General features: G+C 66.8%; 191 protein-coding genes, 4 tRNA genes, 2 other RNA genes, 1 pseudogene and 1 riboswitch. Of the genes and pseudogenes, 99 read left to right on the top strand and 99 right to left on the bottom strand.

What is annotated here, in order from left to right; genetic code table 11:
- The 4 genes and pseudogenes from RBT54_RS02195 to RBT54_RS02180 all read left to right on the top strand — a co-directional run.
- Positions 1-165, top strand: a pseudogene (locus tag RBT54_RS02195) (methyl-accepting chemotaxis protein); the annotation flags it as partial.
- Positions 166-200: 35 nt separating this feature from the next.
- The gene (locus RBT54_RS02190) at positions 201-791 is read left to right on the top strand and encodes a chemotaxis protein CheD (protein WP_320363635.1); all 591 of its coding nucleotides are present in this window, start codon (positions 201-203) and stop codon (positions 789-791) included.
- Positions 792-811: 20 nt separating this feature from the next.
- A complete protein-coding gene (locus RBT54_RS02185) occupies positions 812-1,702 on the top strand; it encodes a protein-glutamate O-methyltransferase CheR (RefSeq protein ID WP_320363633.1) in 891 nt (296 codons plus the stop codon).
- The gene (locus RBT54_RS02180; RefSeq protein WP_320363631.1) at positions 1,699-2,781 is read left to right on the top strand and encodes a chemotaxis response regulator protein-glutamate methylesterase; all 1,083 of its coding nucleotides are present in this window, start codon (positions 1,699-1,701) and stop codon (positions 2,779-2,781) included. The genes RBT54_RS02185 and RBT54_RS02180 overlap by 4 nt, the downstream gene beginning before the upstream one ends.
- 36 nt (positions 2,782-2,817) lie before the next feature.
- On the opposite strand, the gene RBT54_RS02175 is transcribed toward RBT54_RS02180, so the two are convergent.
- The 5 genes from RBT54_RS02175 to RBT54_RS02155 form a co-directional block, all read right to left on the bottom strand.
- Entirely contained in the window at positions 2,818-3,714 is an 897-nt protein-coding gene (locus RBT54_RS02175; protein ID WP_320363629.1) for a DMT family transporter, read from the bottom strand.
- 171 nt (positions 3,715-3,885) lie between these two features.
- Positions 3,886-5,178, bottom strand: a complete 1,293-nt coding sequence (locus RBT54_RS02170; RefSeq protein WP_320363626.1) for a TRAP transporter large permease — start codon at positions 5,176-5,178, stop codon at positions 3,886-3,888.
- Positions 5,175-5,687 carry a TRAP transporter small permease gene (locus RBT54_RS02165; protein ID WP_320363624.1) on the bottom strand — a complete coding sequence of 171 codons (513 nt, stop codon included), beginning with the start codon at positions 5,685-5,687 and terminating at the stop codon, positions 5,175-5,177. The genes RBT54_RS02170 and RBT54_RS02165 overlap by 4 nt, the downstream gene beginning before the upstream one ends.
- Before the next feature lie 59 nt (positions 5,688-5,746).
- Positions 5,747-6,784: a TRAP transporter substrate-binding protein gene (locus RBT54_RS02160; RefSeq protein WP_320363621.1), complete on the bottom strand. Its 1,038-nt coding sequence runs from the start codon at positions 6,782-6,784 to the stop codon at positions 5,747-5,749.
- Positions 6,785-6,802: 18 nt separating this feature from the next.
- A complete protein-coding gene (locus tag RBT54_RS02155) occupies positions 6,803-8,023 on the bottom strand; it encodes a M20 aminoacylase family protein (RefSeq protein WP_320363619.1) in 1,221 nt (406 codons plus the stop codon).
- Between the two features lie 107 nt (positions 8,024-8,130).
- Between RBT54_RS02155 and RBT54_RS02150 the strand changes: the two genes are divergently transcribed.
- The 4 genes from RBT54_RS02150 (at position 8,131) to pyk (ending at position 11,885) form a co-directional block, all read left to right on the top strand.
- The gene (locus tag RBT54_RS02150) at positions 8,131-9,090 is read left to right on the top strand and encodes a LysR substrate-binding domain-containing protein (protein WP_320363617.1); all 960 of its coding nucleotides are present in this window, start codon (positions 8,131-8,133) and stop codon (positions 9,088-9,090) included.
- A 4-nt stretch (positions 9,091-9,094) separates the two neighbouring features.
- Positions 9,095-9,874: a hydroxypyruvate isomerase gene (gene hyi, locus RBT54_RS02145; RefSeq protein WP_320363615.1), complete on the top strand. Its 780-nt coding sequence runs from the start codon at positions 9,095-9,097 to the stop codon at positions 9,872-9,874.
- A 161-nt stretch (positions 9,875-10,035) separates the two neighbouring features.
- A complete protein-coding gene (locus RBT54_RS02140) occupies positions 10,036-10,470 on the top strand; it encodes a GlcG/HbpS family heme-binding protein (protein WP_320363613.1) in 435 nt (144 codons plus the stop codon).
- Positions 10,467-11,885 carry a pyruvate kinase gene (pyk, locus tag RBT54_RS02135; protein WP_320363611.1) on the top strand — a complete coding sequence of 473 codons (1,419 nt, stop codon included), beginning with the start codon at positions 10,467-10,469 and terminating at the stop codon, positions 11,883-11,885. Before RBT54_RS02140 ends, pyk begins: the two co-directional genes overlap by 4 nt.
- A gap of 7 nt (positions 11,886-11,892) precedes the next feature.
- Here pyk and RBT54_RS02130 read toward each other — a convergent pair whose 3' ends face one another.
- The 5 genes from RBT54_RS02130 to hemN all read right to left on the bottom strand — a co-directional run bounded on the left by RBT54_RS02130 (position 11,893) and on the right by hemN (position 16,333).
- A complete protein-coding gene (locus tag RBT54_RS02130) occupies positions 11,893-12,879 on the bottom strand; it encodes an arsenic resistance protein (protein WP_320363609.1) in 987 nt (328 codons plus the stop codon).
- Positions 12,880-13,174: 295 nt separating this feature from the next.
- Positions 13,175-13,702, bottom strand: a complete 528-nt coding sequence (gene ppa, locus RBT54_RS02125; protein WP_320363607.1) for an inorganic diphosphatase — start codon at positions 13,700-13,702, stop codon at positions 13,175-13,177.
- A 115-nt stretch (positions 13,703-13,817) separates the two neighbouring features.
- Positions 13,818-14,027 carry a heavy-metal-associated domain-containing protein gene (locus RBT54_RS02120; RefSeq protein ID WP_320363606.1) on the bottom strand — a complete coding sequence of 70 codons (210 nt, stop codon included), beginning with the start codon at positions 14,025-14,027 and terminating at the stop codon, positions 13,818-13,820.
- Positions 14,028-14,071: 44 nt separating this feature from the next.
- Complete coding sequence (locus RBT54_RS02115; protein WP_320363605.1) at positions 14,072-14,782, bottom strand: sulfite exporter TauE/SafE family protein; 711 nt, start codon at positions 14,780-14,782, stop codon at positions 14,072-14,074.
- A gap of 159 nt (positions 14,783-14,941) precedes the next feature.
- The gene (gene hemN, locus RBT54_RS02110; protein WP_320363604.1) at positions 14,942-16,333 is read right to left on the bottom strand and encodes an oxygen-independent coproporphyrinogen III oxidase; all 1,392 of its coding nucleotides are present in this window, start codon (positions 16,331-16,333) and stop codon (positions 14,942-14,944) included.
- Positions 16,334-16,473: 140 nt separating this feature from the next.
- Here hemN and fnr point away from each other — a divergent pair, with 140 nt between their 5' ends.
- Positions 16,474-17,214, top strand: coding sequence for a fumarate/nitrate reduction transcriptional regulator Fnr (fnr, locus tag RBT54_RS02105; RefSeq protein WP_320363602.1), 741 nt, complete (start codon positions 16,474-16,476; stop codon positions 17,212-17,214).
- 18 nt (positions 17,215-17,232) lie between these two features.
- Here fnr and RBT54_RS02100 read toward each other — a convergent pair whose 3' ends face one another.
- Positions 17,233-17,613, bottom strand: a complete 381-nt coding sequence (locus tag RBT54_RS02100) for a SirB2 family protein (protein WP_320363600.1) — start codon at positions 17,611-17,613, stop codon at positions 17,233-17,235.
- A gap of 93 nt (positions 17,614-17,706) precedes the next feature.
- Between RBT54_RS02100 and RBT54_RS02095 the strand changes: the two genes are divergently transcribed.
- Positions 17,707-18,390, top strand: coding sequence for a Crp/Fnr family transcriptional regulator (locus RBT54_RS02095; protein ID WP_320363597.1), 684 nt, complete (start codon positions 17,707-17,709; stop codon positions 18,388-18,390).
- A gap of 112 nt (positions 18,391-18,502) precedes the next feature.
- On the opposite strand, the gene RBT54_RS02090 is transcribed toward RBT54_RS02095, so the two are convergent.
- A complete protein-coding gene (locus RBT54_RS02090; RefSeq protein ID WP_320363653.1) occupies positions 18,503-19,912 on the bottom strand; it encodes an MBL fold metallo-hydrolase in 1,410 nt (469 codons plus the stop codon).
- A 125-nt stretch (positions 19,913-20,037) separates the two neighbouring features.
- On the opposite strand from RBT54_RS02090, the gene RBT54_RS02085 reads away from it, so the two are divergent.
- The gene (locus tag RBT54_RS02085; RefSeq protein ID WP_320363595.1) at positions 20,038-20,481 is read left to right on the top strand and encodes a universal stress protein; all 444 of its coding nucleotides are present in this window, start codon (positions 20,038-20,040) and stop codon (positions 20,479-20,481) included.
- Between the two features lie 76 nt (positions 20,482-20,557).
- Here RBT54_RS02085 and RBT54_RS02080 read toward each other — a convergent pair whose 3' ends face one another.
- The 10 genes from RBT54_RS02080 to RBT54_RS02035 all read right to left on the bottom strand — a co-directional run bounded on the left by RBT54_RS02080 (position 20,558) and on the right by RBT54_RS02035 (position 30,652).
- Complete coding sequence (locus RBT54_RS02080; RefSeq protein ID WP_320363593.1) at positions 20,558-21,067, bottom strand: FixH family protein; 510 nt, start codon at positions 21,065-21,067, stop codon at positions 20,558-20,560.
- Between the two features lies 1 nt (position 21,068).
- On the bottom strand, positions 21,069-22,499 hold the full coding sequence (gene ccoG / locus RBT54_RS02075) for a cytochrome c oxidase accessory protein CcoG (protein ID WP_320363590.1): 1,431 nt from the start codon (positions 22,497-22,499) through the stop codon (positions 21,069-21,071).
- A 95-nt stretch (positions 22,500-22,594) separates the two neighbouring features.
- Complete coding sequence (gene ccoP / locus RBT54_RS02070) at positions 22,595-23,485, bottom strand: cytochrome-c oxidase, cbb3-type subunit III (RefSeq protein WP_320363589.1); 891 nt, start codon at positions 23,483-23,485, stop codon at positions 22,595-22,597.
- Positions 23,478-23,666 carry a cbb3-type cytochrome c oxidase subunit 3 gene (locus RBT54_RS02065; RefSeq protein WP_320363587.1) on the bottom strand — a complete coding sequence of 63 codons (189 nt, stop codon included), beginning with the start codon at positions 23,664-23,666 and terminating at the stop codon, positions 23,478-23,480. Before RBT54_RS02065 ends, ccoP begins: the two co-directional genes overlap by 8 nt.
- A 13-nt stretch (positions 23,667-23,679) precedes the next feature.
- On the bottom strand, positions 23,680-24,306 hold the full coding sequence (ccoO, locus tag RBT54_RS02060) for a cytochrome-c oxidase, cbb3-type subunit II (protein ID WP_413788415.1): 627 nt from the start codon (positions 24,304-24,306) through the stop codon (positions 23,680-23,682).
- Between the two features lie 21 nt (positions 24,307-24,327).
- Positions 24,328-25,758 (bottom strand): cytochrome-c oxidase, cbb3-type subunit I, encoded by a 1,431-nt coding sequence (ccoN, locus tag RBT54_RS02055; RefSeq protein ID WP_281049328.1) that lies wholly within the window; start codon positions 25,756-25,758, stop codon positions 24,328-24,330.
- A gap of 484 nt (positions 25,759-26,242) precedes the next feature.
- Positions 26,243-26,458 carry a cbb3-type cytochrome oxidase assembly protein CcoS gene (ccoS, locus tag RBT54_RS02050; protein ID WP_320363585.1) on the bottom strand — a complete coding sequence of 72 codons (216 nt, stop codon included), beginning with the start codon at positions 26,456-26,458 and terminating at the stop codon, positions 26,243-26,245.
- 18 nt (positions 26,459-26,476) lie between these two features.
- The gene (locus RBT54_RS02045) at positions 26,477-28,966 is read right to left on the bottom strand and encodes a heavy metal translocating P-type ATPase (RefSeq protein ID WP_320363584.1); all 2,490 of its coding nucleotides are present in this window, start codon (positions 28,964-28,966) and stop codon (positions 26,477-26,479) included.
- Between the two features lie 159 nt (positions 28,967-29,125).
- Complete coding sequence (locus RBT54_RS02040; RefSeq protein ID WP_320363582.1) at positions 29,126-29,893, bottom strand: 3-hydroxyacyl-CoA dehydrogenase; 768 nt, start codon at positions 29,891-29,893, stop codon at positions 29,126-29,128.
- A 213-nt stretch (positions 29,894-30,106) separates the two neighbouring features.
- Positions 30,107-30,652, bottom strand: coding sequence for a glycine cleavage system protein R (locus RBT54_RS02035; protein ID WP_320363581.1), 546 nt, complete (start codon positions 30,650-30,652; stop codon positions 30,107-30,109).
- A gap of 193 nt (positions 30,653-30,845) precedes the next feature.
- Here RBT54_RS02035 and RBT54_RS02030 point away from each other — a divergent pair, with 193 nt between their 5' ends.
- Positions 30,846-31,082 (top strand): hypothetical protein, encoded by a 237-nt coding sequence (locus tag RBT54_RS02030; RefSeq protein WP_320363580.1) that lies wholly within the window; start codon positions 30,846-30,848, stop codon positions 31,080-31,082.
- 138 nt (positions 31,083-31,220) lie between these two features.
- On the opposite strand, the gene RBT54_RS02025 is transcribed toward RBT54_RS02030, so the two are convergent.
- Positions 31,221-31,296 (bottom strand) — tRNA-Thr (locus RBT54_RS02025).
- Positions 31,297-31,591: 295 nt separating this feature from the next.
- On the opposite strand from RBT54_RS02025, the gene RBT54_RS02020 reads away from it, so the two are divergent.
- The 8 genes from RBT54_RS02020 to RBT54_RS01985 all read left to right on the top strand — a co-directional run bounded on the left by RBT54_RS02020 (position 31,592) and on the right by RBT54_RS01985 (position 39,761).
- On the top strand, positions 31,592-32,374 hold the full coding sequence (locus RBT54_RS02020; RefSeq protein WP_320363579.1) for a sulfite exporter TauE/SafE family protein: 783 nt from the start codon (positions 31,592-31,594) through the stop codon (positions 32,372-32,374).
- Between the two features lie 5 nt (positions 32,375-32,379).
- Positions 32,380-33,351 (top strand): DMT family transporter, encoded by a 972-nt coding sequence (locus tag RBT54_RS02015; protein ID WP_320363578.1) that lies wholly within the window; start codon positions 32,380-32,382, stop codon positions 33,349-33,351.
- Positions 33,352-33,462: 111 nt separating this feature from the next.
- On the top strand, positions 33,463-34,398 hold the full coding sequence (locus RBT54_RS02010) for a nucleoside recognition family protein (RefSeq protein ID WP_320363577.1): 936 nt from the start codon (positions 33,463-33,465) through the stop codon (positions 34,396-34,398).
- A gap of 122 nt (positions 34,399-34,520) precedes the next feature.
- Positions 34,521-34,886 carry a CidA/LrgA family protein gene (locus RBT54_RS02005; RefSeq protein WP_320363576.1) on the top strand — a complete coding sequence of 122 codons (366 nt, stop codon included), beginning with the start codon at positions 34,521-34,523 and terminating at the stop codon, positions 34,884-34,886.
- Positions 34,883-35,617: an LrgB family protein gene (locus RBT54_RS02000; protein ID WP_320363575.1), complete on the top strand. Its 735-nt coding sequence runs from the start codon at positions 34,883-34,885 to the stop codon at positions 35,615-35,617. Before RBT54_RS02005 ends, RBT54_RS02000 begins: the two co-directional genes overlap by 4 nt.
- A 42-nt stretch (positions 35,618-35,659) precedes the next feature.
- Positions 35,660-37,285, top strand: a complete 1,626-nt coding sequence (locus tag RBT54_RS01995; RefSeq protein ID WP_320363574.1) for a hypothetical protein — start codon at positions 35,660-35,662, stop codon at positions 37,283-37,285.
- Between the two features lie 106 nt (positions 37,286-37,391).
- Positions 37,392-39,446 (top strand): elongation factor G, encoded by a 2,055-nt coding sequence (fusA, locus tag RBT54_RS01990; protein WP_320363573.1) that lies wholly within the window; start codon positions 37,392-37,394, stop codon positions 39,444-39,446.
- A 54-nt stretch (positions 39,447-39,500) separates the two neighbouring features.
- Complete coding sequence (locus tag RBT54_RS01985) at positions 39,501-39,761, top strand: DUF4212 domain-containing protein (RefSeq protein ID WP_320363572.1); 261 nt, start codon at positions 39,501-39,503, stop codon at positions 39,759-39,761.
- A 51-nt stretch (positions 39,762-39,812) separates the two neighbouring features.
- On the opposite strand, the gene RBT54_RS01980 is transcribed toward RBT54_RS01985, so the two are convergent.
- From RBT54_RS01980 to RBT54_RS01930, 11 genes are all read right to left on the bottom strand, one after another.
- The gene (locus RBT54_RS01980; RefSeq protein ID WP_320363571.1) at positions 39,813-40,196 is read right to left on the bottom strand and encodes a hypothetical protein; all 384 of its coding nucleotides are present in this window, start codon (positions 40,194-40,196) and stop codon (positions 39,813-39,815) included.
- A gap of 148 nt (positions 40,197-40,344) precedes the next feature.
- On the bottom strand, positions 40,345-42,201 hold the full coding sequence (locus tag RBT54_RS01975) for a sodium:solute symporter family protein (RefSeq protein ID WP_320363570.1): 1,857 nt from the start codon (positions 42,199-42,201) through the stop codon (positions 40,345-40,347).
- A gap of 7 nt (positions 42,202-42,208) precedes the next feature.
- Positions 42,209-42,463 carry a DUF4212 domain-containing protein gene (locus tag RBT54_RS01970; RefSeq protein ID WP_320363650.1) on the bottom strand — a complete coding sequence of 85 codons (255 nt, stop codon included), beginning with the start codon at positions 42,461-42,463 and terminating at the stop codon, positions 42,209-42,211.
- Between the two features lie 250 nt (positions 42,464-42,713).
- A complete protein-coding gene (soxB, locus tag RBT54_RS01965; RefSeq protein ID WP_320363569.1) occupies positions 42,714-44,438 on the bottom strand; it encodes a thiosulfohydrolase SoxB in 1,725 nt (574 codons plus the stop codon).
- Positions 44,439-44,560: 122 nt separating this feature from the next.
- The gene (soxX, locus tag RBT54_RS01960) at positions 44,561-45,160 is read right to left on the bottom strand and encodes a sulfur oxidation c-type cytochrome SoxX (RefSeq protein ID WP_320363568.1); all 600 of its coding nucleotides are present in this window, start codon (positions 45,158-45,160) and stop codon (positions 44,561-44,563) included.
- Positions 45,161-45,172: 12 nt separating this feature from the next.
- Positions 45,173-45,976 carry a sulfur oxidation c-type cytochrome SoxA gene (gene soxA / locus RBT54_RS01955; protein WP_320363567.1) on the bottom strand — a complete coding sequence of 268 codons (804 nt, stop codon included), beginning with the start codon at positions 45,974-45,976 and terminating at the stop codon, positions 45,173-45,175.
- A gap of 109 nt (positions 45,977-46,085) precedes the next feature.
- The gene (soxZ, locus tag RBT54_RS01950; RefSeq protein ID WP_320363566.1) at positions 46,086-46,397 is read right to left on the bottom strand and encodes a thiosulfate oxidation carrier complex protein SoxZ; all 312 of its coding nucleotides are present in this window, start codon (positions 46,395-46,397) and stop codon (positions 46,086-46,088) included.
- A 30-nt stretch (positions 46,398-46,427) separates the two neighbouring features.
- Complete coding sequence (gene soxY / locus RBT54_RS01945) at positions 46,428-46,895, bottom strand: thiosulfate oxidation carrier protein SoxY (RefSeq protein WP_320363565.1); 468 nt, start codon at positions 46,893-46,895, stop codon at positions 46,428-46,430.
- Between the two features lie 22 nt (positions 46,896-46,917).
- Positions 46,918-47,994 (bottom strand): c-type cytochrome, encoded by a 1,077-nt coding sequence (locus RBT54_RS01940; protein ID WP_320363563.1) that lies wholly within the window; start codon positions 47,992-47,994, stop codon positions 46,918-46,920.
- Entirely contained in the window at positions 47,978-49,315 is a 1,338-nt protein-coding gene (soxC, locus tag RBT54_RS01935) for a sulfite dehydrogenase (protein WP_320363561.1), read from the bottom strand. The genes RBT54_RS01940 and soxC overlap by 17 nt, the downstream gene beginning before the upstream one ends.
- A 42-nt stretch (positions 49,316-49,357) precedes the next feature.
- A complete protein-coding gene (locus tag RBT54_RS01930; protein WP_320363559.1) occupies positions 49,358-49,714 on the bottom strand; it encodes a metalloregulator ArsR/SmtB family transcription factor in 357 nt (118 codons plus the stop codon).
- 256 nt (positions 49,715-49,970) lie between these two features.
- On the opposite strand from RBT54_RS01930, the gene RBT54_RS01925 reads away from it, so the two are divergent.
- The gene (locus RBT54_RS01925; RefSeq protein WP_320363557.1) at positions 49,971-50,270 is read left to right on the top strand and encodes a c-type cytochrome; all 300 of its coding nucleotides are present in this window, start codon (positions 49,971-49,973) and stop codon (positions 50,268-50,270) included.
- Between the two features lie 17 nt (positions 50,271-50,287).
- On the top strand, positions 50,288-51,565 hold the full coding sequence (locus tag RBT54_RS01920; RefSeq protein ID WP_320363556.1) for an NAD(P)/FAD-dependent oxidoreductase: 1,278 nt from the start codon (positions 50,288-50,290) through the stop codon (positions 51,563-51,565).
- Positions 51,566-51,673: 108 nt separating this feature from the next.
- Here the strand turns inward: RBT54_RS01920 and RBT54_RS01915 are convergent, their stop codons facing one another.
- From RBT54_RS01915 to coaBC, 4 genes are all read right to left on the bottom strand, one after another.
- Positions 51,674-52,294 carry a c-type cytochrome gene (locus RBT54_RS01915; protein WP_320363555.1) on the bottom strand — a complete coding sequence of 207 codons (621 nt, stop codon included), beginning with the start codon at positions 52,292-52,294 and terminating at the stop codon, positions 51,674-51,676.
- Between the two features lie 148 nt (positions 52,295-52,442).
- A complete protein-coding gene (locus RBT54_RS01910; protein WP_320363554.1) occupies positions 52,443-52,877 on the bottom strand; it encodes an NUDIX hydrolase in 435 nt (144 codons plus the stop codon).
- Complete coding sequence (gene dut, locus RBT54_RS01905) at positions 52,877-53,326, bottom strand: dUTP diphosphatase (protein ID WP_320363553.1); 450 nt, start codon at positions 53,324-53,326, stop codon at positions 52,877-52,879. The genes RBT54_RS01910 and dut overlap by 1 nt, the downstream gene beginning before the upstream one ends.
- A gap of 92 nt (positions 53,327-53,418) precedes the next feature.
- A complete protein-coding gene (gene coaBC / locus RBT54_RS01900) occupies positions 53,419-54,606 on the bottom strand; it encodes a bifunctional phosphopantothenoylcysteine decarboxylase/phosphopantothenate--cysteine ligase CoaBC (protein ID WP_320363551.1) in 1,188 nt (395 codons plus the stop codon).
- 75 nt (positions 54,607-54,681) lie between these two features.
- On the opposite strand from coaBC, the gene radC reads away from it, so the two are divergent.
- The 3 genes from radC to rpmG all read left to right on the top strand — a co-directional run bounded on the left by radC (position 54,682) and on the right by rpmG (position 55,937).
- A complete protein-coding gene (gene radC / locus RBT54_RS01895; RefSeq protein ID WP_320363550.1) occupies positions 54,682-55,359 on the top strand; it encodes a RadC family protein in 678 nt (225 codons plus the stop codon).
- A gap of 148 nt (positions 55,360-55,507) precedes the next feature.
- Positions 55,508-55,744, top strand: coding sequence for a 50S ribosomal protein L28 (gene rpmB, locus RBT54_RS01890; RefSeq protein WP_004358811.1), 237 nt, complete (start codon positions 55,508-55,510; stop codon positions 55,742-55,744).
- Positions 55,745-55,769: 25 nt separating this feature from the next.
- A complete protein-coding gene (rpmG, locus tag RBT54_RS01885; RefSeq protein ID WP_004335521.1) occupies positions 55,770-55,937 on the top strand; it encodes a 50S ribosomal protein L33 in 168 nt (55 codons plus the stop codon).
- A gap of 265 nt (positions 55,938-56,202) precedes the next feature.
- On the opposite strand, the gene RBT54_RS01880 is transcribed toward rpmG, so the two are convergent.
- Positions 56,203-56,406 (bottom strand): cold-shock protein, encoded by a 204-nt coding sequence (locus tag RBT54_RS01880; protein WP_004335524.1) that lies wholly within the window; start codon positions 56,404-56,406, stop codon positions 56,203-56,205.
- A 390-nt stretch (positions 56,407-56,796) separates the two neighbouring features.
- On the opposite strand from RBT54_RS01880, the gene clpS reads away from it, so the two are divergent.
- The 4 genes from clpS to aceA all read left to right on the top strand — a co-directional run bounded on the left by clpS (position 56,797) and on the right by aceA (position 61,715).
- Positions 56,797-57,105: an ATP-dependent Clp protease adapter ClpS gene (gene clpS, locus RBT54_RS01875; RefSeq protein WP_320363545.1), complete on the top strand. Its 309-nt coding sequence runs from the start codon at positions 56,797-56,799 to the stop codon at positions 57,103-57,105.
- Positions 57,106-59,379 (top strand): ATP-dependent Clp protease ATP-binding subunit ClpA, encoded by a 2,274-nt coding sequence (gene clpA, locus RBT54_RS01870; RefSeq protein WP_320363543.1) that lies wholly within the window; start codon positions 57,106-57,108, stop codon positions 59,377-59,379.
- Between the two features lie 190 nt (positions 59,380-59,569).
- Positions 59,570-60,049 (top strand): ribonuclease E activity regulator RraA, encoded by a 480-nt coding sequence (gene rraA / locus RBT54_RS01865; RefSeq protein ID WP_320363541.1) that lies wholly within the window; start codon positions 59,570-59,572, stop codon positions 60,047-60,049.
- A gap of 352 nt (positions 60,050-60,401) precedes the next feature.
- Positions 60,402-61,715, top strand: coding sequence for an isocitrate lyase (gene aceA / locus RBT54_RS01860; protein ID WP_320363539.1), 1,314 nt, complete (start codon positions 60,402-60,404; stop codon positions 61,713-61,715).
- 82 nt (positions 61,716-61,797) lie between these two features.
- Here the strand turns inward: aceA and RBT54_RS01855 are convergent, their stop codons facing one another.
- Positions 61,798-62,358 (bottom strand): Spy/CpxP family protein refolding chaperone, encoded by a 561-nt coding sequence (locus tag RBT54_RS01855; protein WP_320363537.1) that lies wholly within the window; start codon positions 62,356-62,358, stop codon positions 61,798-61,800.
- Between the two features lie 196 nt (positions 62,359-62,554).
- Between RBT54_RS01855 and RBT54_RS01850 the strand changes: the two genes are divergently transcribed.
- The 5 genes from RBT54_RS01850 (at position 62,555) to RBT54_RS01830 (ending at position 67,012) form a co-directional block, all read left to right on the top strand.
- Entirely contained in the window at positions 62,555-63,322 is a 768-nt protein-coding gene (locus RBT54_RS01850) for a response regulator (protein ID WP_320363536.1), read from the top strand.
- Positions 63,319-64,650, top strand: coding sequence for an ATP-binding protein (locus RBT54_RS01845; RefSeq protein ID WP_320363534.1), 1,332 nt, complete (start codon positions 63,319-63,321; stop codon positions 64,648-64,650). Before RBT54_RS01850 ends, RBT54_RS01845 begins: the two co-directional genes overlap by 4 nt.
- A 161-nt stretch (positions 64,651-64,811) precedes the next feature.
- On the top strand, positions 64,812-65,654 hold the full coding sequence (locus tag RBT54_RS01840) for a DMT family transporter (RefSeq protein WP_320363532.1): 843 nt from the start codon (positions 64,812-64,814) through the stop codon (positions 65,652-65,654).
- 110 nt (positions 65,655-65,764) lie between these two features.
- Positions 65,765-66,133, top strand: a complete 369-nt coding sequence (locus RBT54_RS01835) for an STAS/SEC14 domain-containing protein (RefSeq protein WP_320363530.1) — start codon at positions 65,765-65,767, stop codon at positions 66,131-66,133.
- A 24-nt stretch (positions 66,134-66,157) separates the two neighbouring features.
- Positions 66,158-67,012, top strand: coding sequence for a sulfurtransferase (locus RBT54_RS01830; protein ID WP_320363528.1), 855 nt, complete (start codon positions 66,158-66,160; stop codon positions 67,010-67,012).
- Between the two features lie 63 nt (positions 67,013-67,075).
- On the opposite strand, the gene murI is transcribed toward RBT54_RS01830, so the two are convergent.
- Positions 67,076-67,888 carry a glutamate racemase gene (gene murI / locus RBT54_RS01825; RefSeq protein ID WP_320363527.1) on the bottom strand — a complete coding sequence of 271 codons (813 nt, stop codon included), beginning with the start codon at positions 67,886-67,888 and terminating at the stop codon, positions 67,076-67,078.
- Positions 67,889-67,919: 31 nt separating this feature from the next.
- Complete coding sequence (gene tyrS, locus RBT54_RS01820; RefSeq protein WP_320363525.1) at positions 67,920-69,119, bottom strand: tyrosine--tRNA ligase; 1,200 nt, start codon at positions 69,117-69,119, stop codon at positions 67,920-67,922.
- Positions 69,120-69,209: 90 nt separating this feature from the next.
- Between tyrS and RBT54_RS01815 the strand changes: the two genes are divergently transcribed.
- Positions 69,210-70,535, top strand: a complete 1,326-nt coding sequence (locus RBT54_RS01815) for a M23 family metallopeptidase (RefSeq protein WP_320363523.1) — start codon at positions 69,210-69,212, stop codon at positions 70,533-70,535.
- A 72-nt stretch (positions 70,536-70,607) separates the two neighbouring features.
- Here RBT54_RS01815 and erpA read toward each other — a convergent pair whose 3' ends face one another.
- From erpA to rplM, 4 genes are all read right to left on the bottom strand, one after another.
- A complete protein-coding gene (gene erpA / locus RBT54_RS01810) occupies positions 70,608-70,958 on the bottom strand; it encodes an iron-sulfur cluster insertion protein ErpA (RefSeq protein WP_320363521.1) in 351 nt (116 codons plus the stop codon).
- 93 nt (positions 70,959-71,051) lie between these two features.
- The gene (gene argC / locus RBT54_RS01805; protein WP_320363519.1) at positions 71,052-72,089 is read right to left on the bottom strand and encodes an N-acetyl-gamma-glutamyl-phosphate reductase; all 1,038 of its coding nucleotides are present in this window, start codon (positions 72,087-72,089) and stop codon (positions 71,052-71,054) included.
- A gap of 204 nt (positions 72,090-72,293) precedes the next feature.
- On the bottom strand, positions 72,294-72,686 hold the full coding sequence (rpsI, locus tag RBT54_RS01800) for a 30S ribosomal protein S9 (RefSeq protein ID WP_320363518.1): 393 nt from the start codon (positions 72,684-72,686) through the stop codon (positions 72,294-72,296).
- A 12-nt stretch (positions 72,687-72,698) separates the two neighbouring features.
- Positions 72,699-73,127, bottom strand: a complete 429-nt coding sequence (rplM, locus tag RBT54_RS01795; protein ID WP_004338133.1) for a 50S ribosomal protein L13 — start codon at positions 73,125-73,127, stop codon at positions 72,699-72,701.
- A gap of 645 nt (positions 73,128-73,772) precedes the next feature.
- Here rplM and RBT54_RS01790 point away from each other — a divergent pair.
- Positions 73,773-74,189 (top strand): OsmC family protein, encoded by a 417-nt coding sequence (locus tag RBT54_RS01790; protein WP_320363515.1) that lies wholly within the window; start codon positions 73,773-73,775, stop codon positions 74,187-74,189.
- A 43-nt stretch (positions 74,190-74,232) separates the two neighbouring features.
- Here RBT54_RS01790 and coq7 read toward each other — a convergent pair whose 3' ends face one another.
- Genes coq7 through RBT54_RS01775 form a run of 3 tightly spaced genes read right to left on the bottom strand, consistent with a single transcriptional unit; the run spans position 74,233 to position 76,019 of the window.
- Positions 74,233-74,853 carry a 2-polyprenyl-3-methyl-6-methoxy-1,4-benzoquinone monooxygenase gene (coq7, locus tag RBT54_RS01785; RefSeq protein ID WP_320363513.1) on the bottom strand — a complete coding sequence of 207 codons (621 nt, stop codon included), beginning with the start codon at positions 74,851-74,853 and terminating at the stop codon, positions 74,233-74,235.
- Complete coding sequence (locus RBT54_RS01780) at positions 74,853-75,383, bottom strand: CNP1-like family protein (RefSeq protein ID WP_320363511.1); 531 nt, start codon at positions 75,381-75,383, stop codon at positions 74,853-74,855. The genes coq7 and RBT54_RS01780 overlap by 1 nt, the downstream gene beginning before the upstream one ends.
- 51 nt (positions 75,384-75,434) lie before the next feature.
- Positions 75,435-76,019: an RNA pyrophosphohydrolase gene (locus tag RBT54_RS01775; protein ID WP_320363509.1), complete on the bottom strand. Its 585-nt coding sequence runs from the start codon at positions 76,017-76,019 to the stop codon at positions 75,435-75,437.
- A 197-nt stretch (positions 76,020-76,216) separates the two neighbouring features.
- On the opposite strand from RBT54_RS01775, the gene RBT54_RS01770 reads away from it, so the two are divergent.
- Positions 76,217-77,965, top strand: a complete 1,749-nt coding sequence (locus RBT54_RS01770; RefSeq protein WP_320363507.1) for a proline--tRNA ligase — start codon at positions 76,217-76,219, stop codon at positions 77,963-77,965.
- A gap of 38 nt (positions 77,966-78,003) precedes the next feature.
- Positions 78,004-78,669: a lytic transglycosylase domain-containing protein gene (locus RBT54_RS01765; RefSeq protein ID WP_320363505.1), complete on the top strand. Its 666-nt coding sequence runs from the start codon at positions 78,004-78,006 to the stop codon at positions 78,667-78,669.
- A 22-nt stretch (positions 78,670-78,691) separates the two neighbouring features.
- On the opposite strand, the gene RBT54_RS01760 is transcribed toward RBT54_RS01765, so the two are convergent.
- The gene (locus tag RBT54_RS01760; protein ID WP_320363503.1) at positions 78,692-79,300 is read right to left on the bottom strand and encodes a bactofilin family protein; all 609 of its coding nucleotides are present in this window, start codon (positions 79,298-79,300) and stop codon (positions 78,692-78,694) included.
- 389 nt (positions 79,301-79,689) lie between these two features.
- On the opposite strand from RBT54_RS01760, the gene RBT54_RS01755 reads away from it, so the two are divergent.
- The 5 genes from RBT54_RS01755 to RBT54_RS01735 are packed head-to-tail and all read left to right on the top strand — an operon-like array spanning position 79,690 to position 84,435.
- Positions 79,690-81,102, top strand: a complete 1,413-nt coding sequence (locus RBT54_RS01755; protein ID WP_320363501.1) for a sensor histidine kinase — start codon at positions 79,690-79,692, stop codon at positions 81,100-81,102.
- The gene (locus RBT54_RS01750; RefSeq protein WP_320363499.1) at positions 81,095-81,655 is read left to right on the top strand and encodes a hypothetical protein; all 561 of its coding nucleotides are present in this window, start codon (positions 81,095-81,097) and stop codon (positions 81,653-81,655) included. The genes RBT54_RS01755 and RBT54_RS01750 overlap by 8 nt, the downstream gene beginning before the upstream one ends.
- Before the next feature lie 7 nt (positions 81,656-81,662).
- A complete protein-coding gene (locus RBT54_RS01745) occupies positions 81,663-83,054 on the top strand; it encodes a sigma 54-interacting transcriptional regulator (protein ID WP_320363496.1) in 1,392 nt (463 codons plus the stop codon).
- Positions 83,055-83,078: 24 nt separating this feature from the next.
- The gene (locus tag RBT54_RS01740) at positions 83,079-83,261 is read left to right on the top strand and encodes a hypothetical protein (RefSeq protein ID WP_320363494.1); all 183 of its coding nucleotides are present in this window, start codon (positions 83,079-83,081) and stop codon (positions 83,259-83,261) included.
- A 49-nt stretch (positions 83,262-83,310) separates the two neighbouring features.
- Complete coding sequence (locus tag RBT54_RS01735) at positions 83,311-84,435, top strand: PA0069 family radical SAM protein (protein WP_320363492.1); 1,125 nt, start codon at positions 83,311-83,313, stop codon at positions 84,433-84,435.
- A 7-nt stretch (positions 84,436-84,442) separates the two neighbouring features.
- On the opposite strand, the gene tldD is transcribed toward RBT54_RS01735, so the two are convergent.
- From tldD to RBT54_RS01720, 3 genes are all read right to left on the bottom strand, one after another.
- Positions 84,443-85,888, bottom strand: a complete 1,446-nt coding sequence (gene tldD, locus RBT54_RS01730) for a metalloprotease TldD (RefSeq protein ID WP_320363490.1) — start codon at positions 85,886-85,888, stop codon at positions 84,443-84,445.
- Positions 85,889-86,006: 118 nt separating this feature from the next.
- On the bottom strand, positions 86,007-86,831 hold the full coding sequence (locus RBT54_RS01725; RefSeq protein WP_320363488.1) for a carbon-nitrogen hydrolase family protein: 825 nt from the start codon (positions 86,829-86,831) through the stop codon (positions 86,007-86,009).
- Positions 86,832-86,966: 135 nt separating this feature from the next.
- A complete protein-coding gene (locus RBT54_RS01720; protein ID WP_320363486.1) occupies positions 86,967-90,878 on the bottom strand; it encodes a YhdP family protein in 3,912 nt (1,303 codons plus the stop codon).
- Between the two features lie 271 nt (positions 90,879-91,149).
- On the opposite strand from RBT54_RS01720, the gene glnE reads away from it, so the two are divergent.
- The 5 genes from glnE to RBT54_RS01695 all read left to right on the top strand — a co-directional run bounded on the left by glnE (position 91,150) and on the right by RBT54_RS01695 (position 97,812).
- Positions 91,150-93,843 carry a bifunctional [glutamate--ammonia ligase]-adenylyl-L-tyrosine phosphorylase/[glutamate--ammonia-ligase] adenylyltransferase gene (gene glnE / locus RBT54_RS01715; RefSeq protein ID WP_320363484.1) on the top strand — a complete coding sequence of 898 codons (2,694 nt, stop codon included), beginning with the start codon at positions 91,150-91,152 and terminating at the stop codon, positions 93,841-93,843.
- 113 nt (positions 93,844-93,956) lie between these two features.
- Positions 93,957-95,486, top strand: coding sequence for a CYTH and CHAD domain-containing protein (locus RBT54_RS01710; RefSeq protein WP_320363482.1), 1,530 nt, complete (start codon positions 93,957-93,959; stop codon positions 95,484-95,486).
- 91 nt (positions 95,487-95,577) lie between these two features.
- Positions 95,578-96,030, top strand: a complete 453-nt coding sequence (locus RBT54_RS01705; RefSeq protein ID WP_320363647.1) for a SixA phosphatase family protein — start codon at positions 95,578-95,580, stop codon at positions 96,028-96,030.
- Between the two features lie 212 nt (positions 96,031-96,242).
- Entirely contained in the window at positions 96,243-96,818 is a 576-nt protein-coding gene (locus RBT54_RS01700; protein WP_320363480.1) for a DUF2062 domain-containing protein, read from the top strand.
- A 49-nt stretch (positions 96,819-96,867) separates the two neighbouring features.
- The gene (locus tag RBT54_RS01695) at positions 96,868-97,812 is read left to right on the top strand and encodes a hypothetical protein (RefSeq protein ID WP_320363478.1); all 945 of its coding nucleotides are present in this window, start codon (positions 96,868-96,870) and stop codon (positions 97,810-97,812) included.
- An 18-nt stretch (positions 97,813-97,830) separates the two neighbouring features.
- On the opposite strand, the gene mnmA is transcribed toward RBT54_RS01695, so the two are convergent.
- Genes mnmA through RBT54_RS01680 form a run of 3 tightly spaced genes read right to left on the bottom strand, consistent with a single transcriptional unit; the run spans position 97,831 to position 100,079 of the window.
- Complete coding sequence (gene mnmA, locus RBT54_RS01690; protein ID WP_320363645.1) at positions 97,831-98,928, bottom strand: tRNA 2-thiouridine(34) synthase MnmA; 1,098 nt, start codon at positions 98,926-98,928, stop codon at positions 97,831-97,833.
- 28 nt (positions 98,929-98,956) lie between these two features.
- The gene (locus tag RBT54_RS01685; RefSeq protein WP_320363477.1) at positions 98,957-99,619 is read right to left on the bottom strand and encodes a hypothetical protein; all 663 of its coding nucleotides are present in this window, start codon (positions 99,617-99,619) and stop codon (positions 98,957-98,959) included.
- 7 nt (positions 99,620-99,626) lie between these two features.
- Complete coding sequence (locus RBT54_RS01680) at positions 99,627-100,079, bottom strand: NUDIX hydrolase (protein WP_320363475.1); 453 nt, start codon at positions 100,077-100,079, stop codon at positions 99,627-99,629.
- 214 nt (positions 100,080-100,293) lie between these two features.
- On the opposite strand from RBT54_RS01680, the gene RBT54_RS01675 reads away from it, so the two are divergent.
- The 4 genes from RBT54_RS01675 to RBT54_RS01660 all read left to right on the top strand — a co-directional run bounded on the left by RBT54_RS01675 (position 100,294) and on the right by RBT54_RS01660 (position 102,978).
- Positions 100,294-101,214, top strand: coding sequence for a branched-chain amino acid transaminase (locus RBT54_RS01675; protein WP_320363473.1), 921 nt, complete (start codon positions 100,294-100,296; stop codon positions 101,212-101,214).
- A 24-nt stretch (positions 101,215-101,238) separates the two neighbouring features.
- Positions 101,239-101,439, top strand: a complete 201-nt coding sequence (locus RBT54_RS01670) for a zinc-finger domain-containing protein (RefSeq protein WP_320363470.1) — start codon at positions 101,239-101,241, stop codon at positions 101,437-101,439.
- 112 nt (positions 101,440-101,551) lie between these two features.
- Entirely contained in the window at positions 101,552-101,980 is a 429-nt protein-coding gene (locus RBT54_RS01665; protein WP_320363468.1) for a YybH family protein, read from the top strand.
- On the top strand, positions 101,977-102,978 hold the full coding sequence (locus RBT54_RS01660) for a hydrolase (RefSeq protein WP_320363466.1): 1,002 nt from the start codon (positions 101,977-101,979) through the stop codon (positions 102,976-102,978). The genes RBT54_RS01665 and RBT54_RS01660 overlap by 4 nt, the downstream gene beginning before the upstream one ends.
- A gap of 17 nt (positions 102,979-102,995) precedes the next feature.
- On the opposite strand, the gene rfbC is transcribed toward RBT54_RS01660, so the two are convergent.
- Both rfbC and rfbA read right to left on the bottom strand, forming a co-directional pair.
- Complete coding sequence (gene rfbC / locus RBT54_RS01655; RefSeq protein WP_320363464.1) at positions 102,996-103,544, bottom strand: dTDP-4-dehydrorhamnose 3,5-epimerase; 549 nt, start codon at positions 103,542-103,544, stop codon at positions 102,996-102,998.
- Positions 103,544-104,428, bottom strand: coding sequence for a glucose-1-phosphate thymidylyltransferase RfbA (rfbA, locus tag RBT54_RS01650; RefSeq protein WP_320363462.1), 885 nt, complete (start codon positions 104,426-104,428; stop codon positions 103,544-103,546). The genes rfbC and rfbA overlap by 1 nt, the downstream gene beginning before the upstream one ends.
- A gap of 253 nt (positions 104,429-104,681) precedes the next feature.
- Here rfbA and RBT54_RS01645 point away from each other — a divergent pair, with 253 nt between their 5' ends.
- The gene (locus RBT54_RS01645) at positions 104,682-106,079 is read left to right on the top strand and encodes a phosphomannomutase/phosphoglucomutase (RefSeq protein ID WP_320363460.1); all 1,398 of its coding nucleotides are present in this window, start codon (positions 104,682-104,684) and stop codon (positions 106,077-106,079) included.
- 68 nt (positions 106,080-106,147) lie between these two features.
- On the opposite strand, the gene RBT54_RS01640 is transcribed toward RBT54_RS01645, so the two are convergent.
- Positions 106,148-108,373, bottom strand: coding sequence for a UvrD-helicase domain-containing protein (locus RBT54_RS01640; RefSeq protein WP_320363458.1), 2,226 nt, complete (start codon positions 108,371-108,373; stop codon positions 106,148-106,150).
- A 321-nt stretch (positions 108,374-108,694) separates the two neighbouring features.
- Between RBT54_RS01640 and RBT54_RS01635 the strand changes: the two genes are divergently transcribed.
- The 10 genes from RBT54_RS01635 to RBT54_RS01590 all read left to right on the top strand — a co-directional run bounded on the left by RBT54_RS01635 (position 108,695) and on the right by RBT54_RS01590 (position 118,277).
- Positions 108,695-109,021, top strand: coding sequence for a hypothetical protein (locus tag RBT54_RS01635; RefSeq protein WP_320363456.1), 327 nt, complete (start codon positions 108,695-108,697; stop codon positions 109,019-109,021).
- A gap of 253 nt (positions 109,022-109,274) precedes the next feature.
- On the top strand, positions 109,275-111,902 hold the full coding sequence (gene leuS / locus RBT54_RS01630) for a leucine--tRNA ligase (RefSeq protein WP_320363454.1): 2,628 nt from the start codon (positions 109,275-109,277) through the stop codon (positions 111,900-111,902).
- Positions 111,903-111,913: 11 nt separating this feature from the next.
- The gene (gene lptE / locus RBT54_RS01625) at positions 111,914-112,537 is read left to right on the top strand and encodes an LPS assembly lipoprotein LptE (protein WP_320363452.1); all 624 of its coding nucleotides are present in this window, start codon (positions 111,914-111,916) and stop codon (positions 112,535-112,537) included.
- Positions 112,538-112,643: 106 nt separating this feature from the next.
- Positions 112,644-113,654, top strand: a complete 1,011-nt coding sequence (gene holA, locus RBT54_RS01620) for a DNA polymerase III subunit delta (RefSeq protein ID WP_320363450.1) — start codon at positions 112,644-112,646, stop codon at positions 113,652-113,654.
- Positions 113,655-113,765: 111 nt separating this feature from the next.
- Positions 113,766-115,043, top strand: coding sequence for a glutamate-5-semialdehyde dehydrogenase (locus RBT54_RS01615; protein WP_320363448.1), 1,278 nt, complete (start codon positions 113,766-113,768; stop codon positions 115,041-115,043).
- Between the two features lie 50 nt (positions 115,044-115,093).
- Positions 115,094-115,675 carry a chalcone isomerase family protein gene (locus tag RBT54_RS01610; protein WP_320363446.1) on the top strand — a complete coding sequence of 194 codons (582 nt, stop codon included), beginning with the start codon at positions 115,094-115,096 and terminating at the stop codon, positions 115,673-115,675.
- A gap of 35 nt (positions 115,676-115,710) precedes the next feature.
- Entirely contained in the window at positions 115,711-116,196 is a 486-nt protein-coding gene (locus RBT54_RS01605) for a methylated-DNA--[protein]-cysteine S-methyltransferase (protein ID WP_320363643.1), read from the top strand.
- Entirely contained in the window at positions 116,193-117,122 is a 930-nt protein-coding gene (gene xerD / locus RBT54_RS01600; protein WP_320363444.1) for a site-specific tyrosine recombinase XerD, read from the top strand. The genes RBT54_RS01605 and xerD overlap by 4 nt, the downstream gene beginning before the upstream one ends.
- A gap of 95 nt (positions 117,123-117,217) precedes the next feature.
- A complete protein-coding gene (gene ybaK, locus RBT54_RS01595) occupies positions 117,218-117,706 on the top strand; it encodes a Cys-tRNA(Pro) deacylase (protein WP_320363442.1) in 489 nt (162 codons plus the stop codon).
- A 199-nt stretch (positions 117,707-117,905) separates the two neighbouring features.
- On the top strand, positions 117,906-118,277 hold the full coding sequence (locus RBT54_RS01590; RefSeq protein ID WP_320363440.1) for an H-NS histone family protein: 372 nt from the start codon (positions 117,906-117,908) through the stop codon (positions 118,275-118,277).
- A 90-nt stretch (positions 118,278-118,367) separates the two neighbouring features.
- Here RBT54_RS01590 and RBT54_RS01585 read toward each other — a convergent pair whose 3' ends face one another.
- The gene (locus RBT54_RS01585) at positions 118,368-118,742 is read right to left on the bottom strand and encodes a dihydroneopterin aldolase (protein ID WP_320363438.1); all 375 of its coding nucleotides are present in this window, start codon (positions 118,740-118,742) and stop codon (positions 118,368-118,370) included.
- A 180-nt stretch (positions 118,743-118,922) separates the two neighbouring features.
- Between RBT54_RS01585 and plsY the strand changes: the two genes are divergently transcribed.
- The gene (gene plsY, locus RBT54_RS01580; RefSeq protein ID WP_320363436.1) at positions 118,923-119,537 is read left to right on the top strand and encodes a glycerol-3-phosphate 1-O-acyltransferase PlsY; all 615 of its coding nucleotides are present in this window, start codon (positions 118,923-118,925) and stop codon (positions 119,535-119,537) included.
- An 82-nt stretch (positions 119,538-119,619) separates the two neighbouring features.
- On the opposite strand, the gene tsaD is transcribed toward plsY, so the two are convergent.
- Positions 119,620-120,654, bottom strand: a complete 1,035-nt coding sequence (gene tsaD / locus RBT54_RS01575) for a tRNA (adenosine(37)-N6)-threonylcarbamoyltransferase complex transferase subunit TsaD (protein ID WP_320363434.1) — start codon at positions 120,652-120,654, stop codon at positions 119,620-119,622.
- Between the two features lie 137 nt (positions 120,655-120,791).
- Here tsaD and rpsU point away from each other — a divergent pair, with 137 nt between their 5' ends.
- From rpsU to RBT54_RS01550, 5 genes are all read left to right on the top strand, one after another.
- Positions 120,792-121,004, top strand: a complete 213-nt coding sequence (rpsU, locus tag RBT54_RS01570; protein ID WP_002924646.1) for a 30S ribosomal protein S21 — start codon at positions 120,792-120,794, stop codon at positions 121,002-121,004.
- Positions 121,005-121,167: 163 nt separating this feature from the next.
- On the top strand, positions 121,168-123,063 hold the full coding sequence (gene dnaG / locus RBT54_RS01565; protein WP_320363418.1) for a DNA primase: 1,896 nt from the start codon (positions 121,168-121,170) through the stop codon (positions 123,061-123,063).
- A 48-nt stretch (positions 123,064-123,111) separates the two neighbouring features.
- Complete coding sequence (gene rpoD, locus RBT54_RS01560; RefSeq protein ID WP_320363417.1) at positions 123,112-125,115, top strand: RNA polymerase sigma factor RpoD; 2,004 nt, start codon at positions 123,112-123,114, stop codon at positions 125,113-125,115.
- A 42-nt stretch (positions 125,116-125,157) separates the two neighbouring features.
- Positions 125,158-125,233, top strand: a tRNA-Ile gene (locus tag RBT54_RS01555).
- A gap of 174 nt (positions 125,234-125,407) precedes the next feature.
- A complete protein-coding gene (locus RBT54_RS01550; RefSeq protein WP_320363415.1) occupies positions 125,408-125,629 on the top strand; it encodes a hypothetical protein in 222 nt (73 codons plus the stop codon).
- Positions 125,630-125,769: 140 nt separating this feature from the next.
- On the opposite strand, the gene ssrA is transcribed toward RBT54_RS01550, so the two are convergent.
- From ssrA to RBT54_RS01535, 3 genes are all read right to left on the bottom strand, one after another.
- Positions 125,770-126,097: a transfer-messenger RNA gene (gene ssrA / locus RBT54_RS01545) on the bottom strand.
- Between the two features lie 101 nt (positions 126,098-126,198).
- Complete coding sequence (locus tag RBT54_RS01540; protein ID WP_320363413.1) at positions 126,199-126,777, bottom strand: peroxidase-related enzyme; 579 nt, start codon at positions 126,775-126,777, stop codon at positions 126,199-126,201.
- A gap of 34 nt (positions 126,778-126,811) precedes the next feature.
- Complete coding sequence (locus RBT54_RS01535) at positions 126,812-127,795, bottom strand: MDR family oxidoreductase (RefSeq protein WP_320363411.1); 984 nt, start codon at positions 127,793-127,795, stop codon at positions 126,812-126,814.
- A 143-nt stretch (positions 127,796-127,938) separates the two neighbouring features.
- On the opposite strand from RBT54_RS01535, the gene RBT54_RS01530 reads away from it, so the two are divergent.
- The gene (locus RBT54_RS01530) at positions 127,939-129,183 is read left to right on the top strand and encodes a nitronate monooxygenase (protein WP_320363409.1); all 1,245 of its coding nucleotides are present in this window, start codon (positions 127,939-127,941) and stop codon (positions 129,181-129,183) included.
- Positions 129,184-129,319: 136 nt separating this feature from the next.
- Positions 129,320-130,432 (top strand): HD domain-containing phosphohydrolase, encoded by a 1,113-nt coding sequence (locus RBT54_RS01525; protein WP_320363407.1) that lies wholly within the window; start codon positions 129,320-129,322, stop codon positions 130,430-130,432.
- Here RBT54_RS01525 and gloA read toward each other — a convergent pair whose 3' ends face one another.
- The 5 genes from gloA to ffh are packed head-to-tail and all read right to left on the bottom strand — an operon-like array spanning position 130,433 to position 134,542.
- Positions 130,433-130,819 carry a lactoylglutathione lyase gene (gene gloA, locus RBT54_RS01520; protein ID WP_320363405.1) on the bottom strand — a complete coding sequence of 129 codons (387 nt, stop codon included), beginning with the start codon at positions 130,817-130,819 and terminating at the stop codon, positions 130,433-130,435.
- 27 nt (positions 130,820-130,846) lie between these two features.
- The gene (locus RBT54_RS01515) at positions 130,847-131,623 is read right to left on the bottom strand and encodes a SprT family zinc-dependent metalloprotease (protein ID WP_320363403.1); all 777 of its coding nucleotides are present in this window, start codon (positions 131,621-131,623) and stop codon (positions 130,847-130,849) included.
- The gene (locus RBT54_RS01510; protein ID WP_320363401.1) at positions 131,620-132,369 is read right to left on the bottom strand and encodes a competence/damage-inducible protein A; all 750 of its coding nucleotides are present in this window, start codon (positions 132,367-132,369) and stop codon (positions 131,620-131,622) included. The genes RBT54_RS01515 and RBT54_RS01510 overlap by 4 nt, the downstream gene beginning before the upstream one ends.
- Positions 132,366-133,142 carry an EI24 domain-containing protein gene (locus RBT54_RS01505; RefSeq protein WP_320363399.1) on the bottom strand — a complete coding sequence of 259 codons (777 nt, stop codon included), beginning with the start codon at positions 133,140-133,142 and terminating at the stop codon, positions 132,366-132,368. The genes RBT54_RS01510 and RBT54_RS01505 overlap by 4 nt, the downstream gene beginning before the upstream one ends.
- A gap of 29 nt (positions 133,143-133,171) precedes the next feature.
- Positions 133,172-134,542 (bottom strand): signal recognition particle protein, encoded by a 1,371-nt coding sequence (gene ffh / locus RBT54_RS01500; RefSeq protein WP_320363397.1) that lies wholly within the window; start codon positions 134,540-134,542, stop codon positions 133,172-133,174.
- 48 nt (positions 134,543-134,590) lie between these two features.
- Between ffh and RBT54_RS01495 the strand changes: the two genes are divergently transcribed.
- The 11 genes from RBT54_RS01495 (at position 134,591) to RBT54_RS01445 (ending at position 146,250) form a co-directional block, all read left to right on the top strand.
- Positions 134,591-135,424 (top strand): inner membrane protein YpjD, encoded by an 834-nt coding sequence (locus RBT54_RS01495; RefSeq protein WP_320363395.1) that lies wholly within the window; start codon positions 134,591-134,593, stop codon positions 135,422-135,424.
- Between the two features lie 72 nt (positions 135,425-135,496).
- The gene (locus RBT54_RS01490; RefSeq protein ID WP_320363393.1) at positions 135,497-136,777 is read left to right on the top strand and encodes an HlyC/CorC family transporter; all 1,281 of its coding nucleotides are present in this window, start codon (positions 135,497-135,499) and stop codon (positions 136,775-136,777) included.
- Positions 136,778-136,865: 88 nt separating this feature from the next.
- A complete protein-coding gene (gene pilB / locus RBT54_RS01485; protein WP_320363391.1) occupies positions 136,866-138,581 on the top strand; it encodes a type IV-A pilus assembly ATPase PilB in 1,716 nt (571 codons plus the stop codon).
- Positions 138,582-138,596: 15 nt separating this feature from the next.
- Positions 138,597-139,826, top strand: coding sequence for a type II secretion system F family protein (locus tag RBT54_RS01480; protein ID WP_320363389.1), 1,230 nt, complete (start codon positions 138,597-138,599; stop codon positions 139,824-139,826).
- Between the two features lie 3 nt (positions 139,827-139,829).
- Positions 139,830-140,681 carry an A24 family peptidase gene (locus tag RBT54_RS01475; RefSeq protein ID WP_320363387.1) on the top strand — a complete coding sequence of 284 codons (852 nt, stop codon included), beginning with the start codon at positions 139,830-139,832 and terminating at the stop codon, positions 140,679-140,681.
- 132 nt (positions 140,682-140,813) lie between these two features.
- Positions 140,814-141,089: a zinc ribbon domain-containing protein gene (locus tag RBT54_RS01470; protein ID WP_320363386.1), complete on the top strand. Its 276-nt coding sequence runs from the start codon at positions 140,814-140,816 to the stop codon at positions 141,087-141,089.
- A gap of 1 nt (position 141,090) precedes the next feature.
- Entirely contained in the window at positions 141,091-141,717 is a 627-nt protein-coding gene (locus RBT54_RS01465; RefSeq protein ID WP_320363384.1) for a DUF502 domain-containing protein, read from the top strand.
- A gap of 84 nt (positions 141,718-141,801) precedes the next feature.
- Complete coding sequence (gene aspS / locus RBT54_RS01460; protein WP_320363383.1) at positions 141,802-143,601, top strand: aspartate--tRNA ligase; 1,800 nt, start codon at positions 141,802-141,804, stop codon at positions 143,599-143,601.
- A gap of 227 nt (positions 143,602-143,828) precedes the next feature.
- Entirely contained in the window at positions 143,829-145,475 is a 1,647-nt protein-coding gene (locus RBT54_RS01455; RefSeq protein WP_320363382.1) for a response regulator, read from the top strand.
- A 5-nt stretch (positions 145,476-145,480) separates the two neighbouring features.
- Complete coding sequence (locus RBT54_RS01450) at positions 145,481-145,855, top strand: ribonuclease domain-containing protein (protein ID WP_320363381.1); 375 nt, start codon at positions 145,481-145,483, stop codon at positions 145,853-145,855.
- The gene (locus RBT54_RS01445) at positions 145,852-146,250 is read left to right on the top strand and encodes a barstar family protein (RefSeq protein WP_320363380.1); all 399 of its coding nucleotides are present in this window, start codon (positions 145,852-145,854) and stop codon (positions 146,248-146,250) included. Before RBT54_RS01450 ends, RBT54_RS01445 begins: the two co-directional genes overlap by 4 nt.
- Here the strand turns inward: RBT54_RS01445 and RBT54_RS01440 are convergent.
- Positions 146,189-146,422 carry a cysteine-rich CWC family protein gene (locus RBT54_RS01440; protein ID WP_320363379.1) on the bottom strand — a complete coding sequence of 78 codons (234 nt, stop codon included), beginning with the start codon at positions 146,420-146,422 and terminating at the stop codon, positions 146,189-146,191. The genes RBT54_RS01445 and RBT54_RS01440 overlap by 62 nt on opposite strands.
- A 224-nt stretch (positions 146,423-146,646) precedes the next feature.
- Between RBT54_RS01440 and RBT54_RS01435 the strand changes: the two genes are divergently transcribed.
- The gene (locus tag RBT54_RS01435) at positions 146,647-147,084 is read left to right on the top strand and encodes an Hsp20/alpha crystallin family protein (RefSeq protein ID WP_320363378.1); all 438 of its coding nucleotides are present in this window, start codon (positions 146,647-146,649) and stop codon (positions 147,082-147,084) included.
- Positions 147,085-147,193: 109 nt separating this feature from the next.
- Here the strand turns inward: RBT54_RS01435 and argB are convergent, their stop codons facing one another.
- On the bottom strand, positions 147,194-148,096 hold the full coding sequence (gene argB, locus RBT54_RS01430; protein WP_320363377.1) for an acetylglutamate kinase: 903 nt from the start codon (positions 148,094-148,096) through the stop codon (positions 147,194-147,196).
- A gap of 237 nt (positions 148,097-148,333) precedes the next feature.
- Here argB and RBT54_RS01425 point away from each other — a divergent pair, with 237 nt between their 5' ends.
- On the top strand, positions 148,334-149,236 hold the full coding sequence (locus RBT54_RS01425) for a ZIP family metal transporter (protein ID WP_320363376.1): 903 nt from the start codon (positions 148,334-148,336) through the stop codon (positions 149,234-149,236).
- Between the two features lie 86 nt (positions 149,237-149,322).
- Here the strand turns inward: RBT54_RS01425 and ffs are convergent.
- An RNA gene (gene ffs, locus RBT54_RS01420) (signal recognition particle sRNA small type) lies at positions 149,323-149,421 on the bottom strand.
- Positions 149,422-149,542: 121 nt separating this feature from the next.
- Positions 149,543-151,234, bottom strand: coding sequence for an AMP-binding protein (locus tag RBT54_RS01415; RefSeq protein ID WP_320363375.1), 1,692 nt, complete (start codon positions 151,232-151,234; stop codon positions 149,543-149,545).
- A 308-nt stretch (positions 151,235-151,542) separates the two neighbouring features.
- Between RBT54_RS01415 and RBT54_RS01410 the strand changes: the two genes are divergently transcribed.
- The 7 genes from RBT54_RS01410 to mgtE all read left to right on the top strand — a co-directional run bounded on the left by RBT54_RS01410 (position 151,543) and on the right by mgtE (position 162,995).
- Positions 151,543-152,364, top strand: coding sequence for an NADPH-dependent oxidoreductase (locus RBT54_RS01410; protein ID WP_413788414.1), 822 nt, complete (start codon positions 151,543-151,545; stop codon positions 152,362-152,364).
- A gap of 41 nt (positions 152,365-152,405) precedes the next feature.
- Positions 152,406-153,821: a TonB-dependent receptor gene (locus tag RBT54_RS01405; protein ID WP_320363371.1), complete on the top strand. Its 1,416-nt coding sequence runs from the start codon at positions 152,406-152,408 to the stop codon at positions 153,819-153,821.
- Between the two features lie 115 nt (positions 153,822-153,936).
- Positions 153,937-155,007 (top strand): patatin-like phospholipase family protein, encoded by a 1,071-nt coding sequence (locus RBT54_RS01400; RefSeq protein WP_320363369.1) that lies wholly within the window; start codon positions 153,937-153,939, stop codon positions 155,005-155,007.
- The gene (locus tag RBT54_RS01395) at positions 155,004-156,464 is read left to right on the top strand and encodes a GntP family permease (protein WP_320363367.1); all 1,461 of its coding nucleotides are present in this window, start codon (positions 155,004-155,006) and stop codon (positions 156,462-156,464) included. The genes RBT54_RS01400 and RBT54_RS01395 overlap by 4 nt, the downstream gene beginning before the upstream one ends.
- 77 nt (positions 156,465-156,541) lie before the next feature.
- A complete protein-coding gene (locus RBT54_RS01390; RefSeq protein ID WP_320363365.1) occupies positions 156,542-159,244 on the top strand; it encodes a cation-transporting P-type ATPase in 2,703 nt (900 codons plus the stop codon).
- A gap of 193 nt (positions 159,245-159,437) precedes the next feature.
- Entirely contained in the window at positions 159,438-161,267 is a 1,830-nt protein-coding gene (locus tag RBT54_RS01385) for an SLC13 family permease (RefSeq protein WP_320363363.1), read from the top strand.
- Between the two features lie 42 nt (positions 161,268-161,309).
- Positions 161,310-162,995 carry a magnesium transporter gene (gene mgtE, locus RBT54_RS01380; protein ID WP_320363362.1) on the top strand — a complete coding sequence of 562 codons (1,686 nt, stop codon included), beginning with the start codon at positions 161,310-161,312 and terminating at the stop codon, positions 162,993-162,995.
- A 9-nt stretch (positions 162,996-163,004) separates the two neighbouring features.
- Here mgtE and RBT54_RS01375 read toward each other — a convergent pair whose 3' ends face one another.
- Genes RBT54_RS01375 through RBT54_RS01365 form a run of 3 tightly spaced genes read right to left on the bottom strand, consistent with a single transcriptional unit; the run spans position 163,005 to position 165,149 of the window.
- Positions 163,005-163,694, bottom strand: a complete 690-nt coding sequence (locus RBT54_RS01375; protein ID WP_320363361.1) for a type 1 glutamine amidotransferase — start codon at positions 163,692-163,694, stop codon at positions 163,005-163,007.
- A complete protein-coding gene (locus tag RBT54_RS01370; RefSeq protein WP_320363360.1) occupies positions 163,679-164,680 on the bottom strand; it encodes an amidoligase family protein in 1,002 nt (333 codons plus the stop codon). Before RBT54_RS01370 ends, RBT54_RS01375 begins: the two co-directional genes overlap by 16 nt.
- Before the next feature lie 43 nt (positions 164,681-164,723).
- Positions 164,724-165,149, bottom strand: coding sequence for a gamma-glutamylcyclotransferase family protein (locus RBT54_RS01365; RefSeq protein WP_320363358.1), 426 nt, complete (start codon positions 165,147-165,149; stop codon positions 164,724-164,726).
- Between the two features lie 319 nt (positions 165,150-165,468).
- On the opposite strand from RBT54_RS01365, the gene RBT54_RS01360 reads away from it, so the two are divergent.
- Positions 165,469-166,359 (top strand): ADP-polyphosphate phosphotransferase, encoded by an 891-nt coding sequence (locus RBT54_RS01360; RefSeq protein ID WP_320363356.1) that lies wholly within the window; start codon positions 165,469-165,471, stop codon positions 166,357-166,359.
- Positions 166,360-166,397: 38 nt separating this feature from the next.
- On the opposite strand, the gene RBT54_RS01355 is transcribed toward RBT54_RS01360, so the two are convergent.
- Genes RBT54_RS01355 through RBT54_RS01335 form a run of 5 tightly spaced genes read right to left on the bottom strand, consistent with a single transcriptional unit; the run spans position 166,398 to position 170,797 of the window.
- Positions 166,398-167,147: an MBL fold metallo-hydrolase gene (locus RBT54_RS01355; RefSeq protein ID WP_320363354.1), complete on the bottom strand. Its 750-nt coding sequence runs from the start codon at positions 167,145-167,147 to the stop codon at positions 166,398-166,400.
- Between the two features lie 34 nt (positions 167,148-167,181).
- Positions 167,182-167,793 (bottom strand): ABC-type transport auxiliary lipoprotein family protein, encoded by a 612-nt coding sequence (locus tag RBT54_RS01350; protein ID WP_320363641.1) that lies wholly within the window; start codon positions 167,791-167,793, stop codon positions 167,182-167,184.
- Positions 167,794-167,849: 56 nt separating this feature from the next.
- Complete coding sequence (locus RBT54_RS01345; RefSeq protein ID WP_320363352.1) at positions 167,850-168,791, bottom strand: MlaD family protein; 942 nt, start codon at positions 168,789-168,791, stop codon at positions 167,850-167,852.
- Position 168,792: 1 nt separating this feature from the next.
- Positions 168,793-169,602 carry an ABC transporter ATP-binding protein gene (locus RBT54_RS01340; protein WP_320363350.1) on the bottom strand — a complete coding sequence of 270 codons (810 nt, stop codon included), beginning with the start codon at positions 169,600-169,602 and terminating at the stop codon, positions 168,793-168,795.
- A gap of 16 nt (positions 169,603-169,618) precedes the next feature.
- Positions 169,619-170,797 carry an MlaE family lipid ABC transporter permease subunit gene (locus tag RBT54_RS01335; RefSeq protein ID WP_413788413.1) on the bottom strand — a complete coding sequence of 393 codons (1,179 nt, stop codon included), beginning with the start codon at positions 170,795-170,797 and terminating at the stop codon, positions 169,619-169,621.
- Positions 170,798-171,129: 332 nt separating this feature from the next.
- Here RBT54_RS01335 and RBT54_RS01330 point away from each other — a divergent pair, with 332 nt between their 5' ends.
- From RBT54_RS01330 to RBT54_RS01315, 4 genes are read left to right on the top strand one after another with little or no spacing between them, the layout of a single operon-like run.
- Positions 171,130-172,197: an HlyD family secretion protein gene (locus RBT54_RS01330; protein WP_320363346.1), complete on the top strand. Its 1,068-nt coding sequence runs from the start codon at positions 171,130-171,132 to the stop codon at positions 172,195-172,197.
- A complete protein-coding gene (rbbA, locus tag RBT54_RS01325; protein ID WP_320363344.1) occupies positions 172,194-174,971 on the top strand; it encodes a ribosome-associated ATPase/putative transporter RbbA in 2,778 nt (925 codons plus the stop codon). The genes RBT54_RS01330 and rbbA overlap by 4 nt, the downstream gene beginning before the upstream one ends.
- Positions 174,972-174,991: 20 nt before the next feature.
- A complete protein-coding gene (locus tag RBT54_RS01320) occupies positions 174,992-176,155 on the top strand; it encodes an ABC transporter permease (RefSeq protein WP_320363341.1) in 1,164 nt (387 codons plus the stop codon).
- A gap of 31 nt (positions 176,156-176,186) precedes the next feature.
- Positions 176,187-178,136, top strand: coding sequence for a PHA/PHB synthase family protein (locus tag RBT54_RS01315; protein WP_320363339.1), 1,950 nt, complete (start codon positions 176,187-176,189; stop codon positions 178,134-178,136).
- 351 nt (positions 178,137-178,487) lie between these two features.
- On the opposite strand, the gene RBT54_RS01310 is transcribed toward RBT54_RS01315, so the two are convergent.
- Positions 178,488-181,199: a molybdopterin-dependent oxidoreductase gene (locus RBT54_RS01310; RefSeq protein WP_320363639.1), complete on the bottom strand. Its 2,712-nt coding sequence runs from the start codon at positions 181,197-181,199 to the stop codon at positions 178,488-178,490.
- A gap of 448 nt (positions 181,200-181,647) precedes the next feature.
- Between RBT54_RS01310 and RBT54_RS01305 the strand changes: the two genes are divergently transcribed.
- Positions 181,648-182,838, top strand: coding sequence for a multidrug effflux MFS transporter (locus RBT54_RS01305; protein ID WP_320363337.1), 1,191 nt, complete (start codon positions 181,648-181,650; stop codon positions 182,836-182,838).
- 65 nt (positions 182,839-182,903) lie between these two features.
- On the opposite strand, the gene nirD is transcribed toward RBT54_RS01305, so the two are convergent.
- The 16 genes from nirD to rnr form a co-directional block, all read right to left on the bottom strand.
- On the bottom strand, positions 182,904-183,215 hold the full coding sequence (gene nirD / locus RBT54_RS01300) for a nitrite reductase small subunit NirD (protein WP_320363335.1): 312 nt from the start codon (positions 183,213-183,215) through the stop codon (positions 182,904-182,906).
- Positions 183,216-183,241: 26 nt separating this feature from the next.
- Positions 183,242-185,746 (bottom strand): nitrite reductase large subunit NirB, encoded by a 2,505-nt coding sequence (gene nirB / locus RBT54_RS01295; RefSeq protein ID WP_320363333.1) that lies wholly within the window; start codon positions 185,744-185,746, stop codon positions 183,242-183,244.
- A 34-nt stretch (positions 185,747-185,780) separates the two neighbouring features.
- Positions 185,781-186,200 carry a hypothetical protein gene (locus RBT54_RS01290; RefSeq protein WP_320363330.1) on the bottom strand — a complete coding sequence of 140 codons (420 nt, stop codon included), beginning with the start codon at positions 186,198-186,200 and terminating at the stop codon, positions 185,781-185,783.
- Between the two features lie 327 nt (positions 186,201-186,527).
- Positions 186,528-187,385: an ABC transporter ATP-binding protein gene (locus tag RBT54_RS01285; RefSeq protein WP_320363328.1), complete on the bottom strand. Its 858-nt coding sequence runs from the start codon at positions 187,383-187,385 to the stop codon at positions 186,528-186,530.
- 12 nt (positions 187,386-187,397) lie between these two features.
- Positions 187,398-188,261 (bottom strand): nitrate ABC transporter permease, encoded by an 864-nt coding sequence (ntrB, locus tag RBT54_RS01280; protein ID WP_320363326.1) that lies wholly within the window; start codon positions 188,259-188,261, stop codon positions 187,398-187,400.
- Between the two features lie 44 nt (positions 188,262-188,305).
- Positions 188,306-189,613, bottom strand: a complete 1,308-nt coding sequence (locus RBT54_RS01275; RefSeq protein ID WP_320363324.1) for a CmpA/NrtA family ABC transporter substrate-binding protein — start codon at positions 189,611-189,613, stop codon at positions 188,306-188,308.
- A 310-nt stretch (positions 189,614-189,923) separates the two neighbouring features.
- A complete protein-coding gene (locus RBT54_RS01270) occupies positions 189,924-191,231 on the bottom strand; it encodes a nitrate- and nitrite sensing domain-containing protein (RefSeq protein ID WP_320363322.1) in 1,308 nt (435 codons plus the stop codon).
- A gap of 78 nt (positions 191,232-191,309) precedes the next feature.
- Positions 191,310-192,263 carry a dihydroorotate dehydrogenase gene (locus tag RBT54_RS01265; protein ID WP_320363320.1) on the bottom strand — a complete coding sequence of 318 codons (954 nt, stop codon included), beginning with the start codon at positions 192,261-192,263 and terminating at the stop codon, positions 191,310-191,312.
- Entirely contained in the window at positions 192,260-193,597 is a 1,338-nt protein-coding gene (gene serC, locus RBT54_RS01260) for a 3-phosphoserine/phosphohydroxythreonine transaminase (RefSeq protein WP_320363318.1), read from the bottom strand. The genes RBT54_RS01265 and serC overlap by 4 nt, the downstream gene beginning before the upstream one ends.
- Positions 193,575-194,078: a hypothetical protein gene (locus tag RBT54_RS01255; protein ID WP_320363316.1), complete on the bottom strand. Its 504-nt coding sequence runs from the start codon at positions 194,076-194,078 to the stop codon at positions 193,575-193,577. The genes serC and RBT54_RS01255 overlap by 23 nt, the downstream gene beginning before the upstream one ends.
- A gap of 110 nt (positions 194,079-194,188) precedes the next feature.
- On the bottom strand, positions 194,189-195,409 hold the full coding sequence (pqqE, locus tag RBT54_RS01250; RefSeq protein WP_320363314.1) for a pyrroloquinoline quinone biosynthesis protein PqqE: 1,221 nt from the start codon (positions 195,407-195,409) through the stop codon (positions 194,189-194,191).
- Positions 195,378-195,680, bottom strand: a complete 303-nt coding sequence (gene pqqD / locus RBT54_RS01245) for a pyrroloquinoline quinone biosynthesis peptide chaperone PqqD (RefSeq protein WP_320363312.1) — start codon at positions 195,678-195,680, stop codon at positions 195,378-195,380. Before pqqD ends, pqqE begins: the two co-directional genes overlap by 32 nt.
- Positions 195,681-195,743: 63 nt before the next feature.
- The gene (pqqA, locus tag RBT54_RS18425) at positions 195,744-195,818 is read right to left on the bottom strand and encodes a pyrroloquinoline quinone precursor peptide PqqA (RefSeq protein WP_002924740.1); all 75 of its coding nucleotides are present in this window, start codon (positions 195,816-195,818) and stop codon (positions 195,744-195,746) included.
- 179 nt (positions 195,819-195,997) lie between these two features.
- On the bottom strand, positions 195,998-196,846 hold the full coding sequence (gene bluB, locus RBT54_RS01240) for a 5,6-dimethylbenzimidazole synthase (RefSeq protein WP_320363310.1): 849 nt from the start codon (positions 196,844-196,846) through the stop codon (positions 195,998-196,000).
- Positions 196,847-196,894: 48 nt separating this feature from the next.
- A riboswitch (cobalamin riboswitch) is annotated at positions 196,895-197,089 on the bottom strand.
- A 112-nt stretch (positions 197,090-197,201) separates the two neighbouring features.
- A complete protein-coding gene (gene rlmB / locus RBT54_RS01235) occupies positions 197,202-197,954 on the bottom strand; it encodes a 23S rRNA (guanosine(2251)-2'-O)-methyltransferase RlmB (protein WP_320363308.1) in 753 nt (250 codons plus the stop codon).
- Entirely contained in the window at positions 197,947-201,123 is a 3,177-nt protein-coding gene (gene rnr, locus RBT54_RS01230; protein ID WP_413788412.1) for a ribonuclease R, read from the bottom strand. Before rnr ends, rlmB begins: the two co-directional genes overlap by 8 nt.
- A gap of 39 nt (positions 201,124-201,162) precedes the next feature.
- Between rnr and RBT54_RS01225 the strand changes: the two genes are divergently transcribed.
- Positions 201,163-201,247, top strand: a tRNA-Leu gene (locus tag RBT54_RS01225).
- A 237-nt stretch (positions 201,248-201,484) separates the two neighbouring features.
- Positions 201,485-201,569, top strand: a tRNA-Leu gene (locus tag RBT54_RS01220).
- A gap of 188 nt (positions 201,570-201,757) precedes the next feature.
- On the opposite strand, the gene RBT54_RS01215 is transcribed toward RBT54_RS01220, so the two are convergent.
- Positions 201,758-202,436: adenylosuccinate synthetase (locus tag RBT54_RS01215; protein ID WP_320363307.1), on the bottom strand; the 679-nt coding region annotated here is incomplete at its 5' end.

The raw sequence follows: 202,436 nt of genomic DNA, 5'->3' as shown, positions 1-202,436 counted from the left end.
AACAACGCCATGGGGCAGTTGAACAAGGCCACCCAGCAGAACGCCTCGGCCTCTGAAGAGCTCGCCGCCACCGCAGAGGAATTGGGCGGACAGGCCGGGCAACTGCAGGAGCTGATGGGCTTCTTCACCATTGACCCGGCAACCGCCAGCGGCCGCCGGCGCTGATTCCCGACAGACATGCCGCTACACGGATACTCAGCATGATCGACTGGCACACCCTGTCTCCCCAGGAGATCGAACGTCGCGCGCAGAGCATCTCGCCCGGCGAGTGGGCGGTCGACATGCACAAACCGATCTCGACCCTGCTCGGCTCCTGCGTGGCGGTGTGCATGTACGACCCCGCGGTGGGCGTGGGTGGCATGAACCACTTCATGCTGCCCAACATGCGCAAACGCGAAGGCGGGGTGGATATCGACTCCCTGCTGTCGGGCGACTACGCGATGGAAGTGCTGCTCAACGGCATCCTCGGCCGCGGTGGTGCGCGCCACCGCATCAAGGCCAAGGCCTTTGGTGGCGGCACCATCATCAGCGGCATCGCTGCGTCGGGCATCGGCAAGCGCAATGCGGAATTCACCTGCGAATGGCTCAAGCGCGAAGGCATCGAGCTATTGGCCTCGGATTTTCTGGGTGCATGCTCGCGCAAAGTGCTGTTCGTACCGGCCACCGGCGATGCCTGGTGCCGGCGCATGACAACCACCATGGCAACCGCGCAGGAAGTGGCAAAGGCCGAACAGGCCTACGCCGAGTCCTTGAGGCGGCCGCCACCCAAATCGAACGTCGAACTCTTCTGATCACGGAGCCCAGGCAAGACATGGATAGCAACGGCGTCACGGATCAGGAATTCGCCCTGTTCCAGAAGCTCATCTACCGACTGGCCGGCATCAACATGGCCGACAGCAAGAAGCCGCTGGTGGCCGGGCGCCTGTCGCGCCGCCTGCGCCATTACGGCCTGGACAGCTTCGGCGCCTACTACAAGCTGGTCACCAGCGGCGACCATCCGGAAGAACGCCAGTTGATGGTCGACCTGCTCACCACCAACGAAACCTATTTCTTCCGCGAAGCGGCGCACTTCGACTTCCTGCAGGATTTCGCCGCCAGCCGGCGCGGACGTCCGTTCCGGGTGTGGAGCGGCGCGTCCTCCAGCGGCGAGGAGCCCTACACCATCGCCATGGTGCTGGCCGAAACCCTGGGCCTGTCGGCCAACTGGGAGATCGTCGCCTCCGACATCAGCCTGACCGTGCTCGAGCGCGCCCAGACCGGCCTCTACCCGATGGAGCGCGGCCGCGGCATCCCGCCCGAGCTGATGAAGAAGTACTGCCTCAAGGGGGTGCGCAGCCAGGAAGGCAACTTCCTCGTCGTCCCCAAATTGCGCGAGCGGGTGGACTTCCGCCACATCAACCTGATCGCGCCCGACACGCGCGACCTCGGCCAGTTCGACATCATCTTCCTGCGCAACGTGATGATCTATTTCGACAACGAGACCAAGCGCAAGGTGGTCGGCAACATGGTTCCGCACCTGCGCGAGGACGGCACCTTCATCGTCGGCCACTCCGAGACCCTGACCGGCATCACCGACGACCTCAGCGCCCTGCGCCCCACGCTCTACTGCCGTCCCAACGCGCGCACGCTGCTCGAACACCACCGCAGCAACCGGGCCGCAGCGCGCGGCCTCCACCCCAACCGCAGCGAGCACGGACGATGAGCAGCAAGATCAAGGTCATGATCGTCGACGACTCGGCCGTGGTGCGCCAGACGGTGCGCCAGGCCCTCGAGCGCGACGCCGGCATCGAGGTCATCGCCGCCGCCTCCGACCCGCTGTTCGCGATCAGCCACATGCAGCGCCAGTGGCCGGACGTGATCGTGCTCGACATCGAGATGCCGCGCATGGACGGGCTGACCTTCCTGAAGAAGATCATGACCGAGCGCCCGACGCCGGTGGTGATCTGCTCCTCGCTCGCCGAAAGCGGCGCCGCGGCCACCATGCAGGCTTTATCCGCCGGCGCGGTGGCGATCATCACCAAGCCGAAGATGGGCGTGAAGCAGTTTCTCGAAGACAGCGCCAACGACGTCGTCCAGGCCGTCAAGGCCGCCGCGCGCGCCAACGCCAGCCGGCTGGTGCCACGCGCCGCCACCCCGCTCAACCCCGCGCCCAAGCTCAGCGCCGACGCCATCCTCGGTGCCGGCCTGGGCAGCGGCTCGAACATGGTGCGCACCACCGAGCGCATCATCGCCATCGGCACCTCCACCGGCGGCACCCAGGCGCTGGAAGCGGTGCTCACCCGCTTGCCCGCGGTGTGCCCCGGCATCGTCATCGTGCAGCACATGCCCGAGCGCTTCACGGCGATGTTCGCCGAGCGCCTCAACAGCCTGTGCGCGCTCGAGGTGCGCGAAGCCCGCCACGGCGACCGCGTGATGCCCGGCCGCGCGCTGCTCGCCCCCGGTGGCAAGCACATGATGCTCGCGCGCAGCGGCGCCCAATACACCGTCGAAGTCGTCGACGGCCCGCTGATCAACCGCCACCGGCCATCGGTGGACGTGCTCTTCCGCTCGTGCGCGAAGTTCGCCGGCAAGAACGCGGTCGGCGTGATCATGACCGGCATGGGCGACGACGGCGCGCGCGGGCTCAAGGAAATGCGCGACGCGGGCGCCAGCACCCTGGCCGAGGACGAATCGACGTGCGTGGTGTTCGGCATGCCCAAGGAGGCCATCCGCCTCGGCGGCGTCGATCGGGTGGTGCCGCTGACGCAGATACCCGAGGCGATCCTGGGCCTGGTGAAGTGAGTCCTGGCGCCGGCATGCGCCGCGAACGGGCGCCCCTCAGCCCCCCGCCCGCCGCGACTGCACCAGCGACCACAGGCTGATCGTCGCCAGCGCACCGACGATCAGCGCCATGCCGGTGAACTCGGCCGCATTCGGGCGCTCGCCAAGCTCTATCCAGCCCGCGAGCGCGCCGACCATCGGAACGCCGAGCGCCGACAGCCCCGCCATGCCGGTCGACAGGCGCTGCAGCACATACAGCCACAGCAGCCACGCCAGCCCGGTGGCAAACACCGCGTTGAAGAACAGCGCGCCGTAGAAATACGGCGTGGGATCGATCGGCCGCGAGGGATGCAGCACGGCGAGCACCGAGAGCGCAAGCGCGCCGAACAGCATCTGCCAGGCGGTGAGCGACAGCAGATCGAAGGCGTGATCGCGCCGCATGCGCTTGGCGAGCACTGCCGACGCGGCCCAGGTGACGCCGCCGGCGACCGCGAGCAGGTTGCTCAACGCGCTGCCGCCCATCGACCACGGCTGCAGCACCAGCACCAGCCCGCTGCCCGCAATCGCAATCGCCGCCCACTGCAGCCCGCGCACGCGCTCGCCGAGCACCCACCACGCCATCGGGATCACCCAGAACGGCATGGTGTAGACCAGCACCGCGGTCTTGCCCGCGCCGCCCGCCACCAGCGCCCACTGGATCAGCGCGGTGAACGCGCCGGTCTGCAGCACCCCGAGCAGGATCACCTGGCGCGCCGCCACCAGCGACATGGGCTTACGCAACACGAGCAGCACCAGGAACAGCGTGGCCGCACCGAGCACGGTGCGGATGGCAGAGAAGTCGAAGGGATCGACGTACTGGATGACCTGCTTCATGACCACCCAGTTGTAACCCCAGATCAGGGACAGCGCGGCGAGCGCGAGAAGCGCGAGGCGGGGCGTGCCGGACGCGGACATCGGATCTCCAAAAGGAAAGCGCCGCGGCGCCCATGACGGGGCCGCGGCCAGAAGGTGCCGCCAGGAGAGCAGCGGCGAAAACGGTGCGGCGCGAATTATGCGCCAGTGTGTGGAGCGGGCAGCATGCAAACGGTGATGTCGCGGATCACGCTGGCCCGCTCCCGGCCGACGTCACTTCATCATCGCCACCAGCCCCAGCGTGATCGACGGGAACGCGACCAGCAGCAGCAGGCGCAACAGATCGATGGCGACAAAAGGCGCAAGGCCGCGGAAGATCGCACCCAGGCGCACATGCGGCAGGGCGGCCTTGAGCACGAACACGTTCATGCCGATGGGCGGGGTGATCAGCGCGATCTCGGTCACCACCACCACGATGATGCCGAACCAGACCAGGTCGAAACCATGGCTGATCAGGATGGGGAGGAAGAGGGGAACGCAGATCAGGATGATCGCCAGCGACTCCATCACGCAGCCGAGGAGCAGAAAAATGAGCAGGATCGCCGCCAGGGTCTGGTAAGGGCCCAGGCCCGCCTCCTCGACGAGCGCCAGGATGCCTTCTCCAAGGCCCGAGAACGAGATCAGCTTCGCGAACAGCAGCGCGCCGAACAGCACGCTGTAGAGCATCACCGAGGTGATCGCGGTCTCGACGAAGACCTGGCGAAAACTCTGCCAACTCATCCGCCGCTGCGCCATGGACAGGATCAGCGCCAGACCGGCCCCCAGGCCGGCGGCCTCGGTGGCGGTGAAGAGCCTGCCATACAGGCCGCCGATGATGAGCACGAAGAGCAGGGTGAAGGGCCACACGCCGCGCAGCGAGCGCAGCTTTTCCGCGGTGGTGGTGCGCTCACCGCGGGGCGCGTCCTGCGGGCTGATACAGGCGATGGCGTACACCACGCCCAGGTACAGCAGCAGGCCGAGCAGGCCCGGTATCACGGCGGCGACGAACAGGTCGCCGATGTTGGTCTGGGTGAGGATGCCGTAGATCATCAGGATGATGGACGGCGGGATCAGGATGCCGAGTGTGCCGCCCGCTGCGATGGTGGCCGAGGCCAGCTGGTCCGAGTAGCCGTAGCGCTTCATGCTCGGGTAGGCGACCTTGGACATGGTCGCCGCAGTGGCCAGGCTGGAGCCGCATACCGCGCTGAAGCCGGCACAGGTGACCATGGTCGACAGCGCGAGCCCGCCACGAATCGGCCCGAGGAAGGCGTTTGCGGCGCGGAACAGGTCGTCGGAGATGCCCGAGCGCGCGAGGATGTTGCCCATCAGGATGAACATCGGCACCACGGCCAGTTCATACGAGAACACGGCTTCGGAGATCGTCATCGGCACGAGCGAGCGCGCGACGTCCCAGCCCATGACGACGCTGATGCCGGCGAGCGACACCGACAGGAGCGCGAAGGCCAGCGGTACGCGCAGGAAGGCCAGCACCAGGACGGCCAACAGGGAAAGGAGACCGACGGTCATTTGGCACGCTCCTCGGTGGTGTGGGGATGCGATACGTGGGGATGCGAGGGGGGCGCGCCGAAGCAGCCGAGCAGTGCGGCCAGGGCCGACAGCAGCGAGGTGAACGAGATGAAGGCGTACATGCCGCTACGCGGGATCGACAGCGCCTGGCTGATCTCCTGGATCTCGCCTGCCTCGATCGCGGCGTTGAAGAATTCGTAGGCGATCAGCAACAGCACCAGGGTCATCAGCAGCGCGATCAGACGATGCCACCAAGCCATGCCGGGCTTCATCAGGTACTTGTCGAACAGGTCCACCGCCAGGTGTCCGCGCGCAGCGGTCAGCAGCGGCAGGCCGCAGAACACCATGATCGCCATAAGGTGCTCGGTGGCGTCGTGGGCGCCGAAGACGGGGGTGGCGAGCAGCCGGCGCCCGATGACGTCGGCAAAGGTGAGCAGGACCATGCCCAACAGCGTGAGGATGAGCAGCGATTCGACGAGTTGGCGGATGCGGGACAGAGACGCGTCCATGTGATTCTCCATGTGGGGGTGGCCGGCCGGAGCCGGTCACTTCCGGGATCAGCGGGCGATCAGTTGCCGGCGTGGGCCTTGTAGCGCTGCTCGAAGAACTCGAGCATCTCCATCGGCTTGTCCACACCGTAGCTCTGGCCTTCGGCCGCCCAGTCGGCGAGCATGCGCTCGCGCACCGCGCCGATGCGCTCGAACAGCGCCTTCGAGGGCTCGTTGAAGCTGTGGCCTTCGGCGCGCAGCTTGGCCTCGCCGGCCTGGTTCTGCACGTCAAAGCGCGAACCCCACAGGCGCGACAGCTTCTCGCCCGAGACGCTCATGATCGCCTTGCGATCGGCTTCGGAGAGCTTGTTCCACTTGCCCTCGTTGATGGCGATGAAGAAGGACGCGTCATAGAAGCCGCCCGGGACGATGGTGTGATGCTTGAGCTTGCCCTCGACGCGGAAGTTGATCACCGACTCGATCGTGTGCAGCGACGCATCGACCACGCCGCTCTCGAGCAGCTCGTAAGCCTTGGGGCCCGGGCCGGCGACCGGCACCGCGCCGAGGTCCTCGAGCAGGCGCTTCTGGATCGGGCCGCCCATGCGCACCTTCTGGTTCTTGAGGTCGTCGGGCTCGACGATGTCCTTGCTGCCGTGGTGGATCTGGCCGCCACCGAACAGGCCGACGCCGAGCATGACCACGCCTTGGAAGGCCGGCTTGCCGGCGAGGTATTTCTCGTAGGTCTCCCACAAGGCCACCGAGGACGCCTCGGCGTTGGTGCCGATGAAGGGCATCTCGGAGAACCACAGCGCCTTGAAGCGGTCCGGTTCGTAGGTGAAGTTGCCCCAGGTGATGTCGGCAATACCCTTGCGCGCGAGCTCCCAGTGCTGGGCGGGGCCGCCGACCGGCTTGGGCAGGATGCGGACGTCGACGCGGCCTTCGGTGACGCGCTTGACGTCCTCGATCCAGGGCTGGAAGACCTCGGGGGTCAGGAAGTGGGTGGGCGACACCCAGCTCGACATGGTCAGGGTGGTGGCGGCCTGGGCGGCCGGAATGCCGACGCCGGTGGCGAGGACGAAGCCGGTGGACAGGGTGGCCAGAAGTTTGCTGAGTTTCATGGTGTCTCCTTGCGGGGTTTAGTTATGGAAGAACTGCTCGACCAGGCCGACCCACAGCCGGGCGCCCACCGCGAGGCAGGCATCGTTGAAATCGTAATGCGGGTTGTGGACCATGCATTCGCCCGACCACCTGCCGTCGGCGTGGCCGTTGTCGCCGTTGCCGACCAGCAGGTAGCAGCCCGGCACCTGCTCGAGCAGGAAGGCGAAGTCCTCGCTGCCGGTAAGCGGCTGGGCATCGGCGACCACGTGCTCAGCGCCGAAGGCCTTGCGCGCGACCTCGACCGCGAACGCCGTCTGCGCGGCGGCGTTGATCAGCACCGGGTAGCCACGCTCGTAGCGGATCTCGCTGACGCAGCCGTAGGCGCGCGCCTGGTGGTCGGAAAGCTCGCGGATGCGGCGCTCGACCAGGTTGCGGACGTCGGGGTCGAGGGTGCGCACGCTCAGTTCGAGCTCGGCGGATTCGGCGATGACGTTGTAGGTCGCCCCCGCAGCGAGGCGGCCGACGCTGATCACTGCGGCGAGGTTGGGATTGACGTTGCGGCCGACGATGGATTGCAGGCCGAGCACGGTCGCCGCCGCGGGCAGGGTCGGGTCCACCGCCATGTGCGGCATGCCGCCATGCCCGCCACGGCCGATGAAGCGGATCAGCACCTTGTCGGACGAGGCCATGAAGGCGCCCGGGCGCACATGGACCTCGCCGACCGGGATGCCGGGAAAGTTGTGCATGCCGAAGATCGCATCGCACGGAAAGCGCTCGAACAGCCCTTCTTCGATCATGCGCCGGGCGCCGCCACCGCCGCCGAGTTCCTCGGCGGGCTGGAAGATCAGCACCAGGGTGCCGCTGCCCGGCAGCCGCCCGTCGCGCGCACGCCCGGCCAGCACCCGGGCGGCGCCGAGCAGCATCGCGGTGTGCCCGTCGTGGCCGCAGCCGTGCATCTTGCCGGGCACGGTGCTCGCCCACGGCAGGCCGGTCATCTCCTGGACCGGGATGGCGTCCATGTCGGCGCGCAAGCCGATGCGCCGGCCCTCGCCCGTGCCCCAGCGCAGCACGCCGACCAGGCCGGTGACGGCAATGCCGGTGTGCACCTCGTAGCCCCAGGTACGCAGTTGCTCGGCAACGAGGGCGCTGGTGGCATGCTCCTCGAAGCCGAGCTCGGGGTTGCGGTGGATGGCATGGCGCCAGGCCTTCATCTGCTCGGCATCGATCTCGGTCGTCACTACTGCATCTCGGGTCGTCATCTGGCTCACCAATAGAATTAGCTCATGTCCAGATAATAAGAACTTGATAAGAACACCGTAAGGCGATATTTTTTCGTGGATGACAACCTGAGGAGGTCATCAAGAACATGAAGGACCACCAGCTCAAGGCCCTGGTACAAGTCGCCGACAGCGGCTCGATCCGTGCGGCCGCGCGCGCAATGAACCTGAGCCAGAGCGCGTTGACCAAGGCCCTGCGCGAACTCGAGGAGGACGTGGGTGCGGAACTGCTGCAACGCAGCTACAAGGGCATCGGGTTCACCGCGGAGGGCAACGCCCTGCTGGTCCGCGCGCGCCTGGTGCTGGCGACGATCGAGAACGCGCGCGCCGAGATCCGCCAGATGCGCGGCGGCGCGGGCGCGCACGTGAAGGCGGCGATCACCCCCCTGCTGACGGCAACCGTGCTGCCGGACGTGCTCGCGGCGTTTCGCAAGGCGCAGCCGGACGCCGGGCTGACCTTCCACGAGGGCTTGCTGGTGCAGGCGCTGCCGGGCCTGATCGAAGGCAAGATCGATTTCGCGATCGCGCTCGCGTCGTCGCAGGACCTGCCTTACGAGATCGAGTTCGAGCCCCTTGCCGAGATCGAGGCCGTGCCCATGGTGCGCACCAGCCACCCGCTGGCCGCAGCGCAGGACTGGCGGGCCGTGGCGGACGCCGAATGGGCGCTCAACCTCAGCGCCGGCAGCCAGAGCATGAATCTCGTCGAATGGCTCAAGGCGCAGGGCCACCCGGCACCCAGTCGCATCCTCCATTGCTCATCGCCCTTCCTGATCCTCGACCTGGTCCGCCGCAACGACCTGATCGGCTACGGGCCGAAGGTGCTGATCACCGACCCGCAGGTCGGCGTCGGCCTGCGCCCGCTCGCGCTGCAGCCGCTGCCGCCCACCATGCCGCTCGGCCTGCTGACCCTGCGCGGGGTGCCGCTCGGCAGCGCAGCGAAGAAGCTCGCCAACCTGTTCCGCCGCGAGCTCGACGCTCGACTGGGCGGACACGCCACGGCGCGGCCCCTTGCTGCGGACGCGCGATCTGTAACCGATCACCGGAGATGAAGCCATGCCCAAGTTCAACGCCAACCTGACCCTGCTGTTCAACGAAGTGCCCTTCCTCGACCGCTTCCAGGCCGCCGCCGAAGCCGGCTTCAAGGGCGTGGAGTTCCTCTTTCCCTACGCCTTCGCCAAGGAGGAGATCGCCGAGCGCCTGGTCAAATACGGCCTGGTGCAGGTGCTGCACAACCTGCCGGCGGGCAACTGGGATGCGGGCGAGCGCGGCATCGCCTGCCATCCGGACCGCGTCGGCGAATTCCAGGACGGCGTCGGGCGCGCGATCGAATACGCCCGCGCGCTCGGCTGCACGCAGCTGAATTGTCTGGCCGGCATCGCCCCGGCCGGACTGGATGCGGACAAGGCGCACGAGACCTTCGTCACCAACCTGCGCTTCGCCGCCGCCAGGCTCGAGGACGCCGGGATCCGCCTGCTGATCGAGCCGATCAACACCTTCGATATCCCGGGCTTTTACCTCAACCGCAGCGCGCAGGCGATCGCGCTGATCGAAGAGGTCGGCTCGCCCAACCTGTGGCTGCAGCACGACATCTATCACATGCAACGCATGGAGGGCGAACTGGCCAACACCATCGCCAAGCACCTGCCGAAGATCGCGCACATGCAGATCGCCGACAACCCGGGGCGCAACGAGCCCGGCAGCGGCGAGATCAACTACGCCTGGCTGTTCCGCTTCATCGACCAGCTCGGCTACGGCGGCTGGATCGGCTGTGAATACAAGCCCGCCGCCGGCACCCGCGCGGGCCTGGGCTGGATCAAGGCGCTGGCTGGCTAAGCGGACAAATCAGGGAAACAATGCAGTCTCACCTCATTGAAATCATCGAAGTCAGGAAGAATGGCGCACATTGGATCGCCTTCACCGACATCGGCGAGCGCTGAGTTGCCCATGCGGCGAGCCGCGCCGACCCGCACAGAAAGATCACGACGAGACCGAACATGAAACCCACCCACATCCTGATGCTCGACGACGTCAAGCTCGCCGCCGCCGCCGCAGAGACCGAGGCGCGCGCCAATGGCTGGGCAGTCAGCATCGCCATCTGCGATGCCGGCGGCCACGCATTGTGGCTGCAGCGCATGGACGGCGCGCCGCTGATGAGCGCGGCCGTCGCACCCGAGAAGGCGCGCACCTGCGTGCTCAGCGGCAAGCCGAGCAAGGTCTTCGAGGACATGGTCAACAACGGCCGCTTCGCCGCGCTGGCGATGCCGGTGGTGCCGCTCGAGGGCGGCGAGCCGATCGTATTCGGTGGCAACGTGGTCGGCGCCGTGGGCGTGTCCGGCGTCAAGGCCGGCGAGGATGCCCAGGTGGCCCGCGCCGCCATCTCCGCCCTCCTTGCCCACATCGCCGCGACCAAGCCGGAGGATGCAGCATGAAACGCGAACGCAGCGCCCGCATCCTCGCCACCCTGGGGCCGGCCAGCGCCACGCGCGAGCGCATCCTCGAGCTGGCGCGGGCCGGGGCGGATGTCTTCCGCCTGAACTTCAGCCACGGCAGCCACGGCGATCACGCCGAACGCGTCAAGCAGATCCGCGAGATCGAGCACGAAATCGGCCGTCCGATCGGCGTGCTGATGGACCTGCAGGGCCCCAAGCTGCGTGTCGGCCGCTTTGCCGAGGGCAAGGTGATGCTCATCCCCGGCGCGCACTTCCGCCTCGACCTCGATCCCGGCGTGGGCGACGCGAACCGCGCCAATCTGCCCCACCCCGAGATCTTCGCCGCGCTCGAGGCCGGCACCGAGCTGCTGCTCGACGACGGCAAGCTGCGCCTGCGCGTGGACGCCTTCGGCCCCGACTTTGCCGACACCACCGTCCTGGTCGGCGGCCCGCTGTCCGACCGCAAGGGCGTGAACGTGCCCGGCGTGGTGCTGCCGATCTCGCCGCTCACCGCCAAGGACCTCGCCGACCTCGACTTCGGCCTCTCGCTCGGGGTGGATTGGGTGGCGCTGTCCTTCGTGCAGCGCGCCGAAGACATCCGCGAGGCGCGCGAGCTCGTCGGCGACCGTGCGTGGATCATGGCCAAGCTGGAGAAGCCGGCAGCCATCGATGCGCTCGAGCCGATCGTCGCCCTGGCCGACGGCGTCATGGTGGCGCGCGGTGACCTCGGCGTGGAGTTGCCGCCACAGCAGGTGCCGGTGCTGCAGCGCCGGATCGTGCGCGCCGCGCGCGCCGCCGGCAAGCCGGTGGTGGTGGCCACGCAGATGCTGGAGTCGATGATCACCTCCCCGATACCGACCCGCGCCGAAGCCTCGGACGTCGCCACCGCGATCTACGACGGCGCCGACGCGGTGATGCTGTCGGCGGAGTCGGCCTCGGGCCAATATCCGGTCGAGGCGGTGTCGATCATGCATCGCATCATCTGCGAGGTGGAGCAGGATCCCGCATGGCGTACCGGTCTGGAGGCCAGCCACGCGCCGGCCGAGGCCAACACGCCGGATGCGATCTGCAGCGCGCTGCGCCGCGTCGCCGGCCTGCTCGAACCCGCGGCGACGGTCGCCTACACCACCTCCGGCTTCAGCGCGCTGCGTGCCAGCCGCGAACGCCCGGCAACACCGATCCTCGCCCTCACCCCACAACTGGCCACCGCGCGCCGGCTGGCGCTGGCCTGGGGCGTGCATCCGGTGCCTTTCGAGGAGGTGCACGACGTCACCGAGATGGTCGAGCACGCCAGCAGCGCCGCAGTGAGCCACGGCTTCGCCGGGCCGGGTGAGGTCCTGGTCGTGATCGGCGGCCTGCCTTTCGGCAAGAGCGGAAGCACCAACCTGCTGCACATCGCACGCATCCCGGGTTGAAACACGCTCAGCCGGCCTTGGCAGCCTTCACCGGGGCCGGCCCGAACAGGCGGTCGGTGAGCTTCACGTACCAGGCCGCCGACTGCACCTGCAGGATGTAGGCGAGCGCGATCACCAGCGCCGCGCCCGCGCTCTGGCCGCCGAACACGTTCATCGCCAGCGCGAGCGCGATCGACAGGTTGCGCATCACCGTGCCGTACACCAGCGCGATGCCATCGCCGCGCGGCAGCAGTGCGCGTGCGACGACCGTGCTGAGCAGGTAATTGATCGCATACAGGCACAGCAGGGGCACGAGCACCACCAGCACTTCGCCCGGTTGTGCGACCAGATCCCTGGCCTTGAGCGCGAGCGCGACGAAGACGATGCCGAGCACGCCCAGCGTCGAGAACGGCGGGAAACGCGGCCCCCAGGTCTTCTGATATTCCGCCTGGCCGTAACGCCCGAGCAGCCACTTCTGGGTGAAATGCCCCGCGACCATAGGCAGGAAGACGATGATGACGATCTGCATGAAGACCGCCCCCATGTCCACCGGCACCTCGGCCCCCATCAGCCAGCGCACGTAGAACGGCGTGGCCAGCGAGCCGAGGATCAGGCCGAGCACCGTCATCTTGACCGCTGCACCCAGGTTGCCGTTGGCGAAGCCGGTCCACGAGATCGTCATCCCGCTGGTGGGCAGCAACGCGGCCAGCAGCAGGCCGAGCGCGTACCAAGGCTGGTCGGCGAAGAAGATCTTGCCGAGGCCAAACGCGACGAAAGGAATGACTGCAAAGTTGATCGCCTGCGCGAGCGCCTGCGCCTTGAGGTCGCCCCCCTCGAGCACCTTCTGCAGCTTGAGGTTCACCATCATCGGATAAACCATCAGGAAGGTCAGCGGCACGATCAGCGACTTCAGCCAGCCGACCGGCACCATCAGCCCGAAGCCGAAGCCGAGCACCATCGCTACCGGGATGGCGAGGACGAGGTTCTTGTTGATTCTGGTCAGCAGCGCGAGCATGCGGTGTGTCCCCCTGAGGTTCATTGATGCATTCGTCGTCGTCGAGGAAGAGAACGCAGCAAGACTGATGCCAGTGCGATGCGCGCACCCGACGGCGGCGCACCCGCCCAGATGCGGGCATGACAGGAGCCTGCCCTCACTGCCACACATCCGCCACGCCGCCACGATCAACTGCCACGCAGGCAGTCGCTGTCAGCATGGGGGCGCGAGCCTGGTTGCAGGGGGCCCGCTGCGACCACCGCAGCAAAAGGCCCGCTCGGGGCGGGCCTTTTAAGTGCAACGAGTGGAGGCAGGATTACTTCTTGGCTGCCGCCAGACCGTTTACGATTTCCTGCTTGGCTTCCTCGACCGTGCCCCAGCCCAGGATCTTGACCCACTTGCCGGGCTCGAGGTCCTTGTAGTGCTCGAAGAAGTGCACGGTCTGCTTCATCAGCAGTTCGGGCAGGTCATCGGTGGTCTGCACCTTGTCGTACAGCGGGGTCAGCTTGGACACCGGCACGGCCACGACCTTGGCGTCCACGCCGCCGTCGTCTTCCATCTTCAGCACGCCCACCGGACGGCAGCGGATGACGACGCCCGGCGCCAGCGGGAAGGGGGTCACGACCAGCACGTCGACCGGGTCGCCGTCACCGGCGATGGTGTGCGGCACATAGCCGTAGTTGATCGGGTAACGCATCGAAGTGCCCATGAAGCGATCGACGAAGACGGCGCCGCTGTCCTTGTCCACTTCGAACTTGATCGGATCACCCTGTGCGGAGATCTCGATGATGACGTTGATGTCGTTCGGTACATCCTTGCCGGCGCTGACCAGATCGAAACCCATGATTCCCTCCCGTGGAAAAATTGTGCGCGGATTATAGGGGGAAACCACAATGTCTTGCACGGCGTCCTGTGTAGGCACTACCCCCAGCGCACCTGCTCCAGCCGCAGGCAGGCGCTCAGGCCGGCGCGTCAAAACCCGCGTCTTCGACCGCAGCGCGCATCGCCTCGACCGACACCTGCGCCGGATCGAAGCGCACCGTGGCACTGCCCTGCTCCAGCGACACCTGCGCGTCCTCGACACCCGCGAGCGCCTTCAGCACGCCGGTCACGTTGTTGACGCAACCGCCGCAACTCATGCCTTCGACCTTGATCGTCACTTCGTTCATGCACGACTCCTGATTCCTGAATTGAATACCGGTGCGGGCGGCGCTCAGGTCACGCAGACCACACCGCTCCAAAGGTCGCCACCGAGCGTGGGCGCGTGATAGAGCCCGAACAACCCGAAGCCGAGCACGAGCACACCCGAGACCATGCGCACCTTGCGGTTGCGGGTGAAATCGCGAAAACGCTTGAACAGCATGCCGGCCAGCAGGAGATTGGGCAAGGTGCCCAATCCGAACGCCAGCATCAGCCCCGCGCCCCGCGCGCCGGAGCCGGTGACCAGCGCGGTGGCGAGAATCGAATAGGTCAGTCCACAGGGGATGAAGCCCCACAACATGCCCAGGGGCAGCGCCTGTTTGACCGAGCGCGCAGGCAGGAAGCGCCGCGTCGCCGGCTGGATCCTGCGCCATAGCACGTGGCCCACGCGCTCGATCGGCGTGAGCAAACGCGTGAAGCCGGTGAGATACAGCCCGAGCGCGATCAGCATCAGGTTGGCCAGCACATAGAGCGTCATCTGCACCGGCAGCATGCCGTCGTAAAGCAGGCCGACCGAACCGATGAAACCGACGGCTGCGCCGAGCGCGGTGTAGGTGCCGATGCGCCCAAGGTTGTAGGCCAGGTGCAGCGGCCACTGCGGCTTGCCGCCGGGCGTCTGCACCTGCATGGTGAGCGCGCCGACGATGCCGCCGCACATCGACACGCAGTGCGTGCCGCCGAGCAGGCCGATCAGGAAGACGGCGAGATAACCGGTTTCAGGCATTTTGCAAGGAGGCCCCGCTGGAATGGCGAGCTCGCATTCTACGCTTGTGCACCCCAGCGAGACGGCAGGAGCGCGCTTACCGGCGAATGGCGCTTTTGCAGGCGCCGCTTTTGCGGGCAAGCCCGCACCCACCGCTTCGTCGCGTCACGCTGGGCGGGCTCAGATCACCCGCGAATACCGCGCGCGCTCGCGATCCGCGCGCAGATAGCGGTCGAACACCATGGCGATGCCACGGACCAGCAGACGGCCGCCGGGCTGCACGCTGATCCAGTCGCCATCGATCTTCACCAGGCCGGCCTTCTCCATCTCCTGCAGGTCGGCGAGTTCCTCGGCGAAATACTCGCGGAAGTCGATAAGGTGCGCGATCTCGATCGACTGCATCGACAGTTCGAAGTGGCACATCAGCGCCTGGATGATCGCGCGCCGCACCAGGTCGTCTGCGGTGAGCTCGATACCGCGCAGCACCGGAAGTTCGTCACGGTCGAGCGCGTCGTAGTATTCGTCGAGCGTCTTCACGTTCTGCGCGTACACCGGGCCGATCTTGCCGATCGCCGACACGCCGAAGGCGAGCAGGTCGCACTCGGCCTGGGTGGAATAGCCCTGGAAGTTGCGATGCAGCCTGCCCTGGCGCTGGGCAACGGTGAGTTCGTCGTCGGGCTTCGCGAAGTGATCCATGCCGATATAGACGTAGCCGGCGTCGGTGAGGCGGCGGATGCCGAGCTGCAGCAGTTGCAGCTTGGTATCGGCGGTGGGCATGTCGCCACTGCTGATGCGACGCTGGGGCTTGAACAGCCCGGGCAGGTGCGCATAGCTGTAGAGCGAGATGCGGTCGGGCGAGATCTCGAGCACCTGCTCGAGCGTGCGGTTGAAGCTGATCACGTTCTGCTTGGGCAGGCCGTAGATCAGGTCCATGCTGACCGACTTGAAGCCGGTGGCGCGCGCAGCATCGATGACGAGCTTGGTCTCGTCGAAGCTCTGGACGCGGTTTACCGCAACCTGAACGTCTTCGGCAAAGTCCTGCACGCCGACGCTCATGCGGTTGAAGCCCAGGTCGGCAAGGAGCTTGACCGTCTCGAAGTCGACCTTGCGCGGGTCGACCTCGATCGAATACTCACCGTTGGGCACCAGCGTGAAGTGCTCGCGCACCGCGGCCATCAACTCGCGCATCTCGTCGTGCGACAGGAAGGTCGGAGTGCCACCACCGAGGTGGAGCTGTGTCACCTGCCGGCTGCCTTCCAGGCAGGCTGCCTGCATCTCGATCTCTTTCGCCAGATATTTCAGATATTTGGCAGAGCGCCCATGATCCTTGGTGATGATCTTGTTGCAGGCGCAGTAGTAGCAGATCGTGTTGCAGAACGGGATGTGGAAGTATAATGAGAGCGGTTTGCTTACACCGCCGACCGCCCTTTTCGCGAGCCAGGCCTTGAGCGCCTCGGCATTGAAGGCCTCGACGAAGCGGTCTGCCGTCGGGTACGAGGTGTAGCGCGGTCCGTTGATGTCGAATCTACGGATCAGTTGCGGGTCGAATATGAGTTCGTTCTGGCTTTTCATGATCTTGCTGCTGCAGGGTGTGCCAAACAATGGCAGAACAGCAGAATTTTTTGGTTGACGTGGGTCAACGAGCTTGATCTGAAGATCCGCTCGCACCCCCTATCAGCGTCTTTTGTCGGGGAAGCAGGATTATCGTGCAGATGAGGGCAACCGTGCCAATTACCGTGAATGGGCTCAAGGCAGCCTGTTCTCAGTGCAACCTCGTCGAGCTGTGCCTGCCCTTCGGCATGTCGGACACCGAACTGAGCAGGCTCGACGAACTCGTGGGCGCGCGCCGCAAGGTCAAGCGCCAGCAGAATCTTTACCGTGCCGGCGACCCCTTCGAGGCGATCTTCGCCATCCGCGCGGGCTCGTTCAAGACCGACGTGCTGCTCGAGGATGGGCGTGAGCAGGTGACCGGCTTCCAGATGACCGGCGAGATCCTCGGGCTCGATGGCATCAGCACCGAAGCGCACAGCTGCAACGCGGTGGCACTCGAGGACAGCGAGGTGTGCGTGATCGCCTACGACAAGCTCGAGCAGATGTCGCACCAGATCGAAGGCCTGCAACTGCAGTTTCACAAGGTGATGAGCCGCGAGATCGTGCGCGACCACGGCGTGATGATGCTGCTCGGGTCGATGCGTGCGGAGGAGCGCCTGGCGGCCTTCCTGCTGAACATGTCGCAGCGCTTCAACGCCCGCGGTTTCTCGTCGCAGGAATTCAACCTGCGCATGACGCGAGAGGAGATCGGCTCCTACCTCGGACTCAAGCTCGAGACCGTGTCACGGGCCTTCTCGCGCTTCCAGGAAGACGGCCTGATCTCGGTGCAGCAGAAGCACGTCCTGCTGCTCGACGCAGCAGGGCTCAAGAAACTGCTCCAGCACCAGCCGGGCATGCGCTGAGCGTCGTCCCCGGAACGCTCAGCCGAGGAAGCCGGCGAGATTCTTTGTGATGGCGACCGATACGATCCATGCATAGACAAGCAGCGCAGCGATGAAGGCTGCGACGCGCACGCTCATGGTGCGTCCGCGCTTGAGCGCGACGGTGCCGAGCAGGATGTAGGCGAGCAAACCGAAGACCTTGGCCGTCACCCAAGCCGCAGAGAAGGGATACTGCTCGATCATCACCGCGAGCGCGATGGCCGAAAGCAGGAGCAGGCTGTCGACGATGTGCGGGAACACACGGGTGAGCTTGTGCTGGAGAAGCGGATTGCCGGTGACCATCCACAGCCCGCGCACCAGGAAGCCGGTGGCGCTGAGGACGACACAGGTGACATGCAGATTCTTGATTGCGTAATACATCCCTTCTCCTTCCCATAGTCGGCCACAGAGCCGGAAACAGCCGACTACCAACCGGCTGGACTAGAATTGCGAAGCCTTACGGAGAGTCTTTCGATGCCCCCTCATTCCCAGCTCGACATCCCGTCCCTGCTGCACCGCATTCCGTTGTTCAGCGAGCTCTCGGACGCGGACATCCAGCTCGTCGCGCGCTACACGCGCGATCGCCACATCGCGCGCGGCGAAATGCTGTTCCAGCGCGGCGACCAGCCGCACGGCTTTTACTTCGTCGTCTCGGGTCAGGTCAAGCTCGCATTCTCGTCCTCCCAAGGCACGGAGAAGGTGGTCGAGATCATCGGCCCGATGCAGAGCTTCGGTGAAGCCGTGATGTTCATGAACCACCCCTACCCGGTTTTTGCCGAGGCACTGACCGACACCGTGCTCGTCCACGTCGGCCAGCAGGTGGTGACCGACCTGATCGACCAGGACTCCACCTTCGCCCATAAGCTGCTGGCGGGCATGGCGATTCGCCTGCACGGGCTGATCCAGGACGTCGAGACCTATTCCCTGCGCTCGAGCACCCAGCGTGTGATCGGCTATCTGCTGCAGGTGGCCGACAGCGACATCCCCAGCGAGATCGCCCTGCCTACCAGCAAGCAGGTGATCGCCTCACGGCTCAATCTGACCCCGGAAACCCTGTCGCGCATTTTCCACGATCTGAGCGACGCCGGCCTGATCAGCGTGCAGGGCAAGCGGATCACGCTGCACGACCCGGTCCGACTGTCGCGCTACAACGCATGACCGGGCCCCGACTCCAGCAGTGACGTAACGCAAGCGCAGCGCGGTTGCGCTCGTTCGCGGGACGCGACCTTCCGGGTCTCCCCCACCCGATAACACGCTGACGATCTGGCCTTCATTTCAGGATACACGGCACATTCGCCTCGGCAACCGCGACTTCGCGCCAACCCAGGTCGTGCTCGACCGATTCGGCGAGGGCCGCTGCCGCTGACGGCTCCCCATGCATGACGAAGGTGCGTCGCGGCGGACTCCGGAACCCGCGCAACCAGTTGAGCAAGGCAGGCTGGTCGGCATGCGCGGAAAGGCCGCCGATCGTGTGAATGCGCGCCCGCACCGGAATGCGCTCACGAAACAGCGTGACCTGGTGCGCGCCATCGACCAGCCGCCGCCCGAGGGTTCCGGCCGCCTGGAAGCCGGCGATGACGATCGCACACTCACGGCGTCCGAGGTTGTAGCGCAGGTGATGCTTGATCCGCCCGGCGTCGCACATGCCGCTCGCCGAGATGATGACGAGCCCGCCGCCCACGCTGTTCAGCGCCATGGACTCCTCGACGTCCTGCACGAAGCGAAGGTTGAAGCGGTCCGCATGGTGGCGCGTCCACGCATAGAGCTCGCGGGTTTCGTCATCCCAGAGATCGTCGTGGCGTAGCGTGAGCTCGGTCACCGCAGAAGCCATCGGTGAATCGACCACGACATCGAGACGATCAATGCGGCCGGCGCGTACCAGGTCTGCCAACACGAACAACAATTCCTGCGTGCGGCCGACGGCAAAGGCCGGAATGATCACGTTACCGCCATCGACCTTCAGCGTCCGCCGCAACACCTCGGCAAGTTCGTCACAAGTGTCCGCGAAGGAGCGGTGCGCGCGATTGCCGTAGGTCGATTCGACACACAGGTAATCGGCAGTGGGAATCTGCACCGGATCCTGCAGCACTGGACGCATCGGCTGGCCGAGGTCGCCCGACACGACCAGGCGCCGGGTGTGGCCGCTTTCCTCGACGTCGATCTCGAGGATCGCCGAGCCCAGGATGTGGCCTGCGTTACGTAAGCGGCAGCGCACACCGTGCCCGAGCTCGACCATCTCGTCGAACCCGAGCGCCCGCAATCGCCCAAGGCTGTGGCGGGCCTGCTCGACCGTATACAGCGGCACCAGATTGCCACCTCGCCCAGCCTTGCGCGAGCGCGTGCTGCGCAAGGCCCATTCCGCCTCTTTCTCCTGGATGTGGGCAGAATCCATCAGCATCACGCCCAGCAGATCGACAGTCGCGGCGCTCGTGAAAATCGGCCCCTTGTAGCCGAGAGCCACAAGCCGCGGAACAAGCCCTGTGTGATCGAGATGTGCATGCGTCAGCAGGACGAAGTCGATGTCATGCAGGTCGAAACTCAGCGCCTCTCGGTTCTTGCGATCAGCTTCGCGCCCGCCCTGAAACAGTCCGCAATCGACCAGAAAGCTGCCACGCTCGTGATCGACACGCAGGCAGGAGCCCGTGACCTCGCCCGCCGCACCCAGAAAAGTCAGCTTCATCTCGTAGCTCCAAGAGCGTTCACGCTGGACAACACGATTTGGCGGCCGTTTGATCGTGATCAATCGTGGCAGACCGCCCCACGTCGCTATAATCGAATCGTGACACACAACAGGGAGCGTCCGTCATGTTCAAGCACATCCTGGTCCCGACCGACGGGTCGGCTTTGTCGGAAGGTACAGTAGCCCGGGCCGTTTCCTTCGCCAAGGAAACCGGAGCCCGTATCACCTTCTTTTACGCCCAGCCCGACTTTCCCATGCCCATTTATGGTGAAGGCGCACTGATCGACCCCACGACACCCGAACAATTTTCGAAATCTGCAGCCGCTGAAGCCGAGGCCATCCTCGCCAAGGCCAAGGGTGCTGCGGATGCTGCAGGGGTAGCTGCCGACAGCGACTCCACCGTGAATGAGGTTCCTTACGAGGCGATCATCGACGCGTCCGATCGCCACGGCTGCGACCTGATTTTCATGGCCTCGCACGGACGGCGCGGCATCGCCGGCCTGTTGCTCGGCAGTGAAACGCAGAAGGTTCTCACGCACAGCAAGACGCCGGTGCTCGTGTATCGCTGAGCGCCCGCGACTGTCGCAGCAACGAAAACGGCCCGCATGTGCGGGCCGTTTTCGTTGCTGGCGCGATCCTGCGCGATCAGGCGTTTGGATCGATCGTGATCTCCATCTCTGCGGGAAGAAATGCAGAGCCGTCCATTCGCCAGCTTCGGGCCTCGTCTTCGACGACAAACAGCCAGCGTCCGGTACTGAGCGGCGCCAGGGGGGTTTCATACACCCCGGCAGAACCCGCAACGAGCAATTCCTGGTCGAGACCACCGCGAGTCGGGTGAGCCACGGTCACGCGGATACGGGTCGGCAGGCTGGTTGCATCCGGCGCTGAGAGCTCGATGTGAATCGACTCGCTGCGCACCCTGATTCCGGCACGCAGACCCATCTCGCGCGCGTGCTCCACGCGTCCGATCGTCTGCACGATCGCTCGGCCTTCCTTGTAGTAGTCGTCCACCACCATGCCATCGAAAGTCTGGATGGCGATCACCAGCGTGGCGATCCCCGCGACGACGGCGGTCGCGGGAAAGGCGATGAGGAACCAGGGCCAGCCCTGACGGTACCAGGGCTCGTGCGGCTTGTCGTTGGCGGATCGATGCATCTTAGCGTGGTATCAGGAAAGTGGTTTCTTCGTTGAGGGTCAGTGCCGGATCATCTTCGGCGGTGACCTGGAAGGCGATCTTGTTGGCACCGGGCTGGCCCGAGTCATACGGAACCAGAACCTGGAGGGTGACCGACTGATGGCTGGCGGACGCCACATCGATGCGTTGCTCGCCACCGATCCTGACCCCCGGAAGCCCCGACACCTCAAGCCGGAATGCCCGCGGCGCCTCGGTCATGTTCATGATCTGGAGCTGATAGACGTTCTCGATCAAGCCGCCTTCGACCTCGCGGCCAAGCGAGGACCGGTCGCGGATGACATCGACACGCAGCGGTTCGCGCAAGGCCAGCCCCCAGACGAAGCCGATACAGATGATGACGAGAACGGCGCCGTAAATCAGGGTGCGTGGCCTCAGCACATGACCGATGATTTCCTTGCGACCCCAGCGCCGCTTCATCGCATTCTCGGTGGAATAACGAATCAGACCCCGCGGGTAACTCATCTTGTCCATGACCTGGTCGCACGCATCGATGCACGCCGCGCAACCGATGCACTCGTACTGCAGGCCGTCACGGATGTCGATGCCGGTCGGACAGACCTGCACGCAGATGCCGCAATCAATGCAGTCGCCCTTGCTCACCGAACGCGGATCGACGCCCTTCCTGCGCGTGCCGCGCGGCTCTCCGCGCTCCTCGTCGTAGGTGATGACGAGGGTATCCGGATCGAACATCACCGCCTGGAAGCGGGCGTACGGGCACATGTACGTGCACACCTGCTCGCGCATGACGCCGGCGAACAGGTAGGTGAATGCCGAGTAGAACAGGATCCAGAAGGCTTCCCACGGACCGAAGGTGAAGGTGGTCAGCGACTGCAGCAACTCTTCCAGCGGTGAGAAGTAGGCGACGAAGGTGAAGCCGGTCCACAGCGCGACGATGCCCCAGGCGAGGTACTTTCCGCCGCGGCGCAGGGCTTTCTCCGCGCTCATCGGCGCCTGGTCGAGCTTCTGCCGGCGAACATGATCGCCCTCGATCTTCTGCTCGACCCACATGAAGATCTCGGTGTAGACCGTCTGCGGACAGGCGTAGCCGCACCACAGGCGCCCGGCAATGGCGGTGAAGAAGAACAGCGCGTAGGCCGAGATGATCAGCAACAGCGCGAGGAAGAAGACATCCTGCGGCCAGAACACCCAGCCGAAGATGTAGAACTTGCGCTCGGTAAGATGGAACAGCACCGCCTGGCGGTCGTTCCAGCTCAGCCACGGCAGTCCGTAATAGAGGATCTGGGTCAGCCACACGAGCACCCAGCGCCAATTGGCGAAGATACCCGTAACCGCGCGCACGTAGAGTTTCTTGCGTGCGGCGTAAAGCGTGTCCTGGGTGGATTCCTGGGACTTGTTCGCCGCCTTCTGCGGCGAAGGGGATGGGCTGTTCATGGCCTTTTTACCAATGAATTCTTGTTTTTATTGTTATTTCGAGACCCCGGGAGGACCCCCTCCTCCCGGGATGGAGCTGCAGACTACAGAAACGATTACTTCTTGCTCAGGCTCAGAACATAAGCAGTGAGGATGTGGACCTTGTCCTCGCCGAGGAATTCACCGAAGGCTGGCATCTTGTTGTTGCGTCCGTTGGTGACGGTTTCGATGATCACCGCTTCCGACGAGCCGTACAGCCAGGTGTTGTCGGTCAGGTTGGGCGCACCGAGCATCGGGTTGCCCTTGGCGTCTGCACCGTGGCAAGCCACGCAGTTGTTCTCGAAGGCTTCCTTGCCGCGCTGGGCACGCACCGAGTCATGAGCGAGGCCGTTCATCGAACGCACGTAGTTGGCCACATCCTTCACGCCATCGGCGCCGAGTGTCTGGCCGAACGGGATCATCACGCCATTGCGCCCATTGGTGATGGTTTCGCGGATGTTCTCCGGTGCCCCTCCCCACAACCACTCGCTGTCGGTCAGGTTGGGGAAGCTCTTCGCACCCTGCGCAGCTGCCCCGTGGCACTGCTGGCAGTAGGTCAGGAACATCCGCTGCCCCATCGCTACCGCTTCCGGATCGGCGGCAACCGCCATCACGTCCATCTCGCGATATTTGGCGAACACCGGGCCAAAACGCTCCTCACCTGCCCTCATCTCGGCTTCGTACTGCGCCAGTTGGCCACGGTGCTGGTTGACGTTGCCGAAACCGGGGTAGATGGCCAGGTAAGCGATGCCGAAGAAGACGGTGATCCAGAACAGGTACATCCACCACCGCGGCAGGGGGTTGTTGTACTCGGCGAGCGTCTCGTCCCACACGTGACCGTGCAACTCGACCGGCCCCTTCTCGCGCTTGGTCATGTTCGACACCAGCACGAACACACAGAACAGGATGGAGAGGGTCACGAGGACCATCACATACATGTTCCAGAAACCGCTGATAAAGTCAGCCATTTGTTTTTCCCTCAAGGTCTTGCCGGCCGCCCTGGGCCGGCAGGTCATCATCGCTCAGGGGCAGGCGTGCCGCCGCGTCGAAACCAGCCTTCGCATGATTGCTGTATGCCCAGGCGCAGATGGCCAGAAAGCAAAGCAGGCCAAGGACAGTGATCAGGCTTCGGATGTCATTTATATCCACGGCGTGCTCCCCCTTACCTGAAGCTCGAAATCGCGGTACCCATGCCCTGCAGGTAGGCCACGACTGCGTCGAGTTCAGTCTTGCCTTCAAGCGCAGCCGGTGCGGCGGCGATCTCTTCGTCGCTGTACTTGTGCAGACCAACCTTGTTGAGCGCACGCATCTTGTCCTGGATGTCGTCGCCTCTAACCGGACGATCAAGCCAGGGGAACGCCGGCATGTTGGACTCCGGGACCACGTCGCGCGGATTCAGCAGATGGACCCGCTGCCATTCGTCCGAGTAGCGACCGCCGACTCGCGCCAGGTCGGGACCGGTGCGCTTCGAGCCCCACTGGAACGGGTGGTCGTAAATGTACTCACCAGCCACCGAGTAGTGACCGTAGCGCTCGGTCTCGGCGCGGAACGGACGAATCATCTGCGAATGGCAGTTGTAGCAGCCTTCCCGGACATAGATGTCGCGACCGATCAGACGAACCGGGTCATAGGGCTTCACGTCGAGCGCATTGCCCTTCTGGTCGATCGGCGTCGTGGTCGAGTGCTGGAAGAACAAGGGCACGATTTCCACCAGACCGCCCACGCTGACAGTAAGCAGCGTGAGCACGATCAGCAGGAATACGTTGCTTTCGATCTTTTCGTGTTTGATTTTGGCCATGTTGTTCTCCGATCAGGCGTGGGCAGCCGCAGGCGCGAGCACCGGGGCGTCGTAGGCCTTCTGGCCGGCGATCGTCTTCACCATGTTGTAGAACATGATGAACATGCCGGTGAGGAAGAGCGCGCCGCCGATGAAGCGGATGGTCCAGAACGGATAGCTGGCCTTGACGCTTTCGACGAAGGAGTAGGTGAGCGTGCCGTCCGGGTTGGTGGCTCGCCACATCAGGCCCTGCATCACACCCGAGATCCACATCGACGCGATGTATAGCACGATGCCGATGGTGGCAATCCAGAAGTGGGCGTTGATCAGCTTCACGCTGTACATCTCGGTCTTGCCGTACAGGCGCGGCAGCAGGAAGTACACCGAGCCGATCGAGATCATCGCCACCCAGCCCAGCGCACCGGAGTGCACGTGACCGACGGTCCAGTCGGTGTAGTGCGACAGCGCGTTGACCGTCTTGATCGACATCATCGGGCCTTCGAAGGTGGACATGCCGTAGAAGGACAGCGAGGTGATGAGGAACTTCAGGATCGGGTCGGTGCGCAGCTTGTGCCAGGCGCCCGACAGGGTCAGCACGCCGTTGATCATGCCGCCCCAGGACGGTGCCAGCAGGATCAGCGAGAACACCATGCCGACGGACTGGGTCCAGTCGGGCAGCGCGGTGTAGTGCAGGTGGTGCGGACCCGCCCACATGTAGGTGAAGATCAGCGCCCAGAAGTGCACCACCGACAGGCGGTAGGAGTACACCGGACGGTCGGCCTGCTTGGGCACGAAGTAGTACATCATGCCCAGGAAGCCCGCGGTCAGGAAGAAGCCCACCGCGTTGTGGCCGTACCACCACTGCACCATCGCGTCCTGAACGCCCGCATAGGCCGAGTAGGACTTCATCGAGGTGAGCGAGACCGGGATCGCTGCGCTGTTGACTATGTGCAGCAGCGCGACGGTTAGGATGAAGCCGCCGAAGAACCAGTTCGCGACGTAGATGTGCGAGACCTTGCGCTTGGCGACGGTGCCGAAGAACACGATGGCGTAGGACACCCACACGATCGCGATCAGGATGTCGATCGGCCACTCGAGCTCGGCGTATTCCTTCGAGCTGGTGTAGCCCAGCGGCAGGGTGATCGCGGCGAGCACGATGACCAGTTGCCAGCCCCAGAACGTGAACGCGGCCAGTCCGGGGGCGAACAGGCGAGTGTGACAGGTGCGCTGGACCACGTAGTAGGACGTGGCGAACAGCGCGCAGCCACCGAACGCGAAGATCACGGCGTTGGTGTGCAGCGGACGGAGCCTGCCGAAGTGCAGGAATTCGTGAACGTTCAGTTCGGGCCATACGAGCTGTGCCGCGGCGATCACGCCGACCAGCATGCCCACAATGCCCCACACCACCGTCATGATGGCGAACTGCCGCACGACTTTATAGTTATAAGTCGCTTGCGATTGCATGTGAGTCACCTCTTCGTTTTAAAAACCTTGCTTGCGCAGCACCCCTCGGTGGCTGCACGTGCTACCCAGCCGGTGGAGAATACCCCTCCGCCGAGGACGCAATTTGACACAGATCAACATTGTATTGCACCCCAGCAGGGTCCGGAAGCGAAAATTGGAAGAAGTCCAAAAAGCCTCGCAAACCGGCGCCGTTACTGGATTGTGCGTTGCCACAATGCGGCATCGAGGCACCTTCGGGGGCAGGTGACGTCGAGGTGAAAGTCGTGCAGTGCGAGTCGGAACCTGAGGGCCGGGGTGCGAGCCGGCTGGCAATCAAGGCTGATCGTCCAGGCCAAAAAAAAGGGTGCGTATGCACGCACCCCCAACCCCAACAGAGAGACAAAAATTCGGTTCGACCACCGGCACGCCGTGCCAATTGATCAACACGTCCCATTGTGCCCATGCCGCTCGCGCGCATGTTGACCTAGGTCAACCCGAAAACAGATCAATCGCTCTTTGGCCGATCATCCGTTTGATCGCCTGCCGCTTCGCGCTCACCCTCCCGGGCTGCGGGGCGCTCATCACGGTCATCCATGAGCAGCCGATAGGCGGGCCCCTCGAGGTCGTCATACTGCCCGCTGCGCAGCGACCACCAGAAGAGCACGCCGATCACGAACACCAGCAAGACCGAAATCGGGATCAGCAGATACAGGCTCTCCATCGCAATCCTCCGTGTGCCTCAGTGACGCTCGGGCACGCGTTGCAGACGCATCGCGTTGAGCACGACCAGCAGCGAACTCGCGGCCATGCCGATCCCTGCCATCCACGGCGTGACCAGGCCTGCCATCGCGAGCGGCACCGATGTGAAGTTGTATGCAAAGGACCACCACAGATTCTGGCGGATGATCCGCAGGGTCTTGCGCGACAGATCAATCCCGCGCCCCAGGCTGGCGAGATTCTCGTTCAGTAGCACGATATCGGCCTGGTTGCGCGCCAGGTCCGTCCCACCCCCCATCGCGACGGAGACGTGCGCCTGCGCGAGCACCGGCGCGTCATTCACGCCATCGCCCACCATGACGATCACGGCGTCCGGGTCGTTCTGCATCGCCGCGATGGCCTGCTGCTTGCCTTGCGGACTCAAGCCGCCCTGCGCGTCGCCGATGCCGAGCGCCCCCGCCACGCTGGCAACGACTGCCGGCGCATCGCCCGAGAGCACGCTCATGCCGATCCCCTCGCCAGCCAGGCGGCTGGTGAGCACGGCGGCCTCCTCACGCAACTGGTCCGCCAGCCGGAACAGCCCCAACCAGCCCGAACGCGCCGCCAGGCCGATCACCGTTCCGCCACGTGCGACGAAGTCTTCCAGCCCCGCAGGTGACGCAAGACCGGCGGCACGCGCGACGTAGTCCGGACGGCCGATCCAGAACGCCTCGCCCTCCACGACGCCGCGCATTCCCAGCCCCGTTTCAGCCTGCACATCCGACGCCGTCGGCAGGGCCTGACCGGCACTCGCCTCGCGCAGGCCGGCTGCGACCGGATGCTCGGAGCCCTGCTCGATCGCTGCCGCCAGGCGCACCAGCCCAGCTTCTTCAAGATCGCCGAGCACCCGCAGTTCCTCGAGATGCATGCGGCCGTGGGTCAGGGTTCCCGTCTTGTCGAATACGAAATGGTTTGCCCGCGCCAGGGTTTCGACGGCGTGGCCGCGGGTGACGAGCACCCCCATGCGGGCGAGCGCATCGGTCGCCACGGTCAGTGCGGTCGGCGTCGCGAGCGAGAGTGCGCACGGACAGGCAACCACCAGTACCGACACGAACACCCATAGCGCGCGCTCCGGCTCGATGACGTACCAGGCGATCCCGGTGAGCCCCGCGAGCACCAGCAGCGTGACGATGAAATACACCGCCACGCGGTCCGACAGCGCCGCAATCCGCGGCTTCTCGGTCGCAGCGCGCTCCATCAGGCGGCGAATGGCGGCGAGACGGGTAGCGTCGCCCACGTGCTCGACGCGCAGCAACAGGGGCGACGACACATTGATGCTGCCGCCCGTGACCCGATCGCCGACGCCCTTGGGCACCGGCAGGCTCTCGCCGGTGAGCAGCGCCTCGTTGGCCTCGCCCACACCTTCGACGACGATGCCATCCACCGGGATCGCCTCGCCGGGCCGCACCCGCACGATGTCGCCGGCCACGAGCTGCGACGTCGGCACGCGATCCCCCGCGCCCTGCTGCGGCCAGCCGTCGATGCGCTCGGCAAACGACGGCAGCGCCTTGCCCAGCTCCTCGACCCCCCGCACGGCCTTCTGGCGCGCAAGCATTTCCAGATAGCGCCCGCCGAGCAGGAAGAACACGAACATCGTGACCGAATCGAAATACACCTCGGGGCCGTCGGTCAGCGTCGCCCACAGGCTGGCGGCGAACGCACTGCCCACGCCGAGCGCCACCGGTACATCCATGCCGAGGCGGCGCAGACGCACATCGCGCCACGCACGCTGGAAGAAAGGCGCCGCCGAATACAGCACCACCGGAAGCGTGAGCAACAGGCTGGCCCAGCGCAGCAGCAGCTCGATGTCCCAGGTCATATCGCCCTCGCCGGCCACGTAGACCGGGAAGGCGTACATCATCACCTGCATCATCCCGAAGCCGGCGACGAACACCCGCCAAAGCATCGAGCGCCGCTCGCGGTTGGCGATCTGCTCGGAACGCTCGGCGTCGTAGGGGTAGGCGCGGTAACCGATGGCCTGGACCGCGGCCAGAATGTCCGAGAGCTTGATGCTGCGCTCGTCCCAGCGCACGCGCGCACGCCGGGTGGCGTAGTTGATCTGGATGGCCGACACGCCGGGCAGGCGGGCGACGTGGTTCTCGTTGAGCCACACGCAGGCGGCACAGGTGATGCCCTCGAGGATCAGCGAGGCCTCGCGTTCGTGCTCGCCCACCGGACGCACGAAGCTCTTCTGAAAGTCGGGGTGATCGAAGAGGCCGAGCTCCTGCAACTCGACCGGCATTGCCTCGCGCCGCGTCTCCGGCATCGCATCGCGGTGGCGATAGTAGTCGACGAGCCCGTTGTCGACGATGGACTGCGCGACCGCCTCGCAGCCGACACAACACATGCGGCGCCGGCGCCCGTCGATCTGCACGTAATGCCGCGTATCGGACGGAATCGGCAGGCCGCAGTGATAGCAGTCGATCTCGGCTGCATCATCGGCCAAGGCAACGGGCAGGTCGGCAGAAGTCATGGGCGCAAATACTGAGCCGCCCCGGACGGCATGGCCGTTCGAGGCGGAGCGAAAGGGAGCCAGGGTTTTAGCACATTTCACCGACACCGACCATTGCGCTGCAGCATCCCGCGCTGCAGCGCACCGCCGCCAGTCATGATCGACCGGCTCCCCGAGCCCTCACTTGGCCGCCATGCGGATCGCGCCGTCGAGGCGGATCACCTCGCCATTCAGGTAGGGATTCTCGACGATGTGACGGACCAGGCCAGCGAACTCGGCAGGCTTACCCAAGCGCGAGGGGAAGGGAACCATCTTGCCGAGCGCATCCTGCACCTCCTGCGGCATGCCCATCAGCATTGGCGTCTCCATGATGCCGGGCGCGATCGCCATCACGCGGATGCCGAAACGCGACAGTTCGCGCGCCACCGGCAGCGTCAAGCCGACCACACCGGCCTTCGAAGAGGCATAACCGGCTTGGCCGATCTGGCCGTCGAAAGCGGCAACCGAGGCAGTATTGATGATGACGCCGCGCTCGCCGCCAGCGTCGGGCTCGGCCTTGCTCATGACATCGGCGGCCAGCCGCAGCATGTTGAAGGTGCCGATGAGGTTGATCGCGACCGTGCGCGCAAAGCTGTCGAGCTTGTGCGGCGCTTCGCGGCCGATGACCTTCTCGGCCGGCGCCACCCCTGCACAGCTAACCAGGCCGGTCAGGCGGCCAAAACGGCTCACCGCCAGATCGATCGCCGCCTTGCCGCTGTCGGCATCGGTCACGTCGGTCAGCGCGAACGCCGCAGCACTGCCAAGTTTTGCCGCCAACGCCTCGCCAGCTTCACGATTGACGTCCGCCAGCACGACCTTCGCGCCAGCGTCGACCAGCATCTGTGCGGTGGCAGCGCCCAAGCCCGAGCCGCCGCCCGTCACCACGAAAACACCATTCTGGATCTGCATTCGCTTTCTCTCCCAAGACAAGCCGTCGCCGCACGATGAGGCAAGCGCAGATCGCTGCACCCGGCGCCGACATCGGCGGCAACCTTAGTTTGCGTTAACGTAAACGTCAACTATCCGAAGGGCTCATCACCCTTCGCCCCCGCTCAGCCGCCCAGCCTCTGACCGAGTGATCAGCCCAGCGGAAGACCGCCGCGCTGCCGTCCCATCCGGGAATCAGGCCGCCGTTGCCGGATTCCCGGCGGGGACCTCATCGAGCGCCAGATCGACCATCAGTTCATTGGCCAGCGCCTCCAGGTCGGCGCGGATGCCCGCAAGGTCGGCCGCGGCCGGCACCGACAGCTCCGCACGCGCCCGAAACAGCGTCTCGCCGCTCATCGATGCACTCTCGCAGGCGGTCTCCAGTGCCTCGATACTGACGCCGTGGTGGGCGAGGACAGTCGAGATCTCGCGCACGATCCCCGGTCGGTCATGCCCAACCAGGTCGAGACACACACGCTGCGCCGCGGCTACAGCAAGCGGGCCACCCCGTGCAATCGCCACACGCAAGCCCTCCGACTCCAGCCCGCGCAGCGCAGCCTCCAGCGTCTCGAGCGCTGCAGTGTCGGCCTCCAGCCTGACCACCCCAGCGAACTGGCCGGCCAGATGGGCCATGCGGCTCTCCATCCAGTTGGCACCGCACTGACTTGCACGCGCGGAAACCGCGCTGACCAAACCGGGCCGGTCCGGGCCGATGAGGGTGAGGATCAGGGAAGTCTTCATGTTCGCGCTCCCGAAAGGGCAAGCCATGCACAACCACCGGGGCACAGGACACCGGACTACACGAAGTTCTGCGCAGGATCAAAAGGCAGACGTCGTGGGCTTGCGATAATTAAAAAAGGAAATGACACGATAACCCACCCATCCGGCGAAGGGGAGAACATCGCCGGCGTCGCACGCAGAGAGGAGGAAACCGATGAAATCACCCCGCTTCCACGCGCAGAAGGCAGACGGCCTGTATCAGCCAATCCCCTTTCTTTTCGTGACCGAGCGCATGTGCCGCGAGATTCTCGACGAGCGCGACGAGATCGTCGCCGCCATGCCCGCCACCGCCCGCAAGCGCCAGCAGGCGCTCTTCGCACGCTACGACCCGAACGTCAGCGCCGAGGCATTCAGCGGACTACTGAACCTGTTCGACAGCCGACCGGCCTGATGACCGCCGCCGTCAGGAAGAGGCGCGACCGGGGAAGCACGGTCGCCGGATCACGGAAATCCGCATACTCCGTGGCCACCCGGCGCCGAAAAGCAAAAAGGGCGATCCCGAAGGACCGCCCTGAGTGCTTGAATCGACTGGTGCCGGAGATAGGAGTCGAACCTACGACCTTCGCATTACGAATGCGCTGCTCTACCAACTGAGCTACACCGGCTAAGGGCGCGGATAATACCCCACCGGACCCTGCTCGGCAACCACCGCAACGGAGTTCGCAGGCTTTCGCGATGCGCACGAGTGCGATAAGGAAAACTTTCTGCGCAATCTACTTTTTCGTATGGGACTCCATTAGAATGCGCACCAATTCAGGGCGGAGGAGACAAGCCCGATTCTAGAGCGCAGCGCTGCGGGAGACTCGGTCTTCCGCAGCAGCCGCGCCACCGTCTGCCTGCAAGCGGCGGTCCTCGGGCCTTCCTGTTTCATCTCCCGCACCCTGCAACGCTCCAATTCCCATGTTCGGCCTGGACCTTCTCGAGATCGCCTTGATCGGCATCGCCGCCTTTGCCGCTGGTGCGGTTAACTCGGTCGCCGGCGGCGGCACCTTCTTTTCCTTCCCGGCTCTGCTCGCGGTCGGCGTGCCACCGGTCGTCGCCAACGCCAGCAACTCCGTTTCGCTGTGGCCGGGCAGCCTGGCCGGCGCATGGGCCTTCCGCCGCGAACTGAAGCGCTTTTCCCGCAGCCTGCCCATCCTGTCCGTGGTCGCCTTCATCGGCGGCATCGCCGGCGGATTGCTGCTGCTCGCGACCTCGAACGCCGCATTCGCCATGCTGATTCCCTGGCTGCTGCTGGTTGCCACGGTGCTGTTCGCCTTCAGCGCGCAAATCTCCGCACTGATCAAGAAATGGAAGCCGACGCCAGCCGGCGTCGACGAGCGCCACATCGGTCCGGGCGGCTACCTCTTCCAGCTCGTGGTGTCGGTGTACGGCGGTTTCTTCGGCGCGGGCATGGGCATCCTGATGATTGCGGCGCTCGCCATCCAGGGCTTCAAGGACGTGCATGAGATCAACGCGCTGAAGAACTGGCTGTCAGCCGTGATCTACAGCGTCGCGGTCTGCACCTTCGTGATCGCCGACGCCGTGTCCTGGCCGCACACGCTGATCATGCTCGTCACCGCCACCATCGGCGGCTACTGGGGTGCGGCCGTGGCGCGCAAGCTGCCGGCGATCTGGCTGCGGCGCTTCATCATTGCGGTGGGCGGACTGCTGACGCTGTACTACTTCGGCAAGACGCTCTGAGCCCCGTGTTCGCCGGCCTGTCCGCCGCGCTCGGCGCCGGCTTGCTATGGGGGCTGGTGTTCCTGACGCCCCTGGTGCTGCACGACTACCCCGGCTTCATGCTCGCCGTCGGCCGCTACCTGGCCTTCGGCGTGCTGGCGCTCGGGCTCGCGTGGTTCGACCGCAAGGCGCTGGCCCGCCTCGACCGCGCCGACTGGATCGAGGCCGCCAAGCTCGCCCTGATCGGTAACCTCTTCTATTACGCCACCCTGGCGAGCGCGATCCAGCTCGCCGGCGCGCCAGTGCCGACGCTGATCATCGGCACGCTGCCGGTCGTGATCGCGGTAAGCGCGAACCTGCTCGACCGCCGTCGCGGCGGCGGCGAGGACAGCGCGCCCTGGCTGCGCCTGGTGGCGCCCCTCGCACTGATCCTGGCCGGACTGCTGGTGGCGCACAGCGACAGCGCAGCGCAGGCCGACGCGAGCGGCGGCGGCGACTACCTCGCCGGTCTCGCCCTCGCCTTGTGCGCGCTCGCATGCTGGACCTGGTACCCGATTCGCAACAGCCGCTGGCTGCGCGCGCGCGGACCGGGCCTGTCGCGTGCATGGGCCACCGCACAGGGCCTGGCGACACTGCCGCTGGCGATCGCGGCCGGCCTCGGCTACTGGCTGTGGGACAGCCTGACCGCCGGCGGCGGCGCGGGCTTCGCGTGGCCGCTCGGCCCGCGGCCACTGCATTTCGTGCTGATGAGCCTGCTGCTCGGTCTGGCCGCGTCCTGGCTCGGCACGCTGCTGTGGAACCGGGCCAGCCACCTGCTGCCCGCCGCCCTCGTCGGCCAGTTGATCGTGTTCGAGACGCTCGCCGCCCTGCTCTACGCCTTCATCTGGTACGGCCGCTGGCCGACGCTGGCCGAGGCTACCGGCATCGCGTTGTTGATCCTCGGCGTGATCGGCGGCGTGCGTGTGTTCCGCCGTACGCGGCGCCAGCCGGCCAGTTGAGACACGCTGGCGATCCGCCACGACCACCACCGGTGCCAGCATCCGGCGTACGCGATATCATGCGGGCTCTTTTGCGTCGCAACATTTCCCGCGTGTGATCGTTTCCCACTCATGGACCAGCTGACCCAGATCATCCTCCAGGCCGGCCGCTCGGCGGTCGAGCTCTCGCTCTTCGTGCTGCTGCCGATCATGGTGGTCATGCTGTCGCTGATGCGCCTGCTCGAAGCCCGTGGCGTGCTCGACTGGGTGGTCGCACGCCTCGCGCCGCTGCTACGCCCGGCCGGCCTCACCGGGCTGGGCGTGTTTGCCGCGTTGCAGATCAACCTGGTGAGCTTCGCCGCACCGATGGCCACGCTGACGATGATGGAGAGCCGCGGCGCCTCCGACCGCCACCTCGCGGCGACGCTGGCGATGGTGATGGCGATGGCCCAGGCCAACGTCACCTTCCCGATGGCGGCGATGGGCCTGGCGTTCGGACCGGCGTTGCTGCTTTCAATCGTGGGCGGAGTGATGGCGGCTGCGGCGACATACCACCTCTTCGGCCGCAGGCTGTCGAGCGTCGAAGCGACGATGGACGAGACCTTGCACCACCGCGTCGCCGACGACGCCAAAGGGGTGCTCGACGTGATCAACCGCGCTGGCGCCGAGGCTTTCAAGATCTCGGTCGGCGCCATCCCGATGCTGGTATTGGCGCTGGTGGCCGTGATGGCGCTGCGCGCAAGTGGCGGCATCGACCTCCTGACCGGCCTGCTCACCCCGCTCTTGCGCACCTTCGACCTCGACCCCGCGCTGATCTTGCTCACGCTGACCAAGTACATCGCCGGCGGCACCGCAATGATGGGGGTGATGGACGAGATGCTGAAGGCGGGGACGACCTCCATCGACACGCTCAACGCCAGCGCCGGGTTCCTGATCCACCCTTTCGACGTCGCCGGCGTTGCGGTGCTGATCTCGGCCGGGCGTCGCGTCGCGGCCGTCTGGAAACCCGCGGCGCTCGGCGCCGTGGTCGGCATCGCGGTGCGAACCGTGGGCCACGGGCTGCTGTAAGCTCGAGCCACCCGGCTTTCACCGCCGCGGTTTCGACCCCACTGAATCGACCACGCCACACCACGCCCACACCGCAACCGAACCGTGCAGCGCCCCTGCACGCGTGCTACCGGCCCGAGAACATGATCGCAGCCCTCACCCTGCTCCTGGTTTTCCAGCTTATTGGCGAAGTCATCGCGCGCAGCCTCGGGCTGCCGATTCCTGGCCCGGTCATCGGCATGGCGCTGCTCTTTCTCACCCTGATGATCCGGGGCGGACCGGGTGAGGACCTGCGCCTGACCTCCGGGCAGTTGCTCCAGCATCTGTCACTGCTGTTCGTGCCGGCCGGCACCGGCATCGTGCTCTACGGCGACCGCATCGCCGCCGAGTGGCTGCCCTTGCTGGTCGCCCTGTTCCTGAGCACCTTCCTTGCACTGGCGGTGACGGCGCTGGTGCTCAAGGCGCTTACCCACAAGCGCGCCAGACCGAAGTCGGAGGTCAGCCAATGAATCCGAACCTCGAGGAGATCTGGGTCTATCTGTCGGCCTCGCCCCTGCTCGGGCTGACGCTGACGCTGCTTGCCTATCAGCTCGCGTTCTGGATCTACAAGCGCGCCGGCTTTCACCCGCTAGCCAACCCGGTGCTGATCAGCGTGGCCATCCTGGCCGGGCTGTTGCTCATCACCGGCACGCCATACCAGACCTATTTCGACGGCGCGCAATTCATTCACTTCCTGCTTGGCCCGGCCACGGTCGCACTTGCGATTCCGCTTCACGCGCAATGGCCACGGCTCAAGGCAATGGCGGGCCCCCTGACGATCGCGCTCATGGTCGGCTCGCTGACCGCGGCACTTTCGGCCTGGGGAATCGGCGCGCTGCTCGGCGGCAGCCGCGAATCGCTTATGTCGCTTGCTCCCAAGAGCGTCACCACCCCGATCGCGATGGGCGTCGCCGAGCGCATCGGCGGCCTGCCCTCGCTGACCGCGGTGCTGGTGATCAGCACCGGCATCATTGGCGCGGTGTTCGCGCGCAGCATCAACCGCTGGCTGCGTATCGACGACCACGCCGTGCGTGGCTTCGCGATCGGGATCGCCTCGCACGGCATCGGCACCGCGCGCGCCTTCCAGGTCAGCGAACAGGCGGGCGCCTTTGCCGCGCTGGCGATGGGGCTGAACGGTCTGCTCACGGCGGTGTCTTTGCCGTGGATCATGCCCTGGGTCGAGCGCCTGTTCGCGCGCTGAGCCCGCGGCGCCGTTCTTCCATCCGACCACGAGGCCGCCCGCGTGCTCACCGCCCTGTACCGCTGGTTCGACCGTAACCTCCTCGAACTCGGCCGCGAGATGCGGCTCTCCTACCTGCCGCCGCTGATGGTGTACTGCGCGGCGGGGGTGTCGGGCCTCACCGGCATCGTCGGCACCTTCTTCGTCAAGGACTACCTCGGCCTGTCGGCCGCCTTCCTCGCCGCGCTCGGCTTCTGGGCGGGCATCCCGTGGGCGCTGAAGATGCCGATCGGGCATCTGGTCGACCTGCTCTGGCGGCACAAGGCGGGGCTGGTCTACCTCGGCGCCACGCTGATCGCCGCCAGCCTGCTGATCATGATCGGGCTCATCGGCAGCCCGGACGCGATGCGTACGGTGATGCCGATCGAGGCCTGGTTCGTGCTGTCGGTGCTGCTGTCGCCGGTGGGCTACGTGATGCAGGACGCGGTAGCCGACGCGATGACGGTCGAGGCCGTGCCCCGACTGGACGCGCGCGGCGAGCCGATCGGACCGGAGACCATCCGCCTGATGCACACCACCATGCAGATGCTCGGCCGGGTGGCGATCATCGGCGGCACGGTGCTGGTTTCGCTCGCCAACGTGGTGATGTTCCAGGGCTCGGAGGCGCTGCCGGAACCCGAAAAGGTTGCGATCTACCTGCGCATCTACGAGCTCGCGCTGATCATCCCGCTGCTGTCGGTGAGCGGCGTGCTGCTCGGCGGTATCCTCAAGCGCCGCGAGGCAAGGCGGCTGGCCGCGCTCGGGCGCAGCCGCGCCGACATCGACCGCCTGCTCCACGACCCGGAAGAGAAAGCCACGCCCAACTGGTGGATCCTCGGCGGCAGCGCGGTGTTCGTCGCGCTGACCATCACCGTAGGGCTCTCGGGCATCGAGTACGGCCAGGAGATCATCTTCGCGGCCTCGTTCACCATCATCGGCTTCATGATCAGCCGCCTGCTGCGCGAGCTCTCGCCGGAGGCCGCGCGCACCCTGCTCGGCACGGTGATCATCATCTTCGCCTTCCGCGCCCTGCCCGGCCCGGGCGCGGGCGCGAGCTGGTGGATGATCGACGAGCTCGGCTTCGACCAGAGCTTCCTGTCGCGGCTCGACCTCATCACCAGCGCGCTGACGCTCGCCGGCCTGTTCCTGTTCCGCCGCTTCATGGCCGAGAAGTCGATCGCGCAGATCGTGATCTTCCTCACCGTCGCCACCACCGCGCTGTCGCTGCCGATCATCGGCATGTTCCACGGCCTGCACGAATGGACCGCGGCGCACACCGGCGGCGTGGTCGACGCGCGCTTCATCGCGATCGCCAACACCGCGCTCGAGTCTCCGCTCGGCCAGGTGTCGATGGTGCCGATGCTGGCCTGGATCGCCAACTCGGCACCGCCGCATCTGAAGGCGACCTTTTTCGCGGTGATGGCCTCGTTCACCAACCTCGCGCTGTCGGCCTCGCAGCTGGGCACCAAGTACCTGAACCAGATGTACACGATCGCGCGCGAGGTGAAGGACGCGGTCAGCGGCGCCGTCACCACGCCGGCCGACTACGGCGAGCTCGGCGCGCTGCTCGTCACCGTCACCGTGATCGCCCTCATGCTGCCGCTGGCGGCGATCCTGTTTACCCGTCTGGCCGGGCTGCGCAGCGCCTGACGGCACGCACCCCGCCGACGTCGGGCAGCGGAGTTGACCTGCCGCATTGCCATCGCGCAAAGGCAAGCGGAAACTTGAGGCCATTCAACCCTCAGCGAGGCAAACCATGACACCCAGCTCGGTACACGACATCCGCAACCTCGCCCTGCTCGGCCACGCCGGCAGCGGCAAGACCACCCTGGTCGAAGCCCTGCTCGCCGCCGCAGGCGAGATTGGCGCCGCCGGGAGTGTGGAACGCGGTGACACCGTCGCCGACTTCGACCCGCAGGAAAAGGCGATGGGGCACTCGCTGCACGCCGCGCTGGTGCACCTGGAGTGGGCCGGACACTGGATAAACCTGCTCGACACCCCGGGCCTGCCCGACCTGTCCGGGCGCGCCGTGCTCGCTCTCCCCGCGGTCGATACCGCCGCGGTGGTCATCAACGCTGCAGCCGGCATCGAAAGCGGCACGCGTCGCATGATGGATGCGGCCAAGGGCAAATGCCGGATGATCGTGATCAACAAGCTCGACGCCGCCGCCGACCTTGCCACCATGATGGATGCCATCGCCGCCACGTTCGGCCGCGAATGCCTGCCGATCAACCTTCCCGCGCCCGACGGCAGCCGCGTCATCGACTGCTTCTTCGAGCCCGACAACGCGGCTGCGACCGCGTTCTCGAGCGTGTCGGCCGCACATGACGCCATCGTCGACCAGATCGTCGAGCTCGACGAGGCGCTGATGGCGAAGTACCTCGAACAGGGCGAATCGCTTGACCCCAAGCAGTTGCACGCCCCCTTCGAACAGGCCCTGCGCGAGGGCCACCTGGTGCCGGTCTGCTTCGTGTCCGCGCGCACCGGCGCGGGCATCAGCGAACTGCTCGACATTCTCGGCAAGCTCGCCCCCGACCCCACCGAAGCGAACATGCCGGCCTTCCTCAAGGGCGAAGGCACGGCGGCAGAGCCGGCCGAGGTGGTGCTCGACGCCGACCGCCACGTCGTCGCCCATGTGTTCCAGATCGCCAACGACCCGTATCGCGGCAAGCTCGGCTTGTTCCGGGTTCACCAGGGCCAAGTCACACCCAACTCGCAGCTTTACATCGGCGATGGCCGCAAGCCCTTCAAGGTTGCCCACCTGCTGCGCATGCAGGGCAAGAACGCGATCGAAACCACGATGGCCGTACCCGGCGACCTGTGCGCCGTGGCACGCGTGGACGAAATCCAGCGCGACGCAGTGCTGCACGACTCGCACGACGAGGACTTCTACCACCTCGCACCCACCGTCTTCCCACAGCCGGTGTTCGGCCTCGCGCTGATGACGCGCAAGCCCGCCGATGAGCAGAAACTGTCCGAGGCGCTCGCGCGGCTGATGGAAGAAGATCCGTGTCTGGAGGTGAGCTTCGACGCGCGCAACCGTCGCACCGTCGTGCGCGGGCTGGGCGAGCAACACCTCAAGATCGTGCTCGAGGAGCTGTCCGCACGCTGGAACCTGCAGCTCGACACCGCTACCCCGAGCATTCCGTACCGCGAGACGATCTCGGTCGTGGCCGAGGCGCGCTATCGTCACAAGAAGCAGAGCGGCGGCGCCGGCCAGTTCGGCGAGGTCGCGCTACGCGTGGAACCGCTGCCGCGCGGCGCCGGCATCGAGCTTGCCGATGAGGTCAAGGGTGGCACCATCCCGACCAACTTCATGCCTGCAGTGGAAAAAGGCGTGCGCCAGGCACTCGGCGAGGGCGCACTGGCCGGCTTTCCGCTCCAGGACATCCGCGTCGTGATCACCGACGGCAAGCATCACGCGGTGGACTCGAACGAGGTCTCCTTCGTGACCGCCGGACGCCATGCGCTGATCGAAGCGGTGCTGGCCGCGCATCCGATCGTGCTCGAGCCGTTGCTCGATGTGCAGGTGAAGGTGGCCGATACGCTGTTCGGCGAGGTGAGTGCCGAGCTCGCCGGCCGGCGCGGCCGCCTGACCGCGACGGACAGTCCGGCACCGGGATGGACGTTGATCTCGGCGCGCGTGCCGATGGCCGCGCTCGAGGGCTTCGAGAGCCGGCTGAAGGCGATCTGCGCGGGCGAAAGCGAGTTCGTGCTCGAGGCCGGTGGCCACGAGCCAGCACCGCCGGACGTACAATCCGAGCTCACTCGTGTCCACGCCAGCGGTGGCAACGGCAACGGCGCGCACTGATCGCCGTCGCGGGTCCGGCCCTGCAGGGCCGGGCCACAACGGCGCCAAGCTCCGATGAAACTCGATGAACGCCAGCGCGCCTACTGGCGCCGCAACCTGACCTTGACCGTGACGCTGCTCAGCGTCTGGTTCGGCGTGACCTTTGTCGGGGGCTATTTCGCCGACGAACTGAACACGCTGAGTTTTCTGGGTTTTCCGCTGGGTTTCTACCTGTTTGCCCAGGGCTCCCTGCTGATCTATCTGGTGATCATCGTGATCTACGTGTTCGCAATGAACCGTCTCGATCGCCAGTTCCGGATAGACACCCGGCGCTGATCCGGCCGCGCGCAAGCTCAGAAGCAACGCACGCCCCGAGCCATAGACCGCTCACTTCGGCGCCGTCGGCCCTGTCTCTTCCAGCTTCTTGCGCTTGGGCACGATCGGGTGCGCGTGGCGGCTGAGGATGTAGTCGGCAAAGAACTTGAACCAGATCGTCACCCCGGCCGTCGCCGTCCAGGCGTCGAAATCCATCGTACCGGTGAGCACACCGAAGATGACGAAGACGATCACGATGCCGCCGATCGCATTGATCGCCAGCGTGTAGGGTGCGAAACGTGCCGGATTGGCCGGCGGCATGCCGCCCTTGAGCGCCACTTCCGAGAAATCACGCCTGAACAGGATGCGCCACGCCCGCCGGAACCAGAAGAAGGCGATCGGGAACAGGGCGAGAAAGAGGATCCAGTTCAGGGCGATGCTTGCATTGAAGATCATGTGCTACTCCGCTGCGCGCGGGTGAATGCCCGCCAGTCCGCAAGGTGCCACAAAAAGAAAAGCCCCGCCAATGCCGCCGGCGGGGCCCCCGGTCGCGTCACCCGGCAGGAACTGCCCGATGACGCTGCCCGTTAATGACGCTTACTGCTTAGTGCGAGCCATCCACCAGCTTCGAGCCGCGCGGGATACGCACGGATTCCACCATGTGCTGGATGTGCTCGGGCGGCTCCTTGGTCACCTTATCGACCGCGTAGGCGACGATGAAGTTCACCATTGCACCGACCGCACCGAAGGCTTCCGGCGTGATGCCGAAGAAGCTGTTCGGGCCGCCGATCAGGTGCACGAAGTCCGTGCCCTTGATGAAGAAGATGCCCTTGTGCGCAAACACGTAGAACAGGGTGATGAACAGGCCTGCCAGCATGCCGGCGATGGCGCCTTCGCGGTTCATCTTCTTGGAAAAGATGCCCATCATGATCGCCGGGAACAGCGACGAGGCGGCGATACCGAAGGCCAGCGCAACCGTACCGGCGGCGAAGCCCGGCGGGTTGAGACCGAGCCAGCCCGCGATCACGATGGCGACCGCCATCGAGATCTTGCCTGCGAGCAGTTCGTTCTTGTCGCTGATGTTCGGGTTGAACACACCCTTGATCAGGTCATGCGACACCGCGGACGAGATCGCCATCAGCAGGCCGGCAGCGGTCGACAGCGCCGCAGCCAGACCACCCGCAGCAACCAGCGCGATCACCCAGTTGGGCAGCAGCGCGATTTCCGGGTTCGCCATCACGATGATGTCGGCGTTCACCGTCAGCTCGTTGCCCTTCCAGCCCGCAGCTTCAGCCTTGCCCGCCGCGTCGGCGTTCTTGGTCTTGTCGTTGTAGTACTGGATGCGACCATCGCCGTTCTTGTCCTCGAACTTGAGCAGGCCGGTCTTTTCCCAACGCTTCATCCACTCCGGACGTTGCTCGTACTGCAGGCTGTTCTCGGCAGCGTACGGGTCGAGGTTTGCGGTAATCGCTTCGGAATTGACGACCATGCGCCCGGAAGCGTCAGTCTCGAGGCCGACAGCGCTGTTGACCGTGGCGTGCAGGTTCAGCTTGGCCATGGCGGCAACAGCGGGGGCGGTGGTGTACAGCAGGGCGATGAAGACCAGTGCCCAACCCGCCGAGCTACGCGCGTCCTTCACCGTCGGAACGGTGAAGAATCGCATGATGACGTGCGGCAGACCTGCCGTACCGATCATCAGCGACAGCGTGTACATGAACATGTTGAGCATGCTGCCCGGCATCGCAGTGGTGTACTGGTCGAAGCCGAGATCCTTGACCACGAGATCGAGCTTGGACAGCAGCGAGGTTTCGGTCCCCACGATGTCGGAGCCCAGGCCCAGCTGCGGGACCGGGTTGCCGGTGAGCTGCAGCGAGATGAAGATCGCCGGCACCAGGTAGGCCGAGATCAGCACGACGTACTGCGCCACCTGGGTGTAGGTAATGCCCTTCATGCCGCCGAACACCGCGTACATGAACACGATCGCCATACCGAGGTAGATACCGGTTTCGCTCGACACGCCGAGGAAGCGCGAGAACGCCACACCGACGCCGGTCATCTGGCCGATGATGTAGGTCAGCGACGCGGTCAGCAGGCACACCACCGCCACGGTCGATGCCGTCTGCGAGTAGAAGCGGTCGCCGATGAACTGCGGCACGGTGAACTTGCCGAACTTGCGCAGGTACGGTGCCAGCAGCATCGCCAGCAGAACGTAGCCGCCGGTCCAGCCCATCAGGAACAGGCCGCCGCCGTAACCCATGTTGGAAATCAGGCCGGCCATGGAGATGAAGGACGCGGCCGACATCCAGTCGGCCGCAGTGGCCATGCCGTTGGTAACCGGGTGAACGCTGCCGCCCGCGGCATAGAACTCGCTGGTGCTGCCGGCGCGCGCCCAGATGGCGATGCCGATGTACAGCGCGAACGACGCGCCGACCACCAGATAGGTGATTGTCTGAAGATCCATGGTCCGCTTACTCCTCGTGGACGTCGAACTGGCGGTCGATGTCACCCATCTTCTTCGCGTAATAGAAAATCAGCGCGATGAAGATGTAGATCGAACCTTGGTGGGCGAACCAGAACCCGAGCGGATAGCCACCCAACGAGATGCTGTTGAGGGCGGGCGCGAAGAGGATGCCAGCTCCGAAAGAAACCAAGAACCAAATGATCATGATCTTGGTAAGGAGGCTCAGCACTGTCTTCCAATAGTCTGAACTGTTGTTTTCCATCATGTCTCCTCGTTATGGGTGAAACACAGCCGTCGCATGAACAAGGCACGGACGCTCCGGGCTCATGCAACAGTGAGCGAATTATAGAAAAATCAATCTTACTTATCGCTTACAGCAGCTTACAGGAAGCTGAAAAAAATTGAACTCAGGCCGTGTCCTGTACGCCGCGGGCGGCCCCTACTGACACGACGAAGCCCGCCGCCGTGATCCACTCACGGCGGCGGGCTTCGTCAAAGACGTCACGCAGCGTTCAGATTGCAACGCCGGGGTTGCCCTCCATGCCCTTGAGCGTGGGCAGGTTGAGCGAACGCTGGCTGATCACCTTCTGGCTGCGCAGGTAGTTGGCGACCACGTCCCACACCGCGGGGCCGGAGTCCTTCGCCTCTTCCGACACCGGCGCCCAGCCGGCAACCTTGTAGGTCTTGTTCGGCTCGATGCGCTTGCCCTTCAACATCATGTTGTCGATGCGCTTGCCCATCGCCGCGTTGGGGTCGCAGGTGTACTGCAGGCCACCCACGCGCACCATGTCGCCGCCCTGCTGGTAGTAGGGGTCGGGGTTGAAGAGGTTGTCGGCCACGTCCTCGAGCACGGTCTTGATCATCTCGCCGCTCATTTCGGTGAGCGTGGTCCACGGATAGGTGATCGCCGTCTGGTCGAGCAGGTGCTCCATGGTGATGGTGTCGCCCGGCAGCAGCGAGGTCCCCCAGCGGAAACCGGGTGAGAAGGCCAGCTCGGCGTCCTTCTCGGCAATCAGTGCGTCGACGATGAGCTGGTCCCACGATCCGTTGAAGTTGCCGCGGCGGTAGAGCAGGCCCTCGGTGACGGCGAGCTTCTCGGTGAGCTTCTCGAGGAAGGGCGCACGCGTCTTGTCGATGAACGCGGCCATCTCGGGGTCGGCCGGCAACAGATTGGAGAAGATCGGCAGCAGCTTGTAGCGGAAATCGGCGACCTTGCCGTCCTTGACGTCGAAGTCCATCACCCCGAGGAACTTGCCGTTCGAGCCGGCGTTGGTCACCAGCGTCTTGCCGCCGGCGTTCTCGACGATGGTGGGCGCCGGCATGCCGTCGTGGGTGTGGCCGCCGAAGATGGCGTCGATACCGGTGACACGGCTCGCCATCTTCAGGTCCACATCCATGCCGTTGTGCGACAGCACCACGACCACCTGGGCGCCGTCGGCGCGCGCGGCATCCACCGCCTGCTGCATGTCCTCGTCGCGGATGCCGAAGCTCCAGTCGGGCGTCTGCCAGCGCGGGTTCGCGATGGGGGTGTAGGGGAAGGCCTGACCGACGATGGCCACCGGTACGCCATTGATGTTCTTGATGACGTAAGGCTTGAAGACCGGATCCTCGAAGTCGGTGGTCTTCACGTTCTGGGCAACGATGTCGATCTTGCCGGCGAAGTCCTTCTCCTCGATCTCCTTGACACGCTCGGCGCCGTAGGTCGACTCCCAGTGCAGGGTCATCACGTCCACGCCGAGCAGCTTGGCCGCATCGACCATGTCCTGGGCGTTGGTCCACAACGCGGTGCCCGAGCCCTGCCAGGTGTCGCCGCCGTCGAGCAGCAGCGCACCGGGACGGCTCGCCTTCATGTTCTTGACCAGCGTGGCCAGGTGGGCGAAGCCGCCGACCTTGCCGTAGGTCTTCGCCGCCTCGACGAAATCGAGATAGGTGAAGGCGTGCGCCTCGATGCTGCCCGGCTTGATGCCGAAGTGCTTGAGGAAGCCGTTGCCGACGATATGCGGCGCCTGCCCCAGCATGCTGCCCACGCCAAGGTTGACGTTGGGCTCGCGAAAGTAGATTGGCAGCAGTTGCGCGTGGCAGTCGGTCATGTGCAGCAAGCTGACGTTGCCGAAGGGTGGCAGGTCGTAAAGCGTCTCTGCGGCCTTCTCGGCGCGCGCAAAGTTCGAATGCAGCGTCATGCCGCCCGCCGCCGCCACGGCGAGCATCTGCATGAATTCACGACGGTTCATCGACATGGATGATTCCTTTGAGAGGGTTCGAGCCGACCGCGCAAGCCCGCGCGCACCTTGCTCGAGGTAAAAAAAAGGGCCCGGGGCCGAGGCCACGGACCCTGCTCCGTACCGTTCGCGATCGGCGCTTACTGGTTGACCGGTGAGGCCGGATCGAACAGGTAGGCCATCACGTGGCGAATCTGCGCTTCGGTGAGGATGCCGCCGTAGCCGTTACGCGGCATGTCGCTGCATGCGTTGTAGGCCTTGGAGTTCCACAGCTTGCCCCAGGTGTACTTGACGATCTCTTCCGAGTTGCCGCGCAGTTTGGCGTAGCCTTCGAGGCTGACGCCGATCGTGCCTTCGGACACCTCGTTCGGGTCCATCGCATGACAGTTGTAGCAGCCTCCGCCGTTGTTGTCGGGCGTCTTGTCGGTCCACGTCAGGCCGCGGCCACTGGCCGCGATCTTCTGGCCTTCCTTCCAGTCGCCGCCGGTGAAGTTGCCGTCGGACGGCCACTTGATCGTTTCCATCTCGGCAGCCTCGAGCCGCTTCATGGTCTCGGCGTCGGGTGGCGTCAGGCTCGAACAGGCCTTCTGGATCGCGTCCTGCTTCTGGCGATCGATTGAAGCGATGCCATTGGCCTTGAACGAACTCACCATCATCTGCTCGACCTTGGCCTGTAGTTCGTCGGCCTGGGCGAACGATGCGGCGAGCGCGAGCGGGAGCGCACAAATCAGTTTCTTCATGTCATGTCCTCCTTAGCGCTTCACGCCGGGCCACTGGGCTTCGGCACCATTGCCCTTGCCCGCCATGAACACCGAGAGCGCGATGGTCACGTCGGAGGCGAACACCGGCTCAGCGGTGCGCTGCTGGCGGAAGCAATCCCACAGGCGATGCTGCATGGTCCAGAACTGCGAGTTCGACACGCGGTACGCCGGCCATGAGCCCCAGCCCGCCGCCGCGCCTTCCGGCTTGGTGATGTTGGGCAGTTGCGTCGCGCGGATGCGCTTGTCGTCCTGGCTATGGCAGGACGAGCAGGCGAAATCCATCGCGCCGGTGCGGTAGTAGAAGGCGCGCTCGCCCAGGTCGTACATCTCCTTCACCTTGGGATGTGACAGGTCGACCGCGATCGGCTTGCCCTTCGAGTGCGTGACCACATAGGCCACCAGCGCTGCGACCTTGCCGCGCTCACCCTGCAGGAACTTGCCATTGACGATCTCGGCGGAGGGGATGCCCTGCTGGGTTTCCATGCAGTGCATCAGCCGGGATTCCAGATCCTGGACCTTGCCGGTGTCCTCGAAGTAGCGCGGCAACTGTGCGGCGGCGCCCTCGACGACCCCCGCCCCGAGTCCGAGGTCGCACTGCTCGAGCGTGGCGTTCTTGGGCCCGCGGGCGGTGCGCCACAACTCTTCGCCTTCCATCTCGTAAAGCTCGGCCGGGTTGCCATCGGCGAGCATCTCCCGATAGGCGTCGAAGTTGAGTTCGTCGTCCGCCGCCATCGTCATCGGGCTTGTCAGCGCAATCGCAGCACTGACCGCGGTGAGCAGTAGTTGTTTTTTCATTCTCTCTCCTCCAGGGTCGCTTCCCTGATGCCTGCTTTCATGGGATGCGGGCAGCCCCCACATCCTCTGCACGATCCCGCCCGGGTCTGCAACCCAGGCGGGACGGGCCTCAGGCGATCTGTACTTCGTCGGTTCGGGTGTCGCCCTTGTTGTCCACCCAGCTCACGGCGAGCTTGTCGCCCTTGGCGCCACCATTGAACTTGAAGGCGAGGTAGGGGTTGGTGGACACGGACGGACCGAACTCGGCGCTGAGCACGACCTTGTCGTTGTGCTTGGCGGTCAACTCGGTGATGAAGTGGGCCGGGATCACGGCACCGGCCGAATCCTTGCGCTGGCCGGTTTCCATGACGTGGGACATCAGCACGCGGACTTCGGTGACGCCATCCTTGGCTGCGGCGCGAATGCGCATCGGGCTTGCCATAGTGTTTCTCTCCTTGATCTGTTTGCCGGATCAGCCGCCGCAGCCGCCGAGGGTGACCTTGACTTCCTTCTTGGCCATGTAGAACTTGCCGTCGGCCTTGACCACGGCATAGACGTCCGAGGTCTGGCCCATCTTCACACGCGTCTGCACGTCAGCAACAGTGCCTTCGGGCAGGGTGAAGGTGGCAGCGACCATGTTCGGGTTCTTCTCGATCATGATCACGATCTGTTCGGTCTTGGGCAGCTTGCTGACCACGCCCACCGGCACCACGGCACCGTTCTCGGCGATGTCCGGCGCGGTGATCACCACATCGGCGCTCTCGGCCGGCTTGCCGGCATTGAAGGCCGCAAACGCCGCATCCATGTTCTTGGCCTCGAATGCAGTCTGGTTCCAGGCTGCGTTCGCCATTTCCGGCTTGATGATGCCCGCTGCCGCCAGCAGACCGAGCACGCCCAGCCCACCGCTGGCCTTCAGGGTATCCCTGCGTTGATGGTTCATCCCGTCTCTCCTTGTTTAGGTGTTACTGCGCTTTCGCGCCTTCCAGAATCCACTTGACGAGTTGCGCGAGCTCCTCATCCTTGACGTGGCCTTGCGGCGGCATCGGCACCGCCCCCCAGACGCCCTGGCCGCCACTCTTCACCTTGGCGACGAGCCTGGCTTCGGCATCCGGCTGACCCTGATACTTTTGTGCAATTTCATTGTACCCGGGGCCGACGAGCTTGTTCGCGACGCCGTGGCAGGCCATGCAACCCTTGGCATTGGCGAGCGCAAGCGCTGCGGCACCTGCGGCCGGTTCTGCGGCCGCACCCGGCCCGTTGCCTTCGGCAGGCGCACCAGTCGGCTTGCCGCGGGTCTGGCCCACCGGGCGATTCTGCTCGGCGAGGTTGCCGTGGGCGTCCTGCGCGTAGTCGGGCAGCGCCGAGGCGATCACGACTTCCTTCTTGCAGTCCTTCATGCAGGCCACGTTCTTGACGTCGGGCGTGCCGCCGTTGCCGATGCCACCCTTGGCCTCCGATGCGCCCGGCCACATGCCGTGGTCGGTCGTCATGCCGTTGCGGTTGGGCATGCGCTCCTGGACCTCGCGGATGTTTTCGTCGCTCAGCTCGAAGTCGGCCGGGACGACCTCCGCGAGGTTGAGCAGGTAGGCGAGGATCGCGTAAACCTCGTCCGGATTGAGCGACTTGGGCGCCGTCCACGGCATCGCGCGCTGGATGTAATCGAACAGCGTCGACACCGTCGGCACCTTCATCAGCGTCGTGCGCTGCGGGAAGGAGCCGGAGACCAGCGCCTCGACCCGGCCGGTCTCGATGTCCTTCAGAGTGGTGCCGCCGACGAGCGGCGTGAACACCTCGTTCGACTCGCCGAACACGCCATGGCAACTGGCGCAGTGTGTCTCCCACAGCGTCATACCGTCGTCGACGTTGCCGCGGCCCTTGGGCAGACCGGTGAAGTCCGGACGCACATCGATGTCCCAGGCCTTCACCTCGGCGGGCGTGGCCTCACGACCGATGCCGGCGAAGCGACCTTCCCACGCCACCGCTGCGGTGCTCGCACCGGCGATGAGCAACGCAATCAGCGCCTTAGAGAACCTGGACATTGCTCACCTCCCCGGATTCGACCACCTTCCAGGACTGGATGGCGTTGTTGTGATAGATCGATTTGGTGCCGCGTGCCGCGCGCAACTGGCCATAGCTGGGCTGCACGTAACCGGTCTCATCGACCGCACGCGACTGCAGGATCGCGGGCTTGCCGTCCCACACCCAGTCGATGTTGAAACGGGTGACCGCCTTTGACAGCACCGGCGCCTCGAGACGCGCCTGGCGCCAGTTGATGCCACCATCGGTCGACACGTCGACGCGGGTAACCTTTCCGCGGCCCGACCAGGCCATGCCCGAGATGTTGTAGAAGCCCTTGTCGAGCAGCAACTGGCCGCCCGAAGGCGTGGTGATGACCGACTTGCACTCCTGGGTGGACGTGTATTGACGGTGCAGGCCGTCAGGCATGAGGTCCATGTAATGCACCGCCTCATCCTTGGCACCCCAGGGCTTGTCGCCCACCTCGATACGGCGCAGCCACTTCACCCAACTCACACCCTGCACGCCCGGCACCACCAGGCGCAGCGGATAGCCATTCTCGGGGCGCAGCATCTCGCCGTTCATGCCATAGGCCACCAGCACCTCACCCGACTCGATGAGCTCCATCGGGATCGTGCGCGTCATCGACGAACCGTCCGCGCCCTCGGCGAGCACGAAGCGCCCCTTCTTGTAGTCAGCGCCGCACATGTCGAGGATGTCCTTCAGCGGGACACCGGTGAATTCGGAACAGGACAACATGCCGTGCGAGTACTGCACGGTCGGCACCGCGACGTTGCCCCACTCCATGCCGGTGTTGGCGCCGCACTCGATGAAGTGAATGCGCGACACCGAGGGCAGTCGCATGATGTCGTCCATGGTGAACACGGCATTGGTCTTGACCATGCCGTTGATCATCAGGCGATGCCTGGACGGATCGATATCGTGCCAGCCCTGGTGGTGACGCTCGAAATGCAGACCCGAGGGCGTGATGATGCCGAACAGGCCCTGCAGCGGCGTAAACGCCACCGACGATCCACCAACACGGGTCAGACCCGGACTTTCACGGCGCTGCAGGCCGCGCTCGTACTGCGACGGCATGCCGTAAGGGTTGGCCGCGACCGGCAAGCCGAGCGTGGTAGACCACTGCGGCAACTCAAGGATCGCCGGATCGCCTTCCACCGCTGCACGCGCCACCGCCGGCGCGGCCATGGCCACCGACGCTGCCATGAATGCCTTGCGCATAAAATCACGCCGACCATCCTTGACCGAGGCGATCTGCTCGTCGGTCAGGAAGCTTTCCGGCGCAGGCCTGACCCGGCCAGGCCGGGCATCAATCATCGCCATGCGTTGTCTCCCCTCTGTCTTCCCAAAGCACAATAAAAAACATCACCCTTCACGACCGCCATCGTCGTCATCGAGCTTGAGCAGCCCGGTCTCCGGCGCGCTCAGATGCTCGCGGGACACGATGCGCACACACACGGTCCTGCATAGTTCGGTGAAGTTCGGGTCGATCAGGCGGTACATCACCTGCACCCCCTCACGTCGCCGCCCTACCACCCCCGCGCGGTACAACATGTTGAGGTGCCTTGACGCATTGGCCTGATTCAGCCCGGAGGCCTCGACCACCTCATTCACCGAGCGCTCGCCGTCGCACAGGCAGTGCATGATCTTCAGCCGCGACGGCTCGGACAGCAGGCTGAAATACTCGGCAGCGCTTTCGAATACTTTCTCGAGCTCGTCCATATCAGCCTTGTCTATCCCTGCATTTTTGATTTGAATCAAATTTAAAACTATAGAATCATATAGTCAAGCACTAATATTTGTGCTCCGCAGCAATCTCCATGCCAAAGGCAACGTCGCCTTCCGCAAAGGACGTTTCCGCGCCGTTCGGGTCAGAACTGCCGGCTATACTCACGGCCAGCGCACTTGCCCACGGCACCGTCTGCCAGCGCAGTTGAGCGCCCGTAACCCGCCGATTCCCTTACAGAGGAGCACCACAGTGAAGCTGAATATCGCCATCGCCGCACTCGGCATCGCCGGCCTCATCGGCACTGCGCACGCGCAGGATCCCAACCTCGCACGCAACCTCGCCGCCACCTGCGCCAACTGTCACGGGACCAACGGCAAGAGTCTGGGCGGCATGGAATCGCTCGCGGGAGAGCCGAAAGAAAAGCTCTTGCAGAAGCTTGCGGACTACCGCTCAGGCGACAAGCCGGCGACGATCATGCACCAGATCGTTACCGGCTATACCGATGAGCAGATCGACCTGATCACGACCTGGTTCGCCGCACAAAAATGACGATGGAGACGAGCAAGATGCTGAATAGACGCAATTTCATCAAGTCGGCAGCCGTCGCTGCGGCCGGCACGAGCGCCCTCCCTGCCTTCATCGGCAGCGCGATGGCAACCACCGGGGCGCGCCACCACGTCGTCATCGTGGGCGGCGGCTACGGCGGCGCGACTGCAGCCAAGTACCTGCGCATGTGGGGCAACGGCGCGGTCGACGTCACCCTCATCGAGCGCAACACCACGTTCGTGTCGTGCCCGATCTCGAACCTGGTCATCGGCGGCCTCAAGCAGCTCGAGGACATCACGGTCAGCTACGACAACCTGAAGTCGAAGTGGGGCGTCAAGCTGATTACCGACGAGGCCACCGCGATCGACATCGACAAGAAGACCGTCACCACGGCCAAGCATGGCGCAATTGCGTGGGACCGCCTCATCCTGTCGCCCGGCATCGACTTCGTGCCGGGGCGGATCGCGGGCCTCGAAGGTAACGAGGAGCGCATCCCGCACGCCTGGAAGGCTGGCCCGCAGACCGTGCTGCTGCGCCAGCAGCTCGAGGCCATGCCCGACGGTGGCGTGTTCGCGATGCACATCCCGCGCGCGCCCTACCGCTGCCCGCCAGGGCCCTACGAGCGCGCCTGCCTGGTGGCCAACTACCTGCGCGAAGCCAAGCCGAAGTCGAAGGTGCTTGTGCTCGACGCCAACGGCGAGATCCAGTCGAAGAAGGCGCTGTTCACACAGGCCTTCGAGCGCTACGGCGCTTTGGTCGAGTACGTGCCCAACAGCGCACTGCAAAGCGTGGACGCTGACACGCTCACCGCCGAGCTCGAGTTCGACTCGGTCAAGGCGGACGTGCTCAACGTGATTCCGCCGATGCGCGCAGGCAACATCGCTGCCGCCGCGGGCCTGCCGCTGATCAACGACGCCTGGGTCGACGTCGACTGGCTGACGCTCGAGGCCAAGGGCATGCCCGGCGTTCATGTGCTCGGCGACGCGCTGTTCCCGGCGCCGGCGATGCCGAAATCGGGCCACATGGCAAACCAGCACGCCAAGGTGGCCGCCGCCGCCATCCTCAACCTGTTCGAGGGGCTGCCGCCCAATCCGACACCGGTGGTGATGAACACCTGCTACAGCTTCGTCGATGCCAAGAACGTCATCCATGTGGCGTCGGTGCACCAGTTCGACGCCGAGAAGAAGCAGCCGATCCCGGTCAGCGGCGCGGGTGGCGTGTCGTCGATGGCGAACGAGCTCGAAGGCAAGTCCGCGCTGGCCTGGGCTCGCAACATCTGGGCCGACATGCTCGCCTGAGGCACCGCAGCGCACGATGAAAAACGGGGTCGCGAAGACCCCGTTCATGCTTCTGCCCTTGGCGGTTTCAGCCCCGCTGCGCAACGGGGCCCGGGCCTCGCGCAGCGTTCAGTCGAGCGTGCTGATGTACAGCGCCACTGCCTTCACCTCGAGCTCGGTGAGCTTCGAGGCGACCGAATGCATGACCTCGTTGTCGTTGGTGCGCGCGCGCGTGTTGAAGGACTTCAACTGCGACTCGGTGTAGCGCGGGACCTGTCCGGCCAGGCGGGGCAACTGCTCGGTGCCGTGCCCCTTGTCGCCATGACAGCCGGCACAGGCCGCAACGCCGGAAAAATCGTTGCCGCGATGGAAGATGTAGCGCCCGACTGCCGCCAGGTCCGCATCCCGGGCCTCACGCGGCTTGGTCGGCTTCTGCTCGAAATAAACACCGAGCGCGAGCATCTCCTCCGGGGTCAGGTCCTGCGCCATGCCGTTCATGGTGTCACTCTTGCGCCGACCCGACTTGAAGTCACCGAGCTGCTTGGCGATGTACTGATGATGCTGTCCCGCCAGGCGCGGGTACAGCGGCGACGAACTGTCGCCATCGGCGCCATGACACAAGGCGCAGCGCCCACCACTGATTTCGGCGGCCCGCACCAGGTCGACCTTCGGCAGATCTGCCGCGATGGCCGCCAGCGGCAGGCCAAGGCCCGCAGCGCACAGTACAACCAGTCTGTTCCAAGACTTCATGGCACTCTCCTGTCTGCATTTCCCCGCCTGGACGTCATCGCCAAGGCCGCATCATGAAATTATAAGAATTCGCCAATAGACTGAACAGGATCCAGAGCTCCCAGCGGGCAAACGCCACGGTCTTGCCCCCCTGCCGTGCGTGTTGCGATCACGCCCCGTTCGACCATCCCAACTCGAACACCCAGGGGGGCGCGCCGGCCTCGAGCGCCGCGCGTACGTAGGCCACCGTCTCCGCCGGCAGGAGCCGGGGATCGTGCCATTCGAGCCGGTCGCACTTCCCGGGCTCGAGGATCTGCGGCTCGCCGGTGAAGTATTCGGCACGCACGAAGAAATCGATGCGATTGGTGTCCGAGAGGCGATGCACGACGCCCAGGAGCCGCAAGGCCGCAAGCTCCACCTCGAGCCCCGTCTCCTCGCGCAGTTCGCGCCGCGCCGCCATGCGCACCGACTCGCCGGGTTCTACGTGGCCGCCCGGCAGGCTGTACAGCCCGTCGAAAAAGCCCGTACCCGCGCGCCGCATCAGCAGCAAGCGCCCACCGCGCTCGCACAGCACATGTACGCCGGTTGGAATACCCGCATGCATCAATGCTTGCCCGTGCTGCCGAAGCCGTCGGCGCCGCGAGTACTGGCGTCGAAGCTTTCGACCAGGTTGAAGCCCACCTGCAGCACCGGCACCACCACGAGCTGGGCGATGCGCTCCATGGGCTGGATGGTGAAACTCGCCCGCCCCCGGTTCCACACCGACACGAAGATCTGCCCCTGGTAGTCGGAATCGATCAGGCCCACCAGGTTGCCGAGCACGATGCCGTGCTTGTGCCCCAGCCCGGAGCGCGGCAGCACCATCGCCGCCAGCCCGGGGTCGGCCAGATGGATCGCCAGTCCGCTCGGAACCAGCGTGGTCTCGCCCGGATGGAGCGTGATCGGCCCCGGCAGGCACGCACGCAGGTCCAGCCCGGCAGCACCTGCGGTGGCGTAGGCCGGCGGGTGGGTTTTGAGGCGCTCGTCGAGCAGCTTGACATCGATTCGGTGCATCTCGGTTCTCCCTGCGTGCCCGACCCCATGCCTGCGGTCGGCACAATCATTTGCGTCTTGTCCTGGTGCCGACTGGCATACCGCGCAATCGCTCAATCAGCGAGCAGCCGCGCCAGGTGGGCGACGATCCCCTGTGCAACCTCGGCCTTGGAGGCCCTCGGCAAGGGATGGCGGCCGGCGTCGTCATACAGGATCACGGTGTTGTCGTCGCCGCCCATGCCATCGCTGACCAGGTTGCCCACCAGCATCGGCAGGCGCTTGTTGCGCCGCTTGCCCTCGGCATAGGCGTCGAGATCGCGGCTTTCGGCGGCGAACCCGACGCAGAACGGCGCATCTTCGCGCGCGGCCACCTCGGCGAGGATGTCCGGATTGGGCGTCAGCGCCACGGTCAAGGTATCGGAAGTTTTTTTCAGCTTGTGTTCTGACGTCGTCAGCGGTCGATAGTCGGCCACCGCGGCCACGGCGATGAACACATGCGCGCCCGGCAGCGCCTCGAGGACCGCCGCGCGCATCTGCAGCGCACTCGCGACCGGCACACAGCGCACATCCGCCGGCACCGGCAGACTCACGGGGCCGCTCACCAGCACGACCTCGGCCCCCGCTTGCGCACAGGCGCGCGCAAGTGCGTAGCCCATCTTGCCCGAGCTGATATTGGTGATGCCCCGCACCGGGTCGATCGCCTCGAAGGTGGGCCCCGCGGTCATCACCACCTTGCGTCCAGCGAGCAGCTTGGGCACGAAGAACCCTTCGAGGCGCTCGAGCAGTTCCTCTGGTTCGAGCATCCGCCCCATACCGACCTCGCCGCAGGCCTGCTCGCCGGCGGCCGGACCGAACACCGTGACGCCGTCGTCGCAAACCCGGGCGACATTGCGCTGCGTCGGCGGCGATTCCCACATCTGCCGGTTCATCGCCGGCGCCACGACCAACGGTACATCGCGCGCCAGACACAAGGTCGTAAGCAGGTCATCCGCACGCCCCTGCGCCAGTCGGGCGACGAAGTCAGCCGTGGCAGGCGCGACGAGGATGGCGTCGGCGTCCCGCCCGAGATCGATGTGGGCCATGTTGTTGGGCATGCGCGCGTCCCACAGGTCGGTCCACACCGTGTTGCCCGAAAGCGCCTGGAAGGTGACCGCGGTCACGAAGCGCGCGCCGCCCTCGCTCAACACCACATGGACATCGGCGCCGGCCTTGACCAGCAGGCGAACCAGCTCCGCCGCCTTGTACGCCGCAATCCCACCGCCGACCCCGAGAACAATCCTGCGACCCTTCAACACAGTCATGACAATCACTTATAATCGGCAAAAGATGCCATTTCAATACAGCGCACCGCGTGCGCTCGAGGAGCCCGACACATCATGGCAATCACCGACTGGCCAACGGACGAACGCCCGCGCGAAAAACTGCTGGCGCGCGGCGCGACCGCCCTTTCGGACGCGGAGTTGCTCGCGATATTCCTGCGCGTCGGCATCCGCGGGCAAAGCGCCGTCGATCTGGCGCGCACCCTGCTTTCACGCTTCGGCAGCATCACCCGCATGTGCAGCGCCGGGGCGCAGGACTTTGCCGCGGTACCCGGCATGGGACTGGCAAAGTATGCCCAACTGCAGGCGGTCATGGAACTGTCGCGGCGCGCACTGCGCGAGACCTTGAGCGAACGGCCGCTATTCGACTCGCCCCAGGTCGTGCGCGACTGGTTGCGCCTTCGCCTCGGGCACCTGCCGCACGAGACCTTCTGCGTGATGCTCCTCGATGCCCGTCACTGCCTGATCGACGCCGTCGATCTGTTCCGTGGCACGCTCACCCAGACTTCGGTCTACCCGCGCGAAGTGGTCAAGCTCGCCCTCGCCCACAACGCTGCCGCGGTGATCTTCGCCCACAACCACCCCTCTGGCGCAGCCGAGCCGAGCACGGCCGACGAGATGCTGACCCGAGCGCTCAAGGACGCCCTCAACCTCGTCGACGTCCGTGTCCTCGATCACTTCGTGGTGCCGGCGCACGGATCTCCGCTATCATTCGCCGAACGCGGACTCCTGTAACGTCTGTTTGTGTCCGCCAGCCATCTCCTGCACGCAGCACTGCGGGCATCGGTTTCACGTGCAAAATTGGAGCGCGGGGCTTGCCTCGAGCGCTGCTGTTGCATTATCCTCTTGCGTTTTCCGCAATCAGAACTCCCTGGAGCATTGTATGGCTCGCGTCTGCCAAGTGACCGGTAAAGCACCGATGGTGGGAAATAACGTTTCCCACGCAAACAACAAAACCAAGCGCCGTTTCCTGCCCAACCTGCAGAGCCGCCGCTTCTGGAGCGAAGGCGAGAACCGTTGGATCCGCCTGCGCGTGTCCAACGCCGGTCTTCGCACGATCGACAAGAAAGGCATCGACGTCGTCCTTGCCGAGCTTCGCGCCCGCGGCGAGAAGCTGTAAGCAACCGAACTGAACGGAGAGCGCCATGGCCAAGGGCATTCGCGAAAAGATCAAGCTGGAGTCGACCGCCGGTACTGGTCACTTCTACACCACCTCGAAGAACAAGCGCACGACGCCTGGAAAACTCGAGTTCAACAAGTATGACCCGGTCGCGCGCAAGCACGTGCCATACAAGGAAGTGAAGCTGAAGTAACCCTGGCGCGCCGAGGCCTTCTTTTGAAGGTCCATGCGGACGCAGACTGCGGCGATCAGCAGGCCCAGGGGCGCAAATCAACGCAACCCGGCAGCGAATCCGCAGTCAGGGAAACACCGTACCAAAGCTCCAGAAAGCACAAAGGCCATCAGGAATCTGATGGCCTTTGTGCTTTCTGGAGCTCGGAATGCCCGGAGGCATTGCTCACGATTGTCGCGCGCCGGGGCCGACGACGCGACAATCGTCATCCACACATCTACGGATGTCAGGCGCGCTGAATGTTTGACGCTTGCTTGCCCTTGGGACCCTGGGTCACCTCGAAGGACACTTTATCGCCCTCCTTCAGGCTCTTGAAACCGCTCATGTTGATGGCGGAGAAATGCGCGAACAAATCCTCGCTCCCATCATCAGGCGTGATGAAGCCGAAACCCTTGGAATCGTTGAACCACTTCACGGTACCAGTTGCCATATTGCTTGAATCCTTCAAGGTTACTTGTTACGCCGCGACAGCGTCACTGCCGCGGTGGGTTTAGGCGCCAGGAAGAACACGGTTGCGTCGGGAATCCCCTTCGGAATCGAGCCCTGACCAGCGCACGACTCAGGTTTTACGCATTCGTTCCTGCAGCGTCAACGCCCTTTTCACGCACACGTTTGGCGCACCGCAGCAGCCAGAACCCGCCCGGGCACACGCTTTTCGCTTTAAGCTCTTTTCCTGCGCGGACTTCATTTTTTGCCGCAGCGCACGACACGCAGAACAATCTTCTGCGCAGTACCCCGCGCACACCGAGCGAGCAATCCAACCTGTTCGGGAGTACCCGCCGCGTGTTGCACTCTGCTTCGACTACATTAGAATGATTTTATGGGCACCCGAAAACAAGATGATCTCGTTCTGGAGCAGCAACGGACACGCACCCGTCCGCCACCGCTGTTCAAGGTTTTGCTGCTGAACGACGATTACACGCCGATGGACTTCGTCATCGTCGTCCTGCAGAAATATTTCGGCATGGATCGCGAACGTGCCACGCGAGTCATGCTCCAAGTCCACAGAGAGGGCATGGGGGTATGCGGCGTCTTCCCAAGGGACATCGCCACGACCAAGGTAGAGCAGGTCACCTCGTTTGCTCGTCAGCATCAACATCCGCTGGCATGCGTGATGGAGGAGAATTGAATGATCGCGCAAGAGCTTGAAGTCAGCCTGCACATGGCTTTCGTCGAGGCACGTCAGAAGCGCCACGAGTTCATCACCGTGGAACACCTTCTGCTTGCCCTGCTGGACAATCCTTCCGCCGCGCAGGTGCTGAAGGCGTGTGCCGCAAATATCGACGAACTCCGCCGCGAGCTGAGCAGCTTCATCGATGAACACACCCCGCGCATCGAAGGCACGGACGAGATCGACACCCAGCCCACGCTGGGTTTCCAGCGTGTTATCCAGCGCGCGATCCTGCACGTCCAGTCCTCGGGCAAGAAGGAAGTCACCGGCGCCAACGTGCTGGTGGCGATCTTCGGCGAGAAGGATTCGCACGCGGTGTATTTCCTGCAAAAGCAGAATGTCTCGCGCCTGGACGTGGTGAATTTCATCTCCCACGGCATCGCCAAGGCACCGCCACAGGGCGCTGCGCCACAGGGGCGCAGCGAATCCGAGACAGGCGAGCAGGAGCAGGAAGAAAAGCAGGCGGGCGGAGCGCTCGAAAGCTACACGCAGAACCTCAACCAGCAAGCCCTGGTCGGCAAGATCGACCCGCTGATCGGCCGCGAGAAGGAAGTCGAGCGCGTCATCCAGACCCTGTGCCGGCGGCGCAAGAACAACCCGCTGCTGGTCGGCGAAGCCGGTGTCGGCAAGACCGCGATCGCCGAGGGTCTGGCGCGCCGGATCGTCGAGGGTCGGGTGCCCGAGATCCTGGAAAATGCGCAGGTTTTCGCGCTCGACATGGGCGCGCTGCTCGCCGGCACCAAGTACCGCGGCGACTTCGAGCAGCGCCTCAAGGCCGTGCTCAAGCAGCTCATCGAGAATCCCAACGCGATTCTTTTCATCGACGAGATCCACACCCTGATCGGTGCAGGCGCGGCATCGGGCGGTACGCTCGACGCGTCCAACCTGCTCAAGCCGGCGCTGTCCTCGGGCCAGTTGAAGTGCATTGGCGCGACCACCTACAACGAGTTCCGCCAGATTTTCGAGAAGGACCACGCGTTGTCGCGGCGCTTCCAGAAGATCGACGTGGTCGAGCCCTCGGTAGCCGAGACGGTCGAGATCCTCAAGGGGCTCAAGAGCCGCTTCGAGGAGCACCATGGCATCAAGTACAGCAGTTCGGCGCTGTCCAGCGCAGCCGAGCTGTCGGCCAAGTTCATCAATGACCGTCACCTGCCCGACAAGGCGATCGACGTGATCGACGAAGCCGGCGCGGCGCAGCGCATCCTGCCCAAGTCGAAGCAGAAGAAGACCATCGGCAAGAACGAGATCGAGGAGATCGTCGCCAAGATCGCACGCATCCCGCCGCGCTCGGTCTCCAACGACGACAAGGCAGCGCTGAAGACGCTCGAGCGCGATCTCAAGAATGTGGTGTTCGGCCAGAACGCCGCGATCGAAGCGCTCGCGAAGGCAATCAAGATGTCGCGCTCGGGCCTCGGCAATCCGCAGAAGCCGATCGGCTCCTTCCTGTTCTCCGGCCCCACCGGCGTCGGCAAGACCGAGGTCGCACGTCAGCTCGCCTACACGCTGGGCATCGAACTGGTGCGCTTCGACATGTCCGAGTACATGGAACGGCACGCGGTCAGCCGCCTGATCGGCGCACCCCCGGGCTACGTCGGTTTCGATCAGGGCGGCCTGCTGACCGAGCAGATCACCAAGAAGCCGCATTGCGTGCTGCTCCTCGACGAGATCGAGAAGGCGCATCCGGACATCTACAACATCCTGCTGCAGGTCATGGACCACGGCACGCTGACGGACAACAACGGCCGCCAGGCCGACTTCCGCAACGTGATCATCATCATGACCACCAACGCAGGTGCCGAATCCATGCAAAAGTCGGTGATCGGCTTCTCCGCCAAGCGCGAGCCTGGCGATGAGATCGCGGACATCAAGCGCCTGTTCTCGCCCGAGTTCCGTAACCGCCTGGATGCGATGATCTCGTTCAAGGCCCTGGACAACGAGGTCATCCTGCGTGTGGTCGACAAGTTCCTCATGCAACTCGAAGCCCAGTTGCACGAGAAGAAGGTCGAGGCCCACTTCAGCGACGACCTCAAGGCCTGGCTGGCCGAGAAGGGGTTCGACCCGCTGATGGGCGCGCGCCCGATGGCCCGCCTGATCCAGGACACGATCCGCTCGGCACTGGCCGACGAGTTGCTGTTCGGGCGGCTGGTCAATGGCGGCAAGGTGACCATCGACCTCGACGAGGACGACAAGGTGAGGCTGGTGTTCGAGGAGACCGAGACGGCGACCGTCTGACCCGACCCTCGCCCCATCCTCCCAACGGCATGCCTCCGGCAACGAGGTATGCCGTTGCTTCGTCTACGTCATGTACGCACCCAGAAGGCATGCGACGTACCGCGCGCCTGCAGCGCCGGTGTGGCGCCTCGTTTATCATGCCGGCACCCGCGCCATCCACCCGGCGCATTGAGCCCATCGAGGAGACGCCATGCCCATCCAGACTGCAGATCTTTGCGACAACCACGAAGACAAGCTCGCCGTCGTCGCCCCCATGTTTTCCAGCTATGGCGGACGCCCGGCCTTCGGCGGGCCGATGTCGACGCTGAAGATCTTCGAGGACAACTCCCTCGTGCGCAAGGCGTTGGAGAGCCCCGGCGACGGCCGCGTGCTGGTGATCGACGGCGGCGCCTCGATGCGGTGCGCAGTGGTTGGCGATCAGCTCGCCGAGCTGGCAGTCAAGAACGGCTGGGCCGGCATCATCGTGTACGGCTGCATCCGTGATTCGAAGGCGATCGGCGAGATGGACCTGGGCGTGTTCGCGCTCGGCACCCATCCCAGGAAGACGGTCAAGCGCAATGTCGGCGAGGTCGACATCGCGGTGACCTTCGGCGGCGTCACCTTCCATCCTGGCCACTACGCCTACGCCGACGAGGACGGAGTCGTGCTGAGCGCAACACCGCTGCTCTGAGACACGACGGCCGCCATCTCGCATCGACGCGCTCGCAAGCGCGGGCGTCGTGCGCTCGCACCGTGCGCGGCGAATTCGATTGCAATGCAGCACACTCAAGCGCCGATGTCGTTTCACAAAGGTCTTCTGAGTTTCGCATCGCAAAACGAACAACACAGTACTTTGATTTAAAATAATAATATTTTTTCTTATGTCTTATATAAGACATATTGCTGCTGCGCGGAATGCCTCCTATACTCTCATCCCATCTGCAGCGTTTTTCTCCCTCGAAGACTCTGCAGCCGGAACACCGCGAGCGATGCCTGAACCCGCCGCGATGGTTGACCCCCTTCTGCACTGAAAAGGACGCATCATGACTCTGACCCGCGAACAGCAAATCGCCGCTCTGGAAAAAGACTGGGCCGAAAACCCCCGTTGGAAAGGCATCAAGCGCGGTTACGCCGCCGCTGACGTCGTCCGCCTGCGTGGCAGCCTGCAGCCCGAGCACACCTTCGCCCAACGCGGCGCGAAGCTGCTGTGGGAGCGTGTCAATGGTGGCGCCAAGAAGGGTTATGTGAATGCCTTCGGCGCGATCACCGCAGGTCAGGCCATGCAGCAGGCCAAGGCCGGCCTGGAAGCCGTGTATCTGTCCGGCTGGCAGGTCGCCGCCGACGGCAACACCTCCGAGACCATGTACCCCGACCAGTCGCTGTACGCCTACGACTCGGTGCCGACCATGGTTCGTCGCATCAACAACACCTTCAAGCGCGCAGACGAGATCCAGTGGTCGCGTGGCATCAACCCGGGCGACAAGGAATACATCGACTACTTCCTGCCGATCGTCGCCGACGCTGAAGCCGGTTTCGGCGGCGTGCTGAACGCCTTCGAACTGATGAAGAACATGATCGCCGCCGGTGCCGCCGGGGTGCACTTCGAAGACCAGCTCGCTGCAGTGAAGAAGTGCGGCCACATGGGTGGCAAGGTGCTGGTGCCGACCCAGGAAGCGATCGAGAAGCTGATCTCGGCCCGCTTCGCCGCCGACGTCATGGGCGTGCCGACGCTGATCCTGGCCCGTACCGACGCCGAGGCCGCCAACCTGATCACCTCCGACCACGACGCCAACGACAAGCCCTTCCTCACCGGTGAGCGCACCCAGGAAGGCTTCTACCGCGTCAAGAACGGCCTCGAGCAGTCGATCAGCCGCGGTGTCGCCTACGCGCCCTATGCCGATCTGGTGTGGTGCGAGACCGGCACGCCCGACCTCGGTTTCGCCCGCGAGTTCGCGCAGGCCGTGCATGCCGCCTGCCCGGGCAAGCTGCTGTCGTACAACTGCTCGCCGTCCTTCAACTGGAAGAAGAACCTGGACGACGCCACCATCGCCAAGTTCCAGGACGAGCTGTCGGCGCTGGGCTACAAGTACCAGTTCATCACCCTGGCCGGTATCCACATCAACTGGTTCAACACCTTCAAGTTCGCCCACGCCTACGCCCGCGGCGAAGGCATGAAGCACTACACCGAGATGGTTCAGGAACCCGAATTCGCCGCACGTGAGCAGGGCTACACCTTCGTGTCGCACCAGCAGGAAGTCGGTGCCGGCTACTTCGACGACGTGACCACCGTCATCCAGGGCGGTTCGTCCTCGGTGAAGGCACTGACCGGCTCGACCGAAGAAGAGCAGTTCCACTAAGAAGCAGCTTCCCTCCATACGGAGGCGACGACAGAAAGGCCACCCCGAGGGGTGGCCTTTTTTCATGATTGAGGCGAATCGATCAGCCGCGACCCGGTCCCATGCCGCTGCCGTCGCGCGGGCCGCCGCCCTTGCCCTCACGCATCCCATCTCGCATGCCGCGATCGCCCTTGCGCCCCATCTTCTGGAACTCGGCGTCGAACACGGTCTTCTGCGCATCACCCAGCGTGGCGTAGAAGATCTCGACCGACTTGCGTGCCTCGCCCATCTCGGCCTGGCGCAGCTTGCTCATCTCTTCCATGCGCTGCATGCGCTCGATCGCGGTCTTCGGCTGGCCCGCGGCACGACGCTCGGCCATCATGGTCGCCATGCGCTCGGCGCGCGCCTTCATGTCGGTCTTGAAGCTCTCGAAAGCGGGCTTCTGCTCGGGGGTGAGCGCCAGTGCGAGCTCGAGGCGGGCCATGTGCGCCTCGGCACGTTCGGCCATCTTCGCCTTCATCTGCTCCGGCTCCATCTGCGACCAGCCCGACTTGCCCCCACGCGGGCCGTCGCAATGACCGCCCCATGCGAGCGCAGCGGTACTGCCAATGGCGCCAGTGGCGATGACGGCGGCGGCGATCGAAGTCTTGATCCAGCTTTTCATGATGACTCTCCTGTGGGTTTGCATTCTGCGTTGCCCGTCGGTTCGGGCGACGGAGCCATTACAGCACCGCGGTGTAAGCCGGGTTTGTCTGCCAGCCCACGTTTTGCAGCTTCGTGTCTCGCCACGGCCTGCAGATACGCTGGGATACAAAGCCACCCTCCCCTGCCCTTAAGATGCGAGCCATGGAGAGCCGCACATGAACCCTTCCGCCGACCACATCCTGATCGTCGACGACGACCGCGACATCCGCCAGTTGCTCGCCGACTACCTCGAGAAGCAGGGCCTGCGCTGCACCACCGCCGCCGACGGGCGCGAGATGAAGAGCGCGCTCGAGCAGCACCGCATCGACCTGATCGTGCTCGACGTGATGATGCCGGGCGACGACGGCCTGACCCTGTGCCGCAACCTGCGCGCCAGCGGCAGCGCGCACGCCGGCACGCCGATCCTGATGCTGACCGCACGCGGCGAGGACATGGACCGCATCATCGGTCTCGAGATGGGCGCCGACGACTACCTGGCCAAGCCCTTCGTACCGCGCGAACTCTTCGCCCGCATCCGCGCGGTGCTGCGCCGCACGCGCGCGCTGCCGCCCAACCTCGACGCAGCACCCCCGGCCAACGCGCGTGAACTGCGCTTCGCACAGTGGCGGCTCGACACCGTCAACCGTCATCTGGTCGCCGAGGACGGCAGCGTGGTCGCCTTGTCGGGCGCCGAATACCGCATGCTGAGCGTGTTCCTGGCGCACCCGCAGAGGGTCTTGTCGCGCGACCAACTGATGGAGCTCACCCAGGGCCGGGAGGCCGATGTCTTCGACCGCTCGATCGACCTGCTGGTGAGCCGGCTGCGCCAGCGGATCGGTGACAACGCGCGCGAGTCGATGATCATCAAGACCGTACGCAACGAAGGCTACGTGCTTGCCGCGGACGTCAGCGTGATCGCCCCCGAAGAGCGCTCCCGCCCATGAGGCTGCCCGTGCTGCGCCGCCTCGTTCCGCCGAGTCTTTTCGCCCGCCTGATGCTGATCTGGCTGGGCGGCATGGCGCTGGTGCTGGCAGTCAGCCTTGCGCTGTTCATCGGCGAACGCGAACGCATCGGTACCACCGCCCTGTTCGAGGGCGTCGCCCAGGAGATCGCCGCCGCGGCCGACCTGCTCGACAGCATGTCGCCGCCGGAACGCGAACGCTGGATCGACGAGATCGGCCGCCGCCGACTGCGGCTCAGCCTGCGCCCGCCGCGCGATCACCTGCGCCCGCTCGCCGCAGATCACCCTCTGCACACTGCGATGCGCACAGCCATGCCGCAGCGCCCCGCCACGCTCTACACCCATCCGCGTGACGACCGCCCGCACCCTGGGCTGCTGGTGGCACTGCCACTGGCCGATGGCACACCGCTGCAAGTGCGCCTGCCCGGCATCCCGCCGGCGTTGCATCGGGTGCCGCACCAGCCCGGCCCCTTCTTCGCCGCACTTGCGGCACTGGTGCTCGGTGTCGGCCTGCTCACCTGGGTTGCGGTCCGGATCGCCACCCGGCCCCTGTCGCGCATGGCCGCCGCTGCACGCGCGCTGGGCGAAGACCCCGGGCGCGAGCCGATGGACACCGCCGGCCCCACCGAGGTTGCCCAGGCCGCCGCGGCCTTCAACCAGATGCAGCGCCGCATCGTCGAGCACGTCACCGAACGCACACGCATCCTTGCTGCGATCTCGCACGATCTGCAGACTCCGATCACCCGCTTGCGCCTGCGTGCCGAACTGGTCGACGACGACGCGCTGCGCGCCCGCATCCAGTCCGACCTCGATGCCATGCAGGGGCTGGTGAAGGAAGGCCTGGCCTACGCGCGCAGCCTGGACGAACGCAGCCCGTCGCAGGCGATCGAGCTCGGACCGCTGCTGCAGGCGCTGGCGCAGGACGCGCAGGACATGGGGTGGACGGTGCGCGTACCCGAAGATGCGCAGGGCCGCGTCCTGGGCAGGCCTTCAGCGCTGCGCCGGGCGCTGTGGAACCTGATCGAGAACGGCGTGAAATTCGGCGGCGAAGTGGACGTCGAGCTCGCCGCGACCGCGGACGGCTTCGATATCCGCATCCGCGACCACGGTCCCGGCCTGGCAGAGGATGAGCTGGAGAAAGTGTTCGAGCCCTTCTACCGTACCGAGTCCTCGCGCAATCGGGAGACCGGCGGCACCGGGCTCGGGCTTGCGATCACGCGCAACCTGCTGCGCAGCCAGAATGGCGAGGTCAGCCTGCGCAATCACCCCGCTGGCGGGCTGCTCGCCACGGTGTCGCTGCGCGCCAGATAGCGCACGGGCAGGGCATCGCGGCTGGAAACGACGGTCGAGTTGCCAGTGCGTCGCAATCGCGTCCGCCCCCGGCCCGGGAAAGCCGCCAGGGAGAGCGGCAACCCGCAAACGCCACGATATGGTTCAATGCGCATCCGTATCGTTGCAACGCAGCAATCGCCATGCCCGCCTTCTGGATGATCGTCTCCTGCTTCCTGTTCGCCTGCATGGGCGTGTGCGTGAAGCTGGCTTCGAGCGACTTCTCGACCGGCGAGATCGTGTTCTGGCGCGGCATCGTCAGCATGGCGATGATGGTCGGGCTGGCGCTGAGCCGTGGCATCGCCCTGCGCACGCCGCACTGGCGCATGCATCTGTCGCGCAGCATCTCCGGCTCGTCCGCCCTGGCGTGTTACTTCTTCGCGATCGGCGCACTGCCGCTCGCGACTGCAGTGACGCTCAACTACACCTCTCCGCTCTTCGTCGCGCTGCTGCTGGCGCTGTTCTTCCGCGAGCGCTTGAACCCGATCGCCTACGCTGCGGTGCTGATGGGCTTCGCCGGCGTCGTCGTCCTGCTTCGCCCCACGCTGCAGCCCGAGCAATGGCTGGGCGCGGCGGCTGGACTCAGCTCGGGCGCAATGGCGAGCGTGGCCTACATCAGCCTGCGCGAGCTCGGCCGCAAGGGCGAACCGGAAGTGCGCACGGTGTTCTGGTTCTCGCTGATGACCGCGACCATCGGCCTGGCCTGGAGCCTGTTCAGCGCCATCCACCTCCCCGACCTTCCCCAGTTGGCGACCTTGATCGGTGTCGGGCTGTTCGGCGGACTCGCCCAGCTCGCGATGACGCGCTCCTACCGCTACGGCCGCACCGTCGTCTCCGCCAATCTCAGCTATGCGACCGTGGTGTTCGCCAGCCTGTTCGGCATGCTGCTGTGGGGCGAGATCATGCCGGCGAGCTCCTGGCTGGCGATCGCGCTGATCGTCACCGGCGCCATCGTCGTATCGCTGAGCACACGCAAGACCGACTGATCCTTCCCCACGCAGAGTCGGCACAATGCAGGCGCAACGCGGGCGCGATTGAGCCGGGCCCGCGTCCGGACTATAGTTGCTGCATCCCGGCCCATTCACTGGAGGCTGTCATGATCAGCACCGAGAACACCGAGAAGATGGTTGCCCTTACCGTCTTCGGCGAATTCACCCTGGCCGACTACAAGGAATTCGAAGATGTGGTGAACTACCACATCCAGTTCGAAGGCCAGGTAGACCTGCTGTTCGATCTGCGCCAGATGGTCGGCTTCACGCTCGACGTGGCATGGGAAGAGATCAAGTTCTCGCGCCAGCACGCCGGGGATTTCCGCCGCATCGCCGTGCTCACCGAAGACCAGTGGCTGACCTGGAGCGCATGGGTATCGCAGCTCTTCGTGACCGCCGACGTCAGGGTGTTCGACGACGAGGACGAAGCCCGCGCCTGGCTTGCCGCCGACGAAGCGGCAGAAGCCGCGCAGTGATCGCCTCGCGGTGAGCGTCCTGCCATGAGCGCCTCCTACTCGACGCTGATCGGCGCGATGGAGTTCGCCCAGCGCACGCACGATCCGGACTGGATCGTGATCGATTGCCGCTTCGATCTCGCCGATTCCAGTTTCGGCCGCCAGGCCTATGCAACTGGCCACTTGCCCGGCGCCTTCTTCCTCGACCTCGACGAAGACCTCTCGGGCACGAAGACCGGCACCAACGGGCGCCATCCCCTTCCCGACCCGGCGCAGCTTTCGGCGCGCCTGGCCGCCTGCGGCGTCGGCAACCATACCCAGGTCGTGGTCTACGACGACGCCGGCGGGATGTTCGCTGCCCGCCTGTGGTGGCTCCTGCGCTGGTTTGGCCATCATCGCGTCGCGGTACTCGACGGCGGCCTGCAGGCCTGGCTGGCGGCGGGGCAGGCGCTCGACGAGGCGCTGCCGGAAGCCCGGCCCACGACGTACTCGCTTGCGCTGCGTGCGGATCGGGTGGATGCGCAATACGTGCGCCAGCACCTGGGCCAGCCCGACATGGTGCTGATCGACGCGCGTAGCCCGGACCGCTTCCGGGGCGAAAACGAGATGCTCGACCCGGTCGGCGGACACATCCCGGGCGCGATCAACCGCTTCTTCCGCGACAACTTCGACGCCCACGGCTGCTTCAAGCAGGCCTCGATATTGCGCGAGGAATTCGGTGCTCTGCTCGGCGCGCACAGCCCGCGGCAGGTGGTGCACCAGTGCGGCTCCGGCGTCACCGCCTGTGTGAATGTGCTGGCGATGGAGGCGGCGGGGCTGTCGGGCTCCCGGCTCTACGCCGGCTCCTGGAGCGAATGGTGCGCAGATCCCTCGCGGCCGGTGGCGCACGGCCCGGCCTGAGTCAGGGCGCGGACCTCTCCCCCAACACCGGGACGGGTGGGCAGCGCTGAGTCGGGGAATGCCTCACCAGTCAACCTTCTCCACCGCCCCGAGCGAACGCCCCAGGAAGCGCTCGCCGATGGTCTGGAAGCGCAACGGTACGTCGCTGACCACGAAGCGGTAATCCGCCGGCCCGCCGCTCGTGCGCGCAAGGCCCGCTTGCTGCAGGCGCTCCGCGGCGAACTCTGCGGTAGTCACTGCTGAATCGATCAAGCGCACCGCCGGCCCGGCCACTTCGCGCAGCAAGGGCTTGAGCAGCGGGTAATGGGTGCAACCGAGCACCAGGCTGTCGACCTCCTCGGCGAGCACAGGCCGCAGGTATTCCTGTGCGGTGAGGCGCGTGACCTCATGGTCCAGCCAGCCTTCTTCCACCAGCGGCACGAACAGCGGGCAGGCCTGCGAGTACACCCGAACGGTAGGATCAAGCTCGTGCATGCGGCGAGCGTAGGCGTTGCTGTTGATCGTGGTCGGAGTGCCGATCACCCCGATCCGCCGCCCGGTCGAGGCGGCCACCGCTGCGCGCGCACCGGCTTCGATCACATCCAGTACCGGAATGCCAGCGGCGAGCCGATGCACCACCTCGGCTGCGACCGCGGCCATGGTGTTGCAGGCGATGATCAGCATCTTCACGTCGCGCTGGAGCAGGAACTCGGTGATCTGCGCGGTGAAGTGCTCGATGGTGGCGACCGACTTCACGCCGTAGGGCACGCGCGCGGTATCACCGAAATAGACGATGCTCTCCAGCGGAAGGCGCTCCATCAGCGCACGCACCACGGTGAGCCCGCCGACGCCCGAGTCGAACACCCCGATCGGGCGCGAGGCTGCAGCCGCACTCATCGCCCGGCTCCGCAGCAGAAACGGCACTCGGTCAAAGCAGCACCACCGAGGCGAACTTGCGCTTGCCGACCTGCAGCACCACGGTCTCGCCAGCGCGCAGCACGAGACCCTTGTCCTCGGCGCGCTCGCCGTTGATGCGCACCCCGCCCTGCTCCACCATGCGCATCGCCTCCGAGGTGGTGGCGGTGAGGCCCGCCTGCTTGAGCACCTGGAACAGCGGCAGGCCGTCGGCACCGACATTCACATTGACCTGCGGGATATCGTCGGGGATCGCGTTGCGCTGGAAGCGCGCCTCGAAGTCGGCGAGTGCGTCTTCTGCCGCGCGCTGGCCGTGGAAGCGGGCGACGAACTCCTGCGCCAGCAGGACCTTGACGTCGCGCGGGTTGCGTCCGCCATCGACTTCGGCGCGCAGTTGCGCGATCTCGGCCGTGGAGCGGAACGACAGCAGCTCGTAGTAGCGCCACATCAGCGTGTCGGACACCGACATGGTCTTGCCGAAGATCTCCTTCGCCGGCTCGGCGATGCCGATGTAGTTGCCGAGCGACTTCGACATCTTGTTCACGCCGTCCAGGCCCTCGAGCAGCGGCACCATCACCACGCATTGCGGTTCCTGGCCGTAGTGCTTCTGCAGCTCGCGGCCCATCAGCAGGTTGAAGCGCTGGTCGGTGCCGCCGAGCTCGACGTCGGCCTTCATCGCCACCGAGTCGTAACCCTGGCAGAGCGGGTAGAGGAACTCGTGGATTGCGATCGGCTGGTTGTTGCCGTAACGCTTGGCAAAGTCATCGCGCTCGAGCATGCGTGCCACGGTCTGCAGCGAGGCGAGGCGGATCATGCCGGCCGAACCCAGCCCCTCCATCCAGCTCGAATTGAAACAAATTTCGGTCTTTTCCGGATCGAGGATCTTGAACACCTGGTCCTGGTAGGTCTTCGCGTTCTCCATGATCTGCTCGCGCGACAGCGGCGGGCGGGTGGTGTTCTTGCCGCTCGGGTCGCCGATCATGCCGGTGAAGTCGCCGATCAGGAACTGGATCTGGTGACCGAGCTCCTGGAAGTGGCGCATCTTGTTGATCAGCACGGTGTGACCGAGATGCAGATCGGGCGCGGTGGGGTCGAAGCCGGCCTTCACACGCAGGGGACGGCCGCGCTTGAGTTTCTCGACCAGTTCGGCCTCGATCAGCAGGGCGTCGGTGCCGCGCTTGATCAGGTCGATCGCCGTCTGGACATCAGTCATTCAATTTCTCCAAAAATACCTTCCCGATCAGCGGGCCAACTTTGCTACACTTGCGCGAAATTTTCTTACGCATTCAAGCCCTGTGAGCACATGAACGCCAGAAAGACCCGGATTCTAGCCGATCTGCCGGCCCATCTCCTCTCCCGTCCCCGCACCTGGATCGCCGCCGGCGTGACCGGGTTGTCGCTGATGGGCGTGGTGGCCGCCACGGCCGTTGCACCCGACACCGTACCCGCCGACATCCTGTTCGAGCGCGTGGTCCAGACCCTCCCTGCCCCGGTCGCCAGCATCGCAAGCACGGAAGCCGTACTGCCCTTCGTCTACAACGAGCGCATCCTGGCCGGCGACACGCTGCAGGCCGTTTTCAATCGTCTTCGCATCGACGATACCGAAGCGCTGGCCTACATTTCTGGTACCGACGCTGGAAAACGGGCGATTCGCCAGCTGCGTGCCGGTCGATCGGTCACCGCCGTGGTGTCGCCCGAAGGCAGGGTGATGTCCTTCAGCCTGCCTATCGGCAACACCACCGAGCAGGTGGTGGTCGAGCGCGGGGAGTCCGGACTGGCGCTGCGCGAGGCGTCCAACTCAACGCAGACCGCCATGGTGGAGATGCGCTCGGGGACGATCACGCATTCGCTTTTCGGTGCCACCGACGCCGCAGGACTGCCCGACAACGTCGCCACCCAGCTCGCAACTATCTTCGGCACCTGGATCGACTTCCACGCCGACCTGCGCAAGGGCGACCGCTTCAATGTCGTATACGAGGCCGTTTACGAGGAAGGCAACCCGGTGCGCGCTGGCCGCATCCTGGCCGCCGAATTCATCAACAACGGCGAACGTCATGCCGTTGTCCTCTACCGCGGACCGAGCGGCAAGGAGCAGTACTACAGCGACGACGGCCGCAGCCTGCAGCAGGGCTTCCTGCGCTCACCGCTGGAGTTCTCGCGCGTAAGCTCGAACTTCGGCCGCCGCCTGCATCCCATCCATGGCAGCTGGCGCAACCATAACGGCACCGACTTCTCGGCTCCGGTCGGCACCCCGATCATGGCCACGTCCGACGCCACCATCGACTTCATCGGCACCCAGCGCGGCTTTGGCAACCTGATCGTGCTGAAGCACCGCAACAACATCACCACGCACTACGCCCACCTCAACGGCTTCGCCAAGGGCCTCACCAAGGGTCAGAGCGTCAGCCAGGGCGACCTGATCGGATATGTGGGCTGCACCGGCTGGTGCACCGGTCCGCACCTGCACTACGAGGTGCGCATCAAGGACGTGCCGGCGGATCCAATGACGGTCGCGCTGCCAATGGCGGACTCCTTCAACGACAGAGAGCTTGCGGCCTTCCAGCGCAACACCGCGCACCTGCGCCAGCGCTTCGCTCTGCTCAACTACGAGCTCGCCAGCGCAAGATAAGCAGTGGCTCGGGGAGCAACCTAGACAAACGGGGCGCCTTGGCGCCCCGTTTTGCGTTGCTGCGAGAGAAAGTCAGGCGGAAAACGACGAACCGCAACCGCAGGTGCTGGTCGCGTTCGGATTGCGGATCACGAACTGCGAGCCCTCCAGACCTTCGGTGTAGTCGATCTCGGCACCGACCAGATACTGGTAGCTCATCGGATCGACCAGCAACGAAACACCGTTCTTCTCGAACGTGGTGTCGTCCTCGTTCACTTCCTCATCGAAAGTGAAGCCGTACTGGAAGCCCGAGCATCCGCCACCCGACACAAAGACGCGCAGCTTGAGATCAGGGTTGCCTTCCTCTTCGATCAGGTCACGGACCTTGTTGGCCGCACTGTCGGTAAAGACCAGGATTTCGGGGGTTTCGACTTCTGCGTTCATGTTTTCTCCTCTGTAGGGGGGCGTGCCGCGGATGATGCGCCGTCCGTAGCCTAACCGTCAAAATCGGACCGTCGTCCGTGTTGCAAGTTCCCGTCAGGGGCTGACAGGAACGATATCCAGGCCGGCTTCCTCGTCGAAACCGAACATGATATTGAGGTTCTGAATCGCCTGACCGGCCGCGCCCTTGACGAGGTTGTCGATCACCGAGAGCACGACCACGGTCTCACCGCCCTGCGGACGATGGATCGCGATGCGGCACAGGTTCGACGCCCGCACCGAGCGCGTTTCGGGATGACTTCCCGCCGGCATCACGTCTACAAAGGCCTCGCCCGCGTAGCGCCTCTCGAAGACCCCCTGCAGGTCGGATGCATCGACACCCGGCTTGAGGCGGCCGTACAAGGTGGCATGGATGCCGCGGATCATCGGCGTGAGGTGCGGCACGAAGGTCAGGCCGACCTGCTGGCCCGCGGCGAGCGAAAGCCCCTGACGGATCTCGGGAAGATGGCGGTGCCCCGGAACGCCATAAGCCTTGAAGCTGTCGGCCGCCTCGGGGAACAGGGTGTGCACTTCTGCCTTGCGACCAGCACCGGACACGCCCGATTTGGCGTCGGCGATCAGGTGCTCGATATCGACCAGCCCCGCCTCGATCAGCGGCAGGAAACCGAGCTGAACCGCCGTCGGGTAGCAGCCCGGGTTGGCGAGCACGCGTGCGCTGCGGATCTGCTCGCGGTTGACTTCGGGCAGACCGTAAACCGCCTCGGCCACGAGCTCCGGCGCAGCATGCTCCATGCCGTACCACTTCTGCCACTCGGCGATGTCACGAATGCGGAAGTCGGCAGCAAGATCGATCACGCGCACGCCGGCGGCAACGAGTTCTGCCGCCTGCTTCATCGCAATGCCGTTGGGCGTGGCGAAGAAGACCGCATCACACTTTTCGAGCGCAGCATCCTGGGGCGTGACGAACTTGAGGTTCACCCGGCGGCGAAGACTTGGGAACATGTCGGACACAGCCATGCCCGCCTCGCCACGCGAGGTGATGGCCGTGAGTTCGACATCAGGGTGGCGCGCCAGCAAGCGCAGCAACTCGACGCCGGTGTAACCCGTACCGCCTACAACTCCAACCTTGATCATGCTTGCTCCTCGCTACAAAAGACATGAGGCCGCGATTATCGCATTGTCGCGACGCCAGCGCGGTGACCGGAGCGTTGCAACCCATGCCCGAGCGGGATCACCCACCAGTAACCAGGTCCCATTTTGCGGACATTCCCGAGTGCAGCAGAAAGCACAAAAGCCGCCCCGTAGGGCGGCTCCTGCTGGTACGGCATGCAGCGAAAATCAGCGCTTCGAGAACTGCTTGGCGCGGCGGGCCTTGCGCAGGCCAACCTTCTTACGCTCGACTTCACGGGCATCTCGGGTCACGAAGCCGGCAGCACGCAGGTCGCCCTTGAGCTCGGCATTGTAATCGACCAGCGCACGGGTGATACCGTGGCGCACGGCGCCGGCCTGGCCGGACTCGCCACCACCGATGACGTTGACCATGATGTCGAACTTGTCTTCGTTGCCCGTGAGAACCAGCGGCTGACGCACGATCATGCGGCCGGTTTCACGCGAGAAGAACTCGTCCACCGGTTTGCCGTTGACGACGATGTTGCCGGAGCCCGGCTTGATGAACACACGAGCGACCGCGGTCTTGCGGCGGCCGGTACCGTAGTTGTAAGTGACAGCCATTTATCGGCTCCTTCAGATCTCGAGAAGTTGCGGCTGCTGAGCGGTGTGCGGATGCGACGGACCCGCGTAGCACTTCAGCTTCTTCAGCATGGCGTAGCCCAACGGGCCCTTCGGCAACATGCCCTTCACCGCCTTCTCGAGCACGCGCTCGGGGAAGCGCTGCTGGAGCTTGGTGAAGTTGGTTTCGTAGATACCGCCCGGGTAGCCCGAGTGACGGTAGTACTTCTTGTCCTGCGCCTTGTTACCAGTCACGCGCAGCTTTTCGACGTTGACCACGACGATGAAATCGCCGGTATCAACGTGAGGGGTGTAAATGGCCTTGTGCTTGCCACGCAGGCGACGGGCGACTTCGGCGGCGAGACGGCCAAGCACCTTGTCCGTGCCGTCGACAACGAACCAGTCGCGCTTGACCTCGTGCGGCTTGGCGGAAAACGTCTTCATGTGAATCCTCGATCTTTGTCGGGCCGTAGGAGATGGCCGTCAAACGGAAAGCTCGCAATCCTAAGACCAACACCCCGACTGTGTCAATCATTGGATCGCGCTGGCGAACATGCGCGCTGCAGGCAAAAAAAACGCAGTCCAATCGGACTGCGTTAAATCCACACCAAAGGAGGAGGGTGGAGGAGACACCATTTGGATCTGCGCACGCTAAAAACGACTGAAATGCGGCGTCATCGATCCGACCGAGGCACATTATGCAGACTCGAATCGCCTCCGGCAACAGCTTTTTGTGCGACGCAGAACGAAACTTTCGATTTCCTGATTAAGTCTGTTTATTTTTACTCAGGATTATGATTTAAATCAATTTTTCGCCATTAGCCGAGCGCCGGGAGCGATTCGGGAAGTACCCACGTCGATGACCTGGTCATTGTTTTGTGCAATGCAGCACTACGCCTCCGTATTGACGAGCCCGCCTCTGCGGCACGAAGGCATCAACCGCGTGAAACGCCCGACAGTACGGCCGAAACCTCGTCCTCAACGGCCGTGACCGCACCCCATGGTCGTACCCATCTCGCGCTGCGGTAACATCGCCCCCCTCCGCTTACAAACATCTTCGACGGGACCCACCCCAGGGAGCAGACAGGAATGGAATGCACGATCAAATGGCTGGATGGCATGAGCTTCATCGCCGAGACCGGGACCGGACACATGGTCGCAATGGACGGCGCCCCTGAGGCTGGCGGCCGCAACCTGGCGCCGCGGCCGATGGAACTGATGCTGGCCGGCGCAGGCGGGTGTACGGCCTTCGATGTCGTGCTGATCCTCAAACGTGGGCGTCAGGACGTGCGCGGTTGCAGCGTACGACTCGAGGCCGAACGCGCCGACATCGATCCCAAGGTGTTCACGCGCATCCGCTTCATCTACACGATCACTGGCCGCAACCTGAAGCGCGAAACGGTGGAGCGGGCGGTACACCTGTCGGCCGAAAAGTATTGCTCGGCCTCGATCATGCTCGCCAAGACGGCCGAGATCAGCCACGAGGTGGAACTGGTTGACGCCTGACCGCGCTCGTACCGGCGACCGGATGGTCGCCGCCACTCGCGGCTCAGAGGCGGTAGGTCAGCGCGGTCATCACCTGCGCAGCCGCCTTCATCACGGCCTTCGCTGGAGCCGGCAAGTCATGCGCACCAAGGCGCACGGCAGTATCGGCGTGCTCGGCCTCATCCATCTTCATCTGCTCGACGATGGCCCGTGAGCGCAGGTCGGCTGGCGGCAGCGTGTCCAGGTGGCCCTTCAGGTGGTGCTCGACCTGACGCTCGGTTTCGGCCAGGAAGCCGAGGTTCCAGCGGTCGCCGAAGCGCCCTGCGAGCATCCCGATCGCAAGCGCCCCGCCGTACCACAGCGGATTGAGCAGGCTCTTGCGCCCACCGAGTTCGGCGATGCGGTGCTCGGTCCACGCGAGGTGCTCGGTCTCTTCCTGCGCTGCCTGACGCAGGGTGTCGCGGATCGCCGGATCCCGCGACATGATCGATTGCCCCTGGTACAAGGCCTGTGCGCACACCTCCCCGACATGATTCACCCGCATCAGCGCGGCCGCGTGAGCGCGCTCGGCAGCGCTCATCTCGGCATCGGGGATATCCTCCCCGGGCACCGGGCGGACACTGCGTGCGGGCGCGAAAACGGTGCGCAGCGCCTTGTCGAATTCGATGATGGCGTGGTCAATCATTATCGACCTCCGAAGGGACGAGTGAGGTCGCGCCGCTGCTCAAGTAGCCGCAGCGCATGCTTGCGGTCGCGCGGCCCGGCGGGCCCGTCGCAGAAATAGTCGTAGGCGAGCGCCGCGCGCGGACGGTTGTAATTGTTGACGCTGATCGGCTGCCATGCGCTGTTCTTCATCGGCACCCAGGAGCCGTCCTTGCGTCCGCTGGCATAGATCCGACGCTCGCCGGTTGCACAGCGGATACCCTCGAAGGTGACGTTCTCGGCGCCACCGGGCGTGCGCACGACCAGCGTGTAGCGCACCACACCATCCTCTCCGACGCTGACACTCTGTTCGTCAACGAAGAAGGCGTTGGGCGAGGTCGAGCCAATATCGAAGGCGCGCAGCCCGGAAGCCTGCGGCGCGGCGGGCATTTCCGCCGCGCTCTCCTTCCAGTCGGGGTCGGCATCGACGAGCAGTCCCGCAAATGCCGGCGTGGAAAAAGACACGAGGGTCACAAGGCCCGCACGCACAGATTGAACGAGAAGCGAATTCAAGGATGGAAATCTCCGCATAGGGGACGTGTGTGACCTGGCCTGTCAGAGCCGCTATTTATGCAGCGCACCACTTTGCGCACGCCCACCCAGCACCACGCGCACCGGCTCCACCTCGGCCTCAACCTCAGGCAGGCGATAGCTCTCGGGCAAGTCGAAACTGCGCGAGCGAAACAGAACCCGCGCCAGTTCCACCAGCGCCAGTTGATAAACCTGGCGCTTGAACTCGATCACCGCCTCGAGCGGCACCCAATAATGGCTCCAACGCCAGGCATCGAATTCCGGATGCGTGCTCGCGCGCAGACAGACGTCCGAGTCGCGCCCCACCAGTCGCAACAGAAACCAGATCTGTTTCTGTCCACGGTAGGTGTTGCGCCACTCGCGCCGTATCCAGTGCTTGGGCACCTCATAGCGCAGCCAGCCGCGTGTGCGGCCGAGAATCCTGACGTGTTCCGGACGCAGCCCGACTTCCTCGAAGAGCTCCCGGTACATGGCCTGCTCGGGCGATTCGCCGTGCTTGATGCCACCTTGGGGGAACTGCCAGGAATGCTCGCGGATGCGCTTGCCCCAGAACACCTCATTGCGCGCATTGACCAGAATGATGCCGACGTTCGGGCGAAAGCCTTCACGGTCAAGCATGACTAACCTTCAAATTCGGTTGATTGGTCACGATTTTTTCACACTTGCGCATGCATTGAAAGCGCACCATCCGAGTGCATCCACTAAGCTCTGCCTGCACAGCGCATTGCGGGCCGATGCCATGCGCTAGAATCGCGGGCTTGCCCACGCTCCCGGGCTTGTTCTCGTTCCATTACGCCCTACAGTCGAAGATCCTCATGCGCGCCAGTCAGTTCCATCTCTTCACCCTCAAGGAAGCCCCGTCGGATGCGGAAGTCGTCAGCCAGAAGCTGATGCTGCGCGCCGGCATGATCCGCAAGACCGCGGCCGGCATCTACAGCTACATGCCGATGGGCCTGCGCGCGATCCGCAAGGTCGAGACCATCATCCGCGAGGAGATGAACTGCGCCGGCGCGATGGAGCTGATCATGCCGATGATCCAGCCCGCCGAGCTGTGGCAGGAGACCGGCCGCTGGGACAAGATGGGCGCCGAGATGCTGCGCCTGAAGGACCGCCACGAGCGCGACTTCGCGCTCCAGCCCACGTCTGAAGAAGTCGTCACCGACATCGCGCGCCAGGAGCTCAAGAGCTACCGCCAGTTGCCGAAGAACTTCTACCAGATCCAGACCAAGTTCCGCGACGAGCGCCGGCCGCGCTTCGGGGTCATGCGCGGGCGCGAATTCACCATGAAGGACGCCTACTCCTTCGACCGCAGCGAAGAGGCCGCCGGGCGCAGCTACGACCTCATGTTCGCCGCCTACAAGCGCATCTTCGACCGTCTCGGCCTCGAGTATCGCGCGGTGGCGGCCGACACCGGCGCCATCGGCGGCGACCGCTCGCACGAGTTCCAGGTGATCGCCGACACCGGCGAGGACGCCATCGTCTACTGCCCCGACTCCGACTACGCCGCCAACATCGAGCTGGCCGAAGCCGTCTCGCTGCTCGCGCGCCGCGCCGAACCCGCCAGGGCGATGGAAAAGACCCCCACCCCGGGCAAGGCCACCTGCGCGGACGTCGCCGAACTCCTCGGCGTACCGCTGGCGACCACGGTGAAGTCGCTGGTGCTCGCCACCGACGACGTCGATGAGAAGGGCAATCCCGCCGGCGTCACCGTGTGGCTGCTGCTGGTGCGCGGCGACCACGCGCTGAACGAGGTCAAGGCGGGCAAGCTGGAAGGTCTCAAGGCCGGATTCCGCTTCGCTACCGAGGCCGAGATCCTCGAGCACTTCGGCTGCAAGCCGGGCTACCTCGGCCCGATCGGGCTGCTGAAGCCGGTCAAGGTGATCGCCGACCGCACGGTCGCGCACATGGCCGACTTCATCTGCGGCGCCAACGCGGAGGACTTCCACTTCACCGGCGTCAACTGGGTCCGCGACCTGCCCGAGCCCGACCTGGTCGCCGACATCCGCGACGTGATCGAGGGCGACCCCAGCCCGGACGGCCGTGGCGTGCTCGCCATCCAGCGCGGCATCGAGGTCGGCCACGTGTTCTACCTCGGCAACAAGTACTCCAAGGCGATGAACGCCACCTTCCTCGACGAGGACGGCAAGCCCAAGCACTTCGAGATGGGCTGCTACGGCATCGGCGTGACGCGCATCCTGGGCGCCGCGATCGAGCAGAACCACGACGCCCGCGGCATCATCTGGCCACGCGCGATCGCGCCCTTCGAAGTGGTGATCTGCCCGGTGGGCTGGGGGAAGTCGGAGGCGGTGCGCGACGAAGCGCAGAGGCTCTACGACGCGCTCATCGGCGCCGGGGTGGACGCGATCCTCGACGACCGCGACGAGCGCCCGGGCGTGATGTTCGCCGACTGGGAGCTGATCGGCATACCGCACCGCGTCACCATCGGCGACCGCGGCCTGAAGGAAGGCCTGGTCGAATACCAGGGCCGTCGTGACAGCGAGGCCGCCAAGCTGCCGGCGGGCGAAGTGTTCGGCCACGTCCTGGACCGCCTGAAGCTGGGCTGATCACCGGAACCGTCTCGAGCCAGGAACCAAGTATCGCCATGCGCCCCCTGCCCGCCCCGCTCCGCCACCTCGCCGCTGCCTGCGCGTTCGCGCTCGCGGCCACTGGCGCGCAGGCCGGCGCACAGCAGTACGAACCCATGGCGGCCAGCGTGCGCGCCGCGCTGCACGCCGCGGTCAGCGATGCAGCGGCGCCCATGCTGCCGATTCCGGACGCCGGCGAGCGTGCGCAGTGGCTCGCGGAGATGTCGCGCCGCCTGCACAAGCGCATTCCCGACGAGGCCTACCGTACGGAACTGCTCACCACCATCCACTACGAAGCCACCCGCGCCGGACTGGACCCACAGATGGTGCTCGGCCTCATCCAGGTCGAGAGCAACTTCCGCAAATACGCGATCTCGTCCGCGGGCGCGCGCGGCTACATGCAGGTGATGCCGTTCTGGATCAAGGTGATCGGCCGTACGGACGACAACCTCTTTCACATGCGCACCAACCTGCGCTACGGCTGCAACATCCTGCGCCACTACCTCGACATCGAGAAGGGCGATCTCTTCCGCGCGCTCGGGCGCTACAACGGCAGCCTGGGCAAGCCCCACTACCCCAACCTGGTCCGTGCGGCCTGGGAAAAACACTGGTACTGGGCGCCGCAGCAACTCGCCGCGGCCGCCCGGACCCGCCCCGACGCGGCCAAAACCGCGTCGCGTTGAGTCATCGTGCCGAGCTGTCGCCTCAGCCCGCCACAGCGGCGAGCGGACGCGGCTCCTGCGCCTTGCCTTCGATCGCGCGCAGCCCGTCCTTGCCCGCGGTGTTGAGCGATTGCACGTCGCCGGACAACTCGCCGCCTTCCTCGATCAGGATCTTGCCGTAGCGGATCTTGCCGCTCACCCGGCCGGTGGCGTGGATCAGGAGTTGCTGGCGCGCGGTGAGTTCGCCTTCAAAGTGGCCGTGGATCTCGGCGATGTCGATGCCGACCGTGCCCTTGTAGGAGCCCTTCTCCGCAATCCGCAGCACGCGACTGTCCATCGTCGCCTCGACACGACCTTCGACGACCAGGGTGTCGCAGTCGAGGATCTCTGCGCCCTTGAGCTTGACGTCCGGGCCGACGATCAGACGGCTCTCGCCCGTCGCTTCCGAAGCGCTCACCGGCGCGGGGCTATCGGTCGCCGCCGTCTCGGGCTTGCGCGACGCTTCGGTCGACGCAGCCGGCGTGGCGGCGCTCACCGGCTCTGCAGCGGCAAGGACGCTGCTGGTCGTACCCGAGTTGCCGGTCGGACGCGGAGTCGTGCGGGTTACAGGTGTGTCGGCCGACTTGTGGAACAGATTGGACTTGTTGAACATGCTTTCTCCTTGATTGGGGTGCAGCCCCTGCGCTGCAATCCGACCCCTTGTAAAGCAAAGCGCATGCCATTCAATGTTTTCATTCAATAAACCATGCACTTGGGGGACAACTTCGCAAGCTCGAGAGCCCCGGCAGCGACTTCCGTAGCACCCATCCGTCGTCCTATCCCGACACGGTCGGTGCGCACTCGGCCGAAACACCGGCGCCACAAGCGTTCTGGCGTGTCGCCGCTGAGCGACACACAGTACGCACTTACTTCGTCTTGCACTTCCCCCAAGGCATATCCGAACAGCCTGGCCTAAACTTTGCAGTCCGCGCTCAGGCTCCGCCCCTTGTCCGCACTTCCTGGCCCAACATGCTTCGCCTCTCCTTTCGCAGCACCTTGCTGTTGAGCTTTCTGCTGATCGCCGGAACGCTCGCCGCGGCCGCGGCCACCGGCTGGCTCGGCATCGAAGCGATCGCGCGCGCGATCCAGGATGGCAACCGCGAGGCGCTCGCGCTCAGCGCTGCCGCGCGCCAGCTCGGCGAGCGCACGGTCGACCTCGAACGCAGCGCCCGCCAGTACCTGGTGCTCGGCGAGCCGGCCCTGGCCGCGCGCTTCGACACCACACTGAACGACGCACTCGCGGCGATCGGCGTGCTCGAATCCGCCGCCCCCGGCTTCGCCGCCAGCGCCGTCGAATGGCGCACGAGCGCGCAGCGCATCCGGGCGCGGCTGGATGCGGCCAGCACCGCGCCGACAGACTCCGCCAGTAGCCAGGCCGACACCACAGTCATTGCGGCGAACGACGCCAACACCGACTTCGCCCTGCTCAGCGCGCACTCGGCAAGGCTCGCCACCGAGGTCGAGCACCATCTCGCCCGCCAGAATCAGGCAGTGATGGATGCGCTCGACCACGAACGCAGCACCGTGGCGGCGCAGATTCTCGCTGCCCTGCTGCTGGCCGGCGTGCTCGCCGCCCTGAGTGGCTGGTGGTTGCTGCGTCCGCTCGGTCGCATCGAGCACGCGATCTCGGAACTCGGCGAAAGCCGACTCGCCCGGCCGATCCACATCACCGGGCCGGCCGACCTGCGCCAACTCGGCGAACGCCTCGACTGGCTGCGCCTGCGCCTCGCCGAACTCGAGTCGAACCGCAACCGCGTGCTGCGCCACGTCTCGCACGAACTCAAGACCCCGCTGGCCTCGCTGCGCGAAGGTGTGGCCCTGCTCGCCGACGGCGTACTCGGCCGCCTCAATCCCGAGCAGCGCGAAGTCGCCGGCATCCTCGAACACAGCGCGCGCGCCCTGCAGGAGCGCATCGAACAACTCCTGCAGTACAACGCCAGCCAGTTCGACGCCCGCACGCTGAACCTGCAGCCGAGTGCGCTGCTCCCGCTGCTGCGCGAGGTCGGCGCCGAGTACCAGCTCCTGACCCAGGCCCGCAGCGTGACACTGGAACTCGCGGGCGAGGCTCCGATCGTCCCGGCCGACGTTGGCAAGCTGCGCATTGCCTTCTCGAACCTGCTCGCCAACGCCATTGCCTTCAGCCCGATGGGCGGGCGCGTCCGCATCGAGATCGGGATCGCCGGCGACAAGGTCGTAGTCGACTGCCAGGACGAAGGCCCCGGCATCGAGCCCGCCGAACTCGAGCGCATCTTCGAACCCTTTTTCCGGGGCAGCCGCAGCTCTCCCGGAGCGAGCAGGGGCAGCGGCATCGGGCTGGCGATCGTGCGCGAATTCATCTGCGCACACCATGGCAACGTCCGTGCCCTGCCCAGCGAACGCGGCGCCCACTTCAGGATCGAATTGCCGCATGCCTGACGATCGCCTCCCTTCCATCCCACGCAGCCCCCCGCACCGCCGCGGTGCCTGCGCGCGCGCCCTGTTGCCGCTCGCGTTCGGCTTCCTTACCGGATGCACCAGCCTGCCGCCGTGGCTGGCAGCCGACGGCGCCGTCACCCCCACCGCGGCCGAAATCCAGTCCCATGAAGCCGCCCAGCAAAAGCTGCACACCGCCGTGCAGGCCAGCCAGCCCGGACAGGGCCGCCTGACCCAGTCCCGTCTGACTCAGGCCCGTCGTGCCCTCGAGAGCCTGCTTGCCGACGACAGCGTCGAAGCCCGCGCCCACCACCCCTACGCCCGCGCGCTGCTCGAGCAGATCCGCGAGCGCCAGCGCCTGAGCGCCCAGACCGAACGCCTCACCCGCGAACTCGACGAACGCAGCAGTGGCGTGGACGAGAGCAGCCGCGAACTCGAAGCGCTGCGCCGGCAAAATGCCGAGTTGCAGAAGAAGCTCGATGCCCTCACCGAAATCGAGCGCCGCCTGAGTCCCCCGATGCTGCCCGCACCGCCGCGGCCCGCCGGGTCCGGCTAAAGCCCCGATGGCCCTGCCTGCATCCCGCACCACCCCGCGTGTGCACGTACTGCTGGTCGATGACGACCGCGACCTGCTGCGCCTGCTGTCGATGCGCCTGCAGGCCAGCGGCTACCGGGTGTCGACCGCCGATTGCATCAAGGCTGCACGCACGCTGCTGGGGGTGGAGCGTTTCGATCTGGTGCTCAGTGACGTCCGCCTGCCCGATGGCGACGGCCTCGCCCTGTTCGAGGACATCCGCCGCCAGCACCCCGCGCTGCCGGTGATCCTGCTCACCGCCCACGGCACCATCCCGGACGCGGTCGAGGCCACCTCGCGCGGGGTCGCCGACTATCTCACCAAGCCCTTCGACAGCCACACCCTGATGCAGCGCATCGAGCAGGCCCTGCACCTGACCGCAGCGGCCGCGGCCCCGCTCGCCGCCGGCGATCCGGCCTGGCGCGCCGGCCTCATCAGCCACAGCACCCTGATGCACGCCCTGCTCGACGAAGCGCGCCTGATCGCAGCCTCGGACGCCAGCGTACTGATCCGCGGCGACAGCGGCACCGGCAAGGAACTCCTCGCGCGCGCCATCCACCTCGCCAGCCCGCGCGCCAGCGCGCCCTTCGTCGCCATCAACTGCGGCGCGATCCCCGAACCGCTGCTCGAATCCGAACTCTTCGGCCACGTACGCGGCGCCTTCACGGGCGCCACCAACGCCCACACCGGCCTGATCCAGGCCGCGCACGGCGGCACCCTGTTCCTCGACGAGATCGGCGACATGCCGCCAGCGCTGCAGGTCAAGCTGCTGCGCGTGCTGCAGGAACGCGCGGTGCGCCCGGTCGGCGCCACCCGCGCCGAGGCGGTCGACCTGCGCATCCTGTCCGCCACCCACCGCGATCTCGATGCCGCGCTCGCCAGCGGCCAGTTCCGCGAGGATCTCTACTACCGCATCAACGTCGTCAGCCTCGAGCTTCCGACCCTGGGCGAACGCCGCGAGGACATCCCGCTGCTGGCCGAGCACTTCCTGCGCGGCCTGGCGCTGAAATACGGCAAGCGCCTGTCCGGCTTCGCCCCCGACGCCCTGGAGGCGCTGGCCACCGCGGCCTGGCCGGGCAATGTGCGCCAGTTGCAGAACGTGGTCGAGCAGGTGTGTGCGCTCGCCACCACCCCGCTGATCCCGCGCACGCTGGTCGAGCGCGCGCTGCGCGTGCAACCGATCGAGGCCCTGGGCTACGCGGAGGCCAAGCGCCGCTTCGAGCGAAACTACCTGATACAGCTATTGAAACTTACTGCAGGTAATGTCTCCGACGCTGCACGACTGGCGGAACGCAACCGCACCGAGTTCTACCGCCTGCTGCAGCGACACGGCCTGACGCCCGAGCATTTCCGTGGCGACGGACCCGATGTCGAACAATGAAGAACCACAACAAAGGAGCCAGACATGATCACCCGCCAGACCATCGCCGCCATCCTCACCACCACCGCCATGGCCTATTCGATCGCCACGCCGGCGCATGCCGCCAGCCTGCTCGACGGTCCCCGCCTCGACATCGCCGCGTGCAGCAGCGACAAACCCGCCACCACGACGCCTGACGAGCGCAAGGACAAGCCGGCGCAGACCTGAGCGTCGCCCATCTTGACCCCTGTCGTCATGAGGCGGAGACTCCCGCCTCATGACTGTACAAAAGAACAGGCTACTTCCTGAATCGGCCAACGCCCGGCACGCCGGTGCGCAGCTCATCCGTGGCCGCGGCACCACAGCACGGCCCGACGCTCGATTTCTCGCTCACGGGCGCGAAGCCTTCGACGACGGCTGGCATGGTTCCGGCACCGAAGACGACGCCCCACCGCCGCGCACCCAGCTTTTCATCGACAACGCGCGCCGCGTGATCAGCTACAACACCTCGCCCGACGTCCCCTTCGACCGCTCGATCAACCCCTATCGCGGCTGCGAGCACGGCTGCGTCTATTGCTTCGCGCGACCAAGCCACGCCTACCTGGATCTTTCGCCCGGCCTGGATTTCGAGACCAAGCTGTTCTGGAAACCCGACGCGGCCGCGCTGCTGCGCAAGGAACTCACCGCCCCCCGCTACCGCTGCGCGCCGATTGCGCTCGGCATGAACACCGACGCGTGGCAGCCGGTGGAACGCCATACCTTACTCACTCGCCAGTTGCTCGAGGTCATGGTCGAGACCCGCCATCCGGTGAGCCTGATCACCAAGTCGGCGTTGATCGAGCGCGACCTCGACCTGCTCGCGATGCTGGCGCGTGACGACCTCGTGGAGGTCATGATCTCGGTGACCACGCTCGACGACGACCTCGCCCGCCGTCTCGAGCCGCGCGCCGCCCGCCCGGGCCGGCGCCTGGAAACCATCCGTCGCCTGCAACAGGCCGGGGTACCGGTGGGCGTGCTGTTCGCGCCACTGATCCCGGCACTCAACGATCACGAAATGGAAGCGGTGGTCGAAGCCGCGCACGCGGCCGGCGCGCGCAGCGCGGGATACGTGCTGCTGCGCCTGCCGCACGAACTGACCGGCTTGTTCGAAGACTGGCTCGCCACGCACGCCCCGGACCGTGCCGCACGCGTCATGAGCCGAATCGCCGAACTGCGCGGCGGCAAGGCCAACGACCCGCGCTTCGGCCACCGCATGCGCGGCGAGGGCGTGATCGCCCTGCTCTACACCCAGCGCATGCGTCGGCTGCAGGCAAAGCTGGGCATGGGGCGGATGCGGCGCGGACTGAACACCACCCTCTTCCGCCCGCCACAGCCAGACGGGCCGCAACTCGCACTGTTCTGAAGGGGGCTCAGGCCGTCCCGCCCACGGTCAGCCCATCGATGCGCAGCGTCGGCTGGCCGACACCCACCGGCACGCTCTGCCCATCCTTGCCGCAGGTGCCGACGCCCGGATCCAGGCGCATGTCGTTGCCGATCATCCTGACCTTGGTGAGCACGTCGGGGCCGTTGCCGATCAGGGTCGCGCCCTTGACCGGACGGGTCACCTTGCCGTTCTCGATCAGGTAGGCCTCGGCGGTGGAGAACACGAACTTTCCCGAGGTGATGTCCACCTGGCCGCCGCCGAAGTTCACCGCGTACAGGCCCTTCTTGACCGACTTGATGATTTCCTCCGGGTCCTTGTCGCCGTTGAGCATGTAGGTGTTGGTCATGCGCGGCAGCGGCAGGTGGGCGAAGGACTCGCGGCGGCCGTTGCCGGTGATCGGCATGCCCATCAGGCGCGCGTTCATCATGTCCTGCATGTAGCCGGTGAGGATGCCGTCCTCGATCAGCACGGTGCGCTCGGTCGGGTTGCCCTCGTCGTCGATCGACAGCGAACCGCGGCGATCCTGCAGTGTGCCGTCGTCCACCACGGTCACCCCCTTCGCCGCGACCTGCTGACCGATGCGCCCGGAAAACGCCGAACTGCCCTTGCGGTTGAAGTCGCCTTCGAGGCCGTGGCCGATCGCCTCGTGCAGCAGGATGCCCGGCCAGCCGGGGCCGAGCACCACCGGCATGGTACCCGCCGGGGCCGGGTCGGCCCCGAGATTGACGCGCGCCTGATGCACCGCATCGCGCGCGTACTCGTGCAGGCGGTCGTCGCAGAACCAGCCGTAGTCGTAGCGCCCGCCGCCGCCGGCGCTGCCCTGCTCGCGGCGGCCGTCCTCTTCCATGATCACGGTGATCGACACCCGCACCAGCGGGCGCACGTCGGCCGCCATGTGGCCGTCGCTGCGCGCCACCATCACCACCTCCCACGAGCCCGCGATGTGCGCCATGACCTGGGTGACGCGGGGGTCCTCGCCGCGGGCGAAGCCCTCGAGGCGCTCGAGCAGCTTGACCTTGGCGGTGTCGTCGAGCGAATCGAGCGGATCGTCGGCGCGGTACAGACGGGTCCTGAGCTTGTGCGGGACGATGCCGACGCGGCGGCGCTCGCCGGCCGCAGCGATCGCCCGCGTGGCGGTGGCGGCGCCGACCAGCGCATCGAGCGAGATGTCGTCGGAGTAGGCGAAGGCGGTCTTCTCGCCGCTGATCGCGCGCACGCCCACGCCCTGCTCGATGTCGAAACTGCCCGACTTGACGATACCTTCCTCCAGGCTCCAGGCCTCGGAGCGCTGGTACTGGAAGTAGAGGTCGGCGAAGTCGATGTCGTGGCGCATCAGCTTGCGGAAGGTCTTCTCGATCTCCGCTTCGCCCAGGCCGTAGGGCGACAGCAGGTAACGGTCGGCGACCTTGAGGGGGTTCTGGCTCTTGCTCATCGGGAATCCTTGGCGGGTAATGCCGGTTGGACCGGCATCAGGCAAAAACGATCGGTTCGGGCAGCGCGGCGACAGGGTCGCGGCACGCGCAGTTGCGGGCGCATCACGCGCACGGTGATCAGTCGAGACAACGGTGGCGCAGCGCGGGCAGGCTCTCGCGCACGGCGGCGATGCGCGCGGGGTCGAGATCTGCAATGACCACGCCGGGGCCTTCGTCGCGGCAGGCGAGGATCTCGCCCCAGGGGTCGATGATCATCGTGTGCCCCCAGGTCACGCGCCCGCTCGGGTGGCGGCCGCCCTGCGCCGGCGCCATCAGGTAGCACTGGTTCTCGATCGCGCGCGCGCGCAGCAGCACCTCCCAGTGCGCCCGCCCGGTGGTGTAGGTGAAGGCCGCCGGCAGCACGATCAGGTCCACCTCGCCCATGGCGCGGAAGAGCTCGGGAAAGCGCAGGTCGTAGCACACCGACAGGCCGGTACGCCCGGCGGGCGAATCGAAGCACGCGACCGTGCTGCCCGGCTCGATGGTCACGGCCTCGTCGTAGCGCTCCTCGCCGCGCTGGAAGCCGAACAGGTGCACCTTGTCGTAGCGCGCCACCTGCCGACCCTGCTCGTCGAACACCAGCGTGGTGTTGCGCACCTTGTCGTCGGCGTCGGCGACCAGCGGGATGGTGCCGCCGATCAGCCACACACCGTGGCGGCGAGCCGCATCGGCGAGGAAATCCTGCAGCGGCCCGGTGCCCTCGGTCTCGCGGATGCGCACCTTGGCGGCCTCATCATTGCTGATCAAGGGGAAATACTCGGGCAGCGCGACCAGCCTGGCGCCGCCCGCGGCCGCTTCGGCAATCAGGCCGGCGACGATCTCGAGGTTGGCCTGGACATCAGGCCCGGATACGGTCTGGATGGCGGCGATGCGCACGGGGGTGGAGGGCGTCTGGGGGCTCATGTCTGTATTCGTGGTCGCGGACGACATCTCGGCGCGTCCGATCGGGTAAATGCTTGGTCAGGGATGGTGGCAGGTATTTGCAGCGGCGAACACAGCGCCCAGGGTTCGGCACCCATTCGTCCTCATTGGCGCGACTCACTGCGGCTCCGGCTCCTGACCGCGCTTGGCCACTTGCGGATCGGACCACGCCCCGGTCACCACGTATTCGAAGGCAAAGATCTTTTCGATCGGGTCGCTGAGCACCTTCTGCGCGAGGTAGGTGATCACCCCCACGGCCGGATTCAAAAGGCCCGCTGCCGCCCCAATGGCAATCGATTCGGACAGCGTGGGCTGCACCAGCACGCGCAGGTCCTGCGTCTCGGCAACCACATCGGCCGAGCCCGTCATCTTCACGCGCGCCGATGGACCGCGTATCTCGAGGTCCTCGGTGCGCAGCACACCAGCGGCCACGTCGATGCTACCGGAAATGCGATCGAAGGCGAATCCTTCGGAAAACACGTCACGGAAGTCGAGCGTGATCCGCCGCGGCAGGGCCTGCAGGCTCAGGATGCCAAGCAGCCGGCCGACCCCGGGCTCGAGCTTGTTGAACTGACCGCTGCCGGTTTCGAGCTTGAGGCTGCCATTGAGCGATGGGTAGTCGATGCGCGTGGGCGCACCCTGCCAGCCGAGCTGTCCGGTCAGGCTGGCCTGCCCGCCGCGCACCACGTCCGGATAGCCCAGGCGGCTCGACAGGCGGCCGAAGTCGGGTGTTTCCAGGCTGAAATCCAGCCGTGTGCGCTGACGTCCCGCGGCCTGCCACTGCCCGCTACCGGCGAGGCGACCATCGTCGTTGGCGAGGTTGAAGCGCTCGAGTTGCCACAGCCCGCCGCGGTTGCGCGCGAACACCTCCAGCCGACCGAGCGCGAGGCCGCGCAGCTCGAACTCCTCGGCGACCACGTCGAGTGCGGGCAGACGGCGCGGCGGCGCCTCGTCGACGGGTTCGGCCTGCTCCGCGGCATCGCCGCCCCTTTCGGCGCTCTCCCCTTCCTTGCCGCCCTGCGGATCCTCCTGACCCACACGCAGATGGCGGAAGCGCGCGCGCAGCGCCCCGTCGCCCGCGTTGCGCCAGTCGAACGCACCGTCGGCGATGTCGCTTTCCAGGCGCGCCTTCCAGCCACCCGCGTCGGCCTCGGCGCGCAGATCGACCGCCTTCAGGGTGTGACCGAAGGCACGCACCTCGTCCGCAGCGAGCGCGAGATCGCGCAGCCCCGCCACCGCCAGGGCTGCACCGCCCGTGCTGGCCGCAGGGTCTGCGCCAGCTTCGGCGCCGCTGCCGCTCCCATCTGCCTCGGCCACATCCTCCCCGGCCTCGAGCACACGTCGCCAGGCGTCGACATCGAGCCGATCGAGTACGGCCGCCACCCGCAGCCCCGATTCGGAGGCCGGAGGCGCATCGCCGGTGGCGCGGCCGATGGCAATGCCGCCACGCAGCTCTCCCGCACCGGGCGCATGCATCAGCTGCGCACGCAGCACCGCGCCGAGCGTGAGCCCGAGCGTGTCGATCGCTCGCCCGCTCGCATGCTCGAACACGAACCGCGAGGGCCAGACCTCGCCGGCGGACTTGTTGAGCGGCGCCGGCAGGCTGGAGGCGAAGCCGAGCAGATCGGAATCGACCTCGACCCGGGTACTGCCCTTGCCGACGCGGATCGCCGCGCGCCATGCGGCCGTGCCGGAAACACCGTCGAGCAAGGGCTGCGGATAGCGCGCGCGCACCGCTGCGGCGTCGGCACGCCCGACCGCCTCGAAGCGCACCACCCCATCGGCCCCGGTCTTGGCGCTCACGGTGGCCTTCTGGCCGAGAAACTGCGCGCTCGCCTCCGGGATGGCGAGGGTGTCGCCAGTGAAGCGCACCACGCCCCCGGCACGCTCGAGCGCGGGCAGCCCATCGAGCAGCTCGATGCGATTCCCGGCGAAACGGAACACGCCCTCGACCGCGGTGTCGATCGTGCTTCGCAGCGGCATCACCAGCTTGAGCTCGAGCTCGCCGCTACCTTCGGCGCGGATGCCATCGGTGAAACCACCGATGCGCCGTGACACCGGACTGGCCGCCACGAAGCGCAGGAACTCCGCGGTCGGCCCCAGCGCCCGACCGGTGATGGTCATGATCTCGCTCGGCCTGGCGTCGAGCTCGGGCACGTCGGCGACCACGCCCACCAGATCGACGCCCAGGATGCGACCGCGCTCGGCGCTGATGCGCATGCCCGGCCCCTCGAAGCGCACCTCGCCCTGGATGCCCTCGATGCCCGGCCAGCCGGGCGCGTAGTCCAGCACCCCGTCCGCCACGCGCACCGTGACCAGGAACTGGCCCGCGCCGTCGCGGAACGGAAAGTCCTGCAGCTTGCCCTGCAGGCGTAAACGGGCCTCGGGCACGCCAGCGGCGCGGATGCCCTGCTGCACCCATTCGCGGGTGTGCGCATTGACCAAGCGCGGCAGGTAACGCCACACCGCGGTAGAGTCCGCCCGGCTCAGGCGGGCCTGCAGGTCAATCTCGCCGGGGCCGTCCGCCGCCGGCCAGTAGCGTCCGGACGCGGTTCCTGCCACGTCGGCGTTGTCGAACTCGGCGCTGTCGAGCGCGACCTCCATCCGGTCGTTGCGGCGCTGCCAGCCGCCCTCCGCGCGCAGGCGGTCGAAGTCGAGCCGGCCAGGATCGAACACCGTCGGCAGATCGATGTGCATGCCCGAACCGGTGAGCTGGAAGCGGCCGCCGTCCGCATCACCGTCGATGCGCCCCGACAGGCCGCCCACACCAGGCCAGCCCTCACGCGCCAGAAGGCCGACACCCTCGAGACGCGCCGCCAGCGCCCAGTGGGTCGGCGCGCCCGGGTCGCCGCGCCACGCCAGGCGCAGGTCCTCGACCTTGCCGCTGGGTGCGAAGCGGGCGAGCCGCGTACGCACCCCGGCATCGAACGGCAGATAGCTCGCCAGAACGGCGAGCGCGGCAAAATCGAGCCGGTTGGCACTCATCGCGCCGCCCGCAGGCTCGCCCTCGCCGCCCTGCGCGAGCCGCAGCTCGAAGTCGGTGGGCGAGACGGTCAGGCCGTCGGCCAGGGTCAGCGCCAGCCCGCGCGCGCCAAAGCGGCTTCCTTTCGCGCCACGCGTCATCGACAGCCTCCCATCGAGCCGGGTGAGGTCGAGCGCCGGCAGCGCCTCCCCAAGCTGGGTGTGCACGCCATCGAGCGCGACATCCGCGGTCAGCTCGAGGCCGCCCTCGCCGTCCGCGTCCGCCCAGGCACGCACGCCACCGTGGCCTGCAAGTGGCAGCGGGTAATCGAACCAGGGGTGCCAGCCGCCGAGATCGGCGCGCTCGAGCTCCACGTACATGCGCCCGGCTGCAGCCGATAGCCGCTGCAAACTTGCGAGGCGTGATGCGCGGGCCACTTCACCACGCACGACCAGCGCGGAAGCCAGCGCCGGCGGCGGGCGCGCATCGAGCGCAAAGCGCACCTTGCTGCCGCGCCGGTCAAGGCGAAGGGCCACGCCCTCGAGCACGAGCGCAGGGGCAACGCGCACTTCGTCCTGCCAGGTGAGGCGTGCGCCGTGGATCACGATCTGGCGCTGCGCGAGCAGCCAGTCCAGCCCGCTGCCCTCCTCGCCCGTGCCCGCGGGCAGCGCAATACCGGCAACGAAGATATTGCCCGTCGAATCGCGGCGCAGGACCAGCTCGGGCGCCTGGATGTCGAGGCGCTCGAAATGCGGCTCGCCCCGCAACAGCGAAGACCAGGCTACGGTGGCATCGATCGAGCCCAGCGTCAGGGCCTCGCGTCCCTCGCGGTCGGCAATGCGCAAGCCTTCGATGCGCAGACGCGGCCGCCAACCCGCCCAGCTGCCCTCGATGCGCTCGATCGACACCGGCAACGCGAGCTGTTGCGCCAGCATCGCCGCGATCGGCTCGCGCAACGCATCGACCGATGGCATCAGCACGTGACGCACGACCAGCACCGTGCCGGCCGCGACGAACCAGGCGATCACGCAGATGCGCAAGGCCCACGCCATGACGCTGGGCAGCACCCCGCCCGCCCGGCGCGCAGGCACAGGCGGCGGGGAATCTGCGTTCGAAGGGGGAGGCGCGGGCGTGCTCAGTGAACTTGCTCGGAGACGTTGCTGGGAATTAGAGGCACGGGTCGATGGGATTGATCGGCGACATCGCACCAACACCCCGCATGCGCCATGCCGGCCGACTGCGGGGACGGATAAAATGCCTGCGAACCGCCCGCTGGCGCAGAATCGCCGGCCAGACCCGCATTCTACCAACGATCCGCGCCCGCACTGGAGCCAAGCCATGCCCTCCCTCCCCGACGCCCTGCCCCAGCCCGTGCAGACTGCGCGCCGCCTGTCGCGTTATCTGTCACGCATGGTGGACAGCCAGCCTTGGCTGGGCGCCGCGCTTGCCGAAAGCATCAGCCAGCCGATCGGCGAGGCCGACATGCAGCGCTTCCTCGCCGCGCGCGAGGTCGTGTTCGGCGGCGCAGACGGCGCGCTGCGCCCGGCCCTGCGCCAGTTGCGCATCTGGGTGCTGTGCCACCTGATCGTGCGCGACCTGGCCTGCAACGCCGAACTGTCCGAAGTCACCGAGACCATGACGGTGCTCGCCGAGGTGTCGATCCGTCACGCCCACGACGTGCTGCGTGCCGCCCTTGTCGAGCGCTACGGCCAGCCACTGTCGCCCACCGGCTGGGAGCAGGAGCTGCTGGTGGTGGGCATGGGCAAGCTCGGCGGGCGCGAGCTCAATGTGTCGTCCGACATCGACCTGATCTTCATCTACCCCGAAGACGGCGACACCGGCGGCAAGAAGGTAATCAGCAACTACGAGTTCTTCGAGCGCCTGGGCAAGCAGCTCATCCAGGCCCTGAACGATGTCACCGAGCACGGCCAGGTGTTCCGCGTCGACATGCGCCTGCGCCCGAACGGCGACTCCGGCCCGCTGGTGTGCTGCTTCGACATGCTCGAGAACTACTTCGTCACCCAGGGCCGCGAGTGGGAACGCTACGCCTGGATCAAGGGCCGCGTGCTGCGCGGCGAGCGCTGGTCGGAGCTGCGCAACATCGCCCGCCCGTTCGTGTTCCGCAAGTACCTCGACTTCGGCGCGATCAACGCCATGCGCGAGCTGCACGCGCAGATCCGGCGCGAAGTCGCCCGCCGCGACCGCGCCAACAACGTCAAGCTCGGCCCGGGCGGCATCCGCGAGATCGAGTTCATCGCCCAGGTGTTCCAGCTCATCCGCGGTGGTCGCGACATCGCCCTGCAGGTGCGCCCGACGCTGAAGGTGCTGGCCCTGCTGCCCGAGCGCGGCATCCTGTCGGCGCAGGCGGTGGACGAGCTCACCGCCGCCTATGTGTTCCTGCGCCGCCTCGAGCATCGCCTGCAATACCTGGACGACGCCCAGACCCACGACCTGCCGACCAAGGAGGCCGACCAGGCGCTGATCGCCGAGGCGATGGGCTTTGCCGACTACCCGGCGCTGCTCGGCGCGCTCGATGCACAGCGCAAGGTGGTGAGCGACCAGTTCGACAGCGTGTTCGGCGACCCTTCCGAGGAAGACCACAGCCTCGACGCCGCCTGGACCAACGCCGAAGACACCGAGGCCACCACGGCGGCGCTGGGCGAGCTCGGCTACCGCAGGCCGCAGGTCGGCGCCGAGCGCCTGGCCGCCATCCATTGCAGCCCACGCTACAGCCAGTTGCCCAACAACATCAGGAGCCGCTTCGACGCGCTGATGCCGCGCATGATCGAGGTCGCCGCGGCCACGCCCGGGCCCGACGACACCCTCACCCGCCTGCTCGACCTGATCGAGGCGATCGGCCGGCGCGGCGCCTATCTCGCGCTGCTGCAGCAGTATCCGCAGGCCCTGCGCCGCGTCGCCGACCTGATGAGCGCCTCGCGCTGGGGCGCGCAGTTCCTCACCCGCCATCCGATCCTGCTCGACGAGATGCTGGACGCGCGCAACCTCGACAGCACGCCCGACTGGCGGGCATTCCGCGCCAACCTCGCGGCCGAGCTGGACGCCCTCGAGCCCGACATGGAACGCCAGATGGACGTCATGCGCGAGCAGCACCACGCGCAGGTGTTCCGCCTGCTGACGCAGGACATCGCCGGGCTGCTCACCGTCGAGAAGCTCGCCGACCATCTGTCCGAGCTCGCCGACATCGTGCTCGACCTCACGCTGCCGCTGTGCTGGCGCCGCATCAAGATCCGCCATCGCCCCGAGCCGAGGTTCTCCGTGATCAGCTACGGCAAGCTCGGCGGCAAGGAGCTCGGCTACGCGTCCGACCTCGACATCGTGTTCCTGTTCGACGACGACGCACCCGAGGCGGCCGAGGTCTATACCCGGCTCGCCCAGCGCACCAACACCTGGCTGTCGAGCCAGACCGCGGCCGGCCAGCTCTTCGACACCGACCTGCGCCTGCGCCCGAACGGCGAGTCGGGCCTGATCGTCACCTCGCTCGAGGCGTTCCGCAAATACCAGATGGAATCGGCCTGGGTGTGGGAGCATCAGGCGCTTACACGCGCGCGCTTCTCGGCCGGCGACCGCGCGATCGGCGAGGCCTTCGAGCGCATCCGCTGCGAGGTCCTGCGCATGAAGCGGGATCTCGACGCCCTGCGCGCCGAAGTGCTGGCGATGCGCAAGAAGATGCGCGACGCCCACGCCAGCAAGGACGCCCTGTTCGATCTGAAGCACGACGCGGGGGGCCTGATCGACGTCGAGTTCCTGATCCAGTACCTGGTGCTCGGTCACAGTCATGACCACGCCCAGCTCACCGGCAACCTCGGCAACATCGCGCTGCTGCGTATCGCCGGCGAACTCGGCCTGATCCCGACCGAGCTCGCCGCCGCCTGCGCAGACAGTTACCGTGAGCTGCGCCGACTGCAGCACCGCCAGCGCCTGAACGACCGCCTCTCGCGCATCGACCCGGACGAAGCCGAGACCGCGCGCGAGCCCGTGCGCGCGCTGTGGCGCCATGTCTTCGGTGAATGAGCGCATGCTGGGGCTGAAATATTTCAGGTCACGAAACCACGCATGACGCACTGCGCCACGGTGTCTAGAATTCAAACGCCCCTTCTTCTGGCGCCTGCTCGCGGGCGACTTCAATGAGCCACGAAATCGAACTCAAGCTTGCCTTGCCGCAACGCGCGCTGCCTGCCCTGCGCAGGCATGCCCTCGTCGCCGCGGCGCAGAAGCTCGGCACGACCACCACGCTGGACAACACCTATTTCGACACCCCGTCGCTGGCGCTCAAGGCGCGCAAGGTGGCGGTGCGCACCCGCCGCCAGGGCCGGCAGATGCTGCAGACGGTGAAGTGCGCAGCCGTCTCCAGCGGCGGACTGTCGAGCCGCCCGGAATGGGAGCAGCCGTGGGCCGGCGCCTTCGATTTCTCCATGATCGACCAGCCCGAGGTGGCGCGGCTGCTCGCCCGCCACCACGACGCACTGGTGCCGGTGTTCACCACCCGCTTCCGACGCGAAACGCGCCGCCACACGCCCGAACCCGGCGTCAGCATCCTGCTGATGATCGACACCGGCGAGGTCAAGGTGCGCACGGCGGACGGCACCGAGCGCAGCGCGCCGATCTGCGAACTCGAGCTCGAACTCGAAAGCGGCCGGCCGCAGGATCTCGTCGAGCTCGCCTGCACGCTGGCGCAGGACCTGCCGCTGATGCCCGCCGACATCTCCAAGGCCGAGCGCGGCTACCGGCTGTTCCTCGACACGCCGCTCAGCCCGGTGCGTGCCGAACCATCGACAATCGACGCCGGGCAGAACGTCGTCGAGGCCTTCCGCACCCTGGCCTTTTCCTGCGTGCGCCAGTGGCAGGGCAATGCCGCCGCCGCGCTCGCCAGCGCCGACCCGGACGATATCCACCCCGACTTCATCCACCAGATGCGCGTGTCCCAGCGCCGACTGCGCGCGCTGCTCAAGCTCTTTGCTCCGGCGCTGCCGGAGAACTTCGCCGGCACCTGGAACGCCCGCCTGCGCGACAACGCCAACCGCTTCGGCGACGCCCGCGACCTCGACGTCTTTTACGCCGAGTTGCTCGAGCCAGTGCTGCCCGAGGGCCTCGCCGACCCGACGGCGATGGCCGCGCTGCTCGACACCGTGCACCAGGCCCGCAACGAGGCGCGCCACTTTGCCAGCCACAGGCTCGACATGGCCACCCAGGGCCGGCTGCTGCTCGCCTTCACTGCCGACCTCTACCGCCTGCCGGTGGGCAGCCTTGCCGCTGCAGCCGACCTGCGTGCCTTTGCGCGTCTGCGCCTGAACAGCCTGCGCAAACGCGCGCGTCGCCAGGCCGCTGCCGCCGGCACGCTCGCGCCCACCCGCCTGCACGCGCTGCGCATCGGCTTCAAGCTGCTGCGCTACGGCGTCGAGTTCTTCGCCCCGCTGTTCGCCGCACGCACCATCAATCGCTACCTCGACGGCGTCGTGCAGGCGCAGACTGCGCTCGGCTTCCTGCAGGACGTGGATATCGCGCATCAGCGCCTGTCGGACTGGACGCGGGCGAATCCCGCGCTCGCGCCTGCGGCCGCGTTCGTGCTCGGCTGGCATGCGCCGCGCTACGTCCGCCTGCGCCGTCGCATCCTGTGCGAATGCGCCCCCTTGCTCGACGGCAGGAAGCCGTGGTGACGGTCACGCGCGCGAATCGAACAGCGCCCGAGTCATCGTGCTGCAACACGAGCAGCCGATGATGCCGGCCCTCGACCCCTGGACGAACGACATGGACCTGCTGCTCTGGCGACACGCAGAAGCGGTGGACGGCACGCCCGACCACCTGCGTGAGCTCACCCCCCGCGGACTCAAGCAGGCACGGCGCATGGCGCACTGGCTCGACGAGCACAAACCGAAGCAGCTCAAGGTGCTGGCCAGCCCGAGCGTGCGTACGCGCCAGACCGCCAGTGCCTTCACCGAGGATTTTGACATCGTCAGCAGCCTCGGCCCCGACGGCAACGTCGCTGACATCCTGGCCGCCACCGGCTGGCCCGACGCGAGCGGCGCGGCGCTGGTGGTCGGCCACCAGCCCGCACTCGGCCGCCTGTGCGCCCTGCTGCTCGCGGGCAGCGAAGCCGACTGGACGATCAAGAAGGGCGCGCTGTGGTGGTTCACCAACCGCGTCCGCGAGGGCGAGACCCAGACCGTGCTGCGTGCGGTGATCCCGAGCGATTTCACCTGAGCATGGACCGATGCGGGGCCGCGCGCGTCACCGCCCGGCTCCAGGCGAGGTCTCGTCCAATCCTGCCGGAATTCCTCACGACAGCCGCGGTCGAACGACATGTAAATCACCCGCTTGCGGCATCGAGGCGCACGCCCCGGGTACCCGCGGGCGCCGCTCCTTGTGCTTTGTCACGCATTGCGTAAGATGCCGTCTTCGCCCCGGATCGGTCCATGCTCGAACGCTTCCTGCCAACTCGCGACGCCATCACGCAGAGCCGTCTCCTGCGCTGGCTCGGGCCGCGGATCCACGATCCGCTGCTGTGGCATGTCAATCGGCGTTCGGTGGCGCGTGGGGTGGCGTTGGGGGTGTTCTTCGGGCTGATGATCCCGATCGCGCAGATCCCCGCGGCGGCGATCGCCTCCCTGATGCTGCGCGGCAATCTATGGATTGCCGCCGTCTCCACCCTGGTCAGCAATCCGCTCACCTACGGCCCGCTCTACTACTTTGCCTACCGGCTCGGGGCCGGCGTGATCGGCACGCGCACCCCGGCCGACCTCACTGCAGACGACGTCGAGAGACCGATCCGCATGATCGACTCGCTCGCACAGGCGTGGGCGTGGATCACCGGCATCGGCCAGCCGCTGCTGGTCGGCATGCTGATCATGGCGACCACCGGTTCCATCATCGCCTACTGGGGAACTCAGCTCGTCTGGCGCATGCGCGTCACCGCGAAGTGGCGCCGGCTGCGGCACGAGCGTCGGCTGCGTGCTGCAGCGGCGCGTCGGCAGGCTATTGGAAGCGCCTGAGCGCGGGCGTATGCTTCGTTTTCCGCTCCAACGCTGACGCCCCACCATCATGGACGAGCCTACCCCGGACGGCACGGTCGCCGTCATCGACGGCATCCGGCGCATTCACCACGACGGCTACTGGCTCAAGGTCTATGACCCGCCGGCAGATTCGCTCGACGCCAAGAAGAAGCTCATCCAGGCCCTCACCCGCCGCCTGTTCAACCACGTCGAGCACGGCATCAACATCCCCGGCAAACGACTGGACGATGCGCGCCGCTCCTATCTGGACGAGCCCGACCCGGAGCGCAAGCGGGTCAAGGGCGCGATGTACGCCGGCGCGCTGTTCAACCGCGCCACCGACATCTTCACCAAGCTGGTCGAGCTGCAGGAGCTGGGTATCGAGATCGAGACCGACAACGCGCTGATGCGCGAATGCGGCCTGTGCCTGCAGGAAGCGCTCGCGCTCGGACGCCTGGTGCTGCATCGCAGTGGCGACGAAGGCATCGACGAGCTGTGGGGCGAGCCCTTCCGCGCGTTCTCGATCCCGGTTGAAGCTTTCTACGAGAGCCGCTACATCAAGATCGCCCAGGCTCTGCGCGAGATCGACCGCCTCGGCGCGGTGATGGCCGCCACCTTCTCGAGCACGCACATCTTCGAGGGCGTTGCGCCGCTGGCGCTGGAATTCACCCGCATCGCCAAGATCAAGTGCGAGACGCTGCGCACCGACCCCGACATCTTCGACGTGTGGGCGGATTTCGTGGTCGCCTCCGAGCACCTTGGGGCGGTCAGCCCGGTCCTGTCGCCAGCCTCGACCGAACACGAGCGCCAGCTCGCCACCGACGGGCTGCGCCTCATCCTGCTCGGGCGCAATCTGGTTACCGACATCACGCGCGCACGCGTGACCATGCCCAAGAGCGCGCGCGAATACATCGAGCGCTGCCAGACCTACGCCGCCCGTCTGCAGGCGGCGAATCATCCGCCGCTCGTGGCGGGTGGGCCGCTGAAGGCCTGAAGACCCCGGGCCCGGCGCTCAAAGAATGATGCCGCCGCCCAGGCAGACCTTCGATTCGTACACCACCACGCTCTGCCCGGGCGTGACCGCCCACTGCGGCTGAGCGAAGGCGATCTCGGCGCGGCCGTCGGCGATGCGGTCGATCTCGCACGGCTGATCGGGCGTACGGTACCGTGGCTTGGCGGTATAGACCCAGTTGGTGTGCGGGTCGCGGCCGGCAATCCAGTTGAGGTCGCCTGCGACCAGGTGGTCGCGCAGCAGCGCCGGGTGGGCATGGCCCTGCACCACGTAGAGCACGTTGGCCTTCACGTCCTTGCCGGCCACGTACCACGCGTCGTGCTCGCCGGCTTCGTCCTGGTTGCCCTTGATGCCGCCGATGTGCAAGCCCTTCCTCTGGCCGATGGTGTGGTACATCAGGCCCTGGTGCTCGCCTAGCACGCGCTCGTCGTCGAGGGCGCGAATCTCGCCCGGTTGGGTCGGCAGGTAGCGCATCAGGAACTCGCGGAACGGGCGCTCGCCGATGAAGCAGATCCCGGTCGAGTCCTTCTTGGTCGCCACATGCAGGCCGGCCTGCTCGGCGATCCTGCGCACCTCGCGCTTGTACATCGCGCCGAGCGGGAACAGCGTCTTAGCCAGCTGTTGCTGGTCGAGGCGGTACAGGAAGTAGCTCTGGTCCTTGGTGCCGTCCTCGGCCTTCAGCAACTGGTATTCGGTGCGGCCGTCGTTGGTCCATTCGCGCACCTGGGCGTAGTGGCCGGTGGCGATGCGCTCGGCGCCCATCTGCATGGCGTGATCGAGGAAGCAGCGGAACTTGATCTCCGAGTTGCACAGCACGTCCGGATTGGGGGTGCGGCCGGCCTCGTACTCGCGCAGGAAGTCGGCGAACACGCGGTCCTTGTACTCGGCGCTGAAGTTCACCACCTCGAGTTCGATGCCGATGACGTCGCACACCGAAGCCACATCGACCAGATCCTGCCGGCTCGAGCAGTACTCGGAGTCGTCGTCGTCCTCCCAGTTCTTCATGAACAGGCCGGTCACGTCATAGCCCTGCTGCTTGAGCAGCAGCGCCGTGACTGACGAATCCACCCCGCCGGACATGCCGACCACCACCTTCATGCCCTGCCCGTCCTGCTTCCCATCCTGCTTACTGGACATTCGGTCCACCTCCATTGAGCCATTCCGCGAGCGGCAGCACCACGGCCGGCTCGCCATTGTCGACGAACCAGCTGTCGACCACATAACGTTCGCCCGGACGGTCGGCGCCGTCCGCGGCCTCGATCACCAGCCCGTCCTCGGTGCAATTGCAGCCCGCCAATGCCTCGCCGGGCGGCAGGCGGGCGATGCGTTCTTCCACCGTCAGCACCTCGATCACCGCGCTGAAGTGCTGCAGGATCAGGCGCGTACGCCGCGCCGGCTCGACCACGCGGTGAAAACGCAAGCCGCCGCGGGCCTCGACCAGTTCCAGCAGGCGCGTGGTCGAGGTCGAATGGTCGATGCAATCCATGCGGCCATGCACTTCGGCATCAAGAAAATTGCCGGCGCGATCGGCGCCCACCGGCGTCTGTGTGCCGGCGACCCGATATAGCCGCCCGATCGCCTCGGCCAGCCGCTCGCGCTCCTCGGCGGCCGTGCGCGCACTGGCGAGGCGCTCGCCCAGACGCGCCAGCGTCGCGCCGTGAAACTGCACCGTGTCCTCGCGCACGCAGCCGTAGTTGTAGCAGATGCTGACTTCTGCGGTCGCCCGCAGCGTGGCACCCTGCGCCGCCGGGGGCAGGACGAGCAGCAGCGCCAACAGCACGCGGATCACGCCAGCCTCACGTGTGGCGCACCACGGACAGGGGATAGCGCTGACCCGCCAGCCAGTCCTCGAAGCACTGCAGGATCAGCGGACTGCGGTGGCGGTCGGCGGTCGCGCGCACCTCGTCGATCGTCATCCACACCGCACGCACGATGCCCTCATCGAGCCTGCGCCCGACCTCCTCGCCGTCGACCCGGCCGCCGTAGGCAAAGCGCAGGTAGGTGATATCGCCCTGGGGCCGAGTCCACTGATAAATGCCGACCAGATACTCGGGCACGAAATGCTGCGCGGCCTCCTCGAGCGCTTCGCGCATGGTGGCTTCGAGCAGGGACTCGCCCTCCTCGAGGTGTCCGGCAGGCTGGTTGAAACGCAGGCCCTCGGGCGTCTCTTCCTCGACCAGCAGGAAGCGGCCATCGCGTTCGATCACGGCGGCGACGGTGACATTGGGTTTCCACGGACGGTCTTTCAATTTCGGATCCAGGCAGCACGAAGCGCTGCATTCTAGCGCGCGCCCGTCTGCACTCCCAGCGGACAGCGCCGAGGACGATGCGCGCCCGGCTGCACGTGGGACGCATGGAAGCCCCGCCTTTGCGCTAGAATTCTGCGGCTAAGCCCCGACGATCCAGGCCGGGGCGTTCCCGACACCCATCCAGCGAACACTCATTCAGGCGGAGATTCTGATCATGTCCATGGCTGACCGCGACGGCTTCATCTGGCAGGACGGCAAGCTCGTTCCGTGGCGCGAGGCGACCACCCACGTCCTCACCCACTCGCTGCACTACGGCCTCGCCGTTTTCGAGGGCGTCCGCGCCTACAACACCGTCAGCGGCACCGCGATCTTCCGCCTCGCCGAGCACACCCAGCGCCTGATCAATTCCGGCAAGATCTACATGATGGACATCCCCTACTCCAAGGATGAACTCATGGAGGCCCAGAAGGAGGTCGTGCGCGCGAACAAGCTCGAGTCCTGCTACCTGCGCCCGATCGCCTTCTACGGCTCGGAAAAGATGGGCATCTCCACCGTCGGCGCCACCGTGCATGTGGCGATCGCGGCCTGGCCGTGGGGTGCTTACCTGGGCGAGGAAGGCCTGCAGAAGGGTATCCGCGTCAAGACCTCGTCCTACACCCGCCACCACGTCAACTCGACGATGCCGCGCGCCAAACTGTCCGCGACCTATCCGAACTCGATCCTCGCCAACCTCGAAGTCACCCGCATGGGCTACGACGAGGCGCTGCTGCTCGACAACCAGGGCTTCGTCGCCGAAGGCGCGGGCGAGAACCTGTTCATCGTCAAGGACGGCCGCATCTACGAGCCCGAGATCGCCTCCGCGCTGACCGGCATCACTCGCGACTCGATCCACGCCATCGCGCGCGAGTTCGGCTACGAGGTCGGCACCAAGCGCCTGACCCGCGACGACATCTATCTCGCCGACGAGGCTTTCTTCACCGGCACGGCGGCCGAAGTCACCCCGATCCGCGAGCTCGACGACCGCAAGATCGGCGAAGGCAAGCGCGGTCCGGTCACCGAGAAGATCCAGTCCCGCTTCTTCGATGTGGTCAATGGCCGTGCGCCGGAATACGCGCACTGGCTCGCCCACGTCTGATTTCCACGCTCCGAGGATTGCGACATGGCTGAAACCACCGACAAACCCCACGCCATCATCGTCACGGCCAAGGATCTGCCGCTGCACTGCCCGCCGCCGGGCGCGCCGCTGTGGGCGCGTCACCCGCGCGTGTTCCTGGACGTCCTGAAGACCGGCGAGGCGCTGTGCCCCTACTGCAGCGCGCACTACGTGCTCACCGGCGAGCGTCCCAAGGGCCATCACTGAACCCTGCGGCGTTTCCGCAGTCTTGCATGCACGGGGGCTTCGGCCCCCGTCGCATTTTGCGACGGCCCCACACTCGCTTTTGCAACACCCGAAAAACCCATCGAGCGATCCCGTGAGCAAAGCCAACTTCACCACCGCACTGGAAGCCGAGGCCGCCTTCTACCATGCCCTGGCCCAGGGCAATGTCGACGCCCTGATGACCGTCTGGTCCGAGGACGAGGAGGTCGTGTGCGTCCATCCGGGCGGCCCGCGCATCGTCGGGCTCGCGGCCGTGCGCGAGACCTGGCGGCAGATCCTGTCCAACGGCAATGCGCTGAAGATCGACGTGAGCCAGGCCGTGGTCAGCGCGAGCGCGATGATGGCCATGCACTGCGTGTCCGAGCGCGTGGGCGCCGAAGGCCAGATGCAGCGCGGCCCGACGCTGGCCGCGACCAACGTCTATGTGCGCGGCCCCAACGGCTGGCGCATGGTGCTGCACCATGCCTCGCCGATTCCGGAACACGCAGACTTTGGCGACCTGTCGCCGCGCGTGGTGCATTGAGTCCACCGCCCGCCTACCGCGCGCCGTGGTGGCTGCCTGGCGGTCACCTGCAGACCATCTTTCCGGTCGCCCGCAAGGCGCCGCTACCCACCTACCGGCGAGAGCGCTGGGACACACCCGACGGCGACTTCATCGAACTCGACTGGATCGATCCTCCCGGCCCGGGGAGCGCGGCGCAGGCAGCCCTCACGCAGCCGGACTCCGCACCGATCTTCGTCCTCTTCCACGGCCTCGAGGGCAGCAGCCGCTCGCACTACGCGCGCAGCCTGATGCAGGCCGCATCCGCTCGCGGCTGGCGGGGCGTCGTGCCGCACTTTCGCGGCTGCGGCGGCACGCCCAACCGCCTGCCGCGCGCCTACCACTCCGGCGACAGCGACGAGATCGACTGGATCCTGCGCCGCCTGCAGCAACTCGCGCGCGGTGCGCCGGTGTTCGCCGCCGGGGTCTCGCTCGGCGGCAATGCGCTGCTGAAATGGCTCGGGGAACGCGGCACCGCGGCGCGCGAAGTGGTTGATGCCGGCGCGGCGATCTGCGCCCCGCTAGACCTCACGCTCTCGGGATACGCGCTCGGTGAGGGCTTCAATCGCGTCTATACGCGCCACTTCCTCGCCACCCTGCGCGCCAAGGCGCTGGCCAAATGCGAACGCCATCCCGGCTGCTTCGACGCCGCACGCATCACAGGCGCGCGCTCACTGGCCGAATTCGACGACGTCTATACCGCGCCGGCCCACGGTTTTGCCGGGGTGGATGACTACTGGCGGCGCGCATCGGCCCGTCCATGGCTGGGCGGCATCGAAGTGCCTACCCTGGTGCTCAACGCCGCCAACGACCCCTTCGTGCCCGCCCGGGCCTTGCCCGATGTGCGGACGCTACCGCCCGCGGTGCACTTCGACTGTCCGGACGAAGGCGGCCACGTCGGCTTCCTCGCCGGCGCCTGGCCGGGCAGCCAGGACTGGCTGGCCGCGCGGGTGCTGGCGCATTTCGACCGCGCGCGCTGAGCCGTCACGCGCGATTCTCAGTCGCCGTAAGCCTCCGCCTCGGCAAGACTCACGCCCTGCGCATCCTTGGCCGACAGCAGCGGCGCGCCCTCCACCGGCCAGTCGACGCCGATCTGCGCGTCGTTCCACGCAATGCAGCGCTCGTGCGCGGGCGCGTAATAGTCGGTGGTCTTGTAGAGGAAGTCCGCCGATTCGCTCAGCACCAGGAAGCCGTGCGCGAAGCCGGGCGGAATCCACAACTGGCGGTGATCGTCCTCGCTCAGCTCGACGCCGGCCCAGCGCCCGAAGCGCGGCGAGCTGCGGCGCAGGTCCACCGCGACGTCGAAGACCCGCCCGCGCACCACGCGCACCAGCTTGCCCTGCGGCTGCTGCAACTGATAATGCAGGCCGCGCAGCACGCCGCGCGCCGAGCGCGAGTGGTTGTCCTGCACGAAATCGACATCGAGCCCGGTCAGCTCGCGGAAGCTGCGCGCGTTCCAGCTCTCGAGGAAGAAGCCGCGCGCATCGCCGAACACCTTGGGCTCGAGCAGCAGGACTTCGGGCAGTGCGGTAGGGGTCGCCTTCATCAGAACACCCGGTCTTCGAGCAGGCGCAGCAGGTACTGCCCGTAGCCGCTCTTGGCGAGCGGCTGCGCCAGCGTGCGCAACTGCGCCTCGTCGATCCAGCCCGCGCGCCAGGCGATCTCCTCGGGGCAGGCGATCTTCAGGCCCTGCCGCTTCTCGATGGTCTGGATGAACATGCCGGCTTCGAGCAGGCTCTCGTGGGTGCCGGTGTCGAGCCAGGCGTGGCCGCGCCCCATGACCTGCACGTCGAGTGCGCCCTGCTCCAGATACAGGCGGTTGAGGTCGGTGATCTCGAGTTCGCCGCGTGGGCTCGGCACGAGCCCTTGTGCCAGCTCGACCACTTGCTCGTCGTAGAAGTAAAGCCCGGTCACCGCATAGCGGCTCTTGGCCCGCGCCGGTTTTTCCTCCAGGCTCACCGCACGCCCGTCGGCGTCGAACTCGACCACGCCGTAGCGCTCGGGGTCCTGCACCGGGTAGGCGAACACCGTCGCCCCGGTCGTACGCGCTGCGGCCGCGCGCAACTCGGTGGCGAGGTCGTGACCATAGAACAGGTTGTCGCCGAGCACCAGCGCGGACGGCGCACCGGCGAGGAAGTCCTCTCCGATCAGGAAGGCCTGCGCGAGGCCGTCCGGGCTGGGCTGCACCGCGTACTGCAGGCGGATGCCCCAGCGGCTGCCGTCGCCGAGCAACTGCTCGAAGCGCGGCGTGTCCTGCGGCGTCGAGATCACGAGGATGTCGCGGATGCCCGCCAGCATGAGGGTAGCGAGCGGGTAATAGACCATTGGCTTGTCGTACACCGGCAGCAGCTGCTTGGAGACCGCCAGGGTCGCCGGATGCAGCCGGGTGCCGGAGCCGCCGGCGAGGATGATGCCCTTGCGTCGAGTCATGACGATGAAGTGCTCCGAAATAGGGAACGAGGCCTGCAGGCCTGTGGATGGACGGCATTGTATGCGCTCGCCGGGCCTGGGCCACCCGCGCGGCGACGCGGCCCGTCTGATGCGGGGGCGATCACGCATCCGCGCCGGAACGGTGCATAGCGCTGCGTGGCAGCATAAAATCCGTGCTTGATTCCCTTCGCCAGCGCTCGGACATCATCCCGGCCCACGCCGGCTTTCACACCCCGCCCCCACCGGACACCCCATGCGCCACGCCCTCCCCGCCCCCGAAATCTTCAAGGCCTACGACATCCGCGGCATCGTCGACACCGTGCTCACCCCCGACGCCGTGCGCGCGATCGGCCACGCCCTCGGCAGCGAGGCCGTCGCGCGCGGGCAGACGGCGATCGCGGTCGGGCGCGACGGTCGGCTATCGGGCCCGGCGCTCGCCGGCGCGCTTGCCGACGGCATCCGCGCCGCCGGCGTCGACGTCATCGACATCGGCTGCGTGCCCACCCCCCTCACTTACTTCGCCGCGTACCAGCTCGGCTGCGACTCCTGCGTGTCGGTGACCGGCAGCCATAACCCGCCGGACTACAACGGCCTCAAGATGGTGCTCGGCGGCCAGACGCTCTACGGCGACATGATCCAGGGCCTGCGCCGGCGCATCGCCGAGGACGACCTCGCCCACGGCACCGGCGCGCTGCGCACCGCGGATGTGCGCGCCGACTACATCGAGCGCATCGTCGGTGACGTGAAGCTGGCGCGGCCGATGAAGATCGTCGTCGACTGCGGCAACGGCGTCGCCGGCGGCATCGCCCCCGAACTCTTCCGCCGCCTCGGCTGCGAAGTGGTCGAGCTGTTCTGCGAGGTGGACGGCAGCTTCCCCAACCACCACCCCGACCCGTCGAAACCCGAGAACCTGCAGGACGTGATCCGCGCGCTGCGCGACACCGACGCCGAACTGGGGCTGGCCTTCGACGGGGACGGCGACCGCCTCGGCGTGGTCACCAAGGACGGCGAGATCATCTACCCCGACCGCCAGCTCATGCTGTTTGCCGAGGACGTGCTCTCGCGCGTGCCGGGCGGCGAGATCATCTACGACGTCAAATGCACGCGTAACCTGGCGTCGTGGATCCGCGCACGCGGTGGCAAGCCGACGATGTGGAACACCGGTCACGCGCTGGTCAAGGCCAAGCTCAAGGAAACCGGCGCCCCGCTCGCCGGCGAGATGAGCGGCCACATGTTCTTCAAGGAGCGCTGGTTCGGTTTCGACGACGGCCTGTACGCCGGCGCCCGCCTGCTCGAGATCCTGTCCGCGCGCGCCGACGCCAACGCCGCGCTGAAGGCGCTGCCCGACGCGGTGAGCACGCCCGAGCTGAACCTCAAGATGGCCGAAGGCGAACCCTTCGAGCTGGTGCGCCGGCTGCGCGAGGCCGCGCTCGCCGCGCCGTCCTGCTTCCCGGACGCCGGAGAGGTGATCACGCTGGACGGGGTACGGGCGGAGTTCGCGCACGGCTTCGGCCTGGCACGCGCCTCCAACACCACGCCGGTGGTGGTGGTGCGCTTCGAAGCGGACGATGAAGCCGCACTGGGGGCGATCCAGGCCGCGTTCCGACGCGCAATCGACGACGTGTGGCCGGGACTGCAGCTGCCGTTCTGAACGCTGCCGGGCGGCGACAGCGGGCGGGCCTCCACCGTGGCCAACCTTCCGCGCGCCGCCCAGCCGCGTCACGCGGGATCGAGCTTTGCCACCGCCAGCAGCAGCCACTTCACCCCGGCCGGCCCGAAGTTGATCTGCACCTTGGCATCCGCGCCACTGCCCTCAGCCGCCACGATCACTCCCTGGCCGAACTTCGCGTGGCTCACCGACTGCCCGATCCGCAAGCCATTGGGCAGGGTCGCGAACGCCGGCCGCGGCGCGCGCTGCACCTGGGCCGCCGGCGAGGGCTTGAAGTAGCCGCCCCCCATGCCACCCATCGCCCCGCCGGCGGCCGAGCGCGGGTTCGGCGGCGTCAGCCACTTGGTGAGCTCGGCGGGAATCTCTTCCAGAAAGCGCGAGCGCAGGTTGTAGCGCGTCTGCCCATGCAGCATGCGGCTCTGCGCGAAGGACAGGTACAGCCGCTCACGTGCCCGTGTGACCGCCACGTACATCAGCCGGCGCTCTTCTTCCAGGCCGTCGGTCTCCAGAATGCTGTTCTCGTGCGGGAACAAGCCCTCTTCCAGCCCGGACAGGAACACGACGTTGAACTCCAGGCCCTTGGCCGAGTGCACCGTCATCAACTGCACGGCATCGGCGCCCTGGTCGGCCTGGTGGTCGCCGGCCTCGAGCGAGGCGTGGGCGAGGAAGTCGGCCAGCAGCGCGTGCGGCGACGCGAGCGCCTCGTCAGCGCTCATCGCCCGGGCCTGCGACTCGGCGAGGAAGTTGGCCGTGGCGTTGATCAGTTCGTCGAGGTTCTCCAGCCGATCGCGGCCTTCCTTGTCGGCCTTGTAGTGCGCGCGCAGGCCGCCGAGATCGAGCACGTGGTCAACCAGCTCGGGGAGCGGCAGGCTGGCGGTGTCGCGGCGCAGGTCCTCCACCAGGCGGACGAACTGCCCGAGCGCGGTACCCGGCTTGCCGGTGAGGTGCGGCACGGTCGCGTACAGGCTGGTGTTGTAGGTGCGCGCGGCGTCAGCCAGCACCTCCAGCGAGCGCGCACCGATGCCGCGGGTGGGAAAGTTCACCACGCGTGCGAACGACGTGTCGTCGTCCGGGTTGGCAATCAGGCGCAGATAGGCGAGCGCGTGCTTGATCTCCTGGCGCTCGAAGAAGCGCAGGCCGCCGTAGACGCGATAAGGGATGCCGGCCGAGAACAACTGATGCTCCAGCACCCGCGATTGCGCGTTCGAGCGGTACAGCAGCGCGATCTCGCTGCGTAGCGCGCCATCGCGCACCAGGGACTGGATCTCCTCGACGATCCAGCGCGCTTCGTCGCCATCCGAGAAGGCTTCGAACATGCGGATCGGCTCGCCCGCGCCCTGGTCGGTCCACAGGTTCTTGCCGAGGCGGTTGCTGTTGTGGCGGATGATGGCGTTGGCGGCGTCGAGGATGTTGCTGTGCGAACGGTAGTTCTGCTCGAGGCGGATGACGTTGTGCACGCGGAACTCGCGCTCGAAGTCGCGCATGTTGCCGACCTCGGCGCCGCGGAAGCGATAGATACTCTGGTCGTCGTCACCGACGCAGAACATCGCCGCGCCGCCCTCTCGGCCCTCGTCGGCAAAGAGCTTGAGCCAGCGGTACTGCAGGCGGTTGGTGTCCTGAAACTCGTCGACCAGGATGTGACGGAAGCGCCGCTGGTAGTGGCGGCGCAGCGGTTCGTTGCGTTCGAGCAGCTCGTAGCTGCGCAAAAGCAACTCCGCAAAATCCACAACAGACTCGCGCTGGCACTGCGCTTCATACTCCTGAAACAGTTGAACGCGCTGACGGGTGAAGTCGTCCCAGGCCTCGACCGCGTGCGGCCGGTTGCCGGCTTCCTTCTGGCCGTTGATGAACTGCTGCAGCTCGCGCGGCGGAAATTTCTCGTCGTCGACGTTGAGCGTCTTCAGCAGGCGCTTGATGGCGGCGAGCTGGTCGCCCGAATCGAGGATCTGGAACAACTGCGGCAGGCCGGCATCGCGATGATGGGCGCGCAGCAGGCGGTTGGCGAGGCCGTGGAAGGTGCCGACCCACATGCCGCGGGTACTCACCGGCAGCATGGACGACAGGCGAGCAAGCATTTCCTTTGCGGCTTTGTTGGTGAATGTAACCGCCAGGATGCCGGCCGGATCAACCTGACCCGACTGAATCAGCCAGGCGATGCGGGTGGTCAGCACCCGGGTCTTGCCCGAGCCGGCCCCTGCGAGGATCAGCGCATGCTGCGGCGGAAGGCTTACCGCCTGTAGTTGTTCGGTGTTGAGATTGGCTAGCAGCGTGGACATCGTGGTTCCTTTTCGAGCCCGAATTGTATCGGCACCGCCGCGCACGACCGAGCCTGCATTGAAGAGCAACAGTGTTGCATTGAAACAACAGGCTGATTGCACACAGGCACGGTTGAGCTAAATTGCACATTGTGCACTGCACCAAACGATCTCGAGAAAGCGGAACCTTGTCACGGCAACCGAAGTCCGAATTGTGCAGAATCAAGGAAAACAAGATGGCGCCGACGATATATTGCGCCACAACATTGACGATGGCCCGGCCACCCATGAAGCGGCCAGCCGATGACGGCGCCGTATCCCGGCCCGACTGGAGAACACATCATGAAAACGCCAAAACTGCTGCCCTGGCATGCCCGCAAGGCGGGCGTGTCCCTCGAACGTGCCGAAGCCCTCTGGCGCAAGGCCGTACGCGAAGCGACCCTCGAAACCGGCTGGGTGGGTAATGCCGAATACTGGGGCTCGGCGATGGACCACTTCACCCGCCTGCTCAAGGACGAGCGCTCCACCCTGTGCGCACCCCGCGTCGTGCCCTATGTGCGTGCCCAGAACCGCATGTGGCGCCTGCCGCTACTGGCGATGGAAGATGTATTCGCAGCCATGCACGCGCGCTGGAACCGCCACTCAGGCAGCACGCACCGCGCGGCCTGACCAGACCTGACGGTGTCAGGCCGCGCCGCAGGCTCCCCTGAGATCAGCTCCCGGGCGCCTGCGCGCTCGACAGATTAGTCGCCTCCCTCCCTCCTTTCATGGAGTTCGGCACTCCGCCAGCCGGTGGAGTGCCGTTCTTTATCCTTGCGCACACGCGCCAGCACTCGGCGGCGCTCGGCGGCGGCCCGCGATTAGCCGCCGTTCAAGGTATACTGGCGTGTTTTCAACGCCATAAGAAGCCCGCACGCCCGCCATGCAGGACAAATACCAGCCCGCCACCGTCGAGACCACCGCTCAGCAGCACTGGGACGCCACCGACGCCTTTCGCGTGACCGAGGACGCCAGCCGTCCGAAGTACTACTGCCTGTCGATGTTCCCCTACCCCTCGGGCAAGCTGCACATGGGGCACGTGCGCAACTACACGATCGGCGACGTGCTCGCGCGCTTCCACCGCATGAAGGGCTTCAACGTGCTGCAGCCGATGGGCTGGGACGCCTTCGGCATGCCCGCCGAGAACGCCGCGATCCAGAACAACGTGCCGCCGGCGAAGTGGACCTACGCCAACATCGACTACATGAAGGTGCAACTCAAGCGCCTCGGCTTCGCCATCGACTGGTCGCGAGAGCTGGCCACCTGCACCCCCGAGTACTACCGCTGGGAACAGTGGCTGTTCACCCGCCTGTTCGAGAAGGGCCTGATCTACAAGCGCCTCGGCACGGTGAACTGGGACCCGGTCGATGAAACCGTGCTCGCCAACGAGCAGGTCATCGACGGCCGCGGATGGCGCTCGGGCGCACTCGTCGAGAAGCGCGAGATCCCCATGTACTACATGAAGATCACAGCCTACGCCGACGAGCTGCTGTCCGCGTTGGATGACCTGCCGAACTGGCCCGAGCAGGTCAAGCTGATGCAGAAGAACTGGATCGGGCGCTCGGAAGGCGTGGAGATCAGCTTCCCGTTCGATGTATCGAGCATCGGCCACGAGGGCGTGCTGAAGGTGTTCACCACCCGCGCCGACACGCTGATGGGCGCGACCTACGTCGCGGTGGCCGCCGAGCACCCGCTCGCCACCCAGGCCGCCGCCGACAACCCGGCGCTCGCCGAATTCATCGAGGAATGCAAGCGCGGTGGCGTCGCCGAGGCCGACATCGCCACGATGGAAAAGAAGGGCATGCCCACCAGCCTCAAGGTGCGCCACCCGCTCACCGACGAACCGCTGGAAGTCTGGGTCGCCAACTACGTACTGATGGGCTACGGCGAAGGCGCGGTGATGGCCGTGCCGGCGCACGACGAGCGCGACTTCGCGTTTGCCACCAAGTACGAACTGCCGATCCGCATGGTGGTCGGCTCCGAAGCCTACGCCGACACCGTCGCGCCCTGGCACGACGCCTATTCCGACTACGGCTGCCTGGTGAATTCCGGCAAGTACGACGGGCTCGACTTCCAGGCCGCGGTCGATGCGATCGCCACCGACCTCGCCACCAAGGGCCTGGGCGCCAAGCGCGTGCAGTATCGCCTGCGCGACTGGGGTATCTCGCGCCAGCGCTACTGGGGCTGCCCGATCCCGATGATCCACTGCGCCGACTGCGGCGATGTGCCGGTGCCCGATGACCAGTTGCCGGTGGTGCTGCCCGAGAACGTCGAGATCACCGGCCGCGGCTCGCCGCTGGCCAAGATCGCTTCGTTCTACGAATGCGCGTGCCCAAAGTGCGGCAAGCCGGCCAAGCGCGAAACCGACACCATGGACACCTTCGTCGAGTCGTCCTGGTACTTCCTGCGCTACGCCTGCGCCGACAGCAAGACCGCGATGGTCGACGAGCGCGTCAACTACTGGGCGCCGGTCGACCAGTACATCGGCGGCATCGAGCACGCCATCCTGCACCTGCTGTACTCGCGCTTCTTCACCCGCGCGATGCGCGACTGCGGCCTGGTCAATGTCTCCGAGCCCTTCAGCGCCCTGCTCACGCAAGGCATGGTGGTGGCCGAGACCTACTACCGCGAGCTCGGCGGTGGCAAGAAGCAGTGGATCAACCCGGCCGACGTTGTCGTCGAGCGTGACGAGCGCGGCCGCATCGTCGCCGCCAAGCTGGAATCCGACGGCCTGCCGGTGGTCATCGGCGGCATCGAGAAGATGTCGAAGTCCAAGAACAACGGCGTCGACCCGCAGTCGCTGGTGGACCAGTACGGCGCCGACACCGCGCGCCTGTTCATGATGTTCGCCGCCCCGCCCGACCAGCAGCTCGAGTGGTCCGACGCCGGCGTCGAGGGCGCCTCGCGCTTCCTGCGCCGGGTGTGGAACTACGGGCACGCCTTCGCCACCGAGATGCGCGCCGCACTGCCCGCCGAGCGCCGCCTCGCCGCCAACGCGCTGCCCGCAGCGGCCGCCGACGTGCGCCGCGAGGTGCACACGCATCTCAAGCAGGCGAGCTACGACTTCGGCAAGCACCAGTTCAACACCGTGGTGTCGGCGGCGATGAAGATCCTCAACGCACTGGAGAAGGCGCACAAGGATCTGGCCGGCGCCGAGCCGGCCGCGCACGCCGAAGTGGCCGAGGAGGGCTTTTCGATCCTGCTGCGCCTGCTGTCGCCGACCACCCCGCACATCTGCCACGCGCTGTGGAAGGACTGCGGCTTCGGCACGGACATCCTCGCCGCCAACTGGCCGGAAGTGTGCCAGGACGCCTTGAAGCAGGACGAGATCGAGCTGGTGGTGCAGGTCAACGGCAAGCTGCGCGGCAGCATCAAGGTCGCGGCCGACGCATCCAGGGCCGACATCGAGGCGCTCGCCCTGGCCTCGGAAGCCGCGCAGAAGTTCATCGAAGGCAGGCCGGCGAAGAAGGTCGTCGTCGTCCCCGGCCGCCTGGTCAACATCGTCGCCTGAGGAAGTCGCGCATGTCTGTCCGTAACCCGATCCCCGAGGCCGACCGCGCCGGCATGCGCGCATCCCGTTCCTGCGCTGACGCCCCCCCGAACGGACCGCGCGCAGGTGAGGCTGCATCGGATGGGGTTGCGGCCCCCTCGCGCCGTCGCCTGCTGCTCGGCGGCAGCGGGCTCACCGCGTTGCTGGTGTCGGGCTGCGGATTCCGCCTGCGCGGACCGCAGGCGCTCGACTTCGCAACGGTTCACATCAACACGCCGCCCGAAACCGAGCTCGGCGCCCAGCTCCGCCGCCTGATCGCCACCAGCGGCACGACCACCGTGACCGAGGACGCCGAGCAGGCCGAAGCGCGCCTGCAGATCCTCGGCAACAACCGCGGCCGCGAGATCCTGAGCCTGACCGGCGCGGGCAAGGTGCGCGAATACCAGCTCACCCAGACCCTGCGCTTCCAGTTGCTCGACAAGGCCGGCAAGCCGCTGATCCCGCCCACCAGCCTGTCGGCGAGGCGCGAATATACCTTCGACGACTCGCAGGTGCTGGGCAAGGAGCAGGAAGAAAATCTGCTCTATCGCGACATGCAGGCCGACCTGGTGCAGCAGATGATGCGTCGCCTGGCGGCCGCCCGCCGCGCCGGTTGAGCGCAGGTGAAGGCCATGCCGCAACCGGGAACGCGGACGCGCCACGGCGTTCACTCAGGACGGCGCACCGAAGCCGGCGCGCCGGACCTGTCGTAGTACCGCGCTCATGAACCTGCGCCCCGAACAACTCACCGCCCAGCTCGAGCGCCCACTTGCGCCCCTGTGGCTGCTGCACGGCAACGAACCCTTGCTGGTGCTCGAGGCCGCCGACGCGCTGCGCGCCGCCGCCCGCCGCCAGGGCTTCGAGGAGCGCGAGACCCTGGTCGTCGGCCAGGGCTTCAAGTGGGACGCACTGACGCTGGCTGCCGGCAACATGTCGCTGTTCGGCGGCGCCAAGCTGATCGACCTGCGCATACCCACCGGCAAGCCGGGCCGCGACGGCGGCGACGCGCTGCAGCGCTACATCGCCAACCTGCCGGCGCAGACGCTGACCCTGATCACCCTGCCCGAGCTCGACTGGGCGACGCGCAAGACCGCCTGGTTCAAGGCCCTGACCGATGCCGCAACCACGCTCGAGCTCAACGCCCCCGAGCGCGAGCGCCTGCCCGAGTGGGTCGGTCGCCGGCTGGCCGCACAGAAGCAGTCCGCCCCCCCCGAGGCGCTCGCCTTCATCGCCGACCACGTTGAAGGCAACCTGCTCGCCGCCCACCAGGAGATCCTCAAGCTCGGCCTGCTTCACCCGGAAGGCGCGCTGACGCTAGAACAGATCCAGGACGCCGTGCTCAACGTCGCCCGCTACGACATCGACAAACTGCGCCAGGCGGTGATCGAGGGCGACCCCGCGCGCTGCGCTCGCCTGCTCGAAGGCCTCAAGGGCGAAGGCGCCGCACCGCCGCTGGTGCTGTGGGCGCTCGCCAACGAGACGCGCAGCCTCGCCAACCTGTGCGCCGGCCGCGACGCCGGCCAGCCGCTGCCCGCGCTGTTCAAGGCCGAACGCATCTTCGATCCGCGCCGCCAGCAAGCCATCGGCCGCGCCCTTGGGCGCCTGACCCAGGGCGGCCTGCGCGCCGCGCTGATGCACGCCGCACGCATCGACCGCATGATCAAGGGCCTCGCCGCCGGCGACGTGTGGGACGAATTCCTGCAGCTCGCGCTGCGCCTCGCGCAACGCGGCTGAAAAAACCCGGTCTCGCAGGAACGACCCTGCCCGGTTCCATCAATGCCGGGTTCGATGCTTTAATGCCGGCATGCCCGCACCGGCGCCCCGATAACTACCCCGAACCGCCCCATGGACATCCAGCACTACATGCAGACCCTCGGCCGCCAGGCGCGCGCGGCCTCGCGCGTGCTCGCCGCCGCCTCGACCGCAGCGAAGAACGCCGCGCTGCTGGCGATGGCCGCCGAGATCCGCGCCCGCAGGGCCGAGTTGCTCGCCGCCAACAACCAGGACCTGGACGAAGCGCGCGCCGCCGGCCTCGAGCCGGCGCTGATCGACCGCCTGACGCTCAACGAAGGGGGCGTCGAAGCCATGGCGGTCGGCCTCGAGCAGGTCGCCGCCCTGCCCGACCCGGTGGGCGAGATGACCGACATCAAGCGCCGCCCCTCCGGCATCGCGCTCGGCAAGATGCGCGTGCCGCTGGGCGTGATCGGCATCATCTACGAAGCCCGCCCGAACGTCACCGCCGACGCTGCGGCGCTGTGCCTAAAGTCCGGCAACGCCGCGATCCTGCGCGGCGGCAAGGAGGCGATCCACGCCAACCGCGCAATCGCTGCCTGCGTGCGCGCCGGGCTGATTGCGGCCGGCCTGCCCGAGCACGCGGTGCAGGTGGTCGAGACCACCGACCGCGCGGCCGTCGGCGCGCTGATCACCATGCCCGAGTTCGTCGACGTGATCGTGCCGCGTGGCGGCAAGGGTCTGATCGAGCGCATCTCCAGGGACGCACGCGTGCCGGTGATCAAGCACCTCGACGGCAACTGCCACGTTTACATCGATGACGAGGCCGACCCCGTCAAGGTCGTACCGATCGTCGAGAACTCCAAGACCCAGCGCTACGGCACCTGCAACACCGCCGAATCGCTGCTTGTCGCGCGCGACGTCGCCGACATCTACCTGCCCGCAATCGGTCGCATGCTCGCTGCAAAAGGCGTGGAGATGCGCTGCTGCGCCGAGTCGCTCGCGCTGCTGACGGCGGCCGGCATCGACGCCGGCAAGCTGGTCGCCGCGACCGACGCCGACTGGCGCGAGGAATACCTCGCCCCGATCATCGCTGTGAAGGTCGTGGCCGGCCTCGACGAAGCGATCGCCCACATCAACACCTGCAGCTCCGGCCACACCGAAGCGATCATCACCGAGAACTATTCCCACGCCATGCGCTTCCTGCGCGAGGTAGATTCGTCCTCGGTGATGGTCAATGCCTCGACCCGCTTCGCCGACGGCTTCGAATACGGCCTCGGCGCGGAGATCGGCATCTCCACCGACAAGATCCACGCCCGCGGACCGGTCGGGCTGGAGGGCCTGACCAGCCAGAAGTGGATCGTGTTCGGCAACGGTGAGGTCCGTCGCTGAGCCTGGCCGCTGCCGGACGCGGCGTGACTCTGTAGAAACAAGGAAATCCGATGCGTCGCTTCATCCGTACCCTGCTGGCCGCTACCCTGCTGTCTGCCAGCATCGCCCAGGCCGCCATCCAGGTTGGCGGGGTCGACTTCAAGTCCGAGTTGGGCGCCGAGAAGGGCACGCTTGCACTCAATGGCGCCGGCCTGCGCACCCGGGTCGGTTTCAAGGTCTATGCGATGGGGCTGTACCTGCGCGCGCCACTCACCGATGCCGCGGCGATCATCAACGACAGGGGCGAGAAGCGCATCCGCATCGTGCTCACCCGTGACCTGGAAGCGAAGCAGTTCGGCGACGCCCTGCTCGCCGGCCTGGAGAAGAACCACGAGCCCGACGAGCTCGCCGCACTCAAGCCCGCCACCGATGCATTGATCGGGGCGCTGGCGGCAGTGGGCGAGGTCGAGTCCGGCACGGAGATCCTGCTCGACCAGCTCGCCAACGGTGCCACACGTCTGCTCGTCAATGGTCGGCAACGGGGCGGCGACATCGGTGACGTGAAGTTCTATCCCGCCCTGCTGCGCGTCTGGCTTGGTATCCGTCCCGCAGACAACGAGCTGCGCGACGCCCTGCTCGGGCAGCCCCGATGAGCATCGCAAGCGGACCGGGCGCAGCGGGCCTGCCGATGCGCGGCGAAACGCCGTCGCCCGACTTCGACGCGATCATTGCCTTGCCCTTCGGCCCCTTCGGAATCCGCGCCCATGATGGCGAAGTGCACGAACTGGCGTTCCTTCCGCCGGGCACACCGCTCGAGGATCCGCGCAACGCCACCGCAGGCGCTGCCGCCCATGCGTTGCGGGAATGGATCGATGATCCAGACCAGCCCTTCCCGGTCCCGCTCGCGCGCACCGGCACACCATTCCGCCAGCGCGTGTGGGCAGCGATCAGTGCAATCCCACGCGGACAAACGGCCACCTACGGCGCCCTCGCTGCGCGACTGGGCAGTGCGCCGCGCGCAATCGGCCAGGCCTGCGGCGCCAACCCCTTCCCGCTGATCGTGCCCTGTCACCGCGTGACCGCCGCGAACGGACTGGGCGGATTCGCCAATGCGCACGATGGCTGGCTGCTCGACGTCAAGCGCTGGCTGCTGGCCTTCGAAGAGGCGCTGTGAGCGTTCGCCCGCCGGCGGTCGAGTCCGGCCTGCAGGACCATCACCGCAGCGAACTCGACCGCTTCGCCGACGCCCTGTGGCTGGAACACGGCCTCGCCCGCAACACGCTGGCAGGCTACCGCAGCGACCTGGCGCGCTTTGCGGCGTGGCTGGAGTCGCGCAACACCCGCCTTCCCGCCGCTACATCGGCCGATCTCGCAGCCTATCTGGCCGAATTCAGTCGCAGCGCAAAGCCAGCCAGCCAGCGCCGGCTGCTCGCCACCTGGCGGCGCTATTACCGCATGCTGCTCGCCAACCGCGAGATCGCCGAAGACCCTACGCTACTGCTCGACTCGCCGATGCCCACCGAACGGTTTCCGAAAACGCTCAGTGAGGCCCAGGTCGAAGCTCTGATCAACGCCCCAGACACAGAAACGCATCAGGGCCTGCGCGACCGTTGCATGCTCGAGGTGCTGTATGCAGCCGGCCTGCGCGTATCTGAACTCGTCGGCCTGAAGGTATTTGCAGTGGGTCTCAACGAGGGCGTGCTGCGCATCATGGGCAAGGGCAGCAAGGAGCGCCTCGTACCGATCGGCGAAATCGCTGCGGAATGGTTGCAGCGCTACCTGTCCGAAGGTCGCCCGGCACTGCTCGCCGGGCGCAATTGCGACGAAGTCTTCGTTACCCGCCTCGGCGCCGGCATGACACGACAGATGTTCTGGCGCATCATCAAGCAACACGCGATGGATGCAGGAATTGCACGCGAGCGCATTTCACCTCATACGCTGCGGCACGCCTTCGCGACACACCTGATCAATCACGGCGCAGATTTGCGCGTGGTGCAATTGCTGCTTGGACACGCCGACATATCGACCACACAAATCTACACGCACGTCGCACGCGAGCGGCTCAAGCAGTTGCACGCGAAGCACCACCCGCGCGCTTGAGCAAGCCGCCAGGCGAATCGATCGCGCGGCGCCAATTATCGTTGCACTCGATTTGCCGAAGACAGCAGCCGACTTAAACAGAATCCGGATTCATCATGAGCAGACAAGACACGCACGCACCGGAAACACCGGCCACCCGCTATCTACGCCAGCACGGAATTGCATTTTCCAGCCACCTCTACGAGTACGAGGAACATGGCGGCACTGCGGTTTCCGCGCGCGAACTGAACGTCAGCGAACATGCCGTCGTCAAGACCCTGATCATGGAGGACGAGAACGCCCAACCGATGATCGTCCTGATGCACGGTGACCGCAAGGTCTCGACCAAGGAGCTCGCGCGCCAGATTCCCTGCAAGCACGTCGAAGCCTGCAAGCCCGAAACGGCGAATCGCCACAGCGGCTTTCTGGTCGGCGGCACATCGCCCTTCGGAACCCGCAAGAAGATGCCGGTCTTCCTCGAGCGCACCATCCTCGACCTTCCACTCATCTACATTAATGGCGGACGGCGCGGATTTCTCGTCGGCATTCATCCGCACGACCTGCTGCGAGCCCTGCAGCCGAAGTTGGTACAGGCCGCGAATTGACCCTCCGGCAGTCATCCGGGAGTGAAAGGAAGCCACCGCACGACTGCAAGGACGATTGACACCGCTCAATTGCTTTCAATTCGGTTTTGAAAAATGGCACAATTGCGGGCAAACGAATCGGGCAGTCTTTCGCGGTGCATACGCGCCGAAAATGCCCCTATTCCGGTGGTGTGACGCCCTTTTCAAAACTGGAGAAACCATGGATCTGTCGACCTACACCCTGCCCGAACTGCGCCGCCTTCAAGCCAAGGTCGAAAGCGAAATCCGTCGTCGCAGCGACGTGACCCGTCGCAACCTGATCAAGCGCATGCAGAAGATGGCTGCCGACGAAGGCCTTACGCTCGACGATCTGCTCGAGGGCAGCACCCCGGCAAGCGCTGAAGCAACACCCGCAGCCAAGCGCGGCCGCCGCCCGGGCACGAAGACCGCCAAACCCGCCAAGCCGGCACCGGTCATCAAATACCGCAACCCCGCCAATCCGGATCAGGGCTGGAGCGGTCGTGGCCGCAAGCCCCAGTGGGCGCTCGACTGGCTTGCGCAGGGCAAGTCGCTCGACGAACTCGCCGTCTGACGCAGTTCGAGCCCCCGGCGGATACGGCGCCGGGCTCTGGCTGAAACGGCCGCGCATCCGGATGTGATCTGGATGCGCGGCCTTGGTTCTTCATGCAGTGGGCGGAACAGTCACGCCGGCGCGACTACGTTGAATATGTACGCCAACCCGACGCACATCCTTCATTACCCCGATCTTTGCGACCTTCAATTTCACCCACGGCGCACCGAATTCCTCGAACAGCAGATTGACGACGAATTCACCCAGGCTTTCGATCAGGTTGAAATGGCGTTCGCCCAGCTCCCGGCGAATGCGTGCGGTAACCACGGCGTAATCAATCGTATCAGCGATGTCGTCGTGCTCGGCGGCAGCTTCCGGCACACCGAAGGTCAGATTGAGCTCGACCGTCTGCGGACCGGTCTTTTCGCGCTCGTAAATGCCGACCCAGGCCTTGACGCGCATTTCCTCGATGAAGATGAAATCCATGCTGCTTCCCGTTTAGAATCGCCGGAATTCTATCGCGCCAGGGCAAGCCCGCCGTAAAAAGCTTTCCGCGGCTGCCACACGAACCTGAAGAGCGACGCCTGCCGGCGCAAACTTGCTGTTGTCCCTCGCGTTCAAGACCCTTTTGAAAGCCGCCCGGCAAGCCCGGATGGCGGAGCCACCATGTCATTTCTGCTGCTGCTCGTCGCCGCCTACCTGCTCGGCTCGATTCCCTTCGCCGTCGTCACCAGCAAGCTGTTCGGCCTTGAAGATCCGCGCAAGTACGGCTCGGGCAACCCCGGCGCCACAAACGTCCTGCGCAGCGGCAACAGGGGCGCTGCGGCGCTGACGCTGATCGGGGATAGCCTCAAGGGATGGCTGGCAGTGTGGGCGGCGACGCAGCTGGGCTTCGACGCTGGCCAGGCGGCGCTCGCCGGCCTCGCTGCCTTTGTCGGCCACGTATTCTCTCTGTTCCTGCGCTTCAACGGCGGCAAGGGCGTTGCCACCGCGCTGGGCGTACTGGCGGGCATCGATGCGCGGATCGCTGTTTTCAGCGCAATGATCTGGCTGATGATCGCCTACACGTCGCGGTATTCGTCGGCAGCCGCGCTTTCGGCTGCGCTTGCGGCACCGCTTGCCGGCCTGTTTTTCCTCGGCCCCGAAGTTTCGGTCGCCGTCATGGTGGTGATCGCAGCCATGCTGATCTGGCGCCACAGGGCCAACATCGCACGTCTGCGCGCAGGCACCGAAGGCAAGATCGGCGGCAACAAGAACAAGGACAAACAATCCGCAAGCTGAAAGGGACCACGTGCTTCGCGCTCCTTACCCCGCTCTCGCGCCCTCAGCGCCGCCGCACGCGGGTGCCGCCGACATGGAGCCCTCAGCCGACAGCGGAGTGCGGGGGTCGCAGATCGACCAAGGGCCAGCGCGGCCGGATCCGGACGGCAGAAATCTCCGGAGCGGATTCGCCCGCCGCAAATCGCAGGGCGCCGGCAAAGGCGATCATTGCGCCATTGTCTGTACACAGCGCAGGCTCGGGGTAGTACACCCGACCGCCACGACGGGCGACAGCTTCATCGAGCACTGCCCGCAACTGGAGGTTCGCGCCTACGCCGCCGGCCACCACCAGGGTTTTCAGCCCGACCTTCTTGAGCGCCGCCAGCGCCTTTGCGCACAGTACATCGACCACCGCCTTCTGGAACTCGGCAGCGAGATCGGCCATATCGGCCGGGTTCCAGCCCGACGCCGAAACGACGTTGAGCACGGCCGTCTTGAGGCCGCTGAAGCTGAAGTCCAGGTCACCCGAATGCAGCATCGGACGCGGCAGGCGGAAGCGCCCCGCCACGCCCTGCTCTGCCAGCTTCGCAAGCTGCGGACCACCCGGATAGCCAAGCCCTAGGAGCTTGGCGGTCTTGTCGAAGGCTTCGCCCGCGGCATCATCAACCGACTCTCCGAGCAAGGCGTAGTCACCCACGCCACGCACACGCATCAACTGCGTGTGCCCGCCCGACACCAGCAGCGCCACGAAGGGAAAGGCGGGTGGATCCGCGGACAGCAGCGGCGACAGCAGGTGGCCCTCGAGGTGATGCACCGGCAGGGCCGGGATGCCGCGCGCCATCGCAAAGGATTCGGCCACGCTCGCCCCCACCAGCAGCGCTCCGGCAAGGCCGGGCCCGGACGTATACGCAACCGCGTCGACGTCACCGGCGCCCAGTCCTGCCTCGGTGAGCGTCTGCTTGATCAGCAGGGGCAAACGACGGATGTGGTCCCGCGAGGCGAGCTCGGGCACCACCCCCCCATAGGCCGCATGCAGATCGATCTGCGAGTGCAGGCCATGCGCGAGCAGGCCGGCGTCGGTGTCGTAGATCGCCACGCCGGTTTCGTCGCAGGAGGTTTCGATGCCGAGAACTTTCATGAGGTGCATCCGCTTGATTCGGTGTTGCATTTTAACCCCGCACCGGCATGCTCTGGCGAGCAGCGCCCTTGCCTTATCTCGAGGCGTGGTTTATATTCGCGATCTTTCTGCCCACCAGACACCCAAGGAAGTCCGCAATGCCCGGTATCCGCGTCAAGGAAAACGAGCCGTTTGAAGTTGCGATCCGCCGCTTCAAGCGCACCATCGAGAAGACCGGTGTGCTGACCGAACTGCGCTCGCGCGAGTTCTACGAAAAGCCCACCGCTGAGCGCAAGCGCAAGCTGGCCGCCGCAGTGAAGCGCAATCACAAGCGCCTGCGCAGCCAGACCCTGCCGCCGAAGCTCTACTGATTGTTCTCGCACCCCGCCTCGCGGGGCTGCTTCCACGCCGGCCGAAGGTCACTCGACCCTCGCCCGGCGTGATGCTTTTTGACGATCGCTCCAGCCTCCTCCCCCTGCCCGCCTTCGCAGGGTGGCGGCTGAGGGTTCGCATTCGCATTCGTACTCGCGCGCGATGATTCCACAGTCCTTCGTCCAGGAACTGCTGTCCCGCGTCGACATTGTCGACGTCATCGAACGCTACGTTTCGCTCAAGAAGAGCGGCGCCAATTACTTCGCCTGCTGCCCCTTCCACGGCGAGAAATCCGCCTCGTTCTCGGTCAGCCCGTCCAAGCAGTTCTACCACTGCTTCGGTTGCGGCGTGCACGGCAGCGCGGTCGGCTTCCTGATGGAGTACAGCGGCCTCGGCTTCGTCGACGCCGTCAAGGAACTGGCCAACCAGGTCGGCCTGCAGGTCCCCGATGACGGACGCAGCGCGACACCCGCCCACGACGACGCCAGCGAACGCCTGTACGAAGCCATGGCCGTGGCCGCCCGCTTCTACCGCGACCAGCTCAAGCCCGCGCGCCAGGCCATCGACTACCTCAAGCGGCGCGGCCTTTCCGGCCAGGTGGCCGCACGCTTCGAACTCGGCTATGCCCCCGACGAATGGCAAGGGCTGCAGAAGGTCTTCCCCGACTACCAGGCGAAGACGCTCGCCGATGCCGGACTCGTCATCGACAACGACCAGGGCCGACGCTACGACCGCTTCCGCAACCGCATCATCTTCCCGATCCACGACCGCCGCGGCCGCATCATCGCCTTCGGCGGACGGGTGCTCGACAAGGGCGAACCGAAATACCTGAACTCGCCCGAAACGCCGTTGTTCGAGAAGGGGCGCGAGCTATACGGCCTCTTCCTCGCACAGAAGGCGATCCGCGACGCGGGCTTCGTCGTCGTGGTCGAAGGCTACATGGACGTGGTCGCGCTCGCCCAGTTCGGCATCGAGAACGCGGTCGCCACGCTCGGCACCGCGACCACGCCGCATCACGTGCACACGCTGCTGCGCCAGACCGACCGCGTCGTGTTCTGCTTCGACGGCGATGCGGCCGGCCGCCGTGCGGCGTGGCGCGCGCTCGAGAACGCACTCGAATCCCTGCGTGACGACGCCACGCTCGCCTTCCTGTTCCTGCCCGCCGAACACGACCCCGACTCCTTCGTGCGCGCCGAGGGCGCCGACGCCTTCCGCGCCGCCGCGCTCGCTGCCACGCCGCTGGCCCGCTTCCTGATCCAGACCCTGTCGGAGCGCCATGCGCTCGACAGCGCGGAAGGCCGTGCGGCCTTCGTGCACGAGGCCGCGCCGCTGGTCACGCGGATCTCCGCGCCGCTGCTGAAGCTGCAGGTCGTCAAGTCGGTGGCCGAGACCGCCGGCATGACCCAGGGCGAGGTCGAGTTCGCCTTCGAACAACTGGCGGCGCAGGCGCCCCGCCGCCGCAGCGCCGAACCCCAGCCTGGCGCACACAGCGCAGCAGCGCTGACGGCAGCAACGCCTCCTGGCGAAGGCCGAGAGCGTCGGGATCGTGCGCCCACACGCGCCGCCAGCACACGCACCACGACGTCGCGACCACGCGCAGGCGGGCGGCGCAAGCCACCCTCCACCGCCAGCACGCTTCTTCGCCTGGTCCTCCAGCACCCGATCTGGGCCGCCCGCCTGCCTGTTGCCCTGATCCCCGACGACAGCGCGGAAGGCCTGGCCCTAATCGCGATCATCGACCTGCTCAGCCTGGGCGAACCCGTCCCCGCCGGCGGACTCGGCGCCTTGATCGAGCGCTTCCGCGACACCCCGCACGGCGAAACCCTGTCGCGGGTGGCTGCGGAACTCGTGGACTCGGAATTCGACGAAGCCGTGGTCGAGACGCTGTTCGACGACACCCTGCGCAAACTGAACGCCGACAGCGTCGGCAACGAGATCGCCGTGCTGCTACAACAGGACCGTGAGCAGGGCCTCGATACCGCCGCTCGCCACCGCCTCAGTGAGCTGCTGCTGGAGAAGCGGAACCTCGTTAGCGGCGGCAAAGTCTCAGATTTATAGTACAATTTTGGGTTTCCCATTTTCTTACACCCTCACTTGAGGAGTGCCATGGCACGCGAAAAAGCCAAGGACCCGCGCAAGGACGCACCCGCAAAGGGCCGCCCTTCAAAGGCCAAGGACAAGTCAGCCCCTGTCGTCGAAAGCCCTGCCGCCGCCCCGCTCGATGCGGAGGTGCGTCGCACCCGGCTGAAGACGCTGATCACGCTCGGCAAGGAGCGTGGTTACCTGACTTACGCCGAGATCAGCGACCACCTGCCGGATGACGTTGCCGACGCCGAACAGATCGAAGGCATCATCGCCACGTTCAACAACATGGGGATCCAGGTCTACGACGCGGCGCCGGCCGCCGAAGACCTGCTGATGTCCGACAGCGTCGCGACCAACGTCGACGAGGACGTTGCCGAGGAAGAGGCCGAGCAGGCCCTGTCCTCGGTCGACTCCGAGTTCGGCCGCACGACCGACCCGGTGCGCATGTACATGCGCGAGATGGGCACGGTCGAGTTGCTCACGCGCGAGGGCGAGATCGAGATCGCCAAGCGCATCGAGGATGGCCTCAAGCACATGGTCCAGGCCATCTCGGCCTGCCCGACCACGATCGCCGAGATGCTCGACATCGTCGATCGCGTCGCGCGCGACGAAGCGAAGATCGACGAACTCGTCGACGGCGTGATCGACCCCAACGCCAGCAGCGAGGAAGGCGCCGCCGAGGATGACGATGCGGCGGTTTCAGCCGACGCGGACGAGGGCCAGGCGGAAGAAGCCGACGAGGAAACCGAAGACGCCGACGACGAGGACAGCGCCGACAGCGCCGAGCGCGCCAACGCCGCATCCCTGCTCCAGCTCAAGAACGACGCCCTGGCCCGCTTCGACGTCATTCGCGGTCTGTACGCGAAGAAGATGGCCACCCTCGACAAGAAGGGCTCGCAGGACCTCACCTATCTCGCGCTGCAGCAGCAGATCTCGGACGAGCTGCTCAACATCCGCTTCACCGCCAAGGCCATCGAGAAGCTGTGCGACTCGGTGCGCCACATGGTCGAGCAGGTGCGCAGCCACGAGCGCCAGATCCTGCAACTGTGCGTCGACCGGGCGGGCATGCCGCGCCAGCACTTCATCAAGGTCTTCCCCGGCCACGAGGTGAACCTCGACTGGCTCAAGAACGAGATCGGCGCAGGCAAGAACTACGCCGACGGCCTGATGCGCATCCACCCCGCGGTGCTCGAGGAGCAACAGAAGCTCATCGACCTGCAGGACCGCATCGGCATCCCGCTCAAGGAGCTCAAGGACATCAACCGCCAGATGTCCACCGGCGAAGCCAAGATGCGCCGCGCCAAGCGTGAGATGACCGAGGCCAACCTGCGCCTGGTGATCTCGATCGCCAAGAAATACACCAACCGCGGCCTGCAGTTCCTCGACCTCATCCAGGAAGGCAACATCGGCCTGATGAAGGCGGTGGACAAGTTCGAATACCGCCGTGGCTACAAGTTCTCGACCTACGCCACGTGGTGGATCCGCCAGGCCATCACGCGCTCGATCGCCGACCAGGCGCGCACCATCCGTATCCCGGTGCACATGATCGAGACGATCAACAAGATGAACCGCATCAGCCGCCAGATCCTGCAGGAAACCGGCTCCGAGCCGGATCCCGCGACGCTGGCCGAGAAAATGGAGATGCCCGAGGAGAAGATCCGCAAGATCATGAAGATCTCCAAGGAGCCGATCTCCATGGAGACGCCGATCGGCGACGACGACGACTCCCACCTGGGCGATTTCATCGAGGACACCGCCACCCTGGCCCCGGCCGAGGCGGCGATGTACTCCGGCCTGCGCGATGCCACCGGCGAGGTGCTCGACTCGCTGACCCAGCGCGAGGCCAAGGTGCTGCGCATGCGCTTCGGCATCGAGATGAATACCGACCACACGCTCGAAGAGGTCGGCAAGCAGTTCGACGTGACCCGCGAGCGCATCCGCCAGATCGAAGCCAAGGCCCTGCGCAAACTGCGCCACCCGAGCCGCTCCGAGAAGCTGCGCAGCTTCCTCGACAGCGACGCGTAAAGGCCCGTTGCACCGCCCGGCGGCATCTGCCGTCGGGCCTGCGGGCCTTTAGCTCAACGGTTAGAGCAGAGGACTCATAATCCTTTGGTTGCGGGTTCGAATCCCGCAGGGCCCACCAATGAAATCAGGAGCCTGGGAGGAATCCCAGGCTCCTTTTTTATTGCCTGGGCAAGCAAGCGCGTCAAGCAAGGGCACCCAAAACGAGGACACCGTGCTGCAAGATGACGCATTCCGTACCCGCGACACCAACACCGTCGTACCATCGGGTGTCATTCACGAAGGAGAAAAACTCATGAACGGAATCAAGTTGATCGGCGCCGCATTGATCGTCGCGGGCGTGCTCGGCCTCGTGTACGGCGGCTTCAGCTACACGAAGGACACAACCGCAGTCAAAGTGGGCCCGCTCGAACTCACGGTACAGGAGAAGGAAAACGTGAACGTGCCGCTATGGGCCGGGATCGGCGCCATTCTTGTCGGCGGCGTATTGGTCGCGATGGGCGGCAGGAAGGGCTGAGCGTTGGGGGCCAGCCGCCCCCCTGATGGGAGTTGGTGATTCCGCGCCTGAAGGGCCACCGTCGAGCTTGACCACGCACAGCGCGAACGCGACAGCGAGGGCAGTTCATGCGCGCAGGCCGAAAACGCGCGCCGTAGACGTGACGATGGGGACCGAAGTCCCCACCGGCTTTTCTTTGGTAACAAGGCTCAAGCAGCCTCGGCATAGACCTTAAGCGGCCAGTGCGAAACGCTCATCGTTGGCGTTTATGGATTTGCTCGGATTACGTCCGTCGCCTTTCGGGTTGCCTGCTCACCTTTGCCCGCCCTGTCGAAACCGGTACACCCCCACCCAAACACACTCCCGAATGCGCTTGGGTGGAGGTGAGGGGAATCGAACCCCTGTCCAGAACGCCTCCAGATTGCCGGAATTACAACCATGAACGTGATCTTACGCAGGTCGGCGCCCGCATTCAATGCCTGCACGCAGGCAAATGGCGAAGGCTTTGTAAGCAGATGCTCCGCCCGGCCCCGCTTGCTCAAGGCCAGGCTGCGTGCGCTGGCGCCACCCGGCCCACCCGATGCGCGACCTCAACCCTTCGGCACGCGCCCCATCAGGTAGAAGGGCTCGTTGGGCGGCGTGCCGGTGAGGTGCACCAGCCGATTGCTCATGCTGAAGAAGGCGGTGATCGCGCCGATGTCCCAGATCGCCTCGTCGTCGAAGCCATGCGTGTGCAGCGCCTCGATGTCGGCGTCCTCGATCTCGCCCCCGCGCGTCGACAGCTTCACCGCGAAATCCAGCATCGTGCGCTGGCGCGGACTGATCTCTGCCTTGCGATAGCTGGCGGCGAGTTGGTCGGCGATGCGCGGGTTCCTGGCGCGGATGCGCAGCACCGCGCCGTGGGCGATCACGCAGTACAGGCACTGGCCGGCGGCGGAGGTGGCGACGACGATCATCTCGCGCTCGGCCTTGGAGAGGCCCACATCCTTTTCCATCAGCGCGTCGTGGTAGTCGAAGAAGGCGCGAAACTCGGCAGGGCGGTGCGCCAGCATGAGGAACACGTTGGGCACGAAGCCGGCCTTTTCCTGTACGGCGAGAATGCGGTTACGCACGTCCTCGGGCACGTCGGCGAGGTCGGGAACGGCGAAGCGACTGATGCGTTCGGTCATTTGATGTCTCCGGTTATTGTGATCTGGTTTGGGTTCAGCGCTTGACGTCGACGACGACGCGCCCGCGCACCTTGCCCTCGAGCAGCGCCGCAGCCGTGGCCACGACCTCGCCGAGGCCGATCTCCTGCGTCATCAATTCGAGCTTTGCAACGTCGAGATCCTGCGCCAGCCGGCGCCAGGCCTCCAGCCGCTCGCCACGCGGCGCCATCACGCTATCCACGCCGGCAAGCGTGACGCCGCGCAGGATGAAGGGCGCGACCGAGGACGGGAAGTCCATGCCCTGGGCGAGACCGCAGGCGGCGACCGCACCGCGGTACTTCATGCTCGCGCACACATTGGCCAGCGTATGGCTGCCGACGGTGTCGACCGCGCCTGCCCAACGCTCCTTCGCGAGCGGCTTGCCGGGAGCCGAAAGCAGGGCGCGGTCGATGATCTCGGCGGCACCGAGCGCCTTCAGGTAGCCGGCTTCCTGCGGGCGCCCGGTGGAGGCGACCACGGTGTAGCCGAGCTTCGCCAGCAGGGCGACGGCCACGCTGCCCACGCCGCCGTTGGCGCCCGTCACCAGCACCTCGCCGCTGGCGGGCGTCACCCCGTGACGCTCGAGCGCCATCACGCACAACATCGCGGTGTACCCCGCGGTACCGATCGCCATCGCCTGGCGCGGCGTGAAGGCTGCGGGCAGCGGAACCAGCCAGTCGCCCTTGAGGCGCGCGCGCTGTGCCAGCCCGCCCCAATGCCCCTCGCCCACGCCCCAGCCGTTGAGCACCACCGCATCGCCAACCGCGATGTCGGCATGGCTGCTGGCCTCGACCGTGCCCGCCAGATCGATGCCGGGCACCATCGGAAACTTGCGCACCACTGGCCCCTTGCCGGTGATGGCGAGGCCATCCTTGTAATTGAGCGTGGAGTAATCGACGCGCACGGTGACGTCGCCTTCGGGCAGCGCGGCCTCGTCCACTTCGGTGACGCCTGCGCGATACCCCGCCTCATCCTTCTCGATCAGCACTGCCTTGAACATTTATCTCCCCCTGCGGCGCACCTGTCGCCCGATTTGAAGTCGAAACGGCATGGTAACCGAAGCGTCAGGATGCGCCGCGGGGCTGGGCCGAATCGGCCTCTCGGGTGATAATGAGGGACTGCCGAATTAACGGACTTGAAGCAATGAAGCGTGTAGATGACTTCCGCCTGAAACTGGGTTCTCAGGAACTCGTGCCGATCATGGTGGGTGGCATGGGAGTGGACATTTCCACCGCCGACCTGGCGCTCGAAGCTGCACGCCTGGGCGGCGTCGGGCACATCTCCGACGCGATGCTGCCGACCGTGTCCGACCGGCGTTACAACACCAAATACGTCAAGAACAAGCTTCAACAGTACAAGTTCAACGTCGCCAACGCCGACAAGTCGGTGGTGCAGTTCGACCTCGGACTGATCGCCGAGGCCACCGCAACCCACGTTGGCCGCACCATGGAGCGCAAGCGCGGCGCGGGCATGGTGTTCATCAACTGCATGGAAAAGCTGACGATGAACGCGCCCAAGGACACGCTGCGCGTGCGCCTGCGCACCGCGATGGACCACGGCATCGACGGCATCACGCTCGCGGCCGGCCTGCACCTGGGTTCGTTCGCGCTCATCGAGGACCATCCGCGCTTCCGCGACGTGCAGCTGGGCATCATCGTCAGCTCGCTGCGCGCGCTTCAACTGTTCCTGAAGAAGAGCGCCCGCACTGGCCGCATGCCCGACTACGTGGTGGTCGAAGGCCCGCTCGCCGGCGGTCACCTCGGTTTCGGCATGGACTGGGCGCAGTACGACCTCGCGACCATCGTCGCCGAGATCCGCGACTGGATGCGCGAGCAGCAGCTCGACATTCCGCTGATCCCGGCCGGCGGCATCTTCACTGGCACCGACGCAGTGGACTTCCTGGAGGGCGGCGCTGCAGCGGTGCAGGTGGCGACCCGGTTTACGGTCACCAAGGAATGCGGCTTGCCGGACGACGTCAAGCAGGATTACTTCAAGGCCAGCGAAGACGAAATCGAGGTCAATCAGATCTCGCCCACCGGTTATCCGATGCGCATGCTCAAGAGCAGCCCGGCGATCGGCAGCGGCATCCGCCCAAACTGCGAGGCCTACGGCTACCTGCTCGACTCCAGCGGCAACTGCCAGTACATCGAGGCCTACAACCGCGAGGTGGCGGCGCACCCCGAGGCGAAGAAGATCAAGGTCTTCGACAAGACCTGTCTATGCACCCACATGCGCAACTTCGACTGCTGGACTTGCGGCCACTACACCTACCGCCTGAAGGACACCACGGTGCGCGAAGACAACGGCGACTACCGCATCCTCTCGGCCGAGCATGTGTTCCACGATTACCAGTTCAGCACCGACGGCAAGGTGGCCCTGCCCGCCTGAGGCAACACACGGTTCTGTTCTAACTGTGCGCGGCGCGAAACCCGGGCTCCCCGCCCGCCCTGCAGGCGGGGCCTTGCGTGCCTGCGTTGCGCAATAGTTCCTCGGTGGGCCAGTGTCGCCACCCGATACTGCGCGCATGAACCGCTCACCCGAGCGTCCGCTGCAGGTCGCAGTGGTCGACGACACGCAACTCAATCTGATGTTGATGAGCAAGCTCGTCGATCGGCTGGAACACGCCAGTGCCAAGGCCTTCGACCAGCCCACGGCCGCCCTCGCCTGGTGCCTGCACAACGAGCCCGACCTCGTCATCGTCGATTACATGATGCCGGGCATGGACGGCCTGGCGTTCATCCGTGCCCTGCGCGCGCGCCGGCACCGCGACGACCTCCCTATCCTGATGGTCACCGCGAGCCACGAGCGCAACGTCCGCTACGAAGCCCTGGATTGCGGCGCCAGCGACTTCCTGACCAAGCCAATCGACGGGCGAGAGTTCGAGGCGCGCGTGCGCAACATGCTCAAGCTGCGCGAGGCCCATCTGGCGAGCCGCGAGCGCACGGAGATCCTCGCCGACGAAGTGCGCAAGGCCACCGCGGCGATCGTCGACCGCGAGCGCGAGACCATCACGCGCCTGTCGCGCGCGGCGGAATTCCGTGACCCGGAGACCGGGGCGCACATCCAGCGGATGTCGCATTACTCGGCGCTCATTGCGCGCCAACTCGGTCACGCGCCGGACTTCGTCGATGCACTGATGATGGCTGCGCCGATGCACGACGTCGGCAAGCTTGGCATTCCGGACACCATCCTGCTCAAGCCGGGACGGCTCACCGCGGACGAGTTCGCGGTGATGAAGCAGCACCCGCAGATTGGCTACGACATCCTCAAGGAGTCGTCATCGAGCATCTTGCGTCTGGGCGCGTCGATCGCGCTGACTCACCACGAGAAGTTCGACGGTAGCGGCTATCCCCACGGCCTTACCGGACGCGAGATCCCGATCGAAGGACGCATCGTCGCCGTCGCCGACGTGTTCGATGCGCTGACCTCGGAGCGCCCCTACAAACCCGCCTGGCCGCTGTCGCGCGCGATCGCGCTGCTGCGCGAAGGGCGCGGCAACCATTTCGACGGCGACTGCGTCGACGGGCTGCTGCAGGCATGGGACGACGTGCAGGAGATTCGCACTCGCTCTTTCATGACCGAGGCGAGCCTGCGTTCGCCGCCACCGCCTGAGCCCGACCGCAGCCGCCGCCCGTGATCAGCGCGCGCGCTCGATCAGTTCGACCTTGTAACCATCCGGATCCTCGACGAAGGCAATGACGGTCGAGCCGTGCTTCATCGGTCCCGCCTCGCGCACCACCTTGCCGCCGCGGGCGCGGATGTCGTTGCACGCCTTCGCGGCGTCCTCGACCTCGAGCGCAATGTGACCGTAGGCAGTGCCGAGGTCGTACTTGTCCACGCCCCAGTTGTGGGTCAGCTCCAGCACGGCGCCGTCCTGCTCGTCCTGGTAGCCGACGAAGGCGAGCGTGAACTTGCCGTCCGGATAGTCGTGGCGGCGTAGCAGGCGCATGCCGAGCACCTCGGTGTAGAAGGCGATCGAGCGGTCCAGATCGCCGACGCGCAGCATGGTGTGAAGGATTCGCATGGAGGGGTTCCTCGTTCGTTGAAGGGTTCAGTCTTCCTGCTCGAAGGTGCCGGTATCGGTCGCGGGGGCAGCGGCGATCACCGGCAGGGACGCAGACGCCTGGCGCAGCGCGGCGCGCGCGCTACGCCAGTCCGGGTAAAGGCGCTCGACGACCGCCCAGAATCGCGGCGAGTGATTCATCTCGACCAGGTGAGCGACTTCGTGGGCGACCACGTAATCGATCAGCGCCGGTGGCAGATGAACCAGCCGCCAGTGCAGGCGAATGCCCGAACGGCTGCTGCAACTGCCCCAGCGCGTGCGCGCGTTCGATAGCCGCACGGCAGGCACCGGCAAGCCCAGCCGATGGCAGTACTCCTCGACCCGCCCGCGGTACCAGGCGAGCGAGCGCGCCTGCAAGGCGCGCAACAGCGCGCGCAGCGGATCGACGGTGGTCGGCAACAGGAGTTCCTCGCGGTCGTCGGTCAGCGGGTGCCAGCGGGTGATGCGCCCCTCGCGCAGGCGTAGCGTCAGCGCCCGGCCGAACAGCGGCACGGTCGCGCCATCGACCACGTTCAGCACCGGCGCCGGGTGCGCGGCGGCACGGAAACGGAGACGGTCGAGGAGCCAGCGTCCGTGGCTATGCACGAAGCGCTCGACCTCGCCCAGCGGCGTGCGCAAGGGCACCGCAACCCGTGCGCCGCGATGATCGACCTGCAAGGCGAAGGAGCGACGTGCAGAGCGGCGCAGCACCAGATCGACGCGCGTGCCCTCGATGACGAGGCTGTGCGCCTGCTCCTGAGCCGCCGCGCGGCCGCGTGCGCTCAAACCTTGTCTTCCCAGGCCAGGCCGCGCGCGCCGAGATCGGACTTGATGCACGCCATGGCCGCGGCAACGCGTGCAGCCGGCCCCTTCATGCCGAGCTCCAGCGAACGGCGCTGGCCCTCGCTGGCGATCGTCGGCAGGCTGAACAGCGTGGTGCCGGGAAAGTCTGCGGTGACCTGACGCATCAGGCCAATCAGTTGGCCTTCGTAGGCGTCCCACACGGTCACCGCCTGCTCGACGTAGTCCTCGGCGTGATGCAGGTGGGCGTACTGGGTGTCCAGCACCCACTCCACCATCGGCCAGGCCATGATCGGAAAACCCGGCGTGAAGTAATGCTGGCGGATCGAAAACCCCGGAATGCGGTTGAAGCTGTTGGGGATGATTGCGCTGCCGACCGGATACACGCCCATCTGCAGGCGCTCGGGGGTGATCTCATCACCGAAACGGGCGCGGATCTCGGCTTCGGCCTCCGGGTGCAGCGCGAGCTCCAGCCCGAGCGCGGCGCCGGCTGCCTCACGGGTGCGGTCGTCAGGCGTGGCGCCGATGCCGCCGAAGCTGAACACCACGTCGCCGGTAGCGAAGGTCTGCCGCAGGGTTTCGGTCAGGCTGGTGAAGTCGTCGCCGGCGTAGCGCGCCCACGACAGCTTGAGGCCACGCGCGCCGAGCAGTTCGATGAGCTTGGCCAGGTGTTTGTCGCTGCGACGTCCGGACAGGATCTCGTCGCCGATGATCAGGGTACCGAAGTTCATTGAAGTTTCCGCTGGGCAGCGCCCGCATCGGCATCGAGCACCGTGACGCCGTACTTGAGGCGGTGGCGGCGCAGGGTTTCGAGCATGTAATGGACGAAGGCCAGGCCCGCATACGCCGGCGCGACCAGGTTGATCACCGGCACATAGGCGAGCAGCGCGGTGCCGCCCCCCAGCAGCAGCATCTGCGGCCGCCAGTCGTCGCGCAGGCGCTGCAGTTCGGCCTTGTCGGCATGAAGCATGAGCGCGTCGTAGCCGAAGGCGCGCTGGTTGAGCCAGCCGGTGAGCCCCACCGAGATCAGTAGACCGGCGCCCGGGATCAGCCAGAAAGGCAGCGACAACACGAGCGCAATCAGGAACAGCACGCCGGCCAGGATCGAGTTCCACGCGCTGCCGAGGTTCGAGCCACCGCGGCGCTGCTCGACGTCGACATAGTCGACGCGCGCCACCTTCTCGAGCATCAGCGGCAACGCGACGGTCGCGACCAGCATCGCCGCGGTCACATAGACGAGCGGCACGATCAGCAGGGCGATCGCGATCTGGAGCAAGACCAGCACGATCGCCGCCGTCGTCTCCGACGCAGTCAGCCAGCCGCTTATGAAGGTCCAGCCGCTCACCCAGGCGTAGAGGCCCTCGGTGACCGGGGTCCACAGCATGAACGCGACCACCGCCCAGATCGCCACGGCGAGCAGCCCCGGCCACAGCAGATGCCAGAAGATGTCGCGCCGCATCAGGCTGCGGCTCGCCCGCCCGAAGGCGACGAGGATGTCTTTCATCGCGGGATGTCCTTGATCGCGAAACCCGGTCAGCGCGGCATGCCGGGCAGGCCGCCCGGCATCATGCCTTTCATGGCGCGCATCATCTTGTTCATGCCGCCCTTGGAGAACTGCTTCATCACCTTCTGCGTCTGCTCGAACTGGTTGAGCAGGCGGTTGACCTCCTGCACTGTGACCCCGGCGCCCGCGGCGATACGACGCTTGCGGCTGGCCTTGAGCAGCTCGGGCTTGGCACGCTCGAGCGGCGTCATCGAGTTGATGATGCCCTCGATGCGACCGATGGTCTTCTCCTCGGCCCCGCCCTGGAGCTTGCCCGCCGCCTGCGCAAACTGCGCCGGCAGCTTGTCCATCATCGACGACAGACCACCCATCTTGCGCATCTGGGCGATCTGCTCCTTGAAGTCGTTGAGATCGAAACCCTTGCCAGTCTTGAGCTTCTGCGCGAAGGCCTTGGCCTTGTCCTCGTCAACGCCGCGGCGCGCTTCCTCGACCAGGCCCAGGATGTCGCCCATGCCGAGGATGCGGCTGGCCATGCGGTCGGGGTGGAAGGGCTCGAGCCCGGAGAGCTTCTCGCCGACACCGGCGAACTTGAGCGGCTTGCCGGTGACGTGGCGCACCGACAGCGCCGCACCGCCGCGCGAGTCGCCGTCGAGCTTGGTCAGCACGATGCCGGTGAGCGGCAGTGCCTCGTTGAAGGCGCGCGCAGTATTGACCGCATCCTGGCCGAGCATCGCGTCGACCACGAACAGGGTCTCGATCGGCTTGACTGCGGCGTGCAGGGCCTGGATCTCGGCCATCATGGCCTCGTCCACCGCGAGCCGGCCGGCGGTGTCGACCAGGAGCACGTCAATGTGGTGCTTGCGCGCGTAATCGAGCGCGGCAAGCGCGATGTCGACCGGCTTCTGCGCGGTTTCCGAGGGGAAGAAACCGACCCCGGCCTGAGCCGCCACCGTCTTCAACTGCTCGATCGCCGCCGGACGATAGACGTCGGTGGAGACCACCAGCACCTTCTTCTTCTGCTGCTCGTGCAGCAGTTTGGCGAGCTTGCCGGTGGTGGTGGTCTTGCCCGCGCCCTGCAGGCCGGCCATCAGCACGACCGCGGGCGGCTGGGTGGACAGGTCGAGCCCCTCGTGGGCACCGCCCATCAGCGCCTTGAGTTCGTCGTGCACCACGCCGACCAGGGCCTGGCCGGGGGTCAGCGAGGCGATGACCTCCTGGCCGACCGCCTTCTCCCTGACCTTGGCGACGAAGTCCTTGACGACGGGGAGCGCGACGTCGGCCTCGAGCAGTGCCATGCGCACCTCGCGCATCGCCTCCTGGATGTTCTCTTCCGTGAGGCGGGCCTGGCCGCGCAGGGTCTTGACGACTTTGGACAGGCGTTGGGTCAGATTGTCGAGCATGTTCGGAGAGGCCTTGGGCGCGTGACTTGGAGTAAACTGTTGCAACGTATGCGATCAATTCTACTTCATCTGGTTCCTGCCTCGCTTTACGCAGCCGTGGGCGTGCTTTTCTGGCGGAGCTGCGTCATGGGCAGCGGCGCGCAGGATCGGCAGCGCGAGTGCATGAGCGCGCGCGAGCGTCTCTTGTTGCTGGCCGCGATCTTGACTCACGGTGCCATTCTGCACACCGCCATTTTCCCGGGCACGGACATGCGCTTCGGTTTCGGCGTCGCGCTGTCCTTGATGGTATGGCTGGCCGTGTGCTTCTACTGGGTCGAGACCCTCTACACCCGCCTTGAGGGCCTGCATGCGGTGATCATGCCCGCTGGCGCGCTTGCCAGTGTGATCCCGCTGTTTTTCCCCGGCGAACACGTGCTCGCCAATGCGGCCTCGCCCGCCTTCCGCGTGCACTTCGTCATCGCAATGCTCGCCTACAGCCTGTTTACGCTCGCGGCCCTGCACGCGATGCTGATGTCGGTTGCCAGCCGCCAGCTGCACAACGCACGCTTCAGCCGCGTGCTCGCGGGGCTGCCTCCACTACTCACCATGGAGGCCCTGCTGTTCCGCCTGATCAGCATCGCCTTCGTGCTGCTCACGCTTACCCTTGTCACCGGCGTGCTGTTCGCCGAGACCTTGTTCGGCCAGGCGCTGCGTGTAGACCACAAGACGGTGTTCGCCTTCATCTCATGGCTGCTGTTCGGTGGCCTGCTGGTGGGACGCAGACTGCGGGGCTGGCGCGGGCGCGTCGCCCTGCGCTGGACGCTGGCGGGCTTCGTGGCGCTGATGCTCGCCTACGTGGGCAGCCGCTTCGTAATCGAGGTCGTACTCGAGCGTGTCGGATAAGCGTCACCCCCCGTCATTGACACCGCTCAAGCCCGCACGAATACTCGGGCTCCCCAGACTTAGCATATCCCCGTGTCGGACATACACCTGACGCTTCAAATCGCCGCGCTCGTCGTCCTGCTGGTGCTCTCGGGCTGTTTCTCGATGTCCGAGACAGTAATGATGGCGGCCAACCGTTACCGCCTGCGCTCGCTTGCAGGCCAGGGCAACCGCGGCGCCACGCTCGCGCTCGACCTGCTTGCCAAGACCGACCGCCTGCTGGGCGTCATCCTGCTGTTCAACAACCTGGTCAACACCGCGGCCGCCACGCTGGTCAGCGTGATCACGCTCGAACTCTTCGGCAACGAGCGCTGGGCACTGGGCATCGCGACGCTACTTGTCACCTTTGCCATCCTGGTGTTTTCGGAGATCACCCCGAAGGTGATTGGTGCCAACCACGCGGACCGTCTCGCGCCCTTCGTGGCCTATCCGCTATCGGCACTGCTGCGCATCTTCTACTTTGCGGTCTGGTTCGTGAACCTTTTTTCGCGTGGCCTGCTCGGACTGATGGGGTTGAAGTCGAAGGACGACACCAGCAGCGCGCTGTCGGTCGAAGAGCTACGGGCGATGGTGATCGAATCGGGCCAGTACATTCCGCACAAGCACCGCAGCATCCTGATGAACCTCTTCGACCTCGAGAGCATCACGGTCGAGGACGTGATGACACCGCGCGGCGCCATCGAAGGCATCGACCTGTCCGACCCGGAAGGCGAGATCCGGCACCAGATCGCCACCAGCTTCCACACCCGCCTCGCGGTGTACGACGGGGACCGCGAACACGTGATCGGCGTACTGCATCAACGCCGCCTTCTCAGCGACACGCTCGAGCAGGCTTTCGACACCGAGCGCCTGCGCGAGCTGCTCGCGCGCCCATACTTTGTCCCGGCCGACACGCCGCTGTACTCGCAGCTCCAGTTCTTCCAGGAAAACCAGCAGCGCCTGGCCTTCGTCGTGGACGAGTACGGCGAGCTGCTCGGCCTCATCACCCTTGAAGACATCATCGAGGAATTGATAGGCAAGTTCACAACCAGCACGCCCGACGCCGGCGACCGCATGGCGTGGAACGAGGACGGCAATGTGCTGGTCGATGGTTCGGCCAACCTGCGCGAGCTCAATCGCAAGCTCGAGCTCGAGTTGCCCACGAACGGTCCGAAGACGCTCAACGGCCTGATCCTCGAGCACCTGCAGGACATTCCCGAAACCGGCGTGTCGATGAAGATTGCCGACACGCCGATCGAAGTCGTACAGACACAGGACCGCATGGTGCGCACCGCGCGCCTGTTCCGCCCGGTTTCACGCAACGACGTCCAATGAGGCAACGGATCACGGCAGGCATGGAACGGCGCTTTACAAGGCCTCAACCGGCGGGCAACATCGACCGCACCTCGAACTCGAGCAAGGCATGGCGGCAACCACCAAACCGACCCTGAGCGGCTTTGCCAGGGCGCTCATCCAGCATGGCCATCTGCAGGAGGCGGATGCGATTACCTGCTCTGCGCATGCCGGCGACGCGACCAACGCCTTCATGCTCGACGTGGCCAATCGCGGCCTGATGAGCTGTGCGGCGATGGCGCGCTTCGCCGCCGAGATCTTCGGTTACCCGCTGCTCGACATCGCGGCCTTCGACCCGGAGATGTTTGCGCGCGAGGCGGTCGACCGCAAACTGCTGGCAAAGCACCAGGTCGCCCCCCTCGCCAAGCGCCAGAACCGCATCACACTCGCCACCGCCGACCCGTCGAATCTGCGCGCGCTCGACGAGATCCGTTTCCAGACCGGCATGCAGCTCGACCTCGTGATTGCCGAGGCCGACAAGCTCAAGCGCGTCGTCGAAACCCTGTCCGAATCCGCTGCCGACACGCTCAAGGAGCTGACCGGTGAAGCCTTCGACATGGACATGCTGCAGCACGACAGCCCGGCGCAGCAGCGCGAGGACGATGAAGCAAACGAGGTCGATGACGCCCCGGTCGTCAAGTTCATCCAGAAGGTGTTGATCGACGCGATCAACGAGGGCGCCTCCGACGTCCACTTCGAGCCCTACGAGAAGTACTACCGCATCCGCGTGCGCACCGACGGCATCCTGCGCGACATCTCGCAACCACCCCTGGTGCTCAAGGACAAGATCGCCGCGCGCATCAAGGTGATCTCGCGTCTGGACATTTCCGAGAAACGCGTGCCGCAGGACGGGCGCATGAAGCTCGTGCTGTCCAAGAACAAGGCGATCGACTTCCGCGTGTCGACCCTGCCCACGCTGCATGGTGAGAAGATCGTGATGCGGATCCTCGACCCGAGTTCGGCCATGCTCGGCATCGATGCGCTCGGCTACGACCCGGACCAGAAGGAGGCGCTGGTCAACGCAATCAAACGCCCCTACGGCATGGTGCTGGTGACCGGCCCCACCGGCTCGGGCAAGACGGTCTCGCTCTACACCTGCCTGAACATGCTCAATGGTGCGGACGTCAATATCTCCACTGCGGAGGACCCGGCCGAAATCAACCTGCCGGGCATCAACCAGGTCAACGTCAATGAAAAGGCGGGGCTAACCTTCTCGGCCGCACTGCGCTCCTTCCTGCGTCAGGACCCGGACATCATCATGGTGGGCGAGATCCGCGACCTGGAAACCGCCGAGATCGCGGTCAAGGCTGCGCAGACCGGCCACCTCGTGCTGTCCACCCTGCACACCAACGACGCGCCCTCGACCCTTGAACGCCTAAAGAATATGGGCGTGGCGCCGTTCAATATCGCATCCTCGGTGATTCTTATCACGGCCCAGCGCCTTGCCCGCCGGCTATGCTCCTGCAAGAAGCCGATGGAAATTCCGATGGAGGCGCTGATCGAGGCCGGATTCGGCGCCGAGGAACTGGACGAAAGCTGGCAGCCGATGGGGCCAGTGGGCTGCGACCGCTGCAAGGGCAGCGGCTACAAGGGCCGCGTGGGCATCTATCAGGTCATGCCGATCACCGAGGAAATCGCCCACATCATCATGACGGGCGGCAACTCGATGGACATCGCCGCCCAGGCCAGCCGCGAAGGCGTGCGAGACCTGCGCCAGTCGGGTCTGCGCAAGGTAAAACAGGGCGTCACCTCACTCTCAGAAGTGCTGGCGTCGACCAACGAATAAAGGACGTTCGATCTCATGGCGACAGCAAGCCGGGCAGTGCGCGCCACAGGCCCGAAGGAAGATCTGTACACCTGGGAAGGCAAGGACAAGACCGGCAAGGTCGTCCGCGGCGAGATCCGCGCCGCCGGCGACGCCATGGTGCAAGCCATGTTGCGCCGCCAGGGCATCCAGGTCAGCAAGGTCAAGAAGCACAAGATGGCCCGCGGCGGCCGCATCAGCGACAAGGACATCGCCCTGTTCACCCGCCAGCTCGCAACCATGATGAAGTCGGGCGTGCCGCTGCTGCAGGCGTTCGACATCGCCATGAAGGGCTCGGGCAATCCGGCGCTGTCGCGCCTGCTCAACGACATCCGCACCGACGTCGAGACCGGTCTCAACCTGTCTCAAGCCTTCGCCAAGCACCCGGCGCATTTCGACAAGCTGTTCTGCAACCTGGTCGCCGCCGGTGAACAGGCGGGCATCCTCGACAGCCTGCTCGACCGCATCGCCACCTACAAGGAAAAGATCCTCGCCATCAAGAGCAAGATCAAGTCGGCGCTGTTCTACCCGGCCGCCGTGGTGGTGGTCGCCGGCCTGGTGGTCTCGGTGATGATGCTGTTCGTGATTCCCGAATTCAAGAGCGTGTTCGCCAGCTTCGGCGCCGACCTGCCTGCGCCGACGATGATGGTGATCGCAATGTCGGATTTCTTCGTGCAGTCCTGGTATCTCGTCTTCGGCGCCCTGATCGGGACGATCGTCTTCATCGCCTGGAGCTACAAGCGCTCCACGGCGATGCAGATCGCGCTTGACCGCGCGCTGCTACGCTTCCCGGTGATCGGCCCGATCATCCGCAAGGCTACCGTCGCGCGCTGGACGCGCACGCTGTCGACGATGTTCGCCGCCGGCGTGCCGCTGGTGGAAGCGCTCGACTCGGTCGGCGGCGCTGCGGGCAACTACGTGTATCTGGTCGCGACCAGACAGATCCAGAGCGATGTCAGCACCGGCACCAGCCTCACCGTTGCAATGCAGAGCACCGACGTCTTTCCGACCATGGTTGTGCAGATGGTGTCGATCGGCGAGGAATCCGGCCAGCTCGATTCAATGCTGAGCAAGGTCGCGGACTTCTTCGAGCAGGAGGTGGACGACGCAGTTGCCGGCCTGTCGCAACTGCTCGAGCCCCTGATCATGGTCTTCCTCGGCACCATCATCGGCGGCCTGGTGGTGGCGATGTACCTGCCGATCTTCAAGCTCGGCGCGGTCGTCTGATCCATGCTGGCGCTCCTGCAAGATCCGGTGGCCTTCGCCACGCTCGCCGCCCTGCTCGGTCTGTTCGTCGGCAGCTTCCTCAACGTCGTCATCCATCGCCTGCCGAAGATGATGGAGCGCGACTGGCACGCCCAGGCCGCTGAGTTGCGCGGCGAGGACGCGCCGGCTGGCGAGCGCTTCAACCTCGCCACCCCGCGCTCACGGTGCACGCATTGCGGCCACCAGATCGACGCGCTCGAGAACATCCCGGTGGTCAGCTATGTACTCCTGCGCGGACGCTGCCGCCACTGCGGCGCCGGCATCAGCAAGCGCTACCCGATCGTCGAGGCCTTCACCGCCGTGCTCTCGGGCTATGCCGCCTGGCACTTCGGCTACGGGCTGGCCGCGGCGGGCGCCCTGCTCTTCATCTGGGCGATGGTGGCGCTGGCCTTCATCGATCTCGACACCCAGTTGCTGCCCGACGACATCACCCTGCCGCTGCTGTGGCTGGGACTGGCCTTCAACCTCACCGGCACCTACACCGAGCTGTCGAGCGCGGTCGTCGGTGCCATGGCCGGCTATCTGGCGCTGTGGTCGGTGTTCTGGCTGTTCAAGCTCGCCACCGGCAAGGAAGGCATGGGCTACGGCGACTTCAAGCTGCTCGGCGCAATTGGCGCCTGGCTTGGCTGGCAGGTGCTGCCGCTGACCATCCTGCTGTCGTCGCTGGTCGGGGCGGTGGTCGGCATCGCCCTGATCGCCTTCGCCCGCCACGGACGCAACGTGCCGATCCCGTTCGGACCCTACCTGGCCGCTGCGGGTGTGATCGCCTTGTTCTGGGGCGAAGCCCTGACGACGCACTACCTGGGCCTGCTCTGACCCCGTCCCCGAACGGGGCTTGAAGCGAGCATCTGCCGCCCTAATCTATCGAGCGCGTTCCGGCAACCGGAGCGCGCTTTTTCCTTATGCTGCATTGCGTTAGACTTGCGCACTTGTTTTCGGGAGCACCCCATGCCCATTTACGAATATCGTTGCCCAAGCTGCGGTTTCCAGAAGGAACACCTGCAGAAGATGAGCGACGCACCGCTGTCCTCCTGCCCATCGTGCGGCGCCACCGGCTATGCCAAGCTGCTGTCGGCCGCCGGCTTCCAGTTGAAGGGGTCGGGCTGGTATGCCACCGACTTCAAGAGTGGCGGCACCTCGGCGGCGACGCCCACGTCCTCCACTTCTTCTTCATCCGACGCCTCGCCCACTAGCGGCTGCGGCGGCGGCTGCGCGTGCCACTGACTTGAAAAAATACTTCATCACCGGCCTGCTGATCTGGATCCCGCTGGCGATCACCTTCATGGTGCTCGCCTGGATCATCGGCACGCTCGACGCGATCCTGCTGTGGCTGCCGACCGAACACCAGCCGAGCAGCTACATCGGCATCGACATCCCCGGCGTCGGCGTGGTGGCGAGCCTGCTGATCGTTTTCCTCACCGGCGTGGTGGCGGCCAACGTGCTCGGCCAGAAACTGGTGCGACTATGGGAGGCGCTGCTGTCGCGCATCCCGGTTGTGAAGTCGATCTACTACAGCGTCAAGCAGGTCTCGGACACGCTGTTCTCGAGTAGCGGCCAGGCCTTTCGCAAGGCGCTGCTGGTGCAGTACCCGCGCGAGGGTGCATGGACGATCGCCTTCCTGACCGGACAACCGGGCGGGGACGCCGCCAACCATCTGAGCGGCGACTATGTGAGCGTGTATGTGCCGACCACGCCGAACCCCACCTCGGGCTTCTTCCTGATGATGCCGCGCGCGGACGTCATCGAGCTCGACATGAGCGTCGATGAAGCGCTCAAGTACATCATTTCCATGGGGGTGGTCTCGCCCCCATTGCGCAAGCCGGTGCCGCGCGCCGCGCTGCTCAACGAATGACGACGGCCACTGCCGCCCGACAGAACTCACCGATCATTGACTCCCCGGGGCGGCGCGCCGCCCCCTGAACAGCCGGAACCCGACATGCGAACTCACTACTGCGGAAAAGTCACCGCCGCCGACCTCGACCAGATCGTCACCATCAGCGGCTGGGTGCACCGCCGCCGCGACCATGGCGGCGTCATCTTCATCGACCTGCGCGACCGCGAAGGCCTGGTGCAGGTGGTGTGCGATCCCGACCGTGCGGAGACGTTCAGGATCGCCGAATCGGTGCGCAGCGAATTCGTGCTCAAGATGAGCGGCAAGGTGCGCCGCCGTCCGGCCGGCACCGAGAACGCCAACCTCACCTCGGGCGAGATCGAGATCCTGTGTCACGACATCGAGGTCCTCAACGCGGCGGTCACGCCGCCCTTCCAGCTCGACGAAGAGAACCTGTCCGAGACCGTGCGCCTGACCAACCGCGTCATCGACCTGCGTCGCCCGCAGATGCAGAAGAACCTGATGCTGCGCTACAAGACCACGATGGCCTTCCGCCGCTTCCTCGACGGTGCCGGCTTCATCGACGTCGAGACGCCGATGCTCACCAAGAGCACGCCTGAAGGCGCGCGCGACTACCTCGTGCCCTCGCGCGTGCACCCGGGCCAGTTCTTCGCCCTGCCGCAGTCGCCGCAGCTGTTCAAGCAGCTCCTGATGGTGGCCGGCTATGACCGCTACTACCAGATCGTCAAATGCTTCCGCGACGAGGATCTGCGCGCCGACCGCCAGCCCGAATTCACCCAGGTTGACCTCGAGACCTCGTTCATGGACGAGCACGAGATCACCGCGCTGGTCGAGGAGATGATCCGCTACGTGTTCAAGGAGGCGATGGCGGTCGAGCTGCCCGCACCCTTCCCGCGCATGAGCTACGCCGAAGCCATGCGCCGCTACGGCTCGGACAAGCCCGACCTGCGCGTCACGCTCGAGCTCACCGACGTCACCGACGCGGTGCAGGACGTCGCCTTCAAGGTGTTCAGCGGTCCCGCCACCTCGGGCGGCCGCGTCGCGGCGATGCGCGTGCCGGGCGGCAGCAGCCTCACCCGTGGCGAGATCGACGAATACACCAAGTTCGTCGGCATCTACGGCGCCCGCGGCCTGGCCTACATCAAGGTCAATGACGTCACCCAGCCCAACGAGCAGGGCCTGCAGTCGCCCATCGTCAAGAACCTTCACGAGACCGCGCTCACCACCATCCTCGAGCGCACCGGCTCACAGTCGGGCGACCTCATCTTCTTCGGCGCCGACAAGACCAAGGTGGTCAACGACGCCATGGGCGCGCTGCGCATCAAGCTCGGCCACGAGAAGGGCTACGTCACCGGCGAGGCGTGGTGCCCGCTGTGGGTGGTCGACTTCCCGATGTTCGAGTACGACGAGGACGACAAGCGCTGGACCGCCTGCCATCACCCCTTCACCAGCCCGAAGGACGAGCACATCGAGCTGCTCGAATCCAACCCGGGCGAGTGCCTGGCCAAGGCCTACGACCTCGCCTTGAACGGCTGGGAGATCGGCGGCGGCTCGGTGCGTATCCACCGCGCCGACGTGCAGGCGCGCGTGTTCGAGGCGCTCAACATCGGCCCCGAGGAGCAGCAGGCCAAGTTCGGCTTCCTGCTCGACGCGCTCAAGTACGGCGCCCCGCCGCATGGCGGCCTCGCCTTCGGGCTGGATCGCATCGTCACCATGATGACCGGCGCCGAGTCCATCCGCGACGTGATCGCCTTCCCCAAGACCCAGCGCGCCCAGTGCCTGCTCACCGACGCGCCCAGCGGCGTGGACGAGAAGCAACTGCGCGAACTGCACATCCGCCTGCGCCAGAAGGTGCAGACCGAGGTCGAGGTCGAGCGCGGCTGAGCACACGCTTGGCCCGTGGGAGCGGGCTTGCCCGCGCATGCAGCGGCTCCACGCACGCCGTTCGCGGGCAAGCCCGCTCGCACGGCTCGACGCCCCCTCCTGGCGCCCATGCCTGAAGCCCCCGCGACGAAGATGGATTTCTTCGTCGCGGGGGCTTCAGCCTTTGCGCTGCCTGCCGTAATCTTCGGTCATGGCACGCCCCCAGCGTGCGTCCGGTACCCTGTCCGATGCTGCTGCCCCACGATATCGATGTCCTCGTCGTCGAGAGCCAGGCGACCATGCGCGCGCAACTGCGCAACATGCTCACGTCCATCGGCATCGAGGCGCCGCAGTTTGCCGTGTCGGCGACGATGGCCATGCGCCGGCTGCGTGCACAGCGTTTCGACCTCGTGCTGTGCGAATACAACCTCGGCGAAGGCCAGGACGGCCAGCACCTGCTCGAGGACCTGCGCCAGCACCGCATCATCCCGCTCGACACCCTGTTCGTGATGATCACCGCCGAGCGCAACTACGAGCGCGTGACCAGCGCCTGCGAGCTCGCCCCCAACGATTACATCCTCAAACCGCTCACCGCCGAGACGCTGCGGGTGCGCCTTCTGCGCGCACTCGAAAAGCGCGACGCCTTCCTGCCCGCCTGGCAGCTCATGAAGATTGGCGACCCGGTGGCGGCGATCGACTACTGCCGGATCGCGCGCAACGAGTTTCCGCAACACCTGGTCGACTTCATGCGTCTGCAGGCCGAGCTGCACGCAGGGATCGGCCAGATCGCCGAGGCCGAGACGCTGTATCGCGAGATCCTGTCGGCACGCCCCATCCCGTGGGCCTCACTCGGCCTCGCGCGCATGCTGGTGCTGAAGAAGTCCTGGGTCGAAGCCGAACACATCCTGACCGAGCTGCTCGCCCGCCACGATCGCTTCATCGAGGCCTACGAGCTGCTCGCCCGGCTGCGTGAGGAAACCGCGCGCCCGCAGGAAGCCTGCGCGGCCTTGCAGCGCGCCAGCGAACTGTCGCCCTATCGCATCGCCCGACTGCGTCATCTCGGCGAGCTGGCCTTGAGCGCCGGTGACCCGGCAACCGCCGAGCGCAGCCTCATCGACGTCGTCGAGCGTGGCAAATACTCCGAGTTTCGCGAACCCGAGGACCATGTGCGCCTGCTGCAGGCCCAGCTCGCCCTGCACAAGCTCGCCGATGCGCGCGAAACGCTCGGCGACCTCGAGCGCGGCCTGGGACGCCACCCCAAGGGCGAGCTGTGCGCAGCGATCGGCGGCGCGCTCATCCAGGCCCATCAGCACGACCACACCGCGGCCCGGCAGTCGATGCTGGGCGCACTGCGCAATCCCACACGTCTGCGCGAACTCTCCGTCGGTCTGCGCCAGGAGCTCGTCAAGGCGTGCTACGACCAGCAGATGTCCGACGAGGGCACCGAACTGCTCGCCGACCTGATCCGTACCGCAGGCGATGACCGCACGCTGGAGTCGACGCGTGCGGCGCTGCGCTCGCGCGGCCTCGACCAGGTCTCGCGCGAGGTCGAGGCGAAGGTGCAGGCCGAAGTGAAGTCGCTGGTGACCACCGGCGCCCAGAAAGCGCACGCCGGCGACTTCGACGGCGCCGTGGCCGAGATGATGAATGCCGCGCGCAAGATGCCCGGCAATCCGCACGTGCTGTTCAACGCCGCGCTCGCCCTGCTGCGCCACATCGAGAACCGCGGCTGGAACGAGGCCTTCGCCGCCCAGGCGAGCGCGCTGATCGAGCGCGCCCAGCGCCTTTCGCCCGCCAACCCACGGCTGACGGCGATCACGGAATTCATGCACGAGCTGATGAAGCGCTTCGGCATCGCCCCCACCCGCTCACAGCCCAAGCCGCGCCCGGCCTGACACCCATGCTGCGCAACCTGATCACCCGCCTGCTGCTCCTGTTCGCCGTCGTCGGCAGCCTGATCGCCTGCGCACCGCCCGCCGGCTCGGACACTCGTCTGCCTTCGCACGCCGGCCTGCCGGCCGAGGCGATCGAGACCCTCGCCCTCATCCAGCGCGGCGGGCCCTTCCCCTACCGCAAGGACGGCACCACCTTCCAGAACCGCGAGCGCCTGCTGCCGGCCAAGCCGCGCGGCTATTACCGCGAATACACGGTGCCCACGCCCGGCTCGCGCGACCGTGGCGCGCGCCGCATCGTCGCCGGTGGCAACCCGCCCGAAGTGTTCTACTACACCGCCGATCACTACAGCAGCTTCCGCCAGATCGAACCCCTGCCATGACCACCACGCCGCCCCGACCCGACCCGAACACCCCCGGCGCCGCCGCGCACATGGACATCCGCGTCGATCTGGCCGGCTGCACCGACAAGGCTACCCTGCTCGCGCGCTTCGCGGCCGCGCTGCACTTCCCCGACTGGTTCGGCCACAACTGGGACGCATTGTCCGACTGCCTCACCGACCTGTCCTGGCTCCCGGCCCGGCACTACCGCATCGAACTCGCCCAGCCGCAGACCCTGCGCACCGCAGCGCCCGACACCCTCGACACCGCACTCGAGATCCTCGGCGAGGCAGCCGAGTTCTGGGCCGACGACGGGGTGATCTTCGAATTCGCGCTCAGCGAGACGCCGCTGGAAGACGATCGCCCTGCGCCAGGCGCGCCCGCCTGTCCTCGATGAGTTCTGCAAGACAGCGCGGACAGTAGCAGCCGGCATCCGCGGGCAGCGCGCCCGCTTCCGGCACCGCAAAAGCAGCCGGAAACGCCGCGCACCAGCACGCGGATTCGCCCGCCTGCATGCCGCATGTGAAGGTCGCGCCGCAGCGCGGACAGGTGTTGGTCGGCTCGCTCATTACAGAAACGCCTCGGGCATTCATCGTCGTCGAACGGCGCCAGGCCCCGTGGCCGGCGGCGTCGTGCCGTCGATGATAGTGCATTCCCTTCCTGCAGTTCCGCTCCCCGCCTTCCGCCCGCGGCTATCGCCGCCGGAACAGCCGGCTTGAAAACCCGAGGCACGCACCTATATTGGTTGTGAGGCCGGAATGGACCGGCAGCCTTGAGAAGAGGAGAACCGTACATGAGCACGAATGTCACCCGACGCGTCGATCCCCTGGAAGACTTCTTCCGCGGCTTTTTCGTCCGCCCCGTTGATTTCGGCAGTGGCCCGGTGGCCAACATGGGGACGGATGCGCCGCAGATGCGGGTCGATGTGAAGGAAAACGCCGACGGCTACGAAGTGCATGCCGAACTGCCGGGGATGAAGAAGGAAGACATCCACGTCCACATCGACGGCCCGGTGGTGTCGATCAGCGCCGAACGCAAGCAGGAAAAGGAAGTGAAGGACGGCGAGAAGGTGCTGCGCACCGAGCGCTACTTCGGCAAGGTCTCGCGCAGCTTCCAGCTCGGCCAGGAAATCGACGAAGCGAAGGCCTCGGCCAAGTTCAACGACGGCGTGCTCGAACTGGCGCTGCCGAAGAAGGCCGAAGCCCAGGCCAAGCGCCTCGCGATCGACTGATCCTGCGCCGTCACGCCCTTGTAAGAAACCCGCCCCGGGAAGAATGCCGGAGGCGGGTTTTGTTCTTCCTGGGGGCCGCAGCGTCTGCGCCGCCGGTATCCGTCCAGCCTTACTTGCTCTTGATCATCGTGCCGACGCCGTGGTCGGTGAGGATCTCGAGCAGCAGGCAGTGTTCGACGCGACCGTCGATGATGTGCACCGACTTCACGCCGTTACGCGCGGCATCCAGCGCCGAACCGATCTTGGGCAGCATGCCGCCCGACAGCGTGCCGTCGGCCACCAGATCGTCGATCTGGCGCGGGGTCAGGCCGGTGAGCAGGTTGCCCGCCTTGTCGAGCACGCCCGGGGTGTTGGTGAGCAGCACCAGCTTCTCGGCCTTGAGGATCTCGGCCAGCTTGCCGGCGACCACGTCGGCGTTGATGTTGTAGGTCTCGCCCTCTTCGCCCACGCCGATCGGCGCGATCACCGGGATGAAGTCGCCCTTGTCGAGGAAGGCGATCAGGCTGGGGTCGATGCTGGTGATCTCACCCACCTGGCCCACGTCGATCAGGTCGCCCACCGGCGCGTCGAGCTTCTGCATCAGCAGCTTCTTGGCGCGGATGAAACTGGCGTCCTTGCCGGTGAGACCCACGGCCTTGCCGCCAGCCTGGTTGATCAGGTTCACGATCTCCTTGTTCACCTGACCGCCGAGCACCATCTCGACCACCTCCATGGTCTCGGCGTCGGTCACCCGCATGCCCTGGATGAACTCGCCCTTCTTGCCCACGCGCGCGAGCAGGCTCTCGATCTGTGGGCCGCCGCCATGCACCACCACCGGGTTCAGGCCGACCAGCTTGAGCAGCACCACGTCACGCGCGAAGCAATCCTTGAGGTGCGGATCGGTCATCGCGTTGCCGCCGTACTTGATGACGATGGTCTTGTCGAAGAAGCGCTTGATGTAGGGCAAGGCCTCGGCAAGGATCTCGGCCTTGCGTGCAGGGGTCACGGCTTGATGGGGGGCGGACTGGGTCATCGGGAAGCTCCTTGAACGAACCCCACGATTCTAGTGGCCTGCCCCCGGAACCGGAAGCGCACTGCAGCAATCGACCGCCGCCGCATCGGGAGCGGATCGACTGAATATCCTACCGCTATCAGTTTTTTCGGAATGTTCAATTGGATCTATCAACGACCGTTACCCATAATGAAGACGTGTAAAGCGCCGTGCAGTCCGCCCGGTCCGCTTCGCCCTCACGTCACGAGGAGTTCCGCCATGGTCGACAAAGTTTCCCGCCTGCATTTCCAGCCCGCCAGCCCGGCCGGCGCCTTGCGTGCGCTCAGCGGCTGGCTGATTGCGATCACCGGCCTCGCGCTGCTCGTCGCCCAGTTGGTTCGCAGCATCGAAGGCTTCGATCTGCCGGTGTCGGGCGCCGTCTCTGGTGGCGCGATGGCGGCCGCTGCGACCGCCATCGGTGCCGCCCCGCTGCTGGTGGTGCGCCGCATCGGCGCCAATGTGCAGGGCATGCTGCTGGGCTTCGGCGCGGGCGTGATGCTGGCGGCGAGCGTGTTCTCGCTGCTGCTGCCGGCGTTCGAGGCCGCTCAGGCGCAGGCCGCTTCCGAACTCAGCGCCGCCACCCTGGTCGCGCTCGGCGTGCTGATCGGCGCCGGCGGCCTGCTCGCGATGGATCGCGCCCTGCCCCACACCCACGCCCCCGAAGGCCGCCACAGCGGCGCTGCGGTGTGGCTGTTCGTGTTCGCGATTGCGGTGCACAACATTCCCGAAGGGCTCGCCATCGGCGTCGCTGCGGGCCTGAACGGCAGCGGTGCGAGCTCGGGCGACGCGGTCGCGGCAGGCATCTCGCTGCAGAACATCCCGGAAGGCCTGATCGTGGCGATCGCGCTCGTCACTGCCGGCTACAGCCGCTGGCTGGCCTTCGGCGTTGCAGCCGTATCCGGCCTGATCGAGCCGATCGCCGCCATTGCCGGCTCGATGATGGTCTCGGTGTCGGCGATGATCCTGCCCTGGGGCCTGGCGGGGGCGGCCGGCGCGATGCTGTTCGTGGTCAGCCACGAGATCATCCCGGAGTCGCACCGCCGCGGCCACGAGACGCTGGCCACCGGCGGCCTCATCGTCGGTTTCGTGCTGATGATGCTGATGGACTCACTGCTCGGCTGAAGGACGCACGGCCAGGGCCGGTTGCAACGGCGCAGCACAAAAGCGAAGGGCGCCCACATGGAGCGCCCTTCGCTTTTGATGTTCAGGGTGGCGAGCCTGACCCCCGGCACTTGCAGGAAACGGCTGTGGCTGCTGCCTTCCGGCCCTGACCAGGTTCACCGCGCTGCAATGCGGGGAGACCCGCCACGGCCGGCATTGTAGCAGCATGAGCAGCGCGCGGGGCGCCCTTGCCGCGTCCTTGTCCGCGCACCGGCTTGCGCACCGGCCAAGCTGCGGGGCTGCAGCCGGTGCCGGTGCCGGGTTGGATCAGCCCTTGAGCTCGGGGAAGTCTTCCTCGAAGAACTCCAGCTCGCCGCGCACGTTCTCGCCGCGCGCCTCTTCCGCCTTGCGCAGCTCGACACGACGGATCTTGCCCGAGATGGTCTTGGGCAGGTCGGCGAAGGACAGGCGGCGGATGCGCTTGTACGGAGCCAGGCGTTCGCGGGTGAAGGCGAAGATGTCCTTGGCGAGTTCCTTGCTCGGCTCCTGGCCGGCGACCAGGATGATGAAGGCCTTGGGCACCGCCAGGCGCAGCGGATCCGGGCTCGGCACCACCGCGGCTTCGGCCACGGCCGGGTGCTCGATCAGCACGCTCTCGAGCTCGAACGGGCTGATGCGGTAGTCCGAGGCCTTGAACACGTCGTCCGCGCGCCCGACATAGGTGATGTAGCCCTCGTCATCGATGCTGGCGACGTCACCGGTGCGGTAGTGGCCGTCACGCATCACTTCCGCGGTCTTGGCCGCATCGCCGGCGTAGCCGACCATCAGGCCGACCGGGCGGTGCTCGCCCATCACCAGCGCCACTTCGCCCTCGACCGACGCCTTGCTCTCGGCGTCCAGCAGCGCAATCCTGTAGCCGGGCAGCGGGCGGCCCATGGAGCCGGGCTTGAGCGGCTGGTCGGGCGTGTTGCCGATCTGCGCGGTGGTCTCGGTCTGGCCGAAGCCGTCGCGGATGGTGATGCCCCAGGCCTTCTTCACCTGCTCGATGACCTCGGGGTTGAGCGGCTCGCCGGCGCCGATGAGTTCGCGCAGCCGGGTCTTCACCGACGCCAGGTCCTGCTGGATCAGCATGCGCCACACGGTCGGCGGCGCGCACATGGTGGTGATCTCGTACTTCACCAGCACGTCGAGCAGGGCCTTGGCGTTGAAGCGGTTGTAGTTGTACAGGAACACGCAGGCGCCGGCGTTCCAGGGCGCGAAGAAGCAGCTCCAGGCATGCTTGGCCCAGCCCGGCGAGGAGATGTTCATGTGGCGGTCGTTGGGCTTCAAGCCGATCCAGTACATCGTCGACAGGTGGCCGACCGGGTAGGACTGGTGAGTGTGCAGCACCAGCTTGGGCTTGGAGGTAGTACCCGAGGTGAAGTAGAGCAGCAGCGGGTCGTCGACGCGGGTCACGCCGTCAGGCGTGAACACGTCGGATTCGGCCGCGGCCTCCTCGAAGGCCTTCCAGCCCGCAGGCGCCCCGCCCACGGCGATACGGCCGAAGCTGCCGGGCAGGCTCTCGAACTTGTCGGTGTGGGCAGTGCCGATGACGACGTGCTTGACCTGGCCGCGCTCGACGCGGTCCACCAGGTCGTCGGGGGTGAGCAGCGTGGTTGCGGGAATCACCACTGCGCCGAGCTTGATCGCGGCAAGCATGGTCTCCCACAGCGGCACTTCGTTGCCGAGCATGATCAGGATGCGCTCGCCGCGCTTGACGCCCTGCTTGCGCAGCCAGTTGGCGACGCGGTTCGAGCGTGCCGACATCTCGGCGAAGGAGAGCTTCGACTCGCTGCCGTCTTCCTCGATGATCCACAGCGCCGGGTTGTCGTTGCCCGCGGCCAGGGTGTCGAAGTAGTCCAGCGCCCAGTTGAACTCCTTCAGCTTCGGCCACTTGAAGCCGGCGTAGGCGGTGGCGTAGTCGCTGCGGTGTTGCAGCAGGAAGTCGCGTGCAGCAAGAAATTCGGTAACAGCAGTCATGGGCTCTCCTCTCCATTGCCTCGTTGAAATCAATTGCGGCGGGGATGCCCCGCCAAGCCAGCCGTCTATTTTACGTTGACGTTAACGTAATTCCTCGACAGAGATCAAGAAAACCGCTTTGAGAATAAATCCGACCCGGCTGTGCTGCAAAGTCAGTACTTTGCCCCATTACCCCGCCCGACGCCGTTTTTGCGGTCCTGCTGGCGCTCGTCTTCGCCCACCGCTCGCACCTCCGCGGAGCCGGAAGCACCCGGTATACTGCACAGCCGATGCGCCTGTTCGGCGCTCTTTCGCCGCGAGGAATGCCCATGTCTTCGACACCGCCCGCCCTCATCGCTCGCTACGGCACCGACGCCGCACCTGCCGAAGCGGCACTGACTCCGCTGATCGAACAACTGCTGGCGCACCGTTCGGTGCGCGCCTACCTGCCCGACCCGGTAAGCGATGCACAACTCACGGCCATCGCCGCCGCCGCACAGTCGGCGGCCAGCTCGTCCAACCTCAACGTCTGGAGCGTGGTCGCGGTACGCGAGGCCGGCACCCGCGCCCGCCTCGCCGAACTCGCCGGCAACCAGGCCCATGTGCGCGACGCACCGCTGCAGCTTGTATGGCTGGCCGACCTCGCCCGCCTGCGCCGCGTCGCAGAGGAGCTCGAGCGCCCGTCGGCCGGGCTGGACTACACCGAGATGTTTCTGACCGGTGTCATCGACGCCACACTCGCCGCGCAAAACGCCGCGGCCGCGGCCGAATCGCTCGGCTTGGGCACGGTTTATATCGGTGGCATGCGCAATCATCCGGAAGCGGTCGCGGCGCTCCTCGATCTACCGCCCGAAGTGTTCGCCGTGTTCGGCATGTGCGTCGGCACGCCCGACCCGACCCACCCGGCCGAGGTCAAGCCGCGCCCGCCGCAGTCGGTGGTGGTGCATCACGAGCGCTACAGCCAGAATGTTCAGGACGCCGGTATCGAGGCCTACAACCAGACCATGGCGCGCTTCTACGACGAACAGAGGATGAATGTGCGCGGCACCTGGGCGGTGCATTCGGCCAAGCGCATCGCCGGGCCCGAGAGCCTCTCCGGCCGCGACCGCCTGATCGACGCCCTGCACGCCCTCGGCTTCAAGCTCAAGTAAGCCAACAAGCGTTCGCTACCCGCCCGTCCCGAGGAGACCTCATGCGCACCCGCAACACCTCCCTGACCACCGACCAGAAGGCCCTCGCGGTCAACCTCGACAAATACAAGTACGGCTCGATCGTCGAGATCGGCGCCGGCCAGGAGGTCGCCCGCCGCTTCTTCCAGGTCGGCGCCGCCGCCGGCACCGTCGCCAAGACGATGTCGGCCTATGACATGGCGGTCAGCGACGACATCTACGGCCATGTCGACCGCTACGTCAGCCGTGCGCGCCTGCTCCAGATGCTGGACAAGGAATTCACCCAGGTCGTCGCCCGCCTCGCCCATCTGCGGGCGAAGAACACCACCTTCTTCGCCTACGCCGCCACCGTCACCGCGCGCAGCTTCAAGCAGAAGAACGAGTGCCACGGCTGGGTCGGCATCCGCCTGCAACTGCACCCGGGCGCCGAGCCGAGCGACGTGATCATGCACGTGCGCATGCTCGACAACGACAACGCGCTGCAGTCCGAAGCGCTCGGCATCCTCGGCGTCAACCTCATCCACGGCGCCTTCTTCCACCACCAGAATCCCGAATGGGTGGTCGAGGGCCTGGCCGACGGGCTGGGCTCGGAGCGTATCGAGGTCGATCTGATCCACTTCTCCGGCCCCTACTTCGAGGAGGTCGAAAACCGCCTGATGAACCTGCACCTGATCCGCAGCTGGCTGACGCGGGCGGTAGTGTTCAACCCCGAGGGGCAGGTCGTGGTGCCGGGCGAACTGCTCTATCGCAAGCCGGTGATGGTGATGCGTGGCAGCTTCAAGCCGGTGACCCTGGTCAATGTCGACATGATGGCGTCGGGCGTCAAGCAGTTCAGCCAACTCTCCGAGGTCGACGAAAGCGAGATCCTGTCGCTCGCCGAGGTCACGATGAACTCGCTGATCAGCGGCGACAACGTCGACGGCGCCGACTTCCTCGCCCGCATCGACCTGCTCGCCTCGCAGGGCTACACGGTGATGATCTCGGACTACGTGCGCTTCTTCCGCCTGCGCGCCTACCTGCGCCGCTACACGCAGAAGCCGATCGGCATCGTGCTTTCGGTGCGCGACTTCCAGTTCCTGTTCGACGAGAAGTACTACGAGGGCCTGGAGGGCGGCATCCTCGAAGCCTTCGGCAAGCTCTTTCCCGACAACACGCACGTGTACGTCTACCCCTCGCGCCCGCGCGGCACCGATCCGTCGGCCACCGTCACACTCGACAACGTGCAGGTCCCGGCCAACCTGCGTCATCTGCTCGCGCACCTGAAGGAAAACGACAAGCTGGTGGCCGTGCAGCCCCACGACGACAGCCACCTCCACATCGACATCGCCGAGGTGCTCACCGGCTTGCGCCGCGGCCGCGGCGACTGGGAAGCCGACGTACCCGAGGGCGTGGCGCAGCGCATCATCGAATCGCGCCTGCTCGGTTACGACACCGAGTAGGCGCGCGGGGACACCTCGCGCAGTCACCACTCGCGCCGGAACTTCTTCGTCCTGACGGACTCTTTCATGTGGCACTGCAGCATTCGTGTACCGCATACGCAGGGAGAATAGGGACATGACGAAGAACAAGACCCCGCGCAAGACCATCGAACTCGCATTGCAGGGCGGCGGCGCCCACGGCGCGCTGACCTGGGGCGTGCTCGAGCGCCTGCTCGAGGAACCGCAACTGCACATCGAAGGCGTCAGCGGCACCAGCGCCGGCGCCATGAACGCCGTCGTGCTCGCCGACGGTCTGGAGGCCGGCGGGCCCGACGGTGCCCGCGCGGCGCTCGAACGTTTCTGGAAGACGGTCAGCGAGGCTGCCGTCGGCAGTCCCATCCAGCGCGACCTGTGGTCGCGCATCAACGGCGACTGGGGGCTGGAGAACTCACCGAGCTACGTGTTCTTCGATCACCTCAGCCGGGTGTTCTCGCCCTACGAGCTCAATCCGCTCAACCTCAATCCGCTGCGCGACCTGGTCGCCAGCACCGTCGACTTCGACCGCGTCAATCGCTGCACCGCGATCAAGGTCTTCGTCACCGCCACCAACGTGCGCAGCGGCCGGCCCAGGGTCTTCCGCCAGCCCGAGCTCAGCGTCGACGCGGTGATGGCCTCGGCCGCCCTGCCGCTCATGTTCCAGGCGGTGGAGATCGACGGCGAGGCCTACTGGGACGGCGGCTTCATGGGCAACCCGGCGCTCTTCCCGCTCGTGGATGAGTGCGACGCACGCGACCTCGTGCTGGTGCAGATCAACCCCTTCGAGCGCCCCGACCTGCCGCGCAGCGCGCGCGACATCATCAACCGCCTCAACGAGATCACCTTCAACGCCAGCCTGCTCAAGGAGCTGCGCGCGATCATGCTGCTGCGCGACCTGATCGAGGCCGAAGGTCTGGAGCAGGAGCGCTACCGCGACATGCGCCTGCACCGCATCCATGCCGACGAGGACCTCGTCGAGCTCAAGGCCTCGAGCAAGCTCAACGCCGAATGGGCCTATCTGTGCCATCTGCGCGACCTCGGCCGCAAGCGCGCCGAGCGCTGGCTCGAGAAGCACTGGAGCGACCTCGGCGAGCGCTCGAGCTTCAATCTCGACTGGCTGCTGGAGGACAGCATCAAGTCGGCGGCCACCATCAAGGAGGACCGCGCATGACCGGACTGCTCGGCGTCCTGCTCGCGCTCGGGCTGCTGATCTGGCTCGCCTGGCGCGGCGTCAGCGTGCTGCTGCTCGGGCCGGTGATGGCCCTGCTCGCCGCGGCGTTTGCCGCCGGCACGCCGCTGATGGCGACCTACACCCAGCTCTTCATGAGCTCGGCCGGCAGCTTCATCGTGCAGTACTTCCCGCTCTTCCTGCTCGGCGCCCTGTTCGGCAAGCTGATGGACGACAGCGGCGCGGCCGAGGCAATCGCCCAGGGCATCGTCGCCAGACTCGGCGCCGAGCGCGCCATCCTCGCCGTCGTGCTGGCGTGCGCGGTGCTCACCTACGGCGGCGTGTCGCTGTTCGTGGTGGCGTTCGCGGTGTACCCGATCGGCGCCGCGCTGTTCCGCCAGGCCGCCATCCCCAAGCGCCTGCTGCCGGCCACGATCGCGCTCGGCGCCTTCACCTTCACGATGACCGCGCTGCCCGGCACGCCGGCGATCCAGAACGCGATCCCGATGCCCTACTTCGGCACCACCCCCTTTGCCGCGCCGGTGCTGGGCATCATCGCCGCGCTGGTGATGTTCGGCCTCGGCCAGTGGTGGCTGGCCCGCCAGTCTGCGCGCGCACGTGCCGCAGGCGAAGGCTATGGCCAGCATGACGACGCCGGCGCAGAGCCTGCTGCGTTCGACAAGGACCAGCGCGAGCGCTGCGCGGGCGAGGGCTTCGACGTGCTGATGATCCCGCCCGACGAGGCCGCGCGCGATCTGCCGCCGTTTGCGGTGGCGATCGCGCCGGTGGTGCTGGTGATCGTGCTCAACTACGTCTTCAGCAGCCTGCTGATCCCGGCGCTCGACACCGGCTACCTCGGCGAGGAATTGTACGGCGCGACCTCGATCGACGCGGTGCGCGGCATCTGGGCGATCATCGGCTCGCTGACCGTTGCCTGCCTGCTGTTGCTCGCATTGTGCTGGCAGCGCATTGCCGACCTGCGCCGCAGCCTGGACGACGGCGCCAACGCCTCGGTGCTGCCGATCTTCAACACCGCCAGCCTGGTGGGCTTCGGCGCCGTCATCGCCGCGCTGCCCGCGTTCGAGCTGATCAAGGCCTTCGTCGACGAGCTCGGCGCGGGCAACCCGCTGGTCTCGCTGGCGCTGTCGGTAAACGTGCTCGCCGGCGTCACCGGCTCGGCCTCGGGCGGCATGAGCATCGCGCTGCAGACCCTGGGCACGGAGTATCTCGCGCTCGCGCAGTCCACCGGCATCTCCGCCGAGCTGATGCACCGCGTCACCACGGTCGCCACCGGCGGCCTCGACAGCCTGCCGCACAACGGCGCGGTCGTGACCCTGCTGGCGATCTGCGGTCTCAGCCACCGCGAGGCCTACAAGGACATCTTCATGGTCGCGGTGGTGTTCCCGATTCTGGCGCTGGTGCTGCTCGTTATACTCGGGTCCGTATTCGGCTCCTTCTGATTCACGCGCCGCAGCGGCGCGCGGTCCGCCGGCCGCGCCGTGCTGAGGCGCCTCACGCAAGGTTCTCGCGCAAGATCATGACTTCCCGACACCGCGACGCGCTGCAGATCGAAAATCCCCACGGCCTCGGCGCCGACGAGGTCATGGCCCGGCTATCGTCTGACAGCGCAGGCCTGTCCGCAGCCGAGGCCGAACGTCGTCTCGCCGAGCTTGGCCCCAACCGGCTTCCGACACCACCGAAGGAAGGCCTGCTCAAGCGCTTCTTCAAGCACTTCAACGATGTGCTGATCTATGTGCTGCTCGCTGCAGCGACCATCACCGCCGTGCTCGGGCACTGGATCGACACCGGCGTGATCCTCGGCGTGGTCGTCATCAACGCCATCATCGGCTTCATCCAGGAAGGCAAGGCCGAGCAAGCGCTCGAGGGCATCCGCAAGATGCTGTCGCTGCGCGCTCACGCCCGCCGCGAGGGGCAATGGAGCGAGGTCGATGCCGATGGCCTGGTGCCGGGCGACATCGTGCGCCTGCGCTCCGGCGACCGCGTGCCGGCGGATCTGCGCCTGGTCGAGGCGACCAACCTGCGCATCGAGGAGTCCGCGCTCACCGGCGAATCCGTGCCGGCCGACAAGAGCACCGACGCAGTCGATGCCAAAGCGGGCGTCGGCGACCGCTTCGGGATGGCTTTTTCCGGCACCCTGGTCGCCGCCGGGCGCGGCATCGGGGTGGTGGTCGCCACCGGGGCCAACACCGAACTCGGCCGCATCAACCGCCTGATCGCCGAGGTGCAGACGCTGCAGACCCCGCTCACCCGCCAGATGGCCCAGTTCAGCAAGATCCTTTCCGTGGCCATCGTGGCGCTGGCGGCGCTGATGCTGGTGATCGGCCTGCAGGTGCACGAGCTGCCACTGGCCGAGGTCTTCCTTGCCGCCATCGGCTTCGCGGTCGCAGCCATCCCCGAAGGTCTGCCGGCCATCCTCACCATCACCCTGGCGCTGGGCGTGCAGCGCATGGCACAGCGCAACGCCATCACCCGCAAGCTGACCGCGGTCGAGACCCTGGGCGCTGTCACCGTGATCTGCTCGGACAAGACCGGCACGCTCACCAAGAACGAGATGACCGCACGCCATGTCGTCACCCGCGGCGGCTTCTACGAGGTCAGTGGCACCGGTTACCGGCCCGAAGGCGACATCACGCTCGACGGTCGCAGCGCCAGCCTGCAGAGCAGCAGCCACCTGCACGCAGTGATCGAGGTTGTCGCGGTAGCCAACGACACCCATGTCGCCGAGGAGGACGGCCAGTGGAAGGTCACCGGAGAGCCTACCGAGGGCGCACTGCGCACGCTCGCCGACAAGGCCGGCTTCGATGCCGACGCCCACGAGCGTCACGCCAGCATCCCCTTCGAGTCGGCCAACAAGTTCATGGCCACGCTCAACACCGTGCCCGGCGGCACGCGCCGCATCCTGCTCAAGGGCGCGCCCGACCGCCTGCTCGACCGGTGCGCGAGCGAACTCGGCGCCGAGGACGAACTCCAGCCGCTCGACCGTGCATTCTGGGAGGAACAGATCGAGGCCCTGAGCGCCGAAGGCCTGCGCGTGCTCGCCGCCGCGGCGCGCGAAGTGGCGGGCGACAAGGATGAGCTCGCACTCGAGGACCTCGAGGAAGACATGGTCTTTCTCGGCCTCATCGGCATCATCGACCCGCCGCGCCCCGAGGCGACCGACGCCATCCGCTCCTGCCACACCGCCGGCATCCGCGTGAAGATGATCACCGGCGACCACGCCGGCACCGCGCGCGCGATCGGTATCGAGATGGGCCTGGGCACGGCCGACGAGCTCAAGGTGATCTCGGGCGCCGAGATCGAGGCCGCCTCGGACGAGGAGTTGCAGGCCATCGCCCACGACTGCGACATCTTCGCCCGCACCAGCCCCGAGCACAAACTGCGCCTGGTGAAGGCCCTGCAGGCGCGTGGCGAGGTGGTTGCGATGACCGGCGACGGCGTCAATGACGCGCCCGCGCTCAAGCGCGCCGACGTGGGCGTGGCAATGGGCATCAAGGGCACCGAGGCCACCAAGGAAGCCGCCGAGATCGTGCTCGCCGACGACAACTTCTCGACCATCGAACGCGCGGTCGAGGAAGGCCGCACGATTTACGACAACCTGAGGAAGGCCATCCTCTTCATCCTGCCCACCAACGGCGCACAAGGCCTGGTGATGCTCGCCGCGGTGGTGCTCGGCCTCACCCTGCCGCTCACGCCGGTGCAGATCCTGTGGGTGAATATGGTGGTCGCGGTCACCCTCGCGCTCGCGCTCGCCTTCGAACCCGCGGAGCCCGGCGTCATGCAGCGCCCGCCGCGCCGGCCGGGGGCGCCGATCATGGACAGGGCAATGCTCGGACGAGTGGGTTTCGTGTCGCTGTTGATCGGCGGCGCCACCATCGGCTCCTTCGAGTATTCGCTGCACGCCGGCATGGAACTGGCAGCCGCGCGCACGATGGCGGTCAACACGCTGGTGATCGCACAGGCCTGGTACCTGTTCAACAGCCGCTTCCTGACGGCGTCCAGCCTGGCGCCGGCGCGCATGTTCACCAATCCGGCCGCGCAGATTTCGGTGGCGATCCTGATCCTGCTGCAGTTGGGATTCGTCTATCTGCCGATCATGAACACCTGGTTCGGAACCACTCCGGTCGGGCTGGATGCCTGGCTGGCACCGCTCGCGATCGGTGCCGTGGTGTTCCTGATCATCGAGGCCGAGAAGGCATTGCTGCGCGCCCGCGAGCGCTGACGACACACCCCGGGTGCGATCCAGCCCGAAACGCCCTCCCGGCGCAGGCTGAGCTTACAGAACGTCACATCCGACATAAACTTGGGGCGGCTCTTCGACCAGTCTTTCGACCGACGGCGCCCTTGCCACCTGGCGACCGCGTCATGCACACGCGGCGCGGCGGGATCCCCGTTGCGCCGCTACCGAGATCCCGATGATGCACGACCAGACCCTGATCCTGACCATCCTGCTCGCCACCATCGTCATGTTCCTATGGGGGCGCTGGCGCCACGACATGGTCGCCGTCATGGCGCTGCTCGCCTGCGTACTGGCCGGTCTGGTTGAACCCGGTGCAGCCTTCGCCGGCTTCGGTCACCCGGCGGTCGTCACCGTCGCCTGCGTGCTGGTCCTCAGCCGCGGCCTGCAGAGCTCCGGTGCGGTGGATGTGCTCACCCGTGCGGTGCTGCCGGCCCGTGCCGGCCCCACCGCCAGCATCGCCGCACTTGCCGCGCTGGCTGCGCTGCTGTCTGGTTTCATGAACAACGTCGGCGCGCTCGCGCTGCTGATGCCGGTCGCGGTACAACTGGCCGGCCGACTCGAACTGCCGCCCGGCAAGGTGCTGATGCCGCTCGCCTTTGCCTCCATCCTCGGCGGCACCACCACGCTGATCGGCACCCCGCCCAACCTGATCGTCTCCGGCTTTCGCGAGAACCAGGCCGATCTCAGCGGCTATGCGATGTTCGACTTCACCCTCGTCGGACTGCCGCTGACGGTCGCAGGGGTCGCCTTCATCGCGCTCGTCGGCTGGCGCCTGGTACCTGCGCGCGAGCAGCCCGGCACCGCGGGCTTCGACACCGGCGCCTACATCACCGAGGCGCGCGTACCCGAGGGCAGCAAGGCCGCGGGCATGCGCTTGCGCGAGATCGAGAACGAACTCGACGAGGCCGACGCCCAGATTGTCGGCCTCGTCCGCAACGACGTGAAGATGAGCGCGCCCAGCGGCGGTCGCGTCGTGCGCGCGGGGGACATCCTGGTCCTGGAAGCGGAAGTCGAGGCGCTTCCCAAGGTGCTCGCGCAGCTTGGACTCGAGCTGGAAGAAGGACACAAGGCGAGCAAGGAAAAGAAGGACGAGGACAAGCCGGAGGGGGCCGCCGGCGACGAACGTGACAACGAACGCAGCGACGATCTGATCCTGATGGAGCTGGTCGTGCGCCCCGAATCCGCGCTCTCCGGGCGCAGCGCGAGCGACATCCTGCTGCGCTCACGTTACGGCCTGAACCTGCTCGCAGTGTCACGCGACGGCGCGCGCTCGAAGGCACGACTACGCAGGCTCAAGATCCGCCCGGGCGACCTGCTGCTGATGCAGGGCCCCTCGGACATCCTCACCGAGTTCGCAGCCGACTTCGGCTGCGTGCCGCTGGCCGAGCGCCAGCTGCGCATCCCCGACCGCGGCAAGGCGATCACCGCAACGCTGATCATGCTGATCGCCGTCGGCGTCGCAGCCACCGGCCTGCTGCCGGCTGCAGTGTCCTTCGCCGGCGGGGTGCTGGCCTCGATGGCCTTGCGCACCGTCTCGCCGCGGACGGTCTACGACGCGGTGGACTGGCCGGTGGTCGTGCTGCTCGCCGCGCTGCTGCCGGTGGCCGGCGCCATGCAATCGACCGGAGCCGCCGACCTCGTCGCCCGCCTGCTGCTCGACAGCCTCGCCCGCGGCGATGCGGTGATCGGCCTGGCGGTGATCCTCATCACCACAATGGTACTCACCGACCTGATGAACAACGCCGCCACCGCAGCGGTGATGGCGCCGATCGGAATGGGCGCAGCAATGCAGCTCGGCGTCAATCCCGACACCTTCCTGATGGCGGTGGCAATCGGCGCCTCATGCGCCTTCCTGACCCCGATCGGTCACCAGAACAACACGCTGATCCTTGGCCCGGGCGGCTTTCGCTTCGGCGATTACTGGCGCATGGGCGTGCCGGTGGACCTGCTGGTGATCGCCGTTGCGCTCCCACTGCTCCTGCTGTTCTGGCCGCTGGCCAGTTGAATCACCGCAGCGACCGCTGCTCGCGCGCGTATCCTCCCTGCCATGAACGACGACAACCCAGACGACAGCCACGACACCGCAGGCAAGGCAGAGGCGCCCACCCGAACGCTCAGCGAACAGGTGGTCAAGGCGCTTGCCGACGGCCGCAACAAGCGCGTGCGCAAGCTGCTTCAGCGTCTGCATCCGGCCAAGATCGCGGCGCTGCTCGAGCGCCTCGATCCCGAACAGCGCCTGGCGCTGTGGCAACAGATCCATGGCGCGCTCGAGGGCCGGGTGCTCGGCCATCTGAGCGCCGAACTGCGTCCCGCGCTGGCACACGAATCCCATGAGGACGGAACGCCGGAAACCGACAGCGCTGCCGCCACGCCGCCGCCCGAGGGCGACGGCGGTGCGCGCCAACCGAGCGAGCTCGAGGCGGTGCGTAGTGCGCTCGACGCCGGCAAGCTCAAGCGCGTCGCCAAGCTGCTGCACCGCATGCACCCGGCCAAGGTCGCCGGCCTGCTCGAGGCGCTTCCGCCCACCGAGCGCAGCCAGGCCTGGAGCATGGTCGAGACCGAGCGTGCCGGCCGCGTACTCAGCTTCCTGCACGACGAGATCAGCGCCGCGCTGGCGCAGGAGCTGGACCTCGACGACCTGATCGCCGCCGTCCAGCCCCTCGAACTCGACGACCTGGTCGACCTCATCCAGACCCTTCCCGCCGAGCTTGGTAGCCGGCTGGTGCTCGCCACCACGGGTTCGCGCCGCGAGCAGCTCGAGTCGATGTTGAGCTACCCGGAAGAGTCGGCCGGCGGCCTGATGAACGCGGACGCGATCGAGGTCCGCGCCGAGGTCAAGGCCGGCACCGTGCTGCGCTACCTGCGCCTGCTCGAGACCCTGCCGCCACAGACCGACATGCTGATGGTGGTCGACCGAAAAGGCCACTACCAGGGCGCGCTGCGCCTGTCCGTGCTGGTCACCGCCAGCCTCGACACCCACGTCGCCGAGCTGATGCAGCGCGACATCGCCGGCATTGCGGTCGACACCGACAGCCGCGAGGTCGCGCGCCAGTTCCAGGACCTCGACCTGATGTCGGCGCCGGTGGTCGATGGCGAAGGTCGGCTGATCGGCCGCATCACGGTCGACGACGTCATCGACCTGATCCGCGAGGACTCCGACCGCACGGTGATGCAGATGGCCGGCCTCGACGACGAGGCCGACATGTTCGCCCCGGTGCTGGTGAGCTCGCGCCGGCGCGCAGTGTGGCTGGGCATCAACCTCGTCACCGCCTTCCTCGCCGCCTGGGTGATCGGCCAGTTCCAGGGCACGCTCGAGCAACTGGTGGCGCTCGCGGTGCTGATGCCGATCGTCGCCAGCATGGGCGGCATCGCCGGCAGCCAGACGCTCACCCTGGTGATCCGCGGCCTCGCGCTCGGCCAGGTGCAGAAGGGCAACGTGCGCGTGCTGCTCAACCGCGAGGTCGGGGTCGCCATCCTCAATGGCGGGTTATGGGCGGCGGTGGTCGCCGCGCTGGCGGTAGTGTGGTTCGGTGACTGGGGCATCGGCGGCGTGATCGCCGCCGCGATCCTGCTCAACATGCTGTGTGCCGCGGTCGCCGGTCTGGCCATCCCGCTCATCCTCGAGCGCATGGGCATCGACCCGGCGCTCGCCGGCAGCGTGATCCTGACCACCGTCACCGACGTGGTCGGCTTCTTCGCCTTCCTCGGGCTGGCGACCGTGCTGCTGCTCTAAGCGCCGGACTCAGGTCCGGACACGTACGCGGGCATGCCCCACCAGCGCGCGAAACAGTGCGCGCTGCCGGCGCAGATAAAGCAGGAACTCGGGATGCCACTGCACCCCGAGCAGGAAGTCGGCCGATGGGTCCTCGATTGCCTGCACGATACCGTCGAGATCCCGCCCACTCACCACCAGCCCCTCGCCGATCCGGTCCATGCCCTGGTTGTGCAGGCTGTTGATGCGAGATCGGGCGCCACCGATCAGGCTGCGCAGCGTCCCCCGCCCTTGCTGCGCCTCGTCGACACACAGCGTCTTCAGCGGCAGCACCGTCCATCGGTTCGAGGTCTTCTGCCTCCTCGAGCGCAACTCCTGGTGCAGCGTGCCGCCACGGCACACGTTGAGCAACTGCGCGCCGCGGCAGATGCCGAGCAGCGGGAGCCGGCGCGCGAGCGCATCGCGGATCACTGCAGTCTCGAGCGCGTCACGCTCCGGGTTGTAGTTGGGCTCGACCTCGGGCTCGGCGGCATAGAGCACCGGCTCGACGTCGTGGCCGCCGGTGACGACGACGCCGTGATAGGCGAGTTCGCCGTGCTCGTCGCCCGGACGCAACTGCAGCGGCCGCCCGCCATAGAAGCGCACTGCCATTGCCACCAGGGTCCGGGGACCGAAGGCCCCGCGCCCGGGCCCGGTGATGGCGATCAGCGGCCGAGCCATTCGCGCTCCAGCACGCCCACCCAGTCGCCCAACAGGCGGTCGAGCGGCCGTGACAGGTGATCGAGGTAGGCTGCGCAGCAGCCTTGCAGGCGGTGCTCGTCGGCCGCCAGGCGCTCGACCTCGACCCAGTCGTTCCAGGCCAGGTAGAGACCCCAGTCCGGCTTGTGGATGTCGCAGTCGGGCAGCCGGTAATGGAAGGTGGGCCTGGCCTTGATCAACGCATCGTCTGTCACCCTGCGCACGCGCGCCGCATCCAGGTGCATGAACAGCGGCAGCATGTCGAGCGCGCGGTTACGGGTGGCATTGTCGGCAAGGTAGTCATCGATCAGCGTGGGCAGGTCGGGCCAGTAGCGCGTGTCGACCACCTTGCGCGCGTAATCGACCGGGAACGGGTCTACATAACTCGTCACGCGGCGCGAGATGTCGATGTCAGCGCGCGCGAACAACCAGTCGTACAGGCACAGGAAGGCCTTCAGACAGGCCGTGATCGGCCGCGCTTCCAGGCTGGGCAGCTCGGGGTTGAACTGCATGCTGAAGGCGTTGACCAGACGGTCGGAGGTGCCCTTCGCGCCCGCCGCACGCAGGCCCACGATGAGGCGCTCGACTTCCTCGAGCCGATTCAGCGGCAGCGGCGGGCCGACTACCTCCACCGGGACAACGGCCTTGGCCGCCCAGGCCAGCGCATCCTCTGCCGAGCGCCCGAGCTCGTCCACGAACGACTCGCCGCCGCGCGCCTCGCGACCGAGCCGCTTGAGCAGGTCGAAGTCGAGCTCAACCACCCAGTCGCCGGCGGGGTCGCCCTCGAGCCGGCGCTCGTAGCGGCCGCTGCTGACGACGCCCAGACCGAGGAAGTCCGCCACGCAGGTGGCGAACTCGTCGAGCGTGCAACCGCTCATCTCGAGTTCGACGCCCACACGGCGCATCTGCCCGTCTGCGTTGTGCAGCCAGGGGGGCTGCGCCAGTTCGTGCCGTTCGGTGCTCATCATGCGCTCTCCTTGCGGGTACTCCCGCGCTCGACCTGCCTGCTCCTCAACGCGCCTGCAGGCGGCGATAGACCCACGCCGGCGTGCGATCCGCGAGTTCCAGCTCGACCCGCTCGTAGCGCACGCCCAACCGCTCGTAGCGGTCCAGGCGGCGCAGCTCGTCGGCGTCGACGACGAACACTTCGCCCTCCACCCGTGCGTCCGCCTGCGCGCGCAGATCCAGGCCCTCCTTGCGATATTGCTCCAGCACAGCCGAAGCAGTCGGCACATGGCGACCAATCACCACCCACCGGATCGCCGGGTTGCGCAGCGTCCCATAGACGAACACGCGATGCGGCCCGCCCGCTTCGATCGCTGGCAGCCCCGCTGGGGGCGTGTACCCCCAGGGGCTCAGCATCGACAACCACAGCCAACCGGCGCCGAGCACAATCACCGCGGCCACCGTCAGACCGACCACCTTCCATCGTCTCATCGCATGCATCCCCAAGCGTCTCCCCAGCCCCATGCGTCCCGATGCGTCGCCACTCCGCGGGGCATCCGGCCCGGCATCTTCGCTCATCCCCTCGCTGGTGATTCACCCATCTCCCCACTCAGCGGCCCATGTCTTCACCGTTGCATGCAGCCTGACTCCGCGGCACCATGCTCCTGTCCAAGCCCCCCATCGCGGCTGCACACTCCCCGCCCCTGATGCCGATCGTCCGCAAGCACGCCGTGTTGTCAAAGGCCGTGCAGGCCGTACGCTCGGCAAGATGGCCAGACGCAGCGCTTGAATCTCTTTTCCGGAGACCTCCGTGAGCAAGCAAACCCCGATCGACATCGCCGACTTCCGTGTCAAAGGCGGAAAGAAGCTGGATCTTGCCGACTGGCCGACGCAGGTCAAGCCTTTCTACGATTCCAAGGACGCCTACAAGGACATGCTCGAGGCCGGCACCGAGCGCCTGACCAGACTGCAGGAGATGCTCTACGCCCACGACCGTTATTCGCTGCTGGTGATCTTCCAGGCGATGGATGCGGCGGGCAAGGACGGCGCCATCCGCCACGTCATGTCGGGTGTCAATCCGCAGGGCTGCCAGGTGTTCAGCTTCAAGCACCCGAGCGCCACCGAGCTCGACCACGACTTCCTGTGGCGCACCCATTGCGCGCTGCCCGAGCGCGGGCGCATCGGCATCTTCAACCGCTCGTACTACGAGGAGGTGCTGATCGTGCGCGTGCTGCCCGAGATCCTGCGCGGCGAGAAGCTGCCCGACGAGACCCTGGAAGCAGACGATTTCTGGGGCGACCGCTTCCGCTCGATCACCGACTCCGAAGCCCACCTGCATCGCAACGGCACCCGCATCGTCAAGATTTTCCTGCACCTGTCGAAGGACGAGCAGCGCGAGCGCCTGATCGCGCGCATCGACGAGGAAGACAAGAACTGGAAGTTCGACGAGGGCGACATCGAGCAGCGCCAGCACTGGGACAAGTACATGGCCGCCTATGCCGACTGCCTCGCCGCGACCAGCACGCCCGAGTGCCCGTGGTACGTGGTGCCGGCCGACGACAAGAAGAACGCCCGTCTGATCGTGTCGCAGATCCTGGTCGACACCCTGGCCGCGCTCGACATGCGCTACCCGCCGACCACGCCGCAACGGCGCGAAAAGCTGCTGGAGATCCGCCGCCAGCTCGAAGCCGGCGAGGTCTGATCACGGCACCCCTGTGGGAGCGGTTGCCGCTGCCAGGCTCAGCCCTGCAGGCTGTGGCCGATCTGTTCGCAGTATTCCTGCAAGGTCTCGGGTATGCCGCCCGGGCATTCGCCGCAGGCGCGGTTGCCGGGCACCGCGTAGTCGATGAACTTCGGATAGGCGAGGTCGAGTTCGGCCATCAGCTTCTCGAAGGCTGCCAGGCTCTGCTCGCCACCGAGGCGCGGGTTGCGCGCCCTTTCCTGAGCGATCGAGGACACGCGGCGTGCCTTGTAGTCGTGGCCGGGATACACCAGCGTGTCGTCGGGCAGCGCGAACAGCTTGGCGCGCACGCTGTGGTAGAGCGCGCGCGCGTCGCCGTTCTGGAAGTCGGTGCGGCCGCAGCCCTCGATCAGCAGCGCGTCGCCGGTGAGCACGCGGTCACCGACGCGATAAGCGTGGTGACCGTCGGTGTGGCCGGGGGTGAAGATCGGCTCGATGCGCACGCTGCCCACCTGCAGCGCCACGCCCTCCTCCACGCCGAGGTCGGCACAGGGCAGGCCGTCGATCGCGGGGTGTGCGATGCGGCTGCCCACCTCCTCGCGCAGCTTGCGTGCGGCCGTGATGTGATCGGCGTGGATGTGGGTGTCGACGGTGTACGCGAGCGTGAGCCCGAGCCGGCGCAGCGCTTCCAGGTCGCGCTGCCAGGCCGGCAGCACCGGATCGATCAGCACGGCCTGCCCGGTATCCTCGCAGCCGATCAGGTAGGTGTAGGTGCTGGAGATGGGTTCGAAAAGCTGGCGAAAGATCATGCGTAGGCCTCCTTTGTCGGTCGCGACACCCAGCTTACCTTGCCGCAGCGCCCTCGCGAACCGTCCACTCGACCACCTCCGCCGCCAGCCGATCGGCAGCCGTGCCGAAGGCCTGCACCACCTCGGGCACGGCCGTGTCGGTCGCGGGCGCGCGCAGCGCGAAGCTGCGGCTGGCAACGATGCGTCGCGTAGCGGTGTGCACCAGACGGGCGTCGAGGCGCACCACGACCTCGGGGCGACCGTCACGGTATTCGCTCTGGAATGCACGCAGGTCGCTGTCGAGCTCGAAGTCGGCCTGCAACTGCTTGTCGTCGCTGCTCAGCGCGGCAATCCGGCCGTCAGCACGGAAGGCGTCGAGCAGGCGGTTGCGCACCAGGACTGGCGCCGGGTCGCTCCAGCCCGCGCCCTTGTAGACGCTCACGCGGTTGTCCTCGGGCACGACGACGATGCGCTGACCCGACAGATGCACACCCGCGCCCGGGCGCGCGATGCGCAGCGACCACGGCGCCGCCTGGATGGCAGAGGCGGATGCAGGGGTGGTGGCCGGCAGCAGATAGACGTCGAGCGGCTCGGCCTTGGGCAGGATCGTGCAGGCCTGCAGCAGCACGGTGGCGCCAAGCACCACCCAGCCTGATGCACCCTTCATTGAAAGCCCCGCCACTTCGTTGCCGCTGCGCGGTTGCGGGACGGATTGCAGCGTCTTCATGGCGTGAACTCCTTGGTCGGTTCGAGGCCGAGCAGGTAGTCGGCGGGGCGGTCCTCGAGCTGGCGGGTGATCGCGCGCAGCGAGGTGAGCGTGCTGCGCAGTTCGGCGACCGCGGGGCCGATCTCGGCCAGCCCGCGCATGCCGGCATTGAGCGGCTCGCGGTTGTCGGCGAGCAGGCCCTCGACCGTGCCCATCGCGCGCTCGAAGGCCTGCATCGCATCGCGCGCGCTGTCCAGCGTCTGCGTACCCTGCACGCCCACCAGACGGTTGGTGGTGCCGAGCACGCGGGTCGCCTCGGCAAGGGTGCCGCTGGCGTCGCGGCTGGCCTGGGTGATCTGCCGCAGCGCGGTGCCGAGGTCTTCGCGCTGTGCGGCGAGCGCGGCGGTGGCCTGCTCGAGGTTGTCCAGCGTGCGGCCGATGCTGGCGACGTTGTCGCGCGAGAACAGCGCGCGCGCCTGCACCATCAGATCGTTGACGTTGGTGATCGCATCCTCGCCATCGGCGAGCAGGCGGCTCAACGGCGACGGCGCGGCAACGATCTGCGGCACGCTGCCATCGGCAGTAACAAGCGCGGAGCTGTTCGGATCGTCACCGCTGGTGAGGCGGATCATGCTCAGCCCGGTGATGCCGGCTGGCACCAGCCGCGCGCGTGTGTCGCTGCGCACCGGCGCGGCACTGTCGACGCGCACGCGCGCGATCACCCGGTGCGCATCGCTCGGGTCCAGCCGCAGGCTGACGACATCGCCGATCTTGATGCCGTTGAATTCCACCGTGCCGCCCTTGGAGAGGCCGGACACCGCCTCCTGGAAGACGATGTCGTAGACGTCGAACTGGCGGTCGGCGTCGCTCTTGCCGAGCCACAGCGCGAGCATCAGCGCGGCGCCGACGACAACGACGGTGAAAAGGCCGATCAGTACGTGATGGGCGCGGGTTTCCATATCAGGGGTTCTCCGTTGCTGCAGGCACCGCCCGTGCCGCCGCCACCGCGGTGGCGGCGGCACGGCCGCGCGGGCCGTGGAAATATTCGCGGATCCAGGCGTCGTCGGTGGCGGCGACCTCGTCCAGGCCGGCATTGACCAGCACCTTCTTCTGCGCCAGCACGGCGACACGGTCGGTGATGGTGTAGATGGTGTCGAGGTCGTGGGTGACGATGAACACCGTGAGGCCGAGCGCATCGCGCAGGGTCAGGATGAGTTGATCGAAGGCCGCGGCGCCGATCGGGTCGAGCCCGGCAGTGGGCTCGTCGAGGAACAGGATGTCGGGGTCGAGCGCGAGCGCACGCGCCAGCGCAGCGCGCTTGACCATGCCGCCCGACAGGTCCGACGGAAACTTGTCGCCGGCGATCGCCGGCAGCCCGGCGAGCGCGATCTTGAGCGCGGCGAGCTTGCCCGCCTCGCGCCGCGACAGCCCGGCGTGCTCGATCAGCGGGAGCGCAACGTTCTCGGCCACGGTCAGCGACGAGAACAGCGCGCCCTTCTGGAACAGCACGCCGAAGCGGCGCTCGACCGCCTTGCGGCGCGCATCCGGCAGGCTCAGCAGGTCTTCGCCGAACACGAGCACGCTGCCCGCGCGCGGCCGGTTGAGGCCGACGATGGTGCGCAGCAGCACCGACTTGCCGGTGCCCGAGCCGCCCACCACGCTGAGGATCTCGCCGCGACGCACGTCGAGGTCGAGCGCCTCGTGCACCACCTGGGCGCCGAACTGGTTGCGCACACCGCGCACCTCGATGACGTTGTCAGTGTTGTTCACGATGGCGCCTCCTGCCTCACCAGCCCATCTCCATGCAGAACAGCGCGGCGATCGCGTCGACCACGATCACGACGAAGATCGACTGCACCACGGCCGAGGTGGTGTGCTCGCCCACCGACTGCGCGCTGCCCTCCACGCGGAAGCCCTCCAGGCAGCCGATCACGGCGATCAGGAAGGCAAATACCGGCGCCTTGGCCATCCCCACGTAAAAGTGGATGAGGGCGACGTTATCCTGGATCCGCGACAGGAACAGCGCCGGCGAGATGTCGAGCGTCGTCGCCGACACCACCATGCCGCCGACGATACCCGACACCATGGCCACGAAGGTCAGCATCGGCAGCGCGATCAGCAGCGCATAGACGCGCGGCAGCACCAGCAGCTCTATCGGATCGAGCCCGAGCACGCGGATCGCGTCGATCTCCTCGTTGGCGCGCATCGAGCCGATCTGCGCCGTGAAGGAACTCGCAGTACGACCAGCGACGATGATTGCGGCCAGCAGCACGCCGAACTCGCGCAGGAAGGAGTAGGCCACCAGGTCGACGGTGAAGATGCTCGCGCCGAAATTGGCGAGCACGGTAGCGCCGAGGAAGGCGACCACCGCGCCCACCAGGAAGGTCAGCAGCGCGATGATCGGCACCGCGTCGAACCCGGTGCGCTCGAGGTTGGCGACCAGGGATGTCATGCGCCAGCGTCGCGGCTGCACCGCCACGCGCACTGCGGTCTCCAGGATCAGGCCGACGAAGCCGGTGAGGCCGGCGAGGTGGCGCCGGAACACCACCATGGTCTGGCCAATGTGGGCGAGCACGTCACCGAGCGCATAGCCGGCGGGGGCAGCAGGCGTGACGGGATCGGCAAGCGCATCGGCCACCGCCTTCAGCAGCGCACGCCGCTCGCGCGGCAGGGCCGTCTCGTCGGCAAGCAGCGCGCCAACGCGCTCGGCGCCGAGTAACGTGTGCAGCAGGCGCGCACCGGCGGTGTCGAGCGCTGCCAGGCCCTCGACATCCACCGTCGCGACCTGCGCCGCCCCGACCTGCGCGCTCAACGCGCGGACGTGCTCAGCCAGAGCGGCGTGGTGCGCGAGCGTCCACTCACCCCGTACCGACAGTCGCGCGCCGCCCTCGGCCGCGACGAGCTCGGCCTCACCCGGGCCGGGCGCGGGCAAAGAACGGTCTCCAGGTTCGGGACTTCGTGGCATCTGCTACAAGGACCAATGTGGGCAAGGGGCGATGGTACAACAGCGATTGCACACGGGCCCGATGGACAGGGCGATCGCATGGAGCACGCAGGCGCGCCGTGGACGCGGGCCGGCCTGCGAATCGTGCGTCCGCCACCGCTTCGCGGTCGGCGCATCGGACTCGTGCGAGCGCCTCGGCTTGGTGCCACGCCGCCAACGGGTGCACAATTGCCCCATCCTGCATCAAGCACGGATATCTCCAGGCTTCATGCCCCATGCTTGACGGCGCCCGCCGACCCCGCGGCAACAAGCACGCGTCGTGACGCAGCCGCCATGATCTCAAGGTGATTTCCATGAACACAGTACAGCGCAGCCGGCTCGCCTGGATCGGGGCCGGCGTGGCCGTCATTGCGGCGGCGGGGGCATGGCAGTTCCTGCGCCCCGCCCCGGACGACGGCAGCTTCGTGCGCGGCAACGGCCGCATCGAGGCCACCGAGGTCGACGTCGCCGCCAAGGCGCCGGGTCGGGTGGACGAGATCCTGGTAAACGAAGGCGACTTCGTGGCCCAGGCCGACGTGGTCGCGCGCATGGACGTCAGGGGCCTGCAGGCCCAGCTCGCCCAGGCGCGCGCCGAGGTGGCCAACGCGATCAGCGCGCGCGAGACGGCCCGCGCCCTGGTTGCGCAGCGCCAGGCCGACGTGGCGATGGCAGAGGCGGTGCTGGTCCAGCGCCGTGCCGACGTCGACGTCGCGCGCAGCACCGTGGCGCGTTCGCGGGCGCTACTCGCCGACCGCGCCACGTCCGCGCAGAAGGTCGAGGACGATGCCGCCCGTGCGCGTAGCGCCGAAGCCAACATCACCGTCGCCCAGGCCCAGATCGCCGCCGCCCGCGCCGGCGTGCGCGCCGCCGAGGCGCAGGTGCAGCAGGCCGAAGCCGCGATCGGCGCCACCGAGGCGGTGGTCGCGCGCATCGCCACCGAGATCGCCGACGGCGAGCTGCGCGCCCCGCGCAGCGGCCGCGTGCAATACCGCGTGGTGCAGCCGGGCGAGGTGGTCGGGGGCGGCGGCAAGGTGGTGAGCCTGGTCGACGTCGGCGACGTGTACATGACCTTCTTCCTGCCCGAGATGGCCGCCGGCCGCGTCGCGCTCGGCACCGAGGTGCGCATCGTGCTCGACGCCGCGCAGGCCTTCGTGATCCCGGCCAGGGTGTCCTACGTCGCCAGCGTCGCCCAGTTCACGCCCAAGACCGTCGAGACCCAGAGCGAGCGCCAGAAGATGGTGTTCCGCGTCAAGGCGCGCATCGACCCCGAGCTGCTGGCGAAGTACCCCGAACAGGTCAAGACCGGCCTTCCCGGCATCGCCCATGTGCGCCTGAATGCCGAGCGTGACTGGCCCGCCGAGCTGCAGGTGAGGCTGCCGTGAGTGTGCAGCGCGGCGTCACCGTCCCCGGTGCGCCGGCGGTGGTGCGCCTCGCCGACGTGCGCCACCAGTACGGCGACACCCTCGCCGCCGACGGCGTCAGCCTCGACATTCCCGCCGGGCGCATGGTCGGCTTCATCGGCCCGGACGGCGTGGGCAAATCGACCTGGCTCGGCCTGATCGCCGGCGCGCGCAAGATCCAGCACGGCACGGTCGAAGTGCTGGGCGGCGACATGGCCGATGGCCGCCACCGCGCCCAGGTGTGCCCGCGCATCGCCTACATGCCGCAGGGCCTGGGCAAGAACCTCTACCCCACGCTGTCGGTATTCGAGAACATCGACTTCTTCGGCCGCCTGTTCGGCCAGGCGCAGGCCGAGCGCGCACGTCGCATCGCCGACCTGCTCGCCGCCACCGGCATGACGGCCTTCGCCGACCGCCAGGCCAACAAGCTCTCCGGCGGCATGAAGCAGAAGCTCGGCCTGTGCTGCGCGCTGATCCACGACCCCGACCTCCTGATCCTCGACGAGCCCACCACCGGTGTCGATCCGCTGTCGCGCCGGCAGTTCTGGGAACTCATCGCGCGCATCCGCGCCGCCCGCCCGGGCATGAGCGTGCTGATCGCCACCGCCTATATGGAAGAGGCCGAAGCCTACGACTGGCTGGTGGCGGTGGACGCCGGCCGCGTGCTCGCCACCGGCACGCCGGACGAACTGCGCGCCGCCGGCGGCGCCGACACGCTCGAAGAGGCCTTCATCGCCCTGCTGCCCGAGGCCCGCCGCCAGGACCACCACCGCCTCGAGATTCCGCCGCACACGGCGGGCGAGATCGTGATCGAGGCGCGCGGCCTGCAGATGCGCTTCGGCGACTTCGTCGCGGTCGATGACGTCAACCTGGCGGTGCGGCGCGGCGAGATCTTCGGCTTTCTCGGCTCCAACGGCTGTGGCAAGTCGACCACGATGAAGATGCTCACCGGCCTGCTCGAACCGAGCGCCGGCGAGGCGCTGCTGCTCGGCAGCAAGCTCGACGCCAGGAACCTGGAGACGCGCCGGCGCGTGGGCTACATGTCGCAGGCGTTCTCGCTGTACGGCGAGCTCTCGGTGCGCCAGAACCTCGACCTGCACGCGCGCCTGTTCGATCTCGCCGACGCCGAGGCCGAATCGCGCATCGCCGAGCTCGCCCGCCGCTTCGACCTCGACCCGGTGATGGACGTGCAGCCCGACGCGCTGCCGCTCGGCATCCGCCAGCGCCTGCAGCTCGCGGTGGCGGTGCTGCACCGGCCCGACGTGCTGATCCTCGACGAGCCCACCTCGGGCGTGGACCCGGTTGCGCGCGACCATTTCTGGGCGCTGATCGTCGATCTGTCGCGCAAGGACGGCGTCACCATCTTCATCACCACCCACTTCATGAACGAGGCCCAGCGCTGCGACCGCATCTCGCTGATGCACGCCGGACGCATCCTCGCCAGCGACACCCCGGCGGCGCTGGTCGAGGCCCGCGGCGCCACCAGCCTGGAGGACGCCTTCGTCGCCTGGCTGCAGGACGCGATCGATGCTGAGCAGCCGGCCGGCGCAACGCCAGCGCCAGCGCCAGCGGCACAGCATCCGGCCGCTGACTCGGCTGCGACCCTGAGCCACACCCGCCGCACCCGCCCCGCCGGCTTCAGCCTCGCCCGCCTGCTCAGCCTGTCGGCACGCGAAGCGATCGAGCTGCGCCGCGACCCGGTGCGGCTCACGCTCGCGCTGATCGGCACGCTGGTGCTGATGCTGGTCATGGGCTACGGCATCAACATGGACGTCGAGAACCTCAGCTTCGCGGTGCTCGACCACGACCGCAGCGTCGCCAGCCAGCGCTACACGCTGCGCATCGCCGGCTCGCGCTATTTCACCGAACGCCCCGCGCTCGAAAGCCACGCCGAGCTCGACCAACGCATGCGCAGCGGCCGGCTGACGATGGCGATCGAGATTCCGCCCGGCTTCGGCCGCGACCTCGCGCGCGGCAAGGCGCCGCAGATCGCGGTCTGGCTCGACGGCTCGATGCCGCTGCGCGCCGAGCTCGCGCGCGCCTACGTGAGCGGCGTGCACGCGCAGACGCTGGCCGACGCGGTCGCCGAATCGGGCGCCGCCGCCGCCGCGCCCGCCACCATCGAGGTGCGCTACCGCTACAACCCCGAGCTGCGCAGCCTGGTGGCGATGGTGCCGATGGTGATCCCGCTGCTGCTGGTGTTCATCCCGTCGATGCTGACCGCGCTCGGCGTGGTGCGCGAGAAGGAGCTCGGCTCCATCCTCAACCTGTACACCACGCCGGTGACGCGCTTCGAATTCCTGGTCGGCAAGCAGTTGCCCTACATCGCGCTGTCGATGTTCAACTTCGTGCTGCTGTTCATCTTTGCGGTCACGCTGTTCCAGGTGCCGTTCAAGGGCAGCTTCGTGGCGCTGGCCTGCGGCGCCCTGCTCTACGTCACCGCCACCACCGGCCTGGGCCTGCTCGCGTCCACCATGACCAGCAGCCAGGTGGCCGCGCTCGCCGGCACCTCGATCGGCACCCTGCTGCCGGCGATCCAGTTCTCCGGGCTGATGGACCCGGTGTCCTCGCTCGAGGGCGGCGGCGCGCTGATCGGCGCGATCTACCCGACCACGCACTTCCTCACCATCTCCAGCGGCACGTTTTCCAAGGCGCTCGGCTTCGCCGAGCTCGGTGGGTCCTTCCTGCCGCTGGCGGCGGCGATCCCGGTGCTGACCGTGCTGGCGGTGCTGCTGTTGAAGAAGCAGGCGAAATGAGCGCGGAGCACACCCAGATCATGGAACGGACCCCGACCCTGCCCCAACCCCGACGCTCGACCCACGTGCGCAACACCTGGCACCTCGGCATCAAGGAGTTCCACAGCCTGGCGCGCGACATGGCGCTGTTGTTCCTGATCGCGTTCATGTTCAGCGTGTCGATCTACGCCGACGCCCGCGCCAAGCCCGAGAGCCTGAACCGCGCCTCGATCGCCGTCGTCGACGAGGACCGCTCGCAGCTCTCCACGCGCATGGTGGCCGCGCTGCAGCCGCCGCAGTTCATCACCCCGGAACAGGTCGGGCTGGCCGACATGGACCGCGGCATGGACGCCGGCCGCCACACCTTCGTGCTCGACATCCCGCCCGGCTTCCAGCGCGACGTGCTCGCCGGCCGCAGCCCGGCGCTGCAGCTCAATGTCGACGCCACCCGCCAGAGCCAGGCGCAGACCGGCGCCGGCTACATCCAGGCGATCCTCGCCGACGAGATCCGCGCCTTCGTGCAGCGCGTCCGTGCCCCCGCCCCGCAGCCCGTGGAGCTGGTGCCACGCGCGATGTTCAACCCCAACCTCAACGCCTCCTGGTTCGCCGCGATCAACGCGCTGATCAACAACGTCACCATGCTCGGCATCCTGCTCACCGGCGCCGCGCTGATCCGCGAGCGCGAGCACGGCACCATCGAACACCTGCTGGTGATGCCGGTCACGCCGCTCGAAATCATGCTGTCGAAGATCTGGTCGATGGGCGTGGTGGTGCTGGTGGCGTCCTCGTTCTCGCTGCAGGTGGTGGTGAAGGGCTTGCTCGGCATCAGCGTGGCGGGCTCGGCGGCGCTGTTCGGGCTCGGCACGCTGCTCTACCTGTTCGCCGCGGCCTCGATCGGCATCTACATGGGCACGGTCGCGCGCAACATGCCGCAGTTCGGGCTGATGTCGATCCTCGTGCTGCTGCCGCTGCAGATCCTGTCCGGCGGCGTCACCCCGCGCGAGAGCATGCCGGAGACGATCCAGACCCTGATGTCGCTCGCGCCCACCACGCACTATGTGTCGCTCGCGCAGTCCATCCTGTTCCGCGGTGCGGGGATCGAGGTGGTGTGGCCGGAATTCCTGATGGTGGCGGCGATCGGCGCGGTGTTCCTCACCCTCGCGCACCGCCGCCTTCGCCATGCAATCGGCACGATGCAGAATTGAATCCGGCCCCGGCCGGAAAATGGAGGACAAGATGAGCACGCCGGAAACGAACGCAAAACCAGAGACCCCGCCCAAAACCCCGCGCCGCAAGGCCGCTACCCCCCGGACCGCAAGGCCACGCAAGGCCGCCGCCAGTGCTGCGGTCGTGCCCTCGACGGCTGGCGCAGCGCCTGCGGCCCCGGCCTCGTCCGCTCATCGGTCCCCTGCCCGCCCGCCTACCGCGTGGCGCGGGCCGGCGACCCCCTTCGCGCCGCCGCCCGAACGCAACGCGCTCGACCGCCGCGTGCATGCCGCGATCGCACGCGCCACGTCGTCGGTGTCGCCGATCGCGCTGCTGCTCGCCACCGTGGACTGGGCCGGCCACCTCGCCATGTCGCCGGGCAAGCGCATGGAACTCGCCGACTTCGGGCTCGAGCAGAGCCGCCGCCTGCTGCGCTACGCGCAGGCCATCGCCACCTCGCCCCCGGGCTCGCCCGCGCACGAATGCATCGAGCCACCCGCGCAGGACCGCCGCTTCAAGGCGCCGGAGTGGCACCAGTGGCCTTTCAACCTCATGCACCAGTCCTTCCTGCTCACCCAGGAATGGTGGGATGCCGCCACCCATGGCGTGGCCGGCGTTTCGCACCATCACGAGCAGGTCGTCGCCTTCACCGCGCGCCAGTTGCTCGACATGTTCTCGCCGGGCAACTTCCTGCCGACCAACCCGGTGGTGCTGCGCCAGACGCTGACGAGCGGCGGCACCAACCTCGTCCAGGGCGCGACCCATGCGGTCGAGGATCTCGGGCGCGCACTCACCGGCGCGCCGCCCGCGGGTGCCGAGAACTTCGTCGTCGGCCGCGATGTGGCGGTCACGCCCGGCCAGGTCGTGTTCCGCAACAGCCTGATCGAGCTCATCCAGTACGCCCCGACCACCGCCACCGTGCATCCCGAACCGGTGCTGATCGTGCCGGCGTGGATCATGAAGTACTACATCCTCGACCTGTCGCCGCACAACTCGCTGATCAAGTACCTGGTGGACCAGGGCCACACCGTGTTCTGCATCTCGTGGAAAAACCCGAGTATCGAGGAGCGCGACCTCGACATGGACGACTACCTCGAGCTCGGCTTCCATGCCGCGCTCGAGGCGATCAACACCATCGTCCCCGAGCAGAGCGTGCACGCCACCGGCTACTGCCTCGGCGGCACCCTGCTCGCGATCGCCGCCGCGGCGATGGAGCGCGACGGCGACGAGCGCCTGGCGACGATGACGCTGTTCACCGCGCAGACCGACTTCACCGAGCCGGGCGAGCTGGCGCTGTTCATCGACGAGAGCGAGGTCAGCCTGCTCGAGGCGCAGATGGCCGAGACCGGCTTCCTGACCGCCGGCCAGATGTCGGGCGCGTTCCAGATCCTGCGCTCGAACGACCTGCTGTGGTCGCGCATCGTCGGCGAGTACCTGATGGGCGAGCGCGCGCCGATGAGGGACCTGATGGCCTGGAACGCCGACGCCACGCGCATGCCCGCGCGCATGCACAGCCAGTATCTGCGCCGTCTGTTCCTCAACGACGATCTCAGCGAGGGCCGCTACCCGGTGGGCGGCAAGCCGGTGTCGCTGTCGGACATCGACGTGCCGGTGTTCTGCGTGGCCACCCAGACCGACCACGTCGCGCCGTGGCGCTCGGTGTATAAGCTGCACTACTTGACCCCGACCGAGATCACCTTCGTGCTCACCAGCGGCGGTCACAACGCCGGCATCGTCAGCGAGCCGGGCCACCCGCGCCGGGAGTACCAGATCCGCACCCGACCCACCGGGGAGAACTACATGCCGCCCGAAGACTGGGTGCGCCGCAGCCCGCAGCACGAGGGTTCGTGGTGGCCGGCCTGGACTGCCTGGCTCGCCGCACGTTCGGGCACCCCGTCCGAGCCGCCCACGCTCGGTGCGCCCGAGCGCGGCTATCCCGCGCTGGAGGATGCGCCCGGGCGCTACGTGCACGAGAAATAGAGAGATGGTCAGCGGCGCCGGCCCGTGGGAGCGGGCTTGCCCGCGAATTGCGCTGGCCCAACCGCTGCGTTCGCGGGCAAGCCCGCTCCCACGGGCCAGCGCCCACAGAAAAGCGGCCACAGCCAAGCCATCACAACGATGCTTACGCTGCGGAGAACACCGGGCGAAGGATCAAGCGGCTTTATAGTCGAAAAATTATAATTTGTTGCGTCGCACAAAAAACACGGCTAGTATCTGAACTGTCTCCTCCACCCTCCTCCTTTGGTGTGGATTTGGCCCGGAAGTCGAAAGACCTCCGGGCTTTTTTCTTTTTGGCGTCCGATCGGCGCTCTGTCGTGAATTCGTACCTTGTCAGGCGCCCTCGGCGATGATCAGACGGCGAATCTCCGGCACGCACGAGCCGCAGGACGTACCGCACTTCAGCCTCTGCTGCATTGCAGCAAATCCTTCTCCGCCCGCAATCGCGGCCCGGATGTCCGACTCGGCCACGTCGAGGCAATTGCACACGATCCGCCCCCGCCCGCCTGCGCCCTCGGGCGGCGCGGCCAGTGGCGCCAGCAGCCAGCGTCGCAGCTCGGTTGTTGACCGGCGCCCCACCATCAACTCGCGCAACCACGCGCCGGCAACGGTCTCGCCGCACAGGCGCAGTCCGACCAGGCGCTCATCGGCGATCAGCGCACGCTTGCTGACGCCGCGCCGGGCGTCCGAATACGTCAGCGCTGCATCCCCATCCAGCCCGACCAGCGTGTCGAGCTCGTCCAGCCAGGCGGATGGGATCGGCTGGTCGTGCGCCACCCGCATCACCACCGCAGCTTCGTCGCGGCCGGCGAGCGCGAGCGAAGCGTAGGCGAAGCGCTCCAGCCAGGGCACCAGCGCCTCGGCGAGTTCGGTGGCGGCACGGTCCGCGCTCTCGACCCGCATCAGCAGCAACTCGAAGGGCAACGCCACCTTCTCGATGCGCACCGCGGCATGCTTGAGCTCGGGCTGTTTCGAGAACGGATCGAAGTCGCCCGCGATCAGCTCGTTGACGCCGGCCGAATTGAGTACGTTGCGCCCCCAGTGCATGGCGACGAAGGCCTGGCCGCGGCGCACCTCGTCCGAGGCCAGCGCGCGCAGCACGATCTCGCCGCGTCGGCTCGTCACCCGCACCAGCTCGCCAGCCTGCACCTCGAACATGCGCAGGTCGGCCGGGTGCAGCTCGATGCGCGCCTCGTCCACATGGCTGTACAGTCGCGCGACCTTGCCGGTGCGGCTCATGCCGTGCCACTGGTCCCGCAGCCGCCCGCTGGTGAGCGCGATCGGATAGCGCGCATCGGCCCGCTCTGCCGTGGTCTCGCCCGCTGGCACCACGAAGCGCGCACGTCCGCTGGACGTAGGAAAGCGGCCATCGGCATACAGCCGCGTGCGCCGCGCCGCATCGGCGACCGCCATCCCCGCCGGAAACGGCCACTGCTGCGGCCCGGCGGCGTCGAGCACGGCGTAGTCGAGCCCGGTGATGTCGAGATCACGCCCCGCGGTGGTGGCCACATGCTCGGCGAAGATCTCCTCCACCTCGTCATAGGCGAACAGCGCCGCCGCCTGCGGCTTGCCGATCAGGGAGCTGAGCGCCTGCGCGAAGTCGCACACGATGCGCCAGTCCGCGCGCGCCTCGCCCGGCGGCGGCAGCGCGTGGCGCACATGGGTGATGCGGCGCTCCGAGTTGGTCACCGTGCCCTCCTTCTCGCCCCAGGTCGCGGCCGGCAGCATCAGGTCGGCGAAGGGCGCGGTCTCGGTGCTGCGAAAGGCTTCCTGCAGCACGACGAAGTCGCAGCGCTGCAGGGCCTCGCGCACCAGGGCCTGTTCCGGCAGCGACTGCGCCGGGTTGGTGCACGCGATCCACAAGGCCTTGATGCGGCCCTCGGCCGCGGCGCGGAAGAGCTCGACCGCGGTCAGGCCGGGCTGCTCCGGCACGCTGTCCACGCCCCACAGGCGCGCCACCTCGGCGCGGTGGACGGGGTCGGCGAGGTCGCGGTGGGCAGACAGCAGGTTGGCCAGCCCGCCGACTTCGCGCCCGCCCATGGCGTTGGGCTGGCCGGTCATCGAGAACGGGCCGCAGCCGGCGCGGCCGATCTTGCCGCTGGCGAGCGACAGCGCGATCAGCGCGGCGCCGTTGTGCGTGCCGTGCGTCGACTGGTTCAGGCCCTGGCACCACAGCGACATCGCCGCCGGCGCCCGCCCCCACCAGCGCGCGGCGGTGACGATGGCCGCCGCGTCGAGGCCGCACTTCTCGGCGGCCACGGTCGGCGTCACCGCCTCGACATGCGCGCGCAGCGCGTCGAAGCCCTCGGTGTGGGCGGCGATGAAGGCCGTGTCGACCAGGCCTTCGCGCACCAGCACGTGCAGCATCGCGTTGTACAGCCAGATGTCGGTGCCGGGCAGCAGCGCCAGGTGCAGGTCGGCCGTCGCGGCGGTGTCGGTGCGGCGCGGATCGACCACGATCAGCTTCATGTCCGGCCGCGCCTTGCGTGCATCCTCGATGCGGCGGAAGGCCACCGGGTGCGCATAGGCCGGATTGGCGCCGGCGATCAGCAGGCAGTCGGTGTGGTCGAAGTCCTCGTAGGCGCAGGGCGGCGCATCCGCGCCCAGGGTCTGCTTGTAGGCGGCGACCGCGCTCGACATGCACAGGCGCGAGTTGGTGTCGACGTTGTTGCTGCCGATCAGGCCCTTCATCGCCTTGTTGAAGACGTAGTAGTCCTCGGTCAGCAACTGGCCGGAGATGTAGAAGGCCACCGAGTCCGGCCCGTGCGTCGCGATTGCTTCGGCAAAGCGCTGCGCGGCGGCGCCGATCGCCACGTCCCAGCCCACGCGCTGGCGCGGATCGCCGCGCGCGCGGCGCAATTCGGGGTAGAGCAGCCGGGTCTCGGGCCGCGCGCTCAGGTGCAGCGTGGCGCCCTTGGTGCACAGGCGGCCGAAGTTGGCCGGGTGCGCGGGATCGCCGCGCACGCCGGTGATGCGCGCGCCGTCGTGCTCGATCAGCACGCCGCAACCGACGCCGCAGTAGGGACAGGTGGCCTTGGTTTCCATCAGGGTCTCCGCAATCTCGAATAGCAGAAGGCGGCGATCAGCCGTCGGCGTGTGGCCGGCCTGCAGGAAGGATTTCTTGTCCATCTCGGACTCCAGAGTCGTGCGTCGTACGCACCGTGGGTGCGGGAATTTCCAGCGCGTGACTCCGTTGCCCGACAACCCGCCGGCATTGGCGGGACTGACGCTGTGCTGACGAACACAAAGCAAGCGTCATGCCATATTTAAAATCGTTCTAAATCAGTCGTTTGGTTTCCGGATTCGAGAGCGGTGATGCACCAGCTTGGCGTGCAGTGCACAAAATCGGTGCGCGGACGCACCACCGCGACGCTGGCCGCGCGCGCGGGCAACTTCTCCCCGGACATGCGCCTCACGCAGGTTAAACGGCACCAAAGCCCATCAGCCGTGCTATTTTCTCGATATTTTTCTGATTATCGATTTCCTGAAAGCGATGTCTTCCCCCCTCGTCATCCTCATCCTGTCGCTGCTGCTCGGCCTGCAGCCGATCACCACCGACCTCTACCTCCCCGCCCTGCCCGCGCTCACCGCCAGCTTCGGCGCGGTGCCTGCGCAGGCGCAGTTGACCCTGACCGCGCTGCTGCTCGCCTTCGGCGCGTCGCAGTTGTTCTGGGGGCCGCTGTCGGACCGGGTCGGGCGGCGCCCGGTGCTGCTGATCGGACTGGCCGGGTACACGCTGGCAGCGATCGGCAGCGCGCTGGCCGGCTCGATCGAGGTGATGGTGTTCTGGCGCGTGCTTCAAGGCGCGTTCATGGGCGCGGGCACGGTGTGCGCGCGGGCGATCGTGCGCGACCTCTACCCACCTCAGGAGGGCGCGCGGGCAATGAGCAAGGGCTTGTCCGGGCTGGGCGTCGCCGCCTGCCTGAGCCCGTGGATCGGCGGGCTATTGGCGGAATGGTTCGGCTGGCGCGCGACACTGATCGCGCTGACGGTGATGGGCGCGATCACGCTGCTCGTCGTCGCGCGCTACTTCCAGGAGACCCTGCACGAGCGTCACCCCGAGGCGCTGCAGCCCGCCGTGCTGCTGCGCACCGCGCGCGCCATCGTCGGCAACCGCAGCTTCTGGACCTACGCCTCGCTGTGCACCGCCTCCTTCGGCGGGCTGTTCTGCATCCTGTCGGCGTCGTCCTTCGTGTTCATCAACCTGCTCGGCACCTCGCCGAGCTTCTACGGCGTGCTGCTGCTGCTGCTGTCCGCGTTCTACATTGGCGGCACCGTGCTGTGCCGGCGCATGATCCTGCGCCTCGGCGTACAGCGCAGCGTGATGATCGGCGGCGCCCTGTCGCTGAGCGGCGGCGCGCTGATGCTGGCCTTCGCGCTCGCCGGGGTGAGCACGGTGTGGTCGATCATGGGGCCGGCCTTCATCTTCATGCTCGGCCATGGGGTGCACCAGCCCTGCGGCCAGAGCGGCGCGATCGCCCCGTTCCCGAAGGCCGCCGGCGCCGCCTCGGCGATCACCGGCTTCCTGATGATGGTGGTGGCCTTCGGCGCCGCGTACTGGGTGGGCGCCAACATGGACGGCAGCGCGCTGCCGATGGTCGTCGGCGTCGCCTTCTGCAGCGCCGCCGTGGCGTTCATCGCCTGGGTGCCGGTGCAGCGCGTGCGGCTGGGGGCGGTGGGGTAAGGCCTGCAGGAGCAACAAGCCGAGCCAAGGCACGCTGCCGACTGTAGCCAGCCCAGCAGCTCGACTCACGCCACCAGCCAAACCTCCCCGCCCTCGACCTTGACCTCGAAGCTCGCGCATGAGCCCACGTCCGGCGCCAGCGCCTGCCCATCCTGCAGGTTGAAGTTCCAGCCGTGCAGCGGGCAGGTGACCTTGCGGCCGTGGACGATGCCCTGCGACAGCGGCCCGCCCTTGTGCGCGCACTTGTCGTGGAGCGCGAAGACCTCGTCCTCGGCGTTGCGAAAGAGGGCGATGTCGCCCCCGCTGGGGCGCTGCACGACGCGCGCACCCAGGCGCGGGATGTCGTCGAGCGGGCAGATGCGTTTCCAGTTGCTCATGATGTGTCCTCGGGTATGCGGGCCGCTCAGGCCTCGACCTTGATCGGGATGAACTGCTTGACGGCCGGGGCTTCGCGGCTGGTTTCCCAGGGATCGCGGGCGTCCTTGAGGGCGTCGAGCAGGCGCGCGTGCAGGCGGCGGCGGTTGTCGCCGTCCTCGACCACCCTGGCCTTCACGTAGTCGAGGCCGACGCGCGCGAGCCAATGCACGGTGCGCTCGAGGTACCAGCCCTCCTCGCGGTAGAGCTGCAGGAAGGCGCCGGAATACTCCATGACCTCCTCGTCGGTCGTCACCTTGCACAGGTACTGCGCGACCTCGGTCTTGATGCCGCCGTTGCCGCCGACGTAGAGCTCGTAGCCCGAATCGACGCCGATCACGCCCACGTCCTTGATCCCGGCCTCGGCGCAGTTGCGCGGGCAGCCCGAGACCGCGAGCTTGACCTTGTGCGGCGCGTACATGTCGAACAGCATCTTTTCGAGCTTGACCCCCATGTCCATCGCGAGCTGGGTGCCGAAGCGGCAGTGCTCGGCGCCGACGCAGGTCTTCACCGTGCGGATCGACTTGCCGTAGGCGTGGCCCGAGACCATGCCGGCGGCGTTGAGGTCGGCCCAGATGTAGGGCAGGTCTTCCTTCTTGATGCCGAGCAGGTCGATGCGCTGGCCGCCGGTGACCTTGACCGTGGGCACCTGGTACTTCTCGGCGGCATCCGCAATCGCGCGCAGTTCAGAAGGCGTGGTCAGCCCGCCCCACATCCGCGGCACCACCGAATAGGTGCCGTCCTTCTGGATGTTGGCGTGCGCGCGCTCGTTGATGAAGCGCGACTGCGGGTCGTCCCTGGCCTCGTGCGGCCACGACGAGATGAGGTAGTAATTGACCGCCGGGCGGCACTTGTCGCAGCCGTTGGGGGTGCGCCAGTTCAGGGCCTCGAACACGGCCTCCTTGCTGGTGAGGTGGAGCTTGAAGATCGCCTCGCGCACCACCTTGTGCGAATGCTCGGTGCAGGCGCACACCGGCTTGTCGGTGGCGCTGACCGCCTGGTAGGCGCCGCCCACGGTGGAGGCGAGGATCTGCTCGACCAGGCCGGTGCAGGACCCGCAGGAGGACGCGGCCTTGGTGTGCTTCTTCACCTCGTCGAGCGTGAACAGCCCCTGCTCCTTGATCGCCTTGACGATGGTGCCCTTGCACACGCCGTTGCAGCCGCACACCTCGGCCGTGTCGGGCATGCTGGCCGCGCGGTTCTCGCCCTTGTGGCCGGCGTCGCCCAACTTGTTCTGGCCGAACATCAGGTGGTCGCGGATCTCGGCGACGCTCTGGCGGTCCTTCATCAACTGGAAGTACCACGAGCCGTCGGCGGTGTCGCCGTACAGCACCGAGCCGACGATGCGGTCGTCCTTGAGCACGACGCGCTTGTACACGCCGCCCTGCTTGTCGTGCAGCACGATCTCCTCGGTGCCCGGCCCGCCGCCGAAGTCACCCGCCGAGAACACGTCGATGCCGGTGACCTTGAGCTTGGTCGAGGTCACCGAGCCCTCGTAGCGGCCGATGCCGAAGTTGGCGAGGTGGTTGGCGCACACCTTGCCCTGCTCGAACAGCGGCGCCACCAGGCCGTAGGCGATGCCGCGGTGGGCGACGCACTCGCCGACCGCGTAGATGCGCGGGTCGGTCACCGTCTGCAGGGTGTCGGAGACATGGATGCCGCGCACCCGGCCGCTGCCGCAGTACAGCCCGGCGGATTCGGCGAGCGCAAAGTTGGGGCGGATGCCGGCGGCGACCACCACCAGGTCGGCGGGGATCTCCATGCCGTCCTTGAAGCGCACGGCGCCGACGCGCTCCGCACCGTCCTCGCCCCTCATGCCGCCTTGCGCGTTGCGCGCCGGCAGCAGCGCCTCGGTCTGGCGGGCGAGCAGGAACTTCATGCCCCTGGCCTCGAGCGAGGCCTGCAGCATGTCGGCGGCGGCGCGGTCGAGCTGGCGCTCCATGATCCAGTCGCCGATGTGCACCACGGTGACGTCCATGCCGCGCAGCATCAGCCCGTTGGCGGCCTCCAGCCCGAGCAGGCCGGCGCCGATCACCACCGCGTGGCGGTACCTGGCGGCGGCCTCGATCATCGCCTCGGTGTCGGCGATGTCGCGGTAGCCGAGCACGCCGGGCAGCTCGTTACCGGGGATGGGCGGGATGAAGGGCGTGGAGCCGGTGGCGAGCAGCAGGCGGTCGTAGTCGGCCTCGGTGACGCTGCCGTCTGCCGCCTCGGCGATCACCTTGCGCCTGACGCGGTCGATCCTGGTCACCTGCCTGCCGGCATGCAGCGTGATGCCGTTGTCGCGGTACCAGTCGAGATCGTTGAGCATGATCTCGGGCAGCGTCATCTCGCCGGCCAGCACCGGCGAGAGCAGGATGCGGTTGTAGTTGCCGTGCGGCTCGGCGCCGAACACGGTGATGTCGTACAGGTCGGGGGCGAGCTTCAACAGTTCCTCGACCGTGCGCACACCGGCCATGCCGTTGCCGACGAGTACGAGTTTCATTTTCTTCATGGTCGTGCTCCTCAAGAATCAAGAACGAAGGTCGTCAGGCAGCGGCGCGAGCGCCCGTCGGCGGCTCGGCGAGCAGGCGGCCAAGGTGCTCGGCCAATGCGCTGCCTGGCTCGGCGAGCACCCCGACGACGATCAGGGCAGTGCTCGGCAGCGGCTCGCCTGCGATCCGCGCAGGCAGCTCGGCCAGGCTCGCGCGCAAGGTCGGCTGCACTTCCTGCGGCGCGAGGCACACGACCGCCGCGGGTGTGCTGCGTGCCATGCCCGCGGCGATCAGGCGGGCGACGATCTGCAGCAGTTGCGGCAACCCGCGCCGAAACACCAGCGTCGCGCCACTGCCGGCCAGCGCACGCCAGTCCGCCAGCGCGATCCCATCGCCTGCCTCGACGATGCGCACCGTCGGGCTGGATCGCCCGGCGCCCGGGCGCGCTACGAATGTTTTTGCGTGTTTGCTCATGTCCTGGTCTTCCACCGTGCGCCCCAAAAACGAACGGCGTCCATTCCGTGCGCCGCGCTAGGTGCGCGAGCGCTCGGAATGGACGCCGTTGTCCACATGCCGAAGCCTTGCCTTGTATGTCCTGCCGCTGGCCGGACCCTCTTTGGTCCGCCTTCGCTCATTCCCTTGCATCAAGCGTGCCACGTAGCTGACAGCGCCTGATTCCGCGTGAAACGGCGGAGTCGTCACCGCAGATGGCCTTTCGCTGCGCTGCTGAGACCGATCCGCGCACTGCTGCAGTGCGATGCCCGCCGGCGCCGCACCACCTGCGTGCGACGCCCTAGCCGCTCAGGCCCGGCGGACCTCCGCACTGCGCGCCGCCGGCGCGGGGGAGCGCGTACGCGCCTGCGCGATCGGCTCGACCTTGCGCTGCTTCTCGTACAGGAAGCTCAGCACCTCGTGGCGGTAGTGGGTGTAGCGCGCGTCGTCGGCCAGCTCGAGCCGGTCGCGCGGGCGCGGCAGGTCGATGTCGAGCACCTGGCCGATGGTGGCCGAGGGGCCGTTGGTCATCATCACGATGCGATCGGACAGCAGCACCGCCTCATCCACATCGTGGGTGATCATCATCACCGTGTTCTGCAGCTCGGACTGGATGCGCATCACCTCGTCCTGCAGGTGGGCACGGGTGAGTGCATCGAGCGCACCGAAGGGCTCGTCGAGCAGTAGCACCTTGGGCTCCATCGCCAGCGCACGGGCGATGCCCACGCGCTGCTTCATGCCACCGGAGATCTCCGCCGGCAGGCGATCGAGCGCGTGGCTCATGCTGACCATGTCGAGGTTGTGCAGGATCCAGTCGCGCTGCTCGGCGGCGCTGCGCTTGCCCTTGAAGATCTTCTGCACCGCGATCTCGACGTTCTGATACACCGTCAGCCAGGGCAGCAGCGAATGGTTCTGGAACACCAGGGCACGGTCCGGGCCAGGGGCGTTCACCTCGCGGCCATCGACGATCACCCCCCCGGAGCTCGCCCGCAGCAAGCCGGCGACGATGTTGAGCACGGTGGACTTGCCACATCCGGAATGGCCGATCAGCGAGATGTATTCGCCGCGCTGGACGTCGAGATTGATGTCGGCGAGCACCTGATTGCTGACGCTGCCGCGGCTGAATGCCATGTCGACGCGGGAGATGCTGAGGTAGGGCTGGCTCATGATCGATACTCCTTATGCGGGGCTGGTGCCACGGGTGACGCGCTTGCCGACCCAGGCGACCATGCGGTCGAGCAGGAAGCCGACGACGCCGACATAGACGAGGGCGAGAATGATGTCGCTGATGCGCGACGCGTTCCACGCATCCCAGATGAAGAAGCCGATACCCACGCCGCCGATCAGCATCTCGGCGGCAATGATCGCCAGCCACGACAGTCCGACGCCGATGCGCAGCCCCGAGAAGATGTAGGGCGCGGCTGCCGGCAGCATGATCTTCCAGAAGTACTCCACCCCATTGAGGCGGATCACCCGGGCGACGTTGCGGTAGTCCTCGGGGATGTTGCGGATGCCGACCGAGGTGTTGATGATGATCGGCCAGATCGCGGTGATGAAGATCACGAAGATTGCCGACGGGTTGCTGTCCTGGAAGCCGGCCAGCGAGATCGGCAGCCAGGCCAGTGGCGGCACCGTGCGCAGCACCTGAAAGAGGGGGTCGAGCCCGCGCAGCGCCCAGGTTGATTGCCCGACCAGCACGCCCAGGCTGACGCCGGCGATCACTGCAAGCAGGTAGCCGTAGGCCACGCGCTCCAGGCTGGCGAGGATCTGCCAGGCCAGGCCGACGTCGTTGCCGCCGTTGTCGAAGAAGGGATCGGTGATCAGCTCCCAGGTGTCGGCGATGACCTGACTCGGTGGCGGAAGGGCCGCGCCAGGCGCCTGGCACAGCAGCTCCCAGATGCCCACCAGCAGGCTCAGGACCACCAGCGGCGGCAAGGCGTGCCGGGTGAAATACTGCGCCAGCGCCGCGGCATGTCTGCGCCAGGCCGGGGGCGGTGCGGCAGTGGCCGGCGCGAGACCGGCGATCGATGTCGTGTTGCTCATGTCGGGCTCCTTGCGGATTCAGGATGCATCGGGGCGCACGCGGCTCAGCCGCGCAGGGTCTTGATGGCGAGGCTGTCGAGGTAGGCCATCGGGTTCGCCGGATCGAAAACCTTGCCGTCGAAGAAGGTCTCCACGCCGCGCGAGGTCGAGGCCGGGATGTCGCTCGCCGCCACGCCCAGCTCCTGGGCAGCCTGGCGCCACAGGTCCTCGCGGTTCACCTTCGCCACCCAGCCCTTCATGTCGAAGTCCTGGGGCAGATAGCCCCAGCGGATGTTCTCGGTGAGGAACCACAGGTCGTGGCTCTGGAAGGGGTAGGAGGCCTGATCCTTCCAGTAGCGCATCTGCTCGGGGCTGTTCTCGACCACGCGGCCCGTGCCGTAGTCGAAGTCGCCGCGCATGCGGTCGACGATGTCCTCGAAGGGGGCGTTGATCCAGCGCCGCTTGGCACAGATGCGTGCCACCTCCTCGCGATTGGCCGGGTCCTCGCAGAACATCTGCGCTTCCATCACCGCCTTGAGCAGGGCCTTGGCCGCGTTGGGGTTCGCATCGACGTAGTCGGCGCGCATCGCGAACGCCTTCTCCGGGTGGTTGTGCCACAGCTCGCCGGTGGTGTTGGCGGTGTAGCCGATGCCCTGGTTGATGAGCTGGCGGTTCCACGGCTCGCACACGCAGAAGGTGTCCATGCTGCCCACCTTCATGTTCGCGACCATCTGCGCCGGCGGCACGACGATGGTGGAGATGTCGCGCGTGGGGTCGATACCGCCGGCGGCCAGCCAGTAGCGGATCCACATGTCGTGGGTGCCGCCGGGGAAGGTCATCGCCGCGTTGACGGCCTTGCCCGATGCACGCTTTGCAGCGAGCGCGGCCTTGAAGGCACCGGCATCGGTAGCGACCTTGAGATCCTTGTACTCGTTGCCCACCGAGATGCACTGCCCCGCCAGATTCAGGCGGGCGAGGATGTACATCGGTACCTGCACGTTGTTGGCCGTCATCGCCCCGCTCGCGATCAGGTAGGGCATGGGGGTGAGGATGTGGGCGCCGTCGATGCCGTTACGCTGCGAGCCGAGCACGAGGTTGTCGCGGGTGGTGCCCCACGACGACTGCTTGAGGACCTCGACCTCGGTCATGCCGTGCTTGGCGAAGAAGCCCTTCTCGTCGGCGACGAAGAGCGGCGCGGCATCGGTGAGCGCGATGAAGCCGAGCTTGGCCTTCCTGGTCTCGAGCGCGCCGCCCGCGGCGCTCGCCCGGCTGGACCAGAGCCCACCCACCATCGCCGCGCCGGTCAGCGCAGCGGCGCTGCGCATGAAGTCACGACGGCTGAAGTCCGACTGCTTGATTGCCTTGTTGCCCATGATCGACTCCTGAATGTGAACCACTGAAAGCAAGAAGGCGCCCACCCCCTGCCTGCGGCTTCGCTGACAGTGGATGGACGCCTTTGTCCGGGATGCGGCAGCACTGGGGCCACGCGGTGAGTCTCGAACCGCCTTTGGTTCCGCCTCGATTCACTCTATGCAGAAGTCGTGCCAGGTTGTGGCGAGAAGCCCTTTCCCTGATTTGGCAGGGGTTTCAGGCTCGGCACACCGCCGCCCCGTGGACTGGAGAACGCACTGCTGCAGTGCAACAGGGGTGCGCGGCGCACAGTCCCGGTGCGCGCGGCGCGGATCAGGAGCGTCGGGGCAGCAACTCCGCCATTGCCAGTACCGCCTGTGCCACCTCGACCAGCCGCCTGCCCTGGTTCATCGCAGTTTGCCGCAGCAGACGGTAGGCCTCGTCCTCGGCCAGGGCCTGGTGGCGCATCAGCACGCCCTTGGCGCGTTCGATCAGCTTGCGCTCGTCGAGGGCGGCACGCACCGCCGCGAGTTCGTCGCTCATTGCCTGCAGCCGGCGCGACTGCGCGTGGAGCGCATCGACGATCGAACGGGTGAGTCGTGGGCCGAGCGGCTCGGTCGTCACCGCTGCGTCGCCGCCCTCCTCGCCCCCCGAAGCCGCATCGGCAGCCTGCTCGGCGCTGAACACACCGATCGGGGCCGCAGCCTCGGGCAGCCCGGCGACGGTCTGCAACAGGCTTTGCGGATCATCGGGGTCGAGCTGCAGCGCGCCAATGCGCTCGATACACGTCGCACGCAGTCCGCCGGCGAGCGCCGACTCGATCGAATGCATCTGATCGAGGCGTGCCGAACAGCACGCGAACCAGTCCTCGGCCAGTGCAGGCGCCAGCACGACGCCCTGCCCCGCTGCGATCAGCTTGCGGCGCAGGCGCTCGAGCTCGGCCAGCGGCATCGCCCGTTGTGCGGTCCCCCAGGCGGCGAGCGTATCCGGCGGGCAGAAGGCCTCGAAGCGCTCGAAGCATGCTTCCTGCGCTTCGATCAGATGCAGCAGGGCTTGTTCGCCCGCCCGCCCGGTCGTCCCGGCGGCGAATGCTGCGGCGCCCGCAGCGCGCTCCTGGCCAGCGAACTCCTTGCCCTGCATGAGGTTGAACAGCGCCACCAGCAGACGCGACACCGCCGGATCGGCGGCGACGTCGGCGGCCTCGAAGACCAGCGAGAGCAGCGCCGCAATCACGCGATTGAAGCGCTGCGTCGCCTCCTCCGCGCCGCAGCGCATGGTCGCGACTTCTTCACGCAGGCCGGCCAGCCCGTCGAGCGCATGGAGAGCAAGCGCGATGCGGGTGAACAGCCGCGCCCCGCCCGGCATCGCCTGCGCCGGGGCCGCGCCGCACACCTCGGGCCGGGCCAGCCAGGCGCGCACCGCCGCCTCCGTCGCATGGCTGGCCGCGACACGCGCCGCCCGCTGCGCGCCGAACCGGGCGCCACCGGAGGCCAGAAAGAGGTTTGAGGCACCGCGTTCGCCCTGCAACTGATGGACGAGTTCGCTGACGGCCTGGACCAGCTCGCAACTGCGGGCGAGCTGCTCGAGATCATGAATTTCGCAGCGGCGTGCGGCGACGAGAAAGGCAAGCATCGAGGTCATGCATGGGGCTCCGCAGTGTCTGCTTGAGGCGGCGGCCAGAACGGCCGTCAGCGAAGACAAGCAAGAGCCGTGCAAGCGCTATGCAAGCGCTCCGATCAGGGACATGACCCGCGGCAAGGGTCCGAGCAGCGCGCGGTGAGCCTGCACCAGGCGCGCGCCCGCCGCGAGCCGCGCCTTGGCGACGTGCGCCGAATCGATGCCACCGACGCTGATCAGGCACACGCGCGGGCCCACCGCCTCGGCAAGCGCGGTCAGGCGCGCAACCGCCTGCTGCGGCGCAGCGTCGGCCGACACCAGCAGACCGTCGGCCCCGGCCGCAACCAGGCGCTGCGCCCAGTCCCCCACTGCCTCGCGTTCCATCCACGCCGGCGGCAGCTTGGCGACCAGGGCCAGGCGCCGGGGACGCGGCAGTCGGTCACGCAGTTCGGCCAGCGCGGCGAGCAGTTCGACGCATTGCGCCGGCGAGGCGCCGCTGCGCCCCGGGTTGAGGACGACGTAATCCGCGCCGGCCTGCCACGCGGCCAGCGCGCGACACAGGTGTTGGGATCGGCGCTGTACGTCGGTCGTGTGCGTGGGCACGGCAAGGCTGAGCCCGTGGCGGGGCCGCAGTGGCGAGGTCGTGCGGTGCGGCGCGTCACCGTGGCGCCAGGCCGAGACGGCCAACAGCGGCGGCGCATCCGTCGAGTGCGCGCGGTGGCTGCCGGTCTCGACCCCGCCCAGGCCGAGCGCGGCGGCGTGCGCGAGCAAGCTGCCGCGGCGATCGAAGCCCGCAGCGACGATCAGCGGCGAGGGAAAGCGCAGGCCCATCGCCTCCACCGCCCGCGCGGTCAGGCTCGAATCCGCGCTCGCCGCGCGGGCGCTCGATGCAGGCCGGACGGCGGTGGGTCGGACGGCTGCGGGCGAGGAGACCTGAGTGAGCGGGACCACTGCAGGCGAGGCGGCAGCAGGCGCGCCGGTAGCCGACGCGCAGCGCGCCAGCCGCTGTACCGACCAGCGCGTACGCAAGGCACGCGGGGTCAGCGGCGGGATCATGGTTCCAGCGCGACCACCGCGGACGCGTTGGCGCTGCGGGCAGCGTTTCCGTTGCGCCGGGCGAACGTGGAGAGGAAGGCGGCGAGCGCTTCCACAGCCGCATCCGCCAGGCCGTTATAGAGGCTGATGCGCACCCCGCCGCGCTCGGGATGTCCGCGCAGATCGCGCAAGCCGGCCGCCTCCGCCTCGGCGAGGAAGCGGTCGCCGAGCGCGTCGTCGGCGAGGTGGAAACAGGGATTGACGCGCGAGCGCCAGCCTTCGGGCACGCGCCGGCGGTAGAGCCCGCGCGCTACGCCTTCGGCCATCGCGGCAGCGAGCGCGGCATTGCGGCGCTCCAGCCGCGCACTCATCGCGGCCACGCCACCGGCGCCCTCGATCCAGTGCAGCATGCGATGGGCGACGAAGACCGGCAGCACCGGCGGCGTGCACAGGCGCGATTCGGCGGCGGCCTGGGCGCCGTAATCCATCACCCGCGGCGTGCCGCTGCAGGCGTGCCCGAGCAGGTCGCGGCGCACGACGACGAGCGTGAGCCCGGGCGTGCCGATCGTCTTCTGCGTGCCGGCATAGGCGAGGCCAAGCCGATGCCAGTCCAGCGGCCGGGTCAGCAATTCGGAGGTCAGGTCGGCCACCACGGGCGCGGCGGTGTTCGGCAAGGCAGGAAACTGCAGGCCGTCGGCGGTCTCGTTCGGGGTGACGTGGACATAGGCGAGAGGCCAATCGCGCGCATCGAGCGCTTCGGGCAGGGATGCGGGCAGACACTCGGACGGTAGCCGCAGCTCGCCCTCGCCACCGGGGTCGCAAACCAGGGCCTGCACATCGAGCACGCCGATCCGCCTGAAACGCTGCGCCTCGCTGATCGCGCGCCGCGACCAGTGCCCGCTGTCGATGTAGAGCGCCTGCGCGGATGACGCCGCCGTTTCGCCTCGAGCGCGGCGAGCGCCCGCACTGCGCACCGCGCTGGTGAACGTACCGTCTCCGGGCGCACCAACCCCGCAGGCCCCGTCCCTTCGCTCCGCCCCGCCGAGCAGGTTCATCGGCACCAGCGCGAACTGCGCGCTCGCCCCGCCGGCCAGGAAGAGCACCGCGAAATCGTCCGGAATCGCCAGCAGACGGCGCAGGCAGGACTCGGTTTCGGCCTGCAGGTTGCGGTAGGTGGGCGTGGTGAAGGGCAGGCTCAGGATCGAGCCCGGGCCAGGCCGGCAGGCCTCGGCCACCTCGTTGGCGACTTCGACCGGCAAGGGCCCGGCTGCCGCCGAGAAGCTGAACCCGGGCTGCACCCCCCAGGCGGCTAAGGCGTTCGCACAGCCGCCGTCAGGAGAACAGCCCGACGCCATGTGCCCCCACCCCCATGAAGAACAGCACCGGGATCGACAACATGGTGTTGACCCGCGCCGACAGGAAGGTGACGCGCGAGCAGCGCAGGCGCTCGTCCAGCGGCGCGCGCACGAAGCCGAGCACGCGCTTCTGGTGCGGCCACAGCACGAACCACAGGTTGCACACCATGATCACCGCCAGCCAGATGCCGACGCCCAGCGGCGCCAGGCTGCCCTGCAGGCTGAGCGCTTCGGCCAGCCAGCCGCGGTCCCACAGGATCAGCAGGCCGCTGCCCAGCACCAGCAGCGAGGCGTAGCGGAAGGTGCCGTGCTCGCGCTGCATCAGCGCGCGCTGGCGCGGACTGTCGGGGTCGGAGAGGTCGGCCGCGGTCAGCGGCACATAGCGCGATCGGGTGACCGCGGTGGCGTAGTTGTGGCCGACCCACACCAGCGCACCGAGAAAGTGCAGCCAGCGCGCGGCGACTTCGAGCAGCACGTCCATGATCGTCACCGCCTCACATCACCAGGCGCAGCACCAGCGCCAGCGCTGCGGTGAGGGCCACGCCGAGCGCGACGGTGACCACGGAGGAATCGAACACGCGCAGCAGCAGATCAGACATGACCCACCTCCACCTGTGCCACGGTCAGCCCTGCGGCCTCGCCCCGCTCACTCATGCCCACCCCGCAGCCGCCACCCTGCCCAAGCAGGCGCGAGTTACGGTCGTTGCGCATGATCAGCGGTTTGAGCGTGCGCCCGGGCGCATGGGCCTGCGCGATGGCTTCGGTGATCAGGTGGTGATGCGGCGAGCGCGAGCACGCGGGGTCGGTGCTCGACGCGTCGCCGGTGAGCAGGAAGGCCTGGCAGCGGCAGCCACCGAAGTCCTTCTCCTTCTCGTCGCAACTGCGGCAGGTCGGGCTCATCCACTCGTCGCCGCGGAATTTCTGGAAGGTGGGCGACTCGTTCCACAGCCACGCGAGACTCCTGTCGCGCACCGAGGGGAATTCCAGCCCCTCGATGATGCGCGCCTCCTGGCAGGGCATGGCGACGCCGTCCGGGGCGATGGTGAGGTGGATCGCGCCCCAGCCGTTCATGCACGCCTTGGGGCGGCCCTCGTAGTAGTCGGGGATGACGAAATAGATCGTCATGCGATCGCCGAGGCGTTCGCGCGCCGCCTGCACCGCGCGCTCGGCCATCTGCAGTTGTTCGAGCGTCGGCAGCAGCTCGTCGCGATTGACCATCGCCCAGTTGTAGTACTGGATGTTGGCGAACTCGAGGTAGTCGACGCCGATGTCCTCGGCGAGCGCGAGGATGTCCTCGACCTGGCCGATGTTGTGCCGGAACACCGGCACGTTGAGCACCATCGGAAAGCCGTGGGCCTTGATCTGGTGCGCCACCTTCACCTTGAGGTCGAAGGCGCGCGCGCCGACCAGGGCGTCGGTGAGTTCGCGCTCGCTCGACTGCAGCGAGAGCTGGATCTGGTTGAGGCCGGCGGCCTTGAGCGCGATCAGGCGCGCTTCGCTCAGGCCCACCCCGGAGGTGATCAGGTTGGTGTAGTAGCCGAGCGCGGTGGCGTCGGCGACGAGTTCTTCGAGGTCGTCGCGCAGCAGCGGCTCGCCGCCGGTGAAGCCGAGCTGCAGCGCTCCCAGCTCACGGCCTTCGCGCAGCACGCGCTTCCACTCGGCGGTGGACAGTTCGGCCTCGCCGTCGCGGGCGTAATCGACCGGGTTGCTGCACCACGGGCACTTCAGCGGGCAGCGGTAGGTGAGCTCGAGCACCAGCCACAGCGGCTTGCCCTGCCCGTCAAGCCTGACGACGGATCCATCCTTTGGCACGGAACACCTCCAGGAATTTGTACACGCCCTCGGCGACGCGCTCGTCGTCACCCGGATAGCGCTGCTGCAGTTCGGCGACCAGCTCGGCGACGGTGCGCTTGCCGTCGCAGCGCTCGATGATGTCGCCGGCGGTCTGGTTGAGCTTGACGATGCCCTCGGGGTAGAGCAGGACGTGCGAGTCCTGCGTCGGCTCCCAGCGGAACAGGTACATCGGGTTGAGCGCGTAGCGCTCGCTGGCCGCGGGCGGGCTCGGGGTGGCGGTGTCGGTCATGCGGGCAGTCCGGTGCGGGTTGGCCGGGCCCGGTCCGCCCAGGGGCGCCCGGGCCGGCAGGCGTCAGCGCACGTAGACGTAGGCGGTGACTTCGAAGCCGAGACGGATGTCGCAATACGCGGGGTCGGTCCACTGCATGATGGGTCTCCTCTGGAATGATGGATGGCGAACCGGCACGGCGGCCGGCTCACAAGCATCATCCCCGCATGCGAAGGCCTGGGGATCCGCACAATCGCGGTCCTGCCATCAGGCCGATCAGGAGCCCGCAGTCGCGAAAATCTTGATTCTTTAACGACCTGCAAGCGTGTTGACTTTCGTCAACGCGGGAACGGCTGCACCGCGTGGATCGCCTCGACCAGCCCTTCGCCGGCGGGATCCGCCGGGCCCTGCCAGCCGTCGAAATGCAGCAGCTCGGGCAGCGGCACGCGCTTCAACCAACCGGCGGCCTCCAGCTCCGGGCGGGTGTGGAAGTCGCTGACGTAGCCGACGCACAGGTACGCGATCGGCACGATCTCGGGCGGGATGCCGAGCGCTTCGCGCAGCGCCGGCGGGTGCAGGATGCTCACCCAGCCCACGCCCAGCCCCTCGGCACGCGCGGCGAGCCACAGGTTCTGCACCGCGCACACCGCGCTGTAGATGTCCATCGCGCCGATGTGGGTGCGGCCGATCACCACCGGGCCGTGGCGGCTGCGATCGCAGGTGATGCAGATGTTGACCGGCGACTCGAGGATGCCTTCGAGCTTGAGCTTGCGGTAGGTGGCGCGCTTGGCCTCGTCGAACATCTGCTCGGCCTCGGCGTGGGCGGCAAGGAAGTCGGCATGGATCTTCGCGCGCACCTCACGCGAGCGCACCACGATGAAATCCCACGGCTGCATGAAGCCGACCGAGGGCGCATGGTGGGCGGCGGTGAGCACGCGCGCGAGCACCTCGTCGGGGATCGCATCGGGCAGAAACTCGCCGCGCACGTCGCGGCGGGTGTGGATGGCGCGGTAGACGGCGTCGCGCTCGGCGGTGGTGAACCGCGGGTCGGTCTGGAAGCGGGGTTGCGAGTTTTTGGTGAGGCCAGCGGGTGCGTCAGATGGGAGACGCGTGGCCGCTTCGGGGTCGAGATTTGTGCGCGCGTGATCGCGCGCGGGCGCGGCGTGCGCCTGCGTCGGGCTGCTCATGATGTATTCCCCTTGTCGTCGAGCAGGAGACAGCCGCCGACCAGACGGCTGTGCAGAACACTTCGAGGCCGGTCTTCCGGCTGCGGATCATCTCGTCCGGGCGCCTTCCCGGTCCTTACGGACCAGTGGCTGGGCGAGCCTTGCCCGGACAATCCCCTTCACGGCGCTGGGCGCGCGGCGGAATGGCACCGCCTTCCCGATTCTCCCGCGCCAGGCGCGGGCACCTCGAAGCAAACGAGCCCGAATGTTAACCGCAGATCGCGGGCGGGTGCATTCGGGATCAAGGATCCATCGGCAATGGGCCTCAGACTCGATTGATCCTGGCGAAATCAATCGAGCCTGCCCCCATCCATTCTCAGGCGCGCTGGCGGCGGGCCTCGAAAAGGCAGATGCCGCTCGCCACCGACACGTTCAGGCTCTCGACGCTGCCGTGCATCGGAATGCGCGCAAGCTCGTCGCAGGTTTCGCGGGTGAGGCGACGCAGGCCGTCGCCTTCGGCGCCGAGCACCCACGCCACCGGCACCTTCTGGTCGATATCGTGGAGGGTCTTATCGGCCTCACCGTCGGCGCCGACGACCCACACGCCGGCCTCCTGCATCTCGCGCAGCGCGCGCGCGAGGTTGGTGACGGTGATGTAGGGCACGGTGTCGGCGGCGCCGCTGGCGACCTTGATCGCGGTGGCGTTCAGCCCCACCGCGCGGTCCTTGGGTGCGACCACCGCGTGCGCGCCGGCGGCGTCGGCCACGCGCAGGCAGGCGCCGAGGTTGTGCGGGTCCTGCACGCCGTCGAGGACGAGGATGAGCGCGTTCTCGTCGAGGCCGTCGAGCACGTCGGCGAGCTTGATCTCACGCCGGGTCGCGTCGACCTTGGCGACGACGCCCTGGTGGCGGCGGGTGCCCACCATGCCGTCGAGCTTGTCGCCCTCGCTCTGCATGATGCGCGCGCCGGCGGCCTCGGCCTGGGCGATGAACTTCTTCACCCGAGCGTCCTTACGGTCGCCGGAGAGATAAATTTCCAGCACCGAGTCGGGTGCGTGGCGCAGCTTGGCGGACACGGCATGGAAGCCGTAAATCAGGCGGGTGGGTGCGTTCTCGGGTGCTTTAGCCACGTTCTGTGCCCTTTGCGGAAGTCTTGCGGCCGGCGCGTCGCGCCGGGGCCGCAGTCGGAGTCGGGGGCGCGGATTCTAGCGTTTCGGCAGCCGGCGCGGCGGCGGCCTTTTTGGCGCGCGACCTGGGCGGCTTGGCCGCGGGCGTCGGGGTCTCGGGCCGGGTCTCGGGCGGTGCCTCGGCGAGCGCCGCGGTCACGGCGGCCTTCTTCTTCGCGCGCGACTTCGGCTTCGTCTCGGGCGCAGCCTGAACTTCGGTCGGCACAGCGGTGGTCAGCGCCGGCGCAGCGACTGCCTTCTTCTTGCGCGGACCGGGCTCGGGCGTCACCGACGTTTCGACTGCGGCAGCCTTGCGCGAACGGGACTTGCTCGCAGGCTTCTCCGCGAGCGGCGCAGGCTGGCCGACCTCTGCAGGCGCGGGCGCCGGCGACACGTCAGCGGGTGCCTTCCTGGTGCGCGATCTCTTCGGCTTCGCGTCAACGGCTGGCGCGGCAGCGGCGGGCTGCGCAACCGGCTCGGTCGCTGGCGGCGCGCTCACGGGCTGCGCGTCCTCCACTGCGACTTCGGCAGAAGGCTTCCTGGCGCGCGGCTTGCGTGCCTTCCTGCCGGCTTCCGGCAAGGCTTCAGGCGCTGCTTCGATCGCCTGCGGAACGACCTTGGCGGCCGCCGGCAGCGGGCCTTCGACCAGGCGGAAATCGATCTTGCTGGTCGCCATGTCTACCCGCACGAGCTGTACCTTGACCCGGTCGGACAGGCGGAACTGCTTGCCGGTGCGCTCGCCCATGAGCGCGTGGCGGGTCTCGTCGTAGTGGAAGTAGTCACTGCCGAGATCCGAGATGTGCAGCAGGCCCTCGATGAAGATGTCGTCAAGCGCGATGAAGAGCCCGAAGGGCACGACCGACGACACACTGCCGATGAATTCCTCGCCGACGCGGTCCTGCATGAAATAGCACTTCAGGAAGGCGACCACGTCGCGGGTCGCGTCGTCGGCGCGGCGCTCGGTCATCGAGCAGTGCAGGCCGATCTGTTCCCAGTCGCCGGGACGGTACTGGTCGCCGGCGAGCGCGGCCTTGATGCCGCGGTGGATCAGCAGGTCCGGGTAGCGCCGGATCGGCGAGGTGAAGTGGGTGTAGGACTCGTAGGCGAGGCCGAAGTGGCCGACGTTGTCCGGGCTGTACATCGCCTGCTTGAGCGAGCGCAGCATGACGGTCTGCAGCAGCTGGGCGTCGGGACGGTCCTTGACCTGCTCGAGCAGCTTGGCGAAGTCGCTCGCACGCGGCTCGTCGCCGCCACCGAGGCCGAGGCCGAACTCCTTGAGGAACTCGCGCAGCTTGGCGAGCTTGTCCTCGGAAGGGCTGTCGTGGACGCGGTACAGCGCCGGGTGCTCGCGCGTGGCGAGGAAGTCGGACGCGCACACGTTGGCGGCGAGCATGCACTCTTCGATGAGACGGTGGGCGTCGTTGCGCACCTCGGGCACGATCTGCGCGATCTTGCCGTTATCGTCGAAGATCATCCGCGTCTCGGTGGTCTCGAAGTCGATCGCGCCGCGCTTGGCGCGCGCCGTCAGCAGCACACGGAAGAGCTTGTCGAGGTTCTCGAGGTGGGGCAGCAGCGCGGAGATCTCGGCGCGCACCGCAGGGTCCTGCTCGTACAGCGCGGCGGCGACCTTGGTATAGGTCAGGCGCGCGTGCGACCAGATCACCGCAGGGTAGAAGCGGTAGTTCTTGATCTCGCCGGTGGCCGAGATGTTCATGTCGGCGACCATCGCCAGGCGCTCGACCTGCGGGTTGAGCGAACACAGGCCGTTGGAGAGCTTCTCGGGCAGCATCGGGATGACGCGGCGCGGGAAGTACACCGAGTTGCCACGGTCGAAAGCATCCTTGTCGAGCGCGCTGGCGGCGTCAACGTAGTGCGAGACGTCGGCGATGGCGACGATCAGGCGGTAGCCCTTGCCCTGGCGCTCGCAATACACGGCATCGTCGAAGTCCTTGGCGGTCTCGCCGTCGATGGTGACCAGCGGCAGCTTGGTGAGATCCTCGCGCCCGGCCCAGTCCTTCTTGCGCACCACGTCGGGGAGCTTGCGCGTCTGCGCCTTGGCCTCGGACGAGAACTCGTAGGGCAGATCGTGCTTGCGCAGCGCGATCTCGATCTCCATGCCGGGGTCGGCGTAGTTGCCGAGCACCTCGACGATGCGGCCGATCGGCTGGGCGAACTTGGTCGGTTGTTCGACCAGCTCTACGGTGACGATCTGCCCGGCCTCGGGCTTCTTGCGTCCGCCCGGCGCGACCAGGATGTCCTGCGCCAGACGGCGGTTCTCGGGCACGACGATCATCACACCGTGCTCGTTGATGACGCGGCCGACGACACGGCTGTTGGCGCGCTCGAGCACCTCGACCAGCTTGCCTTCGGGGCGGCCGCGGCGGTCCTGGCCGGCGATGCGCACGATCACGCGGTCGCCGTGGAGCAGCTCGCGCATTTCCTTGGGGCCGAGGAAGATGTCGGGCTGGCCGTCGTCGCGACGCAGGAAGCCGAAGCCGTCGGGGTGGCCCTCGACGCGGCCCTTGATCAGGTCGACCTTGGAAGGCAGCAGATAGGCATCACGCCGGTTGCGCATGATCTGGCCATCGCGCTCCATCGCGCGCAGGCGGCGGTCGAAGTGCTCGAGCTCGTGCGGCGCAATATCGAGCGCGCTGGCGAGCTCGGAGAAGGGCGTCGGCACGCCACGTTCGGCGAGGACCTGCAGCACGTACTCACGGCTGGGCAGCGGGTTCTCGTACTGCTTCGATTCGCGGTCGTGGAAAGGGTCGGCGAGGCGGATCGGGCTCGTCTGGCGCGGGCCCGGCTGTCCGCCCGCACCGGCTTGGGCGATCGCAGCCTTGCGTGCGGCACGGCTGCGGCCGGCGCCCCGCGCGGGGGGGGGCGCCAAGTCGGCTGCTGCCGGCTTGCGTGCGGCGGGGTTGCCGCCGGCCTTGTGCGCATCGCCATGCTCGCCCGCGCGAGGGGCCGGGGCGTCGGTCGCCGCCTTGGCAGGCTTCTTCGAAGAACCCCGCCCTGGCGCTGGCCTGTCACCGGCGTGCTTGGACGTCGAGTACTTTGCCGGGGACTTCGCGTCCGCGGGCTTGTGGGAGGCCTTCGAGGCCGTCTTTTCGGTTTTTTTCGTTTTGCGAGTCATTGACAATCTTCTTTTCGTGCTTATAATGCGCGTCTTCTTGCCCAGATGGCGGAATTGGTAGACGCACTAGTTTCAGGTACTAGCGCTGCGAGGCGTGGAGGTTCGAGTCCTCTTCTGGGCACCAGTTTCACAGGAAAGCCGCTCTTCGGAGCGGCTTTTTTGTTGCTCGCGCCTGGCGTCCCGCCATGTCGGAGCAATGCCCGGCTCACCTGCCGCCACGATGCGCAAAGCCGTGGCGCCCTGCATGCAGATGGGTGCATGCCGATTGGCGCTGGATCGGCGGCCGGATCGAGCCTGTTTGATACGATCGCACCTGCACCCCTTCACGGATGCCAAAGCCTTTGCTATTATGCGCGTCCCTGCCCAGATGGCGGAATTGGTAGACGCACTAGTTTCAGGTACTAGCGCTGCGAGGCGTGGAGGTTCGAGTCCTCTTCTGGGCACCAGTTGCAGGGAAAAGCCGGCTAAATGCCGGCTTTTTTCGTTAACCACCAAGCCGCTCGCGCGCTGGACGAAAGCACCGTGGGAGCGGGCTCGTCCGCGAATCTCGCCTGCACGGCAGGCATTCGCGGACGAGCCCGCTCCCACGAACTCCCCTACACCCGCAGCGACCATGTCTAGCGACAAGTCGCAATCAGGCGCCAAACGGATGACGGCGCAGAATGGTTTCGTCGCGCTCGGGGCCAGTCGAGATCACGTCGATCGGGATCTCGCAGATCTCCTCGATGCGGTGCAGGTAGGCGCGCGCCTCCTGCGGCAGCGCGTCCCAGCTCTGCGCGCCGAAAGTCGTCCCGCTCCAGCCCTTCATGGTCTCGTAGATCGGTTCGCAGCGCGTGACCTCTTCCGAGCCCATCGGCAGCAGGTCGATGCGCTTGCCGTCGAGCATGTAGCCGGTGCACAGCTTGAGTTCTTCCAGGCCGTCGAGCACGTCGAGCTTGGTGATGCACAGTCCGGTGACACCGTTGATGATGATCGAGCGCTTGAGCGCGGCGAGGTCCAGCCAGCCGCAGCGGCGCTTGCGGCCGGTGACCGTGCCGAACTCGCGACCCTTGGTCGACATCTGCTCGCCCGGCACACCCTTGGTCTCGATGTCGAGCTCGGTCGGGAACGGACCGCCGCCGACTCGGGTGCAGTAGGCCTTGGTAATGCCGAGCACGTAGTGCAGGCGGCTGGGGCCGACGCCAGAACCCGCCGCGGCCTGGCCGGCCACGCAGTTGCTCGAGGTCACGAACGGATAGGTGCCGTGGTCGATGTCGAGCAGCGTGCCCTGCGCGCCCTCGAACAGCAGCGAGCCGCCCGACTTGTTGATCGCG

It is taken from the genome of Thauera sp. (assembly GCF_034003485.1).
Classification (GTDB): domain Bacteria; phylum Pseudomonadota; class Gammaproteobacteria; order Burkholderiales; family Rhodocyclaceae; genus Thauera.
Note: the sequence above shows the minus strand (reverse complement) of the source record. Positions and strands in the feature narration are given on the sequence as shown.

What these genes read in the sequence shown, in the direction of transcription:
- RBT54_RS02190 (WP_320363635.1), top strand. Translation starts at nt 201, where the DNA reads ATGATCGACTGGCACACCCTGTCTCCCCAGGAGATCGAACGTCGCGCG.
- RBT54_RS02185 (WP_320363633.1), top strand. Translation starts at nt 812, where the DNA reads ATGGATAGCAACGGCGTCACGGATCAGGAATTCGCCCTGTTCCAGAAG.
- RBT54_RS02180 (WP_320363631.1), top strand. Translation starts at nt 1,699, where the DNA reads ATGAGCAGCAAGATCAAGGTCATGATCGTCGACGACTCGGCCGTGGTG.
- RBT54_RS02175 (WP_320363629.1), bottom strand. Translation starts at nt 3,714, where the DNA reads ATGTCCGCGTCCGGCACGCCCCGCCTCGCGCTTCTCGCGCTCGCCGCG.
- RBT54_RS02170 (WP_320363626.1), bottom strand. Translation starts at nt 5,178, where the DNA reads ATGACCGTCGGTCTCCTTTCCCTGTTGGCCGTCCTGGTGCTGGCCTTC.
- RBT54_RS02165 (WP_320363624.1), bottom strand. Translation starts at nt 5,687, where the DNA reads ATGGACGCGTCTCTGTCCCGCATCCGCCAACTCGTCGAATCGCTGCTC.
- RBT54_RS02160 (WP_320363621.1), bottom strand. Translation starts at nt 6,784, where the DNA reads ATGAAACTCAGCAAACTTCTGGCCACCCTGTCCACCGGCTTCGTCCTC.
- RBT54_RS02155 (WP_320363619.1), bottom strand. Translation starts at nt 8,023, where the DNA reads ATGACGACCCGAGATGCAGTAGTGACGACCGAGATCGATGCCGAGCAG.
- RBT54_RS02150 (WP_320363617.1), top strand. Translation starts at nt 8,131, where the DNA reads ATGAAGGACCACCAGCTCAAGGCCCTGGTACAAGTCGCCGACAGCGGC.
- hyi (WP_320363615.1), top strand. Translation starts at nt 9,095, where the DNA reads ATGCCCAAGTTCAACGCCAACCTGACCCTGCTGTTCAACGAAGTGCCC.
- RBT54_RS02140 (WP_320363613.1), top strand. Translation starts at nt 10,036, where the DNA reads ATGAAACCCACCCACATCCTGATGCTCGACGACGTCAAGCTCGCCGCC.
- pyk (WP_320363611.1), top strand. Translation starts at nt 10,467, where the DNA reads ATGAAACGCGAACGCAGCGCCCGCATCCTCGCCACCCTGGGGCCGGCC.
- RBT54_RS02130 (WP_320363609.1), bottom strand. Translation starts at nt 12,879, where the DNA reads ATGCTCGCGCTGCTGACCAGAATCAACAAGAACCTCGTCCTCGCCATC.
- ppa (WP_320363607.1), bottom strand. Translation starts at nt 13,702, where the DNA reads ATGGGTTTCGATCTGGTCAGCGCCGGCAAGGATGTACCGAACGACATC.
- RBT54_RS02120 (WP_320363606.1), bottom strand. Translation starts at nt 14,027, where the DNA reads ATGAACGAAGTGACGATCAAGGTCGAAGGCATGAGTTGCGGCGGTTGC.
- RBT54_RS02115 (WP_320363605.1), bottom strand. Translation starts at nt 14,782, where the DNA reads ATGCCTGAAACCGGTTATCTCGCCGTCTTCCTGATCGGCCTGCTCGGC.
- hemN (WP_320363604.1), bottom strand. Translation starts at nt 16,333, where the DNA reads ATGAAAAGCCAGAACGAACTCATATTCGACCCGCAACTGATCCGTAGA.
- fnr (WP_320363602.1), top strand. Translation starts at nt 16,474, where the DNA reads ATGAGGGCAACCGTGCCAATTACCGTGAATGGGCTCAAGGCAGCCTGT.
- RBT54_RS02100 (WP_320363600.1), bottom strand. Translation starts at nt 17,613, where the DNA reads ATGTATTACGCAATCAAGAATCTGCATGTCACCTGTGTCGTCCTCAGC.
- RBT54_RS02095 (WP_320363597.1), top strand. Translation starts at nt 17,707, where the DNA reads ATGCCCCCTCATTCCCAGCTCGACATCCCGTCCCTGCTGCACCGCATT.
- RBT54_RS02090 (WP_320363653.1), bottom strand. Translation starts at nt 19,912, where the DNA reads ATGAAGCTGACTTTTCTGGGTGCGGCGGGCGAGGTCACGGGCTCCTGC.
- RBT54_RS02085 (WP_320363595.1), top strand. Translation starts at nt 20,038, where the DNA reads ATGTTCAAGCACATCCTGGTCCCGACCGACGGGTCGGCTTTGTCGGAA.
- RBT54_RS02080 (WP_320363593.1), bottom strand. Translation starts at nt 21,067, where the DNA reads ATGCATCGATCCGCCAACGACAAGCCGCACGAGCCCTGGTACCGTCAG.
- ccoG (WP_320363590.1), bottom strand. Translation starts at nt 22,499, where the DNA reads ATGAACAGCCCATCCCCTTCGCCGCAGAAGGCGGCGAACAAGTCCCAG.
- ccoP (WP_320363589.1), bottom strand. Translation starts at nt 23,485, where the DNA reads ATGGCTGACTTTATCAGCGGTTTCTGGAACATGTATGTGATGGTCCTC.
- ccoN (WP_281049328.1), bottom strand. Translation starts at nt 25,758, where the DNA reads ATGCAATCGCAAGCGACTTATAACTATAAAGTCGTGCGGCAGTTCGCC.
- ccoS (WP_320363585.1), bottom strand. Translation starts at nt 26,458, where the DNA reads ATGGAGAGCCTGTATCTGCTGATCCCGATTTCGGTCTTGCTGGTGTTC.
- RBT54_RS02045 (WP_320363584.1), bottom strand. Translation starts at nt 28,966, where the DNA reads ATGACTTCTGCCGACCTGCCCGTTGCCTTGGCCGATGATGCAGCCGAG.
- RBT54_RS02040 (WP_320363582.1), bottom strand. Translation starts at nt 29,893, where the DNA reads ATGCAGATCCAGAATGGTGTTTTCGTGGTGACGGGCGGCGGCTCGGGC.
- RBT54_RS02035 (WP_320363581.1), bottom strand. Translation starts at nt 30,652, where the DNA reads ATGAAGACTTCCCTGATCCTCACCCTCATCGGCCCGGACCGGCCCGGT.
- RBT54_RS02030 (WP_320363580.1), top strand. Translation starts at nt 30,846, where the DNA reads ATGAAATCACCCCGCTTCCACGCGCAGAAGGCAGACGGCCTGTATCAG.
- RBT54_RS02020 (WP_320363579.1), top strand. Translation starts at nt 31,592, where the DNA reads ATGTTCGGCCTGGACCTTCTCGAGATCGCCTTGATCGGCATCGCCGCC.
- RBT54_RS02010 (WP_320363577.1), top strand. Translation starts at nt 33,463, where the DNA reads ATGGACCAGCTGACCCAGATCATCCTCCAGGCCGGCCGCTCGGCGGTC.
- RBT54_RS02005 (WP_320363576.1), top strand. Translation starts at nt 34,521, where the DNA reads ATGATCGCAGCCCTCACCCTGCTCCTGGTTTTCCAGCTTATTGGCGAA.
- RBT54_RS02000 (WP_320363575.1), top strand. Translation starts at nt 34,883, where the DNA reads ATGAATCCGAACCTCGAGGAGATCTGGGTCTATCTGTCGGCCTCGCCC.
- fusA (WP_320363573.1), top strand. Translation starts at nt 37,392, where the DNA reads ATGACACCCAGCTCGGTACACGACATCCGCAACCTCGCCCTGCTCGGC.
- RBT54_RS01985 (WP_320363572.1), top strand. Translation starts at nt 39,501, where the DNA reads ATGAAACTCGATGAACGCCAGCGCGCCTACTGGCGCCGCAACCTGACC.
- RBT54_RS01980 (WP_320363571.1), bottom strand. Translation starts at nt 40,196, where the DNA reads ATGATCTTCAATGCAAGCATCGCCCTGAACTGGATCCTCTTTCTCGCC.
- RBT54_RS01975 (WP_320363570.1), bottom strand. Translation starts at nt 42,201, where the DNA reads ATGGATCTTCAGACAATCACCTATCTGGTGGTCGGCGCGTCGTTCGCG.
- RBT54_RS01970 (WP_320363650.1), bottom strand. Translation starts at nt 42,463, where the DNA reads ATGGAAAACAACAGTTCAGACTATTGGAAGACAGTGCTGAGCCTCCTT.
- soxB (WP_320363569.1), bottom strand. Translation starts at nt 44,438, where the DNA reads ATGTCGATGAACCGTCGTGAATTCATGCAGATGCTCGCCGTGGCGGCG.
- soxX (WP_320363568.1), bottom strand. Translation starts at nt 45,160, where the DNA reads ATGAAGAAACTGATTTGTGCGCTCCCGCTCGCGCTCGCCGCATCGTTC.
- soxA (WP_320363567.1), bottom strand. Translation starts at nt 45,976, where the DNA reads ATGAAAAAACAACTACTGCTCACCGCGGTCAGTGCTGCGATTGCGCTG.
- soxZ (WP_320363566.1), bottom strand. Translation starts at nt 46,397, where the DNA reads ATGGCAAGCCCGATGCGCATTCGCGCCGCAGCCAAGGATGGCGTCACC.
- soxY (WP_320363565.1), bottom strand. Translation starts at nt 46,895, where the DNA reads ATGAACCATCAACGCAGGGATACCCTGAAGGCCAGCGGTGGGCTGGGC.
- RBT54_RS01940 (WP_320363563.1), bottom strand. Translation starts at nt 47,994, where the DNA reads ATGTCCAGGTTCTCTAAGGCGCTGATTGCGTTGCTCATCGCCGGTGCG.
- soxC (WP_320363561.1), bottom strand. Translation starts at nt 49,315, where the DNA reads ATGGCGATGATTGATGCCCGGCCTGGCCGGGTCAGGCCTGCGCCGGAA.
- RBT54_RS01930 (WP_320363559.1), bottom strand. Translation starts at nt 49,714, where the DNA reads ATGGACGAGCTCGAGAAAGTATTCGAAAGCGCTGCCGAGTATTTCAGC.
- RBT54_RS01920 (WP_320363556.1), top strand. Translation starts at nt 50,288, where the DNA reads ATGCTGAATAGACGCAATTTCATCAAGTCGGCAGCCGTCGCTGCGGCC.
- RBT54_RS01915 (WP_320363555.1), bottom strand. Translation starts at nt 52,294, where the DNA reads ATGAAGTCTTGGAACAGACTGGTTGTACTGTGCGCTGCGGGCCTTGGC.
- RBT54_RS01910 (WP_320363554.1), bottom strand. Translation starts at nt 52,877, where the DNA reads ATGCATGCGGGTATTCCAACCGGCGTACATGTGCTGTGCGAGCGCGGT.
- dut (WP_320363553.1), bottom strand. Translation starts at nt 53,326, where the DNA reads ATGCACCGAATCGATGTCAAGCTGCTCGACGAGCGCCTCAAAACCCAC.
- coaBC (WP_320363551.1), bottom strand. Translation starts at nt 54,606, where the DNA reads ATGACTGTGTTGAAGGGTCGCAGGATTGTTCTCGGGGTCGGCGGTGGG.
- radC (WP_320363550.1), top strand. Translation starts at nt 54,682, where the DNA reads ATGGCAATCACCGACTGGCCAACGGACGAACGCCCGCGCGAAAAACTG.
- rpmB (WP_004358811.1), top strand. Translation starts at nt 55,508, where the DNA reads ATGGCTCGCGTCTGCCAAGTGACCGGTAAAGCACCGATGGTGGGAAAT.
- rpmG (WP_004335521.1), top strand. Translation starts at nt 55,770, where the DNA reads ATGGCCAAGGGCATTCGCGAAAAGATCAAGCTGGAGTCGACCGCCGGT.
- RBT54_RS01880 (WP_004335524.1), bottom strand. Translation starts at nt 56,406, where the DNA reads ATGGCAACTGGTACCGTGAAGTGGTTCAACGATTCCAAGGGTTTCGGC.
- clpS (WP_320363545.1), top strand. Translation starts at nt 56,797, where the DNA reads ATGGGCACCCGAAAACAAGATGATCTCGTTCTGGAGCAGCAACGGACA.
- clpA (WP_320363543.1), top strand. Translation starts at nt 57,106, where the DNA reads ATGATCGCGCAAGAGCTTGAAGTCAGCCTGCACATGGCTTTCGTCGAG.
- rraA (WP_320363541.1), top strand. Translation starts at nt 59,570, where the DNA reads ATGCCCATCCAGACTGCAGATCTTTGCGACAACCACGAAGACAAGCTC.
- aceA (WP_320363539.1), top strand. Translation starts at nt 60,402, where the DNA reads ATGACTCTGACCCGCGAACAGCAAATCGCCGCTCTGGAAAAAGACTGG.
- RBT54_RS01855 (WP_320363537.1), bottom strand. Translation starts at nt 62,358, where the DNA reads ATGAAAAGCTGGATCAAGACTTCGATCGCCGCCGCCGTCATCGCCACT.
- RBT54_RS01850 (WP_320363536.1), top strand. Translation starts at nt 62,555, where the DNA reads ATGAACCCTTCCGCCGACCACATCCTGATCGTCGACGACGACCGCGAC.
- RBT54_RS01845 (WP_320363534.1), top strand. Translation starts at nt 63,319, where the DNA reads ATGAGGCTGCCCGTGCTGCGCCGCCTCGTTCCGCCGAGTCTTTTCGCC.
- RBT54_RS01840 (WP_320363532.1), top strand. Translation starts at nt 64,812, where the DNA reads ATGCCCGCCTTCTGGATGATCGTCTCCTGCTTCCTGTTCGCCTGCATG.
- RBT54_RS01835 (WP_320363530.1), top strand. Translation starts at nt 65,765, where the DNA reads ATGATCAGCACCGAGAACACCGAGAAGATGGTTGCCCTTACCGTCTTC.
- RBT54_RS01830 (WP_320363528.1), top strand. Translation starts at nt 66,158, where the DNA reads ATGAGCGCCTCCTACTCGACGCTGATCGGCGCGATGGAGTTCGCCCAG.
- murI (WP_320363527.1), bottom strand. Translation starts at nt 67,888, where the DNA reads ATGAGTGCGGCTGCAGCCTCGCGCCCGATCGGGGTGTTCGACTCGGGC.
- tyrS (WP_320363525.1), bottom strand. Translation starts at nt 69,119, where the DNA reads ATGACTGATGTCCAGACGGCGATCGACCTGATCAAGCGCGGCACCGAC.
- RBT54_RS01815 (WP_320363523.1), top strand. Translation starts at nt 69,210, where the DNA reads ATGAACGCCAGAAAGACCCGGATTCTAGCCGATCTGCCGGCCCATCTC.
- erpA (WP_320363521.1), bottom strand. Translation starts at nt 70,958, where the DNA reads ATGAACGCAGAAGTCGAAACCCCCGAAATCCTGGTCTTTACCGACAGT.
- argC (WP_320363519.1), bottom strand. Translation starts at nt 72,089, where the DNA reads ATGATCAAGGTTGGAGTTGTAGGCGGTACGGGTTACACCGGCGTCGAG.
- rpsI (WP_320363518.1), bottom strand. Translation starts at nt 72,686, where the DNA reads ATGGCTGTCACTTACAACTACGGTACCGGCCGCCGCAAGACCGCGGTC.
- rplM (WP_004338133.1), bottom strand. Translation starts at nt 73,127, where the DNA reads ATGAAGACGTTTTCCGCCAAGCCGCACGAGGTCAAGCGCGACTGGTTC.
- RBT54_RS01790 (WP_320363515.1), top strand. Translation starts at nt 73,773, where the DNA reads ATGGAATGCACGATCAAATGGCTGGATGGCATGAGCTTCATCGCCGAG.
- coq7 (WP_320363513.1), bottom strand. Translation starts at nt 74,853, where the DNA reads ATGATTGACCACGCCATCATCGAATTCGACAAGGCGCTGCGCACCGTT.
- RBT54_RS01775 (WP_320363509.1), bottom strand. Translation starts at nt 76,019, where the DNA reads ATGCTTGACCGTGAAGGCTTTCGCCCGAACGTCGGCATCATTCTGGTC.
- RBT54_RS01770 (WP_320363507.1), top strand. Translation starts at nt 76,217, where the DNA reads ATGCGCGCCAGTCAGTTCCATCTCTTCACCCTCAAGGAAGCCCCGTCG.
- RBT54_RS01765 (WP_320363505.1), top strand. Translation starts at nt 78,004, where the DNA reads ATGCGCCCCCTGCCCGCCCCGCTCCGCCACCTCGCCGCTGCCTGCGCG.
- RBT54_RS01760 (WP_320363503.1), bottom strand. Translation starts at nt 79,300, where the DNA reads ATGTTCAACAAGTCCAATCTGTTCCACAAGTCGGCCGACACACCTGTA.
- RBT54_RS01750 (WP_320363499.1), top strand. Translation starts at nt 81,095, where the DNA reads ATGCCTGACGATCGCCTCCCTTCCATCCCACGCAGCCCCCCGCACCGC.
- RBT54_RS01745 (WP_320363496.1), top strand. Translation starts at nt 81,663, where the DNA reads ATGGCCCTGCCTGCATCCCGCACCACCCCGCGTGTGCACGTACTGCTG.
- RBT54_RS01740 (WP_320363494.1), top strand. Translation starts at nt 83,079, where the DNA reads ATGATCACCCGCCAGACCATCGCCGCCATCCTCACCACCACCGCCATG.
- RBT54_RS01735 (WP_320363492.1), top strand. Translation starts at nt 83,311, where the DNA reads ATGACTGTACAAAAGAACAGGCTACTTCCTGAATCGGCCAACGCCCGG.
- tldD (WP_320363490.1), bottom strand. Translation starts at nt 85,888, where the DNA reads ATGAGCAAGAGCCAGAACCCCCTCAAGGTCGCCGACCGTTACCTGCTG.
- RBT54_RS01725 (WP_320363488.1), bottom strand. Translation starts at nt 86,831, where the DNA reads ATGAGCCCCCAGACGCCCTCCACCCCCGTGCGCATCGCCGCCATCCAG.
- glnE (WP_320363484.1), top strand. Translation starts at nt 91,150, where the DNA reads ATGCCCTCCCTCCCCGACGCCCTGCCCCAGCCCGTGCAGACTGCGCGC.
- RBT54_RS01710 (WP_320363482.1), top strand. Translation starts at nt 93,957, where the DNA reads ATGAGCCACGAAATCGAACTCAAGCTTGCCTTGCCGCAACGCGCGCTG.
- RBT54_RS01705 (WP_320363647.1), top strand. Translation starts at nt 95,578, where the DNA reads ATGGACCTGCTGCTCTGGCGACACGCAGAAGCGGTGGACGGCACGCCC.
- RBT54_RS01700 (WP_320363480.1), top strand. Translation starts at nt 96,243, where the DNA reads ATGCTCGAACGCTTCCTGCCAACTCGCGACGCCATCACGCAGAGCCGT.
- RBT54_RS01695 (WP_320363478.1), top strand. Translation starts at nt 96,868, where the DNA reads ATGGACGAGCCTACCCCGGACGGCACGGTCGCCGTCATCGACGGCATC.
- mnmA (WP_320363645.1), bottom strand. Translation starts at nt 98,928, where the DNA reads ATGAAGGTGGTGGTCGGCATGTCCGGCGGGGTGGATTCGTCAGTCACG.
- RBT54_RS01675 (WP_320363473.1), top strand. Translation starts at nt 100,294, where the DNA reads ATGTCCATGGCTGACCGCGACGGCTTCATCTGGCAGGACGGCAAGCTC.
- RBT54_RS01670 (WP_320363470.1), top strand. Translation starts at nt 101,239, where the DNA reads ATGGCTGAAACCACCGACAAACCCCACGCCATCATCGTCACGGCCAAG.
- rfbC (WP_320363464.1), bottom strand. Translation starts at nt 103,544, where the DNA reads ATGAAGGCGACCCCTACCGCACTGCCCGAAGTCCTGCTGCTCGAGCCC.
- rfbA (WP_320363462.1), bottom strand. Translation starts at nt 104,428, where the DNA reads ATGACTCGACGCAAGGGCATCATCCTCGCCGGCGGCTCCGGCACCCGG.
- RBT54_RS01645 (WP_320363460.1), top strand. Translation starts at nt 104,682, where the DNA reads ATGCGCCACGCCCTCCCCGCCCCCGAAATCTTCAAGGCCTACGACATC.
- RBT54_RS01640 (WP_320363458.1), bottom strand. Translation starts at nt 108,373, where the DNA reads ATGTCCACGCTGCTAGCCAATCTCAACACCGAACAACTACAGGCGGTA.
- RBT54_RS01635 (WP_320363456.1), top strand. Translation starts at nt 108,695, where the DNA reads ATGAAAACGCCAAAACTGCTGCCCTGGCATGCCCGCAAGGCGGGCGTG.
- leuS (WP_320363454.1), top strand. Translation starts at nt 109,275, where the DNA reads ATGCAGGACAAATACCAGCCCGCCACCGTCGAGACCACCGCTCAGCAG.
- lptE (WP_320363452.1), top strand. Translation starts at nt 111,914, where the DNA reads ATGTCTGTCCGTAACCCGATCCCCGAGGCCGACCGCGCCGGCATGCGC.
- holA (WP_320363450.1), top strand. Translation starts at nt 112,644, where the DNA reads ATGAACCTGCGCCCCGAACAACTCACCGCCCAGCTCGAGCGCCCACTT.
- RBT54_RS01615 (WP_320363448.1), top strand. Translation starts at nt 113,766, where the DNA reads ATGGACATCCAGCACTACATGCAGACCCTCGGCCGCCAGGCGCGCGCG.
- RBT54_RS01610 (WP_320363446.1), top strand. Translation starts at nt 115,094, where the DNA reads ATGCGTCGCTTCATCCGTACCCTGCTGGCCGCTACCCTGCTGTCTGCC.
- RBT54_RS01605 (WP_320363643.1), top strand. Translation starts at nt 115,711, where the DNA reads ATGCGCGGCGAAACGCCGTCGCCCGACTTCGACGCGATCATTGCCTTG.
- ybaK (WP_320363442.1), top strand. Translation starts at nt 117,218, where the DNA reads ATGAGCAGACAAGACACGCACGCACCGGAAACACCGGCCACCCGCTAT.
- RBT54_RS01590 (WP_320363440.1), top strand. Translation starts at nt 117,906, where the DNA reads ATGGATCTGTCGACCTACACCCTGCCCGAACTGCGCCGCCTTCAAGCC.
- RBT54_RS01585 (WP_320363438.1), bottom strand. Translation starts at nt 118,742, where the DNA reads ATGGATTTCATCTTCATCGAGGAAATGCGCGTCAAGGCCTGGGTCGGC.
- plsY (WP_320363436.1), top strand. Translation starts at nt 118,923, where the DNA reads ATGTCATTTCTGCTGCTGCTCGTCGCCGCCTACCTGCTCGGCTCGATT.
- tsaD (WP_320363434.1), bottom strand. Translation starts at nt 120,654, where the DNA reads ATGAAAGTTCTCGGCATCGAAACCTCCTGCGACGAAACCGGCGTGGCG.
- rpsU (WP_002924646.1), top strand. Translation starts at nt 120,792, where the DNA reads ATGCCCGGTATCCGCGTCAAGGAAAACGAGCCGTTTGAAGTTGCGATC.
- dnaG (WP_320363418.1), top strand. Translation starts at nt 121,168, where the DNA reads ATGATTCCACAGTCCTTCGTCCAGGAACTGCTGTCCCGCGTCGACATT.
- rpoD (WP_320363417.1), top strand. Translation starts at nt 123,112, where the DNA reads ATGGCACGCGAAAAAGCCAAGGACCCGCGCAAGGACGCACCCGCAAAG.
- RBT54_RS01550 (WP_320363415.1), top strand. Translation starts at nt 125,408, where the DNA reads ATGAACGGAATCAAGTTGATCGGCGCCGCATTGATCGTCGCGGGCGTG.
- RBT54_RS01540 (WP_320363413.1), bottom strand. Translation starts at nt 126,777, where the DNA reads ATGACCGAACGCATCAGTCGCTTCGCCGTTCCCGACCTCGCCGACGTG.
- RBT54_RS01535 (WP_320363411.1), bottom strand. Translation starts at nt 127,795, where the DNA reads ATGTTCAAGGCAGTGCTGATCGAGAAGGATGAGGCGGGGTATCGCGCA.
- RBT54_RS01530 (WP_320363409.1), top strand. Translation starts at nt 127,939, where the DNA reads ATGAAGCGTGTAGATGACTTCCGCCTGAAACTGGGTTCTCAGGAACTC.
- RBT54_RS01525 (WP_320363407.1), top strand. Translation starts at nt 129,320, where the DNA reads ATGAACCGCTCACCCGAGCGTCCGCTGCAGGTCGCAGTGGTCGACGAC.
- gloA (WP_320363405.1), bottom strand. Translation starts at nt 130,819, where the DNA reads ATGCGAATCCTTCACACCATGCTGCGCGTCGGCGATCTGGACCGCTCG.
- RBT54_RS01510 (WP_320363401.1), bottom strand. Translation starts at nt 132,369, where the DNA reads ATGAACTTCGGTACCCTGATCATCGGCGACGAGATCCTGTCCGGACGT.
- RBT54_RS01505 (WP_320363399.1), bottom strand. Translation starts at nt 133,142, where the DNA reads ATGAAAGACATCCTCGTCGCCTTCGGGCGGGCGAGCCGCAGCCTGATG.
- ffh (WP_320363397.1), bottom strand. Translation starts at nt 134,542, where the DNA reads ATGCTCGACAATCTGACCCAACGCCTGTCCAAAGTCGTCAAGACCCTG.
- RBT54_RS01495 (WP_320363395.1), top strand. Translation starts at nt 134,591, where the DNA reads ATGCGATCAATTCTACTTCATCTGGTTCCTGCCTCGCTTTACGCAGCC.
- pilB (WP_320363391.1), top strand. Translation starts at nt 136,866, where the DNA reads ATGGCGGCAACCACCAAACCGACCCTGAGCGGCTTTGCCAGGGCGCTC.
- RBT54_RS01480 (WP_320363389.1), top strand. Translation starts at nt 138,597, where the DNA reads ATGGCGACAGCAAGCCGGGCAGTGCGCGCCACAGGCCCGAAGGAAGAT.
- RBT54_RS01475 (WP_320363387.1), top strand. Translation starts at nt 139,830, where the DNA reads ATGCTGGCGCTCCTGCAAGATCCGGTGGCCTTCGCCACGCTCGCCGCC.
- RBT54_RS01470 (WP_320363386.1), top strand. Translation starts at nt 140,814, where the DNA reads ATGCCCATTTACGAATATCGTTGCCCAAGCTGCGGTTTCCAGAAGGAA.
- aspS (WP_320363383.1), top strand. Translation starts at nt 141,802, where the DNA reads ATGCGAACTCACTACTGCGGAAAAGTCACCGCCGCCGACCTCGACCAG.
- RBT54_RS01455 (WP_320363382.1), top strand. Translation starts at nt 143,829, where the DNA reads ATGCTGCTGCCCCACGATATCGATGTCCTCGTCGTCGAGAGCCAGGCG.
- RBT54_RS01450 (WP_320363381.1), top strand. Translation starts at nt 145,481, where the DNA reads ATGCTGCGCAACCTGATCACCCGCCTGCTGCTCCTGTTCGCCGTCGTC.
- RBT54_RS01445 (WP_320363380.1), top strand. Translation starts at nt 145,852, where the DNA reads ATGACCACCACGCCGCCCCGACCCGACCCGAACACCCCCGGCGCCGCC.
- RBT54_RS01440 (WP_320363379.1), bottom strand. Translation starts at nt 146,422, where the DNA reads ATGAGCGAGCCGACCAACACCTGTCCGCGCTGCGGCGCGACCTTCACA.
- RBT54_RS01435 (WP_320363378.1), top strand. Translation starts at nt 146,647, where the DNA reads ATGAGCACGAATGTCACCCGACGCGTCGATCCCCTGGAAGACTTCTTC.
- argB (WP_320363377.1), bottom strand. Translation starts at nt 148,096, where the DNA reads ATGACCCAGTCCGCCCCCCATCAAGCCGTGACCCCTGCACGCAAGGCC.
- RBT54_RS01425 (WP_320363376.1), top strand. Translation starts at nt 148,334, where the DNA reads ATGGTCGACAAAGTTTCCCGCCTGCATTTCCAGCCCGCCAGCCCGGCC.
- RBT54_RS01415 (WP_320363375.1), bottom strand. Translation starts at nt 151,234, where the DNA reads ATGACTGCTGTTACCGAATTTCTTGCTGCACGCGACTTCCTGCTGCAA.
- RBT54_RS01410 (WP_413788414.1), top strand. Translation starts at nt 151,543, where the DNA reads ATGTCTTCGACACCGCCCGCCCTCATCGCTCGCTACGGCACCGACGCC.
- RBT54_RS01405 (WP_320363371.1), top strand. Translation starts at nt 152,406, where the DNA reads ATGCGCACCCGCAACACCTCCCTGACCACCGACCAGAAGGCCCTCGCG.
- RBT54_RS01400 (WP_320363369.1), top strand. Translation starts at nt 153,937, where the DNA reads ATGACGAAGAACAAGACCCCGCGCAAGACCATCGAACTCGCATTGCAG.
- RBT54_RS01395 (WP_320363367.1), top strand. Translation starts at nt 155,004, where the DNA reads ATGACCGGACTGCTCGGCGTCCTGCTCGCGCTCGGGCTGCTGATCTGG.
- RBT54_RS01390 (WP_320363365.1), top strand. Translation starts at nt 156,542, where the DNA reads ATGACTTCCCGACACCGCGACGCGCTGCAGATCGAAAATCCCCACGGC.
- RBT54_RS01385 (WP_320363363.1), top strand. Translation starts at nt 159,438, where the DNA reads ATGATGCACGACCAGACCCTGATCCTGACCATCCTGCTCGCCACCATC.
- mgtE (WP_320363362.1), top strand. Translation starts at nt 161,310, where the DNA reads ATGAACGACGACAACCCAGACGACAGCCACGACACCGCAGGCAAGGCA.
- RBT54_RS01375 (WP_320363361.1), bottom strand. Translation starts at nt 163,694, where the DNA reads ATGGCTCGGCCGCTGATCGCCATCACCGGGCCCGGGCGCGGGGCCTTC.
- RBT54_RS01370 (WP_320363360.1), bottom strand. Translation starts at nt 164,680, where the DNA reads ATGATGAGCACCGAACGGCACGAACTGGCGCAGCCCCCCTGGCTGCAC.
- RBT54_RS01365 (WP_320363358.1), bottom strand. Translation starts at nt 165,149, where the DNA reads ATGAGACGATGGAAGGTGGTCGGTCTGACGGTGGCCGCGGTGATTGTG.
- RBT54_RS01355 (WP_320363354.1), bottom strand. Translation starts at nt 167,147, where the DNA reads ATGATCTTTCGCCAGCTTTTCGAACCCATCTCCAGCACCTACACCTAC.
- RBT54_RS01350 (WP_320363641.1), bottom strand. Translation starts at nt 167,793, where the DNA reads ATGAAGGGTGCATCAGGCTGGGTGGTGCTTGGCGCCACCGTGCTGCTG.
- RBT54_RS01345 (WP_320363352.1), bottom strand. Translation starts at nt 168,791, where the DNA reads ATGGAAACCCGCGCCCATCACGTACTGATCGGCCTTTTCACCGTCGTT.
- RBT54_RS01335 (WP_413788413.1), bottom strand. Translation starts at nt 170,797, where the DNA reads ATGCCACGAAGTCCCGAACCTGGAGACCGTTCTTTGCCCGCGCCCGGC.
- RBT54_RS01330 (WP_320363346.1), top strand. Translation starts at nt 171,130, where the DNA reads ATGAACACAGTACAGCGCAGCCGGCTCGCCTGGATCGGGGCCGGCGTG.
- RBT54_RS01320 (WP_320363341.1), top strand. Translation starts at nt 174,992, where the DNA reads ATGGAACGGACCCCGACCCTGCCCCAACCCCGACGCTCGACCCACGTG.
- RBT54_RS01315 (WP_320363339.1), top strand. Translation starts at nt 176,187, where the DNA reads ATGAGCACGCCGGAAACGAACGCAAAACCAGAGACCCCGCCCAAAACC.
- RBT54_RS01310 (WP_320363639.1), bottom strand. Translation starts at nt 181,199, where the DNA reads ATGGAAACCAAGGCCACCTGTCCCTACTGCGGCGTCGGTTGCGGCGTG.
- RBT54_RS01305 (WP_320363337.1), top strand. Translation starts at nt 181,648, where the DNA reads ATGTCTTCCCCCCTCGTCATCCTCATCCTGTCGCTGCTGCTCGGCCTG.
- nirD (WP_320363335.1), bottom strand. Translation starts at nt 183,215, where the DNA reads ATGAGCAACTGGAAACGCATCTGCCCGCTCGACGACATCCCGCGCCTG.
- nirB (WP_320363333.1), bottom strand. Translation starts at nt 185,746, where the DNA reads ATGAAGAAAATGAAACTCGTACTCGTCGGCAACGGCATGGCCGGTGTG.
- RBT54_RS01290 (WP_320363330.1), bottom strand. Translation starts at nt 186,200, where the DNA reads ATGAGCAAACACGCAAAAACATTCGTAGCGCGCCCGGGCGCCGGGCGA.
- RBT54_RS01285 (WP_320363328.1), bottom strand. Translation starts at nt 187,385, where the DNA reads ATGAGCCAGCCCTACCTCAGCATCTCCCGCGTCGACATGGCATTCAGC.
- ntrB (WP_320363326.1), bottom strand. Translation starts at nt 188,261, where the DNA reads ATGAGCAACACGACATCGATCGCCGGTCTCGCGCCGGCCACTGCCGCA.
- RBT54_RS01275 (WP_320363324.1), bottom strand. Translation starts at nt 189,613, where the DNA reads ATGGGCAACAAGGCAATCAAGCAGTCGGACTTCAGCCGTCGTGACTTC.
- RBT54_RS01270 (WP_320363322.1), bottom strand. Translation starts at nt 191,231, where the DNA reads ATGACCTCGATGCTTGCCTTTCTCGTCGCCGCACGCCGCTGCGAAATT.
- RBT54_RS01265 (WP_320363320.1), bottom strand. Translation starts at nt 192,263, where the DNA reads ATGATCCCGCCGCTGACCCCGCGTGCCTTGCGTACGCGCTGGTCGGTA.
- serC (WP_320363318.1), bottom strand. Translation starts at nt 193,597, where the DNA reads ATGGCGTCGGGCTGTTCTCCTGACGGCGGCTGTGCGAACGCCTTAGCC.
- RBT54_RS01255 (WP_320363316.1), bottom strand. Translation starts at nt 194,078, where the DNA reads ATGGACGTGCTGCTCGAAGTCGCCGCGCGCTGGCTGCACTTTCTCGGT.
- pqqD (WP_320363312.1), bottom strand. Translation starts at nt 195,680, where the DNA reads ATGACCGACACCGCCACCCCGAGCCCGCCCGCGGCCAGCGAGCGCTAC.
- bluB (WP_320363310.1), bottom strand. Translation starts at nt 196,846, where the DNA reads ATGAGCAGCCCGACGCAGGCGCACGCCGCGCCCGCGCGCGATCACGCG.
- rnr (WP_413788412.1), bottom strand. Translation starts at nt 201,123, where the DNA reads ATGACTCGCAAAACGAAAAAAACCGAAAAGACGGCCTCGAAGGCCTCC.